The 210518-nt window shown below is 64.8% G+C and carries 200 protein-coding genes, 4 tRNA genes, 2 rRNA genes, 2 pseudogenes and 2 riboswitches (2 of these 210 running past the window's edge); of the genes and pseudogenes, 120 read left to right on the plus strand and 88 right to left on the minus strand.

The window, feature by feature from the left end; genetic code table 11:
• From ACVWYQ_RS25475 to phoB, 8 genes are all read left to right on the plus strand, one after another.
• A protein-coding gene (locus tag ACVWYQ_RS25475) for a lysylphosphatidylglycerol synthase domain-containing protein (protein WP_456726518.1) crosses the window boundary here: on the plus strand, positions 1 to 978 show its 3' portion. The gene continues 78 nt to the left of window position 1, outside the view; 978 of the gene's 1056 nt are visible here — the last part of the coding sequence; its start codon lies off the left edge, out of view; it ends in the stop codon at positions 976 to 978.
• Positions 979 to 1024: 46 nt separating this feature from the next.
• Positions 1025 to 2317 carry an ATP-binding protein gene (locus ACVWYQ_RS25480; RefSeq protein WP_036042748.1) on the plus strand — a complete coding sequence of 431 codons (1293 nt, stop codon included), beginning with the start codon at positions 1025 to 1027 and terminating at the stop codon, positions 2315 to 2317.
• A 149-nt stretch (positions 2318 to 2466) separates the two neighbouring features.
• A complete protein-coding gene (gene pstS, locus ACVWYQ_RS25485) occupies positions 2467 to 3480 on the plus strand; it encodes a phosphate ABC transporter substrate-binding protein PstS (protein WP_271546350.1) in 1014 nt (337 codons plus the stop codon).
• Positions 3481 to 3615: 135 nt separating this feature from the next.
• The gene (gene pstC, locus ACVWYQ_RS25490) at positions 3616 to 4605 is read left to right on the plus strand and encodes a phosphate ABC transporter permease subunit PstC (RefSeq protein ID WP_036001678.1); all 990 of its coding nucleotides are present in this window, start codon (positions 3616 to 3618) and stop codon (positions 4603 to 4605) included.
• Positions 4606 to 4609: 4 nt separating this feature from the next.
• Positions 4610 to 5455 (plus strand): phosphate ABC transporter permease PstA, encoded by an 846-nt coding sequence (pstA, locus tag ACVWYQ_RS25495; RefSeq protein ID WP_157285717.1) that lies wholly within the window; start codon positions 4610 to 4612, stop codon positions 5453 to 5455.
• On the plus strand, positions 5452 to 6273 hold the full coding sequence (gene pstB, locus ACVWYQ_RS25500) for a phosphate ABC transporter ATP-binding protein PstB (protein WP_271546347.1): 822 nt from the start codon (positions 5452 to 5454) through the stop codon (positions 6271 to 6273). Before pstA ends, pstB begins: the two co-directional genes overlap by 4 nt.
• An 11-nt stretch (positions 6274 to 6284) precedes the next feature.
• Positions 6285 to 7001 (plus strand): phosphate signaling complex protein PhoU, encoded by a 717-nt coding sequence (phoU, locus tag ACVWYQ_RS25505; protein ID WP_456726519.1) that lies wholly within the window; start codon positions 6285 to 6287, stop codon positions 6999 to 7001.
• A gap of 22 nt (positions 7002 to 7023) precedes the next feature.
• Positions 7024 to 7731: a phosphate regulon transcriptional regulator PhoB gene (phoB, locus tag ACVWYQ_RS25510; protein WP_008143479.1), complete on the plus strand. Its 708-nt coding sequence runs from the start codon at positions 7024 to 7026 to the stop codon at positions 7729 to 7731.
• Positions 7732 to 8022: 291 nt separating this feature from the next.
• Here phoB and ACVWYQ_RS25515 read toward each other — a convergent pair whose 3' ends face one another.
• Positions 8023 to 8535 carry a GcrA family cell cycle regulator gene (locus tag ACVWYQ_RS25515; RefSeq protein WP_036001664.1) on the minus strand — a complete coding sequence of 171 codons (513 nt, stop codon included), beginning with the start codon at positions 8533 to 8535 and terminating at the stop codon, positions 8023 to 8025.
• Positions 8536 to 8995: 460 nt separating this feature from the next.
• On the opposite strand from ACVWYQ_RS25515, the gene ACVWYQ_RS25520 reads away from it, so the two are divergent.
• From ACVWYQ_RS25520 to ACVWYQ_RS25530, 3 genes are all read left to right on the plus strand, one after another.
• Entirely contained in the window at positions 8996 to 10204 is a 1209-nt protein-coding gene (locus ACVWYQ_RS25520) for an acetylornithine transaminase (RefSeq protein WP_456726520.1), read from the plus strand.
• Positions 10204 to 11139: an ornithine carbamoyltransferase gene (argF, locus tag ACVWYQ_RS25525; protein ID WP_456726521.1), complete on the plus strand. Its 936-nt coding sequence runs from the start codon at positions 10204 to 10206 to the stop codon at positions 11137 to 11139. The genes ACVWYQ_RS25520 and argF overlap by 1 nt, the downstream gene beginning before the upstream one ends.
• A gap of 170 nt (positions 11140 to 11309) precedes the next feature.
• Positions 11310 to 12317: an Hsp33 family molecular chaperone gene (locus ACVWYQ_RS25530; RefSeq protein WP_404545405.1), complete on the plus strand. Its 1008-nt coding sequence runs from the start codon at positions 11310 to 11312 to the stop codon at positions 12315 to 12317.
• 186 nt (positions 12318 to 12503) lie between these two features.
• Here ACVWYQ_RS25530 and apaG read toward each other — a convergent pair whose 3' ends face one another.
• Positions 12504 to 12896, minus strand: a complete 393-nt coding sequence (gene apaG, locus ACVWYQ_RS25535) for a Co2+/Mg2+ efflux protein ApaG (protein ID WP_024337101.1) — start codon at positions 12894 to 12896, stop codon at positions 12504 to 12506.
• Positions 12897 to 13090: 194 nt separating this feature from the next.
• Between apaG and ACVWYQ_RS25540 the strand changes: the two genes are divergently transcribed.
• The 3 genes from ACVWYQ_RS25540 to ACVWYQ_RS25550 are packed head-to-tail and all read left to right on the plus strand — an operon-like array spanning position 13091 to position 16128.
• Positions 13091 to 14347 (plus strand): OpgC domain-containing protein, encoded by a 1257-nt coding sequence (locus ACVWYQ_RS25540; protein WP_404545407.1) that lies wholly within the window; start codon positions 13091 to 13093, stop codon positions 14345 to 14347.
• Positions 14347 to 15126, plus strand: a complete 780-nt coding sequence (locus tag ACVWYQ_RS25545; RefSeq protein ID WP_271546336.1) for an SGNH/GDSL hydrolase family protein — start codon at positions 14347 to 14349, stop codon at positions 15124 to 15126. Before ACVWYQ_RS25540 ends, ACVWYQ_RS25545 begins: the two co-directional genes overlap by 1 nt.
• Positions 15127 to 15138: 12 nt before the next feature.
• Complete coding sequence (locus ACVWYQ_RS25550) at positions 15139 to 16128, plus strand: SGNH/GDSL hydrolase family protein (RefSeq protein WP_271546334.1); 990 nt, start codon at positions 15139 to 15141, stop codon at positions 16126 to 16128.
• A gap of 70 nt (positions 16129 to 16198) precedes the next feature.
• Here the strand turns inward: ACVWYQ_RS25550 and ACVWYQ_RS25555 are convergent, their stop codons facing one another.
• Complete coding sequence (locus ACVWYQ_RS25555) at positions 16199 to 17386, minus strand: O-succinylhomoserine sulfhydrylase (RefSeq protein ID WP_225128479.1); 1188 nt, start codon at positions 17384 to 17386, stop codon at positions 16199 to 16201.
• A 75-nt stretch (positions 17387 to 17461) separates the two neighbouring features.
• Positions 17462 to 17541, minus strand: a riboswitch (SAM riboswitch).
• Between the two features lie 80 nt (positions 17542 to 17621).
• On the opposite strand from ACVWYQ_RS25555, the gene ACVWYQ_RS25560 reads away from it, so the two are divergent.
• The 3 genes from ACVWYQ_RS25560 to ACVWYQ_RS25570 all read left to right on the plus strand — a co-directional run bounded on the left by ACVWYQ_RS25560 (position 17622) and on the right by ACVWYQ_RS25570 (position 21633).
• Positions 17622 to 18758 (plus strand): 2'-deoxycytidine 5'-triphosphate deaminase, encoded by a 1137-nt coding sequence (locus ACVWYQ_RS25560; protein WP_404545410.1) that lies wholly within the window; start codon positions 17622 to 17624, stop codon positions 18756 to 18758.
• Positions 18759 to 18971: 213 nt separating this feature from the next.
• Positions 18972 to 20024, plus strand: coding sequence for a hypothetical protein (locus ACVWYQ_RS25565; RefSeq protein WP_404545412.1), 1053 nt, complete (start codon positions 18972 to 18974; stop codon positions 20022 to 20024).
• Positions 20025 to 20190: 166 nt separating this feature from the next.
• Complete coding sequence (locus tag ACVWYQ_RS25570) at positions 20191 to 21633, plus strand: MATE family efflux transporter (protein ID WP_404545414.1); 1443 nt, start codon at positions 20191 to 20193, stop codon at positions 21631 to 21633.
• On the opposite strand, the gene ACVWYQ_RS25575 is transcribed toward ACVWYQ_RS25570, so the two are convergent.
• From ACVWYQ_RS25575 to ACVWYQ_RS25595, 5 genes are all read right to left on the minus strand, one after another.
• The gene (locus tag ACVWYQ_RS25575) at positions 21630 to 22109 is read right to left on the minus strand and encodes a hypothetical protein (RefSeq protein ID WP_404545416.1); all 480 of its coding nucleotides are present in this window, start codon (positions 22107 to 22109) and stop codon (positions 21630 to 21632) included. The genes ACVWYQ_RS25570 and ACVWYQ_RS25575 overlap by 4 nt on opposite strands.
• A gap of 113 nt (positions 22110 to 22222) precedes the next feature.
• On the minus strand, positions 22223 to 22624 hold the full coding sequence (locus ACVWYQ_RS25580; protein ID WP_275501357.1) for an SRPBCC family protein: 402 nt from the start codon (positions 22622 to 22624) through the stop codon (positions 22223 to 22225).
• Between the two features lie 144 nt (positions 22625 to 22768).
• A complete protein-coding gene (locus ACVWYQ_RS25585) occupies positions 22769 to 23128 on the minus strand; it encodes a VOC family protein (RefSeq protein WP_198399887.1) in 360 nt (119 codons plus the stop codon).
• Positions 23129 to 23186: 58 nt separating this feature from the next.
• Positions 23187 to 24026 carry a helix-turn-helix domain-containing protein gene (locus ACVWYQ_RS25590; protein ID WP_404545418.1) on the minus strand — a complete coding sequence of 280 codons (840 nt, stop codon included), beginning with the start codon at positions 24024 to 24026 and terminating at the stop codon, positions 23187 to 23189.
• Positions 24027 to 24035: 9 nt separating this feature from the next.
• Positions 24036 to 24614, minus strand: a complete 579-nt coding sequence (locus ACVWYQ_RS25595; RefSeq protein WP_404654647.1) for a methylated-DNA--[protein]-cysteine S-methyltransferase — start codon at positions 24612 to 24614, stop codon at positions 24036 to 24038.
• A gap of 174 nt (positions 24615 to 24788) precedes the next feature.
• On the opposite strand from ACVWYQ_RS25595, the gene ACVWYQ_RS25600 reads away from it, so the two are divergent.
• The 3 genes from ACVWYQ_RS25600 (at position 24789) to ACVWYQ_RS25610 (ending at position 26133) form a co-directional block, all read left to right on the plus strand.
• Positions 24789 to 24862 (plus strand) — tRNA-Gly (locus tag ACVWYQ_RS25600).
• A 190-nt stretch (positions 24863 to 25052) separates the two neighbouring features.
• The gene (locus ACVWYQ_RS25605) at positions 25053 to 25634 is read left to right on the plus strand and encodes a helix-turn-helix domain-containing protein (RefSeq protein ID WP_456726522.1); all 582 of its coding nucleotides are present in this window, start codon (positions 25053 to 25055) and stop codon (positions 25632 to 25634) included.
• 25 nt (positions 25635 to 25659) lie between these two features.
• Positions 25660 to 26133, plus strand: a complete 474-nt coding sequence (locus ACVWYQ_RS25610; RefSeq protein WP_404654650.1) for a GNAT family N-acetyltransferase — start codon at positions 25660 to 25662, stop codon at positions 26131 to 26133.
• Positions 26134 to 26234: 101 nt separating this feature from the next.
• On the opposite strand, the gene ACVWYQ_RS25615 is transcribed toward ACVWYQ_RS25610, so the two are convergent.
• Positions 26235 to 26762 carry a DUF1003 domain-containing protein gene (locus tag ACVWYQ_RS25615; protein WP_109142190.1) on the minus strand — a complete coding sequence of 176 codons (528 nt, stop codon included), beginning with the start codon at positions 26760 to 26762 and terminating at the stop codon, positions 26235 to 26237.
• A gap of 111 nt (positions 26763 to 26873) precedes the next feature.
• Here ACVWYQ_RS25615 and ACVWYQ_RS25620 point away from each other — a divergent pair, with 111 nt between their 5' ends.
• From ACVWYQ_RS25620 to ACVWYQ_RS25655, 8 genes are all read left to right on the plus strand, one after another.
• Positions 26874 to 27947 carry a LacI family DNA-binding transcriptional regulator gene (locus tag ACVWYQ_RS25620; protein ID WP_271546311.1) on the plus strand — a complete coding sequence of 358 codons (1074 nt, stop codon included), beginning with the start codon at positions 26874 to 26876 and terminating at the stop codon, positions 27945 to 27947.
• Between the two features lie 83 nt (positions 27948 to 28030).
• Entirely contained in the window at positions 28031 to 29482 is a 1452-nt protein-coding gene (xylB, locus tag ACVWYQ_RS25625; protein WP_404545425.1) for a xylulokinase, read from the plus strand.
• Entirely contained in the window at positions 29483 to 30805 is a 1323-nt protein-coding gene (gene xylA, locus ACVWYQ_RS25630) for a xylose isomerase (RefSeq protein WP_271546307.1), read from the plus strand.
• Between the two features lie 13 nt (positions 30806 to 30818).
• Positions 30819 to 31577 carry an ATP-binding cassette domain-containing protein gene (locus ACVWYQ_RS25635; protein WP_109145592.1) on the plus strand — a complete coding sequence of 253 codons (759 nt, stop codon included), beginning with the start codon at positions 30819 to 30821 and terminating at the stop codon, positions 31575 to 31577.
• On the plus strand, positions 31577 to 32647 hold the full coding sequence (locus ACVWYQ_RS25640; protein ID WP_157285690.1) for an ABC transporter permease: 1071 nt from the start codon (positions 31577 to 31579) through the stop codon (positions 32645 to 32647). The genes ACVWYQ_RS25635 and ACVWYQ_RS25640 overlap by 1 nt, the downstream gene beginning before the upstream one ends.
• Positions 32648 to 32740: 93 nt before the next feature.
• Positions 32741 to 33673 (plus strand): sugar-binding protein, encoded by a 933-nt coding sequence (locus ACVWYQ_RS25645; RefSeq protein WP_057028437.1) that lies wholly within the window; start codon positions 32741 to 32743, stop codon positions 33671 to 33673.
• Between the two features lie 103 nt (positions 33674 to 33776).
• Positions 33777 to 34754 (plus strand): aldo/keto reductase, encoded by a 978-nt coding sequence (locus ACVWYQ_RS25650; protein WP_456726523.1) that lies wholly within the window; start codon positions 33777 to 33779, stop codon positions 34752 to 34754.
• Between the two features lie 3 nt (positions 34755 to 34757).
• Positions 34758 to 35609 carry an amidohydrolase family protein gene (locus ACVWYQ_RS25655; protein WP_456726524.1) on the plus strand — a complete coding sequence of 284 codons (852 nt, stop codon included), beginning with the start codon at positions 34758 to 34760 and terminating at the stop codon, positions 35607 to 35609.
• Positions 35610 to 35764: 155 nt separating this feature from the next.
• Here ACVWYQ_RS25655 and ACVWYQ_RS25660 read toward each other — a convergent pair whose 3' ends face one another.
• Together ACVWYQ_RS25660 and ACVWYQ_RS25665 are read right to left on the minus strand one after the other, a co-directional pair.
• Positions 35765 to 36994 (minus strand): ABC transporter substrate-binding protein, encoded by a 1230-nt coding sequence (locus ACVWYQ_RS25660; protein ID WP_275501343.1) that lies wholly within the window; start codon positions 36992 to 36994, stop codon positions 35765 to 35767.
• A gap of 115 nt (positions 36995 to 37109) precedes the next feature.
• Positions 37110 to 38036, minus strand: a complete 927-nt coding sequence (locus ACVWYQ_RS25665) for a methyltransferase domain-containing protein (protein WP_456726525.1) — start codon at positions 38034 to 38036, stop codon at positions 37110 to 37112.
• Positions 38037 to 38102: 66 nt separating this feature from the next.
• Here ACVWYQ_RS25665 and ACVWYQ_RS25670 point away from each other — a divergent pair, with 66 nt between their 5' ends.
• The 5 genes and pseudogenes from ACVWYQ_RS25670 (at position 38103) to ACVWYQ_RS25690 (ending at position 43570) form a co-directional block, all read left to right on the plus strand.
• Entirely contained in the window at positions 38103 to 39140 is a 1038-nt protein-coding gene (locus tag ACVWYQ_RS25670) for a ligase-associated DNA damage response exonuclease (protein ID WP_456726526.1), read from the plus strand.
• Positions 39137 to 40798 carry an ATP-dependent DNA ligase gene (locus tag ACVWYQ_RS25675; RefSeq protein ID WP_456726527.1) on the plus strand — a complete coding sequence of 554 codons (1662 nt, stop codon included), beginning with the start codon at positions 39137 to 39139 and terminating at the stop codon, positions 40796 to 40798. The genes ACVWYQ_RS25670 and ACVWYQ_RS25675 overlap by 4 nt, the downstream gene beginning before the upstream one ends.
• 322 nt (positions 40799 to 41120) lie before the next feature.
• Positions 41121 to 41426 carry a DUF6460 domain-containing protein gene (locus tag ACVWYQ_RS25680; RefSeq protein WP_271546290.1) on the plus strand — a complete coding sequence of 102 codons (306 nt, stop codon included), beginning with the start codon at positions 41121 to 41123 and terminating at the stop codon, positions 41424 to 41426.
• A gap of 27 nt (positions 41427 to 41453) precedes the next feature.
• The gene (locus ACVWYQ_RS25685; protein WP_404545441.1) at positions 41454 to 42188 is read left to right on the plus strand and encodes an MBL fold metallo-hydrolase; all 735 of its coding nucleotides are present in this window, start codon (positions 41454 to 41456) and stop codon (positions 42186 to 42188) included.
• 3 nt (positions 42189 to 42191) lie between these two features.
• A pseudogene (locus ACVWYQ_RS25690) lies at positions 42192 to 43570 on the plus strand (MATE family efflux transporter).
• Positions 43571 to 43656: 86 nt separating this feature from the next.
• Here the strand turns inward: ACVWYQ_RS25690 and ACVWYQ_RS25695 are convergent.
• Entirely contained in the window at positions 43657 to 44754 is a 1098-nt protein-coding gene (locus tag ACVWYQ_RS25695) for a quinone-dependent dihydroorotate dehydrogenase (RefSeq protein WP_035996478.1), read from the minus strand.
• On the minus strand, positions 44751 to 45095 hold the full coding sequence (locus ACVWYQ_RS25700) for a DUF952 domain-containing protein (protein ID WP_271546282.1): 345 nt from the start codon (positions 45093 to 45095) through the stop codon (positions 44751 to 44753). The genes ACVWYQ_RS25695 and ACVWYQ_RS25700 overlap by 4 nt, the downstream gene beginning before the upstream one ends.
• 292 nt (positions 45096 to 45387) lie before the next feature.
• Here ACVWYQ_RS25700 and ACVWYQ_RS25705 point away from each other — a divergent pair, with 292 nt between their 5' ends.
• Entirely contained in the window at positions 45388 to 46044 is a 657-nt protein-coding gene (locus ACVWYQ_RS25705) for a S24 family peptidase (protein WP_157285681.1), read from the plus strand.
• Between the two features lie 9 nt (positions 46045 to 46053).
• Here ACVWYQ_RS25705 and ACVWYQ_RS25710 read toward each other — a convergent pair whose 3' ends face one another.
• The 3 genes from ACVWYQ_RS25710 to ACVWYQ_RS25720 form a co-directional block, all read right to left on the minus strand.
• Positions 46054 to 47697, minus strand: a complete 1644-nt coding sequence (locus ACVWYQ_RS25710; protein ID WP_456726528.1) for a lysine--tRNA ligase — start codon at positions 47695 to 47697, stop codon at positions 46054 to 46056.
• A gap of 389 nt (positions 47698 to 48086) precedes the next feature.
• A complete protein-coding gene (locus ACVWYQ_RS25715; protein ID WP_456726529.1) occupies positions 48087 to 51509 on the minus strand; it encodes a hypothetical protein in 3423 nt (1140 codons plus the stop codon).
• 369 nt (positions 51510 to 51878) lie between these two features.
• On the minus strand, positions 51879 to 52466 hold the full coding sequence (locus ACVWYQ_RS25720; RefSeq protein WP_275501327.1) for a PadR family transcriptional regulator: 588 nt from the start codon (positions 52464 to 52466) through the stop codon (positions 51879 to 51881).
• A gap of 198 nt (positions 52467 to 52664) precedes the next feature.
• Here ACVWYQ_RS25720 and ACVWYQ_RS25725 point away from each other — a divergent pair, with 198 nt between their 5' ends.
• The 4 genes from ACVWYQ_RS25725 to ACVWYQ_RS25740 are packed head-to-tail and all read left to right on the plus strand — an operon-like array spanning position 52665 to position 58393.
• On the plus strand, positions 52665 to 53051 hold the full coding sequence (locus tag ACVWYQ_RS25725) for a nuclear transport factor 2 family protein (protein ID WP_025033468.1): 387 nt from the start codon (positions 52665 to 52667) through the stop codon (positions 53049 to 53051).
• 54 nt (positions 53052 to 53105) lie between these two features.
• Positions 53106 to 54896: an acyl-CoA dehydrogenase C-terminal domain-containing protein gene (locus tag ACVWYQ_RS25730; RefSeq protein WP_456726530.1), complete on the plus strand. Its 1791-nt coding sequence runs from the start codon at positions 53106 to 53108 to the stop codon at positions 54894 to 54896.
• Between the two features lie 55 nt (positions 54897 to 54951).
• Entirely contained in the window at positions 54952 to 56160 is a 1209-nt protein-coding gene (locus ACVWYQ_RS25735; RefSeq protein WP_157285676.1) for an acetyl-CoA C-acetyltransferase, read from the plus strand.
• A 19-nt stretch (positions 56161 to 56179) separates the two neighbouring features.
• Entirely contained in the window at positions 56180 to 58393 is a 2214-nt protein-coding gene (locus ACVWYQ_RS25740; RefSeq protein WP_225140707.1) for an FAD-dependent oxidoreductase, read from the plus strand.
• A 53-nt stretch (positions 58394 to 58446) separates the two neighbouring features.
• On the opposite strand, the gene ACVWYQ_RS25745 is transcribed toward ACVWYQ_RS25740, so the two are convergent.
• Both ACVWYQ_RS25745 and ACVWYQ_RS25750 read right to left on the minus strand, forming a co-directional pair.
• Entirely contained in the window at positions 58447 to 58791 is a 345-nt protein-coding gene (locus ACVWYQ_RS25745) for a hypothetical protein (RefSeq protein WP_404545450.1), read from the minus strand.
• A gap of 367 nt (positions 58792 to 59158) precedes the next feature.
• Entirely contained in the window at positions 59159 to 59467 is a 309-nt protein-coding gene (locus tag ACVWYQ_RS25750; RefSeq protein WP_404545452.1) for a hypothetical protein, read from the minus strand.
• 608 nt (positions 59468 to 60075) lie between these two features.
• Between ACVWYQ_RS25750 and ACVWYQ_RS25755 the strand changes: the two genes are divergently transcribed.
• The 3 genes from ACVWYQ_RS25755 to ACVWYQ_RS25765 all read left to right on the plus strand — a co-directional run bounded on the left by ACVWYQ_RS25755 (position 60076) and on the right by ACVWYQ_RS25765 (position 62721).
• Positions 60076 to 60570, plus strand: coding sequence for a MarR family winged helix-turn-helix transcriptional regulator (locus ACVWYQ_RS25755; RefSeq protein ID WP_035996519.1), 495 nt, complete (start codon positions 60076 to 60078; stop codon positions 60568 to 60570).
• 99 nt (positions 60571 to 60669) lie between these two features.
• The gene (locus ACVWYQ_RS25760) at positions 60670 to 62040 is read left to right on the plus strand and encodes a glutamate--cysteine ligase (protein ID WP_271546262.1); all 1371 of its coding nucleotides are present in this window, start codon (positions 60670 to 60672) and stop codon (positions 62038 to 62040) included.
• A 114-nt stretch (positions 62041 to 62154) separates the two neighbouring features.
• A complete protein-coding gene (locus ACVWYQ_RS25765) occupies positions 62155 to 62721 on the plus strand; it encodes a PAN domain-containing protein (RefSeq protein WP_404545454.1) in 567 nt (188 codons plus the stop codon).
• Positions 62722 to 62827: 106 nt separating this feature from the next.
• On the opposite strand, the gene ACVWYQ_RS25770 is transcribed toward ACVWYQ_RS25765, so the two are convergent.
• From ACVWYQ_RS25770 to ACVWYQ_RS25785, 4 genes are all read right to left on the minus strand, one after another.
• Entirely contained in the window at positions 62828 to 63394 is a 567-nt protein-coding gene (locus ACVWYQ_RS25770) for a nucleotidyltransferase family protein (protein ID WP_404545456.1), read from the minus strand.
• A 10-nt stretch (positions 63395 to 63404) separates the two neighbouring features.
• Positions 63405 to 64184, minus strand: coding sequence for a signal peptidase I (gene lepB / locus ACVWYQ_RS25775; RefSeq protein ID WP_036020560.1), 780 nt, complete (start codon positions 64182 to 64184; stop codon positions 63405 to 63407).
• Positions 64181 to 65608, minus strand: coding sequence for a metalloprotease TldD (gene tldD / locus ACVWYQ_RS25780; protein WP_404545458.1), 1428 nt, complete (start codon positions 65606 to 65608; stop codon positions 64181 to 64183). Before tldD ends, lepB begins: the two co-directional genes overlap by 4 nt.
• Positions 65609 to 65720: 112 nt before the next feature.
• The gene (locus tag ACVWYQ_RS25785) at positions 65721 to 66254 is read right to left on the minus strand and encodes an invasion associated locus B family protein (protein WP_198399886.1); all 534 of its coding nucleotides are present in this window, start codon (positions 66252 to 66254) and stop codon (positions 65721 to 65723) included.
• Between the two features lie 458 nt (positions 66255 to 66712).
• Between ACVWYQ_RS25785 and coxB the strand changes: the two genes are divergently transcribed.
• From coxB to ACVWYQ_RS25830, 9 genes are all read left to right on the plus strand, one after another.
• On the plus strand, positions 66713 to 67567 hold the full coding sequence (coxB, locus tag ACVWYQ_RS25790; RefSeq protein ID WP_271546252.1) for a cytochrome c oxidase subunit II: 855 nt from the start codon (positions 66713 to 66715) through the stop codon (positions 67565 to 67567).
• Positions 67568 to 67651: 84 nt separating this feature from the next.
• Positions 67652 to 69268 carry a cytochrome c oxidase subunit I gene (gene ctaD, locus ACVWYQ_RS25795; protein WP_035996582.1) on the plus strand — a complete coding sequence of 539 codons (1617 nt, stop codon included), beginning with the start codon at positions 67652 to 67654 and terminating at the stop codon, positions 69266 to 69268.
• A 62-nt stretch (positions 69269 to 69330) separates the two neighbouring features.
• Positions 69331 to 70275, plus strand: coding sequence for a heme o synthase (locus ACVWYQ_RS25800; protein WP_271546250.1), 945 nt, complete (start codon positions 69331 to 69333; stop codon positions 70273 to 70275).
• A complete protein-coding gene (locus tag ACVWYQ_RS25805) occupies positions 70272 to 70448 on the plus strand; it encodes a hypothetical protein (RefSeq protein ID WP_035996586.1) in 177 nt (58 codons plus the stop codon). The genes ACVWYQ_RS25800 and ACVWYQ_RS25805 overlap by 4 nt, the downstream gene beginning before the upstream one ends.
• A gap of 5 nt (positions 70449 to 70453) precedes the next feature.
• Positions 70454 to 71107: a cytochrome c oxidase assembly protein gene (locus ACVWYQ_RS25810; RefSeq protein WP_035996588.1), complete on the plus strand. Its 654-nt coding sequence runs from the start codon at positions 70454 to 70456 to the stop codon at positions 71105 to 71107.
• A 78-nt stretch (positions 71108 to 71185) separates the two neighbouring features.
• Positions 71186 to 72082 (plus strand): cytochrome c oxidase subunit 3, encoded by an 897-nt coding sequence (locus tag ACVWYQ_RS25815; protein WP_035996590.1) that lies wholly within the window; start codon positions 71186 to 71188, stop codon positions 72080 to 72082.
• Positions 72083 to 72179: 97 nt separating this feature from the next.
• Complete coding sequence (locus tag ACVWYQ_RS25820; RefSeq protein WP_035996593.1) at positions 72180 to 72581, plus strand: DUF983 domain-containing protein; 402 nt, start codon at positions 72180 to 72182, stop codon at positions 72579 to 72581.
• Positions 72578 to 73333, plus strand: a complete 756-nt coding sequence (locus ACVWYQ_RS25825) for an SURF1 family protein (protein WP_271546247.1) — start codon at positions 72578 to 72580, stop codon at positions 73331 to 73333. Before ACVWYQ_RS25820 ends, ACVWYQ_RS25825 begins: the two co-directional genes overlap by 4 nt.
• Before the next feature lie 170 nt (positions 73334 to 73503).
• The gene (locus ACVWYQ_RS25830; protein WP_404545462.1) at positions 73504 to 73869 is read left to right on the plus strand and encodes a nuclear transport factor 2 family protein; all 366 of its coding nucleotides are present in this window, start codon (positions 73504 to 73506) and stop codon (positions 73867 to 73869) included.
• A gap of 1 nt (position 73870) precedes the next feature.
• Here the strand turns inward: ACVWYQ_RS25830 and ACVWYQ_RS25835 are convergent, their stop codons facing one another.
• Positions 73871 to 75208 (minus strand): histidine kinase, encoded by a 1338-nt coding sequence (locus tag ACVWYQ_RS25835; RefSeq protein WP_404545463.1) that lies wholly within the window; start codon positions 75206 to 75208, stop codon positions 73871 to 73873.
• An 86-nt stretch (positions 75209 to 75294) separates the two neighbouring features.
• Between ACVWYQ_RS25835 and ACVWYQ_RS25840 the strand changes: the two genes are divergently transcribed.
• From ACVWYQ_RS25840 to ACVWYQ_RS25860, 5 genes are all read left to right on the plus strand, one after another.
• A complete protein-coding gene (locus ACVWYQ_RS25840; RefSeq protein WP_028178165.1) occupies positions 75295 to 75939 on the plus strand; it encodes a response regulator transcription factor in 645 nt (214 codons plus the stop codon).
• A 551-nt stretch (positions 75940 to 76490) separates the two neighbouring features.
• A complete protein-coding gene (thrC, locus tag ACVWYQ_RS25845) occupies positions 76491 to 77909 on the plus strand; it encodes a threonine synthase (protein WP_036040215.1) in 1419 nt (472 codons plus the stop codon).
• Positions 77906 to 79195, plus strand: coding sequence for a M16 family metallopeptidase (locus tag ACVWYQ_RS25850; protein WP_036040217.1), 1290 nt, complete (start codon positions 77906 to 77908; stop codon positions 79193 to 79195). The genes thrC and ACVWYQ_RS25850 overlap by 4 nt, the downstream gene beginning before the upstream one ends.
• A gap of 36 nt (positions 79196 to 79231) precedes the next feature.
• On the plus strand, positions 79232 to 79819 hold the full coding sequence (locus tag ACVWYQ_RS25855) for a GNAT family N-acetyltransferase (protein WP_157285664.1): 588 nt from the start codon (positions 79232 to 79234) through the stop codon (positions 79817 to 79819).
• A gap of 100 nt (positions 79820 to 79919) precedes the next feature.
• Positions 79920 to 80570 carry a hypothetical protein gene (locus tag ACVWYQ_RS25860; protein ID WP_260347528.1) on the plus strand — a complete coding sequence of 217 codons (651 nt, stop codon included), beginning with the start codon at positions 79920 to 79922 and terminating at the stop codon, positions 80568 to 80570.
• 229 nt (positions 80571 to 80799) lie between these two features.
• Here ACVWYQ_RS25860 and ACVWYQ_RS25865 read toward each other — a convergent pair whose 3' ends face one another.
• The 5 genes from ACVWYQ_RS25865 to ACVWYQ_RS25885 all read right to left on the minus strand — a co-directional run bounded on the left by ACVWYQ_RS25865 (position 80800) and on the right by ACVWYQ_RS25885 (position 83417).
• Positions 80800 to 81285 (minus strand): F0F1 ATP synthase subunit B family protein, encoded by a 486-nt coding sequence (locus ACVWYQ_RS25865; protein ID WP_035996616.1) that lies wholly within the window; start codon positions 81283 to 81285, stop codon positions 80800 to 80802.
• A 5-nt stretch (positions 81286 to 81290) separates the two neighbouring features.
• Positions 81291 to 81851 carry a F0F1 ATP synthase subunit B gene (locus tag ACVWYQ_RS25870; protein ID WP_036040220.1) on the minus strand — a complete coding sequence of 187 codons (561 nt, stop codon included), beginning with the start codon at positions 81849 to 81851 and terminating at the stop codon, positions 81291 to 81293.
• 60 nt (positions 81852 to 81911) lie between these two features.
• Positions 81912 to 82142, minus strand: a complete 231-nt coding sequence (locus ACVWYQ_RS25875) for a F0F1 ATP synthase subunit C (protein ID WP_008541273.1) — start codon at positions 82140 to 82142, stop codon at positions 81912 to 81914.
• Between the two features lie 52 nt (positions 82143 to 82194).
• A complete protein-coding gene (locus ACVWYQ_RS25880) occupies positions 82195 to 82944 on the minus strand; it encodes a F0F1 ATP synthase subunit A (protein ID WP_035996621.1) in 750 nt (249 codons plus the stop codon).
• 98 nt (positions 82945 to 83042) lie between these two features.
• Positions 83043 to 83417 (minus strand): AtpZ/AtpI family protein, encoded by a 375-nt coding sequence (locus tag ACVWYQ_RS25885; protein ID WP_128265945.1) that lies wholly within the window; start codon positions 83415 to 83417, stop codon positions 83043 to 83045.
• Positions 83418 to 83776: 359 nt separating this feature from the next.
• Here ACVWYQ_RS25885 and ACVWYQ_RS25890 point away from each other — a divergent pair, with 359 nt between their 5' ends.
• A complete protein-coding gene (locus ACVWYQ_RS25890) occupies positions 83777 to 84292 on the plus strand; it encodes a hypothetical protein (RefSeq protein ID WP_275501304.1) in 516 nt (171 codons plus the stop codon).
• 13 nt (positions 84293 to 84305) lie between these two features.
• Entirely contained in the window at positions 84306 to 84779 is a 474-nt protein-coding gene (locus ACVWYQ_RS25895; RefSeq protein ID WP_275510869.1) for a secondary thiamine-phosphate synthase enzyme YjbQ, read from the plus strand.
• A gap of 121 nt (positions 84780 to 84900) precedes the next feature.
• Here ACVWYQ_RS25895 and ACVWYQ_RS25900 read toward each other — a convergent pair whose 3' ends face one another.
• From ACVWYQ_RS25900 to ACVWYQ_RS25925, 6 genes are all read right to left on the minus strand, one after another.
• Positions 84901 to 86526 (minus strand): MFS transporter, encoded by a 1626-nt coding sequence (locus ACVWYQ_RS25900; protein ID WP_198399889.1) that lies wholly within the window; start codon positions 86524 to 86526, stop codon positions 84901 to 84903.
• A 548-nt stretch (positions 86527 to 87074) separates the two neighbouring features.
• A complete protein-coding gene (locus tag ACVWYQ_RS25905; protein ID WP_157285660.1) occupies positions 87075 to 87443 on the minus strand; it encodes a hypothetical protein in 369 nt (122 codons plus the stop codon).
• A gap of 102 nt (positions 87444 to 87545) precedes the next feature.
• Positions 87546 to 87869, minus strand: coding sequence for a hypothetical protein (locus ACVWYQ_RS25910; protein WP_404654672.1), 324 nt, complete (start codon positions 87867 to 87869; stop codon positions 87546 to 87548).
• Entirely contained in the window at positions 87866 to 88183 is a 318-nt protein-coding gene (locus ACVWYQ_RS25915; RefSeq protein WP_157285658.1) for a YggT family protein, read from the minus strand. The genes ACVWYQ_RS25910 and ACVWYQ_RS25915 overlap by 4 nt, the downstream gene beginning before the upstream one ends.
• 154 nt (positions 88184 to 88337) lie before the next feature.
• The gene (locus tag ACVWYQ_RS25920) at positions 88338 to 90317 is read right to left on the minus strand and encodes a sodium:solute symporter family protein (protein WP_157285657.1); all 1980 of its coding nucleotides are present in this window, start codon (positions 90315 to 90317) and stop codon (positions 88338 to 88340) included.
• Between the two features lie 16 nt (positions 90318 to 90333).
• On the minus strand, positions 90334 to 90612 hold the full coding sequence (locus ACVWYQ_RS25925) for a DUF4212 domain-containing protein (protein WP_404545470.1): 279 nt from the start codon (positions 90610 to 90612) through the stop codon (positions 90334 to 90336).
• A 279-nt stretch (positions 90613 to 90891) separates the two neighbouring features.
• Between ACVWYQ_RS25925 and ACVWYQ_RS25930 the strand changes: the two genes are divergently transcribed.
• From ACVWYQ_RS25930 to ACVWYQ_RS25950, 5 genes are all read left to right on the plus strand, one after another.
• Complete coding sequence (locus ACVWYQ_RS25930; protein WP_456726531.1) at positions 90892 to 91500, plus strand: hypothetical protein; 609 nt, start codon at positions 90892 to 90894, stop codon at positions 91498 to 91500.
• A 72-nt stretch (positions 91501 to 91572) separates the two neighbouring features.
• Positions 91573 to 93708 carry a DUF294 nucleotidyltransferase-like domain-containing protein gene (locus tag ACVWYQ_RS25935; RefSeq protein WP_456726532.1) on the plus strand — a complete coding sequence of 712 codons (2136 nt, stop codon included), beginning with the start codon at positions 91573 to 91575 and terminating at the stop codon, positions 93706 to 93708.
• A gap of 186 nt (positions 93709 to 93894) precedes the next feature.
• Positions 93895 to 94575, plus strand: a complete 681-nt coding sequence (locus tag ACVWYQ_RS25940; protein WP_456726533.1) for a response regulator transcription factor — start codon at positions 93895 to 93897, stop codon at positions 94573 to 94575.
• A 192-nt stretch (positions 94576 to 94767) separates the two neighbouring features.
• Positions 94768 to 94977 (plus strand): hypothetical protein, encoded by a 210-nt coding sequence (locus tag ACVWYQ_RS25945; RefSeq protein WP_157285652.1) that lies wholly within the window; start codon positions 94768 to 94770, stop codon positions 94975 to 94977.
• Positions 94978 to 94995: 18 nt separating this feature from the next.
• Positions 94996 to 95232 (plus strand): hypothetical protein, encoded by a 237-nt coding sequence (locus tag ACVWYQ_RS25950; RefSeq protein ID WP_271546222.1) that lies wholly within the window; start codon positions 94996 to 94998, stop codon positions 95230 to 95232.
• A gap of 33 nt (positions 95233 to 95265) precedes the next feature.
• On the opposite strand, the gene ACVWYQ_RS25955 is transcribed toward ACVWYQ_RS25950, so the two are convergent.
• Complete coding sequence (locus ACVWYQ_RS25955; protein ID WP_404545480.1) at positions 95266 to 95430, minus strand: hypothetical protein; 165 nt, start codon at positions 95428 to 95430, stop codon at positions 95266 to 95268.
• 339 nt (positions 95431 to 95769) lie between these two features.
• Between ACVWYQ_RS25955 and ACVWYQ_RS25960 the strand changes: the two genes are divergently transcribed.
• The 3 genes and pseudogenes from ACVWYQ_RS25960 to ACVWYQ_RS25970 form a co-directional block, all read left to right on the plus strand.
• Entirely contained in the window at positions 95770 to 96309 is a 540-nt protein-coding gene (locus ACVWYQ_RS25960; protein WP_157285650.1) for a TRAP transporter small permease subunit, read from the plus strand.
• Entirely contained in the window at positions 96306 to 97913 is a 1608-nt protein-coding gene (locus ACVWYQ_RS25965; protein ID WP_271546218.1) for a TRAP transporter large permease, read from the plus strand. The genes ACVWYQ_RS25960 and ACVWYQ_RS25965 overlap by 4 nt, the downstream gene beginning before the upstream one ends.
• 4 nt (positions 97914 to 97917) lie before the next feature.
• Positions 97918 to 98106, plus strand: a pseudogene (locus ACVWYQ_RS25970) (hypothetical protein); the annotation flags it as partial.
• Positions 98107 to 98110: 4 nt separating this feature from the next.
• Here the strand turns inward: ACVWYQ_RS25970 and ACVWYQ_RS25975 are convergent.
• Entirely contained in the window at positions 98111 to 100942 is a 2832-nt protein-coding gene (locus ACVWYQ_RS25975) for an ATP-binding protein (RefSeq protein WP_404545483.1), read from the minus strand.
• 195 nt (positions 100943 to 101137) lie between these two features.
• On the opposite strand from ACVWYQ_RS25975, the gene ACVWYQ_RS25980 reads away from it, so the two are divergent.
• The 4 genes from ACVWYQ_RS25980 (at position 101138) to ACVWYQ_RS25995 (ending at position 104100) form a co-directional block, all read left to right on the plus strand.
• A complete protein-coding gene (locus ACVWYQ_RS25980) occupies positions 101138 to 101557 on the plus strand; it encodes an organic hydroperoxide resistance protein (protein WP_275510866.1) in 420 nt (139 codons plus the stop codon).
• Positions 101558 to 101592: 35 nt separating this feature from the next.
• Positions 101593 to 102624, plus strand: coding sequence for an alpha/beta fold hydrolase (locus ACVWYQ_RS25985; protein WP_404545485.1), 1032 nt, complete (start codon positions 101593 to 101595; stop codon positions 102622 to 102624).
• Between the two features lie 72 nt (positions 102625 to 102696).
• Positions 102697 to 103260 carry a cytochrome P460 family protein gene (locus tag ACVWYQ_RS25990; RefSeq protein ID WP_404545487.1) on the plus strand — a complete coding sequence of 188 codons (564 nt, stop codon included), beginning with the start codon at positions 102697 to 102699 and terminating at the stop codon, positions 103258 to 103260.
• Positions 103261 to 103278: 18 nt separating this feature from the next.
• Positions 103279 to 104100, plus strand: a complete 822-nt coding sequence (locus ACVWYQ_RS25995; protein ID WP_404545489.1) for an SDR family NAD(P)-dependent oxidoreductase — start codon at positions 103279 to 103281, stop codon at positions 104098 to 104100.
• A 7-nt stretch (positions 104101 to 104107) separates the two neighbouring features.
• Here ACVWYQ_RS25995 and ACVWYQ_RS26000 read toward each other — a convergent pair whose 3' ends face one another.
• Positions 104108 to 107617, minus strand: a complete 3510-nt coding sequence (locus ACVWYQ_RS26000) for a PAS domain-containing hybrid sensor histidine kinase/response regulator (RefSeq protein ID WP_404545491.1) — start codon at positions 107615 to 107617, stop codon at positions 104108 to 104110.
• Between the two features lie 323 nt (positions 107618 to 107940).
• Positions 107941 to 109170 carry a 5-aminolevulinate synthase gene (hemA, locus tag ACVWYQ_RS26005; RefSeq protein ID WP_035996665.1) on the minus strand — a complete coding sequence of 410 codons (1230 nt, stop codon included), beginning with the start codon at positions 109168 to 109170 and terminating at the stop codon, positions 107941 to 107943.
• Between the two features lie 276 nt (positions 109171 to 109446).
• On the opposite strand from hemA, the gene aroQ reads away from it, so the two are divergent.
• Positions 109447 to 109878 (plus strand): type II 3-dehydroquinate dehydratase, encoded by a 432-nt coding sequence (gene aroQ, locus ACVWYQ_RS26010; protein WP_157285641.1) that lies wholly within the window; start codon positions 109447 to 109449, stop codon positions 109876 to 109878.
• A 151-nt stretch (positions 109879 to 110029) separates the two neighbouring features.
• On the opposite strand, the gene ACVWYQ_RS26015 is transcribed toward aroQ, so the two are convergent.
• The 4 genes from ACVWYQ_RS26015 to ACVWYQ_RS26030 form a co-directional block, all read right to left on the minus strand.
• Positions 110030 to 111091 (minus strand): MBL fold metallo-hydrolase, encoded by a 1062-nt coding sequence (locus ACVWYQ_RS26015; protein WP_035996672.1) that lies wholly within the window; start codon positions 111089 to 111091, stop codon positions 110030 to 110032.
• A gap of 138 nt (positions 111092 to 111229) precedes the next feature.
• Positions 111230 to 113374, minus strand: coding sequence for a methyl-accepting chemotaxis protein (locus tag ACVWYQ_RS26020; protein WP_456726534.1), 2145 nt, complete (start codon positions 113372 to 113374; stop codon positions 111230 to 111232).
• Between the two features lie 166 nt (positions 113375 to 113540).
• Positions 113541 to 114266: an outer membrane protein gene (locus ACVWYQ_RS26025; protein ID WP_157285638.1), complete on the minus strand. Its 726-nt coding sequence runs from the start codon at positions 114264 to 114266 to the stop codon at positions 113541 to 113543.
• Positions 114267 to 114490: 224 nt separating this feature from the next.
• Positions 114491 to 114811 carry a hypothetical protein gene (locus ACVWYQ_RS26030; protein ID WP_035996689.1) on the minus strand — a complete coding sequence of 107 codons (321 nt, stop codon included), beginning with the start codon at positions 114809 to 114811 and terminating at the stop codon, positions 114491 to 114493.
• Positions 114812 to 115001: 190 nt separating this feature from the next.
• On the opposite strand from ACVWYQ_RS26030, the gene ACVWYQ_RS26035 reads away from it, so the two are divergent.
• The gene (locus ACVWYQ_RS26035) at positions 115002 to 115286 is read left to right on the plus strand and encodes a hypothetical protein (RefSeq protein ID WP_035996692.1); all 285 of its coding nucleotides are present in this window, start codon (positions 115002 to 115004) and stop codon (positions 115284 to 115286) included.
• A 32-nt stretch (positions 115287 to 115318) separates the two neighbouring features.
• On the opposite strand, the gene ACVWYQ_RS26040 is transcribed toward ACVWYQ_RS26035, so the two are convergent.
• From ACVWYQ_RS26040 to ACVWYQ_RS26075, 8 genes are all read right to left on the minus strand, one after another.
• Positions 115319 to 116260 (minus strand): AEC family transporter, encoded by a 942-nt coding sequence (locus ACVWYQ_RS26040; RefSeq protein WP_271546200.1) that lies wholly within the window; start codon positions 116258 to 116260, stop codon positions 115319 to 115321.
• 105 nt (positions 116261 to 116365) lie between these two features.
• Entirely contained in the window at positions 116366 to 116575 is a 210-nt protein-coding gene (locus ACVWYQ_RS26045; RefSeq protein ID WP_035996696.1) for a hypothetical protein, read from the minus strand.
• The gene (locus ACVWYQ_RS26050; RefSeq protein ID WP_197424428.1) at positions 116572 to 116748 is read right to left on the minus strand and encodes a hypothetical protein; all 177 of its coding nucleotides are present in this window, start codon (positions 116746 to 116748) and stop codon (positions 116572 to 116574) included. The genes ACVWYQ_RS26045 and ACVWYQ_RS26050 overlap by 4 nt, the downstream gene beginning before the upstream one ends.
• Positions 116749 to 117116: 368 nt before the next feature.
• The gene (locus ACVWYQ_RS26055; RefSeq protein WP_271546197.1) at positions 117117 to 118736 is read right to left on the minus strand and encodes an ABC transporter ATP-binding protein; all 1620 of its coding nucleotides are present in this window, start codon (positions 118734 to 118736) and stop codon (positions 117117 to 117119) included.
• 2 nt (positions 118737 to 118738) lie between these two features.
• Positions 118739 to 119578, minus strand: a complete 840-nt coding sequence (locus ACVWYQ_RS26060; protein WP_035996700.1) for an ABC transporter permease — start codon at positions 119576 to 119578, stop codon at positions 118739 to 118741.
• On the minus strand, positions 119575 to 120546 hold the full coding sequence (locus ACVWYQ_RS26065) for an ABC transporter permease (RefSeq protein ID WP_225188520.1): 972 nt from the start codon (positions 120544 to 120546) through the stop codon (positions 119575 to 119577). Before ACVWYQ_RS26065 ends, ACVWYQ_RS26060 begins: the two co-directional genes overlap by 4 nt.
• A 210-nt stretch (positions 120547 to 120756) precedes the next feature.
• On the minus strand, positions 120757 to 122307 hold the full coding sequence (locus ACVWYQ_RS26070) for an ABC transporter substrate-binding protein (protein ID WP_271546192.1): 1551 nt from the start codon (positions 122305 to 122307) through the stop codon (positions 120757 to 120759).
• 301 nt (positions 122308 to 122608) lie between these two features.
• Positions 122609 to 122797: a hypothetical protein gene (locus tag ACVWYQ_RS26075; protein WP_404545497.1), complete on the minus strand. Its 189-nt coding sequence runs from the start codon at positions 122795 to 122797 to the stop codon at positions 122609 to 122611.
• Positions 122798 to 123017: 220 nt separating this feature from the next.
• Between ACVWYQ_RS26075 and irr the strand changes: the two genes are divergently transcribed.
• The gene (irr, locus tag ACVWYQ_RS26080; RefSeq protein WP_271546190.1) at positions 123018 to 123503 is read left to right on the plus strand and encodes a Fur family transcriptional regulator Irr; all 486 of its coding nucleotides are present in this window, start codon (positions 123018 to 123020) and stop codon (positions 123501 to 123503) included.
• A 213-nt stretch (positions 123504 to 123716) separates the two neighbouring features.
• On the opposite strand, the gene ACVWYQ_RS26085 is transcribed toward irr, so the two are convergent.
• Positions 123717 to 125264, minus strand: a complete 1548-nt coding sequence (locus tag ACVWYQ_RS26085) for a winged helix-turn-helix domain-containing tetratricopeptide repeat protein (protein ID WP_271546188.1) — start codon at positions 125262 to 125264, stop codon at positions 123717 to 123719.
• 133 nt (positions 125265 to 125397) lie between these two features.
• On the opposite strand from ACVWYQ_RS26085, the gene mddA reads away from it, so the two are divergent.
• Together mddA and ACVWYQ_RS26095 are read left to right on the plus strand one after the other, a co-directional pair.
• Complete coding sequence (gene mddA, locus ACVWYQ_RS26090; protein WP_271546186.1) at positions 125398 to 126186, plus strand: methanethiol S-methyltransferase; 789 nt, start codon at positions 125398 to 125400, stop codon at positions 126184 to 126186.
• A gap of 91 nt (positions 126187 to 126277) precedes the next feature.
• Complete coding sequence (locus ACVWYQ_RS26095; RefSeq protein WP_271546184.1) at positions 126278 to 126700, plus strand: GFA family protein; 423 nt, start codon at positions 126278 to 126280, stop codon at positions 126698 to 126700.
• A gap of 234 nt (positions 126701 to 126934) precedes the next feature.
• Here ACVWYQ_RS26095 and ACVWYQ_RS26100 read toward each other — a convergent pair whose 3' ends face one another.
• Entirely contained in the window at positions 126935 to 127159 is a 225-nt protein-coding gene (locus tag ACVWYQ_RS26100; protein ID WP_036020653.1) for a hypothetical protein, read from the minus strand.
• A gap of 234 nt (positions 127160 to 127393) precedes the next feature.
• Between ACVWYQ_RS26100 and ACVWYQ_RS26105 the strand changes: the two genes are divergently transcribed.
• Entirely contained in the window at positions 127394 to 127678 is a 285-nt protein-coding gene (locus tag ACVWYQ_RS26105) for a hypothetical protein (RefSeq protein ID WP_271546180.1), read from the plus strand.
• A gap of 138 nt (positions 127679 to 127816) precedes the next feature.
• On the opposite strand, the gene ACVWYQ_RS26110 is transcribed toward ACVWYQ_RS26105, so the two are convergent.
• The 4 genes from ACVWYQ_RS26110 to ACVWYQ_RS26125 form a co-directional block, all read right to left on the minus strand.
• A complete protein-coding gene (locus tag ACVWYQ_RS26110) occupies positions 127817 to 129751 on the minus strand; it encodes a sensor histidine kinase (protein WP_271546178.1) in 1935 nt (644 codons plus the stop codon).
• Positions 129748 to 130431 carry a response regulator gene (locus ACVWYQ_RS26115; RefSeq protein ID WP_271546176.1) on the minus strand — a complete coding sequence of 228 codons (684 nt, stop codon included), beginning with the start codon at positions 130429 to 130431 and terminating at the stop codon, positions 129748 to 129750. Before ACVWYQ_RS26115 ends, ACVWYQ_RS26110 begins: the two co-directional genes overlap by 4 nt.
• A gap of 155 nt (positions 130432 to 130586) precedes the next feature.
• Positions 130587 to 130814, minus strand: a complete 228-nt coding sequence (locus ACVWYQ_RS26120) for a hypothetical protein (RefSeq protein WP_036020661.1) — start codon at positions 130812 to 130814, stop codon at positions 130587 to 130589.
• Positions 130815 to 130950: 136 nt separating this feature from the next.
• Positions 130951 to 131817 (minus strand): alpha/beta fold hydrolase, encoded by an 867-nt coding sequence (locus tag ACVWYQ_RS26125; protein ID WP_271546174.1) that lies wholly within the window; start codon positions 131815 to 131817, stop codon positions 130951 to 130953.
• A 143-nt stretch (positions 131818 to 131960) separates the two neighbouring features.
• Between ACVWYQ_RS26125 and ACVWYQ_RS26130 the strand changes: the two genes are divergently transcribed.
• Together ACVWYQ_RS26130 and ACVWYQ_RS26135 are read left to right on the plus strand one after the other, a co-directional pair.
• A complete protein-coding gene (locus tag ACVWYQ_RS26130) occupies positions 131961 to 132338 on the plus strand; it encodes a VOC family protein (protein WP_271546172.1) in 378 nt (125 codons plus the stop codon).
• Between the two features lie 23 nt (positions 132339 to 132361).
• A complete protein-coding gene (locus tag ACVWYQ_RS26135) occupies positions 132362 to 133246 on the plus strand; it encodes an arginase family protein (RefSeq protein WP_456726535.1) in 885 nt (294 codons plus the stop codon).
• A 102-nt stretch (positions 133247 to 133348) separates the two neighbouring features.
• Here the strand turns inward: ACVWYQ_RS26135 and ACVWYQ_RS26140 are convergent.
• Positions 133349 to 133433, minus strand: a tRNA-Leu gene (locus ACVWYQ_RS26140).
• Between the two features lie 156 nt (positions 133434 to 133589).
• Between ACVWYQ_RS26140 and ACVWYQ_RS26145 the strand changes: the two genes are divergently transcribed.
• Complete coding sequence (locus ACVWYQ_RS26145) at positions 133590 to 134129, plus strand: disulfide bond formation protein B (protein ID WP_271546168.1); 540 nt, start codon at positions 133590 to 133592, stop codon at positions 134127 to 134129.
• 3 nt (positions 134130 to 134132) lie between these two features.
• On the opposite strand, the gene ACVWYQ_RS26150 is transcribed toward ACVWYQ_RS26145, so the two are convergent.
• Both ACVWYQ_RS26150 and ACVWYQ_RS26155 read right to left on the minus strand, forming a co-directional pair.
• Positions 134133 to 135218 (minus strand): AbrB family transcriptional regulator, encoded by a 1086-nt coding sequence (locus ACVWYQ_RS26150; protein WP_404545504.1) that lies wholly within the window; start codon positions 135216 to 135218, stop codon positions 134133 to 134135.
• Positions 135219 to 135318: 100 nt separating this feature from the next.
• On the minus strand, positions 135319 to 135618 hold the full coding sequence (locus tag ACVWYQ_RS26155) for a PsiF family protein (RefSeq protein ID WP_271546164.1): 300 nt from the start codon (positions 135616 to 135618) through the stop codon (positions 135319 to 135321).
• 200 nt (positions 135619 to 135818) lie between these two features.
• Between ACVWYQ_RS26155 and ACVWYQ_RS26160 the strand changes: the two genes are divergently transcribed.
• Positions 135819 to 136301: a hypothetical protein gene (locus ACVWYQ_RS26160; RefSeq protein WP_271546162.1), complete on the plus strand. Its 483-nt coding sequence runs from the start codon at positions 135819 to 135821 to the stop codon at positions 136299 to 136301.
• A gap of 124 nt (positions 136302 to 136425) precedes the next feature.
• On the opposite strand, the gene ACVWYQ_RS26165 is transcribed toward ACVWYQ_RS26160, so the two are convergent.
• Entirely contained in the window at positions 136426 to 136974 is a 549-nt protein-coding gene (locus tag ACVWYQ_RS26165) for a TetR/AcrR family transcriptional regulator (RefSeq protein WP_157286803.1), read from the minus strand.
• Positions 136975 to 137080: 106 nt separating this feature from the next.
• On the opposite strand from ACVWYQ_RS26165, the gene ACVWYQ_RS26170 reads away from it, so the two are divergent.
• From ACVWYQ_RS26170 to ACVWYQ_RS26180, 3 genes are all read left to right on the plus strand, one after another.
• Positions 137081 to 137509: an acyl-CoA thioesterase gene (locus ACVWYQ_RS26170; protein ID WP_271546160.1), complete on the plus strand. Its 429-nt coding sequence runs from the start codon at positions 137081 to 137083 to the stop codon at positions 137507 to 137509.
• A 3-nt stretch (positions 137510 to 137512) separates the two neighbouring features.
• The gene (locus ACVWYQ_RS26175; RefSeq protein ID WP_271546158.1) at positions 137513 to 137956 is read left to right on the plus strand and encodes a PaaI family thioesterase; all 444 of its coding nucleotides are present in this window, start codon (positions 137513 to 137515) and stop codon (positions 137954 to 137956) included.
• 111 nt (positions 137957 to 138067) lie between these two features.
• Entirely contained in the window at positions 138068 to 138721 is a 654-nt protein-coding gene (locus ACVWYQ_RS26180; RefSeq protein WP_271546156.1) for a DsbA family protein, read from the plus strand.
• Positions 138722 to 138800: 79 nt separating this feature from the next.
• Here the strand turns inward: ACVWYQ_RS26180 and ACVWYQ_RS26185 are convergent, their stop codons facing one another.
• The 4 genes from ACVWYQ_RS26185 to ACVWYQ_RS26200 form a co-directional block, all read right to left on the minus strand.
• A complete protein-coding gene (locus ACVWYQ_RS26185; RefSeq protein WP_128265907.1) occupies positions 138801 to 139007 on the minus strand; it encodes a hypothetical protein in 207 nt (68 codons plus the stop codon).
• Between the two features lie 81 nt (positions 139008 to 139088).
• Positions 139089 to 140159, minus strand: a complete 1071-nt coding sequence (locus tag ACVWYQ_RS26190; protein WP_271546154.1) for a carboxylesterase family protein — start codon at positions 140157 to 140159, stop codon at positions 139089 to 139091.
• Between the two features lie 46 nt (positions 140160 to 140205).
• Positions 140206 to 141636 carry a hypothetical protein gene (locus tag ACVWYQ_RS26195; protein ID WP_271546152.1) on the minus strand — a complete coding sequence of 477 codons (1431 nt, stop codon included), beginning with the start codon at positions 141634 to 141636 and terminating at the stop codon, positions 140206 to 140208.
• Positions 141637 to 141787: 151 nt separating this feature from the next.
• Positions 141788 to 142759 (minus strand): S1C family serine protease, encoded by a 972-nt coding sequence (locus ACVWYQ_RS26200; RefSeq protein ID WP_157286809.1) that lies wholly within the window; start codon positions 142757 to 142759, stop codon positions 141788 to 141790.
• 264 nt (positions 142760 to 143023) lie between these two features.
• Between ACVWYQ_RS26200 and ACVWYQ_RS26205 the strand changes: the two genes are divergently transcribed.
• The 6 genes from ACVWYQ_RS26205 (at position 143024) to ACVWYQ_RS26230 (ending at position 150320) form a co-directional block, all read left to right on the plus strand.
• Positions 143024 to 144442, plus strand: a complete 1419-nt coding sequence (locus ACVWYQ_RS26205) for a M20 family metallopeptidase (protein ID WP_271546150.1) — start codon at positions 143024 to 143026, stop codon at positions 144440 to 144442.
• A gap of 258 nt (positions 144443 to 144700) precedes the next feature.
• On the plus strand, positions 144701 to 146491 hold the full coding sequence (locus tag ACVWYQ_RS26210) for a peptide ABC transporter substrate-binding protein (RefSeq protein WP_271546149.1): 1791 nt from the start codon (positions 144701 to 144703) through the stop codon (positions 146489 to 146491).
• A gap of 26 nt (positions 146492 to 146517) precedes the next feature.
• The gene (locus ACVWYQ_RS26215) at positions 146518 to 147477 is read left to right on the plus strand and encodes an ABC transporter permease (RefSeq protein WP_025033623.1); all 960 of its coding nucleotides are present in this window, start codon (positions 146518 to 146520) and stop codon (positions 147475 to 147477) included.
• Positions 147443 to 148360 (plus strand): ABC transporter permease, encoded by a 918-nt coding sequence (locus ACVWYQ_RS26220; protein ID WP_035996800.1) that lies wholly within the window; start codon positions 147443 to 147445, stop codon positions 148358 to 148360. Before ACVWYQ_RS26215 ends, ACVWYQ_RS26220 begins: the two co-directional genes overlap by 35 nt.
• Complete coding sequence (locus ACVWYQ_RS26225; RefSeq protein WP_036040321.1) at positions 148360 to 149355, plus strand: ABC transporter ATP-binding protein; 996 nt, start codon at positions 148360 to 148362, stop codon at positions 149353 to 149355. Before ACVWYQ_RS26220 ends, ACVWYQ_RS26225 begins: the two co-directional genes overlap by 1 nt.
• Positions 149352 to 150320 (plus strand): ABC transporter ATP-binding protein, encoded by a 969-nt coding sequence (locus tag ACVWYQ_RS26230; RefSeq protein WP_035996776.1) that lies wholly within the window; start codon positions 149352 to 149354, stop codon positions 150318 to 150320. The genes ACVWYQ_RS26225 and ACVWYQ_RS26230 overlap by 4 nt, the downstream gene beginning before the upstream one ends.
• Positions 150321 to 150349: 29 nt before the next feature.
• On the opposite strand, the gene ACVWYQ_RS26235 is transcribed toward ACVWYQ_RS26230, so the two are convergent.
• Both ACVWYQ_RS26235 and ACVWYQ_RS26240 read right to left on the minus strand, forming a co-directional pair.
• Positions 150350 to 152254: a sensor domain-containing diguanylate cyclase gene (locus tag ACVWYQ_RS26235; protein WP_404545509.1), complete on the minus strand. Its 1905-nt coding sequence runs from the start codon at positions 152252 to 152254 to the stop codon at positions 150350 to 150352.
• Positions 152255 to 152406: 152 nt separating this feature from the next.
• Entirely contained in the window at positions 152407 to 152628 is a 222-nt protein-coding gene (locus ACVWYQ_RS26240; RefSeq protein WP_036020706.1) for a dodecin, read from the minus strand.
• A 178-nt stretch (positions 152629 to 152806) separates the two neighbouring features.
• Between ACVWYQ_RS26240 and ACVWYQ_RS26245 the strand changes: the two genes are divergently transcribed.
• A complete protein-coding gene (locus tag ACVWYQ_RS26245) occupies positions 152807 to 153688 on the plus strand; it encodes a DMT family transporter (RefSeq protein WP_404545511.1) in 882 nt (293 codons plus the stop codon).
• 20 nt (positions 153689 to 153708) lie between these two features.
• Here ACVWYQ_RS26245 and ACVWYQ_RS26250 read toward each other — a convergent pair whose 3' ends face one another.
• The 6 genes from ACVWYQ_RS26250 to ACVWYQ_RS26275 form a co-directional block, all read right to left on the minus strand.
• On the minus strand, positions 153709 to 154266 hold the full coding sequence (locus tag ACVWYQ_RS26250; RefSeq protein ID WP_057028390.1) for an HNH endonuclease: 558 nt from the start codon (positions 154264 to 154266) through the stop codon (positions 153709 to 153711).
• A 200-nt stretch (positions 154267 to 154466) separates the two neighbouring features.
• The gene (locus ACVWYQ_RS26255) at positions 154467 to 155444 is read right to left on the minus strand and encodes a peptidyl-alpha-hydroxyglycine alpha-amidating lyase family protein (protein ID WP_271546140.1); all 978 of its coding nucleotides are present in this window, start codon (positions 155442 to 155444) and stop codon (positions 154467 to 154469) included.
• 125 nt (positions 155445 to 155569) lie between these two features.
• On the minus strand, positions 155570 to 157330 hold the full coding sequence (locus ACVWYQ_RS26260) for an NAD(P)/FAD-dependent oxidoreductase (protein ID WP_456726536.1): 1761 nt from the start codon (positions 157328 to 157330) through the stop codon (positions 155570 to 155572).
• A gap of 163 nt (positions 157331 to 157493) precedes the next feature.
• Complete coding sequence (locus ACVWYQ_RS26265; protein WP_456727209.1) at positions 157494 to 159020, minus strand: acyl-CoA synthetase; 1527 nt, start codon at positions 159018 to 159020, stop codon at positions 157494 to 157496.
• 22 nt (positions 159021 to 159042) lie between these two features.
• Entirely contained in the window at positions 159043 to 160224 is a 1182-nt protein-coding gene (locus ACVWYQ_RS26270) for an ABC transporter substrate-binding protein (protein ID WP_157286816.1), read from the minus strand.
• Positions 160225 to 160258: 34 nt separating this feature from the next.
• Complete coding sequence (locus tag ACVWYQ_RS26275) at positions 160259 to 161233, minus strand: NAD(P)H-dependent flavin oxidoreductase (RefSeq protein ID WP_404655778.1); 975 nt, start codon at positions 161231 to 161233, stop codon at positions 160259 to 160261.
• Positions 161234 to 161412: 179 nt separating this feature from the next.
• Between ACVWYQ_RS26275 and ACVWYQ_RS26280 the strand changes: the two genes are divergently transcribed.
• The gene (locus tag ACVWYQ_RS26280; protein WP_035996816.1) at positions 161413 to 162300 is read left to right on the plus strand and encodes a LysR family transcriptional regulator; all 888 of its coding nucleotides are present in this window, start codon (positions 161413 to 161415) and stop codon (positions 162298 to 162300) included.
• On the opposite strand, the gene ACVWYQ_RS26285 is transcribed toward ACVWYQ_RS26280, so the two are convergent.
• Entirely contained in the window at positions 162297 to 162950 is a 654-nt protein-coding gene (locus ACVWYQ_RS26285) for a DNA-3-methyladenine glycosylase family protein (protein WP_157286851.1), read from the minus strand. The genes ACVWYQ_RS26280 and ACVWYQ_RS26285 overlap by 4 nt on opposite strands.
• Positions 162951 to 163135: 185 nt before the next feature.
• Here ACVWYQ_RS26285 and gluQRS point away from each other — a divergent pair, with 185 nt between their 5' ends.
• Complete coding sequence (gene gluQRS, locus ACVWYQ_RS26290; RefSeq protein WP_404545517.1) at positions 163136 to 164008, plus strand: tRNA glutamyl-Q(34) synthetase GluQRS; 873 nt, start codon at positions 163136 to 163138, stop codon at positions 164006 to 164008.
• A gap of 101 nt (positions 164009 to 164109) precedes the next feature.
• A complete protein-coding gene (locus ACVWYQ_RS26295) occupies positions 164110 to 165363 on the plus strand; it encodes an ATP-binding protein (protein ID WP_157286819.1) in 1254 nt (417 codons plus the stop codon).
• On the opposite strand, the gene ACVWYQ_RS26300 is transcribed toward ACVWYQ_RS26295, so the two are convergent.
• Entirely contained in the window at positions 165290 to 166183 is an 894-nt protein-coding gene (locus tag ACVWYQ_RS26300) for a YihY/virulence factor BrkB family protein (protein ID WP_271546128.1), read from the minus strand. The two genes, ACVWYQ_RS26295 and ACVWYQ_RS26300, sit on opposite strands and share 74 nt — an antisense overlap.
• 314 nt (positions 166184 to 166497) lie before the next feature.
• On the opposite strand from ACVWYQ_RS26300, the gene ACVWYQ_RS26305 reads away from it, so the two are divergent.
• From ACVWYQ_RS26305 to ACVWYQ_RS26330, 6 genes are all read left to right on the plus strand, one after another.
• On the plus strand, positions 166498 to 166692 hold the full coding sequence (locus ACVWYQ_RS26305; RefSeq protein WP_028178512.1) for a twin transmembrane helix small protein: 195 nt from the start codon (positions 166498 to 166500) through the stop codon (positions 166690 to 166692).
• A 2-nt stretch (positions 166693 to 166694) separates the two neighbouring features.
• Positions 166695 to 167267 carry a cob(I)yrinic acid a,c-diamide adenosyltransferase gene (locus ACVWYQ_RS26310; RefSeq protein ID WP_275501249.1) on the plus strand — a complete coding sequence of 191 codons (573 nt, stop codon included), beginning with the start codon at positions 166695 to 166697 and terminating at the stop codon, positions 167265 to 167267.
• A gap of 126 nt (positions 167268 to 167393) precedes the next feature.
• The gene (locus tag ACVWYQ_RS26315) at positions 167394 to 168143 is read left to right on the plus strand and encodes an electron transfer flavoprotein subunit beta/FixA family protein (protein ID WP_271546125.1); all 750 of its coding nucleotides are present in this window, start codon (positions 167394 to 167396) and stop codon (positions 168141 to 168143) included.
• A complete protein-coding gene (locus ACVWYQ_RS26320; RefSeq protein ID WP_036020748.1) occupies positions 168143 to 169087 on the plus strand; it encodes an electron transfer flavoprotein subunit alpha/FixB family protein in 945 nt (314 codons plus the stop codon). Before ACVWYQ_RS26315 ends, ACVWYQ_RS26320 begins: the two co-directional genes overlap by 1 nt.
• A gap of 196 nt (positions 169088 to 169283) precedes the next feature.
• Positions 169284 to 170165, plus strand: coding sequence for a 3-hydroxybutyryl-CoA dehydrogenase (locus ACVWYQ_RS26325; RefSeq protein WP_128265896.1), 882 nt, complete (start codon positions 169284 to 169286; stop codon positions 170163 to 170165).
• Positions 170166 to 170369: 204 nt separating this feature from the next.
• Entirely contained in the window at positions 170370 to 170564 is a 195-nt protein-coding gene (locus tag ACVWYQ_RS26330) for a hypothetical protein (protein ID WP_008543352.1), read from the plus strand.
• 59 nt (positions 170565 to 170623) lie between these two features.
• Here the strand turns inward: ACVWYQ_RS26330 and tlpA are convergent, their stop codons facing one another.
• Complete coding sequence (gene tlpA, locus ACVWYQ_RS26335) at positions 170624 to 171286, minus strand: thiol:disulfide interchange protein TlpA (RefSeq protein WP_271546117.1); 663 nt, start codon at positions 171284 to 171286, stop codon at positions 170624 to 170626.
• Between the two features lie 102 nt (positions 171287 to 171388).
• Here tlpA and argH point away from each other — a divergent pair, with 102 nt between their 5' ends.
• The 3 genes from argH to lysA all read left to right on the plus strand — a co-directional run bounded on the left by argH (position 171389) and on the right by lysA (position 174462).
• On the plus strand, positions 171389 to 172786 hold the full coding sequence (argH, locus tag ACVWYQ_RS26340; protein WP_404545522.1) for an argininosuccinate lyase: 1398 nt from the start codon (positions 171389 to 171391) through the stop codon (positions 172784 to 172786).
• A gap of 93 nt (positions 172787 to 172879) precedes the next feature.
• Positions 172880 to 173173, plus strand: coding sequence for an LPS translocon maturation chaperone LptM (gene lptM, locus ACVWYQ_RS26345; protein WP_404545524.1), 294 nt, complete (start codon positions 172880 to 172882; stop codon positions 173171 to 173173).
• 23 nt (positions 173174 to 173196) lie between these two features.
• Positions 173197 to 174462: a diaminopimelate decarboxylase gene (gene lysA / locus ACVWYQ_RS26350; RefSeq protein WP_456726537.1), complete on the plus strand. Its 1266-nt coding sequence runs from the start codon at positions 173197 to 173199 to the stop codon at positions 174460 to 174462.
• Positions 174463 to 174640: 178 nt separating this feature from the next.
• Here lysA and ACVWYQ_RS26355 read toward each other — a convergent pair whose 3' ends face one another.
• On the minus strand, positions 174641 to 175549 hold the full coding sequence (locus tag ACVWYQ_RS26355; protein WP_404545528.1) for an NAD(P)-dependent oxidoreductase: 909 nt from the start codon (positions 175547 to 175549) through the stop codon (positions 174641 to 174643).
• A 224-nt stretch (positions 175550 to 175773) separates the two neighbouring features.
• Entirely contained in the window at positions 175774 to 176157 is a 384-nt protein-coding gene (locus ACVWYQ_RS26360; RefSeq protein ID WP_028134137.1) for a carboxymuconolactone decarboxylase family protein, read from the minus strand.
• Positions 176158 to 176326: 169 nt separating this feature from the next.
• Between ACVWYQ_RS26360 and ACVWYQ_RS26365 the strand changes: the two genes are divergently transcribed.
• Positions 176327 to 178996: a TIGR02302 family protein gene (locus ACVWYQ_RS26365; RefSeq protein WP_404545530.1), complete on the plus strand. Its 2670-nt coding sequence runs from the start codon at positions 176327 to 176329 to the stop codon at positions 178994 to 178996.
• Between the two features lie 141 nt (positions 178997 to 179137).
• Here ACVWYQ_RS26365 and ACVWYQ_RS26370 read toward each other — a convergent pair whose 3' ends face one another.
• A complete protein-coding gene (locus ACVWYQ_RS26370) occupies positions 179138 to 179512 on the minus strand; it encodes a response regulator (RefSeq protein WP_018316255.1) in 375 nt (124 codons plus the stop codon).
• A gap of 35 nt (positions 179513 to 179547) precedes the next feature.
• Positions 179548 to 180426: an MJ0042-type zinc finger domain-containing protein gene (locus ACVWYQ_RS26375; RefSeq protein ID WP_456726538.1), complete on the minus strand. Its 879-nt coding sequence runs from the start codon at positions 180424 to 180426 to the stop codon at positions 179548 to 179550.
• A gap of 204 nt (positions 180427 to 180630) precedes the next feature.
• Between ACVWYQ_RS26375 and ftsE the strand changes: the two genes are divergently transcribed.
• The 4 genes from ftsE to ACVWYQ_RS26395 all read left to right on the plus strand — a co-directional run bounded on the left by ftsE (position 180631) and on the right by ACVWYQ_RS26395 (position 183810).
• Entirely contained in the window at positions 180631 to 181290 is a 660-nt protein-coding gene (ftsE, locus tag ACVWYQ_RS26380) for a cell division ATP-binding protein FtsE (protein WP_057028593.1), read from the plus strand.
• Positions 181283 to 182251 (plus strand): cell division protein FtsX, encoded by a 969-nt coding sequence (locus ACVWYQ_RS26385; RefSeq protein ID WP_128265888.1) that lies wholly within the window; start codon positions 181283 to 181285, stop codon positions 182249 to 182251. Before ftsE ends, ACVWYQ_RS26385 begins: the two co-directional genes overlap by 8 nt.
• Before the next feature lie 72 nt (positions 182252 to 182323).
• Entirely contained in the window at positions 182324 to 183028 is a 705-nt protein-coding gene (locus ACVWYQ_RS26390; protein WP_275510829.1) for a YdcF family protein, read from the plus strand.
• A gap of 11 nt (positions 183029 to 183039) precedes the next feature.
• Positions 183040 to 183810, plus strand: coding sequence for a lysophospholipid acyltransferase family protein (locus ACVWYQ_RS26395; protein WP_456726539.1), 771 nt, complete (start codon positions 183040 to 183042; stop codon positions 183808 to 183810).
• A 97-nt stretch (positions 183811 to 183907) separates the two neighbouring features.
• Here the strand turns inward: ACVWYQ_RS26395 and ACVWYQ_RS26400 are convergent, their stop codons facing one another.
• Positions 183908 to 184519, minus strand: a complete 612-nt coding sequence (locus ACVWYQ_RS26400) for a gamma-glutamylcyclotransferase (protein ID WP_456726540.1) — start codon at positions 184517 to 184519, stop codon at positions 183908 to 183910.
• Between the two features lie 110 nt (positions 184520 to 184629).
• Here ACVWYQ_RS26400 and ACVWYQ_RS26405 point away from each other — a divergent pair, with 110 nt between their 5' ends.
• The gene (locus ACVWYQ_RS26405) at positions 184630 to 185814 is read left to right on the plus strand and encodes a DUF2125 domain-containing protein (protein ID WP_456726541.1); all 1185 of its coding nucleotides are present in this window, start codon (positions 184630 to 184632) and stop codon (positions 185812 to 185814) included.
• A gap of 116 nt (positions 185815 to 185930) precedes the next feature.
• Here the strand turns inward: ACVWYQ_RS26405 and ACVWYQ_RS26410 are convergent, their stop codons facing one another.
• Genes ACVWYQ_RS26410 through ACVWYQ_RS26420 form a run of 3 tightly spaced genes read right to left on the minus strand, consistent with a single transcriptional unit; the run spans position 185931 to position 188842 of the window.
• The gene (locus ACVWYQ_RS26410) at positions 185931 to 186866 is read right to left on the minus strand and encodes a prephenate/arogenate dehydrogenase family protein (protein WP_456726542.1); all 936 of its coding nucleotides are present in this window, start codon (positions 186864 to 186866) and stop codon (positions 185931 to 185933) included.
• On the minus strand, positions 186863 to 187960 hold the full coding sequence (gene hisC, locus ACVWYQ_RS26415) for a histidinol-phosphate transaminase (RefSeq protein WP_157286834.1): 1098 nt from the start codon (positions 187958 to 187960) through the stop codon (positions 186863 to 186865). The genes ACVWYQ_RS26410 and hisC overlap by 4 nt, the downstream gene beginning before the upstream one ends.
• A gap of 33 nt (positions 187961 to 187993) precedes the next feature.
• Positions 187994 to 188842: a chorismate mutase gene (locus ACVWYQ_RS26420; RefSeq protein ID WP_456726543.1), complete on the minus strand. Its 849-nt coding sequence runs from the start codon at positions 188840 to 188842 to the stop codon at positions 187994 to 187996.
• A 156-nt stretch (positions 188843 to 188998) separates the two neighbouring features.
• A riboswitch (SAM riboswitch) is annotated at positions 188999 to 189078 on the plus strand.
• Between the two features lie 94 nt (positions 189079 to 189172).
• Here ACVWYQ_RS26420 and metX point away from each other — a divergent pair.
• Both metX and metW read left to right on the plus strand, forming a co-directional pair.
• On the plus strand, positions 189173 to 190375 hold the full coding sequence (gene metX, locus ACVWYQ_RS26425) for a homoserine O-acetyltransferase MetX (protein WP_456727210.1): 1203 nt from the start codon (positions 189173 to 189175) through the stop codon (positions 190373 to 190375).
• Positions 190376 to 190377: 2 nt separating this feature from the next.
• Positions 190378 to 191040, plus strand: a complete 663-nt coding sequence (gene metW / locus ACVWYQ_RS26430; RefSeq protein ID WP_157286836.1) for a methionine biosynthesis protein MetW — start codon at positions 190378 to 190380, stop codon at positions 191038 to 191040.
• Positions 191041 to 191156: 116 nt separating this feature from the next.
• On the opposite strand, the gene ACVWYQ_RS26435 is transcribed toward metW, so the two are convergent.
• Complete coding sequence (locus ACVWYQ_RS26435) at positions 191157 to 192020, minus strand: alpha/beta fold hydrolase (RefSeq protein WP_271546089.1); 864 nt, start codon at positions 192018 to 192020, stop codon at positions 191157 to 191159.
• Between the two features lie 213 nt (positions 192021 to 192233).
• On the opposite strand from ACVWYQ_RS26435, the gene ACVWYQ_RS26440 reads away from it, so the two are divergent.
• Positions 192234 to 192887, plus strand: coding sequence for a TIGR02594 family protein (locus tag ACVWYQ_RS26440; protein ID WP_271546087.1), 654 nt, complete (start codon positions 192234 to 192236; stop codon positions 192885 to 192887).
• 118 nt (positions 192888 to 193005) lie between these two features.
• Here the strand turns inward: ACVWYQ_RS26440 and ACVWYQ_RS26445 are convergent, their stop codons facing one another.
• Positions 193006 to 193794 (minus strand): MOSC domain-containing protein, encoded by a 789-nt coding sequence (locus ACVWYQ_RS26445; protein WP_456726544.1) that lies wholly within the window; start codon positions 193792 to 193794, stop codon positions 193006 to 193008.
• Positions 193795 to 194033: 239 nt separating this feature from the next.
• On the opposite strand from ACVWYQ_RS26445, the gene clpB reads away from it, so the two are divergent.
• Positions 194034 to 196673 (plus strand): ATP-dependent chaperone ClpB, encoded by a 2640-nt coding sequence (gene clpB / locus ACVWYQ_RS26450; RefSeq protein WP_271546083.1) that lies wholly within the window; start codon positions 194034 to 194036, stop codon positions 196671 to 196673.
• 41 nt (positions 196674 to 196714) lie between these two features.
• Here the strand turns inward: clpB and ACVWYQ_RS26455 are convergent, their stop codons facing one another.
• Positions 196715 to 197134, minus strand: coding sequence for a nuclear transport factor 2 family protein (locus ACVWYQ_RS26455; protein ID WP_271546081.1), 420 nt, complete (start codon positions 197132 to 197134; stop codon positions 196715 to 196717).
• A gap of 54 nt (positions 197135 to 197188) precedes the next feature.
• Between ACVWYQ_RS26455 and ACVWYQ_RS26460 the strand changes: the two genes are divergently transcribed.
• The 5 genes from ACVWYQ_RS26460 to ACVWYQ_RS26480 all read left to right on the plus strand — a co-directional run bounded on the left by ACVWYQ_RS26460 (position 197189) and on the right by ACVWYQ_RS26480 (position 203454).
• Positions 197189 to 198001 carry a helix-turn-helix domain-containing protein gene (locus tag ACVWYQ_RS26460; protein ID WP_456726545.1) on the plus strand — a complete coding sequence of 271 codons (813 nt, stop codon included), beginning with the start codon at positions 197189 to 197191 and terminating at the stop codon, positions 197999 to 198001.
• A gap of 462 nt (positions 198002 to 198463) precedes the next feature.
• A complete protein-coding gene (locus ACVWYQ_RS26465; RefSeq protein ID WP_456726546.1) occupies positions 198464 to 199288 on the plus strand; it encodes an AfsR/SARP family transcriptional regulator in 825 nt (274 codons plus the stop codon).
• Between the two features lie 421 nt (positions 199289 to 199709).
• Positions 199710 to 199952: a hypothetical protein gene (locus ACVWYQ_RS26470; RefSeq protein ID WP_404545557.1), complete on the plus strand. Its 243-nt coding sequence runs from the start codon at positions 199710 to 199712 to the stop codon at positions 199950 to 199952.
• An 89-nt stretch (positions 199953 to 200041) separates the two neighbouring features.
• Positions 200042 to 201400, plus strand: coding sequence for a hypothetical protein (locus tag ACVWYQ_RS26475; RefSeq protein WP_271546073.1), 1359 nt, complete (start codon positions 200042 to 200044; stop codon positions 201398 to 201400).
• Positions 201401 to 201420: 20 nt separating this feature from the next.
• On the plus strand, positions 201421 to 203454 hold the full coding sequence (locus ACVWYQ_RS26480; RefSeq protein ID WP_404545559.1) for a DUF2272 domain-containing protein: 2034 nt from the start codon (positions 201421 to 201423) through the stop codon (positions 203452 to 203454).
• A gap of 227 nt (positions 203455 to 203681) precedes the next feature.
• On the opposite strand, the gene ACVWYQ_RS26485 is transcribed toward ACVWYQ_RS26480, so the two are convergent.
• Together ACVWYQ_RS26485 and ACVWYQ_RS26490 are read right to left on the minus strand one after the other, a co-directional pair.
• Positions 203682 to 203939: a hypothetical protein gene (locus ACVWYQ_RS26485; protein ID WP_271546069.1), complete on the minus strand. Its 258-nt coding sequence runs from the start codon at positions 203937 to 203939 to the stop codon at positions 203682 to 203684.
• 102 nt (positions 203940 to 204041) lie between these two features.
• A complete protein-coding gene (locus ACVWYQ_RS26490; protein WP_271546067.1) occupies positions 204042 to 206105 on the minus strand; it encodes a M23 family metallopeptidase in 2064 nt (687 codons plus the stop codon).
• Positions 206106 to 207230: 1125 nt separating this feature from the next.
• On the opposite strand from ACVWYQ_RS26490, the gene ACVWYQ_RS26495 reads away from it, so the two are divergent.
• The 4 genes from ACVWYQ_RS26495 to ACVWYQ_RS26510 form a co-directional block, all read left to right on the plus strand.
• Positions 207231 to 208719 (plus strand): 16S ribosomal RNA (locus ACVWYQ_RS26495).
• A 192-nt stretch (positions 208720 to 208911) separates the two neighbouring features.
• Positions 208912 to 208988, plus strand: a tRNA-Ile gene (locus tag ACVWYQ_RS26500).
• A gap of 109 nt (positions 208989 to 209097) precedes the next feature.
• Positions 209098 to 209173: transfer RNA gene (locus ACVWYQ_RS26505), tRNA-Ala, on the plus strand.
• A 464-nt stretch (positions 209174 to 209637) separates the two neighbouring features.
• Positions 209638 to 210518, plus strand: a 23S ribosomal RNA gene (locus ACVWYQ_RS26510) (it continues 1966 nt past the right edge of the window).
• Together the 16S and 23S rRNA genes with 2 tRNA genes alongside form the textbook arrangement of a ribosomal RNA operon.

Genomic DNA, 210518 nt, shown 5'->3' on the forward strand with positions numbered 1-210518 from the left:
ATCGCGGTCATCGGCATCGCTTGCTACGTGCTCTACCACATGCTGCGCGGCATCGATTTCAACGAGGTCCTCGAAGCGATCAAGAGCACCGAGCCGAGCCAGATTGCGATGGCGGCGCTATTCGTCACTGCGGGCTATTTCACGCTGACCTTCTACGACCTCTTCGCCACGCGCGCGATCGGCCATGCCCATGTGCCCTATCGCATCAACGCGCTCGCGGCCTTCACCAGCTATTCGATCGGCCACAATGTCGGCGCCTCCGTCTTCACCGGCGGGGCGGTGCGCTACCGCATCTATTCGGCCTATGGGCTCAACGCGATCGACGTCGCAAAAATCTGCTTTCTCGCCGGCCTGACCTTCTGGCTGGGCAATGCCGCCGTGCTCGGCCTCGGCATCGCCTACCATCCGGAGGCGGCAGCCTCGATCGACCAGCTGCCGGTCTGGCTGAACCGGACACTGGCGCTGACGATCATCGTGGCGCTGATCGGTTACGTGATCTGGGTCTGGAGCCAGCCGCGGGTGGTCGGCCGCGGCCCCTGGACCGTGGTGCTGCCGGGCGGCCCGCTGACGCTGCTCCAGATCGCGATCGGCATCGTCGATCTCGGTTTCTGCGCGCTGGCGATGTATGTGCTGGTCCCCGACGAGCCCAATCTCGGCTTCGTGATGGTCGCGGTGATCTTCGTCTCGGCGACCCTGCTCGGCTTCGCCAGCCATTCACCCGGAGGCTTGGGGGTGTTCGATGCCGCCATGCTGGTCGGCCTCTGGCAGATGGACCGCGAGGAGCTGCTGGGCGGCATGCTCCTGTTCCGCGTCCTCTATTATCTGTCTCCGTTCGTCTTATCTGTAATCTTGCTGACGTTTCGAGAGGTTATAATCGGCGCCCGATCGAAGCGCTTGCAACAGGCGGCGCTCAAGCTGGACCCCGGCCCGGCGCCTGAAGCCGCCTATGTGAGAGAGCGCAGCGACAGCGGCGCCTGACCGGTGTCAGGTCCTTAAGGACAGTCCCCAGGAGAAGTCCGCCCCGATGGCGATCGACGCCCCCTCTTCTCCCTCCGCCCAGCCCTGGTCCGATCGGCTGCGGCACTCGACCATCATCCTGATCGCCGCGGCGCTGGCGCTGTCCGTCGTGGTCTCGCTCGGCGAATTGTCGGCGCTGCACGCTGCAATCGTGTTCCTCTGCATCGCGGCGGCTGCCTTGATCCCGTGGCGGCTGCACGATCCCGCCACCTCCCGCGACGACGTCAGACGCATCAACCCGGTCGAGAGCGCGGCGGTGGCCGCGGTGGTCGCCGGCATGCCGGATCCGGCGGTGCTGCTCGACCGGGCCGGCCGCGTCATCCACCTCAACGCCGCCGCCGCCCAGCTCGCGCCGGCGCTGCGCAAGAACGAGCTCGCCCAGTTCGCGCTGCGCTCGCCGGAGATCATCACCGCGCTGCGCGAGGCCATCGCGACCACCGAGCCGCGGCGCGCGACCTATCTCGATCATGTTCCGGTTGATCGCTGGATGGAGCTGATCATCACGCCGGTACCGGTGCCGACCAGCTTCGGCGGCGCCGACAAATGCATGCTAATGACCTTCCACGACCAGACGCCGCTGCGCCGGGTCGAGGAGATGCGCGCCGACTTCGTCGCCAATGCCAGCCACGAGCTGCGCACGCCGCTGGCGGCGCTGTCGGGCTTCATCGATACGCTCCAGGGCCAGGCCAAGGACGATCCCAAGGCGCGCGAGCGCTTCCTCGGCATCATGCACAACCAGGCCACGCGCATGGCGCGCCTGATCGACGATCTCTTGTCGCTGTCGCGGGTCGAGCTGTCGGCCCATGTCCGGCCCGACACCCTGGTCGATCTCGTCCCGATCATCCGTCAGGTCGCCGACGGGCTCGAGCCGCTGGCGCGCGAGCGTCAGGTCGAGGTGGACATCCACCTGCCGGAGCCACCGGTGATGATCGCGGGGGACCGCGAGGAGCTGCTCCGCCTGTTCGAGAACCTGATCGAGAACGCGCTCAAATACGGCGCCTCCGGCGGGCGCGTCATCGTGTCGCTGACCTCGAGCGCCGCCGCTGACGGAACTCAGGAAATTCGGGTCATGGTCCGCGATTTCGGCCCGGGCATCGCGCCGGAGCACCTGCCGCGGCTGACCGAGCGCTTCTACCGGGTCGATGTCGGCGACAGCCGCTCGCAAGGCGGCACCGGGCTCGGGTTATCGCTGGTGAAACATATTCTTAACCGTCATCGCGGCCGCCTTTTGATCGAAAGCGTGCCCAGGCAGGGCGCCACCTTCACCGCCTGTTTTCCCCAAACCAAGACTCCGGCTTGATCGGAAACGCAAGCAATTTCAACTGCTTGGTGTCGTCATCCAACTGTCACGAAACCTTCGTAAAAGCACAGCCGACCGCCCCTAAAGCGGCGGCGCGGGGAGCGCGATCGGGCGCGGATGGCGCTTCGCTCCCCTGTATGGAGACCAGCATGAATTTCCTCAAAACCATGGTCGCTGCCGGCTTGGTCGCCGCATCGACGACGGTAGCCTTTGCAGCCGACATCACCGGTGCCGGCGCGACGTTCCCGTTCCCGATCTATTCGAAGTGGGCCGACGCCTACAAAAAGGAGACCGGCAACGGTCTGAACTATCAGTCCATCGGCTCCGGCGGCGGCATCAAGCAGATCCAGGCCAAGACCGTGACCTTCGGCGCCACCGACGCGCCGCTCAAGGCCGAGCAGCTCGAGAAGGATGGCCTCGTCCAGTGGCCGATGGTGATGGGTGCCATCGTCCCCGTCGTCAACCTCGAGGGCGTGAAGCCGGGCGAGCTGGTGTTCGACGGCGAGACCTTGGCCAACATCTATCTCGGCAAGATCACCAAGTGGGACGATGCCGCGATCAAGAAGCTCAATCCCAACGCGAAGCTGCCGTCAGAAGCCATCACCGTGGTCCGTCGTTCGGACGGCTCGGGCACCACCTTCAACTTCACCAACTATCTCTCCAAGGCCAGCGCGGACTGGAAGAGCAAGGTCGGCGAGGGCACCGCGGTCGAGTGGCCGGTCGGCGTCGGCGCCAAGGGCAACGAGGGTGTGTCAGGCAACATCAGCCAGACCAAGAACTCGATCGGCTATGTCGAATACGCCTATGCCAAGCAGAACAAGCTCACCCACACCGGTCTCGTCAACAAGGCCGGCAAGCCGGTGCAGCCGACCGTCGAGGCCTTCCAGGCGGCCGCCTCCAACGCCGATTGGTCCAAGGCTCCCGGCTATTACGTCATCCTGACCGAGCAGCCCGGCGAGAAGTCCTGGCCGATCACGGCGGCGACCTTCATCCTGATGCACAAGTCCGCCACCGACAAGGCGGCCGCGCAGGAAGCGATCAAGTTCTTCCGCTGGGCCTTCAAGAACGGCGGCAAGATGGCCGAGGAGCTCGACTACATTCCGATGCCGGAAAGCGTCGTCCAGCAGATCGAGAAGACCTGGGCTGCCGAGATCAAGAGCTAAGGCGCCATATGTGTCCCGGACACGGTTCCGGGACGCTGCAAGATCTCCGCTCCGGATCGGCCTCCTGCCGCATCCGGAGCGCGCCACCAACAACAAGCGTACATAAAACGGGTATAGGGGATCGGCGTGGCTGAGATGGCTGTTGAGAGCAATGTGATTGATGCTGCCGGTCCATATGATCGCGCCAAGGCCTTGAGCGCGTTCAAGCTCGGCGACGTCACCTTCTACTGGATCACGCGGTTGTCCGCGATCTCGGTGCTGCTGATCCTCGGCGGCATCATCATCTCGCTGATCGTCGGCGCCTTCCCGGCGATCCAGGAGTTCGGCATCTCCTTCCTGTGGACGCAGCGCTGGGCGCCCTCGGCCGATCCGCCGGTGCTCGGCGCGCTCGGGCCAATCTACGGCACGCTCGTCACCTCCTTCATCGCGATGCTGATCGCCATTCCCGTCGGTCTCGGCATTGCGATCTTCCTCACCGAGCTCTGCCCGCAATGGCTGCGCCGCCCGATCGGCATGGCGGTCGAGCTGCTCGCCGGCATTCCCTCGATCATCTACGGCATGTGGGGCTTCTTCGTGCTCGGCCCCTTCCTGGCCAACACCTTCCAGCCCTTCATGATCAGGGTGTTCGACGGCGTCCCCGTGCTGGGCGCGATCTTCGCAGGGCCCCCGTCCTATCTCAGCCTGTTCAACGCCGCGCTGATCCTCGCCATCATGGTGCTGCCCTTCATCACCTCGATTTCGGTCGACGTGTTCAAGACGGTGCCGCCGGTGCTGAAGGAAGCCGCCTACGGCGTCGGCTGCACCACCTGGGAGGTCGTCCGCAGCGTGGTGATCCCCTACACCCGCGTCGGCATCATCGGCGGCGTCATGCTGGCGCTGGGCCGGGCGCTCGGCGAGACCATGGCGGTGACCTTCATCATCGGCAACTCGTTCCGGATCTCCTCGTCGATCTTCGCGCCGGGCACGACCATCTCGGCGGCGATCGCATCCGAGTTCGCCGAGAGCGACGGCCTGCACCAGTCCGGCCTGATCCTGCTCGGCCTCCTGCTGTTCGTGCTGACGTTCTTCGTGCTCGCGGCCGCCCGTTTGATGCTGCTGCGCCTCGAAACCAAGGCCGGGAAGTGAAGCCATGAACCCGATCTATTCACGCCGCCGCCGCTGGGACATCGTCATCCGCGGCCTCTGCATCGCCGCCGCCGCCTTCGGCGTCACCTGGCTCGCGCTGATCCTGGTCACGCTGCTCTACAACGGCCTGGCCGGGCTCAACCTCCAGGTCTTCACAGCTGACACGCCGCCGCCCGGATCGAACGAGGGCGGCCTGCGCAACGCCATCGTCGGCTCGCTGATCATGACCGTGATCGGCGTCGGCATCGGCGCGCCGCTCGGCCTGTTCGCCGGCACCTATCTCGCCGAGTACGGCCGCAACGACAAGCTGACCTCGGTGATCCGCTTCATCAACGACATTCTCTTGTCGGCACCCTCGATCATCATCGGCCTCTTCATCTATGGCGCGGTGGTGGTGCCGATGCGCGGCTTCTCGGCGATTGCGGGCGCGCTGGCGCTTGCCGTCATCGTGATCCCGGTCGTCGTGCGCACCACGGAGGACATGCTGCTGCTGGTGCCGAATCCGTTGCGCGAAGCTGCCAGCGCGCTCGGCCTGCCGCGCTCGCTGGTGATCAGGCGAATCGCGTACCGTGCGGCGCGCGCCGGCCTCATCACCGGCGTGCTGCTCGCCACCGCCCGGGTCGCCGGCGAGACCGCGCCGCTGTTGTTCACGGCGCTGTCGAACCAGTTCTTCAGCCTCGGCCTGGACAAGACGATGGCGAACCTGCCTGTCACCATCAACAACTTCGTGCAGAGCCCCTACGAATATTGGAAGCAACTCGCCTGGAGCGGCGCGCTGCTGATCACCCTGACCGTGCTTGCCCTTAACATTGGCGCGCGCATCCTTGGCGCCGAGAGGACTGCAAAATGAGTGAAATGTCTGTTTCCGTCAGCGCACCGACCGTTCATCCCGGTTCGCAGCCGTTGCCCGAGGCGCCCGCCAAGGTCACCGCGCGCAACCTCAACTTCTACTACGGTGATCACCACGCGCTGAAGAACATCAACCTGGCGCTCGGCACCAACCGCGTCACGGCGTTCATCGGCCCGTCCGGCTGCGGCAAGTCCACCCTGCTGCGCATCTTCAACCGGATGTACGACCTCTATCCGGGCCAGCGCGCAGACGGTCAGCTGTTGCTCGACCATACCAACATCCTCGACCCCAAGCTCGACCTCAACCTGCTCCGTGCCCGGGTCGGCATGGTGTTCCAGAAGCCGACGCCGTTCCCGATGACGATCTACGAGAACATCGCCTTCGGCATTCGTCTCTACGAGAAGATCTCCAAGTCCGAGATGGACGGCCGCGTCGAGAAGGCGCTGCGCGGCGGCGCGCTGTGGAACGAGGTCAAGGACAAGCTCAATGCCTCCGGCCTGTCGCTCTCCGGCGGCCAGCAGCAGCGCCTCTGCATCGCCCGCACCGTCGCGGTGCGGCCCGAGGTGATCTTGTTCGACGAGCCTTGCTCGGCGCTCGACCCGATCTCGACCGCCAAGGTCGAAGAGCTGATCCAGGAATTGTCCGAGAACTACACGATCGCGATCGTGACCCACAACATGCAGCAGGCGGCGCGCGTCTCCGACAAGACCGCCTTCATGTATCTCGGCGAGTTGATCGAGTTCGATGACACCAGCAAGATCTTCACGTCGCCGAGCGATCGGCGCACGCAGGATTACATCACCGGCCGGTTCGGCTGAGGAGACGGAACATGGGTTCTGAACATACCGTAAAGGCCTTCGACAGCGATCTTCAGGAGCTCACCCGCCTGGTCGCCGAGATGGGCGGCATCGCCGAACGCATGATCGTCGATTCCGTCGACGCGCTGATCCGCCGCGACGTCGCGCTCGGCCAGCGCGTCGTCACGACCGACGCCGAGCTCGACGCGCTGCAGAAGCGCATCGAGGAGCGCGCCGTTCTCACCATCGCCCGCCGCCAGCCGATGGCCGTCGACCTGCGCGAGATCGTCGGCGCCATGCGCGTTGCGACCGATCTCGAGCGCATCGGCGATCTCGCCAAGAACATGGGCAAGCGCGTCGCGGCGCTGGAGACGGATTTCCATCCGCTCAAGCTGTTCCGCGGCCTGGAGCACATGACCGACCTCGTGCAGCAGCAGGTCAAGTCGGTGCTGGACGCCTATGCCGCGCACGACCTGCCGGCGGCGATGGCAGTGTGGAAGGGCGACGAGGAAGTCGACGCCATCTGCACCTCGCTGTTCCGCGAGCTCCTCACCTACATGATGGAGGATCCGCGCAACATCTCGTTCTGCATCCACCTGATGTTCTGTGCCAAGAACATCGAGCGGATCGGCGATCACGCCACCAACATCGCCGAGACCGTGTTCTACATGATCGAGGGCCAGGCGATCACCGACAAGCGGCCGAAGGGCGACATGACGACCTTCGCCACGACGGTGCCGAACACCTGACGACTTAAGGAGCGACGACAACATGGGCGCACGCATTATGGTGGTTGAGGACGAGGAAGCTCTCACCGAGCTTCTTCGCTACAACCTCGAAGGCGACGGCTATGACGTCGAGACGGTGATGCGCGGCGATGACGCCGACACCCGCCTCAAGGAGCACATTCCCGATCTGATCGTGCTCGACTGGATGCTGCCGGGCCTGTCGGGCATCGAGCTGTGCCGGCGGCTTCGGACCCGCCCCGAGACCAAGCAGCTGCCGATCATCATGCTCACCGCGCGCGGCGAGGAGAGCGAGCGGGTGCGCGGGCTTGCGACCGGCGCGGATGATTACATCGTCAAGCCGTTCTCGGTGCCGGAGCTGCTTGCGCGCGTGAAGGGTCTGCTCAGGCGTGCGAGTCCCGAGCGCCTCGCCACCGTGCTCGCCTATGGCGATATCGAGCTCGACCGCGACAAGCGCCGCGTGGCGCGCTCAGGCCGGCCGATCGATCTCGGCCCGACCGAATATCGCCTGCTGGAGTTCTTCCTGGAGCATCCCGGCCGCGTGTTCTCGCGCGAGCAGCTGCTCGACAGCGTCTGGGGCCGCGACATTTACATCGACGAGCGCACCGTCGACGTCCATATCGGCCGCCTGCGCAAGCTGCTCAATCTCGGCCGCGAGCAGGACCCGATCCGCACCGTCCGCGGCGCCGGCTACGCGCTGGACGATCGCTTTGCGAAGGCTGAGCAGACATAAAGCGCCAGCGACAGCTGGTTTGGCGAACTGCGGCGCCGATCTCGACCGTCATCCCGGGGCGCGCGCAGCGCGAGCCCGGGATCTCAGCGCGAGCGCTCGCGCTCGCCGCGATCAACGATAGTACGTGGTCTGGCGAAGACTCGCAGTAACCATCTCGCGCAATCACCGCGCCCTGTGGTTATGGATCCCCGCTCCCCGTGCGCAATCGCGCACTAGGCGGGGATGACACCGAATAATTGGAGCCGTCATCGTGTGACGGCTGCTGTCCTGGCAATCAATGAAATCGCGAGCTCACCGCGTGCCCGGCTTCGGTGCTGCGCGACGGCGGTCCGCTGCGGGCTGATAGGCCACGCGCGAATGCTGGGCGCAGTAGGGCAGGCCTGAGAGCGCCTTGCCGCCGCAGAAGAAGAAATCCGGGCTCGATGGATCGCCGACCGGCCAGTGGCAGGTCGCCTCGTTCAATTCCAGCAGCGACAGCCGCTGGCTCATCGGCACCACGTTGTCGTAGGTAACCGGCTCGGCTTCCAACTCGACCTCGAAGGCCTGCGCCAGCGCGGTGTTGCCGCGCGCGACGGGGCGGGTCACCCGCATCATGTGCTGCGCGGGCCGTGCCTTGCGCGGCCGCGGCGCTGCCGATGAAGGGCTCTTGGCGCGGCCGGACAGGCCGAGCCGGTGCACCTTGCCGATCACGGCATTGCGGGTCACATTGCCGAGCTCCGCCGCGATCTGGCTGGCCGAAAGTCCGGCCTCCCAGAGCTTCTTCAGCTGCTCGACGCGATCATCGGACCAGGTCAAAACCGTCATTGCACCCTTTCCCTCGCTGCGCGCCTGCCATCCTGGGGCCTTCGCAGCGAATGCTTTAGCCTTGAAAAACCCGTGCCGTCAGAATCCCTTAAGGCTCGCCGGGCGCGCTCAAGACGCCCGAACGTTTACGCCGGTACATGAGGACTTCTGGGATCAGAACTGCTGCACGAGATGTCGTATCTGACAGTCCAAACGCTACAATATGGCGTGACTCCCGCGCAAGAGTCCGCCGACTCGCTTCCACATGTTCCGTGGTGAAAAACCCGCAAAATCGGCACCGCAAGACTACGGAATCAGCGTTTCGCGAGGCTTTCCGGGCGGCATTGACACCCGTCTTGCCAGGCATAAGATAGTGCCACGTGCCGCCCTTAAAAGGCGGCACGTTTCGTTTTCCGGGGCCGGTCGATGGTGCGTCGCGCAATGCATGCCCTCACACCGTCCGCAACATTCAAGTGACGTCATGACTAACAGCGCAGCGCCGCATTTGCTCCCCGTTTTCGCCAGGGCCGACCTCGGTTTCGAGCGCGGCGAAGGCTGCTGGCTGATCGCGACCAACGGCGATCGCTATCTCGATTTCACCTCGGGCGTCGCGGTGAATGCGCTCGGCCATGTCCATCCCGCGCTGGTCAAGGCGTTGCAGGAGCAGGCGACCAAGCTCTGGCACATGTCGAACCTGTTCCAGAGCCCTGACGGCGAGAAGCTCGCAAGCCGCCTCTGCAATGAGAGCTTTGCGGACTTCGTGTTCTTCTGCAATTCCGGCGCCGAGGCGCTGGAAGGCGTGATCAAGCTGGTGCGTCACCATCACTTCTCCAAGGGGCATCCGGAGCGTTACCGCATGATCACCTTCGAGGGTGCCTTCCATGGCCGCACGCTGGCGACGCTCGCCGCCACCGGCTCTGCGAAATATCTCGAGGGCTTCGGCCCGCCGATGGATGGCTTCGACCAGGTGCCGCATGGTGATCTGGAGGCTGTGAAGAAAGCGATCGGTCCGCACACCGCCGGCATTCTCATCGAGCCGATCCAGGGCGAGGGTGGCGTTCGTTCTGCACCTCACGCCTTCCTGAGGGCGCTGCGCGAGCTCTGCAACGAGCGCGGCCTGTTGCTCGCCTTCGACGAGGTGCAGACCGGCATGGGCCGCACGGGCGAGCTCTTTGCCTACAAGCGCACCGGCGTCACACCGGACGTGATGTCGCTCGCCAAGGCGCTCGGCGGCGGCTTTCCGATCGGCGCGGTGCTGGCGACCGCGGATGCGGCCGCCGGCATGGGGCCCGGCTCGCACGGCTCGACCTTCGGCGGCAATCCGATCGCGATCTCGGCTGCCAACGCCGTGCTCGACGTCATGCTCAAGCCCGGCTTCTTCGACCACGTGCAGAAGATGTCGCTGCTGCTCAAGCAGAAGCTCGCCTCCGTGATCGATCGTCACCCTGATGTCGTCAGCGAGGTTCGCGGCGAGGGCCTGCTGATCGGCATCAAGGCCGTGGTGCCTTCGGGCGATCTCGTCGCGGCGCTGCGCGCCGAAAAGCTGCTCACCGTCGGGGCCGGCGACAATGTCGTGCGCTTCCTGCCGCCCCTGATCGTCACCGAAGCGGAGATCGAGGACAGCGTCGGGCGGTTAGAGCGGGCCTGCGCTGCGATCTCCTCCAGCCAGACCAAGCGGGCGGCAAGCTGATGAGCACGACGCCCAACAAAGCTCCCAAGCACTTCCTGGACATCAACGAGCTGCCGCTGTCGGAGCTCAAGAGCATGCTCGCCGCCTCTTCCGCCATGAAGGCGAAGCAGAAGGCGCAACAGCCGGTCAGGCCGCTCGAGGGCAAGACGCTGGCGATGATCTTCGAGCGTCCCTCGACCCGCACCCGCGTCTCGTTCGACGTCGGCATGCGCCAGCTCGGCGGCGAGGCGATCATGCTCACCGGCGCCGAGATGCAGCTCGGCCGCGGCGAGACCATCGCCGACACCGCGCGGGTGCTGTCGCGCTATGTCGACGCCATCATGATCCGCATCCTCAACCACGATGCGCTGCTGGAGCTCGCGGCCAACGCCACCGTGCCCGTCATCAACGGCCTGACGCGGCGTTCGCATCCCTGCCAGGTGATGGCCGACCTCATGACCTATGAGGAACATCGCGGCCCGATCGAGGGCAAGACGGTGGCCTGGACCGGCGACGACAACAACGTGCTGGCGTCCTGGGCCCATGCCGCCGAGCGCTTCAAATTCCAGCTCAATGTCGCAACGCCGCCGGAGCTCGCACCGAAAAAGGCCATGCGCGACTGGATCAAGGCGACGAGCGCGCCGATCGTGCTCGGCACCGATCCCGAGGCCGCCGTGCGCGGCGCCGATTGCGTCGTCACCGACACCTGGGTGTCGATGGGCGACAAGGAGGGCGAGCACCGCCACAACGTCCTCAAGCCCTACCAGGTCAATGCCAAGCTGATGTCGCTGGCAAAGGCGGACGCATTGTTCATGCATTGCCTCCCGGCCCATCGCGGCGAGGAGGTCACCGATGAGGTGATCGACGGGCCGCAATCGGTCGTGTTCGACGAGGCCGAAAACCGCCTGCACGCGCAGAAGGGCATCTTGGCCTGGTGCTTCGACGCGGTGAAGTAACCTTCTTGTAGCCCGGATGAAGCGCAGCGAAATCCGGGGTTCTCAACGCGTGGAAAGACCCCCCGGATTGCGCTGCGCTCCATCCGGGCTACGCAGCTCGTCGTTCCGCGGACGACGGAATGCGGGCGTGCCTCTTTCAATTTGCATCGAACGACCCCAGATAAAGCGCCATGGTTTCCCAATCTCCTGACATGAAAACCGGGCCTGAAGGCCCGGTTCGCGCGCCATCATCGGTTCCGATCGATGACGCCGTGCTGCCTTACGAGGTCGACGCGCTCGACGTGCGCGGGCGCCTGGTGCGGCTTGGTCCTGCGCTCGACGACATCCTCACCAAGCACGACTATCCCGCAGCCGTGGGCAAGCTGCTCGGCGAGGCCATCGTGCTGACGACGCTGCTTGGATCGGCGCTGAAATTCGAGGGCCGCTTCATTCTTCAGGCCCAGACCGACGGTCCGGTGTCGTTCCTGGTCGTCGACTACAAGGCCCCGGACCGCCTGCGCGCCTATGCGCGCTTCGACGCCTCGCGCCTGGGCACGACCAAGGATTCCGGCACGCTGCTCGGCCGCGGCCATCTCGCCATGACCATCGACCAGGGCCCCGACATGAGCCGTTACCAGGGCCTGGTTGCGCTCGACGGCGGCAGCCTGGAAGACGCCGCCCACGAATATTTCATGCGCTCCGAGCAGATCCCGACGCGCGTGCGCCTCGCGGTCGGCGAGGAGTGGCGCTCGAGCGACGGCGGCAAGCATCGCTGGCGCGCCGGCGGCATGCTGATGCAATTTCTGCCCAAGGCGCCGGAGCGCGCGCGGCAGGCGGACTTGCATCCCGGCGATGCGCCCGACGGCACCGAGGTGCACAGCGTCACTGAGGACGATGCCTGGGTCGAGGCCCGCTCGCTGATCGAGACCGTCGAGGACGTCGAGCTGATCGATCCCGAACTCTCCGGCGAGCGGCTGCTCTACCGCCTCTTCCACGAGCGCGGCGTGCGCGTGTTCAATCCGCAGGTGCTCGAGGCGCGGTGCTCCTGCTCGCGCGATGCGGTCGCCGCGATGCTCAAGAGCTTCTCGCACGACGATCGCGCCGCCATGGTCAAGGACGACAAGGTCGTGGTCACCTGCGAGTTCTGCTCGTCGGTGTACCAGTTCACGCCGCACGAAGCGGGCGTCGAGGACGCGTAAGCCTACCCGCGTCGCTGCACTCAATGACGAGTGGAGCAGTGCCACACGCGCGGTGTCATCGCCCGACTTGATCGGGCGATCCAGTACTCCGAGACGATGCTGATCGAAACGAGAGGCCGTGGCGTACTGGATGCCCCGGTCAAGCCGGGGCATGACAGTTGTGAGTGTTACGGCGAACTCGCCTCCCTAATTCAACACCCGCTTGTTGTCGGGGCTGTCCAGCGAAAATGTCGGCACGTCGATCTCGAAACGCTCGCCGGTTTCGCTGACCATCTGGTAGCGGCCGGTCATGAAGCCCGAGGCGGTCGAGAGCGGCACGCCGGAGGTGTATTCGAAGCGCTCGCCGGGGGCCAGGATCGGCTGTTCGCCGACCACGCCTTCGCCCTTCACCTCCTGCTGGCGGCCGGAGGCATCGGTGATGATCCAGTGCCGCGTCTTGAGCTGCACGGTCTCCTCGCCCGAATTGGTGATGACGATGGTGTAGGACCAGAAGTAGCGCGAGCGGTCGGCCGACGATTGCTCCGGAACAAAGTTCGGCTCGACGGTCACTTCGATCTGGCGGGTCACGGCGCGGTACATGGCTGTCATCATACCGAAATCCGCCCCGGGAACCAAACCCCCGCGGCGCCTTGGCGACATCGTCCCGCCAGAATTGGCGGGAAAGCACACCACCGAGGGAGACACCCTGATGTGATCCGGACGCTTTGCGAGACGACAGCCGGACCATTACACTGCTTCAATGTCGCGATTTGCGGAAGGGTTTCCAGGCCCCGATGACCATTGCCGACCAAGTGACGGGATCGACCATCGCAGGAACCGCGGGCGCCAAGCCCGCAGGGACCAAGGCGCGCGCCGCAGCGCCGGCCATCACGCTGCCCGCCATCGGCGAGCGCGAGCTCCGACTCGATCTGTTCCGCGGGCTCGCGCTATGGCTGATCTTCATCGACCATCTGCCGCCCAGTCTGCTGACCTGGTTCACGATCCGCAATTACGGCCTCAGCGACGCCACCGAAATTTTCATCTTCATCTCCGGCTACACCGCCGCCTTCGTCTATGGCCGGGCCATGCTGGAGAGCGGCGTTCTCATCGCCACCGCGCGCATCCTGCGCCGGGTCTGGCAGATCTACGTCGCCCACGTCTTCCTGTTCACGATCTTCCTCGCCGAGATCTCCTATGTCGCGACCAGGTTCGAGAACCCGCTCTACACCGAAGAGATGGGCATCATGGACTTCCTCAAGCAGCCCGACGTCGTCATCGTGCAGGCGCTGCTGCTGCGCTTCCGTCCCGTCAACATGGACGTGCTGCCGCTCTACATCGTGCTGATGCTGGCGCTGCCTCTGATCCTGTGGTCGATGAAATGGCGGCCGGACGTCACGCTCGGGCTGTCGGTCCTGCTCTACGCGGTGACCTGGGAGTACGACCTTTACCTGTCGGCCTATCCGAACGGCTTCTGGGCCTTCAATCCTTTCGCCTGGCAATTGTTGTTCGTGTTCGGTGCCTGGTGCGCGCTCGGAGGTGCGCGTCGCATGTCGGGCATCCTGGCCTCGCCCGTGACGATGTGGATCTCGATCGCCTATCTCATCGCGGCGTTCTACGTGACCTTGACCTGGTACGTGCCCCAGCTCTCCCAGTTCATGCCGAAGCAGATCGAACAATGGATGTATCCGATCGACAAGACCGACCTCGACGTGCTGCGCTTCGCGCACTTCCTGGCGCTGGCGGCGCTGACCGTACGCTTCCTGCCCCGCGATTGGCCGGGCTTGAAATCGCGCTGGCTACGACCATTGATTCTATGTGGTCAGCATTCGCTCGAGATCTTCTGCCTCGGCGTCTTCCTGGCCTTTGCCGGCCATTTCGTCCTCGCCGAAATCTCCGGCGGGCCGGTGATGCATGCGTTGATTAGCCTCTCCGGAATCCTGATCATGTGGGGAGTTGCGTGGATCATTTCGTGGTACAAGCGTGTGGCTGACAAGAGCGGTGCGAAAACCAAGAACGCCGTCGGCAACGCCGATCTGGCGGGAGGGGGCTGATGAAGGCGAAGGTTCTCCTGAGCCTGGTCCTGCTGTGCGGTAACCTCGCCGCGCCCACGGCGCGCGCGGGCGATGCCGCGTCTGCCGCATCCCCTGTGCCTGCGGCCTGCGAATTGCCGTCCTATCTGCTGACCAGTGAAAGCCAGCTGCCCAAGGTCGCCGAGGCGATCAAGGCCGGCAAACCGCTCGACATCCTGGTGATCGGCAGCCGCTCGACCACGATTCCGTCGTCGGAGAGCAGCTCCTATCCGGCGCGCATGGAGGCGATCCTCAAGGAGAAGCTGCCGCCCTCCGAGCCGGTGCACGTCTCCGTAGAAATACAGAGCAAGAAAACGGCAGAGGAGACCGCGTCCACCTTCGTTAAGCTGATGGAAGCAAAAACGCCTACTTTGGTCATCTGGCAGACCGGGACCGTGGATGCTATCCGATCCATCGATCCCGACGAATTTCGTAGCGCGGTGACCGACGGGGTTGTTGCGCTGCAAAAGGCAGGGGCGGACGTCGTCTTGATGAATTTGCAATATAGCCCGCGCACCGAGACCATGATCTCGGCGCAGCCTTTTCTCGATAATATGCGCGTCGTGGCACAGGAGCACGACATCCCGCTGTTCGATCGTTTCGCGATCATGCGGCAGTGGAATGAACAGGGCCAGTTCGACCTGTTCAACCCGTCCCGCGGGCCTGAGCTGGCGAAACAGGTCCATGATTGCCTCGGCCGGGCGTTGGCACAGTTCGTGATTGACGCTGCTCATCTGGAGCCGGCCCAGCAGCAAAATTGAGGTCTAGCGTTAATGAGTTCTCTCCGCCCTTTTTGCCTGACGTCATGGTTGGCCGTGCCTGCAACAGCAGTGCTGTTGTTGCTGACGCCCGCCTCGCATGCGCAGACGCCGGCTGCACAGCCGGCGACCCCCGCACCCGCCCAGTCGCCTGATCCCGCGCCCGCAGCGCCGTCCCAGACCACCGTCGCCGCGAGGTCGCCCGAGCAGCGCGGCGTCACCTCGCGCGCCATCGACAAGGTGAAGGAGGTCGCGAAGTCCGCCGCCGACATCTTCAGCCGGGTGCCCTGCCTGCCGCCGAAGGGCGGCTCCAAGGCGATGGGCTCGCTGCCGCATGTCGCGAGCAAGCTGGCCGCCGGCCAGCCCGTCGTCATCGTCGCGTTCGGCTCGTCGTCGACTCAAGGGTTCGGCGCGAGCTCGCCGGAGTTCAATTACCCCAATCGTCTCGCCGCGCAGCTGCGCCGGCACTATCCGACCGCCGACATCAGCGTCATCAATGCGGGCGTCGGCGGCGAGGACGCCCCCGAGATGATGAAGCGTCTGCAGACGCAGGTGATCGACAGGCATCCGGATCTCGTGATCTGGCAGGTCGGCACCAACGCCGTGCTGCGCAATCTCGATCCCGGCGAGACCGTCAAGCTGGTGGAGGACGGCATCAACCGCATTCAGGCCGCCGGCGGCACCGACATCGTGCTGGTCGATCCGCAATATTCGCCGGCCGTCAACCAGCGCAAGGAGAGCGCCGGCAAGATGATCAAGCTGCTCGGCAACGTCGCCGAGCTCCGCAAGGTCGGTATCTTCCCCCGCTTCGAGGTGATGCGCGACTGGCACGAGAACCAGTCGATCCCGGTCGAGAGCTTCGTCATCGCCGACGGCCTGCACATGAACGATTGGGGCTATGCCTGCTTCGCCCAGCTGCTCGGGGACGACATCATCCGCTCCGTCGGCCAGATCAAGCTCGGTGTGAGCGTGCCCGCCGATGTGAGAACGTACCGGCCGATGTAGAGGCGAGTAGGGAATGGCGAGTAGCGAATAGGGCTGGGTCCATTTGCCACTCACTATTCGCCATTCGCCCTCACGCCTTCTCCAGCGCCGCGGTGAGATCCTCGATCAGGTCATCCGCGTGCTCCAGCCCCGCCGAGAAGCGGATGAAGCCCTCGCTGATGCCGAGCGCGGCGCGGTCTTCCGGCTTGAGGCGCTGATGCGTCGTGGTCGCCGGATGCGTGACGAGGCTCTTGGCGTCGCCGAGATTGTTGGAGATCTTGGCGAGCTTCAATTCGTTGAGCACACGGAACGCCGCCGCCTTGCCGCCCTTCACCTCGAAGCCGACCAGCGTCGAGCCGCCGCGCATCTGCTTCTTCACCAGCGCCGCCTGCGGATGATCGGCGCGGCCGGGATAGACCAGTCGCGAGATCTTGGGATGGCTCGCCAGCACCTCGGCGACGCGCGCGGCCGTGTCGGTCTGCGCGCGCACGCGCACGCCCAGCGTCTCCAGTCCCTTGAGCAGGACCCAGGCATTGAACGGCGAGATCGACGGGCCGGTCTGGCGCATGAAATTGTGGATGTGCTCGGCGATGAAGGCTTCGGAGGACAGGATGATGCCGCCGAGACAGCGGCCCTGGCCGTCGATGTGCTTGGTTGCGGAGTAGACGACGACGTCGGCGCCGAGCGCGAGCGGGCTCTGCCAGATCGGGGTTGCAAACACGTTGTCGACGACGAGCCGCGCGCCGCCCTTGTGCGCGATCTCGGCAATCGAGGGAATGTCGAGCACGTCCAGCGTCGGGTTGGTGGGGCTCTCCAGGAAGAACGTCTTGGTGTTGGGCCTCAGCGCCCGTTGCCACTGGTCGAGATCGAGCCCGTCGACCAGCGTGGCCTCAATGCCGTAGCGCGGCAACAGGTCCTGGATGACGTAGAGGCAGGAGCCGAACAGCGCACGGGAGGCGACCACGTGATCGCCGGCCTTGAGCGGCGCCAGGATCGCGGTCGTCACCGCCGCCATGCCGGTTGCCGCCGAGCGCGCGGCCTCGGCGCCCTCGAGCTCGATCATGCGGCGCTCGAACATTGCAATCGTCGGGTTGGAATAGCGCGAATAGATGAAGCCGGGATCCTCGCCCTTGAAGCGCGCCTCGCACTCCTCCGCGCTGGCGTAGACATAGCCTTGCGTCAGGAACAGCGCCTCCGAGGTCTCCCCATATTGCGAGCGCAGGGTGCCGGAATGGACCAGGCGGGTTTCGGGGCGGTAGGCAGCAGACGACTTCGACATAGGACCCTCTCCGACATGACCGTCGAGGCAAAACGGTCACAAAAAAACCGGCCTGGATATCTCCACGGGCCGGGATCACAGAGGTCCCCGGCCTGTTTAGCGACTTATTTAACGTGGCTGCAAGCCGGCCGGCTCAAATCACCACGGGATAAGTGATGCTCATATTCCGCAATGCCCTTTCCGTCAAGGCGTCCATCGGATAGCCGTAAAAGACTTGTATTTCCGGCATGGCCGGATGCATTCGACCCCTGATGAGGACCCCCGGTTGACGTTCACGGTCGCCGCCGACGCCAATGGTATCCTGCCCGACCGCACGATCGCGGCGATGGCGGAAGAAGGTCTCATCCTGCCCGCCTACGACTTCGTCGAGAGCCAGATCCAGCCGGCGAGCCTCGATCTGCGCCTTGGCGACATCGCCTATCGGGTCCGCGCCAGCTTCCTCCCCGGGCCCGGTGCCACCGTGGCCGAGCGCATCGACGAGCTGAAGCTGCACGAGTTTAGCCTCGCCGACGGCGCGGTGCTCGAGACCAACTGCGTCTACATCGTGCCGCTGCTCGAGAGCCTCGCGCTGCCGCCCGAGATCGTCGCTGCCGCCAATCCGAAGAGCTCGACCGGCCGGCTCGACGTCTTCACCCGCGTGATCGCCGACGGCACCCGTCGCTTCGACATGATCGGCGCCGGCTATCACGGCCCGCTCTATGCCGAGATCAGCCCGAAGACGTTTCCGGTGCTGGTGCGCGAGGGCTCGCGTCTCAGCCAGGTGCGCTTCCGCACCGGCGATGCCATCCTCAATGCCGACGAGCTCGATGCGCTGCACGCCAGCGAACGTCTCGTCGACATCGACGATGCGGATCTTTCCGGCGGCGTTGCCGTCTCGGTCGATCTCTCCGGCGAGAAGGCGAGCGGCTTCGTCGGCTATCGCGCCAAGCGCCACACCGGCGTCGTCGATGTCGACCGCCGCGCGGGCTACGCGGTGGAGGATTTCTGGGAGCCGATTTCGGCGCGCCCCGATGGCAGCCTGATCCTCGACCCCGGCGAGTTCTACATCCTCGCCTCCAAGGAAGCGGTGCAGGTGCCGCCCGACTACGCCGCGGAAATGGTGCCGTTCGACCCCCTGGTCGGCGAGTTCCGCGTGCACTATGCCGGCTTCTTCGATCCCGGCTTCGGCTATGCCGGCGCAGGCGGGCTGGGATCGCGCGCCGTGCTGGAGGTACGCTCGCGCGAGGTGCCGTTCATCCTCGAGCACGGCCAGATCGTCGGCCGCCTCGTCTACGAAAAGATGCTGGCCCGCCCCGACGCCATGTACGGCCAGCGCATCGGTTCCAACTACCAGGCGCAAGGCCTGAAGCTCAGCAAGCATTTCAGGGTGTAGTGCTAACCTCACCCACCGCTGTCATTCCCCGCGGAGGCGGGGAATCCAGTACGCCGCGGCCTCTCGATTCAAGCATGACCATCTCGGAGTACTCGATCGCCCGTCCCAGTGCGCAATGGCGCACAAGGCGGGCGATGACACCGAGATCGCGTCTGGTTGCGTCACCCGATCCGCGATGACACACTCCCGCAAAACAACAAGCCGGGAGCGAACATGACCACCGCACCAGACCTCGCGCAGGAAGCGCAATGGAAGCGCTGGCGTGCGATCGCCGATCTCTATCACGCCTGTTTCACCGGGCTGATCCTCACAATCGTCACGCGCCGCGGCACGGCGGATGCGGCAGAATTCGTCTTCCGCGTGTTCCGTCGCCAGCAGCAGGAACGCTTCCTGCCGGGGCTCAAAAAGCTCGGGATCGACCATCTGCCGCCGGCGGTCGCGGCTGCGCAATACCACTATCTCTCCAACTGGATCGGCGGCGTGCACGTCGAATACATGTATGAGAGCGACACCAAAGCCTGGATCCGCTATCCGCCGCCGCGCTGGATCTGGAAGGGCACCGCGATCTGCGGCATCCCCGGCGAGGTCTCCCGCGCCATGCTGCGCGGCTGGCACGCCAACAATGGCGCGGCTCTCGGCGATCTCAGGCTCGGCTTCGTCTGCACCAAGCAGAGCGTCGACGGTCAGGACGGGCTCGAAGGCTATTATCATCTCTACGACCATCCGCTCGAGCTTGACCAGCGCCTCGTGTTCGCGCGCCACCTCGAAGCACCTTTGTTCGATGCGAAGACGGCGCCCGCATTGCCGGTCGCGAGCTGGCCAAAACCGCGGCTGGAAAAGGCCTATCGCAATTACGCGATGGAATATGTCCGCACCGCCGCGCCCGTGATGGTGCAGCTGTTCGGCCCGGAGGATGCCGGCTATCTGCTGCACCTCACCGGCAAGCTGATCGGCATGCAATATTTCGACGAGGTCGCCGCGGCGCTGGCGACGACCCGCGGCGGCGCGCGAGAATTCGCATTGTTCCTGAACGCGATGCTCGCTGCGCAGGATGATGCGGCCGAGATGACGCAATCGGAAGGCACGTTCGAGATCCGGCAGCAGAGCTGGAAGCTGATGGACGACATCGCCGACTACCACCGCGCCTGCGCGAAGGTGCTGGAGGGATTGTTCGAGGGTCTCGCCGCAGGCTGCGGCCGGCATATCGGCGTGCAGATGCGCACCGCGGTAGGCGGCCGTCCGCCGCTGGTGTGGACGATCGAGTAATTCCACCGCTTGAAATGCGCTGCCGCAGGGCACGCCTGCATCAGGCGCAGGCGGAAGCACCGCGCGCCGTGCTAACACGCTTCAGCTGCGCCATTCGCGCGAACGAATCCATTGGCACACCAAGTGATTGCTGCGCTGCAAATGGCGCTTGCGCCCGGGAGAGGACATGTCCGACATCGCCGAAATCCCGGTCGATGAGCAAGAGCGCCCGCTGCCGCCGCCTCCGCCGCCGATCAGAAGCGCGCTGACCGACGGGCCGATCCTGCGCACGCTGCTCTCGCTCGCTTGGCCGAACGTGATCGGCCTGTCGGCCGGCATCTGCGTCGTCATCGCCGAGACCTCCTATGTCGGCCGGCTCGGCGTCGAGGCGCTGGCGGCGATGGCGCTGGTGTTTCCGACGATCATTCTGACGATGACGATGTCCGGCGGCGCCATGGGCGGCGCGGTGGCCTCGGCCATCGCGCGTGCGCTCGGCGCCGGGGACCGCGAGCGCGCCGGCATCCTGGCCGTGCACGCGATGCTGATCGGCATCAGCTTCGGCCTCGTCTTCATGCTGGGCATGCTGATCTTCGGGCCGAGGCTGCTCGAAATGCTCGGTGGCCGCGGCGATGTGCTTGCGCATGCGATCGCCTACACGCAGGTGTTCTTCGGCGGCGCCGTGCTGCCCTGGCTGCTTAACACCATGGCGGGCATCTTGCGCGGCACCGGCAACATGAAGCTGCCGTCGTTCCTGATCCTCAACTCCGCGGCCTGGCAGATCGTGCTCGGCGGCACGCTCGGCCTCGGGCTCGCGCCAGTGCCGCAGTTCGGCATGCGCGGCGTCGCCGCCGGCGCGCTGATCGCCTACACCATGAACATCGGCATCATGAGCTGGTACCTGTTCTCCGGCCGCGCGCGGATCACACTGAAGCTGCGCGGCCTGCGCATCCAATGGGCGATGTTCTTCGACATCCTCAAGGTCGGCGCCATCGCCTGCTTCTCGCCGCTGCAATCGGTGCTGACGATCTCGATCTTCACCCACATGCTGGCGCAGTTCGGCACTGCGATCCTCGCCGGCTACGGCGTCGGCGCGCGGCTCGAATTCCTGCTGACCTCGATCGCATTCTCGTTCGGCATCGCCTGCGTGCCGATGGTCGGCATGGCGATCGGCGCCGGCCGCATCGCGCGGGCCCGGCGCATCGCCTGGACCGCCAGCGTTGCCGCTTTCGTGGCGGTCGGTGCGCCGGCGTGCCTCGTTGCGATCTTCCCCGATCTCTGGGTCAACATGTTCACCGACAGCGTGGCGGTGCGCGCGGCGAGCCATCAATATCTCTCGACGGTCGGGCCGTTCTACGCCTTCTTCGGTCTTGCGACGACGATGTATTTTTCCTCGCAAGGCGCGGCCAAGGTGATCGGCCCGGTGCTGGCGCAGACCGCGCGGCTGATCTACATCGCCGGAATCGGCTGGTGGCTGTCGAGGCACGGCGCCAGCGCGAAGAGCTTCTTCTGGCTCGCCGCGAGCTCGATGGTCGTGCTCGGCCTCTTGTCGTGCTCCAGCGTCGTGCTGACACGCTGGGGACCGCGCGAGACGAAGCCTGCGATCAAGCCGGCGCTTTCGGCTGCCGACTAGCGACGCTTGTGTCGGCGATGGCCGCCGCCGGTATTGGCGAGCCGCATCAATTGCGGGATCATCGCCATCATGTCGCTGCCGCCGCTGCCGCCGAGCATGCCCATGATGTCGCCGCCGCCCATGCTGCCGATCCCGACCGGCATGATGCCGCCGCCCATCGGCGCGTAGCCGCCGTAGATCGGTGCACTGAATCCGCCGCCGAAATTGCCGCCGCCGCCCATCAAGCCGCCGAGCCCGCCGCCGCCGTTCTCCATCATGCGGCTCATCATCGGGCCCATGGTCCGCATCAGCATGGCGAAGCGGCGCTTGCCCATCTTCGCCTTCATCATCTCCAGCATCGGCGCCATCTGGGTCATCATGTCCTCGCCGCCGGCACCGCCGCCGCCGAGGAATTGCGCTTTTGCCGGCACGCTCGAGATTGAAAACAGCAGCAGCATTGCAGCTGCCTGGCAGATCACCTTGTCCGCACCTCTCATGGCATGCTCCTCGCGTGCGTGGCGCCGCCGGGAGAGCAGAGCCAACCGGACGCACGCGGGCATGGTTAGGGCCGGCGAGGACGGAGCTCTGTGAGAAAACTCACAGTGAACGATCAGGCTGCCGCGGGCGGAAACGCCTTGTGCATGGCGGCCACCGCCTCCTTGGTTTGCCCCTGGACGTAAGGCGCGAGCTCGTTCGGCAGCATGTCGATGATCCAGACGAGGCGGCAGCTCGTCTCGCCCTCGACAATGACCTGCACCGAGGCGCTGTAATGCCTCAGCCGCTCGTTGCTGATGGCATAGACGAGGCGCCGCCGCGCATCGTCGCAGTCGACCAGCACTTCGCGCGCGACCGAGCCGTTGGCGAAGGTGACAATGCGCGCATCGCCATCGAGCGTGCACGCCGTGACGAAGCCCGGCACCAGCCGCTGATGTAGCGCGCCGAAATCACGCACTGCGCCCCAGACGTCGCGCGCGGGGGCGGGGAGGGAGATGTCGTTGTGGATGGAGGCCATGAAGGTATCCTTGATTGCGATAAGTGGTGCCACAGATGCCGTCATTGCGAGCGCAGCGAAGCAATCCAGAACTGTATCCGCGGAAGCAGTCTGGATTGCTTCGTCGCAAGAGCTCCTCGCAATGACGGAGCGAGTGGCTAGCGCTCACACACAAACCGCCTCGACATTGTTGCCATCAGGGTCGATCAGGAACGCCGCGTAATAGGTCGGGCTGTAATCCTTCCGCGGGCCGGCGCCGCCATTGTCGCGACCGCCGCACTTGAGGCCTTCGCTGTGAAACGCCTTGACCGCGTCATGATCCCCGGCGCGGAAGGCGATGTGGACGCCGTCGGCCTTGCGGCCCTTGTTCAGGTGCAGCCACAGCGCCGGCTCGCCCTTCGGCCCGAAGCCGGCATAGCCGTCGCCGCTCGAGCACAGGACAAAGCCGAGCGGCGCCAGCACCGCGCTGTAGAAGCGCGTGGCGGCGTCGAGGTCGGCAACGCGCAATCCGATGTGGTCGTACATGTTCGTCTCCATTGCGAAGAAGCGTGCCGCGAAGGACACGCGCCGGAGACGACCCTAGTCAGTTGAGGGCAAGCTGCTCTTGGAGAATCTTGCGCTCCCCCTTCGACGCCTGCCGGAACTTGGTCGGCGACACGCCGGCGGCGCGATGGAAGGTGCGGACGAAATTGGAGAGATCGCCGAAGCCGACGTCATAGGCGATGTCGGTGACGGGGATGTCGTCGTCAGCGAGCAGCCGTGCCGCGTGGCGCAGCCGCGAGCGCACGAGATATTGATGCGGGGTGACGCCGAGCACGGCCGAGAACAGCCGCAGGAAATGAAACGGGCTCAATCCCGCCTGCTTGGCAGCCTGCTCGAGGTCGAGCTCGGCATGCGAATTGTCGTCGATCCACAGCGCCGCCTCCACCGCGCGGCGGCGGTCGCGTGCGGTGGGGGTGGCCGGCTTGCGCGCTTTGCCCGAGACGGCGTCGACAAAACGGCCGGCCAGGATTTGGCCGATCTCGTCGAGACCGAGATCGCTGTTGCCATCTGCTGCCGTCTGGGCCAGCTCGCCCAGCACCATCAGCTCGGGCAGCGGCGGCGTCGCGCCGATCTGCCAGACCTCGCGCCGCCCGCCGAGGGCGTCGACCAAATCCTCGCTGAAGAAGAAGCCGAGGCAGACGTCGCCGGACACGTGCTCATGCGTGCAGGTGTATTCCTCGCCGGGGGCGCCGATCAGCATCGAGCCCGCCACCAGCTCGAAGAAGCCGGCGCGGCAATGGCAGCCGAAGCTGCCGGAGCGGACATAGGCGATGGAATGGCCGGTGCGGCATTCCGCAAACGGCGTGTCGTCCGGGCCCGCATCGCAGCGAAACTCGGATGCCGTGATCGAGGGCGTCGTCAGCAACGTGGTGGCGTGCATCCCGCGTATTTAGGTAGGCGCCCGCGGCGGAGCAACCGGCAGCAGCACCTCGAACAGCGTCTTGCTGGCGATGGGGTGGGCGCCTTCGAGCGCCAGCAGCCGCCGCTTGGAGATCACGCCGCCATAGGGCGAGAGCCGGTCGGTGTAATTGCCAGCCTCCAGCACCCGGTGGCAGGGCACGATCAGCATGAAGGGATTTTTCGCAATCGCCTGCGCCACGGAATAGGACGCGCCGGAGGCGCCCAGCGCCCGGGCGACCTCGTGATAGGTGCGTGTCTCCCCGCGCGGAATGCTGCAGGCGTACTCGTAGACGCGCCGGTCGAAGCCGGGCACCCCGCCGGCGTCCAGGCTGACCTCGGAAAAATCAGGATCGTGACCTTGCAGCAGGCCCGTGATGCCCTCGATCGCCAGCTCGGCGTTCTCGGACGGGCGCTGCTCCCGCGCCTCGGGATGGACCTGGAAAATCCGGCGGCGGGTGTCGATCTCCCGCGCCTCCGGCAATTGCACGGCGACCACGCCGGTGCCGCTCCAGATGATGCCGCAACGGCCGATGGCCGTATCGAATATCGCGTAAGCCCGCCCCACCATGCACACGCCCCACTCAGTGCACGTTTCTCCCCGGAGAAGCGATCATAACACCGCCACAATCCGGCGCACCTGGAATCTTATCAGGACGTTAACAACTGCCCCGCCAGTCGCGCCAAACCGCTTGGCGGCAGGCGCCGTCTCGGCTAATCAGGAGGGGCGCGGGCTTGCGCATCCGCGGGCGTAGTTCAATGGTAGAACGGCAGCTTCCCAAGCTGCATACGAGGGTTCGATTCCCTTCGCCCGCTCCAAGTTGTCCCCGATCGACGTTTCATTGGTGCCGGCGTGACAAACTCGCTCTCGCGAGCGGCGCAAAGATTCCAATATATTAGCTCTTCGCTCTCGGCATGCACCGCTTCCCCGGCTTAAGCTCCAGGGCGTCCGGCGGGTGAGGTCCTCGTGCCGGGCAATGTTGGGATGAAGGCCAGGACCTGCAAAGAGATGGACCAGCAAAAACTCGATCGCGCCATTGGCCGGCGCCTGAAGACGCTGCGGACGCAGGCCGGGATAACGTTGAACGAACTCGCGGCGCGCTCCGGCGTCAGCCGGGCCATGATCGGGCGGGTGGAGCGGGCGCAGAGCAGTGCGACGGCGGCGCTGCTGAACAAGCTCTGCGCGGCGCTCGACGTCACGCTCAGCGATGTCGTCGCGCTCGCCGAGAAGCCGCCGGAGCGCCTGGTGCGGCTGGCGGACCAGCCGCTTTGGCGCGACCCCGACAGCGGCTATCGCCGGCGGCACGCCTCGCCGCCGGATGCGGCCAGCGGCATCGAGATCATCGTGGTCGACCTTCCCGCCGGCGCGCGCGTCTCCTACAGCCCCTGGGGCCGCAACGCCTTCACCCAGCAGCTCCTGATGCTGGAGGGCGCCATCGCCGTGCATATCGACGCCAAGGCGGTGCGGCTGCGCGAGGGCGATTGTCTGGATTTCGACGTGATGCGTGCCGTGATCTTCGAGAACGAAACCAGGCAGGACGCGCGCTACGTCATCATCGTCAGGCGCGGCGCGTCCTACGGCAAGATGTGAAGGCCAGAGCGTGGAGATGAACACGATGCAGATCCGTACCGGCGACACCTATGATCCGCGCGTCGTCGCGCTGCTCGATCATCACGTTGCGGCCGCACGGGCGCAGACGGCGCCGGGCAGCGACCATGCGCTCGATCTCGCGGGCCTGCGTGCACCTGACGTCGCGTTCTGGACTGGCTGGGACGGCGAGACGCTGGTCGCCACCGGCGCGTTGAAGACGCTTTCGACTGGCCACGGCGAGGTCAAGTCGATGCACACGCTGCAGACCGCGCGGCGGCGCGGCTATGGCGGCCAGATGCTGCGTCACATCATCACGGAGGCCCGTGGGCGCGGCATGACGCGGCTCAGCCTCGAGACCGGCTCGTGGGACTATTTCAAGCCGGCGCACGCACTCTATCTGGCGCACGGCTTCGTCGCCTGCCGCCCGTTCGAGGGTTATGTCGAGGATCCCAACAGCCTGTTCCTGACGCTGGAGCTGTCGGCGCCAGGCCGCCGATAGCTACAGCATGATTCGGAAAAGTGTGAAGCGGTTTTCCGAAAAGATCATGCTCAAACAACAACCTAAAGCGCGATGACGCTTCACCCTGATCGCATCGCGCTCTAGGAGCGCGTCTCCTCGATCTTGTCGAGCACGCGCTCGGGGGCGATGTCCCGGGCCGCTTCCTGCAGGTCGCGCTCCGCGTCCGGCTTGACGTCGAGCCGCTCGGCGACCTGAGTGAGCAGGCGGGCCACCTTGGTCAGCTCGTGCTCGGCGAGCAGGCTGATCTGGAGATCGAGATCGGCGCGCTTGTCGGCCGCCGCGGTCATGCGGTTCTGCGAGATCAGCACGAAGGTGGAGAGGAAGATCGCCTCCACCGAGGCGATCATCGCCAGCATGACGAAGCTCTCGTCCCAGGCCGGAATTCCCGGAATCCAATGCAGGTTGGCGATGATCCAGAACCCGAACAAGGCGAGGTGCAGGTAGACGAAGATCATGCTGCCGGTGAAGGCCGTGATCGCGTCCGCGACCTTGTCCTGGCCGCGTGCCGCCTGCTGCTCGCGGCGCCGCCGCGCCACCAGTGCCTGGATGTTGCGCTCGAGCGTCGGGCTCAGCCCCTCGCCGGAATCATGTGTGATGTCGTTATGCACGCCCCGGCAACGGTCCGCTCGCGGAGCCGTTCCTGGAAGAGGAAGCAAAAAGACGCTTCCCCTCACCAAAATGAGTTGCGTACCTCAAAACACCTCTGCTAGCCTTCAGCCATGGCCGAGACCCTCGCCCCGACTGTGCTGACGCTGAAGGACATCGCCCGCGAGGCGGGTGTCAGCCTCGCCACGGTCGATCGCGTGCTGCACAACCGGCCGGGGGTCCGCCCGGATACGGTCCGGCGCGTCAAGGACGCCATCGCGCGCAATTCGTTCCAGCCGCATGTGGCGGCCGCCGAGCTCGCGCGCGGCCGGGCCCGCCGCTTCGCCTTCGTGATGCCGTCGGGGCCGAACCCGTTCATGCAGCAGATCGAGGCCTATCTTGGCGAGATGGCGGCTTGGCTGTCGGCCCGCCGCCTCAATGTTGAGATGATCGCAACCGACGTGTTCGAGCCCGCCGCGCTCGCGGCCTCGCTCGAGGCGCTGTCCGGCGACTATGACGGCGTCGCCGTGGTGGCGCTGGACCATCCGAGCGTCCGCGCCGCCATCAATGACCTCGTCGATGCCGGCGCCAAGGTCGTGACGCTGGTCTCGGATGTGCCGTCGTCGCGCCGCCACCATTATGTCGGCATCGACAACATCGCCGCGGGCCGCACCGCCGGCGCGCTGGTCGGACGCCTGGTCGGCCAGAGGTCCGGCAAGGTCGCGATCATCGCGGGCTCGCAGGGCCTGCGCGACCATGCCGAGCGCATCTTCGGCTTCAACCAGGTGATGGCGAGCGAATTCCCCGATCTCAGCGTGCTGCCGGTGCTGGAAGGGCGCGACGAGGACGATCGTTCGGAGCAGCTGCTGGCGCGGCTGCTCGGCAAGCATCCCGACATCGTCGGTCTCTACAACGTCGGCGCCGGCACGCAGGGCGTCGCCAAAGCGCTGAACGGCAAGGCGTTGAACGACAAGGCCTCGGGCGCGGCCGGGCGTGACAAGCAGGTGGTGTTCGTCGGGCACGACGTTACCGCGTTGACGCGCCGCTTGCTACTGCAGGGCGTGATGGATGCCGCGATCTCGCAGAACCCCGGACATGAAGCGCGCGCGGCCGTCCGCGTGCTGCTCGCGCTCGCCCGGGGCGAACCGATCTTGAGCGAACAGGAGAAGATCCGGATCGACATCGTGATGCGGGACAATCTGCCCTAGCGGCAGGTGGATTTGGCAACAGAAGGCCAACGGGGAAAAGCGACGCAAGATCGCTCTCCGTCTCAGGCGAAAGGGAGGACGAATTGTATCTCGGGATCGACATCGGCACGTCCGGTGTGAAAGCGGTGCTCGTGAGCGAAGCCGGCGCGGTGACCGCGACGGCAGCGCGCGAGCTTGCGCTGTCGCATCCGGCGCCGCTGTGGTCCGAGCAGGATCCCGACGCCTGGGTCGATGCGGCCGTCGGCGCCGTCGACGATCTCGCCGCGCGCCATCCGCGCGAGGTCGCGCAGGTGCGCGGCATCGGCCTGTCGGGGCAGATGCATGGCGCGACGCTGCTTGGCGAGGACGGCCGGCCGCTGCGTCCGGCCATCCTCTGGAACGACGGCCGCTCGCAGGCCGAATGCGCCGCGCTGGAGCGGCGCTGTCCCTCGCTGCACGCGATCGCCGGCAATCTCGCTATGCCGGGCTTCACCGCGCCGAAGCTGCTCTGGGTGGCACGGCACGAGCCGAAGATCTTCGACCGCGTGGCGAAGGTGCTGCTGCCGAAGGCCTATGTCCGCTATCGCCTGACCGGCGAGATGGTCGAGGACATGTCGGATGCAGCAGGCACGCTGTGGCTCGACGTCGGCCTGCGGCGCTGGTCCGCACTGCTGCTGCATGCCACCGGGCTCGATCTGCACCACATGCCGCGCCTCGTCGAGGGCAGCGCGGCGAGCGCGGTGCTCGCGCCTGAATACGCGCAGCGCTGGGGCATGGCGAAAAATGTCGTGGTCGCGGGCGGCGCCGGCGACAATGCGGCCAGCGCGATCGGGCTCGGCGCCATCGCGCCCGGCGATGCCTTCCTGTCGCTGGGAACGTCGGGCGTCCTGTTCCGCGTCACTGATCGCTTCGCCCCCGCCCCGGCCTCGGCGGTGCATGCCTTCTGCCACGCGCTGCCCGGCCTCTGGCACCAGATGGGCGTGATGCTGTCGGCCGCAGCCTCGCTCGCCTGGCTTGCCGGCGTGATGGAGACGCCGGCCGCGGCGCTCCTGGCACCGCTCGGCGAGCGCGTCGATGCACCAAGCCCGGTCCAGTTCCTGCCTTATCTCGACGGCGAGCGCACCCCGCACAACGATGCCGCCGCCAGCGGCGCCTTGGTCGGTCTGCGCGGCGCGACCGGGCGTTCAGAGATCGTGCAGGCGGTGCTCGAAGGCGTCGCCTTTGCCGCGCGCGACAATCTGGCGGCGCTGAGCACAGCCAGCGGGCCAATCGGCGAGGTCGATCTCGTCGGCGGCGGCTCGCGCTCGCCGCTATGGGCGCAGATCTGCGCCGACGTGCTCGGCATGCCCGTCCACCGCGTCGAGGAAGGCGAGGTCGGCGCCGCGCTCGGCGCTGCGCGGCTCGGCCGGCTCGCCGCGACCGGCGAGAACCCCGCGAACGTCTGCACGCGCCCGCGGCGGCTCGCAAGCTTCACACCCCGCCCGTCCGTCGCCGCGGCATATGACGAGGCCTATCGGCGATGGCGCGCGCTTTATCCCGCATTGAAGGAGTCTTAAGTGAACGCGCCAGCCAAATTCTTCGATGCAAGTGCACCCGTCGCCTTCGGCGGCAAGGATGCCGAAGGCGCGCCCGCCTTCCGCTGGTACGACAAGGACCGCCTGGTGCATGGCCGCCGGCTCGAGGATCACTTGCGCTTTGCGGTCTGCTATTGGCATTCGTTCTGCTGGCCGGGCGGCGATCCCTTCGGTGGCGAGACCTTCCTGCGGCCTTGGCACCACGGCACCGACGCGATGGCGATGGCCCGCGCCAAGGCCGATGCCGCCTTCGAGCTGTTCCGCCTGCTGGACGTCCCCTTCTTCACCTTCCACGACGTCGATGCGGCGCCGGAGGGCGCTTCGCTCGCCGAGTCCGTCGCCAACCTCAACGCCATCGCCGATCTGTTCGAGCAGAAGATGGCATCGAGCAAGGTTCGCCTGCTCTGGGGCACTGCGAACCTGTTCACGCACCGCCGCTACATGGCGGGCGCCGCGACCAATCCGGATCCCGACATCTTCACCTATGCCGCCGGCCAGGTTCGTGCTGCACTGGAGGTGACGCACCGGCTCGGTGGGCAGAACTACGTGCTGTGGGGCGGACGCGAGGGCTACGAGACGCTGCTCAACACCGATCTCAAGCGCGAGCTCGACCAGCTCGGCCGCTTCGTCTCGCTCGTCGTCGAGCACAAGCACAAAATAGGCTTCAAGGGCCCGCTGCTAATCGAGCCGAAGCCGAAGGAGCCGACCAAGCATCAATATGATTTCGACGTCGCCACCTGCTACGGTTTCCTCGAACGCTACGACCTGCTCAAGGACGTCAAGCTCAACATCGAGCAGAACCACGCCATTCTCGCCGGCCATTCCTTCCATCACGAGGTCGCGCTGGCCGAGGCGCTCGGCGTGTTCGGCTCGCTCGACATCAACCGCGGCGACGATCTGCTCGGCTGGGATACCGACCAGTTCGCGATGAACGTGCCGGAGCTGGCGCTGGTGTTCCACGAGATCCTGAACCGCGGCGGCTTCACCACCGGCGGGCTGAATTTCGATGCCAAGATCCGCCGCCAGTCGATCGACCCCGATGATCTCATCCATGCCCATGTCGGCTCGATGGATGCCTGTGCGCGGGCCTTCCTCGCCGCCGCCGACATGCTCGACGCCGGCACGCTGAGTGCGCCGCTCGCAAAACGCTACGAGGGATGGGCGAGCCCGGAGGGCCGCGCCATTCTCGGCGGCCAGCGTTCGCTTGCCGATCTCGCCGACCGCGCGATGTCTCCCGGCTTCGATCCGCAGCCGCGCTCGGGCCGGCAGGAATATCTGGAATCCCTGGTCAACCGCTATGTCTGAGGAAACGCCGCTGATGACGAAGACTGACGCGACACCGGTGCTCGAGCTCACCGGCATCGGCAAGGAGTTCGGCGCGATCCGCGCGCTGCACGACGTCGACATGCAGGTCTGGCCCGGGGAGGTGGTCGGCCTGATGGGCGACAACGGCGCCGGCAAGTCGACGCTGGTGAAGATCATCGCCGGCAATTTCCGCCCCACGCATGGCGAGATGCGCTTTGCCGGCAGCGCGGTGCATTTCAACCGGCCGGTCGATGCCCGCGCCGTCGGCATCGAGGTCGTCTACCAGGACCTCGCGCTCGCCGACAATCTGACGGCGGCCGCCAACGTCTTTCTCGGCCGCGAGTTGAAGCGCAGGTTCGGACCGATTGCCTTGCTCGACCACAAGGCGATGGCATCGCGCGCGCTGGAGCTATTCGGCGAGCTGCGTTCGGAGACGCGACCCGACGATCTCGTCAGGCAGATGTCGGGCGGCCAGCGCCAGGCGGTCGCCATCGCGCGCACCCGGCTCTCCAATGCGCGGCTGGTGATGATGGACGAGCCGACCGCCGCGATCTCGGTGCGCCAGGTCGAGCAGGTGCTCGGCCTGATCCACCGGCTGAAGGAGCAGGGCGTCGCCGTGATGCTGATCTCGCACCGCATGCCCGACGTGTTCGCCGTATGCGACCGCGTCGTTGTCATGCGGCGCGGCGAGAAGCGCGCCGACAAGTCGATTCACCAGACCTCCCCCGAGGAGGTCACCGCCCTCATCACCGGTGCGAAGGAGGCGGCGTGATGGCCATGCCCTTGGAATCCCCGATCAGCTTCACCAATGTCGGCAAGATCAGGTGGTGGCAGCGCGGCATCTTCGCCTCGCAGACCGGCTACGTTCTGCTCGCGCTGGCGGTGCTGCTGGTGATCATGCATTTCGCCAGCCCCTACTTCTTTACCCAGGGCAACATGCAGAACGTGGCGAAGAACTTTTCCTTCATCGCCATCGCGACGCTCGGCGTCACCTTCGTGATCATCACCGGCGGCATCGACCTGTCGGTGGGATCGATGATGTGCTTTTCCGCCATGATCACATCGATGGTGATGACAGAGCTGTCGGCGCCCGGATCGCCGCTGGTGCACATGGCGGCCGACGGCAAGACCGTGCTCGCCAATGTTCCGGGGCTGATCCTGCTCATCTCGATCCTCGCCGGCCTCGGCGCCGCGCTGATTGCGGGCCTCGTCAACGGCTTCTGCATTGCCGTGCTCGGCCTGTCGCCCTTCGTCACCACGCTCGGCATGCTCTCGATCGTGCGCGGGCTCGGCTATGTCGTCTCCAACGGACGCGGCAGCTTCCCGGGCGGGCCGGACGCCGATTATTTCTACGCGCTCACGTCCGGTGACGTGCTCGGCGTGCCGGCGCCGTTCATCTATCTCGTGATCCTGGCGCTGACCATGGCCGTGGTGCTGCACCACACCTCGTTCGGCCGCCACGTCTTCGCGCTCGGCGGCAACGAGAAGGCGGCCGAGCTCACCGGCATTCCGGTGGTGCGGGTGAAGATCGAGGTCTACGTGATCTGCGCGCTCGCCGCGGGCCTGCAGGGCATCATCATCTCCGGCTGGCTCGGATCGGCGCCGGCCAACATGGCGATGTCCTACGAGCTCAACGTGATCGCGGCGGCCGTGATCGGCGGTGCCAATCTCGCCGGCGGCATCGGCGGCCCGCTCGGGGCCATCGTCGGCTGCGTGCTGCTGGAGGTGATCCGCAACGGCCTCGTGCTGGCCCAGGTCAGCTCGTACTGGCAGCAGACGTTGGTCGGCGTGATCATCATTCTGGCTGTGCTGGTCGACCGCGTCCGCTCGCGGATGACCTGACATGACGACATCTCGGGAAGGCAAGGAAAACGCCGCCTATCCGCTTCCCGGGGGCTTTCGAGGGGATAGGCACCAACAAGAGTGGAGGAGACAATGAGGAAACTGCTTCTTGCCGGCATCGCGGTTGCGATGATGGCCACGCCAGCATTTGCTGCGAACTACCGCTTCGTCATCGTGCCGAAGGCGATGAACAATCCGTTCTTCGATTTTTCGCGCGACGGCTGTCTGAAGCGCGCCAAGGAGCTCGGCAACATCGAGTGCATCTACAAGGGACCGGTCGAGCATGAGCCGGCGAACCAGGCCCAGATCATCCAGGACTTCATCACGCAGAAGGTCGACGGTCTCGCCATCTCGGTCGCGGACGTCGCGGCCATGACCAAGTCGATCGAGGCGGCGACCGCCGCCGGCATTCCCGTCATCACCTTCGATGCGGACGCGCCGGGCTCCAAGCGCATCGCCTATATCGGCACCAACAACAAGGAGTTCGGCCTGGCCCTCGGCAAGGAATTGCTGAAATTGCGGCCTGACGGCGGCAAATACGCCATGGTCTCCGGCGGTCCCGGCGCCAAGAACCTGGCCGAGCGTGTCGACGGCGTGCGCGAGGCGCTGAAGGGCTCGAAATGGACCGAGGTCGCGGGTTCGCCGAGCTTCTGCAACGACGATCCCGCGCTCGCGGTCCAGCAGATGACGGACATGCGCACCGCAACGCCGGATCTCGCCGCCATCGTTCCGATCGGCGGCTGGCCGATGTTCGCGCCCGAAGGCTTCAAGGCCTTCGCCAGCAGGAACAAGAAGGACATCGATTCCGGCAAGTTCACGCTGGTCGTCGCCGATACGCTGAAGATGCAGCTCGAGCTGCTGCGTGACGGCTATGCCAATGCGCTGGTCGGCCAGCGTCCGTTCGAGATGGGCGAGAAGGCGATGGACACGCTGCTCGCCATCAAGAAGGGCGAGAAGGTGCCGGAGATCGTCTACACCGGCCTCGATCTCGTCACCAAGGACAACGTCGCGAAGATGTTGAAGTAGGAGCGCTGCCCAGCCCCGCGCTTCTGCATGCCTCTCCCGCTTGCGGTTTCCGCAAGCGGGAGAGATGATTTGGAATGGACGACGATCGCTGGAAGGCATGGGAATGAAAAGATCGCGGCTCGGCGCGCTCGATGTCACCTCGATCGGCCTCGGTTCAGCCCCGCTCGGCGGATTGTTCTCGCCCGTCAGCGATGCCGATGCGCACGGGACGATCGAACGGGCCTGGTCGCTCGGTGTCCGATTCTTCGACACCGCCCCGCTCTACGGCTTCGGCCTCGCGGAGCGGCGGCTAGGCGCCTTCCTGCGGCAACAGAGGCGCGACTCCTACGCTATCTCGACCAAGGTCGGCCGCCTGCTGCGCGCACCTGATGGCGCTGCCCCGGAGGACGAGCACTACAAGGGCACGCCGCGCGAACGGCCGGTGTTCGATTTCAGCTATGACGGCGTGATGCTGTCGGTGGAGGAGAGCCTGCAGCGCCTCGGCCTCGACCGCGTTGACGTCCTTCTCGTGCATGATCCGGACGATCATTATGACGATGCCGTCAGCGGCGCCTTCCGCGCGCTCCAGCGCCTGCGCGAGGACGGCACGGTCAAGGCGATCGGCGCCGGCATGAACCAGTCCGAGATGCTGGTTCGCTTTGCCGAGGCCGTGCCGGTCGACTGCTTCCTGCTCGCCGGCCGCTACACGCTGCTCGACCAGGGCGCACTGGATGCGCTGTTTCCGCTGTGCCAGGCCAGCAATATCGGCATCCTGCTCGGCGGCATCTACAACAGCGGCATCCTTGCCAATCCGCGGGCGAGCGCGAAATTCAACTATCAGGATGCTGATGCTGCGCTCGTGGCACGCGCGCTGGAGCTCGACGAACTCTGCCGCAGGCACGGCACCGAGCTGAAAGCCGCCGCGCTGCAATTCTGCATGGCCCATCCGGCGGTGACGGTCGCCGTGATGGGCGCGCGCAATGCCGCCGAAGTCGCCGACAACGTCGCGATGTCCGAGAAGGCGGTGCCGCCGGCATTTTGGCAGGAGCTGCGGGCACGAAAGCTGGTCGATGCGCGCTCGCCGCTTCCCGGCGGAGGTTGAGGCATGATCGTCGATGCCCACCAGCATTTCTGGGATCCGGCGCGCGCCGATCATCCCTGGATGGAAGCGGACGAGCTGGCGCCGATCCGCCGTGCCTTCGGCCCGGCCGATCTCGCGCCGCTGCTACAGGCGAACGGCATCGACGCCAGCATCCTGGTGCAATGCCGCTCAGCGCTGGAGGAGACCGAGGAGTTTCTGCGTATCGCGGATGCGACGCCCTCGGTGATCGGCGTGGTCGGCTGGGCCGATCTCACCGATGCGGCGCTCGGCGAGACGCTCGACCGGCTGCGCGCTCTGCCTGGTGGCGACAAGCTGGTCGGCATCCGCCACCAGGTCCACGACGAGCTCGATGCGGATTGGCTGCTGCGCGAGGACGTTCAGCGCGGACTCACGGCCGTGTTCGCCCACGATCTCGCTTACGATTTCCTTGTCCGCAGCCGCGAGCTGCCCGCGGCGGTCGCAACCGCGCAGGCCTTTCCGCACGCGCGTTTCGTGCTTGATCACGCCGCCAAGCCGCCGATTGCCGCCGGCGGCAGCGCCGAATGGTCCGAGCGCATCGCGGCGCTGGCTGCCTGCGGCAATGTCTGGTGCAAGATCTCGGGATTGGCGACCGAGGCGGTCTGGAACGATTGGAATGCGGAACGGCTGTTTCCGTTCGTGGAGCACGCCGCGAAATGTTTCGGCGAGGACCGGCTGATCTTCGGATCGGATTGGCCCGTATGCCTGCTCGCGGGAAGCTACGGCGAGATCACGACCGCGCTGGAGGCCTGCCTGGCGCGGCTCGGCCCGCGTGTGCGCGACAAGGCTTTCGGTGTGAATGCAGCGCAGGCGTATCGGCTGGTGATGGCCAGCTAGCTGCGCTTCCGCTCTGCTGGCAGAGCAAAGTCCAATCGCATTTGAAAATCAGTGGAGGCCGTCATGCCCGGGCTTGTCCCGGGCATCCACGTTCTTTGTGCCGTGTGGAAGGGCGTGGATGGCCGGGACAAGCCCGGCCATGACGATGTGAGTGCCTACTCCGACATCGGCTTGTCGGAGATGTCCCAGTCTTTCCCGGTGAAGGTGGAGATGAACAGCGTCTTCATCGGCGTGTAGTCCTCGGGCGTGTAGCTGTAGGTGACGCCGTCGAGGAAATAGGGCGAGTGGAAACCTTGGAGGTTCGATGCCTGCTTCAGCACGTTGGCGCGGGTCAGCTCATTGCCGCAGCGGCGCAGGATCTCGGCCATGGTGGCGGCCTGCCCGTAGCCGGCGAAAGCGATGGTGTTGTCGGGGTCGATCGCCGGCGTGTACTTCTTGCGCAGCTCCTCGAACGCCATCACGTCCGGGTCCTTCTCCCATTTCGGCAGGCCGACCTCCTTGTTGTAGCGGATCGCGACGATGCCGGTAGCGTTATCGAGGCCCGCGGCATTGAGGATCGAACGACCGGTGGAGCCGGCGGACAGGAGGTGCAGAGGCTTCCAGCCGAGTTCGGCCACTTTCCGGATCGACTGCGACGAGGCCTTGCCGGTCGAGATGTTGTAGAAGACGTCGGCTCCGGACTTGGAGAGATTGATGAGCTGAGAATCGACGGTCGGCTCGGTGAGATCATAGGTCTGCTCCATGATCACTTGCGCGGTGCCGCCGGCGTCAGTCAGCACTTTCTTGAAGGGGCCGAGGAAGTCGCGGCCGAAGTCGTCGTTCTGGTAGAGGATGCCGATCTTCGCGTTCGGCTTCACGCTGACGACGTGGCGCGCGAGGATGCGCGCCTCGGTCGGATAGAGCGGCAGGCCCGCCATCGTCCACTTGAACTCTTTCGGATTATTCCACTTCGACGCGCCGGTGTTGAGCAGGAGCTGCGGCACGCCCTTGGAGTTCAGGTATTTGTGCACGGCGGTCTGCGGCGCGGTGCCGAGCGAGCCGTACAATGCGAGCACTTCTTCCTGCTCGACCAGGCGGCGCGTGGCCTCGACGCATTTCGGCGCGCTGTAGGCGTCGTCCATGGTGAGGAACTTGACCTTGCGCCCGTTGATGCCGCCCTTCTCGTTCAGCATCTGGAAATAGGCTTCGCCGACGCGGCCGAGCACGCCGTAGAGCGAGCCGGGGCCGGAATGCGGCACGGTCTGACCGATCTTGATCTCGGTGTCGCTGGCGCCCGCATCGTATTTCTTCTCCGCGGCCCAGACGTAGGGCGCGGGCAATGTCGATGCGGCGATGGTGGCGAGTGTGCCGGCGCTGAAATCGCGCCGCGATGGATTCTTGGTCATTGTTGTTTTCTCCCTGATGCGCGCATTGTGCTGACATCGCAGCTCGGCTCGCAAGTGGGAAGTCGCAGCTTTGCGACGCAATGACGCTCAAATCGGCAGGCGTTAGCGCCTAGACTCAAGTTTTCTCGGCAACGACGACGAGGCCACGCACCGGCTCATTGTTTTCGTTGCGCGGCGAGGCCGGGTCCAGCGTCAGCAGCTTCAACCCCGCCTTCGCGATGGCGCCGCGCACATATTCCGCGGAATGGGCATAACGCAGGCCGTCGCCGAGCACGATGCCGTCGCCCGCATGCGTCTCCAGCGTGAAGGCGAGCACGCCGCCTGAGACGAGCACGCGCCTTACTTCGCTCAGCACCGGTGCGAGATCGGAGAGATAGACGAACGCATCCGCGGCCACGACGAGGTTCGCGCTGGCATCTGGCTTGCCGCGCAGGCCCTCGATCATGTCGGCGACTTCGAGCTCGGCATAGAGGTTCGTCGCCCGCGCCTCCTTGATCATGCCGGGCGACAGATCGATGCCGATGAAATGATCGACCTGCTTGGCGAAAGCTGCGGCCGCCAGCCCGGTGCCGCAACCGAGGTCGATGGCGCGCTTGAAGTAGGCGGGCTTCTTGGCGGAGACGCGCGCCGCCAGCACCGCCTTGAAGATCAGCGTCGGGGCGCGATAGCCGAGATCGTTGATCAGGGCGTGCTCGAAGCGCGGCGCGTATTGATCGAACAGCGCCTGCACGTAGGCCTTGGGCATCTCCGTCATTTCGGTATCGCCGAGCCGCATCAGGTGCAGGCCGGCGCCGTGCTGATCCCCGGGGTCGCATCGCCGCGCTTCACGAAAGGCCGCGATGGCCTTGTCGCGCTCGCCGAGCTGCTGACGGATCTCGCCGAGCGTGAACCAGGCCGAGGTGAAGTCGGGCGCGAGCTCGATCGCCTGCTCCAGGAGGTCCGCAGCCGCCGGCAGGTCGCCCTTGAGCTGGAGATCGCGCGCGAACTCGAAACGGCGGTCGGCCATGAGATCGCCGGAGGTCAGGAACAGGCGGAGCGGCATTGAGGAACCAGGAAACGAAATGGGTAAGTGACTCGAAGATGTAATGGTTCGACTTATATAACAGGCATGCGTCCGCAAGACATCCTGCTGCCAAATGCTGCCGGCCTGTGCTGCAAGCCCGGCGGCTTCCATATCGACCCCGTCCGCCCCGTGGAGCGGGCCGTGATCACCCACGGCCATTCCGACCATGCCCGTGCGGGCCATGGCGCGGTGCTGGCGACGCAGGAAACGCTGGACATGATGCGCCTGCGTTACGGCGAGAACTTCGCCGGCTCGACCCAGGCGATCCGCTATGGCGAGGAAATCCGGCTCGGCGACGTCAAGGTCAAGTTTCACCCGGCCGGCCACGTGCTGGGATCGGCGCAGGTCGCCGTCTCGTGCAAGGACACCTGCATCGTCGCCTCCGGCGACTACAAGGACGCGCCGGACCCGACCTGCACGCCGTTCGAGCTGGTGCCATGCGATGTCTTCATCACCGAGGCGACGTTCGGCCTGCCGGTCTTCAGGCATGGCGATGCGAGCGACGAGGTCAAGAAACTGCTCGCTTCCGTCGCGCTGTTTCCGGAGCGCGCGCATCTCGTCGGCGCCTATTCGCTCGGCAAGGCGCAGCGCGTGATCAAGCTGCTGCGTCAGGCCGGCTATGATGCGCCGATCTACCTGCATGGCGCGATGGAGACGATCACGCATTATTATCAGAGCCGCGGGATCGACCTCGGCGAGCTCAAACCAGTGAAGGGCATGAAGAAGGCGGCGCTCGCCGGCACCATCACGCTGGCGCCGCCCTCGGCCACCTCCGATCTCTGGACGCGGCGCTTTCCCGATCCCGTCACCGCCTTCGCCTCGGGCTGGATGCGCGTGCGCGCCCGGGCGCGGCAGCGCGGCGTCGAGCTGCCGCTGGTGATCTCCGACCACGCCGATTGGGACGGCCTCACCGCGACTATCGCGGCGACCGGCGCCGGCGAGATCTGGGTCACCCACGGCCAGGAAGATGCGCTGGTGCATTGGTGCCGGAGCAAAGGCCTGAAGGCGCGGCCGCTCGATCTCGTCGGCTATGGCGACGAGGAGGAGAGCGAGACGCCGATTCAAGGCGAGGCCGAAGCATGAACCGCTTCGCCGAACTGCTCGACCGCATCGCCTATGAGCCCGGCCGCAACAACAAGCTGCGGCTGATCACCGGCTATTTTCGCGAGGTCGGCGACCCCGACCGCGGCTTTGCGCTCGCGGCGCTGACCGGCGCACTCAGCTTCAAGCACGCCAAGCCCGCGCTGATCCGCGATCTCATCGCGGCACGCACGGATGAGGTGCTGTTCGGGCTGAGCTACGATTATGTCGGCGATCTCTCCGAGACGGTGGCGCTGATGTGGCCGAAGGCCCCGCTCGCCGGCCACAACAACCCGCCGCCGCCGAGTCTCACCGAGGTCGTCACCACGCTGCGCACGCTCGGCAAGACCGAGTTGCCCAAGCAGCTCGAGCGCTGGCTCGACGAGCTCGACGAGACCGGCCGCTGGGCGCTGCTGAAGCTCGTCACCGGGAGCTTGCGCATCGGCATCTCCGCGCGCCTTGCCAAGACTGCGGCCGCCGCGCTCGGCGACAAGGACCCGCACGAGATCGAGCTGATCTGGCCGGGGCTCGTCCCGCCCTATCTCGACCTGTTCGCCTGGCTGGAGGGCCGCGGCGACAAGCCCGTCAACCGCGATCCCGCGCCGTTCCGCCCGGTGATGCTGGCGCATGCGATCGAGGGAAACGATTTCGCCGCGCTCGATGCAGCCGATTACATCGCCGAATGGAAATGGGACGGCATCCGGGTGCAGGCGGTGGCCGGGCGCGACGAGCGCGGCCATATCACCGCGCGGCTCTATTCGCGCACGGGCGAGGACATCACCGGAAGCTTTCCGGATCTCGTGCCGTCGCTGCGCCTGCCGGGCGCGATCGACGGCGAGCTCTTGATCCTGCGCGAGGGCCGGGTGCAGAGCTTCAACGTGTTGCAGCAGCGCCTCAACCGCAAGGTCGTCTCGCCGAAGCTGATCAAGGAGTTTCCGATTCACCTGCGCGCCTACGATCTGCTCGGCGACGACGAGAACGATCTGCGCGAGCTGCCTTTTGCCGAGCGGCGCGAGCGGCTGGAGCGATTCATCGCAAAGCTCGACGATCCCCGCATCGATCTCTCGCCCACCGTGCCCTTCGATAGCTGGGAAGCACTCACCGCCGCACGCGCGGATCCCGCGAGCGCCGGTGCCGGCGAGGACGCGGACGCCGTCGAAGGCGTCATGCTGAAGCGGCGCGATGCGCCTTATTTGCCGGGGCGGCCGAAGGGGCAATGGTGGAAGTGGAAGCGCGACCCGCACATCATCGACGCCGTGCTGATGTATGCGCAGCGCGGCCACGGCAAGCGTTCGTCCTACTACTCCGACTACACCTTCGGCGTCTGGACCGAGACCGAGAACGGCGAGGAGCTGGTGCCGGTCGGAAAAGCCTATTTCGGCTTCACCGACGAGGAGCTCTTGCAGATCGACCGCTTCGTCCGCCGCAACACCACGGAAAAATTCGGCCCCGTGCGTCATGTCGTGCATGAAGCGGACAAGGGGCTGGTGCTGGAGGTCGCCTTCGAGGGATTGCAGCGCTCGCCCCGGCACAAATCCGGCGTGGCCATGCGTTTCCCCCGCATCAGCCGCCTGCGCTGGGACAAGCCGCCGCGCGAGGCCGACCGGCTGGGGACGCTGGAGAAGATGCTGAAGGAAGAGGCGGCGGAGATCGAGGTGTGAGGCGCGCGCTGAGCCGAATTTTGGCGGCGCCTGAGCGCGCGCCTCGTCCTTCGAGACGACCGCTTCGCGGTCTCCTCAGGATGAGGCTAATCGGCGTCGGTGCACGTTATAGCTGCTGCCGCGCACTCCGTCCTCATCCTGAGGAGCCCGCGAAGCGGGCGTCTCGAAGGATGGCCGCAGGCAAACACTCTCAATAGCGTCGCGGGAGAGGTGACCGACCGTCCGAATTAAACTCCCGTAATCCGATTGACGGCCCCTTGCGGGTTCCCCATGTCCCCCGCCGTGCCCTATAATGGGTTCGAATCCGCTTCAGGAGTTTGCGATGGTCCAAGACGTCAGAGATTTGCCGGCCGGCCGCAGCGACGGCCTGCACCGCTTTCTCGGCGGCTCGCCGCTGGCGGTCGCGTTCCGCCTGGCGCTGCTCTCGATCCTGGTCGGCGTCGTGCTGGCGACGATCGGCTTCGACCCCTGGAACATCATCCACAGCATCCGCCTCCTGTTCCAGCGGCTGTGGGACCTCGGCTTCGACGCGGTGAACTGGCTGTGGCGCTACTTCCTGCTCGGTGCGGTTATCGTGATTCCGATCTGGCTGCTGTCGCGCGTGTTCGGCGCGCCACGCGGCAGGTAAGGATCGGATTGAGGGAGTGCGCAGCCGATGCAATTGCGGTTCGTCGGCTGCGGTGATGCCTTCGGTTCCGGCGGCAGGCTCAACACCTGCTTCCACGTCTCGGGGCGCAAAGCGAACTTCCTGATCGATTGCGGTGCGTCGGCTTTGCCGGCGCTGAAGCGGCTCGAGATCGATCGGGGCGACATCGAGCTGATCCTGATCACGCATTTCCATGGCGACCATTTTGCCGGCCTGCCGTTCTTTCTGCTCGACGCGCAATTCTCGCGGCGAATGCGGCCGCTGACGATCGCGGGCCCGCAAGGCATCGAGAGGCGGCTGCGCGAGGTGATGGAGGCGCTGTTCGAGCATTCCTCGAACACCAAGCCGCACTTCGAGCTGAACGTGGTCGAGCTCGCGCCCGGACAAAGCCGAGACTTCGCCGCGGTGAATGTGACGCCCTATCCGGTCGTGCACGGCGAATCGGGCGGACCGTTCCTAGCCTATCGCGTCGCGGCCGAGGGCCGCACGCTCGCCTACACCGCCGATACCGAATGGACGGAGACGCTCATTCCGCTGGCGCATGGCGCGGACCTTTTCATCGCCGAAGCCTATATGTACGAGAAGGTGGTCAAGAATCACCTCAGCCTGAAGACCTTGGAACAGCATCTGCCCGACATCGGCGCCAAGCGGCTCGTCCTCACCCATATGAGCGACGACATGCTCTCGCGCCTGGGCGAGGTCGAGCACCTCGCCGCCGAAGACGGCATGGTGCTCGTGTTCTGAAACATGCACGCGCCCGTCCATCACCGCGTCGGTAGCCGGCAGGTCTTCGCCATCGCAGGTCCTGCGATGATCGCGAACCTCACGACGCCGCTGATCGGCGTGGTCTCGACCACCGCGATCGGACGGCTCGACGATGCCGCGCTGCTCGGCGGCGTCGCGATGGCCTCCGTCATCTTCGACTGCCTGTTCTGGCTGTTCGGCTTCCTGCGCATGAGCACCCTCGCCTTCACCGCGCAGGCGCTCGGCGCGGGCGAGACGCGGGAGCAGACCGTGATCCTGGTGCGCGGCTTCATCGTCGCCGGCCTGATCGGCGCGGCGCTGATCGTGCTGCAGCTGCCGCTGGCAGGCGCACTGTTTGACCTGATGGGCGGCAGCGAGGGCGTGACGCAGGCCGCAAAGACCTATTTCATGATCCGGATCTGGTCCTCGCCTTTCGCCTTCGCCAATTACGTCATCCTCGGCTGGCTGGTGGGGCAGGCCCGCGCCAATCCGGCCCTTGTGCTTCAGGTTGTCATCAACCTCGTCAACATGGTCGCGACGATCCTGCTGGTGCTGGTCTACGACACCGGCATTGCCGGCGCGGCGATCGCCGCGCTTCTGTCCGAGACGATCGGCTTCATGCTCGGCGTGATCGTGTGCAGGCGCCATGCGGTCGGCGGTTTTGCCGTGCCTCGCGCGATGCTGTTCGATCGCGACAAGCTGATGCGGCTCTTGGCTGTCAACACCGACATCCTGATCCGCACTGCGGCGCTGATCGCCGTGTTCCTGTTCTTCACCGCCAAGGGCGCGCGGGCCGGCGACGTCACGCTGGCGGCGAACTCCGTGCTCAACAATTTCCTCCTGGTCAGCGCCTTCTTCCTCGACGGCCTTGCCAACGCGGCCCAGCAGCTCTGCGGCCGCGCCTTTGGCGGACGCGAGCCAAGGGATTTGCGGATTCGACCAGGCTGGTGCTGCTCTGGGGGCTCGGCTTCGCAATCGTCGTCGCCGTGCTGTTCGCAGCGTTCGGCCCTGACATCATCAACGTCATGACGGCGAGCGAGGACGTCCGCCGCGCCGCGCGCGAGTTCCTGCCCTTCATCGTGCTGGCGCCGGTCCCCGGCGTGTTCGCCTTCGGTTTCGACGGCATCTATGTCGGGGCGACCTGGGCGCGGGAGATGCGCAATCTGATGCTGCTCTCGCTCGCGATCTTCTTCGCCGCCTGGCTGGCGCTGCAATCGTTCGGCAATGCCGGCCTGTGGAGTGCGCTGATCGCGTTCTACGTCGCGCGCGGCGGCTTACAGGGCGCGAGGTATCCGGCGCTGTACCGGGCGACGTTTTCTTCTCCTTCTCCCCGCTTGCGGGGAGAAGGTTGGGATGAGGGGGAGTCTCCTCAAGGACGGTGAGAGCTGGATTCGCGGAGAGTCCCCCTCACCCGGAATTTGCTTTCGCAAATTCCGGCCTCTCCCCGCAGGCGGGGAGAGGCGAAGAGCTACATCCCCGGCCAGTCTTCCGCCGTCAGCGTCGCCGCGTCGGCGCCGACGATCTCCGACAGCGAATCCCGCCCCGTCCGCAGCAATGTCGACGTCAGGTCGCGCTTGATCTCGTCGACAAGGCCGAGGCCCTTGTAGACCAGCGACGAATAGAGCTGGATCAAACTGGCGCCGGCGCGGATCTTGGTCAGCGCGGCGCCGCCCGAATCCACGCCGCCGACGCCGATCAGCGGGAATGCGCCCTCGACGCGCACATAGGTTTCCGCGACCATGCGCGTCGACAGACGGAACAGCGGCCGGCCGGACAGGCCGCCTTGCTCCTTCGCCCGCGTCTCTTCACGCAACGTGCTCGGCCGCGCGACCGTGGTGTTCGACACGATCATGCCGTCGACCCGGCGCGAGCGCGCGACCTGCACGACGTCGTCGAGCTGGGCGAGGCTCAAATCCGGCGCGATCTTGAGCAGCACCGGCGTGTCGCCGGCCTTCTGCCTGACACGCTCGCGGGCCTCGATCACGCGCGCGAGCAGATCGTCGAGCAGCGCGCCTTCCTGAAGGTTGCGCAGGCCCGGCGTGTTCGGCGAGGAGACGTTGACGGTGAAATAGCTCGCCACCGGCGCGAAGGTCTCGATCAGCTTGACGTAGTCGCCGACGCGGTCCGGCGAATCCTTGTTGGCGCCGACATTGACGCCGACGATGCCGCCGTGCTGCGCCCGCGCGGCAAGCCGGCGCAGAGCCGCCTCCGCGCCGTCGTTGTTGAAGCCCATGCGGTTGATGATCGCCTCGTCGCGCTCGAGACGGAAGAGCCGCGGCCGCGGATTGCCGGCTTGCGGCTTCGGCGTCACGGAGCCGATCTCGACGAAACCGAAGCCGAGCCGCAGCAGCGCGTCCGGCACCTCGGCGCTCTTGTCGAAGCCCGCGGCCATGCCGATCGGATTGGGAAAGTTCAGCCCGAAGGCGCGCACCGCGAGCTTGGGATCATCGGCACGCGGCTTGACCGGCGGCAGGAAGCGCAGGCCCTGGATCGCGAGGCGATGCGCGTCCTCGGGATCGAGCCAGCGCAGCACCGGCAGCGAAAAGGCGTCGAACGCGCGGATCACGGCAACAGCTCCGGAACATCGTGACCGCCGTCGGAGCGCGTGTTGAGGTTTATCACCGCGATCACCGCGCCGAGATCGAGCTCGCCATAGAGATGCGGGAAGAGCTCGTCATTGCGCGAGCGTTCCCAGCGCAGCTCGCTGCCGAGCGCGTCGCCGTCGACCTCGACCAGGAACAGCGCGCGCTGCCCGAAATAGTGCTTGCGCAGGGTCTCGGGAACCTGGGCCGCGGTCGAGAAATGGATGAACCCGTCGCGCGCGTCATCTGCGCTGCCCCGGTAGACACCCTGCCGTTCCGCCTCGCGCCAGGCCGAGGCCGGACAGATTTTGTAGATCTTGACCACCGCTACCGCAGCCTTGTTTGTTCTTTGAGTCTCTTGGGTTTTTTCGCTTTTCGCGGGTCCTCGAAACTCGGGCGCGACCGTAAAGGCCGCCCCTTCCGAACTCAAGGCTTAGTGCCTTTTCCGCGCCGATGAAATCGGCACGGGGCTCCAGATTCCCGTTTTGCGCGCTTTCCTGACGCGAACGGCTACCCGTTTCGTTTGCGAACGCCGCCTCGGTCGCCTCTTGCGCGAAAAACGGAAAACCGGTTGATTTGAGGACAGTTTTCCTGAGTTGCGACGGGCTGGACCTTCCATGGTCAGACAGGCCAAAGCGCAGAGGATGCTGACTCACGACCAGATCTGGGCCGCGCTGGACCGGCTGGCGGCGCGCGCCGGATTGTCGCCGTCCGGCCTTGCCAAGCGTGCCGGGCTCGACCCCACGACGTTCAACAGGTCCAAGCGGGTCACCGCGGACGGCCGCGAGCGCTGGCCCTCGACCGAATCGATCGCAAAAGCGCTGGCGGCGGCCGACGCCTCGATCGACAGCTTTGCGAAGCTGATTGATGACGACGGTGGAAGCGGCCGCGGCTCGGTGCCGCTGCTCGGCTTTGCACAGGCCGGAATGAGCGGCGCCTTTGATGAGGCGGGTCTTCCAACCGGCAGGGGCTGGACCGAGATCGCGCTTCCGATCGGAGAGGACGGTCAAGTCTTTGCGCTGGAGATTTCCGGCGCTGCGCTACTGCCTGCCTATCGCGACGGTGACATCATCCTGGTCTCGCCTGCGGCGCCGATCCGCAAGGGTGATCGCGTGGTGGTCAAGATCAAGACGGACGAGATCACGATTGCGACCCTGAAGCGCCGCACGGCAAAGACCCTGGACTTGGCGCCCCTCGATGCGTCACAGGCGGCGCGAACGGTGGCGGCGAGCGATGTCGCCTGGGTTGCGCGGATCCTCTGGGCGAGCCAGTGATGGCGCCGCTCACGCACTCCTTGCCAGTGCGCCGTCGATCATGTTGACCGCGTTCTGCACGCCGTAGACCGCGACGAAGGAGCCGAAGCGCGGGCCCTTCTCCTGGCCGAGCAGCACCTGGTAGAGCATGTTGAACCAGTCCAGCGTCACGCCGGGGCGGCCGTCCTTGCCCTTCTTGACCTGATCGAGGAACGGCTCGCGGCGGCCGATCTCGTAGACGACGTTCTGGATGTCCTCGGCCGAGGCATCCTGCGCCAGCTGCGACAGCGCATCGCGCAAATCCTGCAGCGCGGCGCGCTCGCTGTCCGTGGGTACGCGGAACTGCTTCGTCGGCGCGACGAAGTCGCGATAATAGTTGATGGCGTAACCGACCATCGCATCCAGCTTCGGATGCGTCTGCGGGCTCACGCCAGGGCGGTAGCGGCCGATGAAGCCCCAGAGCGTCTCGGCGTTCTCCGCGTTCGACGACGACACCAGCGTCAGGAGCAGCTGGAAGGCGACGGGCATGTCGCCCGTCGGCGGCTTGCCGTTGTGGATGTGCCAGACCGGATTGCCGAGCTGCTGCTTGCCGTCCTGCTTCGGAAAGCCGTCGAGGAATTGCTGGTAGTCGTCGACGTTACGCGGGATGACGTCGAAATACAGCCGCTTGGCCGCCTTCGGCTCGCGATACATGAACAGCGACAGCGATTCCGGCGAGGCGTAGCGCAGCCATTCGTCGATGGTCAGGCCGTTGCCCTTTGACTTCGAGATCTTCTGGCCCTTCTCGTCGAGGAAGAGCTCGTAGTTGAAACCTTCGGGCGGCGTGCTGCCGAGCGCTCTGGCGATCGCGCCGGACAGCTTCACGGAATCGATCAGGTCCTTGCCGGCCATCTCGTAGTCGACGCCGAGCGCGACCCAGCGCATCGCCCAGTCGGCCTTCCACTGGCACTTGACGTTGCCGCCGGTGACGGGCGTTTCAACTTCCTGGTTGGTGTCGGGATCGACATAGGTCACCGTGCCGGCCGCGACGTCGCGGCGGATCATCGGCACCTGCAGCACGACGCCCGTGGTCTTGCTAATGGGCAGGAACGGCGAATAGGTCGCGCGGCGATCCGGGCCCAGCGTCGGCAGGATGATCGCCATGATCTCATCGTAGGCGGCGAGCATCTTCAGCAGCGTCGCATCGAACCGGCCCGACGTGTAATAGTCGGTCGAGCTCGCGAACTCGTAGTCGAAGCCGAAATGATCCAGAAACGCGCGCAAGCGCGCGTTATTGTGCGCGCCGAACGACGGATATTCGTTCGAAAACGGATCCGGCACCCGCGTCAGCGGCTTGCCGATATGAGCGGCCAGCATCTCCTTGTTCGGAACGTTGTCGGGCACCTTCCGGAAGCCGTCCATGTCGTCGGAGAATGCCAACAGGCGCGTCTTGACCTTGTCCTCGGTGAGCACGCGGAAGGCGTGGCGCACCATCGAGGTGCGCGCCACCTCGCCGAACGTGCCGATATGCGGCAGGCCGGACGGACCATAGCCGGTCTCGAAAAGCACCTCGTCCTTCGGGCTTTTTTTCAGCCGCGCGACAATGGCCTTCGCCTGCTCGAACGGCCAGGCGTTGGATTGTTCGGCGAGCGCACGCAACTCGCTCGGGTTTGCGGCTAGATCAATAACGGACATCAGGGGCCTCCGGGCCGCGGAAAATAGCGATTTCCCGGCAGAATGCAAAAGCTGCGAGCTAATACCCCCAGCCGTCTCCCGGTTGCGGTTGAGGGCTATCGGATAGCGTGCGCAGAATGCAGCGGCATCGGCAGTGGGCTCCCTCCCCCGCTTGCGGGGGAGGGTTGGGGAGAGGGTGTCTCCGCGCTGGGACTATTGGGATCAACTGAAGATGTCCCTGCGTGGCGAGAGCCCTCACCCGCCGCGCTCTGCGAGCGCGTCGGCCTCTCCCGCAAGCGGGAGAGGCGAAGCAAGCCCGCAGACAGTCCTCGTGGAATCCATATGCGAGAGCCCAGCCGCGCGGGACGATGCATCGCATCGGCCGGCAGGTGGATTGAATGCGATGCGGCTCAATGCGCTGCTGAGGCCGAGCGCTTGGTCGCCACTTGCTTCGGGGCCGGCTTCGCGCTGGCCTGCGGTGCGCTGTCCCAGCCGCCGTTCGGGGCCGCCACGTTGACGGCATCGTCGGGCTGCGGCTCGGCGTTGAAGGTCTGGATCGCAAGCTTGGCGGCCGCGAGCGATTGCGGGTCGAGGCGCTTGGCGACGTCGTCGCGCTTGCCGGCGGCATCCGCATCGCCCTGGGCAGCTGCCAGGTTGAACCATTTGTAGGATTCGGCGAGGTTCTGCTCGACGCCGATGCCGCGGGCATAGAGGATGCCGAGGTTGAACTGGCTGTCGGCGACGCCGCGATCGGCCGCTTTCCGGAACCACTGCGCCGCGCTCTTGTAATTGGCGCCGCGACCGCCGCCGTCGGCATCGAGCACGGCGAGATTGTGCATCGCCTTGGCGTTGCCGCGCTCGGCGGCCTGGGTGTAGTAGCGGCGCGCGATGTCGGCGTCCTTCTTCACCCCTAGGCCCTTTTCGTAGAGCGTGCCGAGGCGGAAGATTGCGGGGACGACCCCGGCCTGCGCGGCGCGGTCGTACCACTTCGCCGCTTCGTCGTAATTCGTGGCGACGCCCTTGCCTTCGGCAAAGCGCACGCCGATCTCGTAGGCCGCCGTCGCATCGCCCTTCATCGCGGCGCTGCGCAAGACCGGGCCGCCGATGCCGTCAGGCAGCTTCTCGCTCGGCGGCACCTGTACGACGCCGAGCCTGGCGCGGCTGGTGCCCGACAGCGCGCCGGTGACGTCGCTGGAGGCCGGCGGCACCGCCGCGGCAGGCGCTTGCGGGATTTCGACCGAAGCCGAGCCGCCGGACCCGGGAATGGGCGCCGGTGCGGCATTGTTCTGCGACTGTCGTCCGATCGGTGTCGGCGACGTCATCGACGGGGTGATCTGCTCGGGCGCGGCTGGCTTGGTCTCGACCGGCGGCGGCGCCGGCTGCGGTGCCGGCTCGCTCGGGATGTTTTGCATCGCCTGCGGCGTCGGTGACGTGCTGCCGCCTTCGAGCAGGTTCATCGCCATCTTGAAGGTGCCAAGCACGATCACGACCACGCTCGCGCCCACCAGCAGCGAGCGGATCTTGGAGGTGATGGTCGAGCCGCCTTCCTGGCCCTTCTCCTTGGCGCGGGCGATCGCGCCCTTGGCGCCGCGGGCCGGCTTCTCGGGCGGCTGTGCGGCGGCAGCTTGCGCCGCGCGGCGCGCGGCCGCGATGAAGCTCGACGACGACACCGACTCCTTCGGCGCGGCGGCAATTCCGCTGATCGCGCTTTCGGAGGCGGCGATGCGTTCCGACGGCGTGGCGACGCGCCCGCCCGGCCGTGTGCCCGGCTCGAGCGGGTGATCCGGCGGCAGTTCCGGCGCGAGTGCAGCGCGCGCCGTGTGCGGCTCCAGGATCTCACTGATCGCGCGCGGCGGAACCGGCGGAGCCGCCGGCACGGGCGGCGGCGCGGTGGGGGTGGCGGCGTGGAACTCGCGCGGTGCGGCGACGAAGGCAGCCGGGGGCGCCTGCGCGGCAGCTGGATTGGGCAGCTCGGGCTTCGGATCGTATTTCGGCGGCTGTGCTGGCGGTTGCGGCCGCGGCTCGCGTGCCATCGGCGCCGGCTCCATCGCCGCCGCCATCGGCATCGACATCGGCTGTGGGGCGGGGGAAGGCGGCGCGGTGCGCACCGCGCGCAGATCGCCCTCGATCATCGAGAGGCGATCGACGACGTGACCGAGCGCGCTGTGGACGGCCTCGAGCGAGTCCTGGGTGTGCCGGTTGGTCTCGGCCTGACTGAAGCGGATGTCGGAGAGCTCGCGCTTGACGAGATCGACCATGCCGGAATCGGGCGGCGGCGCGGCGTTGCGGCTCTCGGCGAGGGCCGCATAGGTCGCCTGCTGCCGTTCCAGGTGCCTGAGGATGTCGTGCAGCCCGTCCTCGACGCGGCTCAAATTGCCGTTACGCGGATCGGCGGCGGCCTCGATCCGCTCCAGGAGATAGGAAACACGCTGCTCGAGATGGGCGAAGGTCGAGGCGGAATCGTTGCCGACCTGCATGCGATCGAAACGGTCCGACAGCGCGCGGATCGCAGCTTCGAGATGCTCGGTGCTCTCGGACGGCTGCGGCCGCTCGCGCGTTTCCAGCGCCGCCGTGAGCGCCGCGATGCGCTGCTCCAGCACGGCAAAGCTGTCGCTGGGACCGGAGGCGCGGGTGATCTGGTCGACCTTGGACGACAGCAGCTGCACGTCTTCGGATAGCCGTGCCAGCGCCTCGTTGGATGCGACGTTGGAGACGATGGCGCGCAGCGCCGAGATCGCGCCTTCGAGCTGCTGCACGGTCGAGGGATCGTCATTGGCGCGCAGGATCAGGTCGAGCTTGGCGCCGAGATTGCGGATCGCCTCGTCGTAGCCGGTGAGCTGCTCGGCCGGCGTCAGCGTGCGCAACACCTGCTTGATGTCGGACAGTGCGCGCTCGATGCCGGCAAGAACCTGCCCGTCAGTGCCGTTGGAGCGGGTCTCGTCGATCCGGCGGTGCAGCGAGCGGATCTCGTTCTCGATCGATTCGATCGCGCGCCGCGGCATCGCCTCGGTGATGGCGGCGCGGATTTCGGCCAGCTCGCTGCGGAAGGCGTTGATGGCCTGCTCGGTATTGTCAGGCCGCTGCAGCGATTCGATCTGGCTCGTGATCTTGAGCAGATGGCGCTCGAGCGAGGAAAAATCCCGCCCCGGCTGCGGTGGCGGCGGCGCCATCGGCGGCGCGTATGGAGCCGTTGGCGCAAGCGGCGGCGCGGCACGCGGCGGCATCTGCCGCGGCGCAAAGCCGTCGAGCTCGCTCTGGCGCGCGGTGATCTCGGCGACCGCGACGTCGAACGAAGCCGGGCTCAGGGGTGGTGAGCCGCGATAGACTTGCGCGGCGGCGCGCTCGACGGCGTCGGCCTGGCGCTGGCGCGTCTCGGCCGGGGTGAGGCGAGGGGCCTGCGGTTGCGGCGCTTGCCGCTGTGGACGGGAAATCTGCGACAGGCGCGCGTCGAGCCGCGAGATCGCATCATTGAGCTGGCGCGCGACGCCCTGCTCACGCGAGACGTCTGGTCGTGAGGAGTCTTGTCTTGAGGCGTCTTGTCTTGAGGAGTCTTGGCGCGGCGCGGGTTTTGAGATCCGCTCGATCTGCTGGGTGATCGCGTCGAGCCGCCGGTGGATGTCGGCGACTTCGCGGCTCTCCTGACTCGGTCTTTGGCTCGGCACGTGCTGCGGACGCTGATCGTAGGATCCGCGGAAGTTGGGCGGGGCAGTTTCGCCGAGCGTGGAGTTCAGCCAGTCGTTGAGCGACATGCCGGCACGGCGCGCAGCAGCCTCGGCCCGCTCCCGGACGGATGGATCGATGCCGTCGACACTCCACGATACGCGCGAATTCATGACTCTGTCCGGTTCCGACTTCGGCACCCCACCCCGGCGCCTCCAGCTTCCCCACGCGTGCCGGTTGCAAAGACAATCGAATTTGGCGCGGGTCGTCTGCCTCGAAAACCGACTTTTTCCTGTTACGGTAAATAACGAGTTAAGGAATGCGGAGCCGCTTTCTTAAAGTTGGGCGGCGGGAACTGAGGGGCGGTGCTGTGTCGCTCATCCGGTCCCGAAACAAACCGGTGTCATGCCCCGCGAAGGCGGGGCATCCAGTACGCCGCGGCTCCTCGGCTCTAGCCGCGCCGTCTCTGGAATACTGGATCGCCCGCCTTCGCGGGCGATGACAGCGAGGAGGCGGAAAGGGCTCGCGTAACGTCGGCGCCCTCAGCCCTTCTCGCGCTTGCCATCCTCCAGCGGCACCACTGTCGCCTTGCCGCTCATCGCCGATAGCGCCTCCAGCGCCTCCTCGCAGAAATCGGCCACCATCTGCTCGTGGCGGGCGCCGAGCTGGAGCAGGAGCAGATTGCCGAGATCAAGCCGTCCCTCCGCCGTGCCCTCCGGAAAGCGCTTCTTCAGGATGCGCTCGTAATTAGCGTGGCGGTCGCGGTGGTGCTCCAGGCGGGCCATCAGGTCGGTGCGCATGGGCTCGATGTCGATGCTGTCGAGCGCGTGCAGCCGCACCAGGAGGTCGTCCTTGATCGAGGGCGGCGTGCTTGGCCGCGCGGCCCAGTGCCGCAGTGCTGTTCGGCCCTCGGGAGTCAGCGTATAGATCAGCTTATTGGGCTTGCCCGACTGCACGACCTCGCGGCCCTGGATGTAGCCGCGGTCCCGCAGCTTGGAGAGCTCGCGGTAGATCTGCTGATGGTCGGCTTTCCAGAAGAAGCCGATCGAGGAATCGAACGTCTTGGCGAGCTCGTAGCCCGTCATCGGGCGTTCCGTCAGGCATGCGAGGATTGCGTCGCCCAGTGCCATGACTGGCCCCCTTCTTTAGGTTTGACCAAATTGCTTGACTTTATGCGCATCGGCGCATATGCGTCAATGTGCATATGAGGCAGCGTGCAGGCGGGCCACAGGCCCGACTGGAATAATCAAGTGAAATCAATCTCCTCGCTACTGTGCATGGGGTTGTTTTCGCAACTTTTGCCCTAGCCTTGAGGGAGGCATCCGAGAATGACCGGCCTCGATTCCTGGTACGCCTACATGAAGTCCCACGACCGCGCCGCGCTCTGGGACCTCCTGCATCCCGACGCCGTGTTCGAAAGCCCGGTCGTGCACACGCCGCAAGCCGGCCGCGACATCACCTTCAAATACCTCTCCAGCGCCGAGAAGGTGCTCGGCGGCCCCGGCTTCACCTATGTCGGCGAGTGGCGCAGCGATAAAGGCGCGGTGCTCGAATTCAAGAATGTCATCGACGGCATCGAGATCAACGGCGTCGACATCATCAGCTTCGATAGCGAAGGACGCATCACCCACTTCAAGGTGATGGTGCGTCCGCTCAAGGCGATCAACATGCTGCACCGCCTCATGGCGGAGCAGCTTGCCGCCGCCCAATCATAAGCCCAACATCCCCTTCAAGCCCCAATACTTCAAGGACACGCCGGGAGACCCCCAATGCCGATCTATAAAGCCCCCGTCGAAGACGTGAACTTCCTGCTCAACGACGTCTTCCAGATCGATCGCTACGACAATCTCGCCGGCTTCTCCGATGCGTCGAGCGACGTGCGCGAGGCCATCCTCGGCGAAGCCGCCAAGCTCGCCGAAGAGGTGCTGCATCCGCTCAACCGCGTCGGCGATCTCGAAGGCTGCAAGCGCGCGGACGACGGCAGCGTCACCACGCCGAAGGGCTTCAAGGAGGCCTTCAAGCAGGTCGCCGAGGGCGGCTGGCTCGGCCTGTCGGCGCCGACTGAATATGGCGGGCAGGGCCTGCCGGTGACGCTCTCGCAAGCCGTCAACGAATTCCAGATCTCCGCCAACATGGCGTTCTCGATGTATGGCGGCCTCACCATGGGCGCGACCGCGGCGCTCTTGGTGCACGGCTCGCCGGAGCAGAAGAAGACCTACGTGCCGAAGATGGTGGCCGGCGAATGGACCGGCACCATGAACCTCACCGAGCCGCATTGCGGCACCGATCTCGGCATGCTCCGCACCAAGGCAGTGCGGCAGGCGGACGGCAGCTTCAAGATCACGGGCACCAAGATCTTCATCTCGGCCGGTGAGCACGATCTCGCCGACAACATCATCCATCTCGTGCTCGCCCGCATCGAGGGCGCGCCGGCCGGCATCAAGGGCGTGTCGCTGTTCGTGGTGCCGAAGTTCCTCGTCAACGCCGACGGTTCGGTGGGCGCGCGCAACGGCGTCGTCTGCGGCTCGATCGAGCACAAGATGGGCATCCACGGCAATTCGACCTGCGTGATGAACTACGACAACGCCACCGGCTGGCTGATCGGCGAAGAGAACAAGGGCATGCAAGGCATGTTCGTGATGATGAACGAGGCCCGGCTCGGCGTCGCCGTGCAGGGCCTCGCGCAGTCGGAAGTGGCCTATCAGAATGCGGTCGCCTATGCCCGCGAGCGCATCCAGGGCCGCGCGCTCACCGGCGCCAAGGCACCGGACAAGCAGGCCGATCCGATCATCGTGCATCCCGACGTGCGCCGCACGCTGCTCTCGATCCGCGCGTTCAACGAGGCCGCGCGCGCCTTCGTGATGTGGACCGCGCTGAAGAGCGACGTCGCCCATCGCTCCGAAGACCCCAAGGACCGCCAGGCCGCCGACGACCACATGGGCTTGATGACCCCGGTGCTGAAGGGCTTCCTCACTGACTATGGCTTCGCCAACGCGGTGCAGGCGCAGCAGATGTATGGCGGCCACGGCTACATCGCCGAGCAGGGCATGGAGCAGTTCGTGCGCGATGCGCGCATCGCCATGATCTATGAAGGCGCCAACGGCATCCAGGCGCTCGACCTCGTCGGCCGCAAGCTGCCGCGCGACGGCGGCCGCGCCATTATGGCCTTCTTCGGCGAGGTCATGGCGTTCGCCAAGGAGAACGGCGGCGACGAGGCGCTGAAGCCCTTCATCACGCCGCTCTCGACCTCGCTCGGCCATCTGCAGCAGGCGACGACCTGGCTGATGCAGAACGCGATGGCGAAGCCTGACAATGCGGGGGCCGCCGCAACCGATTACCTGCATCTCTTCGGCTTCGTCGCGCTCGGCTACATGTGGGCGCGGATGGCCAAGGTGACGCTAGCCAAGATTGCCGAGAGCGGGCAGACGCCCTATCTCTCCACAAAACTCGTCACCGGCCGCTTCTTCATGGAGCGGATGCTGCCGGAGACCGCCGCCAATCTCGCGCGCATCCAGGCCGGTTGCGCCACCATCATGGAACTGCCGGCGGAAGCGTTCTGAGCCTGCTTCCGCTGCCTGCTCCCAATCGTAACGAACATCACATCAGGAGGGCGTCATGCCTGAGGCATTCATCTACGACCACGTTCGCACCCCGCGCGGCCGCGGCAAGCCGGACGGCGCGCTGCACGAAGTCACCGCCCTCGCGCTCGCGACCGTGCCGCTGAAGGCGCTGAAGGACCGCAACAATTTGCCTGAGGATTCGGTCGATGACGTCGTGCTCGGCGTGGTCGACCCAGTCGGCGAAGCCGGCTCCGACATCGCGCGCTTCGCGGCGCTGAAGGCCGGTCTCGGCGAAGCCGTGCCCGGTGTGCAGATCAGCCGCTTCTGCGCCTCCGGCCTCGATGCCGTGAACTTCGCCGCGGCGCAGATCATGAGTGGCCAGCATGAGCTCGTGATCGGCGGCGGCGCCGAGTCGATGAGCCGCGTCGGCATCGGCGCCTCCGGCGGCGCCTGGCCGATGGATCCTTCGATGGCGGTGCCGGCCTACTTCATGCCGCAGGGCGTGTCGGCCGACCTGATCGCCACCAAGTACGGCTTCTCGCGCGACGACGTCGACGCCTACGCCGTGCAGAGCCAGCAGCGCGCCGGCAAGGCCTGGGACGAAGGCCGCTTCAACAAATCCGTGGTGCCGGTGAAGGACATCAACGGCCTCACCATCCTCGCCAAGGACGAGCACATGCGCCCCTCGACCACGATGCAGTCGCTGGCGCAGCTGCAGCCGTCGTTCACGATGATGGCGCAGATGGGCGGTTTTGACGGCGTCGCGATCCAGTCGCACCCGGAGATCGAGCGCGTCAACTACGTGCACCATGCCGGCAATTCCTCGGGCATCGTCGATGGCGCCGGCGCCGTGCTGCTCGGCAGCAAGGAGGCGGGCAGCAAGTACGGCCTGAAGCCGCGTGCCAAGATCCGCGCATTCGCCAACATCGGCTCGGAGCCCGCGATGATGCTGACCGGTCCGGTCGACGTCACCGAGAAGCTGTTTGCGCGCTCGGGCATGAAGAAGTCGGACATCGACCTGTTCGAGCTCAACGAGGCTTTCGCCTCGGTCGTGCTGCGCTACATCCAGGCCTTCGACATCGACAATGCCAAGATCAACGTCAATGGCGGCGCGATCGCGCTCGGCCACCCGCTCGGGGCGACCGGCGCGATGATCCTCGGCACCGTGCTCGACGAGCTCGAGCGCACCAACAAGTCGACCGCCCTCGTCACGCTGTGCATCGGCGGCGGCATGGGCACCGCGACCATCATCGAGCGCGTCTAAGGGTTGAGGAGCAACCAACATGTCGTACAAGAACTTCAAGGTTGAGACCGATTCCGACGGCATCGCGCTCGTCACCTGGGACATCCCGGGCCGTTCCATGAACGTGCTCGACGAGACCTCGACCAACGAACTCGAGGCGATCGTCAAGGCGACCACGGCCGACGCCGCGGTGAAGGGCGTCGTCATCACCTCGGCCAAGGAAGCGTTCTGCGCCGGCGCGGACCTGTCCATGCTCGAAGGCATGAACCAGGCCTATGCGAAGGTTTTCAAGGAGCAGGGCGAGACCGCGGCGAACCAGATGCTGTTCGATCAGAGCCGCCGCTTCTCGCAGGTGCTGCGCGGAATCGAAACCTCTGGCAAGCCGTGGGCGGCGGCGATCAACGGGCTCGCGCTCGGCGGCGGCTTCGAGATCACGCTGTGCTGCCATTATCGCGTCGCGGCGGAGAACCCCAAGACGCGCCTCGGCCTGCCCGAGGTCAAGGTCGGCCTGTTCCCCGGCGCCGGCGGCACGCAGCGCGTGCCGCGCCTGGTGCCGCCGCAGGACGCCATGACCATTCTGCTCAAGGGCGATCCTGTCACGGTCGACAAGGCCAAGGCACTGAACCTCATTCACGCCATTGTTCCCGCCGCCGACCTCATCAAGGCGGCGAAGGACTGGATCAAGGGCGGCGGCAAGGCCGTCGCGCCGTGGGACGAGAAGGGCTTCAAGCTGCCCGGCGGTCCGGTGTTCTCCAAGGCCGGCATGATGATGTTCCCGGCCGGCAACGCGATCTATCGCCGCGAGACCTACGACAATTATCCGGCCGCGCGCGCGATCATGAGCTGCGTCTATGAGGGCCTGCAGCTGCCGATCGACGCGGCGCTGCGGGTGGAGTCGCGCTACTTCACCTCGGTGCTGCGCTCGAAGGAAGCGGCCGCGATGATCCGCAGCCTGTTCCTGTCGATGCAGGAGCTCAACAAGGGCGCGCGCCGTCCGAAGGACGTGCCCGCAACCAAGGTGAAGAAGATCGCCGTGATCGGCGCCGGCTTCATGGGCGCCAGCGTCGGCTATGTCTCGGCCCGCGCCGGCCTCGACGTCGTCCTGATCGATCGCGACCAGGAGAGCGCGGACAAGGGCAAGGCGCATGCCCAGAAGGTGATCGAGGAGCAGATCAAGAAGGGCCGCGCCAAGCCTGCGGACGCCGAAGCGCTGCTCGCGCGCATCACGCCGACCGCAGACTACGCCGCGCTGAAGGACGTCGACCTCGTCATCGAGGCCGTGTTCGAGGACCGCAAGGTCAAGGCGGAGACCTTTGCCAAGGCGCAGCAATATCTGAAGCCGGATGTGATCTTCGCCTCCAACACGTCGACGCTGCCGATCACCTCGCTGGCCGAGAGTTTTAAGGATCAGGGCAAGTTCATCGGCATTCACTTCTTCTCGCCGGTCGAGAAGATGATGCTGGTCGAGATCATCCTCGGCAAGAACACCGGCGACGTCGCGCTCGCGACCGCGCTCGACTACGTCCGCCAGATCGGCAAGACGCCGATCGTGGTCAACGACTCCAGAGGCTTCTTCGCCAATCGCTGCGTCGGCCGCTACGTCGCCGAAGGCAACGAGATGTTCCTGGAGGGTGTGCCGCCCGCGATGATCGAGAACTGCGCCAAGATGGCCGGCATGCCGGTCGGCCCGCTCTCGCTCTCGGACGAGGTCGCGCTCGATCTCGGTCTGAAGATCATGAAGGCGACCGAAGCCGATCTCGGCCCCAACGCGATCAATCCCGAGCAGAAGAAGCTGATGGTGGAGATGGTCGAGAAGCAGGGCCGTCTCGGCCGCAAGAACAGCAAGGGCTTCTACGACTATCCCGAGAAGGGCAAGGGTCAGAAGAGCCTGTGGCCGGGTCTCTCCGCGCTGCAGCCGAAGCAGCTCGACCCCGACACGCTCGATATCGAGGAGCTGAAGCAGCGCTTCCTGGTGGTGCAGGCGGTGGAAGCTGCGCGCACCGTTGAGGACCACGTCATCACCGATCCGCGCGAGGCCGATGTCGGCTCGATACTCGGCTTCGGCTTCGCGCCGTTCACCGGCGGCACGCTGTCCTATATCGACTTCATGGGCACGAAGAAGTTCGTCGAACTCTGCCACAAGCTGGAGGCGAAATACGGCTCGCGCTTCACCCCGCCGAAGCTCTTGGAAGAGATGGCCGCGAAGGGCGAGACCTTCTACGGCCGTTTCGCGCCGAAGAAGGCGGCGGCCTGACGGAAGCGTCGGTCTACGCAGAAACAAAAGGCCGGATCATCGATCCGGCCTTTTCATTTCCCGTCGCCGAACGGCGAGAAGGCGCGCCCTCCGACTACATCGTCGTCGAGACGGGCCTTCCAGCTGCCTTCGTCGCCGCGGCCGATGCGCACCTTGAAGCGCCAACCATTCTGGTTGGTGAAAGCGATCTCCGTGCCGCCCTTCGTCCTGGCGTAGTGACAGGGATATTCGGTCGGCCGGTCCGGAAAGACGATCTTGCCTTCCTTGCTCTCGAACACGGCCGAGGTGATCTGCGGATGGATCATGAAGATGCAATTGCGTTCCGGCGCGACCGGCGTCGAGAGCCCGAGCATCGCGAGCGGCGCGCCCGCGGCGGTCATGAGGACGATCATGTTCATGGAGGCAATTGTCTCCTGGAGATGCTCCTTCGACGTCGCCGCTGATCAGATGGTTCACAAATGGAAGGGCTGGATCATCGACTTGGCCGATCTGCGTCGCGTCTTGCCATATCGGTTGATGTGCTTTCGTCTCACACGGGCACCCATCCCCGGCCACGCTCGCTCCACCCTGGCACCGCTCTTGCTGATGATCCACCGGATGGCCCATCGACATTGAAGGTGTCCCGCAATGATCCCCACGGTGTCTCAAGACCGCGCAGCCGGCGTTGCGGTACGATACGTCCCGTTGTTGCTGCTGGGGCGGCCGTGGCCGCGCCGCAGGCTCCTGCGGCGGCGCAGAAAAATTCCTTCATGGGTCGGTCTGGTCCTACTCGTCCTCGTCTTTGATGTTGCGCTGGCCGTGCTTGCCTGGTTCGCCGTCGATCTCGTCCTGCACTGAAAGCTCACCTCTGTGCACGTAGAACGTCGCGGCCAAATAGGCCACCTGGCCGGCAAACAGGCAGACGACGACGATTGGAACGCCCGTCCAGAATCCAAAGCCTGAAGTCTGAAGCACCGTCGCGGCAAGGATCGCAGTCGCCGGCGAGACCAGCAATAGAGTCCAGACTCGGAAGAATAGCCCCGTCGCCAAGCCGGTTATTGCACTCGCGAGCAGGAGGAGGAGTACGGTCGTCACGATAGTTCTTCCGGTCCGACGGCTAGCGTCCTGTCCTCGCGCTGAAGCTGAGCCAAGAGCATTGCTCTCACAAGGATGGTGACGTCCCCGGAGCGCACAACACGGAGTTATTGTTAACCCGGACAATGCTCGTAAAATGGGTGTCAGCGCATCGCAAATCTTCGGACTAGCGAATGTGGCAAGGAAAGAGCCGAATCATCGGTCCGGCTCTTCGCCGTCCTTCCGGTCGTGCTTCGCGAACGGTGGACCAGGCCTGATCGGCGATCATCTGGACAATCACTTGGCCTTCCGTCACGATCTCATTTGCTGTCGAGGCCCAGCGCAGGGACCTGGCCCCAAGGGGGGGTCAGCTTCAGATAATCCTCACTATTTCGGGCTTCTTGGCGCCGCTACCGACCTCGACCGGGCCATAGAGCGGGCTGGCCTCCAGGAGCACGATGTGGGGACGGCGGGCACACACCGGGCAAACCGTCCGGTTTCGAGGAATTTCCTTCCCCTGACGCTTGGTTCGGCCGAAAGAACGACTACATGCACCTGCTTGAAATAGTCAAGATTGATGCAGGTGCATCGAATGGAGTAAGAGACGGACGACGAGCTTGAGCGGGACCATGAAACGCAAACCATCGACCGAGGCAACCGCGGCCTGGATCCGCCTGATGCGGGTGCAGAGCCGCGTGCTCGATTGCGTCGAGCAGGACTTGAAGAAGGCCGGCTTCCCACCGCTGGCCTGGTATGACGCGCTGCTCGAACTGTCGCGGGCGCCCTCGGGCGAGCTGCGGCCGGTCGAGCTCGAGCGGCAGATGCTGATCCCGCAATATTCGACCTCGCGCCTGATCGACCGCCTGGTCGACGAGGGCCTCGCCTCGCGGCGCGAATGCAAGATCGACAAGCGTGGCCAGTTCGTCGAGATCACCGAAGCCGGCCGCGAGCTGCAGAAGCGGATGTGGGGCGCCTATTCGGCCGCGATCGAGAAATATGTCGGTTCGAAACTGTCGGACGCCGACGCCGTCAAGCTCAGCAATCTGCTCGATCGCCTGGGCTGCTCGTGCGGCGAGATGAAACTGCCGCCCGCGGCCGCCAACGAAACCATGCCGTCGCGATGATCGCGCGGCAAATCCGCTCGCCCGTGCAACCGGTGGGTTCGCGGGCCATCCCTGTCACCCGCGCGCGTTCGGTCGAAGCGCTTTTGATTAGAGTTTGATATGGCGCGAGACCAGATCGACATGACGCCGCTGCAATCACGCGACGAGCTCGTCGCGTGGTTCGAGGCCGGCTGCAAGGACCCGTCCGAGTTCCGCATGGGCACCGAGCACGAGAAAACGCCGTTCACGCTCGACGGCCATCGTCCGGTGCCTTACGAGGGCGCGCGCGGCATCGGCGCGCTGCTCGAAGGCATGAAGCTCCTGCTCGGCTGGGAGCCGATCATGGAGCAGGGCAACATCATCGGCCTCTACGACGTCACCGGCGGCGGCGCGATCTCGCTCGAGCCCGGCGGACAGTTCGAGCTGTCCGGCGCGCCGGTCGAGAACGTGCACCAGACCCAGAGCGAGCTGATGGCGCACTTGGCGCAGGTGCGCGAGATCGCAACCCCGCTCGGCATCGGCTTCCTCGGCCTCGGCATGACGCCGTCCTGGTCGCGCGCCGATATCCCGGTGATGCCCAAGGGCCGCTACAAGATCATGACCAATTACATGCCGAAGGTCGGTCAATACGGCCTCGACATGATGTACCGGACCTGCACGGTGCAGACCAATCTCGACTTCTCCTCCGAAGCCGACATGGTCAAGAAGCTGCGCGTCTCGCTCGCGCTTCAACCGGTCGCGACCGCGCTGTTCGCCAATTCACCGTTTACCGAGGGCAGGCCGAACGGCTTCCTGTCGTTCCGGTCCGAAATCTGGCGCGACACCGACAATGCCCGTTCGGGCATGATGCCGTGGGCGTTCGAGGACGGCATGGGGTTCGAGCGCTATGTCGATTATGCGCTGGACGTGCCCATGTATTTCGTCAAGCGCGGCGAGGAGTACATCGACGTCTCGGGCTCCTCGTTCCGCGCCTTCTTCGACGGCCGCAACAACAACCTTCCCGGCGAGCGTCCGACCTTGTCGGACTGGGCCAACCACCTCTCGACGATCTTCCCGGAAGTGCGGCTCAAGCGCTATCTCGAGATGCGCGGCTCCGACGGCGGCCCGTGGGGCCGCTTGCCGGCGCTGCCGGCGTTCTGGGTCGGGCTGCTCTACGACGATGCCTCGCTCGATGCCGCCTGGGAGATCGTCAAGCACTGGAGCGCGCATGAACGTCAGGCCCTGCGCGACGACGTGCCGCGCATGGGCTTCAAGGCGCGGATCAAGGACCGCTATCTGTTCGAGATCGCCAAGGAATGCCTCGTTCTGGCCCATGCCGGCCTTCGCCGGCGCGGCCGGATCGACCAGCTCGGCCGTGACGAAACCCGGCATCTCGAGCCGCTCGATCGCATCATCGATTCCGGCCGGACGCCGGCCGAGGAGATGCTGGATAAATTCAACGGTCCCTGGCAGGGTTCGGTGGAACCGGCCTACGCGGAATACGCGTTCTAGACCTCTGAAACCGGGCACCCGGGATTCAGCCGTTCATCGCCCATACAGGTTTGCGGCGATCAAATGACCGGCTGAAAAAACCTGAGCGTCGTCAATAACTCGAAAGCTGTTCCGATGGGGAATTGCCGCCTGTCCGGGGCCATCATGGCCAGCGCCGCGGCATGTGTCGTGCTGCTTTCGCTTGCGTTTGCAAGCGCGCCGGCGCTTGCCCAGACGGCGTTCGACCGGCCCGGCGGCGACTATTTCAGTACGCCCGTCACCTCCGGCGATCCCGAGGATTGCGCGCTGCTATGCGAGCGCGATCGCCGTTGCCGCTCCTGGAGCTTCAACTATCCCGATGTCGAAGGCGGCTCGGCCGTGTGCTGGCTGAAGAACACCGTGCCGGCGCGCGTGCCGGGTAGTTGCTGTATCTCGGGCGTGCGCGGCGCCGGCGTGATCGAGCCGCGCGTGGAAGGCGTCGAGACGTCGATCGACCGGCCCGGCGGCGACTTGCGCAATTTCGAGCTCAAGGACGGCGAAAGCGTCGAGGCCTGCAAGGCCGCCTGCATCGCCGACAACAAATGCCGCGCCTTCACCTATGCCCGCCCCGGCTACACCGGGCGCGAGGCGCGCTGCTTCCTGAAGAAGGAAATCAAGCCGCCGCGAAGGAAGGCGGGGTTCACGTCGGGCGTCGTGCGGTAGGCAAGGTGCCGTAGAGTGGGCAAAGGCGCCTTTGCGCCGTGCCCACGATCTTCCGATACGGCCGCAGGCGCGTGGGCACGCTTCGCTTTGCCCACCCTACGGCACCTCACTCCGCCGCGATCACCGTGATCTCCGGCCACAGCGCCTTCCAGCGCTTAGCCTTCGCTTCGTAGTTCGCCGCGGAAAAATTCGGTCCTGGATTTGGCCGCGCGATCACTGCTGCAATGTCGTCAAACCCGCGCGGTGCATAGACCTCGTGGCCATCGCTTGCGCGCCTGACGCCGACCTGCGTGTTCTGCGTGAGGAAGCGGTCGATGCCTTCCCTCGAGCTTCTCAGCGGCGGATAGGGCAGGCCGTGCTTGGCCGGGTACCACATGTGCACGCGGGCCTGGTTGCGGACCTCGATCTTGGCGCCGAGATGCGCGAGGCGCGTATGGAGGGTGCGGATCACCGCGTCCTCGGCCTCCCACGATGTGTCGGCGTCGAAATAGAACACGTCGTAATCGGCGATGCCGTGGTCGATCGGGCGCCCCGTGAGCACGTTCCATACCGTCTGCACCAGGCATCCCGACACCAGCCACGCATCCGGCAGCGCGAGCCGGTGCAGTTCGTCGAGGATCGCGGCGTTGACCGGATTGCGTAAGGCGAGCGCGAGGAATTCGTCCTTGCTCACCTGCGACCGGTCAGTGCACGGCGGTGAAGAACCGCGACAGCCTGAATCCGGACAGCCAGGTCCACACCGGCTGGCTCCGCATGCCGAGGTCCCAGGAGCCGACCACGGCGTCCGCACGGCCGATTAGATTATCGATCGGCAACAGGCCGACGCCGCCGGAGCGCAGCGGCACGCGGCTGTCGGCGGAATTGTCGCGGTTGTCGCCGAGCACGAACAGATGTCCCGCCGGCACCGTCACCTCGGGCGTGTTGTCGAGCGGACCGCTGTCGCGCATCTTGAAGATCAGATGCGAGACGCCGTTCGGCAACGTCTCGACATAGCGATAGGCGGGCTCGCTGCCGCCACGGTCGTTCTCGGCCGCACCGACGCCGTCCGGCTTCAGCTCGGCCGGACGGTCGTTGATGAAGAGCTGGCCCTGCCGCATCTGGATGCGGTCGCCGGGCAGGCCCACGACGCGCTTGACCCAGGCCTGCGAACGATCGCCGGGCCAGCGGAACACGACGACGTCGCCGAGCTTCGGCGTCTCCGCGAACACGCGGCCGCTTTCCGGCAGGCTGATCTGGATCGGCAGCGACGAGGTGCCGTAGCCATAGGGGAATTTCGAGGCGAGCAGCGCATCACCGATCAGGAGCGTCGGCTCCATCGAGCCCGACGGCACGTAGAACGGCTCGGCGAGCGCGCCCTTGGCGATGAAGACCGCGGCGACGATGCCGGCGAGCTGAGCGATCTGTCCGCCCCAGCCGCTGCTTTTGCGCTTGGGGCTGACCGTGACCTTGTCTTCAACGCTCATGCGCCGGTTCCACCCACGGTGATGCGTTCCATCAGCAGCGACGGCTGGCCGACGCCGACGGGCACGCCCTGGCCGTTCTTGCCGCAGGTGCCGATGCCGGTGTCGAGCGCAAGGTCGTTGCCGATCATGCGGATGCGATGCAGGTCGGTCGGTCCGTTGCCGATCAGCATGGCGCCCTTGAGCGGCGCTCCGATCTTGCCGTTCTCGATCTTGTAGGCCTCGGTGCACTGGAACACGTACTTGCCCGAGGTGATGTCGACCTGTCCGCCGCCGAAATTCGCGGCGAACACGCCGTTCTTCACCGAGGCGATGATCTCGGCCGGATCGCGGTCGCCCGCGAGCATGTAGGTGTTGGTCATGCGCGGCATCGGCACATGGGCATAACCTTGCCGACGGCCGTTGCCGGTCGGCTTCATGTTCATCAGCCGTGCGTTCTGGCGGTCCTGCATGTAGCCGACCAGGATGCCGTCCTCGATCAGCACGGTGCGATTGGTCGGCATGCCCTCGTCGTCGATCGAGAGCGAGCCGCGGCGCGAGGCGATGGTGCCGTCGTCGACCACGGTGACGCCCTTGGCCGCGACCTGCTGGCCCATCAGGCCGGCGAACGCGGACGTCTTCTTGCGGTTGAAGTCGCCCTCGAGGCCGTGGCCGACCGCTTCATGCAGCATTACGCCGGGCCAGCCGGCCCCGAGCACGACGTCCATCTCGCCGGCGGGCGCCGGAATCGATTCCAGATTGACCAGCGCCTCGCGCAGCGCGCCGTCGGCAGCGTCGCGCCAGTTCTTGCTCTCGATGAACTCGGCATAGCCGGCGCGGCCGCCATAGCCCTTGCTGCCGCTCTCCTGCCGGTCGCCCTGGCCGGCGACCACGGAAATGTTGACGCGCACCAGCGGGCGGATGTCGCGATAGCTCTCGCCGTCGGGCCGCAGGATCTCGACGACCTGCCAGGTCGCACCGAGACTGACGCTGACCTGCCGCACCCGCGGGTCCTTGTCGCGCAGGTAAGCGTCGATCTCGGCGAGCAGTTTTACTTTTGTCTCGAAGCCTGGGGCATCCAGCGGATTGTCGTCGCCATAAAGGCGGACATTGGTATGCGGGGGCGGCGCCGAGAAGCTGCCGGAGTAGCCGCCGCGCACGGCGGCAACCGCGTCCGCCGCGCGAATCAGCGCCGGCAGCGACACGTCGGAGGAATGCGCATAGCCGACCGCATCGTCCTTGACGGCGCGCAGGCCAAAACCTTGCGAGGTGTCGTAGGTCGCCTGCTTCAGCCGCCCATTGTCGAACATCAGCGCTTCGGTCTGGCTGTATTCCAGGAACAGCTCGCCGTCGTCAGCGCCGGAAAGCCCGCGCGCGACCTCGTGGCGAACCTGGTCGCGGTCGAGATTGGCACGGTCGAGCAGGGAGGTCGTGGCAGGATTGGTCATGCGTCCGTCCATTAGCCGGGGATGTGGGGCAAGATAATGGTTTCGGACCAGTTCCGCGAGAGCGCGAAGCCTCACATTACGGAAACAAAAGGATTGCCAAGGTTAGCCGCTGCTACGGCAGCTTGTCATAGCCCTCACCCAGTCCGTTCAGGCTGAGCGGGAAGCCGATGCCTTCTTCCGGGGTCTCGAAGATGATGAAGGTCGCGGTCTTGGCGCTGCGGAGCTGACCGAGCAGCTTGTCCTCCAGGACGACCTCGGCGACGCAGCCGTTGGGCAGGCAGCGGACGAAGCCGGCGCGGCCGACGTCCTGGTTGTCGAGCTTGAGCCCGAGGCCGGAGGGCAAGAGGACCCCGAGCGGAGCGACCACGCGCATCAGCCGGCTCTTCTGGTCGGCGGTCTTGAGCACGATCACGGTCAGGCCGGCATTGGAGCGGTCTTCCGCCACCACGCTCTGGATCAGGGCGCATTGCTCGGTCTGGGCGCCGGGCGGGGTGTCGCAGCGGATCTGCCAGTCGCCATGGACGGAGCGCACCGCGCCCTGCGCATGGGCAAGCCCCGGCAGCGCCAGCAGGACCATCGCAGCCACGAGGGCGGCGAGCGCCGGGAGGCCGTTCGCCGGCTTTGCCATCGATCTCGAAAGCCCCATCGGGTCGGTCCCTCTGCTCGCCTGGGTTGCTCGCGCTTGGCGGACTGATCTGGCGGACTGATACGGAATGACGGCGTCTTGAAGGCGATTCCCAAGCAAATTCCGCGCCGCGCACACCGCCATTGCCCGCACGAATCAGGCTGCCGCGTGGCAGTCTTCCAGTGCCTACCGCGGGCAATTCCGCTGTCAAGCCGCAGCGTCCCGGGAAACGGTATTTTTGTCTGATCTTGCTGGGAAATATCTTGCCGGTGATGGCTGGCAGGCGGGGCTCAAGACTGCATTGCGATAGATCAAGAATTATGGTTTGAGAGGCTTGATTTCGCGTTCTAGCGATCTGGCCCCAATTCCTCTTAGAGGTATTCTTGCGTGGCGGTTTGTCGGACTGGCGGAGCGAATAAGCGTTTCCCGCAAGCAGGGAAATGCACGTGGGGTGATTTCGGAAGGGGAGCGCGAACGACATGAGGATGTCGATGGGTCGGGTGGGCCGGCAACTGCTGGGATTGGCCACCATCGCCTTGGTGGCGGCTGGAGTCACGCTGGCGACGGGTGGTGCGGCATTGGCCGAACTCGGGCAGCCGGCGCCGTGGGAGTGGACGCTCCAGCAGTCCGGTTCCCCGGTGATGGACAACATCGTCTGGTTCCATAACTTCCTCTTCGTGCTGATCACCCTGATCACGCTGTTCGTCCTGGCGCTGCTCGTGATCGTGGTCGTCAAGTTCAACGCGAAGGCCAATCCGGTGCCGTCGCGGACGACCCACAACACGCTGATCGAGGTGGCTTGGACGCTCGTCCCGGTGCTGATCCTGGTCGGCATTTCGGTGCCGTCGTTCCGGCTGCTGTTCCTGCAGCTCGACATTCCGAAGGCGGACCTGACCGTCAAGGCGACCGGCAAGCAGTGGTATTGGTCCTATGCCTATCCCGACAACGGCAAGTTCGAGTTCGACTCGCTGATGGCCCAGGACAAGCAGCCCCGCCTGCTTGCCGTCGACAACGAGATGGTGGTGCCGGTCAACAAGGTGGTTCGGGTCCAGACCACGGGTGCGGACGTCATCCACGCCTTTGCGCTGCCGGCTTTCGGTGTCAAGATCGACGCCATTCCCGGCCGCCTGAACGAGACCTGGTTCAAGGCCACCAAGACCGGCATGTATTACGGCCAGTGCTCGGAACTGTGCGGCAAGGATCACGCCTTCATGCCGATTGCGATCCGCGTGGTGAGCGACCAGGAGTTCGCCTCCTGGGTCGAGACGGCGAAGAAGAAGTTTGCGAGCGGCGGCACCAGCACCTACGCCTCCGCGGCCGGCCCGACGCAGTAAGCGCCGGGGGGCGGCCTGAGGGACTGAAAGCGATAAGGGTGGGACCTCCAAAGGTCCGAATGGGACGCAAGGCAGGATTTGAAAATGGCAACGAGCGCAGCGGCACACGGCGATCACGCGCATCATGACGAGCATGCCCATCCGACCGGATGGCGGCGCTACGTCTATTCGACCAATCACAAGGACATCGGCACGATGTACCTGATCTTCGCGGTCGTCGCCGGCATCATCGGTGCGGCGATGTCGATCGCGATCCGGGCCGAGCTGATGTATCCGGGCGTGCAGGTCTTCCACGAGGCCCACACCTACAACGTGTTCGTGACCTCGCACGGCCTGATCATGATCTTCTTCATGGTCATGCCCGCGATGATCGGCGGCTTCGGCAACTGGTTCGTGCCGCTGATGATCGGCGCGCCCGACATGGCGTTCCCGCGCATGAACAACATCTCGTTCTGGCTGCTGCCGGCATCGTTCGCGCTGCTCTTGATGTCGACCTTCGTCGAGGGCGAGCCGGGCTCCAACGGCGTCGGGGCGGGTTGGACCATCTACGCGCCGCTGTCGACCTCGGGCCATCCCGGCCCGGCGGTCGACTTCGCGATCCTGTCGCTGCACCTCGCCGGTGCCTCCTCGATCCTGGGCGCGATCAACTTCATCACCACCATCTTCAACATGCGCGCGCCGGGCATGACCCTGCACAAGATGCCGCTGTTCGTGTGGTCGATCCTGGTGACGGTGTTCCTGCTGCTGTTGTCGCTGCCGGTGCTCGCCGGTGCGATCACCATGCTGCTCACCGACCGCAATTTCGGCACGACGTTCTTCGCCCCCGACGGCGGCGGCGACCCCGTGCTGTTCCAGCATCTGTTCTGGTTCTTCGGTCACCCCGAGGTCTACATCCTGATCCTGCCCGGCTTCGGCATGATCAGCCAGATCGTCTCGACCTTCTCGCGCAAGCCCGTGTTCGGCTATCTCGGCATGGCCTACGCCATGGTCGCGATCGGCGGCATCGGCTTCGTGGTGTGGGCGCACCACATGTACACGGTCGGCATGTCCTCGGCGACGCAGGCCTATTTCGTCGCCGCCACGATGGTCATCGCCGTTCCGACCGGCGTGAAGATCTTCTCCTGGATCGCCACGATGTGGGGCGGCTCGATCGAATTCCGCGCGCCGATGATCTGGGCGGTGGGCTTCATCTTCCTGTTCACGGTCGGCGGCGTGACCGGCGTCGTGCTGGCGAACGCGGGTGTCGATCGCGTGCTCCAGGAGACCTACTACGTCGTTGCCCACTTCCACTACGTGCTGTCACTCGGCGCGGTATTCGCGATCTTCGCCGGCTGGTACTACTGGTTCCCGAAGATGTCGGGCTACATGTACAATGAGGGCCTTGCCAAGCTGCACTTCTGGGTCACCTTCGTCGGCGTCAACCTGGTGTTCTTCCCGCAGCACTTCCTCGGCCTGTCCGGCATGCCGCGCCGCTACATCGACTATCCCGATGCGTTCGCGGGCTGGAATCTGGTCTCGTCGGTCGGCTCATACATCTCCGGCTTCGGCGTGCTGATCTTCCTCTATTGCGTGCTGGACGCCTTCATGAAGAGGGTGCCGGCAGGCGACAATCCCTGGGGTGCTGGCGCGACCACGCTGGAGTGGACGCTGTCCTCGCCGCCGCCCTTCCATCAGTTCGAAGTGCTGCCCCGCGTGCAGTAAGCAATCCCCCCGCGGCGCCCGTGACGGGCGCCGCGGCGCTGTAACGAAGCGAGTCAATCTAAGTGTCCGTCCTCGACCACAACGCCATCGACATCAATCCCCACATCTCCGAAGCGGAGGTTGGCGATTATCTCGCGCTGCTCAAGCCGCGGGTGATGTCGCTGGTGATCTTCACTGCGCTGGTCGGGATGGCGATGGCGCCGGGGCATTTCCACCCGGTGCTGGCGATCACCTCGCTGCTCTGCATCGCGGTCGGTGCAGGCGCCTCCGGGGCGCTCAACATGGCGCTCGAGGGCGACATCGATTCCAAGATGTCGCGCACGGCGAACCGGCCGATCCCGCGCGGCCGCATCACCCGTCCTGAAGCGATGGCGTTCGGCACGACGCTCGCCTTCTTCTCGGTGATGACGCTCGGCATCCTCGTCAACTGGGTCGCGGGCGCGCTGCTCGCCTTCACCATCTTCTTCTACGTCGTGATCTACACGATGTGGCTGAAGCGCTGGACCGCGCAGAACATCGTGATCGGCGGTGCCGCCGGTGCGCTGCCGCCGGTGGTGGCCTGGGCCTCGGTGACGGGCACGGTCGATGTCGAGCCGCTGCTGCTGTTCGCCATCATCTTCTTCTGGACCCCGCCGCATTTCTGGGCGCTGGCTCTGTTCCGCTCCGACGACTACGCGCGCGCCGGCATTCCGATGCTGCCGAACGTCGCCGGTCCCGACGCCACGCGTCTGCAGATCCTGCTCTACACCATCGTGCTGATCGCGGTCGCCGCCGCGCCCTGGGCGCTCGGCTATTTCGATGCCGTCTACGGCGTGGTCTCGCTGCTCCTCGGTGCCGGCATGCTGGTGCTCGCCATCAACGTCTATCTGCGCCGCGAGCGCAGCCAGTCGCTGCGCGCGACCCGCAAGCTGTTTGCGTTCTCGATCCTGTACCTGTTCGCGCTGTTTGCGACCCTGCTGGCCGAGGTCGTGTACCGGGCGCTTGCTCCGATGGTTGGGGGCGCATGATCACCGCGATGGCCGACAAACCCGAGCCGGAAGGAATCGTCCTCACCGAGGCGCAGCGGAAGAGCCGTCGTCAGCGCTCCATCGCGATCGCTTTGGCGCTCGGCGTGCTCGTGGTGCTGTTCTTCGCCGTCACCATGGTCAAGGGGCCGGCCGTGCTCGTGCGGCCGATGTAGGAAACATGGATCACGAGCCCACCATATCGCAGGACGTCAGCGCCAAGCCTGGCCATCGCAACCCGGGCAAGGGCCGCGGGCTGGGGCGCGATGTGGTGGTCGCGTCCATCTGCGGCGGCGTGGTCGCGCTGATGGTCGGCGCCTCCTACGCGGCGGTGCCGTTCTACAATTGGTTCTGCCGCGCCACCGGCTTCAACGGCACGACGCAAGTGGCGACCTCTGCGCCGGCCACGGGCCCGATCGCGCGGAAGATCTCGGTGCGCTTCGATTCCAACGTCGCGCCCGGCCTGCCCTGGAAGTTCGAGCCGGAGCAGAGCGAGATCGAGGTCAATATCGGCCAGGTCGTGACGGTCTTCTACACCGTGACCAACCAGGCGGCGCGCGCCACTGCGGGCCAGGCCGCCTATAACGTCGCACCCCTGACGGTCGGCGCCTATTTCCAGAAGATCAACTGCTTCTGCTTCACCGAGCAGACCATGGCGCCCGGCGAGAAGCGCGAGATGCCGGTCGTATTCTACGTCGATCCGTCGATCGCCGCCGACCATGAGAACGACGGGCTGAGCACGATCACGCTGTCCTACACGTTCTATCCGGTGCGCGATCCCGTAGTGAAACCGCTGGCATCGGGCGAGGCCGACAAGCGCAAGGGAAATCTTTGACCGCAGGGCTCACGCGCGGGCGGTTGGACACAAGGGGATAGGTGCCGGACAGGCACGGGATTGAGGAGAGAGACGGAAATGGCCACGGCGCACACCAAGCATCACGACTATCACCTGGTCGATCCCTCTCCCTGGCCGGCCGTCGGCTCGCTCTCGGCCTTCATCATGGCGGTCGGCGCGGTCGCCTGGATGCACCACATGTTCTCGGCGGCGCCGATCGTGTTCGGCGTCGGCACCGTGGGCGTGCTCTACACCATGGCGAGCTGGTGGGCCGACGTGATCAAGGAAGCCCAGTACAAGGGCGACCACACCCGTGTCGTGCAGCTGCATCACCGCTACGGCATGATCCTGTTCATCGCCTCCGAGGTGATGTTCTTCGTCGCCTGGTTCTGGGCCTATTTCAACGCGGCGCTGTTTCCGGCCGATGCCGTCCACGCCACCCGCGATGCGGTGTTCGGTTGCGGCCTCGGCACGCAGCCCGGCGCCTGCGCGGTCCCGGGCACCTGGCCGCCGAAGGGCATCGAGACCTTCGATCCCTGGCATCTGCCGCTGCTGAACACGCTGATCCTGCTCACGTCAGGCACCACCGTGACCTGGGCGCACCACGCGCTGCTCGAGAACGACCGCCAGGGCCTGAAGTATGGCCTGATCCTCACCGTCGTGCTCGGCGCGCTCTTCACCTGCGTGCAGGCCTATGAGTATGCCCACGCGGCGTTCTCCTTCGGCGGCAACGTCTACGGCGCGACGTTCTTCATGGCGACCGGATTCCACGGCTTCCATGTGCTGGTCGGCACCATCTTCCTGCTGGTGTGCCTGTTCCGCGCCTATGCCGGCCACTTCACGCCGAAGCAGCATCTCGGCTTCGAGTTCGCGGCCTGGTACTGGCACTTCGTCGACGTGGTCTGGCTGTTCCTGTTCCTCTGCATCTACGTCTGGGGACGCGGCGCCGAGACCATGGCCAGCGCCGCGCACTGAGCCCGATCGAACAAGATCAGAAAGGGCGGCCGCAGGGCCGCCCTTTCGCTTTCCGGCTGCCCGAAGTTTCGTCGGAAACTGTGATAGAGTCGCCATCATGAACGACAGTGCCGGCACACCCCCGTCCGAAACCACCGTCCTGCAAAGCGCGCTGCGTGGGCTTGCCTGCAAATGCCCGCGCTGCGGCCAGGGCAAGCTTTATGCGGGCTTTCTGACGCTCGCGCCCGCATGCGACCGTTGCGGGCTCGACTATGCCTTCATCGATACCGGCGACGGCCCGGCGATCTTCATCATCATGCTGGCCGGCGGCATCGTCGTCGCGTGCGCCCTCATCGTCGAAGTCAAATACCAGCCGCCATATTGGCTGCATGCGGTGCTCTGGCTGCCGCTCATCCTCGCCACCACGCTGTTGCCGCTGCGCTCGATGAAGTCGTTGCTGATCGCGCTGCAATTCCACCACAAGGCGGCGCCGGGCCGGTTGGTCGATCGCGCGAAATGAACGAGCCTGCGTCGCGCAAGGCCCCCGTGGCCGGCTTCGCGCTGTTCACGCTGTTCCTCACGGCTGTGTTCGTGGCGCTCGGTGTCTGGCAGCTGCAGCGCCGCACCGCCAAGCACGAGTTGATTGCGGCGCTCACCGAGCGGCTTGCGGCCGCGCCGGTTGCGCTGCCGCCGCCCGCGCAATGGGCCGCGCTCAATCCCGCCCGCGACGAATTCCGCCGCGTCAGCTTCACCGCAACCTACGCAGCCCTCCCCGATGCAATGGTCTATTCCTCCGGCTCGGCGGTGCGCAAGGACGCCTCCGGCCCCGGCACCTGGGCGTTCCTGCCGGCGCGGCTTCCCGGCGGCGAGATGGTCGTGATCGACGCGGGTTTCGTCGAGAACACGATGCAGGACCGCGGCGTCGAGGATCGCGCGGTGAACAAGCTCGTCACGGGCCAACCGGTTGAGCTCACCGGCTATCTGCGCTTTCCCGAGGCGCCAAGCTGGCTGACTCCGGCGGAGAATCGCGGCAAGCGGCTCTGGTTCGTGCGCGATCATCTGGCAATCGCAAGCGTGCTGGGCTGGGGCACGGTTGCGCCGTTCTATATCGATCTCGAACGGCCCGCGCCGGCGAACGGCATCCCGCGTCCGGGACCGCTCCAGGTGAATCTCAAGGACGACCATCTGCAATATGCAATCACCTGGTTCACGCTTGCAGGCGCCGTGCTCATCGCCTTCGGCGTGTGGGCAAGAGGCCGGCGGCAGAGCTGAGCTCATTGGGGCATGATCCGGAAAGTGTGTAGCGGTTTTCCGAAAAGATCATGCTCAAACAATAAGGTCCATCAAGGGAACCCGGTATCGCCCGGGGTTTATTATTCAGCGCATATTCACGAGGGTAGTTCTAAGCCCGCCGGTATTGTCCGCGGCAGATTGGGTGCGGCGTGAGTGATTTCGACCAGATGGGAATTATCGTCGACTGGGTGGATGCCTGCCGTAAGGGCGACCTCACAGCCCTGCTCGACCTCTATGCCGACGACGCGCAGCTCGAATGCACGTGCGACGGCGCGCGGCGCTATCGTGGCCGGAGCGAGATCGAGGCCTATTGGCAACCGCGGCTCAGCGCCTTCTCCTTGGCGGGGTTCGGGCTGGAAGAGATCAATCCCGCGCCCCACGGCATCCACCTCGAATATTCCGTCGCCGGCGCGCTGCGCATTCAGGCCTCGTTCCGCTTCAGCCCGGATGGCAAGATCCACAGCACGCTGTGCGAACCGGCGCGACAGAATGCGCATGATGGTTGCGCCTGCTGAACTAGCCTGGTGACGGAACGTCCCGCATCGTCTCCGCCGGAAGGCGGCAGCGCACGTAGGTTCGGTCATCCACGCGCAACAGCGATAGCGATCCGCTGAGCGCGCGCACGCGCTCATGCATGCCGGTCAGGCCCCGGCCGAAGACGTTGTCCGCAGGGAAGCCGCCGCCATCGTCGGAGATCTCGACGACGAGCGTCTTGTCGGCAACCGTCGCCTGCACATGTGCGTTGCCCGCGTTGGCATGTCGCAGCACGTTGGTCAGTGCCTCCTGGATCACGCGATAGACGGTCTGCGCCAGCGGTCCGCCGATTGCGCTGAGATCGCGATCGATCGCGTCCGTCAGCACGATATGAGGTGCCTGCTTGCGAAAATTCCGGAGCAGCGTTTGCACGCTGCTCGAAAGGCCGAGCTCTTCGATATAGAGCGGCCGCAGCCGGTCGAGGATGCGGCGGTTGGTCTGCTGCAGGGCCTCGACCGATTGCAGCAGGTCCTGTGCCGAATTGCCGAGATGTCCCGTTGGCTCGGAGGCATCGGTCAGCGCGATCGTGCCGGCGCGGATGCTGAAGAGGAGGGGCCCGAGCTCGTCGTGCAGTTCGCGGGCGAGATCGCGCCGCTCGTCATCTTGCAGCGACACCAGGCGGTGCATCAGATCGCGATTGTCCTGGCTGAGTTGCGCCAGCGTTGCAGCCAGCGCGTTCGCCTCCTCGCAGCCTTGCCGGATTTCCGCTGGGCCTCGGACCGGAATTGGGCTCGTGTAGTCGCCCCGCCGTATTCGCGTGAGACCTTCGCCGAGATGTTGCAGGGGGCGCAGGGCCGAACCGGCGAAGACATAGGCAACGGTGCCGGTGAGCACCATCAGGACAGCGACCAGGCTGGTCAGCGCAAGGAAGCCGATCCACTTCTCGAACAAGTCGGCCGATATGTCCGGGAAGAACACGATATCGCCGACATGTCTGCCGTCTATGACGATCGGAAACGCCGCTTCCATCTCTGGTATGGTGATGAGGTTGACGAACCATTGCGGAACCTTCTTCAGGTTGCGCAAGTCTTTCGGAGAAGGCGGGGGACCTCCGTCCATGCGGCGGAATTGAATATCCGTGGAGGCGTCCAAGGACCGAACAAATGCATCGAGGGTCTTTTGCGGATTGTCCGATGCGCGCAGGGTGCTGTTGAGCGCGGCGGCGATGGTCTGGATCGAGCGTCGAGCCGGCTCGTGTTCATCAGCTACCTGACCTGGTGCAAATATCTGCAGTAATATGCCGCCCAGGATCAGGGCTGCGAGAAGGCTCGCGCCGAGCGGGAGAAACAATTGCGTTCGGAACGAAAGTCGTCGCCACATTAGGTCAATTCTAGCGCGTATCGGCCGGATTTGCTCTTTCCATTTATTCCCGGCGGGCTATGACTCGAAAAACAAGAGAGTGCGCGATGCAAGATACCGCCAAGCTGGCGACGAGGGTCCTGATCGTCGACGACCATCCCGTGGTGCTGTCGGGCTGCCGCACCCTGTTCGCATCCGACCATTCAATCCGCATTGACGAGGCGAGCGATGCCAAATCCGGGCATCGCGCCTATGTCAGCAAGCGGCCCGACGTCACCGTGATCGACATCAGCCTGCCCGACGTCTCCGGGTTCGAGCTGATGCGGCGTATCCGCAAGGACGACCCCGACGCCAAGATCATCATGTTCAGCATGAACGACGATCCGGCGTTCGTCGTGCGGGCCGTCGAGCTCGGGGCGCAGGGCTATGTCTCCAAAGGCGACGACCCCAGGATCCTGCTCAAAGCGGTGCGCAAGGTGGTCGCGGGTGACAACTTCATCTCGCCGCAGCTTGCGGAAGCCGTGACGTTTTCCGGCGCGGCGATCAAGGCCAACCCCGCGTCACAGATGACGCCGCGGGAGCTCGAAATTCTTCGCTTGCTCGGACGCGGCGACAAGATCGTCGAGGTCGCCGAGGCGCTCGGCATCTCCTACAAGACCGTCGCCAACACCACGTCCCTGCTCAAGCAGAAGCTTGGCGCCAAGAACCATTCCGACCTGATCCGGATCGCAGTGGAAATCGGGATGAACTGACTTTCGCCAGCGACCGAACCGGCTGCTCCGGGATGCAGCGGTTCGGCCGACGGATCGACGCCGCCGTTGGCCGGGCAATGCGTTGGACAACGGGCTGACACCCATCCGCCGACACAATGGGCCGAGGCTGTATTCGTTCCCGCGGCTGATTCGGGAAAAAGCGGAGTTCAGGGGCAAGGATCACTGACAGGACTTGGCTGCAACTGCCAAAACGAACCAGAGCCCGGATCGGGAAAAATAGGAACATTCGACGCGCGCGGGGTTTGGACTTGACGATTTCGTGACAGGCGACGAAAGCTTGCCGGAACAGTTTTGAGGGGTCGGCGACCCCGATGAGGCAACCGGTCTGCACACAACGACAGACCTTCCAAGAGAAGGGCTGCGGCAATGCCGCAGCCCTTTTTCATTGGGCGAGGGGTAGGTCGGAAGCGGTTTCCCGATGCCGCAAAACACTCTATGGTGGTTCAAAGCCACCGGCTGTTGACAAGTAATTACGTAAAATCAAAGGCTTAAGGGTCGAGCTTAGGGCCCGGCCGCCTTTGGAGGGCAGTTTGACTCGCTATATCTCGACCCGGGGCGAAGCCCCCGAACTCGGCTTTTGTGACGTGATGCTGACCGGGCTTGCCCGCGACGGCGGCCTGTATGTGCCTGCGGTGTGGCCGCAGCTTCCGAGCGAGACGATCGCCGGCTTCTTCGGCCGCCCCTATTGGGAGGTCGCGGTCGACGTGATTCGTCCCTTCGCCGGCGGTGAGATTTCCGACGCCGAGCTCGGGCGCATGGCGAACGAGGCCTATGCCACCTTCCGCCATCCTGCGGTGGTGCCGCTGCGCCAGATGTCCCCGCACCAGTTCGTGCTGGAGCTGTTCCACGGTCCGACGCTCGCCTTCAAGGACGTGGCGATGCAGCTGATCTCGCGGCTGATGGACCATGTGCTCGAAAAGCGCGGCCAGCGCACCACCATCGTGGTCGCGACGTCAGGCGATACCGGCGGCGCCGCGGTCGAAGCCTTTGCGGGCCTCGAGAACGTCGATCTCATCGTGCTGTTTCCGCACGGCCGCATCTCCGAGGTGCAGCGGCGGATGATGACCACGACGGGCGCGGCCAACGTCCATGCGCTCGCCATCGAAGGCACCTTCGACGACTGCCAGGCTCTCGTTAAGGGGATGTTCAACAACCATCGCTTCCGCGATGCGACCTCGCTCTCCGGCGTCAATTCCATCAACTGGGCGCGCATCGTCGCACAGGTGGTCTACTATTTCACTTCCGCCGTCGCGGTCGGTGCTCCGGCGCGCGCGGTCGATTTCGTCGTTCCGACGGGCAATTTCGGCGACATCTTCGCCGGCTACGTCGCCAAGCGCATGGGGCTGCCGGTGCGCACCCTGCGCATCGCCGCCAACGTCAACGACATCCTGGCGCGCACGCTGAAGACCGGCATCTACGAGGTGCGTGAGGTGCACGCGACGGCATCGCCGTCGATGGACATCCAGATCTCCTCGAACTTCGAACGGCTGCTGTTCGAGGCCGGCCGGCGCGATGGCGCCGGCGTGCGTCGCCTGATGGAACAGCTGAAGCAGTCCGGCCGCTTCGTGCTACCCGATGCGACACTCGCCGCGATCCGCGAGGAGTTCGATGCCGGGCGCGCCGACGAGACCGAGACTGCGGCTGCGATCCGCGCCGCCTGGCGCGAAGCAGGCGAGCTGGTCGATCCTCATACCGCCGTGGCGCTCGCCGTCGCGGACCGCGACACCACCGATACGAAGGTGCCGAGCATCGTGCTCTCCACCGCCCATCCGGCCAAGTTCCCCGACGCCGTCGAGGCGGCTTGCGGCCAGCGGCCGCAATTGCCGGCCTGGCTCGACGGGCTGATGACCAAATCCGAACACATGAGGGTGATGAAGAACGATCAGGTCGAGCTCGAGCGGTTCGTGCTGTCCGCCAGCCGCGCCGCAAAGCAGGGAGTTGCCGGATGAGCGTCGAGATGTCCAAGCTTGCCTCCGGCCTCACCGTCGTCACCGACGAGATGCCCCACCTTGAGACGGCGGCGCTCGGCGTCTGGGCCGGCGTCGGCGGACGCGACGAGAAGCCGAACGAGCACGGCATCTCGCATCTGTTGGAACACATGGCGTTCAAGGGCACGACCAGGCGCTCCTCGCGCGAGATCGTCGAGGAGATCGAGGCGGTCGGCGGCGACCTCAATGCCGGCACCTCGACCGAGACCACGTCCTATTACGCGCGGGTGCTGAAGGCCGACGTGCCGCTCGCGCTCGACGTGCTCGCCGACATCCTTGCCAACCCCGCCTTCGAGCCCGACGAGCTGGAGCGCGAGAAGAACGTCATCGTGCAGGAGATCGGTGCCGCGCAGGACACGCCCGATGACGTCGTGTTCGAGCATCTGAACGAACTCTGCTATCCCGACCAGCCGATGGGCCGTTCGCTGCTTGGTACCGCCAAGACGCTGCGCGCCTTCAACCGCGACATGCTGCGCGGCTATCTGTCGACGCATTATCGCGGGCCCGACATGGTGGTGGCCGCGGCCGGGGCGGTCGATCACGGCCAAGTCGTCGCGGAGGTCGAAAAGCGTTTTGCGAGCTTCGAGGGGACGCCCGGGCCGAAGCCGCAGGCCGCTCGGTTCGGCCAGGGCGGCGCCAAGGTGGTGCATCGCGAGCTCGAGCAGGCGCATCTGACGCTGGCGCTCGAAGGGGTGCCGCAGACCGATCCTTCGCTGTTCTCGCTGCAGGTCTTCACCAATGTCCTCGGCGGCGGAATGTCGTCGCGCCTGTTCCAGGAGGTGCGCGAGAAGCGCGGCCTCTGCTACTCCATCTATACCTTCCACGCGCCCTACACCGATACCGGCTTCTTCGGCCTCTATACCGGCACCGATCCCGCCGATGCGCCGGAGATGATGGAGGTCGTGGTCGACATCATGAACGAATCGGTGGAGACGCTGACCGACGCCGAGATCGCCCGGGCCAAGGCACAGATGAAGGCGGGTCTGCTGATGGCGCTGGAGAGCTGCTCCTCCCGCGCCGAGCAGCTCGCCCGGCATGTGCTGGCCTACGGGCGCCCGCAGACAGTGCAGGAACTGGTCGCCCGGATCGACGCCGTCAGCATCGAATCGACCCGGGACGCGGCCCGTGCGCTGCTGTCGCGCAGCCGGCCTGCGGTCGTCGCATTGGGCAGCGGCAGGGGTCTGGACACGGCGGTGTCTTTTGCGGAAGGATTGACACGGGCGCGCGCCAAGGCGCGGCTGCATTAGGAGCCGCGCGCGGGCCTCGCCCCGGGAAGCATCACCATGGCCCTCTTTCGCCTGCCATCCAGTGGACCCGCCGCCCTGGCGCCGCGCGGCAACGGGCTGCTCCTGCGCGCGCCGCAAATGTCCGACTTCCTGCAATGGGCTCATTTGCGCGAGACCAGCCGCGACTATCTGACGCCTTGGGAGCCGATCTGGCCGTCCGACGATCTCACCCGCTCCGGCTTCCGCCGCCGCCTGCGCCGCTATGCCGAAGATATCGCCGCGGACCGCTCCTATCCCTTTCTGATCTTCCGTGAGCTCGACAGCGCCCTGGTCGGCGGCATCACGCTCGCCAATGTCCGGCGTGGCATCGTGCAGGCCGGGACCATCGGCTATTGGGTCGGCCAGCCCTATGCCCACCGCGGCTACATGACGGCCGCACTGCGGGTGCTGCTGCCGACGCTGTTCGGCGAGCTCAATCTGCACCGGGTCGAGGCCGCCTGCATCCCGACCAATGCGCCGTCGATCCGGGTGCTGGAGAAGTGCGGCTTCTCGCGCGAGGGCCTGGCGCGCCGCTATCTCTGCATCAACGGGGTCTGGCAGGATCACCTGCTGTTCGGCCTGCTGCACGAGGACTTCCGCGGCTGAGCAGCCTGATGGATGCGGCCTAATCCCTTTTTGCCGCCTTGGGTTCGCCGATATTGGCGATATAACCCGGCCGGAACATTGTCATGGAGTACGGGTGTTGATGGTGCAGGAGCTTCGGTCATCGCGGACGAGGTTGCGGCGGGGCGCAGCGGTCGTGCTGGCATTATCGGTCGGGCTCGCCTCCGTCTCGCCGGTGGCGGCGCAGTCGTTGACCGACCGCTTCAAGAGCCTGTTCGGCGGCAAGTCCGACGAGCCGGCGGAGCCGAAGCCGGCGCCTGCGCCCGGGCAGCCGGCGGAAGACGACCTCGATTGCCCGCAGGTCACGGTGCGCGCGGGCGCCTCGACCTACGCGGTCGGCGCCAGCGGCAAGCCGGCGGTCGGCAATGACATCCGCTTCCAGGCCTCGATCACCAAGATGGCGCGCGAATGCTTGCGCAGCAGTGCCGGCATCACGGCCCGGATCGGCATCCAGGGCCGTGTCATCGCCGGCCCCGCCGGGGCGCCTGCCTCCGTCGAGGTGCCGCTGCGCATCGCCGTCGTGCAGGGCGGCGTCGGCGAGAAGGTGATCGCCTCGAAGGCCTACCGGACCACGGTGGCGATGTCGGAAGGCGGCAGCGTGCCCTTCACCTTCGTCGCCGAGGATCTGGCCTATCCGGTGCCGGCGCCCGCGGTTGCCGATACCTACATCTTCTATGTCGGCTTCGACCCGCAGGCGCTCTCGCCGGAGAAGGCTAAGCCGAGGAAGAAGTAGCTTCAGTTCAAGGTCTCGTGCCCCGGACGCGGCTCAGCGCTCCCGGGGATGTGAAGCGTATCGTCCGGTGCGGTGCGACGCAGAGCCGGGGCCCACGCCGCGGCATGCTGGGTCCCGGCTCTGCGGAGCAGCGTTGCACGCTGCACCGCGTCCGGGACACGAGAGACCAGCACAAACAAAAAAGCCGGCGCTCGTCGCGCCGGCTTTTTGATTGGGTAAGGCAAATCCCTCAGTTCAGCTTCTGCCTGACTTCGTTGATGCCCTTGGCGAGCAGGTCGTCGGCGATCTGGCCCTTGACTGACTGCGACAGGATCGTGGAGGCAGCCTGCACGGCGGCTTCCGCGGCGGCTGCCCGGACGTCCGCTAGAGCCTGAGCCTCGGCGAGTGCGATCTTGCCCTCGGCGGTCTTGGTGCGGCGGGTGACGAAATCTTCCAATTTCGCCTTGGCCTCTGCTGCGATGCGCTCCGCTTCGGCGTTCGCGTTGGCGATGATGTCGGCGGCCTCGCGCTCGGCACCGGCAGTGCGCGCCTTGTAGTCGGCGAGCACCTTGGTGGCCTCCTGCTTGAGGCGCGCCGCCTCGTCCAGCTCGGCCTTGATACGAGCGGCGCGATGATCGAGCGCCGACATCGCCGTCTTGAACACCCCCACATAGGCGAAGATCACCATCAGGATCACGAAGGCGACGGCGACCCAAAACTCAGGTGTGAAGAACATCGAGACTAACCCTTCAAGGTCGCGTCAACGGCGGCATTGACCGACGCTGCATCCGGAACGACGCCTGTGAGCTGTTGAACGATGGTGCCGGCTGCATCGGCCGCGATGCCGCGGACGTTGCTCATGGCGGTCGCGCGGGTCGAGGCAATGGTCTTCTCCGCCTCGGCGAGCTTGGCGGACAGTTGCTCTTCCAGCGCCTTGCGTTCGGCTTCCGCCTGCGCATTCGCCTTCTCGCGGGATTCGTTGCCGATCGCCTGTGCACGTGCGCGCGCCGACGCGAGCTCGCCTTCATAGGCCTTGAGCGCCGCCTCGGACTGGTCCTTCAGCTTCTGCGCTTCGGCGAGATCGCCCTCGATCTTGTTCTGACGCGCCTCGATCGCACCCCCGACACGCGGCAGCGCGAACCGGGAGACGATCAGATACAGCGCGACGAAGGCGATCGCGAGCGACACCAGTTGCGAAGCAAAGGTGCTGCTCTCGAAAGGCGGAAAGCCACCGCCGTGGTGACCGCCATCGGCCTCCGTGTGAGCGCCGGTACCTTTGGCGCCGCCATGACTTTCAGCCATGGAGTTCTCCTGTTGCTGTCAGACGCGCCGCCTCCCACCAGGAAGCGGCGCGAAACGCGTTCAGAGCGGGACGAACAGCAGCAGCAGAGCGATCAGCAGCGAGAAGATGCCGAGCGCTTCGGTCACGGCGAAGCCGAAGATCAGGTTGCCGAACTGGCCCTGAGCAGCTGCCGGGTTGCGCATGGCTGCGGACAGATAGTTGCCGAAGATGAAGGCCACGCCGATGCCGGCGCCGCCCATGCCGATGCACGCGATGCCCGCGCCGAGAAACTTAGCTGCTTGCGGATCCATTTTTGACTCCTTGGAAGAAAGACAGGTGTGGGTGGAAAAGCACCCGGATCACTCAGTGTCCAGGGTGAATGGCGTCGTTGAGGTAGATACAGGTCAAGATCGCAAACACATAGGCTTGCAGGAACGCGACCAGCAGTTCGAGCGCGGTGAGCGCGACGGCGAGCGCCAGCGGCATGACCCCGCCGATCCAGCCGACCACGCCAAGAGACGCGCCGAGCATGGCAACGAAGCCGGCGAACACCTTCAGCGCGATGTGGCCGGCGAGCATGTTCGCGAACAGTCGAACGCTGTGCGAGACCGGCCGCAGGAAGAACGACAGCACCTCAATCGCCATGACCAGCGGCAGGATGTAGCCCGGAACGCCCGAGGGGACGAACACTTTCAGGAACTTCAGGCCGTTCTTGTAGAGGCCGTAGATCAGGACCGTGAAGAACACCAGCAGCGCCAGCGCCGCAGTGACGATGAGATGGCTCGTCACGGTGAACGTGTACGGAACGATGCCTACGAGGTTCGAGACGCAGATGAACATGAACAGCGAGAAGATCAGCGGGAAGAACCGCATGCCATCCGCTCCGGCAGTGCTGCGGATCATGCTGGCCACGAACTCATAGGAGAGCTCGGCCACCGACTGCAGACGCCCCGGAACCAGCTGCTTGCCGCTGGTGAGCAGAAGCAGCGCAATGATCCCCACCGCGACGAACATGTAGAGAGAGGCATTGGTGAAGGCGATCGTGTGATCGCCGATACGGCCGATCGTGAAGAGCGGTTCGACGTTGAACTGATGGATCGGGTCGATTTTCATCCGCGCGGCATCTCTCGTCTGCTGGACAAGCCGACCAGTGAAGATTGGTCGGCCGGCTGTGCCGGCGAGCGGCACGACAGTTAACCCGGCTAGGCCAATTACGAACCACCGCGCCTGTTCGGACCCGCGCCTGCCGTTCTCACCACATTCACCACGCCGGCGATGAAGCCCAGCAGCAGGAACGCGATGAATCCGAAAGGCGACGTCGACAGCAAGTGGTCGAACCCCCAGCCAATCCCCGCTCCGACAGCGACGCCGGCGATCAACTCCGAGGATAGTCGGAAACCAAGCGCCATCGCCGAGGCTCTGGCCGCTTTGTCTCCATCGTCACCTGCGGGTTGCTCGGTCTTGGCCCGGCGGTCGCGAAATTCGGACAACCGCTGATCAAGATTTCCGAGCCGATCGGAAAGCGCGGCTTCCTCGGGCGATCTATCGCGATCTCCATCATCGCCGTGTCCCGTGCCCTGTGTCATGCAACGAAGACCCGAAACGCTGCGGCTGAATGGAAATTGCGCCCGTCACCCTCAAAAGCCGCGCGGACCATACTGATGGCCTATAATCAAGTCAAGCCAAGTCACGATTGCGTCGCTTCCGATTATGTATTTGATTTACTTGATGATATTGACGCGCACGGCAGCGCTGCACACAGCGTGACGCCGCACCGCAGCAGGTCTGCTTGCGAACGGCGGACGCAGCCGTGCTTTCGCCGCGCTCGCGGGATCAAAGAAGCCGCCGCGTTCGTTGATTTCGGGGCGGCTTTTTGGCGGCGGATTGCCGGCTGGGGGTGTAGAATTGCAGCCGCAGCCGCAGCAGTGCCGGGGCGGAGACAATGATGAGACCTGCGACGTCATCCACGACATCATGGCTCGCGGCGGCGGCCGCGGTGATGGTGGTCAGCGGCGGCCTCGTGGCCGCGCAATCTGCGCCCGACGGCGAAAATGGCCGCTACAGCATGACGCCCATCCCCGAGGGCGTGCTGCGGCTCGACACGCGCACCGGCACGGTGTCGACCTGCACCAGGAACGGCGCCGGTTGGGCCTGCTACGCGGTGCCCGACGAGCGGACTGCGCTCGACACCGAGATCGGCAGGCTCCAGGCCGAGGTCGAGCGGCTGAAGGCACAGCTCGCGGCGGGGCCGACGGTATCGGGCAAGATCGACGAGGCGCTGCCGAAATCCGATCCACTCAGGAAACCCGAGCCCAAGGTCGCCGAGGGCGAGCGTAAGATCGAGATCCCGCTGCCGAGCGAGCAGGACGTCGACCGCATGATGACGTTCCTGGAAAAGGCCTGGCGGCGGCTGATCGACATGGCCAACCGCGTGCAGAAAGACGTGTCGGGGAAGATCTGATGCGGGCCCCTCCATGACATCAGCCAGATCCGTCACCCGCTCCGCACCATCGTCCGTGCAGGCAACCACCGTCACATCGACACTGCTCACCGTGCAGACGCCTGGCCGCGGCTTCACTGATCTGACCAGCGAGGTTGCGAGATTCATCGCCGAGGCGCACGCGGGTGAGGGCGCGTTGACGCTGTTCATCCGCCACACCTCGGCCTCGCTGACGATCCAGGAGAACGCCGATCCCTCCGTGCTGGTCGATCTCACCACGGCACTGTCGCGGCTCGCGCCGGAGAACGCCGGGTGGAGCCATGATACCGAGGGACCCGACGACATGCCGGCCCACATCAAGACCATGCTGACGCAGACTTCGCTCCAGGTCCCGGTCCTGAACGGCAGGCTCGCGCTCGGCACCTGGCAGGCGATCTATCTGATCGAGCATCGCAGCCGCCCGCACCGCCGTGAGATCGTGCTGCAATTCATCGGCAGCAACCGGTAGAGCGTTTTCGAGCGAAGTGGGTACCGGTTCGCGTGAAGAAAACGCGTCCAAGCAAGAACCACACAAAGCAAAACCGGCCGCGGAGACCGCGGCCGGTTGGTGTCGTCGATTGCTGCTGCGATCAGGTCGCCTTGATGTCGACGTCCTTGGTTTCCGGCAGGAACAGGAAGCCGATCACCACGGTAATCGAGGCGAAGATGATCGGGTACCACAGACCTGCATAGATGTCGCCGGTCGAGGCCACGATGGCGAAGGCGGTGGCGGGCAGGAGGCCGCCGAACCAGCCGTTGCCGATGTGGTATGGCAGCGACATCGAGGTGTAGCGGATGCGGGTCGGGAACAATTCGACCAGCATCGCCGCGATCGGGCCGTACACCATGGTCACGAACAGGACCAGGACGAACAGCAGACCGATGATCGCCGCCGGCTGCGGACGGAAGACGTCGAACGGATGCGACATCTTCACGATGCCGGTGTCACCCGCCTTGGGATAGCCAGCCGCCTGCACCGCGGCGAGAACCGCCGGGTTGCTGTCCTTGGCGTTGGCGTAGGGCACGTCCTTGCCGTTGACCACGACCTTCACGCCCGAGCCGGCCGGACCCGAACTCGTCGTGTACCTGACCGACGATTGCGACAGGTAGGCGCGTGCGGTGTCGCAAGGCGCGGTGAACACGCGGGTGCCGACCGGGTTGAACAGATCGCCGCAGCCGGCGGGATCGGCCACCACCTCGACCTTGACCGACTCGATGGCCTTTTCCAGCGCCGGGTTGGCGTTGGACGTGATCATCTTGAAGATCGGGAAGAATGTGAGGGCCGCGATCAGACAGCCGCCGAGGATGATCGGCTTGCGGCCGATCTTGTCGGAGAGCGCACCGAACACGATGAAGAAGCCGGTGCCGAGCAGCAGCGACCACGCAATCAGGAGGTTGGCGGTGTAGCCGTCGACCTTCAGGATCGATTGCAGGAAGAACAGCGCGTAGAACTGGCCGGTGTACCAGACCACGCCCTGGCCCATGACGCCGCCGAGCAGGGCGAGCAGCACGAGCTTGCCGTTCTGCCAATTGCCGAAGGCTTCCGTCAGCGGCGCCTTCGAACTCTTCCCCTCTTCCTTCATCTTCTGGAAGATCGGCGATTCGTTGAGGCGGAGCCGGATCCAGACCGAGATGCCGAGCAGCAGCACGGAGACGAGGAACGGAATGCGCCAGCCCCACGCCGCGAAATCGGCCTCACCGAGCGCGGTGCGGGTGAACAGGATCACCAGCAGCGACAGGAATAGGCCGAGGGTCGCCGTGGTTTGGATGAAGGAGGTGTAGAAGCCGCGCTTGCCGTTCGGCGCGTGCTCCGCGACGTAGGTCGCCGCACCGCCATATTCGCCGCCGAGCGCCAGGCCCTGGGCCAGACGCAGGATGATCAGGATGATCGGGGCCGCGATGCCGATGGTGGCTGCGTTGGGCAACAGGCCGACGATGAAGGTCGACAGGCCCATGATGAGGATGGTGACGAGGAAGGTGTACTTGCGGCCGACGATGTCGCCGACACGGCCGAACACGATCGCGCCGAACGGGCGTACCAGGAAGCCGGCGGCAAACGCCAGCAGCGCGAAGATGTCGCGGGTTGCCGGCGGATAGGCCGAGAAGAACTGCGCACCGATGATGCCGGCCAGCGAGCCGTAGAGATAGAAGTCGTACCACTCGAAGACGGTACCGAGCGAGGAGGCGAGAATGACGAACCGTTCGTCCTTCGTCATCCCCTGCGCGCTCGATTGAGACACAGCCATTGTCGTCATTCCGATTCGCTCCCGCTTGCTTTTTTGGATTCAAAACTGATCCGCGCCATAAAGGCGCGCAATTAATCAAGGTGAGCACTTACATGCTTGCCGCGTCCGGCCCAATAGTACTTTCGGCTCGAACCGACTTTTGGATGAGACGCAAGGAGCGAGTGCGCCTAAAAAATTGTCAGGGATCGGAAGGATCGCGAAGCTATCCTGGCAAAGAGCGACAGGGTGCAGGAGCGAAATACCGTCGCCGATCTGCAGAAAAACTGGGAAGCCGGTGCGACGGTCCACATCACCACGGACACCAGCGTGGTCGGCGCGCAAATGCCAGGATAGATCTCTCGCATCAGTGTCGAGATTGTTTCTTGCGGATGCGACTGGAGCCGGCGTTCTTCCTTTGGAAGACACAGCCGCATCTCGGCTTCGGTGATGGTCTTCTGGTCCGCGCCTCCCGCTTTCAGGATAGGCACCAATGCCAATCTTTGGCGCAAATGGTTGCCTCGCGCCTTCCGAAGTCTAGACTAAAGTCCAATGAAGGATAAGGCCAACGCGATCGTCCACATCACGATGGAAATGATCGCGGTCCAGCACGCGAACAGAAGATAGGTTTCCCGCATGACTGCTGAGATCGTTTGCTGCGCATGAGCTTGAGGCGGACGGCGCTCCTTGGGAAGATAAAGCCACATCTCGGTCCGGCGGTGATCCTTGGTTCGGGCTTCGCGGGCCTTGAACGCGAGCACAAGCGTCATTGTCATGCTGAGAAAACCTCCCGCCTGAAACGCGGCGCGCGGGAGGAAGGACAGGCCGATCATGACGCAGAAGATGGCTAACGAGGCGAACCCGCAAGCGCGCAGCACAATCGCATAGGCGATACGGCGCACCTCTTCCATGAGCCGCTACTCCGTCGATCGAAATTGATCAGCCACATCGATTGAGGGAACTGAGCCCAGCCTAGCGCCGGCAGAAGCGGTGCTCAACCATGCGATGAACGGCTACAGTCCGATATGGAGAAAGTTCCCGACGGCCGGAAGCGCGAGGATCGCGGTGCCGGCAAGCCACAGCCACAGCGAGACATTGTTCGACTCGGCGGTGCCGGTGATCCGCTCATAGATCGCCGCCGGGATTCCGCCAAGAATGACTGTGGCGGTCGAGACCATCAGCGAGGCGAACATCAGCGTCAGGGACAGATTTCCAAACAGCAGCGGACCGGCGAGCATCTGCACGTAAAGGAGTGTGAAGATCAGCGCCAGCTGGTTGAATATGCCGTTGATCATTCCGAAAAACGCAATTGCTACGAAATAGTAGTTGCGGCTCATCCGGCCGCTCCGCCGAGCCGAGGGGCGAGATTGAACAACAGCAATGTGTAGTGAAACGCGACGCGCAGCCAGAACAGCCAGACGAAGCCGAACAGCCACAGTACGACCGGAGGAGTTACCCTCGGTGTCACGACCGCGACGGCCGCTACGACGGGATCGGTGATTCGGCAAAAGAATCGCCAGATGTAGTTCGGCGAGTCCGCATCGACCATCAGACCCAGCAGGACGCGGCCAAGCAAGGTGTACATCAATGCCGCCAGCAGGAAATTGGGCAAGTGGAAGTACCAGTATGCGGCTAGTGACGTTGTGTCCAAGGACGCTTCTCCTCGCGACCGGCAGCTCAATCCTCAACCGGCATCTTGTGCGACAATGGCAAGGGCATTGTGTCCCGACAAGACTGGCATTTCAGACAAGACAAAGACGGGGCCCAAGGGGGGCCCCGTCTGGCGACTTTGGCGCTGCGATGCCTCAGGTAGTCTTTTCCTCGAGCACCGTCCTGCCTCGCGGCCTCCTGATGTCATCGACATAGGCCTGCATTTCCCTCGACGGCTCCCTGCCGAGCAGGCTGACGACATAGATGACGAGGAAGCCGAGCGGGGCTCCGAGCAGTCCGCAGGCGATGTTGGTAAGGTTGAACCAGCCGACCTTGTTGGCCAGCGGGTGCGCGAGCGTCGGGAAGCTCTCCATGGCGTTGGGCAGCGCCATCGCCTTGGCGATATCGACCAGCGGCGCACCGGTGGCCGGATTGAGCAGCGACGTCATGCCGAAGTACTTCACGCCCGCACCCGGGAAGTAGCGCGTGGTCACGAGGTAGAACAAGCAGAGCCCGAAGCCGGCGATGATGCCGCAGACCGCACCGGCCGCCGTCGTGCGTTTCCACCAGACACCCATCACGAGGGCCGGGAAGTTGCCCGCCATTGCAAGCGAGAATGCCCAGCCGACCATGGCCAGGATGTCCGCCGGCTTGGTAGCTGCCGTCGCAGCCGCGACCACGGCGACGCCCACGAGAAGAACACGCGCCACCGTGAGGCGGCGGATGGTCGGCGCGTTCGGGTCGATCATCTTGTAGTAGATGTCGTGCGACAACGCGTTCGCGATGGCGAGCAGCAGCCCGTCAGCGGTGGACAAGGCGGCGGCGAGACCGCCGGCCGCCACGAGACCCGAAATCACATACGGAAGGCCCGCGATTTCCGGCGTCGATAGCACGATCACGTCCGTGTTGATGACGAAGTCCTGCAGCCGCACCACGCCGGGATGTCCGGCAATCGCCTTGCAGGCCGCAACGACAGCATCAATGCTGGCCGCGTTCTTGCCGCAGATCTGGATCAGCCCAAGCTCGCCCCAGGTGAATAACCATGGGCGGATTGCCGTCAGGTCCCTGCCGATGATGTTGGTATAGACCTCCAGCTTGGAGAAAGCCGCGTAAGCCGGCGCCGAGAAGTACAGCAGGAAGATGAACAGCAGCGACCATGCCACGGACTGGCGCGCCTCACGCACTGACGGCGTGGTGAAATAGCGCATCAGGATATGCGGCAGCGAAGCCGTGCCGACCATCATGCACATGATGATCGCGAAAAAGTTGAGCGGGCTATAGTTGATGAACGGCTGGATATGCGGCTTGAGCGCCGCGGCTGTCGCCAGACCCGACGCCAGCATCCCCTGCTCTCGCGCGGTGATGTCGGCGATCGCCTGTCCGTAGGTGAGCTGCGGAAGCGGAATTCCATACTTCATGGTGGACAGGATCACGATCGGCGTCAGATAGGCGATAATGAGCACGATGTACTGCGCGATCTGCGTCCACGTCACCGCGCGCATGCCGCCGAGCATGGCGCAAAGCAGGATGCCGACCAGGCCCGCGAACACCGCAAGCTCGAACTGCATGCCGAGGAATCGCGATGCGATAAGGCCGGTGCCGTAGATCTGCGCCGTCACATAGGTGAAGGAGCAGGCAACCAGCACGATCACACCGAGAATTCGGGCAAAGTTGCCGCCGTAACGGAACGACAGGAAGTCGGGCACCGTATAGGCACCGAACTTGCGCAGATACGGTCCGATCAGGATCGACACCAGCACAAATCCGCCAGTCCATCCAAGCACCCAGGCGAGGCCGTCATAGCCAAGCAGGAACAGGGTGCCGGCCATGCCGACGAAGGATGCCGCCGACATCCAGTCGGCGCCCGTTGCCATGCCGTTGTAGAAAGCGGGGACGCGCCGGCCGGCGACGTAGTATTCCGAGACCTGCGCGGTTCGCGTCATGACGCCAATGATGGCGTAGACCGCAAGCGTGAAGAACACGAACAGGTAGCCCAGGATCTTGTTGGGAACGCCGGCCTGCTCGAGAAATGCAAGCAACAGGATGAATGCGAGGAACCCACCCGTGTAGGTGCCGTACATCTTGCCCAGATTCTTGATGAAGTCCGAAGTGCTTGTCGTGGCTTCCGTGGCCATGGTCCGTCTCCTCCCCTCAATCGTCCTCAGCAAAATCAAATTCGCGATCGATCCTGTCCTGCTGTTTCGCAAACACGAACAGCATCACCACGAACACGATAAGCGACCCCTGCGCCGCCATATAGAAGCCGAGCGGAAAACCGAGGATCGGGATGACGATCTTGTTGAGGGGATCCACGAACATATGGATGATGAAGCCGAAGAAGAACCAGATGCCGAGATGCGTGAACATCAGGCGCGAGGTCTTCGCCCAGTGCGCTACTTCTCTCTCTTTCAGATTTGTTGAGTCGATCATGGGTTGCAATCCTCCCTCAAGAGCCGGTTCGCCAATGCGCCGGAATTGAACGGTCGAGGGATTGCAATCCCACAACTGCGGCGTCCCCCGCGCCGCTGCTTCCGTCGATCTTTTGCCGATTGGAAGCGAGCTGAGGCTAACACTGCAGGTTACCAAGGCTTATTATACTTTCGGCGGGAAAATTTGTTGCAGCTGCTAATAGCGATGCTGCATTGAAACATGGAGTTTCCAGATGCTGGCCCTTGCCGAACGCACCGGACGATCTGGCAGGTTAGGCAAATGAAGCTATTCGAAGGGTTCTTTCGTCCCCGGCCGCCGATTGGCGATCGCAAGGCGCTTGCCGACTTCATCGACGCGCAGTCGGCATTCATCGTGCAAAAGGGCATTTACGAGTATTCGCGTGCCCGCGCTGGCCATTACGCCAAGGTGCTGTTTGCCGAGGAAGCCTTTGCACAAGCCGTCGAACGGTCGCGCTGGCAGGCTTATCCGCTCGGGCTTGCGATGGTCGGCGAGATGGTCGAGGGGGTATTGCGCCCACATGCCGGCATGCAGCGCCGGGCGGTTCTCGACCAGATGATCCTCGTCGTCCTCTCGGTTTTCGACCGTTACCCCGTGCCGCCGTCGCTCGGCGAGGACGCCTGGCTTGAGGCCCGGCGCGAGCTGGAGCAGAGGCTCGACCTCGTTGGCGGGCATGCGCCCAAGCGCGTGATGGACATTCCCGAGCCGCTGGCGGAAACCTATTTTGCGATGATGCCGATCCACGAAAAACTGCGCGGACGGGATTTCGAGACGATCCGCAATTACCTGCGTGTCAGCCTGTGCAACATCCATGACGAATTGGTCGATCGCATCGATGCAGCTGCCGTGACCAACAGGCTGCTGGCGTAGGATCGCCCGGCCTCTGCCAATGCCCGGCTTGCCGGCCGGCATCGCACGGTCCGGGCCTTCCGAGGGAGGACGATGGATACGACGAGTGGTGCTGCCCCGCTTTTGTCGCTCGACGCCGTTGTCATCGATGCCGAAACGACCGGGCTCGATCCGCGCAAGGCGCGGGTGATCGAGCTTGCCGGCGTGCGTCTGTCGGCCGGAAAGCTGGTCGATGGCGGTTCATTCGTTCAATTGCTGCGTCCGGCCGACCAACCGATCCCCGCCGAAACGACGCGCATTCACGGCATCGATGATGCCATGGTCGCTGAATCGCCGCTATTCGTGGATGTGTGGCCGCGTTTCGAGGCATTCCTCGGCCGGGCGCTCGTCATCGGGCACATGATCGGTTTCGATCTGGCCGTCCTGAAGCGCGAATGCGATCTGGCGGGATTGCCATGGTCCCGGCCTCGAACGCTCGATACCAGACTGCTTGCGGAGATCGTTGCGCCGGACCTCGGCGGATACCAGCTGGAGAATCTTGCGGCCTGGCTTGGCATTGACGTGGCCGGCCGGCACTCCGCTCTCGGCGATGCGATCACGACGGCACGGATCTTCCTGGCGCTGCTGCCGAGGCTGCGCGAGCACGGCATCCGGACCGTTGCGGAGGCCGAGCGGGTCTGTCGCGCGCTCACCACGGTGCTCGACGATCAGGTGCGGATGGGTTGGGTCGAGCCGTTCGAAGCGACGGCCCGTATCGATGGAGAGCAAACGCTGAAGCGGTTCGACGCCTACGCCTATCGCCACCGCAACCGCGACATCATGCGGTATCCCGTCATTTTCGTCGGTCCGGACGTTTCGGTGAGCGACGCCCTGGCGCGAATGACCAGCGAGAGAATATCGGCTGTGTACGTCGGTGCGGCGGATGCGGCGGCCGACGATATCAAGGCCGTCGAGGCCGGGATCGTTACCGAGCGTGACGTGCTGCGGGCGATCGCCCGGCTCGGTGCCCCCGCGCTGGAGCTGCCGGTGCACCGCATCATGAGCAGGCCGCTGGCGGCGATTCCCGAGGACGCGCTCGTCTATCGCGCGATTGGCCGGATGAATCGCCTCAAGACCCGCCATCTCGGCGTCGTCGATGAGGCCGGCCGGGTGGTCGGTGCGTTGTCCGCGCGGGACCTGCTGCGTCTGCGGGCAGGGGAGGCCATATCGCTCGGCGACGAGATCGAGGATGCCGCGGATACGCAGGCATTGGCGCTGGCCTGGGCGAAGCTGCCGCGGGTTGCGGAGGTGCTCCTGGCGGAAGGATTGACCGGGCGTCAGATTGCGGAGGTGATCTCCAGCGAGCTCTGCGCCCTCACCCGTCAGGCCGCTGTGATCGCCGAGCGGATCATGCGGGATCGCGGTCGGGGCGCGGCCCCAACGCCATACACGCTGATCGTGCTCGGGTCTGCCGGGCGCGGCGAAAGCCTGCTGGCGATGGATCAGGACAATGCCGTGATCTTCGCGCAAGGCGAGCCGGGAGGCGACGAGGATCGCTGGTTTGAGACGTTCGCAGTGCACGTTGCAGATATTCTGCACGAGGCCGGTGTGCCCTATTGCAAGGGGGGCGTCATGGCGAAAAACCCACCCTGGCGCGGCTCGGTTGCAACGTGGCGGGACCGCATCGAGCACTGGGTCTGCCGCTCCAGTCCAAAGGATCTGCTGTCGGTCGATATCTTCTTCGATCTCCGGGCCGTTCATGGCGACGGCAGCCTTGCCGTCGCGGTCAGGCAGGCGGCTTTCGCGGCAGCCGAGGGGCAGGTCGCGTTCGCCAAGCTTCTGGTCGAAGGGATCAGCGTCCCTGCGAGCCTGAAATTCTTCGGCGGCATTCGCACTGACGGCGGTCGCATCGACCTCAAGGCGGCAGGGCTGTTCGGCCTGGTCGCTGCGGCGCGTGCGATGGCGATCCTTTACCATGTGATGGGCCGATCGACATCGCAACGCCTCGCGGGCGTGAAGGCCCTGGTTGGCCGTGGCGAGACTGATCTCGATGCGCTCGACGAGGCCCATGGTATCTTTCTGGAGCTGATCGTGTCGCAACAGATTGCGGATGCGGCGCAGGGGACGCCGCCCTCCAATGCGGTGTTGGTCAAGCCATTGTCGACCCGTGATCGCGAGCGATTGAGGGCAGCGCTTCAAGCGGTCGCTGTGATCGAGAAGTTGACCCGGGACCTGCTGTTCAGGGACTGATGAGACCCGTCAGTGGCTTTTTTGCGCTGCAACATCAATTGGTTCGCCCCTGTGATTAACTGCCTTGCGACTACGGGCGGAAGGTTGCCTTGCAAGACGGCTCCAGTCAGTAAACAATCGCCAATTGCTGCTTGATCAGCAACGAGTTGAACTTCTTTCCCGATCTTTCGTCGGCCTGCGGAACAGATGACTGCAACAGCCAATGCAAACACCCATCTCGTCATCGCCGATGATCATCCCCTGTTCCGCGATGCGCTGCGGCAGGCGGTGGGGGGCGTTCTCCCGTCGGCCCGGATCGACGAGGCCGGAACCTTCGAGGATCTGACCAAGCTTCTGGAGCAGACCTCCGAGGTCGATCTGGTCCTGCTCGACCTCTCCATGCCCGGGATCTCCGGCTTCTCAGGCCTGATCTATCTGCGCGCGCAATATCCGGCGATTCCGGTCGTGATCGTCTCGGCCTCCGACGACAGCGCCACGATCCGCCGTTCGCTCGATTTCGGCGCGTCCGGCTTCATCCCGAAGCGATTCGGGGTCGAGACCTTGCGCGACGCCATCCTCAAGGTGATGGAAGGCGACGTCTGGGTTCCCGCCGATACCGACCTGTCCGCCGCCGCCGATCCCGACATGACCCGCCTGCGCGACCGCCTGGTGACGCTGACGCCTCAGCAGGTTCGCGTCCTGATGATGCTGTCGGAGGGCCTTCTCAACAAGCAGATCGCCTACGAGCTCGGCGTCTCCGAAGCCACGATCAAGGCCCACGTTTCGGCGATCCTGCAGAAGCTCGGCGTCGAGAGCCGGACGCAAGCGGTGATTGCCGCGGCGAAGATCGCCGGCAGCCAGTGGAAGCAGGGCACGCCGACGGGGTAGCGTTTGCGCGTTAACTGGTGGATGTCCGGGCTCGCGGCAGAGCGCAATCATTCAGTGCGATGAGAGCTTCGGCGGTTTTGACCCGTTGTGGGCATTTCGATCGATGGATTAGCTGGACCAATAAGCCGTCGTTTGGAATAGACCGCCAGTGGTAGATGTGGCTAAGTTGGGGGCAAACTCCGAAGGATGAAGATGCCGTACTTCGCAGCCAACCAGACCCAATCCGATCGCACGTCTAAGGTGCTTGCAGATGTCTTCTGTGCGCTTTTACTAGGGACCTTTTCCATCGTCTTTTTCGGTCTGGTTGGCGGCCTTGTTGCTTTCGTTCTGCTGGAAGCTTGCTTGCTCGCCCTCGATTGGGTGATGCCGAGCGACGATGATGCCGCTGGGGTTGTTCGTTAGGAGATCAAGGGCCAACGAATGAGCAAGCCCGTAAAATCTGAAAGCGAACTGATCGCCATGGCGAGAGCCGAGTTGAAGGTCCACGCCGACTGTCCCGATGGAATCACGATTTCCGTCCTCCGCGACGGGAAATCCTGGGAGTTTCGGGCCAGCGCTGATCAGGCGACCTCTGATCGGCCGGGCTATCCTGAATGCGTTGCCATGCTTGTCCAGATTGGGGATCACCTCTGCAAGCAGTACGATGTCGAGGGCTAGTCGCGCCTCTACGACCCACACAAGATCAAAAGGTCAGCAGATGCGGTCGATCACCATCGTCAGACCAGACATGACGATCGCCTTAGGAATTCCTGTGTCAAAGAACGGCAACGCCATCCATTGATGTGACTGTCCGTTGCGAGGCAGGAAGAACCAGAGAAGGACTACTGAAAAAACGACCAGGAATGCGCCGACCACGAAATTTGCCCTCGCTGTAGCTCGTTGGAGGCGGTCCTCCGACGATCGAGTTGTTCGCAGCCCTGCAGGTCAACCGAATTAAGCACTGCGACGCCATTTTAGATGCCGGCGCGGTAAACTGTCCATTTTGCTGTTGACCCGGAACAGGCTGGCGGTAAAGGTGCCTTGCTTCACGCGGCGGGCGAGACCTAACCATGGCTCGTCAAAAACCGACAATAAGAACGGGCGGAAGCGTCGGGAGGGTGACCTAACTTCCGCATGGGCATGGACGACAGCTATTGCGTCGGCATGATCCTGCCTGCTTGGAGGTAGCACTCAGCGAGCGGGGAAAAGTCTGCAATGCGCCCATTGTTGGCGATAAGTACGGCGATCGACTGGCTGAACGAAAAGGTCGGCAGCGTCTGCAACATTCTGGTGCTCGCGGCCTGTCTGGTCAGCGCTGTGAATGCGATGATCCGCTACGCCTTCAGCTACAGCTCGAACAGCTGGCTCGAAACGCAGTGGTACATGTTCGCCGTCGTCGTGATGTTCGGCGCGTCCTACACCTTCAAGCGCAACGAGCACGTCCGCGTCGAGATCCTTTATCTCATGCTCTCCGAACGCGGCCAGCTGTGGCTGGACCTGATCGGGACATTGGTCTTCCTCGTCCCGGCCTGCCTGCTCCTCAGCTACCTGTCTTGGGCGATGTTCTACAACTCGTTCGTCATCGGCGAAATGTCCAACAATGCCGGCGGCCTCATGCGCTGGCCGATCAAATTTGTGCTGCCGGCCGGATTCTTCATGCTGGCTTTGCAAGGTATCTCGGAGGTCATCAAGCGCGCCGCCGCCTTGCGCGGTGAAGTCACCATCGATGCGAAATACGAGCGGCCGACCCAATGATCACGATCGAGATGATGCCGCCGCTGATGTTCGGCGGACTTGTTCTGGCGATGCTCATCGGCTTTCCGGTCGCCTTCACGCTGGCCGCCCTCGGGCTCTCGTTCGGATTTCTCGCGATCCATTTGGGATTTTTCGAGTTCAGCTTCCTCCAGGCGATCCCGGAGCGCATCTACGGCAGCGTTCTGGCCAACGAGCTGCTGCTGGCCATCCCATTCTTCACGTTCATGGGCGCGATCCTCGAACGATGCGGCCTCGCAGAGGACATGCTGGATTCGATGGGGCAGCTGTTTGGCCCCGTTCGCGGCGGTCTCGGCTATTCCGTGATCATCGTCGGCTTCATCCTCGGTGCCATCACAGGCACCGTGGCCGCGCAGGTGATCGCGATGGCGCTGATCTCGATGCCGGTCATGATCCGCTACGGCTATAACGTGCGCTACATCACCGGCGTGCTCGCAGCCTCCGGCACCATAACGCAGCTGGTGCCTCCTTCGCTGGTTCTGATCGTGCTCGCGGACCAGCTCGGCAAGTCAGTGGGCGACATGTATCTGGGCGCCTGGGGGCCATCGATCCTCCAGATTGCGCTGTTCGCGGGCTACACCTTCGTTCTGAGCATCGTCAAGCCGGGCCATGTCCCGGCGGTGCCCAAGGAAGCGAGGACGCTCAAGGGCTGGGCGCTCTGGCGCAAATGCCTTCTAGGCATCATTCCATCCGCCGTTCTGATCTTCGTGGTGCTCGGCACGATGATGCTGGGCCTCGCCACGCCGACCGAAGCGGGCGCGATGGGCGCCGTCGGCGCGATCGTCCTCGCCGTCATCCATCACAAGGATTTCAGCTCGGCCGGTCACAAGGTCTTGCTCGTCGGCGTCGCCGCTGCCGGAATCGGCACCATCATCGGCATCTACTTCACGCCGAATCTGCCGTTCAAGATTGCGTTCGCGACTGCCTATCTGGCAGTGGCCTGGCTGTGTCTCGAGGTAATCAGGATTCCCGACCTGCGCTTGCTGGTAAAGCAGGGTTATGAGACCACCATGCGCATCACTTGCATGGTGACTTTTATCCTCATTGGATCGACCTGTTTCTCGATTGTCTTTCTCGGCTGCAACGGGGGCGTCTGGCTCGAACATATGCTGACATCGTTGCCGGGCGGTGTGTGGGGCTTCTTAATCTTCATCAATCTGTTCATCTTCTTTGTCGCCTTCTTCCTCGACTTCTTCGAGATTGCCTTCATTATTGTCCCCATGGTCGCGCCGACCGCCCTCAAGCTCCTCACCCCTGTCGTCGGCGCGGATGCTGCCTTGATCTGGTTTGGGATCATGCTGTGCGTGAACATGCAGACTTCCTTCCTGCATCCCCCCTTTGGCTTCGCGCTGTTCTATTTGCGCGGCGTGGCGCCGAAGGAAGTCAAGAGTTCAGACATCTATTGGGGCGCGGTGCCGTGGATCGGTCTGCAGGCGATCATGGTTGCGGTCGTGATCGCATTCCCGATCACTGTCACCGGGTTGCTGGACGCCCCGATCAAGGTGGATCTGGAGAAGATCAAGATCGAGATTCCGGACGTCGAGCTGCCGCCACCATTGATCGATTTCGGGCAGCCCAAGAACTGAGGGACGTCAACCGAGGCATTTCGGCGCGTCCGGCTTCATTCCGAAGCGGTTCGGGGTCGAGACCTTGCGTGACGCCAAGGCCCCTGTCACGGCGATCCTGCAGAAGCTCGGCGTCGAGAGCCGGACGCAGGCGGTAATCGCGGCGGCGAAGATCACCGGCGGCCAGTGGAAGCAGGGCACGCCGACGGGGTGATCCGCTACAGCGTGGTCAGAAGCACGCTGGCCGCTCTGATATCCGCCGTTTCGGAGCCCTCGGCAAAGCCTTCGAGCGCCGATTGGAGCCATCGCTTCGCCTCGTCGCGCTGCCCGCGTCCGGCAAACAGCCCGGCGAGATCGATCGCGGCGCGCAGCTCCCAGGCCGTGGCGCCTTGTTGGCGACTGAGATCCAGGGATTGCATGAAGTGGGCTTGTGCCTGCTCGGCGTCGGGCTCGGGCAGCGACAACAGAACTCTGCCTTTCATCCGCAGCAATTCGGGCATGTAGAGATGATCGCCGCCCTGATCGACGAGGCGGATCGCATCCTCGATCAGGCGCGCACTCTGCTCGATCTGTCCAAGCGCCAACAAGCCTTGAACCAGCGCGATGTTGAAGGTCGTGGTGAGCAGTTCGTAGCCGGCCTCGTGGAGCTCGCGTAGGCAAGCGAAGATCGTATCGACGCCTTGCGCGGCGTCTCCCCGCCGGATCGCCAGTTCGCCTTTCACGCCGCGGCCCACCACGAGATAGGGACCCATCGAGCGAGATTCGGCATGCGCGATGAATTGGTCGATGCTCTGCTCGGCGCCGTCGAGATCGCCGTCCCAGAGCGAGATCGAGACCGCCCAGATCAACGCGATGCAGAGCGTGATCGGATGCTCCATTTGCGCGGCTTCAGTCACCGTCTGTTGCGCCAGCTGCCGCGCGTCCGCGGGACGGCCCTGCAACCAGAGTTCGCGCGCCAGCGTGATGCCGGCCCGGTTGCGATGATCGAAGCCATGAATGGTGCTGGTTCGTTCCGCGCCCGGCCCTTGCCATGCGACCTCCAGCATCTTCAGCGCGTCGCGGTGCTCGCCGGCCAGATGCAGCGAAACCCCGAGCAGCGAATGGGCGAGGACGATCGAGCCGGGATCGCCGAGCGGCTGCGCGACCGCAAGGCTCTGCTGCGCATAACCAAGCGCTGCGTCGAACTGCCCCATCCGTTCGTGAAAGATATGCATGCGGCCGAGCAGCTGCAGCTGGTTCGGCGCGTCGCCGCGCGCCTCCGCGATCGCAAGGCTCCTGCTCAAGGCCACGCGCGCCGCCTCGCTGCCGCCGCGCGTGAACATCAGGGTCAGCCCGAGGGCGGCCTGGATGTGCATTTCATCGGCGCTGCCGCGCGCGGACGGGGTCATGGCAAGCAGTGCCCGTTCCGACCAGCGCCGGCATTCGATCAGAAGAGACATCGCGAGGAAGATCGGCGCTGCCGCGGCGGCGAGCGTGATGCCGGCGCTGGCGTCGCCGCCCGCGCCAAAGCACCAGTCCAGCGCGGCACGCACGTTGTGGAGCGCGGAGAAGTGGATCGCCCGTTCGTCGGCATTCGGCGTTGCCGCCCAAGTGCTGCCGGCCTGCTCCAGCCATCGCCGGTAGTAGGCCGCGTGGCGGGCGGCGAGCGCGGCGTCGTTCGGCTCGATCTCGAGCAGATAGGCGCGCGTGGTATCGAGCAGACGGTAGCGCATCATGGCGCCGACCGGCCGCGGCGCGACCATCGATTTGGCGACGAGACTGTCGATGGCATCGAACAAATGGGAGCGGTCGGCACGTTCATCCGGGACGACCTCGAGGGCGGCGTCGATGGTGAAGTGACCTGCGAAGACCGCCAGCCTGCGGAGGACGAGGCGCTCGATGTCGGACAGCAGCCCGTAGCTCCAGTCCAGCGTCGCCCGCAACGTCTTCTGCCGCGGCGGCGCGGTGCGCTGGCCCTGCCAGAGCAGATTGAGACGCTCGTCGAGCAGCGCGGCCGTCTGCTCCAGGCCGTAAGCTTCGACCCGGCCTGCGGCGAGCTCGATCGCCAGGGCCATGCCGTCAAGGTTGCGGCAGATCCTCGCGATAGTCGCGGCGTTGGTATCGTCGAGTGCGATCTGCGCGCCGCCAGCGGTCGCCCGTTCGATGAAGAGCTGAAGCGCGGGATAGGTCTGCGCAGCCGCCGCACTCAGCCCGGCACTATCAGGCGGTACGGCGAGCGGTGCCAATCGATAGACCTGCTCGCCCTCGACGCGCAGGGCTTCGCGGCTGGTGGCGAGGATGTGCACATCAGGCGCAGCGTGGAAGATCGCCGAAGCCAGCGGTGCCGCCGCGGCGATGACATGCTCGCAATTGTCGAGGATGAGCAGCATCCGCTTGTCCCTGACATGCGCGAGCAGCGCGGGCAGGGGATCGTCGGTCTCGGCCGGCAAGCCGAGCATCAACAGGATCGAGGTGATCACGAGATCGGGATCGCTGAGCGCGGCAAGGTCGACGAAATGTGCGGCGTCGGAGAACGTCGCGAGCAGGTCGTGGGCGATCGCCACCGCGACGGCAGTCTTGCCAACGCCGCCCGGACCGACGATCGTGACGAAGCGCGAGGTGAGAAGCTTGTCGGAGATGGTGGCGACCGCCTGGTCGCGCCCGATCATCCGTTGCAGCCGATTCGGCAGCTTGACCGGCGGCAGTTCCATCGGCGGGGACGAGCGCCGCGCCGCCTGAAGCTGCGTGTGCGAGATCGGTGCCACGAAGCAATAGCCGCGCCCGGAGAGCGTCGTGATGTATCGCGCCCCGTCTTTGCCGTCGCCGAGCGCCTTGCGGAGGGCGGCGATGTGAAAGCGCAGATTGGCCTCTTCGACGGTGATGCCGGGCCACACCAGCGCCATCAGATCCCATTTGCTGACGACCTCGTTCGGCCGCGACATCAGTGCGATCAGCGCGTCGAACGCCTTCGCACCCAGCGGCACTGTGACGCCGTCGCGCGTCACGAGCCTTTCATGTGGCGCCACGGTGAATGGTCCGAACGAGAGTCTTGGCCCGGTCGGCGTGGTCATCGCGAAATCTTGCTCATTTGCGAACCGGATAGCCAGAGGGCAGCCATCCCGCAAGGCCTGCATTGCATCGGCCTCAGACCTTGTTTGCAGGCCTCGTAACAGCTTCTGCGCCGGCCTCACAACTTCTCACAAGTCCAAACGGGTCTCCGGAGCGCGTCGCTGCTAGTCAGTTTGCGCGACGGCAAGGAGCTCTTCATGACGCACACGGCAAAACTGCTCTACACGGCCCGGACCCACACCAGCGGCGGCCGGCAAGACGGCATATCGCGCAGTTCCGACGGTCGCCTCGACGTCAAGCTGTCGCCGCCGGGCGGGGCCGGCATCGGCACAAATCCCGAGCAATTGTTTGCGGCCGGCTGGTCGGCCTGCTTCGAAGGCGCCATGGAACTCGCCGCGCGCAAGCAGAAGGTGACCCTTCCCAGGAAAAGCGCGATCGATACGGAGATCGATCTCGTGCTCGACGAGGGCGCCTACGCGCTGAGGGCGCGCCTCAATGTCAGCCTGCCGGGTCTCGACCCCGAGATCGCACGCGGCATCATCGATGAAGCGCATCAAACCTGCCCCTACTCCAAGGCCGTCCGCGGCAACATCGACGTCACGGTCGCGCTGATCTGACGCACCATCATCAACCACGACAAGGTAACACCATCATGAAACGGATCATTGATCAGCACCGCCGCCAGTTTCTCGGCATCGCCACCGGAGCTGCCGCCGCCGGTATCGGCATGATCGCGTTCGCTCGTGCCGAGACCGAACCGCAGCGATCTCAAGGGTCGAATGCGTCCTTCGGCGCGATCAAGCAGATCGAAGCCGGCGTCCTCAATGTCGGCTATGCCGAGGCGGGTCCCTCGAACGGTCCGGTGGCGATCCTGCTGCACGGCTGGCCCTACGACATTCACGCCTTCATCGAGGTCGCACCGATCCTGGCGCAGGCCGGCTATCGCATCATCATCCCTCATCTGCGCGGTTACGGCTCGACGCACTTCCTCTCCAGCGAGACGCCGCGCAATGGCGAGCCTGCCGCGATGGCGTCCGACATCATCGCGCTGATGGACAAGCTCGAGATCAAGAAGGCCGTCGTCGCCGGCTTCGACTGGGGTGCACGCACCGCCGACATCATCGCCGCGCTGTGGCCGGAGCGGTGCCGCGCGCTGGTGTCGGTCAGCGGATATCTGATCTCCAGCCAGGCTGCGGGCAATACGCCGCTGCCGCCGTCGGCCGAGCTGCAATGGTGGTACCAGTTCTACTTCGCGACCGAGCGCGGCCGGGCCGGCTACGAGAAGTACACGCATGATTTCGCCAAGCTGATCTGGAAGCTGGCCTCGCCGCAGTGGAAGTTCGACGACGCCACCTTCAACAGAAGCGCAGCGTCGCTCGACAACAAGGATCATGTCGCGATCACGATCCACAATTACCGCTGGCGGCTCGGGCTCGCCCAGGGCGAGGCAAAATACGAGCATCTCGAAAAGAAGCTGGCCGCAGCTCCGCAGATCGAGGTGCCGACGATCACGATGGAGGGCGATGCCAACGGCGCGCCCCATCCCGATCCCAGCGCCTATGCCAAGAAGTTCTCAGGCCGATACGAGTTTCGCCTGATCACCGGCGGCGTCGGCCACAATCTGCCGCAGGAAGCGCCGCAAGCCTTCGCCAAGGCCATCATCGACGCCGACGGCGGCGCCTGAGGATATTGTCCGCCTCCGGTTCAGCCCGGCTGGACCGGAGGATATCCGTCGCTCCGAGCCTGTTGAGAGATCATGACCGCGCCCGAACCCGAAAAGAAAACCTTCGCATTCTCCACGGTGATCGTTCTTGCCGTGGTTCTCGTCGTCATTCTGCTGACCTGCGTGCCGTATCTCGCCACGATCGTCTCGGCGCAGACGCCGGCTGAAAGCACGGCCGCCAACGCCTCGCCGATCTTCGGCGTCACGATCCCCGCCGGCTACAAGCAGTGGGAGCTGATCGCGCCGGCCGAGGAGGCTGCGCCGCTCGACGAACTGCGCGCTGTCGTCGGCAACCAGGCTGCCATCGATGCCTACCAGGCCGGCAAGCTTCCGTTCCCGGACGGGACCGTGTTGGTCAAGCGCGCTTGGAAGCGGAAGCAATCACCTGAATTTGCATCCGCGACGATCCCCGGTGCTGCTACGACGGTCCAGGTGATGGTCAAGGATTCCAAGAAATATGCCTCCACTGGAGGCTGGGGCTTTGGCCGCTTCATCAACGGCAAGCCGGTTGACGAGGCCCAGCACCGCACCTGCTGGGGCTGTCACGAAGCCCGTGCCAAGAACCACGATTACGTGTTCACGCGGCTCGCGCCTTAAGTCCTTGCGGAGACTGGAATGAAGACCTGGTTCATGAGCGGCAGTTCGCGCGGGTTGGGGCGCGCCATCACGGAAGCCGCACTCGTTGCGGGCGACCGGGTGGTGGCCACGGCTCGCAAGCTCGACCCGCTCGAACCGCTGCGCGAACGTTTCGGGGAAGGACTGCGGCTGGCAACGCTTGATGTGACCGACGAAGCGGCAGCGCAAGCGGCGATCGACCTCGCGGTGGAAGCCTTCGGCGGTCTCGACGTCGTCGTGAACAATGCCGGCTATGGCGATCTCGGCTCGGTCGAGGACACCAGCCTCGCCTCGTTCCGGCAGCAGATCGAGGCCAATCTGATCGGCACCATCATCGTCACCAAGGCGGCGATCCCGGTGCTGCGCAAGCAGCGCCGCGGGCACATCATGCAGGTCTCGTCGGTCGGCGGCCGCATCGGCGCGCCGGCCCGCGCGCCCTATTCGGCGGCGAAATGGGGTATCGAAGGCTTTTCGGAATCGCTGGCGCGCGAGATGGCGCTGATCGGCGTGCATGTGACCATCGTTGAGCCCGGCGGCTTCCGGACCGGCTTTGCCCAGACCTCGCATGAGACCGACGAAGGACGTCCGGAGTACGACGCGGTGGTCGGTGCCGCCGTCAGGATGCAGCGCGACTACGATGGCCGTCAGCCCGGTGATCCCGCCAAGGCGGCCGACGTGGTATTGCAGCTCGCGAACATGGATCACCCGCCTCTGCGCATCGCGCTCGGCAGCGATGCCGTCAACGCCATCGCGGCGACGGACCGGCAGCGTCTCGACGAGCTGGAGAAATGGCGCGCGCTTAGCGTATCGACCGACTACTGACGGCGTCCTATTCCGCTGCCACCATCTGCTGCGTGCGCCACTGCCCGAGCAGAGCACGCAGCGAAGCCGGCTTCACCGGCTTGTTGAGCACCGCGATCTTCTCGTCGCGCGCGGCGACCTGCACGGCGGGGCTGCGATCGGCCGTGATCAGGATCGCAGGGATGGTATCGCCGAAACGGCGGCGGATCTCGCGGATGGCGGCGATGCCGTTGCCGCGATCGAGGTGATAATCGACCAGAAGGCCGGTGACGCGGCGGCCGGCGGTTTCGATCGCGGCGATCGCGCCTTCGGGATCGGCGACCGCGATCACCTCGGCGTCCCAGGCCTTGAGCAGCGTGCGCATGCCGTCGAGGATCGCCGCATCGTTCTCGATGCAGACGATCAGCGCGCCCGAGATCGGTGTGCGCGCCAGCGGCGTCGCGCTGGTCACGGCCGCGGTGTGGGTGACCGCCTTCGCCGTCGGCACGGTCACCGAGAACACCGAGCCGCCGCTTCGATTGCCGTCGATGGCGATGCCGTGCTTGAGCACGCGGGCCAGGCGTTCCACGATCGAGAGGCCGAGGCCCAGACCGCGCGCGATCCGCGCGCCCTGCTCCAGGCGATGGAACTCCTTGAAGATCTCGCCGCGCTTAACCGCGGGGATACCGACGCCGGTGTCGTAGACGCAGATTTTGAGCGAGGCGCCGCGGCGGCGGCAGCCGACCAGCACGCGGCCGCGGGGGGTATACTTGATCGCGTTCGAGATCAGGTTCTGGAGCAGGCGCCGCAGCAGGAGCCGGTCCGACTCGACCGGCAGCGAGCAGGGCACGAAGGCGAGCTCCAGTCCCTTGGCGCGCGCGATCGGCGCGAACTCGATTTCCAGCGAGCGCATCAGATCGGCCATCTTGAAGCTCGAGATCGAGGTCGCCATCGCGCCGGCGTCGAGTCTGGAGATGTCCAGCAGCGCGCCGAGGATTTCCTCGATCGCCTGCAGCGATTCGTCGATGTTCTCGACCAGCCGCGTCTCCTCGCCATTGTGCTGGCGCTCGACGAGGCTCGTGACGTAGAGCCGCGCCGCATTCAGCGGCTGCAGGATGTCGTGGCTGGCGGCGGCGAGGAAACGCGTCTTGGAGATGCTGGCATCCTCCGCCGCGCTCTTGGCGATGGCCAGCTCGGAGTTCAGCCGCGTCAGCTCCTCGGTGCGGTCGCGCACGCGCTTTTCCAGCGTCGCATTGGCGCGCTCCAGCGCTTCGGCGGCTTCGAAGGTCGGCGTGACGTCGGTGAAGGTGATGACGAAGCCACCGCCGGGCATGCGGTTGGTGAGCACTTCGATCACCATGTGGCGTTCCGGCAGGCGCTCGAGATAAGGCTCACTGTCGGTGGTGTAGGCCGCAAGGCGCCGTTCCAGCAGGGCCTCGCGCTCGAGCGGATCGTTCGGATCGCCGAGGCCGATGAATTCCAGGATCTCGCGCAAGGGCGTGCCGAACTGGATCAGATGCAGTGGCACATTGAGGAGGTCGCCGAACTGCCGATTGGAGCAGATCAGTTGCAGATCGGCGTCGAACACGGCGATGCCCTGGCGCACATGGTTGAGCGCGGTCTGCAGGATCTCGCGGTTGAAATGCAGCGCGGCGTGCGAATCGTCGAGCAGCTTCAGCGCGGCCTTGGCGGAGACCGTCCGCTTGCGCAGCAGCAGCGACATCACGAGGCGGGAGGAGGCCGCGCCGATCGAGGAGGCAATCAGATGCTCGGCGTGTTGCAGCAGCTCGAAATCGGCGGGCGCACCGGGCTCCAGCCGCACGTTGCGCCGCGCCGAGAAGGCCTCGAAGGAGTGCCGTGCGCGGTCGGGCCCGAGATACTGCGCCACCGTGGTCTGGATGTCCTGCACGGTGACGGTGCTGCGCCAGCGGCGGAAGCTCGGGGAGATCGGTGCGAGCGTATTGGGCACGAACAGATCGGCCTGCAGCAGTTCGATGGAAGACGGCCGGCGCGCCAGCGACAGCAGCACATAGGTCAGGATGTTGAGGGACAGCGACCAGATCACGCCGTGCATCAGGGGCGGCAGGTCGGCGCCGAACAGTGCCTGCGGCCGCAGCGCCTCGATGCCGAACGGGCCGTGCTGCAGCAGCAGGATGCCTGACGTCGAGGAATCCATGAAGCTCGGCATGAACAGCGTGTAGAGCCACACCGCAAACCCGACCAGCATGCCGCCGATCGCCCCGCGCGCGGTCGCGCGCCGCCAGAGCAGGCCGCCGAAGAAGCTCGGGGCGAGCTGGGCGATGGCGGCAAAGGAGAGCAGGCCGATCGCCGCGAGCTGGGTGCTGCCGAGCGCGCGATAGTAGAAATAGGCCATCACCATGATGGCGAAGATCGCGAGTCGGCGCGAGCGCAGCAGGAAGTTGCTGAAATCGGCCCCGCCGGCGCGCCCCTCCGGCCGACGTTTCAGCACCAGCGGCACCACGAGGTCATTCGAGACCATGATGGAGAGCGCGACGCATTCGACGATCACCATGGCGGTCGCCGCCGACAGCCCGCCGACGAAAACGACGACGCTGAGCAGGTTCGCGCCGTTCTCGATCGGCAGGGCCAGCACATACATATCAGGGTCGGCCGTGCCGAACGGGAAGGTCACGAGGCCGGCGAGCGCGATCGGGATCACGAACAGGTTGATGGCGACGAGGTAGAGCGGAAACAGCCAGCGCGCGCGGCCGACCTCGGCATCCGAGGAATTCTCCACCACGCTGACGTGAAACTGGCGCGGCAGCAGCATGATCGCGCACAGCGACAGCAACGTCATGGTCAGGAAGTTGCCGATCGACGGCGAATAATTGATGGCGCGCACCGCTTCCGGCGTCCTCATCGCGCGCTCGATCAATTCATGCGGCGAGAACATCCAGAAGGTGACGAAGATGCCGGCGGCGAGGAAGGCGACCAGCTTGATGATGGATTCGGTCGCGATCGCCAGCATCAGGCCGTGCTGGTGCTCGGTCGCGTCGGTCTGTCGCGTGCCGAACAGCACAGCGAAGGCCGCCATCGTCAGCGTCACCATCAGCGCCATGTCGCCGAGGATCGGGATGTGCGAGAAGGCCTGGTCTTCGCTCAGGATTGTGCCCAGCGAGGAAGCCACCGCCTTGAGCTGGAGCGCGATATAGGGCACCGAGCCGATGATCGCGATTGCGGCGACGGTCGCCGCCACCGCCTGGCTCTTGCCGTAGCGGGCCCCGATGAAGTCGGCGATCGAGGTGATGTTGTGGGCTTTCGCCAGCTGGATCACGCGTCGGAGCACCCCGGCCCCTAACCCGATCATCAGGATCGGGCCGACATAGATCGCGAGGAAATCGGTCGAGGTGCGGGTGGCGAAGCCGACCGACCCGAAGAAGGTCCAGGACGTGCAGTAGATCGCCAGCGACAGCGGATAGATCAGCCCGGAGGCGCGGCCGCGCCCGGCCGGCGAGCGGCGGTCGCCATGGCTCGCCACCAGGAACAGGAAGCCGATATAGCCGAAGGCGGCGGCGATCACGCCCCAATCGTGCAGCATGGGTCGGGGGCTCTCTCCCTGGGCGCCGGCGGCGCCCGAGCTCATTTTCCCTGCAAACCTAGCGCGTTGAGCGGACGCAAGCGACAGCGAAATGCCGTGCGGCGGTAGGAACAGGGGTTGTCGTTAAGGTGCGAGCGTGCACCCACGGGCGCCTACCCTCCTCTGGAGGGTAGGGTCGATCGCGCGCAGCGCGAGCGGGGTAGGGTGATCTCTCCCCACGGGCACTGTTCGCTGCGGGAAGACCGTCACCCCACCCCGTCTCCCATATCGCTGCGCTCTATGTGAGCCGACCCTCCCCCTTCAGGGGAGGGTAAGAGAGGACCCTATTCCGCCGCGAGCGACTTGGCGCGCAGCGGCAGGCCGAGGCGGTCCCACACTTGCAGCAACGCTTCGGCGAGCTGATCGATCAGGCCGTCGTCGTGATAGGGCGAGGGCGTGATGCGCAGGCGCTCGGTGCCCTTGGCGACGGTCGGATAGTTGATCGGCTGGATGTAGATCCCGTGCTGTTCGAGCAGCAGGTCGGAGGCCTGCTTGCACTTCTCGGGATCGCCGACGAACAGCGGTACGATGTGGGTGTCGCTCGACATCACCGGCAGGCCGGCGGCATTGAGGATCGCCTTGACGCGGGCGGCACGGTCCTGGTGGCGTTCGCGCTCCCAGCTCGACGTCTTCAGGTGCCTGATCGCGGCGGTCGCGGCCGAGCAGACCGCCGGCGGCAGCGCCGTGGTGAAGATGAAGCCCGGCGCATAGGAGCGCACGGCGTCGATGATCTGGCCGTTGGCGGCGATGTAGCCGCCGAGACAGCCGAACGCCTTGGCCAGCGTGCCCTCGAGAATGTCGATGCGATGCATCACGCCGTCGCGCTCGGCGATGCCGCCGCCGCGCGGGCCGTACATGCCGACGGCGTGGACTTCGTCGACATAGGTCATCGCGCCATATTTCTCGGCGAGATCGCAGATCCTGGCGAGCGGCGCGACATCGCCGTCCATGGAATAGAGACTTTCGCAGACGATCAGCTTCGGCCGATCGGGACCGGCCGCCTTCAACAGCTCTTCGAGATGCGCAACGTCGTTGTGGCGGAACACGATCCGCTCGCAGCCGGACTGGCGGATGCCCTCGATCATCGAATTGTGGTTGAGCTCGTCCGATAGGATCAGGCAGTTCGGAATGAGCTTTGCGATGGTCGGGATGCCAGTCTGGTTCGAGACATAGCCCGAGGTGAACAGCAGCGCGGCTTCCTTGCCGTGGAGATCGGCGAGCTCGGCTTCGAGCTGCACCAGCGGATGGTGCGTGCCGGCGATGTTGCGGGTGCCGCCGGCGCCGGTGCCGACGCGGGTGGCGGTCTCGACCATGGCGCCGACCACCTTCGGATGCTGGCCCATGCCGAGATAGTCGTTGGAGCACCAGATCACGACGTCGCGCTTGCCCTTGGGCGAGTGCCAGACCGCATGCGGGAACCGGCCGGCCGTGCGTTCGAGGTCGGCGAACACGCGATAACGCCGCTCGGTGTGGAGACGATCGAGGGCGGAATCGAAGAATTGGGCGTAATCCATCGGCAAACCTGCAACGGAACCTGACCAAGGGGACGCGTCTACTTAGAGCTTTTCCAGCTCCAATGTCTATGCGCTATCCCACATTTGGATCTGTGGGGCATTTGGGCAAAATGCCCTATCCGGCGCGTCTCAGTTTGATCCCGATCAATCCTGCGCGACATGTAATGCTGCTCTGCACCATCTGCCGGGGCGAGGGTTCAACCCCAACCTATGGTCTTCCGTCGCGGCCCGGCGCGCGCTTTCCTTGCTCAACCAGGCTCTCGAAAGGATCCTTCCATGAAGCGCGTGATGATCCTCAACGGTCCCAACCTCAACATGCTCGGCATCCGCGAGCCGCACATCTACGGCACGACGACGCTCGCGGAGGTCAACGCGAGCTGCGAGGAGGCAGCCGCCAGGCTCGGCCTCAAGCTCGCCTTCCACCAGTCCAATCACGAGGGCGTGCTGGTCGATCTGATCCAGTCGGCGCGGCAGGACGCCGACGCCATCGTCATCAATCCGGCCGGCCTCTCCTTCACCTCGGTCTCGATCATGGACGCGATCAAGACGTTCGAGGGCCCGGTGCTGGAGGTGCACATCTCCAACATCCACGCCCGTGACGAATATCACCGGCACTCCAAGATCTCGTTCGTGGCGACCGGCGTGATCTGCGGGCTCGGGCCGTTCGGCTACATCGCGGCGCTGCACGCGATCGCGAACATGAAGTGAGGTCTTCTCCCTCTCCCCGCTTGCGGGGAGAGGGTCGGGGGTGAGGGGGACTCTCCGCGGGGACGGTGAGAGTTGGACTCGCGGAGATTCCCCCTCACCCGCCACGCTTCGCGTGTCGGCCTCTCCCCGCAGGCGGGGAGAGGCGAAGAGCTCACGTCGTCCGAAACTGCAGCACGCCGTCCTGCATCTCGGGCGTGAGGCGGCCCTCGACGATCATGTAGTTGACGTGGGCGACGAGCTCGCCGGCGGCAAAGCCCATCTGGTGCTCGTCCAGCACGTGCTTGTTGAACACCACGGGCACCAGGGCGCGCGAGGTTTGCGGCACCTCACGGCAGGCTTCCGCGATCAATCGGCAGCGCTCTTCGTGGTGGTCGGCGAGCTGCTTGATGCGGGTCTTCAATCCGTAGAACGGCACGCCATGGCCGGGCAGCACCAGCACGTCATAGGGCAGCGTCGTGGTCAGGCTGGCGAGCGAGGCCAGATATTCGCCGAGCGAATTCTGGTCGGGCTCGACCGCCCAGACGCTGACATTCGGCGAGATCTTGCTCAGCACCTGGTCGGCGGAGAGGAACAGCTTGTCGTCGGCACAATACAGCATCACCTGGTCGAGGGCGTGGCCGCCGCCGGTGATGACCTTGAAGCGGCGCGTGCCGATCACGACGTCGTCGCCATGCGAGATGCGGCGGTAGGACGGCGGCAGCACCGAGACGCGCTTCAGATAGTCCTGGCCGCGGCCGAGCAGCTTTTCGGTGAGCGACTCGTCCATGCCATGGCGGCGGAAGAACAGCCGCTGCGCCTCGCGCCGCTCCTCGGTGCCGCGGTTCTGGTGATAGACCGATTGCAGATATTCGACCTGCGACATCACCAGCGGGCAGCCGAACCGCTCGACGATCCAACCGGCGAGACCGACATGATCCGGGTGGGAGTGGGTGACGATCAGGCGCGTGATGTTGACGCCTTTCAGCGGTCCGTCGAACAGCTTCGTCCAGGCCTCGATCGTCTCCTCGTTGCCGAAGCCGGCATCGATCATCGCATAGCCGTCGCCATCGGCGAGCAGGTAGATGTTCACGTGGTTGAGGCGGAACGGCAGCTTCAGCCGCGCCCACAACACGCCGGGCCGCACCTCGACCACCTGTTCGGGGCCGGGATGCTGTTCCCAGGGGTAGCGCAGGGCCTCGGCCGAGGACTGCGGGGTGTCGGTTTTCGAGCTCATGCTATCGGCTTAAACCCAGTGCGCGCAGGGCGCCAGCCGAAAAAGGATGCTGGGCGGCGACAGCATGGCGGTCATACCGAGGCAGTTTTCCGTAACCCGGATTGCGCTACGCTCCATCCAGGCTACAGGATAGGGCTCTTACGCCGCCCGCATGTCGTTGAGGAAGGCGTCGATCTCCCCGCGCAGCATATCGGCCTCGCGCCGCAGCGCGTCCGAGGCGCTCAGCACCTCGGTGGCCGCAGCGCCGGCTTCGGCGGACGCGGTGGAGACGCCGACGATGTTGCTGGAGACCTCGCTGGTGCCGCCGGCGGCATGCTGGATGTTGCGGGCGATTTCGCGCGTCGCGGCGCCCTGCTCTTCGACCGCGGCAGCGATCGTGGTGGTGACGTCGTTGATCTCGCCGATGATCCGACCGATGCCCTGGATTGCGCCGACCGCGGAGGTCGTGACTGACTGCATGCTGGCGATCTGGGTGCGGATCTCGTCGGTCGCCTTGGCGGTCTGGCTGGCCAGGCTCTTCACCTCGGAGGCAACCACCGCGAAGCCGCGGCCGGCCTCGCCGGCGCGCGCCGCCTCGATGGTGGCGTTGAGCGCGAGCAGATTGGTCTGCGAGGCGATGGTCTGGATCAGGTCGACGACGACGCTGATGCGGCTCGCGCTGTCGGCAAGGCTCTGCACCGTGGCGTCGGTCGCTCCCGCTTCGTCGACCGCCTTTTTGGCGATCTCGGCGGAGGTCACGACCTGGCGGCTGATCTCCTGGATCGAGGAGGACAGCTGCTCGGTGCCGGCCGAGACGGTCTGCACGTTGACCGACGTCTCCTCCGCGGCGGAGGCGACCGCGTTGACCAGCGCGTTGGACTGGTCGGCGGTGTTCGACATGCTCTGCGCGGTCGATTGCATCGAATTGGCCGATTGGGCCAGATTATCGAGTGCGGAGCGCACCGTGCTTTCGAACTGGGCGATCTTCGCCTCCATGCGCGCGGCCCGCTCGGCCTTGGCGATACGGTCCTTGTCCTGCTCGCTGGTCAGCGCGCGGGTCTCGATCATGCTCTCCCGGAACACCTGCAGCGTGTTCGCCATGACGGAGATTTCGTCGTTGTGGTTCTTCGAGCGGTAGATCTCGGTTTCGAGATCCCCGTTCGCGAGCAGCTGCATCGACTGCTGCAAGGCGCCGATCCGGCGCAGGATGTTGCGGCCGACATAGAGCCATACGAACAGCGCCGAGCCGACCAGCATCAGCGCGCCCAAGCCCAGCGTGACCGACGTCGCGAGCGAAATCTCCTGCCGCGCCTGGAGGGTCGAGGCGTTGGTCTCTTTCTGCACGCCGTCGACGAGCTGCTGCACGCTGATGCCGAGGCCGACATTGAGCTTGCGCGTCTCGTCCAGGATGGTCTGACCATAGTCGATGGAGTCGAGCTCCTTTTCGCGCAAATTGAACACGCCGGTCTTGCCGGTGCCGAGCGCGAGCAGCTTTTCCGCGGTGTCGCGCAGCATCTTGTTGCCTTGGTTGTCCGGCAACAGATCGAGGTTCGACCGCAGGCGCCCCTGCGCCGTCTTGAATTCCTTCTGGATGTCGTCGAGCTTGTCGCTGGTGTTCGCCGACAGCGCCGCGCTCATGTTGGCGGCGGCGAGATTGCCGCTGGCGACGACGTTGCCGAGCTGACCGACGGTCTGCGCGGCGTCGGTCGCGTCTGCGGCTGACAGGTCGGCTGACCCGAGAATGGCATTGACGCGGGTCTGCGCGTCCAGCATCGCCGGGCTCGCTGCGCCGACGAACGCGCCCTGCGCGGTGCGAAGCGCGTCATATTGCTTCTCGTGCAGCGCCGCGAGGTCGAGCCGTTCGCGGGCGGCTTTCGTCAGGCTCTGAGCCGCCTCGTTGATGCTCTTTATCGTATCGCTGAGCCCCGAGACGACGCTCTTGTCGCCGCCGAGCTCGATGATCTCGTTGAGCTTCTGCTGCGTCTGCTCCTGCAATTCCCTGAGCTTCTTGGTACGTTCGTTCAGGGCGTCGTCGCTCTGCGCCGCAAGCAGGGCCGGTCCCTGCGCCGCGAGGCTCGCACTCAGCGCCGACAATTGCAGGCTGGCGGAAAGGCGCGGAATGTCCCGTCCGCTCAGTTCAGTCATGCGTCCGCCGAGATTCTGCAGCGCAAGGCCGGCGCCGGCCGCGATCACGAGGCCCATGCCCGCGATCAAGATGAAGGCTGCGAACAGGCTGCCGCGCACGCCCCATCTCGGCATTTTGAAACGCGGCTTGAAACGGCCGAGACTGAAACGGATCGCCATCGAAATTCCCCCACGCCCTTGCTTTATATTTTGTGGCGGGGAGTATCGGCCAGGGCGGTTAAAAAATCGCAATTGCTGCAATCGGTTGCGTGCGTTCCGCAGAGCGAAAAAAGAAGGGGCCGGCAGTGTCGCCGGCCCCTCATCACGATAATGTCTTGCTAACCGATCAGTAGCGCGCCATGGCCGGGCTTGCCCAGTTGAAGCGGTAGTTGACGCCCGCCTTGAAGGTATGGTCGTCGGTGGTGAAGGCGCCGGTGCCGGCGAGCGGACCGGCGGTGAAGCTCGCGTCGCCGAAATTGTAATACTGGTACTCGGCCTTGGCCGACCAATTCGGGGCGAACATGTATTCGAGGCCGGCGCCGACGGTGTAGCCGTTGCGATGATCGCCGGTGATGACGAAGGCGGTCGGCACGCCGCCGACGGTGACCTTCTCGTTGTTGTCCGAATAGGCGTAGCCGCCCTTCACATAGACCAGGCCGGGACCCCAGGTGTAGCCGACGCGGCCGGTGATCGAGCCGAGGCCGCGCTGGTCGTTGGTGTAGGCGATGCCGCCAGGGAACACCGCGCCGACGCTGCCGGAGAGCCAGGAATACTGGCCCTCGACGCCGACCACGAAGTTCGGGTGGAACTGCCAGTCCCCGCCGACCTGCACGCCGCCGAGGAAGCGGCCGTTGCCGTTGTTGCCGGTGGAGAGGCCATTGAAATTGTTGTCGCTGGAGAACGCGCCGCCGACATGGGCGCCGAGATAGAAGCCTGTCCAATTGTAGATCGGCGCGGCGTAGGCCGGCGCGGGCGTCTTGTAATAATTGCGGTTGCCGAGATCGGCGCCGACGGCCGGCGCAGCCGCGCCCACCACGAGCAGCGCCACGGTCGCAAACAGAATCTTCTTCATCGTCTTGAACTCCAACACGTAGATGTCCCGGCAGGCGCGTTTTCTGCGCCGCGTTGGTTTTGCAGATAGCTCGCTTTTGACGAAAATGCTGTCACATCCGTGGCACAGCGACGGCCAACGTAACTTGTTGGGCCGTAAATGATTTTCGTGCTTAATGGCAACTTAAGAAGTGGTGAAGGAAGGCTTAACGGCGCACTCTGTCGGTAACTTGCGCGCGCCTTGCGTTAACCAAGACGCCGCCGTGCCTCGTCGCGCATCTGCGCGCGAAAGGCGGCGCGCTTTGCCGGCCTGTCTTCCTCACGCACGTCGTGTCGATCGAAGATGTCGAATTTCTCCAGGATCGGATAGCGCTCGCTCGCCATCGCGAGCACGCGCAGTATCCTGGTCCCCTCCGGCGTCGGGCCGCTGACCTCCCAGCGCCGGATGGTGTCGGCGCCGCCTCTCTCCGGCAATCCGCAAAGCTTGGCCATGTCGGCCGCGCTGAGCTTGCGCTCGAGGGCATCGGAGAGGTCGTTGCGAAGCTGCTTCAGTTCGGCGCCGGTCATGCTTTGCGTCCAGGGAAGTCACTGAAAGCAATGCACTAGCGCTGATTCGGGTCCATCCGAAGACGATGTGAGTCCGCCGCGCTCCGGCACCTTCGTCCGCACACGGAGTTATGAAGGGAGAACCCATGGAAATTTGCCGATGCATGAACACTTGGCACATCGGGGCGCGCAACGGGTGAAGGGATCAGCCATGAAAACCATCAGACTCGCCATTTCCGCGCTGATCACGACGGGACTGCTTGCCGCACCATTCGCAGCTGAGGCGAAAAAGGTCCGGTCAAGCCGGCAATACAGCACTGGTGTGGTGGCGCCGACCTATGGCGGAGCCGGAGCGCCGGCCGCGCAACCGAGGGCGGCCTACGGATCGTCGGGACAGACGGTCGGCACTGTCACCGCGCCGTCGATCGGATCATACAATTGGCCCTCGGTCGGCGTGACCAACTCGGCTCCCACCTGGAGCAACACCACGAGATAGAGGGCTCCGGCAAAGTGGAGGCGACTGGCGGATCAACGCATACCGCTCGCCGATCCCGAGAGCAGATAAAGCGCGATGAGCAATGTCGCGACCGACAGCATCGTGGTGATCGAGACCGTGGCCGCAACCAGCTTCTCCTCGACCTTGTGTTCATGTGCGAGGACGTAGACGGTTTTCGCCGTCGGCACGGCCGCGCAGATGACCGCCGCAACCGTGTAGAGAGGGGTGAGGCCGATCACGACGCAAAGCCCGTAGACGATGAGCGGCATGACCACCAGTTTCACCGCCGCGAGCGCAAACGACGCTTTCAGGTTGGACCGCAAGCCCTCGATGGACAGGCCGAGCCCGATGGCGAACAGCGCGCACGGCGTGAGCGCGGCCGCGATCATGTTGAGATAGGCCGCGACCGGTGCCGGAATCGGCAGTCCCGTCACCGCCCAGGTGAGGCCGATGAACGTCGACAGCACCATGGGATTGAGCAGGATCTGCTTTGCCAATCCCATAGAGCGCACGGAGGCCCCGCGTGCATCGCGCTTTTCCAGCAGGATCACCGTGATCGGAAACATCACCGCGGCCACGAACACCGTCGCGACGGCCGCGGGCAGGACGGCGGGTTGGCCGTAGATCGCATGCAGGATCGGCAGCGCGACGAACCCGGTGTTGGTCATCGCCGCCGCCATCCCCTGAATGGTGCTGCTGGCGAGGTCGTGTTTGCCGCCTGCGCGGACCGGCACGAACACGAGCGCGAAGCAGATCAGCGAGCCGCCGCCGAAGGCGAGCAGAAAGCGCCATTCCAGGAGATTGCGCGCCGGCTCCTGGGCGATCGTGACAATCAACAGCGCCGGCATCGCCACGTTGTAGGCGAAATGCACCAGGGCATCGGCCAGCGCGCGCGAGAGATAGCCGAGCTCGCCGGCGAGCCAGCCGGTGACGATGATCGCGAATACGGGAAGAACGAGGCTGGCGACCTCCATCCGGCTTCCCCCTCATTTTCGAACAGGGAGGGTAGACCGGCAATGGACTGGCGTCACTCCGTGATTTGTGGGCCGCCTTGATTCGTCGGAGGAGAATCCGCCTCGCTAGATTCCCCGGCGCCCCTGGTCTCCGATCACGCAGCGCCAGGCCGCCAGACGCTCGGCCGGATGCTGGTTCATCCATTCGGCAAGCTGCGGCGCGCCCATCAGGCAGGCCTGCACCGAGATTTGCGCAAAGTCCGACGTGGTGACGATCTGCTCGTGACAATTGGAGGGAGAGGCGAGGCTGCAAAGCACGGCGATGATCTTGATCACGATACGTTACCTCCGTCGCGGCCGATGAACGGGCGACCGATCGCCGGCTTTCCCTGGCCCTCGTCCGTCGGATCGACCGGCGGGAAGATGCTATCGTAGATCGCCCGCGCTTCCTGGATGAGGCGCGTTCGCTCGCGCTCGGACTTCGAGACAAATCGAATAACTTCGCCCATGTTGGCTCCGAATATCAGTGTGAGTCCGTCATGAGATGACGTCGATCATTCAAACGTCATCTATGGTCATGCCCTTAAGCTTTGAAGCGGCCGGTCCGGTCACGACCGGATAAAAAGCGCGTGACCGCGCCGCGCAGTTCCCAGCATCCCGGTGCGTCTTGCTTGCTGGGTTGTTGAGCTGCCCATCACATCACGTTCGTTGTACGGCGCCAGCCGCGACGAGCGACTATGGCGTCAAATCACCCCTTGCCGACATGAGCAAGGATGGTCTCACGAAAGCAAATGCCGCTGAATCGAATATGTTTCGCCTCGCTCGGCGTGCAAGTTTTGGAACCATCACGGAGATCAATGAACGAGGACGAACCGTCTCAGGCCGCCGGCGCGTGCTCCTTCCGTCCAGGCACGGCTGCGAGCAATTCGCGCGTATAGGCGTGCTCGGGCGCGGCGAAGAGTTGCGCAGTCGGCTTCAGCTCGACGATAGCGCCGCGCTGCATCACCGCGATGCGGTCGCAGATCTGGGCAGCGACGCGCAGATCGTGGGTGATGAACAGCATCGACAAGCCAAGGCGCGCCTTGAGATCTTCCAGCAACTTCAACACCTGCGCCTGCACCGAGACATCGAGCGCGGAGACGGCCTCGTCCGCGACGATGATCTCCGGCTCGAGCGCGAGCGCGCGGGCAATGCCGATACGCTGGCGCTGACCGCCGGAGAATTCGTGCGGATAGCGTTCGAGCGCGCCCGCGTCCAGGCCCACCATCTTGAGGAGATCGCGCGCGCGGTCGAACGCCACCTTCGGATCGGTCCCGGCTGCGATCGGCCCGTCGGCGATGATGTGGCCGATCTTGCGGCGCGGATTGAGCGAGGCGAACGGATCCTGGAAGATCATCTGGATGCGATGGCGCTCGCCGCGCAGCGCCTTGCCGGAAAGCGAGGTCAGGTCGGTCTCGCCGATCCGCACCGTGCCGCGGTCGGCTTCGATCAGCCGCATCACCAGGCGCGCTACCGACGACTTGCCCGAGCCGGATTCACCGACGAGGCCGAGCGTCTCGCCCTTGAGGATGTTGAAGTTGACCGCGCGCGCCGCATCGACGCGGCGGGCCTGGCGGAACCAGCCGCCCGACGTGACGTAGGTCTTGTCCAGCCCGATCACCTCGACGGCCTTGGCCCGATCGTCCAATGGCTCTCGCGACGGCGGATCCATCGAGGGCACGGCGGCAAGCAATGCCTTGGTGTAGTCGTGCTGCGGCTCGTTGAAGATGGCCGTGGCGGGACCTTCCTCGACGACCTTGCCGTGGCGGAGCACCACGACCTGGTCGGCGATGTCGGCGACCACGCCGAAATCATGCGTGATGAACATCACCGCCATGTTGCGGCTCTGCTGGAGGTTGCGAATCAGCTTCAGGATCTGGGCCTGCGTGGTGACGTCGAGCGCGGTGGTCGGCTCGTCCGCGACCAGCACCGCGGGCTCGAGCGCGAGCGCCATCGCGATCATGGCGCGCTGGCGTTGGCCGCCGGAGAGCTGGTGCGGATAGGCGCGCACGATACGCTCAGGGTCGGGCAGGCCGACTTCGCTTGCCAGCGCCAGCGCCTTGGCCCGCCGCTCCTTCGGCGTGAGCAGGCCGTGCGCCTCGAACATCTCCGCCATCTGGTCGCCGATCCGCATCAACGGATTGAGCGCGGTCATCGGCTCCTGGAAGATCATCGCCAGCCGACGACCGCGCAGATCGCGCCAGCCGTCGTCAGCGAGCTTGAGCAGGTCCCGGCCCTCGAACTGGATCTCACCGGAGGTGACCGAGACCGTATCCGGCAAAAGGCCCATCAGCGCATGCGCGCACATCGACTTGCCGGAGCCGGACTCGCCGACGACGCAGACGATCTTGCCGGGCTGCAGATCGAGCGAGACGCCGTCGACCGCGAAGGGGCGCTCGGCGCCCTTGGGCAGCGCGATCCGCAAGTTCCTGATGGAGACGGCGGGCGGGGCGGTCATCGTCAGCGGCCCTCCCGCGACAGGCGCGGATTGAGCGCATCGTTGAGGCCTTCGCCGATCAGGTTCAGCCCGAGCACCGAGATCAGGATCGCGATGCCGGGAAACACGGTGATCCACCAGGCCTGCCGGATCACGGTGCGGCCGGCGCCGACCATGTAGCCCCAGGAGATCAGATTGGGATCGCCGAGGCCGAGGAAGGACAGCGAGGATTCAAGCAGGATCGCGGTCGCCACCATCAACGAGGCCAGCACGATCACGGGCGACAACGCGTTGGGCAGGATCTCGCGCAGGATGATCCAGCTGTTGCTTTGGCCGGTGACCACGGCGGCCTGGACATATTCGCGGGTACGCAGCGAGAGCACCTCGCCGCGCACGAGGCGAGCGACCGGCGGCCAGCTCACCACCGCGATCGAGGCGACGATCGAATAGATCGAGGGCTGCAGGATGGCGACCAGCACGATCGCGAGCGCGAAGCTCGGAATGGTCTGGAAGAACTCGGTGAAGCGCATCAGGGCGTCGTCGACCTTGCCGCCGAAATAGCCGGCCATGGCACCGATCGGCACGCCCACGATCAGCGCCGCCAGCGTGGAGACGAGACCGACCAGAAGCGAGACGCGGGCGCCGAAGATCATGCCGGCGAAGATGTCGCGGCCGAGCGCGTCGGTGCCGAGCGGCACGGCCCCGAGCGTGAACGGCGGCAGGAACGGCCGCTGCACCATGCGCCAGGGCGAGTTCGGGAACAGCATCGGTCCGAACACCGCGACAGAGATTGCAACCAGGAGGATGACGAGCCCGATGACGCCGCTCGGGCTCTTCAACATCGATTTCCAGAACTGTTTCATGCGGCGTATTCGATCCGCGGATCGACCAGGCGATAGACGAGGTCGGTGATGAGGTTGAAGGTGAGGACCATGGCGGAGCAGATCACGAACACGCCGAGCAGCAGATTGTAGTCCCGCTGCAGCAGCGCGTCGTACATCAGCCGCCCGATGCCGGGCCAGGCGAACACGGTCTCGGTGATGACGGCGCCGCCGATCAGCGTGCCGGAATGCACGCCGGCGAGCGTCACCACCGGCAGCAGCGCGTTGCGCAGCACGTGGCGGCGCTGGATCACGGCGTCGGAGAGCCCCTTGGCGCGCGCCGTCTTGACGAAGTCGAGGCGTTTCACCTCCAGCATCGAGGCGCGCGTCATGCGGGTGTAGGTCGCCATGAAGAACAGGCCGAGCGTCATCGCCGGCATGATCAGGTGCTTTGCGACGTCGACCGCATGGGCAAGGCCGGTGAGGTTGGCCCCGACCGTCTCGTAACCGAAGCTCGGCAGCCAATCCATCGTGACCGAGAACAGGAGGATGCCCATCAGCGCCACCCAGAAGATCGGCATGGCATAGAAGATCAGCGCGAACACGGTGATGGCGGTGTCGAAAAACGTTCCGGCAAAGCGCGCGGCGAAGGTGCCGAACAGGATGCCGAGCGTGAGCGAGATCGCGAAGGCGGTCAGCGTCAACAACAGCGTCGCCGGCAGCCGCTCGCCGATTAGTTTTGCGACCGGAGCCTGCTGCCGGAAGGAAAAGCCGAGGTCGAGGCTGACGACGCCCTTGACGTAGATGAAGAGCTGCTCGGGCAGCGGCTTGTCGAGCCCGAACTTCTCCCGGAGCTGCTTGACGAAGACCTGATCGCTGGCCCCGGCCTCGCCCGCCATCACGATCGCGGGATCGCCGGGCGCCAGGCGGATCAGGAAGAAGTTGAGGACCACGATCGCGAGCAAGACGATCACGCCCTTCAGGACACGCTGAGCAACGAAGGAGAGCATCTTACTGGAGGTTCATAGAGGGTGACGTAGGCTTTAGCCACTGGGGCGGTACGCTCCCTCGCCCCGCTCTTGCAGGGAGAGGGTTGGGGTGAGGGGCCTCTCTCGGAGTGTGAGAAACGCCGACGGACCTGTACCCCCTCACCCGAATATGCGCTTCGCGCACATTCGACCTCTCCCCGCGAGCGGGGAGAGGTGAAGAAAGGCATGCGCTCACTTGTCGAGCCATGCGTCCTTGAAGCCGTCATTGACCCCGATCCCCGTGGTGATCAGGTTCTTGACCTTGCAGCGCATGATGGTCGGAAATTGCAGCTCGAGCATCCAGGCCACCGGCACGTCCTCGACCAGGATCTTCTGCGCCTTCTCGTAGATCTCCTTGCGCTTGGAATCCGGCGTTGCAACCGCGCCCTCGGCGAACAGCTTGTCGATCTCCGGGTTGGAATAGCCCTCGACGTTGTTGAACACCTGGCCCTTGGCGATGTTGCTGGAGACGTAGTTGCGCCCCACTCCGAGCGCGGGGTCGCCGTACTGGTAGAGATAGGTGAAGGCGATATCGTAATCCCACTCGGCGATCTTCTGGTTGCCGCCGGCGACGTCGGTGGCGATCGTCTCGATGGTCATGCCGACATCCTGGAGGTTCTGCTTGACGGCTTCGCCCCAGCGCTGCCAGGTCTCGCCATAGGCCAGCGGCAGCAGGCGGATCTTCTCGCCCTTGTAGCCGGCTTCCTTCAGCAGTGCCTTGGCCTTGGCCGGATCGTAGGGGTATTTCTTCACGTCATCGGTATAGAACTTGATGGTCGAGGCCGACGGGCCGGTGGCGACCTTGCCGAGCCCGTTCCAGATCACGTCCTTGGCGAAGTCGCGGTCGACCGCATACATGATCGCCTGCCGCACCCGCTTGTCGGCGAGCGGACCCTGGCGGTTGTTCAGCCACAGCCAGGCCAGCGGCGAGAAGAATTCCCAGCCCGCGCCGGTGACGCAGGTGTCCTTCAGCTTGGACAGCCGCGGCACGTCGAAATTCTCGACCGAGCCGCCGGGCAGCACGTCGACCTTGCCGGTCTCGTAAGCCACCGAGCGCGCGGCGGCGTCCGGGATGATCTGCCAGTAGATCTCGTCGAGATAGGGCTTGCCCTTCTCGTGGTAGTTCGGATTCTTGACCAGGCGGATGAACGAGCCCTTCTGCCATTCCTTGAACATGAATGGGCCGGTGCCGATGGGTGCGTTGTTGTAGGGGTTGGTCTTCCAGTCGGTGCCTGCATAGAGATGCTTCGGCACCATCGGCATCGAGCCGACCTCGAAGATGCCGAGGAACGGGCCGAACGGCTGCTTCAGCGTGAAGACCACCGTATGATCGTCCGGCGTCTCGATCTTGTCGACCTGCGCCAAATTGGTGCGGGCGCGCGCATGGGTCTGCTTCAGCATCTCGATCGAGAACAGCACGTCGGCGGCGGTGAAGGGCTTGCCGTCGTGCCAGGTCACGCCCTTCTTCAGCTTGAAGGTGTAGGTCTTGGCGTCCTCGCTGACGCTCCAGCTCTCGGCGAGCTCCGGCAGGGGATCGAGCTTGGGGCTGTAGCGCAAGAGGCCTTCGAAGATGTTGCCCGAGACCATCTGGGTCGGGCCGTTCTGGACCTGCGCAAGCATCAGGCCGGGCGGCTCAGGCTGGATCACGGCATTGATCACACCCCCCGTCTTCGGCTCTTGCGCCAGCGCAGGGGCCACAAGGCCGCAAGCCAGGAGGAGACCAAGCAACACTCGTTTTGGCATGTCGTAATCTTTCTCAAGCGAGACCAGCCGGAAACGCTTCGCACGCGCCCTCGCGCGCAAAGCGACGGTCGGTCCATCCCAGTCCCCATCCGCCATCGAGGCTCACACAGTCCCGTTCGGCGCGGCAAGATGAAAGTCGCGACAGTGCTCGCACAAAAAATGTACAGCTCGTCCTGTTTCTCCGCCTGTGCGACGGCACGGCAGATCGGCCAGCTCCGAGGGATCAGGCGGCCTTCAGAAGTGATGAGAGCATGCCGGGGCAGTGCACAAGTCCGCGCCTGCGACCAAAAGCATCAGCCCGTCATTTTGCGCCGAGCGCCCGCCGCAATTCGTCGAGCGCCTCTGCAAGCTGCTCGCGGTGCGCGATGTCGTCCTTGGGCAGCGCGGCGACGCTGCGGGCGAGCTCCCGCAGGATTCCGGCCAGCAGGCCGAAGTTGATGTGCAGATGCACCGATTTGCGTTCGTCGGGCGCGCCAGGATGTTGCAGCACCAGCCAATGCCGCTGCCGTCGAGCTTCGCCTCGAAGCGGGACGAACCTCATCGATGCCCGCGCATTCTGGCCGAGAACGAGCCGGACCGCCTTGCGCCAGGTCAGAGGCGGTCGGTGCCAAATTTGATCCGGATCAAAGCCGGTCCAGCGCTTCTGCGATCGAATGGCAAGTAGCGGGATGCGGCTGCGCGTCCTGTTCCCTTGAGCCGTGAGACGATCGATGGACATTCAGGCTACGACTATCCCTGCGGATGACGACAGCGGGCTTGATGTCGCCGGTCTCGAGCCGGCGCCGGACGTGGGCGCGCAGCACTGCCTGCTTTTGCTCGGCAATGCTGGCCTGCGCCCGACACGCCAGCGCCTGGCGCTCGGCCGATTGCTGTTCCTGGGCGGCCATCGTCACGTCACCGCAGAAAGTCTCTATGAAGAAGCAATGGCCGCGAACGCATACCTGTCGCTCGCCACCGTCTACAACACGCTGAACCAGTTCACCGAAGCGGGCCTCTTGCGCCGGATCGCGGCCGACGGCATCAAGTCGTTCTTCGACACCGACACGTCCGTGCATCCGCACTTCTATCTCGAAGGCGAGGACGTGTTGGTCGACGTTGCCGATGGCCTCGCCTTCACCAAGATACCCGAGGCCCTTCCCGGCCACGAGATCGCGCGTCTCGACGTCGTCGTCCGTTTACGCCGGAAGCGAACTTAGCGCAGCCGTGGCTCTTACCCTCCCCTGGAGGGCGAGGGTCGGCTCACATTGAGCGCAGCGAAAATGTGAGACGGGGTGGGGTGACGGTGTCTCCACATCCGACACTGCACGAGTGGAGAGATCACCCCACCCGCTCGCGCTGCGCGCGATCGACCACGGGCGAGCTTCGCTCGGCCCGGCCCCTCCAGGGAAGGGTAAGAGCAGCGTTGCGCCTTACCGCAACCCGGCGCGGCGGAATCCCTCCAGATAGTGTTCGCGATCTCGCTCATTCGCCCACGGCAGCTGCGTCGCGATCCAGTGCAGCGAGATGCCCGGCTGGGTGCGGCGGAGCTCTCCAAGTGCCATTTCCGCAAGCGCGCCATCGCCGGTCATGCCGGCGGAGACGGCGAGCACGCGGTAGGCCCCGGTAAGATCGCCGCGGTGGCGGATCGCCTCGCGCGCCAGCGCGATGGCCTCGCCATAGTGCCGTTCGGTGAAGCGCGCATAGGCGGCGATACCGTGATAGATCGCCAATGACGGATCGCGCGGCGACAGCCGGATCGCCTTTTGCGCAGCCTCGAACGAGTCCTTCGACCGTCCGGCATAGGACAGTGCCAGCGCGTAATAGCCCTGCGCCAGGGAGAAGTTCGGATTGAGCGCGAGCGCCTGCTCGAACTCGGACAGTGCGTCGGTGAGCCTGCGGGTCGAGAAGCAGACGCTGCCGAGCGCGGCATGTGCCCAGGCATCCTCATGGTCGCAGCGCACCGCTTTGAGCGCGGCGGCTTCCGCGGACGGCGCAACCGCGGCCAGCTCGGTCCAGCCGAGATGCACGCCGAACATGTCGTTCACGGCCAGCACCGACAACGCCTGGCCGTAATCCGGGTCGATCGCGATCGCGCGCGCGAGCAGCGCCTTCGCGGCCGCGTGGTCCTGCCGGGTCACGCGCCAATAATGCGACAGCGCGCGCATCAACAGGTCCCAGGCGTCGAGGCTCGCCGGCGGCTTGCGACGGCTGCGGAAATTCTCGGCGGCGTGGATCTGCGGCTCGATCGCGGCGGCGATCGCATTGGTGATCTCGTCCTGCACGGCGAAGACGTCGACGAGCTCGCGGTCATAGCGCTCGGCCCAGAGATGACCGCCCGACACGGCGTCGTTGAGCTGCGCGGTGATGCGCACCCTTTTGTCCGCCTTGCGCACGCTGCCTTCGACGATGTAGCGGACGCCGAGTTCCTCGGCGATCTGCCTGATGTGGACCGCGCGTCCCTTGTAGGTGAAAGAGGAGTTGCGGGCGATCACCATGAACCAGCGCTGCTTCGATAGCGCGGTGAGGATGTCCTCGCTGATCCCGTCGCCGAAATAGTCCTGCTCGGGATCCCCGCTCTTGTTCTCGAAGGCGAGCACCGCGATCGCCGGGCGGTCCGCAACGCGCGGGGGAGCGGGCCTGGCTTCCGTCCGCGCGAGCGATACTGCCACCTCTTCCCGGACCTCGCCGATGAAGCGAAACCCCTTGCGCGGAATGGTCTTGATCAGGCGCTGGGTCGCGCCATCGTCGCCGAGCGCCTTGCGCGCGGCGTTGATCCGGCTGTTCAGGGCGGAATCCGAAACGATGCGGTCGTTCCAGATCTGGCTGATCAGGTCATCCTTACTGACCACACGCGCCCGTTGCGTGACCAGATAAAGCAGCAGATCGAACACTTGCGGCTGCAACGGAACGGTTTCCCCGTCGCAAGTGAGCTCCCGAAGGTCACCGTCCAGCACGTTGTTTTCAAAGCGAAATCGCACGTTCTCGTCGTCTCAAGCAAAAATCAAAGTCGTCTCAGGCGAAAATCAATCGTCCGCGAAAGCCGCGGGACGTCCGATCCGGCATGGTGCGAAGACCAAACCGTATCGATGCCTCGGCACAACGGAGTGTTTTATGACCCAAATTGATCACCAGGTTCATTCTCTCGGCCCGGAGGCTACGGGCTCTCGTATTTTCAGGTTCATCGCCTTTCTGTACGGAATTGCGGCGTATCTCGTGTTTTTCGTCACCATTCTCTATGCGATCGGCTTCGTCATGGGGGTGATGGTGCCCAAGACCATCGATACCGGTGCCGAAGCGCCCGTCGTTCGCGCGGTCGTCATCAATCTGCTGCTGATGTCGCTGTTCGCGGTTCAACACAGCGTGATGGCACGCCAACAATTCAAGGCATGGTGGACGCAGTTCGTCCCCAAGCCGGTCGAGCGAAGCACGTATGTGCTGTTCGCGAGCCTGTCATTGCTCCTCCTGTTCTGGCAGTGGCGTCCGCTACCCGCGGTCGTATGGGAGGTCGAGAACCCCGATCTTGCCGTCACACTGGTCACGTTGTCCTTCGCTGGCTGGATGCTGGTGTTCACCTCGACCTTCATCATCAACCATTTCGAACTGTTCGGCCTGCATCAGGTGACGAATCATCTCGTCGGCAAGGAGATGGAGCCGCCGCGCTTCAAGACGCCGCTGCTCTACAAGTTCGTCCGCCATCCGATCTATCTCGGTTTCATCATCGCGTTCTGGGCGGCGCCGGTCATGACCGCGGGTCATCTGCTGTTCGCGGCCGTGACCACGCTCTACATCTTTGTCGGCATCGCGCTTGAGGAGAGCGATCTCGTCGATCTCTTCGGCGACGAGTACCGGCAGTACAAGCAACGCGTCTCCATGCTTATTCCCTGGCGCCGGTCGGTATAGTCTAGGCCAAGCCCCGCGCATCCAATCGAAACAAGGGCGCGCGGGGCGCCGACGCGCGATAGCGATCCATCGGAAAAAGGGAGACGTCCAAATGAAACATGTCGGAAACTGCTTCTGTGGCGCGGTCACGATCGAGGTCACGGGTGCACCGGAGGCGATGGGCTATTGCCATTGCCGCTCCTGCCGCTCCTGGTCGGGCGGTCCGGTCAACGCCTTCAGCCTGTGGAAGCCGGAAGCCGTGCGCATCACCGAAGGCGCTCAGAATGTCGAGACCTTCGTCAAGACGCCGCTCAGCCAGCGCAAATATTGCAAGAAGTGCGGTGGCCATCTCATGACCAACCATCCGCCGCTCGGTCTGGTCGACGTCTTCGCCGCCACCATCCCCACCCTCGCGTTTACGCCCGGCGTCCACGTCAACTATGCCGAGACCGTGCTGCCGATGCGCGATGGCCTGCCCAAGCTGAAGGATTTTCCCGCCGAGTTCGGCGGAAGCGGCGAAATGATGCAGGAATAGCGGCGCGTCTTCAGTTGAAGGCTGTTCCCTGCTGCCATCCTTGGTCGATTCGACTACCCCGGTCCGTTCACCTCTCCCGCTTGCGGGAGAGGTCGCGCCGAAGGCGCGGGTGGGGGCTTTCTCCTCTTGGGGATTGTCCCATTGCGGAAGCACCCTCTCCCCAACCCTCTCCCGCAAGCGGGAGAGGGAGGGCACCTCCGTCGTTGCAGCGATCAAGCGTCATTTCATCGCACTTTAGCCTCCGCGCGATTCGACCACCTTGCGGCAGGAATCGGACAGCTTCGACTTGTTCTCGCGCAGGCAGGCGTTCATTTGCGGCGGCTTGCCGATATGCTCGGCGCAGAATTTGCTGGCGTCGCCGCGGCAGGCCATTTGCTCCTGGACGGATGGACCGGACTGCGCGGCAGCAGGCAGGGCGGCAGCTGCGAGCAGCAGCGCGGCAAGAACCGAAATCTTCATAGAGCACCTCTTTGGAATTCTCGTTGGTCCCGACCGGGATCAATCGGGCCGGACCATTCCGCAAAGGCCGGGCGCCGGTCCATGCCATGTTCATGGCAGCGGCCAGTCCTCCCGCCCGCGGTACCCCCATCTTCATGGCATGTATCCGCGGGCCGACTTTTGTCATTCAGGCTGCACCTCGGCTGCGAGACCCGGTGATTGCGTCGGGACGCCGAACGGAACCAGGAGAGCAAGATGTCGAAGAGAGCTGGAGCGCTGGGCGCAGGGCTGACGGTCATGGCGCTGGCGGGTGCGGCGATGGTGTCGCTGGGCACGAGCCCGGCGCAGGCCGTGGTCTATTGCAAGACCGTCGGCGTGCCGAAGGGCTGCGTGGTGCGGCCGGCTGGCGCCGTGGTGGTGGGAGCGCCGGTCGCGCGGGCTGCCGTCGCGACCCCCGGTGTCGGCGCACCCGGTGTCGGTGTGCGTGCCGGCACGCCGATGAATCGGGGCGGCCCGGTCAATCGCGTCGGCGTGCGCTGATATTTCCGCTCCATTGAACTGATGCATCGCTTCGGGCCAAGGGGCCCGCGGACGAAGACCCCCCGTCCTCCGCGGGCAATTTCAACCCGGCCCGTCCCCTCTCTCCGTGCGCCCCACACGTTCGGGGAGGGGGCCCTTTCAACCCGCGGCCATGTCGCTGTCGGGAAAACGTTGCGGCAATTTCAGCCGCAAGCGCGTGCCGGAGGAATCAGACGTCAGGTCGAGCACCGCGCCGCAGCGCGCGGCGCGGCTTTTCATATTGCGCAGGCCGCGCGCGGTCTGGCCGGCCCCCGCGGCCTCGCCATTGCCGGCCAGCGCAAAACCGTTTCCGTCGTCCGTCACGGTTATCACGCCGTAGGGTCCCTGGCCTGCGTCGAACGTGTCGATGGTCACCGCGATGCGGCGGGCCTGCGCGTGCTTGACCGCATTGGTCACGGCCTCGTCGAGGATGCGCACGATCTGGACGACGTGCCATGGCCTGAGCTCGGGATGCAGCGGCAGGCCCTGCGGCGTCGCCACGCGCCAGTCGAGCGTGATGTCGTGCGGCCGCAATTGGGCCGTGGCGCGCTCGCGCCAGGAGCCGAGCGCCAGCATCAGGTCGCCGCCGATGTCGTCCATGGAATCGATGACGAGACGGAGATCCTTCAGCGCCGCGCGTGCGGCGTCCGTGATGCTCGCGCCCGCGCTGCCGCGTTCGGACAGCGCGACGATGCTCACGAGCTGGCCGCCGAGTCCGTCGTGCAGGTCTCGCATCAGGCGCGTGCGCTCGTTGGCGAGCGCCGCCGCGCGGGCGCGCTCCTCCTCGCGGGCAAAGCTCGCCTTCAGCCGCTCCTCGGCCTCCCGCACCCGCGTCACCAACTGGCCGGCAAAGCTGTCGACCTGGTTCAAGGCGCGGGCGAAGCGCCAGGTCAGCCCGGCGCCGATCGCGACCAGCATCGCCGAATAGGACAGGCGCGAGACGAAGATGCGATCGTTGCTCACGATATCGAGCACCGTGAGCATGTCCTGAACCCAGCAGACCAGCACGATGGTCACCGCGCAGCCGATCGTGAAGCTCGCCGCGTCCTGCCGTCGCACCACCGCGGTTGCGGTGACGCAGGCCATCAGGAACAGGCAGAGCCCGACGGTGGGAATGCCGAGCACCAGGAACAGGATGCGCGGCAGCGGCGGGCCCCCGATCAGCCCGACCACGAATATGAGGACGCCTGGCACGAACAGCAACGTGCCGTAGCGCGGCCAGCGCCAGCCGAAGAACAGCACGCCGAACACGACGATCAGCGCGCTCTCGATCGGTGCGGAGGCCAGCAGCACCGCGGCCAGGTGCGATACCGTGGCCGGCGGCACCGGCGGCGGCGCGAATGCCTGCACCACGCCGAGCACCATCGCCGTCGCCAGTACGCCATAGACCGGCTCGTGACGCCGCATCAGCCACATGATCGCGAGGATGACGGCCAGGATCGCCTGCCAGGCGGAAAACACCACCGGCAGGGTGACGAACAGCAGCGTGCGTGTCTCATAGGCCGGGCGCAAGGCGGCATCCGGCCCGACATAGACGGTGTCGAGGAAGCCCTTGAGCGGGCCCCATACGAACAGCCGCACCGTGATCTCGTTTCCGCCCTCGCGCAGCAGCGACGCGGGGATGGCTGCGATCTGCGGCGTGTTGCGGTCGGGCCGGTTGGCGTTGGTGTCGCGTCGGGAGTCGAGCACGACGACGCCGTTGACGGCGACCTCCACCGCGTTGCTGAAGCGCGGCAGGTACACCGACCAGCCCGCGGCCGCATCGCCGCCCCGGAATGTGAAGGTGCCGGCGTAGATCGGCGGGTCGGCCAGCGAATAGCGTGACGAGGTGAAATGCGGCAGCGTCACCGGGCGCGTCAGACCGTCCTCCCGCGCCGAGAAATCGTCCACCGCGTAGTCGTCGGGATCGTTCGGCTGCAGCAGCCGAATCCCCAGGATCGTAACGATCACGATCAGGGCCTGGAGCAGCAGATAGGGCACCAGGCGCGAGGCGATCAGCCTGCGCCGCGGGCGTGTTGGTGCCCTCGCAGGTGCTTTGGCCGCGATCTCACTCACAGCTTGATCAGGCCCTGCTGCACCGCCTCGAACACCGCCTCGCTGCGCGTGTGCACCTCGAGCTTGCGATAGATGTTCTTGATATGGCCGGGCACGGTCTGCTTGGAGAGGCCGAGATGGCTTGCGATCTCGGCATAGCTGAAGCCTTTGGCGATGCCCCACAGGATGTCGATCTCGCGCGGGGTGAGCCTTGCCGTGTTGAGCGCGGGGCCGGGCGGCGGCTCCGCCGAATTCTGCGCGGCACCTTGCGTCCTGCGCACGATGAAGCGGGCGATCGAGGCCGAGATCGGTGAATGTCCCGCGACCAGATCGCGCACCGTGGTGGCGATGTCGGTGGGGAAGGCGTCCTTGAGCAGGTAGCCGGTGGCGCCGACCGTGATCGCGGAGATCACGCTCTCCTCGTCGCCGAGCGCGGAAATCACCATGATTTCGGTGTCGGGGAAGCGCTGCCGCATCTCGCGGATCAGCTCGACGCCGTGGCCGTCGGGCAGCCGCAGATCGGTCAGCAGCACGCGCGGCGCGCCGGCGGCGAGGGCCTGCCGCGCCTCTGCGAGCGTACCGGCGCTGCGCACCTCGTAACTGGCCTTGACCAGCGCATCCTGGAGGCGCCAGCAGGTCGGCGCATCGTCCTCGACGAGGAGGATGGTGATGGCTTCACCCGTCTCGCCTTGTTCGGTCATGATCAATGGTCCCGCGACCCGCGTGTCCCCCGCGGCGCAAGGCAAGTTTAGCCGCAGCGCGCACGCCGTGACACCCATAATCATGGGGGCAGTCACGGGACTGCCATGTGCCGACCCAACGTTGCCGCGCGACGGAGTGCCGCCGCCAATCCAGCTTACGAAAGATCAACCCGCGGCGGCGGATATCGCCGCGCCAGGACCGATAGCGACAGCGGCCGTTCGTCTTCCGGCAGCTCCAGATAGGCCAGCACGAGCGGCCGCTTCCAATCGCCGACGCCGAAATCCATCGCCGTCCATTTCTGCGGCTCGGGCCCTTCGAGCCCCCGGACCCAGACGAAATAGCGGGGAAGGTCGTCCGTGTCCGTCGTGCGTCTCCTGGCCATCGAAGCGGTCCGCTGCGTCAAGATCGTTGCCGCACGATATAGGGAATATCTGGGGGAAGTCGAACGCCCGAGGCGATCGGGGAAGCTTGCCGCCCGCGCCGGTGCCGGTTGGCGACAAAAGCGCTGTCGTTGCCCGTTAAGGTTCGATCCGTTCGAGAAATGATCGCGTAAGCGAAACAACCTCATCGAGGTTGGTTTCGAGCAGCCAATGGCCGCCATCCAGGAGATGCAGTTCGGCATCCGGCAGGTCGCGGAGATAGGCCCGCCCTGACTCCTCAGGCATGTAATGGTCCTGCGGCCCCCACAGGATCAATGTTGGCGGCTTGTGCTCCTGAAGATATCGGCGGTGCTCGGGAAACCATTGGCGGTTCGCCTTGAGGCCAAACAGAACGTCTGCGGCGGCGTCTTTCCGCCGCTCGGTCATCAGCGACCAGTGCAATCGCCAAAGGTCCGGTGCGATCAGTCCAACCATATCCGCACGCAAATCATTCAGGAACTCGTCGCGGAAATTCTCTTCAGTGACAGCTTCCCGCATCGCCGCACGCATCTCCTGATCGGGCAGTGACCAGGACTTCTCGATGTCGGCGTATGCCGGGCCAAGCGCATCTTCGTAAGGTATGTCGCCGTTTTGAATGATCTGGGCCACCACCCTCTCAGGCCGCATGATCGCCAGCCTGGCCCCGATCGGTGAGCCGAAATCATGAAGGTAGATCACGAAGCGTTCGATCTTCAGCTGCTTCACGAACTGGTCGAGCCACGCGGCATAGCCGCCGAAGCTGTAATCGAAGTCATCAGGTGTCCCGCTATAGCCGAACCCGGGATAATCGGGAGCAATCAGCCGCCATTTATCGGCCAGTCGCGGCATCAGATTGCGGAATTCGTAGGATGAGCAGGGATAGCCGTGCGGCAGCAGAACGACGGGCGCGCGTTCAGGACCGGCTTCTCGGTAGAAGGTATCCACGGATCCGATCCGGACCCTGCAATGTCTGACGCGTGTGTCCATGTCTTGCTTCCTTTGTAGATAAAGCAACTTCCGGGGCGGGGTTCCCGGCATCTGCGTCGTGGTGGGTAGAACCGAAGGCGGCTCTGACGGAACAACCACCGGAAGCTTACCGTTACGAAGCAACATCGGAGCGGGAGGTCGTTGTGATCCACCATGTCTCGGTAGGAACGAATGATGTTCAGCGTGCGAAGCGCTTCTACGATGCGGTCTTGCCGGTCGTCGGGATCACGCCGATGGCCGAGGACGAGGGTGGATTGGGCTACGGAAGCGGGACGTTTCACTTCAGCGTTCAAGTTCCGATCGACGGAAAGCCCGCGACCGTGGGTAACGGCAGCCACATCGCCTTTGCCGTCGAGAACCGCGCGATGGTCGATCGCTTCTACGCTGCCGCATTGAAGCATGGTGGCAGCGACGCTGGCGCTCCCGGGCTGCGGCCGAGTTACGACCTCAACTATTATGGGGCGTTTGTCCGCGATCCAGACGGTCACAAGATCGAGGCCGTGACCTACTCGGCACAATAGTCGCGAGCGAGCGGGAAGGCGCCATGCCGACCATGCCCTATGCAATTATCGAAGCTCCTTCGACGCTCGGCCTTGCGACTGACGGCGTGGAGCGCTTGCCCGAACAGCTGCTGAAGCTTGGTCTTGCGGAGCGCATCGGCGCGCGCCGCGCCGGGCGGCTGATGGTGCCTTCGAAAGATCCGACGCCGGATCCCGAGACCGGCGTCTTGAATGCCGGCGCAATTGCGGCGTGGTCGCCCAAACTCGCCGACGCGGTGGAAGCGGTGCTCGTCGCGGGCGAGTTTCCGCTGGTGCTGGGCGGCGATTGCACGATCTTACTGGGCTCGATGCTCGCGTTTCGACGGCGCGGCCGCTACGGCCTGTTGTTCATCGACGGCAACGCCGATTTCTTCCAGCCCGAGGCGGAGCCCAAGGGTGAGGGCGCCTCGATGGACCTTGCCTTCGTTTCCGGCCACGGCCCGTCCCTCCTGGCCGACATCGAAGGTCGCGGTTCTCTGGTCCGCCCTGAAGACATTGTGGCGTTTGGATATCGCGATCACCAGGATCAGGCGGAATATGGAAGCCAGCCGCTTCCCGAAGAGCTCAAGGTGCTTGATCTTCCTGCTGTGCGGGCGCGAGGCATCGAGGCCGCTGCACGCGAAGCCGTCGATCACTTGACGCGAGCCGAGCTGGACGGCTTCTTCATCCATCTCGACGCCGATTGTCTCGACGATGCCATCATGCCGGCTGTCGATTTTCGCGTGCCGGGTGGGTTGTCGTGGGACGAGCTATCGACCGTGCTCCGGGTTGGCTTGGCGAGTGGCAAGGCGGTCGGCCTGGAGATCACCATCTACAATCCGGGCCTGGATGAAGACGGCAGCGCCGGGCGTGGCCTGGCCGATGTGCTCGCAGCAACGCTCGGGTCGTAGTTCGAGTTTGCTGAACCAGTCGGTCTTCGCCAAGAGAAGAGGCTTCGCCGGACACGCTTCGCCCTTTGGGCCGCCTGGCCGCGCCACGCGAAGCCCGAAGCGTGGTGCCCCTGGCCGGAATCGAACCAGCACTCCTTGCGGAACTCGATTTTGAGTCGAGCGCGTCTACCAGTTCCGCCACAGGGGCCCTCGGTCGGCCTCATAGGCGGCGTCGCGAAGCCGGCGGACTATAGCCATGGACGGGACGGGGTCAACCCGCGCCAAAGTGATCCCCGCCGTTCTCGACAGCCGCATGGGCTGGGGCTAGAGGCTTGGGAGCGCGAGAGATGCGAAAGAGGCTGCGGTGACCACCCAGAGTGCCGCCATACCTGCGTTCAAGCCGGGCGCCACGAGCCCCGCGCTGACCGCCGCGGCCTTGGTCACGCTGATCGGCTCAGCCACGATTGCGGGCGCCTGGTTCTTCCAGCTCGTCCTGGAGATCCTGCCCTGCCCATTGTGCCTGGAGCAGCGCTACGCCTATTACCTTGCGATACCTCTCGGTGTGCTGACGGCGCTGGCGGCGCGAAGCGGCGCGCCGCGGCCGCTGCTGCTGGCGGGGCTGGCGATCCTCACCCTGGCGACGCTCGCCAATGCCGGCCTCGGCGCCTACCATTCCGGGGTCGAATGGGGGTTCTGGAAGGGGCCGACCGATTGCTCCGGTCCGGTCGTCAACCTCGGCAGCGCCGCCGATCTCTTGTCGAAGCTCGACACCGTGAAGGTGGTGCGCTGCGACGAGGTGCAATGGCGCTTCCTCGGCCTCTCGCTCGCCGGCTACAACGTGCTGATCTCGCTCGTGATGGCCGCGATCGCTGCGTGGGGCTTCGTGCGGACGGCGAAGCGCTAAAGCTCAATCATCCACGTCGTCCTGCGTGCGCCCGAACAGGTGCACGATGCCCGGCGTTGCGATCGTCACGAAGACGAAACGCGACAGGTGGTGGGCGCCGACGAAGATCGGGTCGATGTGCAGCGTCAAAGCCAGCGCCAGCATCGCGTCCATCGCGCCCGGCGCGAAGGCGACGACGACGTCGGAGAATTTCACCGGGGTGGTCAGCGCCACGATGCCGACGAAGATGGCGGAGACGGCGATGGCCACGGCAAACGAGCCCAGCGCAGCGCTGAGGTGGCCGGCGAGCGTCTTGATTCGCATCCGGGCGAAACGGCTGCCGATCAGTGCGCCGATCCCGATCAGCGCAACGCCACGCACCCAGTCCGGCAGGCCGCCCTCGACCCATCCGGCACCATGCAGCACGCTGGAGGCGATCATCGCGCCGAACATCCAGCTCGCGGGAAACCTGATCAGCCGCAGCACGAGCGCCGCGGCCAGCGACGCGGCGGCCAGCTCGAGCAGGTCGAGCGGCGAGGCGATGGTCGTTGTCAGCGACTGTGCAGCCGAGGGCGTGACGCCTGCAATCGCCAGCACCATCGGCAGCGCGGCGGTCAGGATCATGACGCGCATGGTCTGCACCACCGCAATGCCCGGCAGGTCGGCGCCGCGCTCGACCGCCAGGATCGTGATCTGCGACAGCGCACCGGGACTGCCGGCCAGGAAAGCGGAGGTGCGGTCCCAGCCATGGATGCGCTGGAGGTAATAGCTCGACCCGAACGTGGAGCAGAACGTGGCGAGCGCAAGCAGGCCGATGGTGACCGGGTAGGCGCTGACCTGCTGAAGCAAATGGCGCGAGACGACCGAGCCCAGCGAGATGCCGAGCAGCACCAGCACGGTCTGGGTCAAAATCGGCGGCAAGGTCAGCTGACGGCCGGCGATCGCGGCGATCCCGACCGCGATCATCGAGCCGGAGATCAGCCCGCCGGGAAGGCCGGCGAGCAGAAACACAAGGCCGCCGGCGGTGCCGATGACGAGCGTCTCCACCGTGCTCAGGATCGTGGCACGGCTCGGCCATTCGAACGACAGGGAGGCGGTGATGTGCTTCACGCCACCTTATCGCAAATCAGCGCGAGGCGCACAATTGCAGGCTCGTCATGCCGCAATGCGCGAGGCCTTCCGCGGAGGCTCGGACGGAATCGTGACGGGCTTATTTCTTGTCGGCTGCGGGAGCGGCGGGAGCTGCTGGAGCGGCGACTGCGCTGCCGGCCCTCGCCTCCTTTTTGCATTCGCGACGGAATTTCTTGCGCTCCTTCCCCTTCAATCCCTTGGCGTCCGCCTGCCTGGAGCATTCCAGCGATTCCGCCGATCGCTCCTTCGTTGCCTTCTTTTCGTCGACGGTGGCGGCAGTGTCGGTCTTGGCGGCCGGCGCGGCGGTCTGTGCGAAAGCGGTGCCGGTGACGAGCAGGGAGGCGAGAGCAACGGCGGCGAGGCGGGACGTGAAGGTCATGTGGTGCACTCTGCTTGCGAGAATTGCGAAGGGCTGGAACGTTGGCTCGCGTTGCTGAACGCGACATGAATGAGTTGAGCGGCAGGATCACTATATTTTGCCGGCGCAACTCATCGCATCCTTGTCGCAAGCGGCCGGCACGCTAGGATAGCAATCCTCAATTCACTTCCGTCGGGGAAGATCAAGCAGGAGACCCAGGGATGACCATTCAGACGAAATTGTTGTATGCGATCGCAGCGTCTGGTGTCGCGGCATTGCTGACGAGCGCGCCGGCACAGGCACTGACCGCGCAGGAGTGCAGCGCGAAGTACCAGGCCGCCAAGAAGGACGGCTCGCTCGGCACCATGAAGTGGAATGACTTCCGCAAGGCCCAATGCGGTGCCGATGCGACGCCCGCCGCTGCGCCGACAGCGGCAGCGCCCACAGCTCCCGCGGAGCCGAAGCAGGCGAAGAAGGAGGAGGCACCAGCCGCGGCGCCAGCCCTGCCGGCCGGACCCGCAGTCTACCCGAACGCGATCGATCCGAAATATGCCAAGGAGACTCCCGGCAAGGCGCGGTTGCACACCTGCGTCGACCAGTACAATGCCAACAAGTCCACCAACGGCAACGGCGGCTTGAAATGGATTCAGAAAGGCGGCGGCTATTACAGCGAATGCACCAAGAAGCTGAAGGGCGCCGCCTGAGCTTCGCATTGCTGCGAAGGCCGGAGCGACGCTCCGGCCGATTCGCCTGAAGTGTCGCGCATGATCTTTTCGGAAAGCCGCTGCACACCTTGCGCTTACGCGGCCCTTGGGGGTCGGATCATGCTCAGTCGAGCAGCTTCTCGGCAGATTTCGCCACGAGTTGCGACCGCTTGCGCGGACCGCTCTCGACGAACAACAGGCTCTGGCCGAAGATGAAGCAGTAGAACAGGAAGGCCTGCGCGTCGGCCTCTTCGGTCGCAAGGCCGGTCGCCCGGTAGAGGTCGCCGACGTGCCTGAGCCGCGCCGCGTCGACACTTGCCACTGCGGCCGCGGCGTTCTCATCCGAGCGGGCCCATTGCCGGATCGCGAGCTCGATCGCCATCCCTTCCGGATTGAGCCGCTCGGAATAGAGCTGGATCACTGCCCTCAGCCGCTCGCGGGGCGTTTGCCCGTCGAGGCTTGTCTGCTGCGCGATCGCGGCGATGCGGCCCTTGCGCCAGGCTTCGAGCATGGCCTCGAGCAGCGCGGCGCGGTCGGCGAAGCGCCGGTAGAAGCCGCCCTTGGTGACGCCGAGATTCTTGGCGAGCACCTCGACCCGCACGCCCTCCACCCCCGCGCGGGCGAGCTCGGCAAATCCAGCCTCGACCCAGACGTCGCCCTTGCCGTCGCTCATGGAGGAAGCCTCACCCGATCTTGATACGGTGCCGTATTGTTAATGCGCAACGGGTTTGATACGCTACCGTATCAACGACCAAGAATGAAAGCGCGGAGGAAATGCTATGGAGCAGGAGGCGACCTATCGCGGCACGGTCTATCCGTGGCAATGCGACCATGTCGGGCACATGAACATCATGTGGTATGTCGGCAAGTTCGACGAGGCCAATTGGAATCTGTTCGCTCGCCTCGGCCTGACGCCGAGTTACTTGCGGTCCTCCGGCCGCGGCATGGCCGCGGTGCAGCAAAACATCGCCTACAAGCGCGAGCTGCTCGCCGGCGACATCGTCGAGATCCGCAGCCATCTGCTTGAGATCAGGGACAAGTCGATCCGCTTCCGGCACGACATGACGAATGCCGAGACCGGCGAGCTCGCCGCGACGTGCGAGATCACCGGCGTGCACATGGACCGCCAGCTCCGCAAGTCCGCCCCGTTCGCCGATTGCATTCGCGAAGCTGCCATGAAGCATCTTGCCGAACCAGCCGAGGTGTGAGCCATGACCGCATTCGAGCCGAAAAACCCGGGCTATCGCGCGGCGGCCATCGCCATGTTCGATGCCCAACCGGCCATGCGCACGCTCGGCATCGTGATCGTTCGCCTCGCGCCGGGCGAGGTCGAGCTCGCGATGCTGCATGCGCCGGCCTTCACGCAGCAGAACGGTTTCATCCATGCCGGCATCATCACCGCCGGGCTCGACAACGCCTGCGGCGTTGCGGCCTTCAGCTTGATGCCGCCGGAGGCCGGTATCCTCACCGTCGAATTCAAGACCACGCTGCTCGCGCCCGCCCGCGGCGAGCGTTTCGTCTTCAAGGCCGAAGTGGTCAAGCCCGGCCGCACGCTGACCTTCTGCGAGGCAAAGGCCTACGCCGAGCATGACGGCAAGACCACGCTGATCGCTACGATGACCGGGACATTGATGGCGATGCTGCCGGCGGCTTAGTTGAGCCGGGCGCGATTCGCGTGGCAATCGCTCCCGCAGCATTCTATATGAGTCGTAACAATGGCCGGTCCGCGGGCGTATATCCGCAAGATGGGACCGGAACGGGACGATATGACTGGATTTGGGAACAATGCGCCGAGCCGGCGCGCAGCCTTGACGCTGATCGGAGCGGGTGTGCTCGCGGCTGGCGGGATCGTTTCGGCGCGCGCCGCCACCGGCGATGACGAAGTGCTGACCGAAGCCAAGGTGCTGCGCGATCCCGACACGCCGGTCGCAGGCAATCCCGACGGCAACATCACCATCGTCGAATGGTCCGACTACAATTGTCCCTATTGCCGCAAGCTCGAGCCCGAGCTGCGCCAGGTGGTCCAGGACGACGGCAAGGTGCGGCTGGTCATGAAGGACTGGCCGATCCTCGGGCCGGTTTCAGTCACCGCGGCGCGGAGCGCGCTGGGGGCCAAGTTCCAGGGCAAGTATCACCAGGCCCATGACGCCCTGATCGGCGTCAGCTCGCGCCTGACCGAGCCGCGCATCAACGAGCTGCTCGCGGCTGCCGGGGTCGACATGGACCACTTGAAGCGCGATCTCACCGGCCACGCCAAGGACATCGACGCCATCCTCAAGCGCAACAACGAGCAGGCTGAAGCTTTCGGCTTCCAGGGCACCCCGTCCTTCATCGTCGGCAAGTATCGCGTGCCCGGCGCGCTCAGCATGACCGAGTTCGAGCAGGTCATCGCCGACGCCCGCAAGGCCAAGATGAACTGAGCCGGCGATATTCAGGACGCAATACAAAGGCGCCGTCGCGGGTCTGCGACGGCGCCTCGTTCATGTCGATCGGACGAAATTACTTCGACGAGATCCGGACCCAGTCCTTGTGCGCGCGATCGCGCAGCGCATCCCAATCGGCCTTGGCGACGTCCCAGTTCACGATGGTGCGGTTGGTGGTCGCGACCTCGCCCTTGGCGACTGACGACGTCTGCATGGAATCATAGACGTAGACGCCGCCCGCAAGCAGCAACGCGCCCAGGATCATTCCGAAAAAAGTCTGCATGGCGAACCTCCGGTGACGGGCGATAACGTCGGCCCGGAGTGATGGTTCCGCGACCATGCGGCGCATTCAAGGAGAGGTTGTTCATTTTCCATTCAGCCACTCCATCAGCTCCGCATTGATCTCGCGCGGATAGGTGTGGCTGAGGTCGTCGATCTCGCGATAGGTGATTTGGGCACCGGCGGCGGACAGCGCCGCCTGCGTCTGCCGTGCGGTCTGCACCGGAAACATCCAGTCGAGCTTGCCGTGAGTGATGAAGATAGGCAGGCCTTGCAGGCGCATCGCGTCGGCCATTTCCGCCATCAGCGGATGGAAGGTCGCTGCAACAGGGGCGAGATGCGTGAAGGGCGAGGCGCTGTCGAGGCCGGTGACGTAGCAGAAGGTGCCGCCGTCGCTCATGCCTGTCAGCAGCATGCGCGCGGGGTCGATGCGCCAGCGGCCGCGCACAGTATCGATGATGCGCATGAGGTTCGGTGTGTCGGTGTCGTCGCCCATCAGCGCCCAGGTCGGGCCGGTCGCGGTCGGCGCCACCAGGATCGCCCCAAGAGTGCGGGCGTCGCGGAGCCAGCTCCACAGAAAGCCGCGTCCGTTGCCGCTGCCGCCATGCAGCGCCATCACCAGCGGCATGGCACGCTCGGGCGCGTAATATTCGGGGACGTAGACCGAGAAGCCGCCGCGGCTGCCGGGCTCGTTGTGGTCGTGGAAGATGCCGGTATCTTCGCTCGCGCTGGCTTGGAGCCGCGATAACAAATCCGCATTGTCGCGATTGGCGGCGTTGAGGAAGAAGCCGCTCACCGGCGGAAATTGCGCTGCCAGCGGATAGAGCGCCTCCTGCGCGCGCGGGACATGGCGCAAGGCGCGGAATACCGCGACGAGATCGCCATGGCCACGCTCGACCTCACGAATGCCCGCAAAGGCAGCGAGCGTCTCGCCGCAGGCGCGATCGAGCCGGTCGCGCAGCCCGGCGAACCGCTCCGGCCAATCCCCGATTGCTGCGTGCGCCGTCTGCAGCGCCTCGTCCGGCGTGCCGATCGCATCCATCACCGAGGCGAAGGCCGGTGGATGCAGATGTCGCTGGAAGAAGCCGAGTGCTTCCAGCGCGTTGAGCAGAGGTGGCAGCACGGCCACGACGTCGTCGATCACGGCCTCGCTCATTATAGCCTCTCCACGGCTTGCGCCGCGGCGACCGCAGCGCGGTGCGCTATTTCTTCGCGGCCTTCTCCTGCGTCTTAAATCCCAGGTATGTCGAATTGACAATGCCCATCAGGAGCAGCAGATTCGTATCGAATTCCACGAAGATGAAGTTGGCGACGACGTTCCAGATAAAGATCACGGCGAGGATAGCGGTCCAGCCAATCATCTGAATCCTGTGCAATTTGGGTCCGTCTTCATCCGATAGCAGGTCGCTCCAGAATCTTTTCGATTTCACCCTTATCGGATTCTTGAGGTCGTCCCTATCCAGGATGACGGCAGCGATGCCAGTCACGCTGTTGATGCCGAGAAGCACGAGAATTGCTTCGGTGATGACGTTCCGGTAGATTCCCAGCGTGAGCCAGAGGAAGATGAAGCCCGCAGTCGAGAGCCACAGCCACAACGCCATCTGAGTGCGGCCGAGGCTGAACGTGCCTGCGGGGTCGTCCCTCGTTGGACTGGCCATGCATTCCTTTAGCTCGTCTTCAGCTTTCGTCTTGGCTTTCTGCAGATCAGCGTTCGTGGGGTCCGCGGCGGCCGCATCGCGTGCGGTCCTGGCATTTTGCTCCGCCAAATCGATATTTGTAAGCGAGTGATCGCGCAGGACGCTCGACTTGGCTGCAAAGATGGCGAAACCGGTCAACAGCAAGGCCATTGATAGCGCGCCCAGACCAACAATGTACGGCCAATACACCCGGAGTTCGATCGAGGATCTGGCTTCCGCCTCTGGCGTGCTGCTTTGCGATCTCGATACTCCGATCTTGAGCGGCATCGAACCCGAATTAGTCTTGTTCGCCAGCAAGCCGCGCCAGAATTTGGCGTCGTCCGACGCTGCATCAGGGGTCTGCCCGAACTCGAAAACGAGTGTTTGCGGTGCAGGTATAGCCGGCACCTTGAGCGACATCGGCGTGCGGCGTCCGTTCAGAAACAGCGTCACATCGACGACAGGAGGTGGCTGGTTCTGAGCGGCTTTGGCAACAGACAGGGCGACGTTGGCGACATCGAGCTTCTTCTCGGTTTCGGTCTTCGTCTTGGCATCGAGGGGGGTGTCAAGTTGTGTTTGTAGGTCCTTTACTTTCGTCTCGTTGTCTTCGACATCCTTCTTCAGCTTCTTTTCGCCAGCCTCGGACGCGACGCCGGCAACGACGACACAAAGGCGACCACCGAGCCTGATGGTACGGGGCAAGACGTCTACAATACGGAATTTCCCATTCGCGTCGTCAGCGGCGGATTTTGCGTTCGCAATAGAGCCAGGGTCGAGAGCGGCCTTCAATCCATCTCCGCAACCGGCATCGGCGACATTATTCGGCGCCTTTTGATTCGCTGGAGCGCCCGTGAGGAAAGGCCACTCGAACGCCGTACCAAGCATGCACATCACCAGCGCAACAATTCCCGCTAGCGTCAAAACGGCAGCGAGCGTCCTCGGAGGCACGCGGGGCATGGCAATTACCTTGAACAAAAAATGAGAGTAAAAATCACCAAGTTGTAGCTTGCAATGAGACACCCCAAAATTGCAAGCGATTATTCGCCGCAGCCTCCGGCGGAATATCCGGAGCTTGGTGTTGCGCTTGAGGGGTCTTGGCGACTCCCGCTCAGTGCAGCTTCGGCGCCTTCAGGAGCTTGAAGCGATCGGTCGACGTCACGGTGACGTCGAAGGTGACGCCTTCATGATGAACGGTGAGCGGCACGTCGACGCCGGCGGCGCCGAGCGCCCACATTTTCTTGTAGAAGGCGGTCTGGCTCGTCACCCTGTCACCGTTCACGGCGAGAATGACGTCGCCGGTCTTGAGCTCGGCGCGGGCGGCCGGGCCATTGGCGGAGATCCCGATCACCACCACGCGGTTGTCGATCTCGGTCGAGTAGAGTCCGAGCCAGGGTCGTGCCGGCTTGTTGACACGGCCGAACTTGCGCAAGTCCTCCAGGACCGGCTTCAAGAGGTCGATCGGCACGATCATGTTGACGTGCTCGGCCTCGCCGTCACGTTCGCGATCGAGTTGGAGCGAGCCGATGCCGATCAGCTCGCCGCGTTCGTTGAGCAGCGCCGTACCGCCCCAGTTCGGATGTGCGGGAGCGGTGAAGATGGCCTCGTCCAGCAGATATTCCCAGTAACCGGCGAATTCCTGCTTGGCCACGACCTGGCTCGCGACCGAGCGCGTGCGTCCGCCGGCGCCGCCGACCACGACGCGGTCGCCGATCCGTGTCGCCGCCGACGAGCCGAGCGGCAGCGGCGCAATGTCGAGCTGGCCGAGCGCCTGCACCAGCCCGAACCCGGTCTCGGAATCGAAGCCGAGCGCATGGCCCTCCACCACGCGTCCGTCGGCGCGGTGCAGCCAGACCGACTCTGCCTCGGTGATGAGATAACCTATCGTGAGCACCAGGCCGTCATCGATCACGACGCCGTTGCCGGCGCGTTCGGTGCCCAGTGTCTCGGCACTGAAGGCGTCCGGAGGGATGATGGCGTGCAGGCCGACGACGGAGCCGAGTGCGCGGTCGAGATCGAAACCATAGTCGCTCGCCCGCGGCTGGTTCGCCGGCGGCACTCTCCATTCGGTCACAGTGCTCATGGAGTTCTCCTGGCTGAGAGCATCGCTCCGGCAAGACTGGCGGAACAACGCGCGAAGCACGCCTAATTTAGGCCGGAGCAGGCCGTCTTGAAAGCCTCGTTCCCAACTATTCGGGAGAACGCCGCGTGAAATCTTGGAAAGGCCTGGAAACGCATCGTCATCTGATCCGGCGCATGGCTGCTGTCCGGCGCGGTGCTAGGCGCCGTGCAGTGAAGCTGCTAACCATTGCCGCCTCGTTTGACCAAGGGATCACGGACGACAAGCATGGACAACCGCAGCGACATTTGGCGTGGCATCGACACGATCAAGGCACGCTTCATCGACCTCAGCGACAGGGTCTGGGGCATGCCTGAGGTCTGCTACACCGAGGCGCGGTCCGCCGCCGAGCATCTCGCCGAGCTGCGTCATCAGGGATTCCGCATCACCGAGAGCGTCGCCGGCATCCCGACTGCGCTGATCGGCGAGTGGGGCGAGGGCGGTCCGGTCATTGCCTTCATGGGCGAGTACGATGCGCTGCCGGGCCTCAGCCAGGAGGCGGGTGTCGCCGAGCATCGCCCGATCGAAAACGGCGGCCATGGCCATGGCTGCGGTCACAACCTGCTCGGTTCCGCAGCGCTGCTCGCCGCGACCGCGGTGAAGGACTGGCTGGCCGAGAGCAAGGTGCCCGGCCGGGTGCGCTATTACGGCTGTCCGGCGGAGGAAGGCGGCGCGGCCAAGGCCTTCATGGTGCGCTCCGGCGCGTTCGAGGACGCCGACATCGCCATCACCTGGCACCCGCACAGCTTCTGGGAAGTGGCGGTGACGCCCTCGCTTGCGAATACGCGCGCGGATTTCATCTTCACCGGCCGCACTTCGCATGCGGCGGCCTCGCCGCATCTCGGCCGTTCGGCGCTCGATGCGGTGGAATTGATGAATGTCGGCGTGAACTACATGCGCGAGCACATGCCGAGCGACGCGCGCGTGCACTATGCCCTGCTCGACACCGGCGGCATCGCGCCGAACGTAGTGCAAGCCCATGCCCGCGTGCGCTATTCGATCCGCGCGCGCGATCTTCCCGGCATGAACGAGTTGGTCGAGCGTGTGTCCAAGATCGCGCAAGGCGCGGCGTTGATGACCGAGACCAAGGTCGAGATGAAGATCATCTCCGCGGTCTCCAACATCCTGCCGAACACGCCGCTGGAGCAGGCGCTGCATCAGGTCATGGAAGAGCTCGGACCGCCGCATTTCGACGATGCGGACAAGAGCTTTGCCAGCCAGATCCGTGCGACCTTGAGCGATAAGGATATCGCCTCGGTCTATTACGCGATCGGCATGGAGCCGACCGATCGGCCGCTGGCCGACTTCCTGGTGCCGCTCGATGCCAAGCGCAATCCGCTGGTCGGCTCGACCGATGTCGGCGACGTGAGCTGGGTGGTGCCGACCGTGCAGGTGCATGCACCGACGGTTGCAATCGGCACGCCCTTCCACACTTGGCAGGTGGTGGCGCAGGGCAAGAGCCCGCACGCGCACAAGGCCATGGTGCAAGCAGCCAAGGCGATGGCAGGTCTCGGCATCAAGGCGTTGACGGAACCGGAGCTGATCAAGGTTGCCAAGGCGGATCTCCAGAAGCGGACGGCCCGGACTCCTTACGTCTGTCCGTTGCCGGATCACGTCGCGCCGCCGCTCGACATGTCCGTGGCGTAGGAATTCGCCTCGATACTTCGTCTGATCCAGCGAACAAATTTTCCGCAGTGCAGCGCGCAATCCAGCAGATTTTGATGCTGGATTGCCGAACGGATGGGCTGCGGAGCGCAATTTTGCCCAACGGACAGCCAATAGACCGTTTGCATACACACGGTCCCAGTTGACGTGCACCCCATTCGGTGTGCCATCTACCGCCAGCCAAACCGGCGGTCGCGAGCGGCCGCCTGCATCCATGTCGGAACCAGACGGGGGACAACCATGCTGGACAAAGAGCTGCGTTCGATGATCGGTCAGGTGAAGGACGGGCGGATGGACCGCCGCGCCTTCGTCAAGCGCCTCGCCGCGGTCGGTCTCACCGCTCCCCTCGCCAACCAGCTCCTCGCGCTCGGCGGCGTTGCCATGGCGCAGAGCCCCGCGGTCTACAAGCCGACCAAGCGCGGGGGCGGCGGCCCTCTCAAGGTGCTGTGGTGGCAGGGGCCGACGCTTCTCAATCCGCATTTCGCCACCGGCACCAAGGACCAGGACGGATCGCGGCTTTTCTACGAACCGCTCGCCAGCTGGGACGCCGACGGCAATCTCAACCCCATCCTCGCTGCAGAGATTCCTTCGCTTGCAAACGGCGGTCTCGCGGCCGATGCCAAATCAGTGGTCTGGAAAATCAAGCCGGGAGTCAAATGGCACGATGGCAAGCCGCTGACTGCCGACGACTTCGTGTTCACCTGGCAGTACGCCAGCGATCCCGCCACGGCTGCCGTCAGCATCAGCACCTATGGTGAAATCACGGTCGAGAAGGTCAGCGATCTTTCGATTCGCATCCTGTTCAAGACCCCGACGCCGTTCTGGGCCAACGCGTTCGTCGGCGCTTATGGATGCGTTCTCCCCAAGCATCTGTTTGCCGACTACAAAGGCTCGAAGTCCCGCGAGGCGCCGAACAATCTGGCCCCGGTGGGCACCGGTCCCTACAAGTTCGTCGAGTTCAAGCCGGGCGATGTGGTCCGCGGCGAGCTCAATCCAGACTATCACATGCCCAACCGTCCGCATTTCGACACGATCGAGATGAAGGGCGGCGGCGATGCCGTCTCGGCGGCGCGCGCGGTGATCCAGACCGGCGAATTCGATTTCGCCTGGAACATGCAGGTCGAAGACGACGTGCTGCTGCGTCTGGAGAAGGGCGGCAAGGGCAAGACCGTCTATGCCACCGGCGGCGACATCGAGTTCATCGCGATCAATTTCACCGATCCGAATGTCGAGATCGACGGCGAACGCTCCTCGATGAAGACCAAGCACCCGATCTTCTCCGATCCGAACGTGCGCAAGGCGCTCGCCCTACTCGTCGACCGCGACTCCGTCAAGAAGGCGATCTATGGTCGGGCCGGCCGCACCACGGCCAACTACCTCAACGGCCCCGAGAAGTTCGTCTCCAAGAACACCTCGTGGGAGTTCAACATCGAGAAGGCGTCGAAGATGCTCGATGACGCCGGCTGGAAGGTCGGCGCCGACGGCATCCGCGAGAAGGACGGCAAGAAATTCAAGCTTCTGTATCAGACCTCGACCAACGGTCCGCGCCAGAAGACCCAGGCCATCGTCAAGCAGGCCTGCCAGAAGGCCGGCATCGACGTGGAGCTGAAATCGGTCGTCGCCTCGGTCTTCTTCTCGTCTGACGTCGCCAACCCGGACACCTATCCGAAGTTCTATGCCGACATCGAGGAGTTCCAGATCCCGATGACGCAGCCCGATCCGGCCCTGCACATGCGGCGCTACATCTCCGCCAATGTGGCCACCAAGGAGAACAAATGGCAGGGGCAGAACTTCCCGCGCTACGTCAACAAGGAGTATGATGACGCCATTGCTGCGGCTGAGACCGAGACCGATCCAGTCAAGCGCGCCGCGCTCTACATCAAGTGCAACGACCTGTTGTGGCAGGACACCGTGTTCATTCCGGTGATGCATCGCCTGCTGGTGGATGCCTGCTCCAACACGTTGCGGCCGGCGCTCTCGGGCTGGGCCAATCGGACCGATAACCTCCAGGACTGGTACCGGGAGGCATGAGCGCAGGCTAGACGGGATTCTTCCCTATGAGTCAGTATGTCCTGCGTCGCCTCCTGATTGCCGTTCCGAGCCTGCTGGCGATTTCGCTGGTGCTGTTCGTCGTGCTTGCACTCGCGCCCGGCGATCCGTTCTCCGAACTGGCCACCAATCCGAACGTGCCGCCCGAAGTTCAGGCGGCACTCCGGGCCAAGTTCGGTCTCGACGATCCGATCTACCTCCGCTACCTGCACTGGCTCAACGCCATGCTGCACGGCGACTGGGGCTTCTCCTTCGTCAGCCGGATGAACGTCGACACGCTGATCCTCCAGCGCCTGCCCGCCACGCTCTACGTGATCGGCTCGGCGCAGATCCTGGCGCTGCTGATCGCGATCCCGGTCGGCGTCTATGCCGCGACCAGGCCGTATTCGCTGTTCGACCAGATCGCGAATACGCTCGCCTTCGTCGGCTTCTCGCTGCCGACCTTCTTCACCGGCATCCTGTTCATTCTGATCTTCTCGGTCACGCTGGACTGGCTGCCTTTCGTCTACACCACCGACATCAAGGCCACCGGCATCCGCTGGGTGCTGGAGATGATCCGTCAGGCGATCATGCCGGTGGCGGTGCTCGGCCTGTTCCAGGCGGCATCGATGACGCGCTTCGTGCGCTCGGCGATGCTCGACGTCATCCGGCTCGATTACGTCACCACGGCGCGGGCCAAGGGCCTCGGCCAGACCACGGTGATCATCAAGCACGTGATGCGCAACGCCATGATCCCCGTGGTCACGCTGATCGCGTTGCAGATGCCCGCGGTGTTCGGCGGCGCCATCGTCACCGAGCAGATCTTCCGCATTCCCGGCATCGGCTCGCTGCTGATCTCCTCCATCCTTTCCAACGACACGCCGGTGGTGATGGCCGTCACCTTCGTCTTCGCGTGCCTCGTGGTGCTGTTCAATCTCATCGCGGACGTGCTTTATGGCTGGCTTGACCCTCGCATCTCCCTCCGCTGAGCGGCGCGCCTATTCGCCCTGGCGCGAAGCATGGCGGCGTTACAGCCGCCACCGGCTCGCGGTGGTCAGCGCTGTCCTGCTCCTCATCCTGGTGCTCGCCGTCGTGCTTGGGCCGTTCGTGTGGCGTGTGAAGATCAACGAGATCGACATCGTCGCGGGCCTGCAGGGTCCGTCGCTCGCCCATCCCTTCGGCACCGACGATCTCGGCCAGGACATTCTGGCGCGCATGATCTATGGCGGCCGCATCTCGCTCGCGGTCGGGCTCGCCGCGATGCTGGTCGCTGTCATCATCGGCACAGTGATCGGCGCGCTCGCCGGTATGTCGCGCGGCGCGCTCGGACACGGATTGATGTGGCTCACCGACCTGTTCCTGTCACTGCCGCAGCTGCCGCTGCTGCTGCTGCTGATCTATCTGTTCCGCGACGGGCTGAAGCAGGTGTTCGGGCCCGAAGGCGGCATCTTCATCTTGATCGTGCTCGTGATCGGAGGTCTGCGCTGGATGCCGGTGGCGCGGCTGGTGCGTGCCCAGTTCTTGTCGCTCCGCGAAAAGGAGTTCGTCGAAGCCGCCCGTGCGCTCGGTGCCAGTCCGGTGCGGCAGGTGGTGCGGCACATCCTGCCCAATGCGGTCGGCCCGGTGATCATCGCCGGCACCATCGACGTCGCCGCCGCGATCATCGCGGAATCGACGCTGTCCTTCCTCGGCCTCGGCTTCCCGCCGGATACCCCGACCTGGGGCCGGCTGCTGTTTGACGCCAAGGATTTTCTCGACATCGGCCCGCACTGGGCGTTGTTTCCGGGCGGCGCGATCTTCGTTGCGGTGGTGGCCATCAACTTCATCGGCGACGGTCTGCGCGACGCGCTCGATGCGCGACGGGTGATCTGATGGCGCCGCTGCTCGAGATCAAGGGCCTGAAAACCCACTTCTCCACGGACGACGGCATCCTCCAGGCCGTCGACGGTGTCGACATCTCCATCAACAAGGGCGAGACGCTCTGCGTCGTCGGCGAATCCGGCTGCGGCAAGACCGTGACCGCGATGTCGATCCTGAAGCTGATCGCGATGCCGCCGGGCCGGATCGCGGCGGGCCAGATCATCTTCGAGGGGCGCGATCTGGTGCCGCTGACCAGCAACCAGCTCGACGAGATCAGGGCGAAGGAGATCGGCTTCATCTTCCAGGAGCCGATGACCTCGCTCAATCCGGTGCTCACCATCGGCGAGCAGATCGCAGAGAGCCTGCGGCGGCACGAAGCGGTGACCAGGAAGCAGGCGCTCGAGCGCACCATCGAGATGCTGAAACTGGTGCAGATCCCGAACGCCGAAGGCCGCGTGCACAATTATCCGCATCAGTTTTCCGGCGGCATGCGCCAGCGCGTGATGATCGCGATGGCGCTCGCCTGCAAGCCGAAGCTGATCATCGCCGACGAGCCCACCACCGCGCTCGACGTCACCATCCAGGCGCAGATCCTCGACCTATTGCAGGACATGAAGGACCGCTTCGGCATGGCGGTGATGCTGATCACCCATGCCATGGGCGTCGTCGCCGAGACAGCGCAGCGCGTCGTCGTGATGTATGCCGGCAAGGTGGTGGAGGAGGCGCCCGTCGACGATCTCTTCGGCGATCCCCGTCATCCCTATACGCAAGGCCTGATCCGCTCGATCCCGCGCATCGATCTCGACAGCGAGCACAAGACGCGGCTCGAGGCGATCGGCGGCTCTGTGCCGATCCTGATCAACCCGCCGGTCGGCTGCCGCTTCGCGCCGCGCTGCAAGTTCGCCATGAATGTCTGCACCGAGAAGGAGCCGCTGCTGCGCGAGATCGCGCCCGGTCACCGCATGGCCTGTCATCTCGGAGATACCAGCGTGGGAGCCGCGTCATGAGCGAGCCCTTGCTCCGCGTCAGCGGCTTGAAGAAACATTTCCCGGTGCTCGGCGGCCTCTTGTCGCGCCAGGTCGGCACGGTCTACGCGGTCGACGGCGTGTCGTTCTCGGTCAACCGCGGCGAGACGCTCGGCCTGGTCGGCGAATCCGGTTGCGGCAAGTCGACGACCGGGCGCTGCGTGCTGCGCCTGATCGAGCCGACTGACGGCGAGGTCACCTTCGACGGCCAGGACGTGCGCAAGCTCGGCGGCAACGATCTGCGCGCGATGCGGCGGAACATGCAGCTGGTGTTCCAGGATCCGTTCGCCTCGCTCAATCCGCGCATGACGGTCGGGGCCATTCTCGGCGAAGCCTTTACCATCCACAATCTCGCCTCCTCCTCGAAAGAGCGCGAGGAGCGCGTTGCGGGGCTTCTGGTCAAGGTCGGGCTCAAGGCCGAGCACATGCGACGCTATCCGCATGAATTCTCCGGCGGCCAGCGCCAGCGCATCGTGATCGCGCGCGCGCTCGCGGTCGAGCCGAAGCTGATCGTCTGCGACGAGCCGGTCTCCGCGCTCGACGTGTCGATCCAGGCCCAGGTCATCAACCTGCTGGAGGACCTTCAGGCCGAGCTGAACCTGACCTATCTGTTCGTCGCGCACGACCTCTCGGTGGTCGAACACATCTCCGACCGCGTCGCGGTGATGTATCTCGGCCGCATCGTCGAGCTCGCGAAAGCCAGCGACCTCTACCGCAACCCGCAGCATCCCTACACCAGGGCGCTGCTGTCGGCGGTGCCGGTGCCAGATCCAAAACTCAAGCGCGAGCGCATCCGCCTCAAGGGCGACGTGCCGAGCCCGATGAAGCCGCCCTCCGGCTGTCACTTCCACACCCGCTGCCCGATCGCCCAGCCACGCTGCGCGGAAAGCGCGCCGCCGCTGAAGGAGGGCGCGGGCGGCCATTTCGTGGCGTGCCATCTGGCGTAGTGCTATGAATCCGTAGACGGCCGATCAGCTCACGCGCTTTTCGCGGGCCATGCTATCACCTGGCCCGACATCACCAGCCGGTCTCGGCCGCTCTCCTTGGCGACGTAGAGCGCCCGGTCGGCGGCGGCAACCAGCGTGCTAGACTCCATCGCGGTCTGGGACGGAAGAGCCGCGGCGCCGCCGATGCTCGCAGTCACCAGCCGCGAAGGCGGATTTTGCGCGTGCAGCATGGCGAGATCGAGCAGCGCCTGGCGAATCGCTTCGCCGACCTCGGCGCAGCCTTCAGGACCGGTGTTCGGCAGCAGCACGGCGAATTCCTCGCCGCCATAGCGCGCCGCGAGGTCGGCCGGACGCCTGGCCTGGGCGGATAAAATCCGGGCCAGCGCGCGCAGGCAGGCGTCGCCCGCCAGATGCCCATAGAGGTCGTTGAATTTCTTGAAATGATCGACATCGATCAGTAGTAGCGAGAGCTGAGTTCCGTCGCGCCGAGCCCGCGCCCATTCGTCGGCAAGGTGGTCGTCGAAGGCGCGACGGTTGGCGAGGCCGGTGAGACCGTCAGTGGTTGCCAGCGAGGCGAGCCTGTCCTGAAGATCCTTCTGCTCGGTCATGTCGCGCACGACCGCGACGACGCCGTCGATCACGCCGCTGTCGGACGCCACGGTCACGTGCAGCGCGGCCTCGGCCCAGATCTCGCCTTTGTCGCGATGACGCTGCCGATAGACGAACCGCGCTTCCTCCGCCTCGCCATTCTTCAGCGCGGCGATGGCCTGCTCAACTCGTTCCATGTCGTCGGCGTGAATGCCGGCCAGGGCCGAGGTGCCCATCAGTTCTTCGGCCGACCAGCCGGTGATGCGCGCGCAGGAGGGAGAGACGTAGAGCAACCGGTTATCCAGCCCGATGCGGGTCACCATGTCGCTGGATTGCTCGGCCAGCAGGCGGAAATTGGCTTCCTTGGCGACCAGGGCCTGTGCCGTGCGCTGCCGCTGCATCAGCTGACGGACGAGATAGTAGCCGATCACCGCGATCAAGAGGACGAGTCCGAGGACGAAGCTCATGCGTGCTGCCGCCGCGCGCCGCCAGGGGGCGAGCACGTCATCCTGCGACTTGCTCGCCAGCACCATCAGCGGATAGCGGCTGCTGCGCTGGTAATAGCTCAGCCGCTCCACGCCATCGAGCGGCGATTTGAAATAATAGACCGCCGCGGCGGGGCGGCTCTTCCAACTCCTGAACAAGGGCGCATCGGACAGGTCGCGTCCGACGAAGGCACCGGTCTCGTCGCCGCTGCGCGCCAGCATGATGCCGTTGTCGTTTAGCAGAGATGCCGAACCGTTCGGTCCGATATCGAACCGCTCGTAGAACTTGACGAAATAGCTGACGTCGATCGTGAGCAGGGCAACGCCGGCGAAGCCGCCGTCGGAATCGTTGATCCGGCGGGAAGCCGTGATGATCCACTGGCCGCCGGAGCGGCTCTTGACGGGCCGCCCGATCAGCGTGCCCCTCTCCGGAGAATCGCGATGGCGTTGGAAATATTCGCGGTCGCTGTTGTTGAGCTTGGAGAAGTCGAGCCGCTCCGTCGTGGCCAGCCAGCGGCCGGTCGCATCATAGATGAAGATGCCGCGGATGCGCTCCGATGATTTGCGGGTCGGCAGATAGGCCTGGAGTTTCGTAATCGTGTCCGCACCCGTCCCGTCGATTTCGAGCCGGTGGACCAGCCCGACAAGTATCGTATCGGCAAGCTCGAACGTGTCGTCCGCATGCTGAATCAGCGAATGAGCAACGTTGGCGACGTCGATCTCGGCGTTCCTCAGATCGGCGTTGCGCGCCTCCCATTCGCGCCAGGCGCTCAGGCCAAGGATGGCAACGCAAATCAGCACGACGAATCCGGCCGCCCAGAGCGGAAGACGCGTCTTGCCGAGTTCGCGGCTCGTGACCATCAGGCGTGCTCCAAATCGGAGCAAACCTCTCACTTTCGCCTTAACGGCCTGTTGCAATATCCGCGATGATTGTGCGGGGTCCGTACTCGACCGGGGAACCGTCGATATCTTGGTTCATTCGCGTCAGCGGACGTTAACCACGCTCCAGGGCCTCATCCTTCCAACGTGAAGCCGACGCGCAGCGTCACCTGAAAATGACGCACGGCGCCGTTCTCGACATGGCCGCGCGTTTGCACGACCTCGAACCATCTTATTTCGCGAACGGTCTTGGAGGCGCGGCTGATAGCGTTCTTGATCGCATCCTCGATCGAGGTCTCGGATGATCCGACGAGGTCCAGGATCTTGTAGACGTGATCGTGCTCGGCTGTGGGCATGGCCTTCCCTCATTTGGTATATTGCCATCCGAAACATGCGTATGGCGGAACGTGCGCAGGCGAGCGTGCCTGGCCCACGGTCTGAACGGTCGTGGAAGCTTCGGGTTCCGTGCTCCGCGATGGCCCGCATGCACCAGGCGAGGTGGAGCGGCCGGCGCCGGCCTGCTAAGCGCTGGGTATGGACACGGCGCGACGCGACAGGACGATCGGCTCTCTCTGCCTGTGCGTAACGGCGTTCGGCTGGGCGTTGAACTGGCCGCTGATGAAGCTGCTGCTGCAGCAATGGCCGCCTTTGTTCGCGCGCGGCCTTGCGGGTGTTTGGGCCTCGCTCATTCTCGGCACCCTGGTGCTGATCCGGAAGGAATCCTTCGCCGTCCCGCGCGAGGCGGTGCCGCGCCTCTTGTTTGCGACCTTCACCAACGTCTTGGCCTGGATGGGTCTCGGCACGGTCGCGATGAAATATGTGAGCGTGAGCGAGGGCGCGCTGCTCGCCTACACAATGCCGATCTGGGCGATGCTGTTCGCCTGGCCGGTGCTGCACACGCGGCCGGCGCGACGGGATGTTCTCGGGCTTGTCCTCGGCATCGCCGGCGTCACGCTGCTCCTGAGCGGCAACGGTCTTGCGTTCAGCACCGACAAGCTGGTCGGCATTGCGCTCGCACTGCTCTGCGCCATCCTGTTCGCGCTCGGTAACGTGCTGAACCGCAAGCCGCTTCCGATGCCGCCGCTGGTCGTCGTCGCCTGGCAGGTCGGGCTCGGCTGCGCCACGATGCTGGTCCTCGGCGTGCTGTTCGAGCGCCCCGACGTCACCGCCATCACTCCGCTGGGGCTCGGCTGCTTCGTCTACATGACGCTGGTGCCGATGGGCCTCTGCTACGTCACCTGGTTCGAGACGCTGCGCCGTCTGCCGCCGACCACGGCTTCGACCGGCATGCTGATCGTGCCCGTGATCGGCGTCGTCTCCGCGGCGATCATTCTCGGCGAGCCGCTCGGCTATCGCGAATGGACGGCGATGGCGCTCACGCTCGGCGGCGTGACGCTGGCGTTGCAGCGGGGGTAGCAGAGCGCGCTGGTTCGCCCCTACGGATCCAGCTCCGTATCCCAGTACAGATAGTCCAGCCAGCTGTCGTGCAGATAGTTCGGCGGAAACAGCCGGCCGTTGCGGTGGAGTTGGTGCACGGTCGGTGCGAACGCCGTCTGGCGCGGAAACATTTTGGACTGCGCCGGGGTGAGGTTGCCCTTCCGCAAATTACACGGCGAGCACGCCGCGACCACGTTCTCCCAGGTGGTCTGGCCGCCTTTGCTGCGCGGGATGATGTGATCGAAGGTGAGGTCTTCGGGCGAGCCGCAATATTGGCAGGCGAAACGATCGCGCAGGAAGACGTTGAAGCGGGTGAATGCTGGGTGGGTGGTCGGCTTGACGAAGGATTTGAGTGAAACGACGCTGGGCAGCTGCATTTCCAGCGTGGGACTTCGAACCGCCTGATCGTAATGTGCGACGATGTTGACGCGGTCGAGGAACACCGCCTTGATCGCGTCTTGCCACGACCACAACGACAGTGGGTAGTAACTCAGCGGCCGGAAGTCCGCATTCAGCACCAACACCGGCCAACTGCCTTGCGAGACATGTGCGTTCAAGTAACGCTCCCGGCCTCCAATATACGCTGCGAAGCAGCATGTAGTGACATACTACATGCAGCGTGACGGGATTGTGAAGCCCGTTGAGCGACTTATTCAAGCGCAAGCAATGCGGCGGCGGGGTGGCAAACGTGCTCAAAAAGCCGCGATCCAGGGGGCGCGCGGAACCGCCCCAGCATGAGCTGCCGTTGCCATGGCAGCTACTCCCGTACCCGCTCCAGCTTCTGCAGGCAGCGCGTCGCGCGCACCGCGGCCGGCATCTCCTCGTCCGGAAAGCTGGTCGTCCAATTGGTGACGCCGACCTCGCCGACATAGATGTCACCCCTCGAGTCCAGTGCGAGCCCATGCGGCGCGAGGAATTTGCCGCTGGCAACGCCCGGGCCCTCCTCGCCGCCAAGCCGTGCGATGCGTTTGCCTTGTGCATCGACGATCGACAGCCGCGGGCCGAGATTGGGCACATTGCGGTTGATGGCAAGGCCGGGGCCGAGCTCGCCGATGACGAAGGTCGGGCTCTTGGCCCCGCCGCAGCAGCACAGCGCGCAGGGCCGGTGCAGATTGTTCCACTGCGTCTCGTATTTGCCCTCGCCGTCGAACACCTGGACGCGGTGGTTCTCGCGATCGGCGACATAGACCCAGCCGTCGGCATCGGTGGCGATATTGTGCACGATATTGAACTGGCCGGGATCGGTGCCCGGCTCGCCCCAGCTCTTGATCAGCTTGCCGTCGGGCGTGAATTTGTGCACGCGCGCATTGCCATAGCCGTCGGAGACGTAGATCTCGCCCTTCGGCGACAGCGCGGTATGGGTGCAGCGGTGGAACGGCTCGCCGCTCATGAACGGCGCCGGCTTTGCGGGAATGCCGATCGTCAGCAGCACCTTGCCGTCGGTGGTGCATTTGCGCACGGTATGGTCGCCGTCGTCGGTGCAATAGAGATTGTCGTCGGCGTCGATATGCAGGCCGTGCGCGCGCGAGAATAGGCCCTCGCCAAAACTGCGCAGGAAATTGCCCTCGCGGTCCAGCACCACCATCGGGTGGGCGCCGCGGTTGAAGACGTAGACGCGGTCCTTGCTGTCGACCGCGACCGAGGCGACGTCGGTGAGTTGCCAGCCGTCCGGCAATCTCGCGAAGTTGTCGACGACGCGGTAGCGGTGCTCGCCGGTGCCGAGAATGGCTGGCATTGATATCTCCTCTTGTCATTCCGGGGCACGGGGAGCGTGAGCCCGGAATCCATCGGGCCGCGGGTTCCGGAGTTTCCATGGATTCCGGGTTCGCGCTGACGCGCGCCCCGGAATGACGGCTGTAGCTATATTCGTGCCAAAATCCCTTCCTCGATCGCCTTGATCTGCAGCGCCAGATATTTCGAGTTGATCCGGCATTGCGCCAGGCTCCCCGCAATGAACCAGAGGCCGGGCTGCTTGGTGCGCGCATACATGTTGCGCAGCTCGAAGCCGTCGCCAAAACCCCAGATCGGGCCGACGCGGTCGGCGATGCCGTCGCCGAACAGCTTGCGCACCAGATACTCCTGCGGCTTGTAGCCGGTCGAGAGCACGATCAGGTCGGCGGCGATGATTGAGCCGTCCTTCATCCGCGCGCCCTCGGCGTTGAAGCTTTCGATGTCGGAAATCTGCCTGAGCTTGATCTTGCCCTCGACGATCAGGTTGGAGCAGCCGACGTTGAAATAATAGCCGCCGCCACGGGTGAGGTATTTGAACTGCCAGCCGGTGCCGGCCTCGCCGAAATCGAGCCTGAAGCCGACGCGCGAGAGGCCGTCGAGCAGCTCCTTGTCGAGCTCCTTGGATTGCTCGGTCAGCATCGCATGCGTCTTCTTCGCGAGCGGCGTCGGCATCGAGGCCGCAATCAGGTCGTTGTCCTCGAGCGTGCCCTCGTTGTAGGTCGCATAGGCCAGCTGCGCCGACGGCTCGATATTGGTGACCAGCGTCGGCGAACGCTGCACCAGCGTCACCTCGGCGCCGCTGGAATGAAGATCCTGCGCGATGTCGTGACCGCTGTTGCCGGTGCCGATGACGATCGCGCGCTTGCCGGTCCAGTTCTCCCCGTCCTCGTAACGGCTGGAATGCACCAGCGTGCCCTTGAAATTGTCGAGGGTCGGAATGTCGGGAATGTTGGCGATGCCGCTGACGCCGGTCGCTATGATCACATGGCGCGGATGCATGGTGCGCTTGCTGCCGTCGGCGCGCCGCAGCGTGACGGTCCAGTGGCCTTTAGCCTCGTCATAGGCGCCGCCCTCGAAGTCGGTGCCGGTCCAGAAGTTCAGCTCCATCGCATCGACATAGGCCTCGAACCAGTTGGCGAGCTTGTCCTTGGGGATATAGACCGGCCAGTTCGGCGGAAACGGCATATAGGGCAGGTGATTCACCTGCACCTGGTTGTGCAGGGTCAGCGCGTGATAACGCTTGCGCCAATTGTCGCCGATCCGCATCTCGCGATCGACGATCAGGGTGTCGACCTTCAGCTGCTTTAGCCGCGCAGCAATGGCGAGCCCGGCCTGGCCGCCGCCGACCACCAGCACGGCCGGGTCACGATCGACATAGTCGCGCGAGGCGTTGCGCTGGTCGAGCCAGTTCGGCCCGCAGAAGTCGCGCGAATAGGCCTGGCCGCGCGGCCGCCAGGTGCCGAGTTGTTCCTCGAAGCCTTTCAATTCGTCGAGCGCGGTGAGCAGCGTCCAGGCTTTCAGGCTGTCGTCAGGGCCGTCGGGAATGAGCCGGACGATGCCGCTGCCGCGGCCGAGCGCGGTCTCAAAATTGAAGATCGCTTCGATGTTGTTGGTGCCGGCCCGCGTCACCCAGCGCGGCGGCGCCCGGTTCGGTGCGATCTTGAAATTGGTCGGCGTTGCCTTGGGCGCCAGCGCGGCCAGCGCTTGCGCAATCGTCTCGCGCCCGGCGATTGTCTGCAGGTTCCAGCTCAGCGCCAGCACGTCGCGCCAGAAGCCGTCGGCGAGGAAGAGCGGGCCCAGCGTCGCGGGATCAGGTCTGCTTAAGGTGCGCTCGAAGTCGTCGAGCCAGGCCTGTGCGGCAATGGAAATATCCTGCGTCCGGTCCAGCATGCGCGACCTCATGGCCGTCTTCGCGGCGTTTCCTCAGAGATCGAACGCTATACGGTTTCGCCGCCCGCCAAAAGCCGCGGACCCGAGCGAGGCCGGCATGCGGCCCTGCCCGGACGGAATATGGCCCGGAATTCCACGCGTGCGGACGCCGCCGGAGAACGGCTTAAGCGCCGCCCGGCCCCCGGTCTGCCCAATAGGGATCGCGCAGCTTGCGCTTGAAGATCTTTCCGGTTGCCTCGCGGGGCAGCGCATCCAGGAACTTGACCTCCTTCGGCACCTTGAAGTTGGCCAGGCGTTCGCGCAGATAAGCCTGCACCGCGGCGGCCGAGAGTTGCTCGGCCCTGTCGGGCTCGATGCAGGCGCACAGCCGCTCGCCATATTCCGCGTCCGGGATGCCGAACACGGCGCAATCGCGCACGCCGGGCATCGCGATCAACACGTTCTCGATCTCGGCGGGATAGATGTTGACGCCGCCCGAGATCACCATGTCGCGCTTGCGGTCGCACAGGAACAGATAGCCGTCCTCATCGAGATAGCCGACGTCGCCGACGCTGACGAGACCGTCGCGCCCGGCCTCGGCGCGCGCCTGCGCCTTGCCGTGATAGTCGAAATCGGGCACCGCGGTCTGGCGCATGTAGATCTCGCCGACCTCACCAGCATCGCAGAGGCTGCCGTCGTCGCGAAAGATCTTGACGATGCCGCCTTCGATGGCGCGGCCGACCGTGCCGGGCTTCTTCAGCGCCTCTTCGGCCGAGTGCCAGACCGGGATGCCGGTCTCGGTCGAGCCGAAATATTCGTTGATGACCGGTCCCCACCACTCGATCATGGCCCGCTTCACCTCGGGCGGGCAGGGCGCCGCGCCGTGCACGACGAAGCGCAGCGACGACAGGTCGTAACGCTGCCTGACCGCTTCGGGCAGGCGCAGCAGACGGACGAACATAGTCGGCACCATGTGGATATGCGTCACACGGTGGCGCTCGATCAGCGCCAGCAGCTCCTCGGCGTCGAAGCGCGGCTGAAGCACGATGGTGCAGCCGTTGCGGAACGCCATCATGCCGTAGGAATGCGGCGCCGAGTGGTACATGGGACCGTTGATCAGCACGACCTGGTCCTCGCGCGGTTTGATGCCGTAGGCGATCGCGCCGACCCGCTCGGAGGCGGCGGCCTGTTCCGGCTGCATCGGCATACGCCGCACGCCCTTCGGCATGCCTGTCGTGCCAGAGGTGTAGATCATCGCCGCGGCCCGGCGCGGCGGCTCCTGCATTTCGGTGTGGCCGTCGCGCCAGCGGTCCCAGTCGGTGAGGCCAGCCGGGATCTCGGTCAGCTCCTGGGGAATGGCGAAGGTCGCCGCCAGCTCGGGCGGCGTCGCGACCACGAGCAGGCGGACATCCTCCGGAGTGCCGCCGCGGATTTGCGGCAGCAGGTCGGCGTGGCAGATCAGGATCTTCGCGCCGCTGTCGGTCAGGATGTAGCGGACCTCCTCGGCCTTCAGGTGCCAGTTGATCGGCACCACGGGGCTGCCCAGTGCGGCCGAGGCCGCGACCACCTCGAACAAGGCGAAGTCGTTGCGCAGCATCATGGCGACCGGTGCGCCTTCGGCAAGGCCGAGGGCGCGCAGCCCGCTCGCCGCGCGCCTGATGCGCGCCTGGATCTCGTCATGGCCGATCCGGCGTTCGCCGCTGATGATCATGGTCATTCCCATTCCGTTGGAGTCAGCGATCGTCCAGCACGTCGCCGAAGCCGACCCAGCTCTTGCCGTTGAAGCGCCGCAGCTGCAGCTGCTGGAACGGCAGATAGTCGTCGGCTGCGGTGCTGACGGATATGCCGGGCAGCAGCAGCGGCAGCTTCACCTCTTTCAGCGAGGCGGACTGGCGCATGATGTTGTCGCGGCTGAAATCGTCCTTGCATGCCTTCAGCACCGTCATCAGCAGCGTCGCGTAATGGTAGCCGGCCGCATAGTTGGAGTTGGAGAGGTCCGCATTCGGCATGTACTGCTTCATGAAGGCGAAATACTCCTTCACGCCGGGATCGCTGGCCCATTGCGGGTCCATCGTGTCCTTCTGGTTGCTCGACGAGATCAGGCCGACGGCGTTCTCGAGCCCGGCAGGCTCCAGGAACGAGATCGACGAGGCCGAGGTCGGCACGAAGAACAGCTCGGGCTTCCAGCCGAGCTCGGCGACGCCCTTGATCATCTGCGAGGTGAACTTGCCGAGCACGACGCCGAACAGCACGTCGGCGCCAGATGCCTTCAGGGTCGAGAGCTGCGAGCTGATCGTCGGCGCGCTGGTCTCGTAGGTCGCCTCCGCAACGATCATGCCGGCGGCCTTGTCCCCGAGCGCGCGCTTGAAGCCGGCGACATAGTCGCGGCCGAAATCGTCGTTCTGGGACAGGATGGCGATCTTGGCGCCCGGCTTGGTGCGCAGCACGTGCTTGGCATAGACCACGCCTTCGGATTCATAGGCGGCCATGCCGGGCATGGTCCATGGATATTTCTGCGGATCGGCCCATTTGGTCGCGCCGGAAAGCACGAACAGCTGCGGCACCTTCTTGCCGTTGAGGTAGCGATGCACGGCGCTATTGGTGGCGGTGCCGAGCGAGCCGAACAGCATCAGCACTTCGTCCTGCTCCACCAGCTTGCGGGTCTGCTCAACCGTCTTCGGCGGCGAGTAGGCATCGTCCAGCGTGATGAACTTGACCTTGCGGCCGTTGATGCCGCCTTCGGCATTGATCTTCTCGAAGAACGCCTCCTGCGTCCGGCCGATCGCACCGAAGCCGGAGGCCGGGCCGCTATAGGGCAGGGTCTGTCCGATCCGTATCTCCGTGCCTTCGGCGTGAGCGCTGTCCGTGGCGAGTGCCAGCAGGGACAGACCGATCAGTGCGGCTGCCAGCTTCATGATATCCTCCCGTTTGTCTTGTCAGTTGGAGACGTCAGGCGCAGACGCGCATTAGGAAATCCTGCCTCGCCTGATCGAATTCACGCTTCATGCGGTCGACGAGCTCCGCAACGGGCGGGGCATCAGTAATCTGGCCGATGCCCTGGCCCGATCCCCAGATGTCGCGCCACGCCTTGGACTTCATGTTGCCGCCGGAGCCGAAATTCATCTTCGATTTGTCGGCGGCGGGGAGGTTGTCCGGGTCGAGGCCGGCGGCAGCGATCGACGGCCCCAGGTAATTCCCGTGCACGCCGGTGAACAGGTTGGTGTAGACGATGTCGTGCGCGGCGTGCTGCGTCAGCGCAGATTTATAGGCCTCATCGGCGTTGGCTTCCTGCGTCGCGATGAAGCGCGTGCCCATATAGGCGAGGTCGGCGCCCAGCGTCAGCGCCGAGGCGATGCCATAGCCGTCGCTGATCGCGCCCGACAGCAGGACGGCGCCGTCAAACCATTGCTTGACCTCGCGCACCAGCGCAAAGGGCGACAGCGTGCCGGCGTGCCCGCCCGCACCGGCGCAGACCAGGATCAGGCCGTCGACGCCCTGCTCGGCGGCCTTGCGCGCGTGCTTGACGTTGATGACGTCGTGGAACACCAGCCCGCCATAGGAATGCGCGGCCTCGACGATCTCCGCCGGCGGCCGCAGCGAGGTGATGATGATCGGCGCCTTGTGCTTGACGCAGGTCTCCATGTCCTTCATCAGCCGGTCGTTCGAGGCATGGCAGATCTGGTTGACGGCGTAGGGCGCGACCTTCTTGCCGGGATTGCGCGATTTGTACTCGCCGAGCTCGTCCTCGATCCGGCTCAGCCATTCGCCGAGCTTCTCGACCGGGCGGGCATTGAGCGCGGGAAAGGAGCCGACGACGCCCGCCTTGCACTGAGCGATCACCAGTTCCGGGCCGGAGACGATGAACAGCGGCGAGCCGACCACGGGCAGCTCGAGCGAATCCTTCAAGAGATTGGGTAGTGCCATCATGTCCTCCCGAAACGCAGCCCCGCCCGCGGGCGGATGACGAGGCGTTTCCGTATTGATTGTCGCGCGGGCGGATGGGCCGCCCGGGCCGCGGATTTGATCCCATTATAAGGTTGGACGACGCGGCCCGGCCGTTCAATAATGAACGGACGATCATTCAGGTATGAACAGGGCTGCCGATGGATTGGGACCTTTGCAAGACCTTCGTCGCGGTCGCCGATACCGGCAGCTTCACCGCCGCTGCCCGCCGCCTGCACACCAGCCATCCCACTGTCAGCCGCAAGATCGCGGCGCTGGAAGCCCAGCTCGGCACCAGATTGGTGGCGCGCGCCGCCGACGGCCTGGCGCTGACCGCGGATGGACGGACCTTGCGCGAGCACGCCGAGGCCATGGCGGCCGCAGCGCTGCGGGCCGAGACCGCAGTGGCGGCGGGTGGACACAAGGCGCGCGGCATCGTCAAGCTGTCGATCGGCGCGACGCTGGCCTCGCACTGGCTGATGCCGCGCTTGCCAGCCTTCCTGCGCGCGCACGATCATATCCAGCTCGAGATCATCACCCATCCCTTTCCGGCGAGCGTGCGCCGGCGTGAGGCGGACGTGGTGCTGCGGCCCTTCGATACCGGGGAGGAGAACCTGGTCGGCCGCAAGATCGGCCGTCTCGGCACCGGCTTCTATGCCTCGCGCGATTATGCCGCCGGGCGGTCCTTGCCGGAACGGCGCGGCGATTGGAAGGAGCACAGCGTCATCGGCTTCGCCGACCAGACGTCCAATGCGCAGCTTGCGCGCTGGAGCGACGTCGTCACGCGGCAGGCAAGGGTGGCGATGCGCTGCTCGTCCCAGGGGGACATGCTGGCGGCGGTCCGCGCCGGCATCGGAATCTCCGCGCTGTCGTGCTTCGTCGCCGAAGCCTACTCCGATCTCGTGCGCGTCGCTCCGCAGAAGCTCGCCAGCGTGGCGGATCTCTGGCTGCTGGCCCACCCCGACCTCGTCGAGCTGCCGGCGGTGCGCGCCGTGATCGAATTCGTCGCCGAATGCGCCCGGACCGACCGCGCGCGGCTACGGGGTTAGCCCGCTCCCGCGAGCACGCCCTCGCGCTTCTTCACCGCGCGGTAATAGCTCCACCACAGATGCGCCGCCGCACCGCGCAGCGGACGCCAGGGCTCGGCGATCGGCGCCATCTGCTTCTCCGTCGGCCGCGCCTTGAGGCCGAGGCCGATACGGATGCCTTCCTGCACGGCGAGGTCGCCGGCCGGCCAGGCATCGCCGTGGCCGAGGCAGAACAACAGGTAGAGGTCGGCCGTCCAGGGGCCGATGCCGGGCAGCGCGATCAGGGTGTGATGCGCGGCGTCGGCATCCTCCTCGGCGAGCACGTCGAGATTCAGCCGCTGCGCGGCGATCTCGCGGGCGAGATGCTTGAGCGTCTTGATCTTGGCGGCGGAGAGGCCGAGCCGCCCCAGCCGGTCGGCGCGGGCGCGGCGCACGGCGTCATGGTCGAGCGGATCGAATGCGGCCGACAGCCGTCCCCAGATCGCCGCGGCGCTCGCGGTGGAGAGCTGCTGTCCGCAAACGATGTGCGCGAGCCCCGTAAACCCGGGCTCGCGCCGCCGCAACGCCGGCATGCCCGCGATCTCGAGCACGGGCTTGAGCCGCGGATCGCGCTTGATCAGCGCGTGGACGGCCTCTTCGAGATCGGACTGGGTTTCGAGGTGGATGGTCATGGCGGGCGGGTTCTCTCCAGCGTCATGGCCGGGCTTGTCCCGGCCATCCACGTCTTTCTCACCGCGAGGCACTGTGTAGCATGAGCGGTGGTCGTGGTGTTTGTTCGTGACGTTGACACCATCGGTCTGTGGTACCGAAGAACGTGGATGGCCGGGACAAGCCCGGCCATGACGAGATTCATGTGATGGCACCACCCGTTTTCCGATTCGCCCCGAGCCCGAACGGCTTCCTGCATCTCGGCCACGCCTATTCCGCGCTGCTCAACTTCGATCGCGCGCGGGAGACCGGCGGCCGATTGCTGCTGCGAATCGAGGACATCGACGCGACGCGGTGCCGGCCGGAGTTCGAGACGGCGATCTACGAGGATCTCGCCTGGCTCGGGATTGCCTGGGAGACGCCGGTTCGGCGTCAATCCGAACATCTCGCCGATTATCGCGCTGCGCTGGAAAAGCTCTCTGTGCTCGGTCTTGTCTATCCCGCCTTCGAAAGCCGCGCCGAGATCGCAAGGCTGGTGGCGGCGCGCGAGGCCGCTGGCCCGTGGCCGCGCGATCCCGACGGCGCGCCGCTTTATCCGGGCGAGGCCAAATCACTTTCGGCTGACAAGCGCGCGCAGCTGATCGCCTCGGGCGTGCCCTATGCGCTGCGGCTCGACATGGCGGCCGCCTGCCGCCGCGTCGCCGGCCTGAGCTGGAACGAGCTCGGCGAGGGGCCGGATGGCGAACGCGGCGTCGTCCCGACGCGACCGGAGGCCTGGGGCGATGTCATCCTGGCCCGCAAGGAAACGCCGACCAGCTACCATCTCTCGGTGGTCGTCGACGACGCGCTCCAGGGCGCCAGCGAGATCGTGCGGGGGCAGGACCTGTTTCACGCCACCGCGGTGCACCGCCTGCTCCAGGTCCTGCTCGGCCTGCCCGAGCCGGCCTATCGCCATCACCGGTTGATTCGCGATGAGGCGGGTCGGAAGCTGTCGAAATCGGGCCGCTCGACCGGTCTGCGCGAATTGCGCGCGGCCGGCCTCACGCCTGCCGCGATCCGCGGGCTGGTGGGATTAGGTTAAGTTTCTCTGGGGGTTAGCGAAACGTCGCCGTGACTCCGGGCGTTCCTCCGTGCCATGCTTGGCCAGCGCGGGGTTCGAAGAGGGTACTTCGAAGGGGATTCATGGCGGCGAAGACGCGTCCAGTGCGCACCACCCGGACGTCCAGGCGGCGGCCGCTTCGGAAGCGGCCCAGGGCGGCAGGCCAGCTGCGCAAGCGCAGCACCAAGGCGGTTGCGCCTGATGTCGTCCAGGCGGCGCTGGCCGCGTTTGCCCATGAGGTCCGCACCCCCCTGACCGGCATTCTCGCGATCAGCGACCTGCTCGCGACCTCCGATCTCGGCGAGCGGGAGCGGCGCTGGGCCGACACTATCAAGGCCGGCGCCGAGCATCTGGCGAGCCTCGCCACGCTGTTCGTGGATGCTGCCAGAACGGGAAAGGGCGGCAGCACGCCGCGGCAGGACCTGTTCGATCTCAAGGCGCTCGCCCGTACCGCCGGCGATTCCCTGGCCGGCCGTGCCGCGGCCAAAGGTCTCCAGGCCAAGGTCGAGATCGCCGACAAGATCCCAGGGCTCGTGGTCGGTGATTCCGTCCGCCTGCGCGCCGCGCTCGAGAACCTGATCGACAACGCCGTGAAATTCACCGACCAGGGCGGTGTGGCCCTCGCGGTCGAGCCGTGGCGTCCGGCCAAAGGTAAAGCAAAGGGCAGGGTCGGCGTCGCTTTCGCCGTGTCCGACAGCGGCATCGGCCTGACCATGACCGAGATCAAGCGGCTATTCCGCCCGTTCACCCAGGCCAATGTCACCATTGCCGCACGCTTCGGCGGCGCCGGCTTGGGGCTCTCCTCGGTCAAGCAATTGGCGCGGGCGATGGGCGGCGATATCACCGTCGCTCCGCGCCGCGGTGGCGGCGCCACCTTCACATTGACGGTGTCGCTGGACGCGGCGGGACCGGGCAAGGTCCGCAAGGCGAAGGACGGCAGCGAGCCCGAGGCGGTGGCTGCGCTCCGCGTGCTCAGTGTCGAGGACAACCCGTTCGGCCGCGTCGTGCTCAACACCATCCTGACCGAGCTCGGCCATCATGCCGAATTCATCGGGCGCGGCGAGGACGCCGTGAACCGGCTGGAGCAGGGCGCATTCGACGCGGTGCTGATGGACATGGTGCTGCCGGGCATTGACGGCATCGAGGCCATCAGGCGGATTCGCATGCTGCCAACGCCGCTGGCTCGGATCCCGATCATCGGCGTGTCCGGCCGCGGCGAGGACGAGGCCGCCTCGCGCGAAGCCGGGGCCGACGCCTTCCTGGTTAAGCCTGTGTCTCCGAGGGCTTTAGCGACTGCGCTGCTTGAAGCGACACGCCGTGAGGAAGCCTCGACTTGATGATCGCGGCGTTCAGCTCGCCGCCGTAAACGAAGATCGCGGCGATGAAGTACAGAAACACCAGCGCGATGATCACCGAGGCGAGCCCCGCATACATGGTCACGTAGTTGTTGGCAAAGCGGGCCAGGTATTGGCCGAACACGATGCTGGAGATCAGTGACGCCACGATGGTGAAGACGATGCCGGGCAGTATCTGCAGGAAGCTGCGCCGTCCCGCCGGCAGCCAGGCGTGCAGGATGAGCAGTGCGATCACCAGCGCGCCGATGGAGATGCCGTAGCGCACCCAGGTGAGGATGCTCTCGTTCGATTCGACGAACAGGGGAATGTGGCGCCGCGCGGCCTCGATGATGAGCGGGCCGAGCACGATCAGGAACGCCATGGCGAGCGCCGTGAAGGCCGCAATGATCGTATAGGCGATTGATTCCAGCCGGAGCCAGTACCAGCTTCGCATCTCCACCACCGCATAGGCGCGGTTGAGCGCGACCCTGAGCGCCTCGACGCCGTTCGAGGCGAAATAGACCGACAGCGCCGCGCCGATGGTCAGAAGCCCGGTACGGGTGGTGGTCAGCACGTCATGCACCTCGCCCGAGATCGAATCGGCGACTTGCTTGGGCCAGACCTGGAGCATCAGGCTGGCCGCCTGGTCGGCGAGTTCCTTGGAGCCGAAGAAGCCGGCGAGCGCGGTCAGCACGATCAGGAATGGGAACAGCGCCATCAGCGTCGACAGCGCGATGTGGCTTGCGATCGCCCAGCCGTCATCGGCGAGGAACGTGTAGAACGCGTCCTCAGCGACGCAGTAGATGTAGCGGATGGCTTTCACTTGGCACCTACGCCGCTGCCCTCTCCCTCTGCACGTAGGGAGAGGCCAGGAGAACAAGCAATGGGCGCAAATCGAAAAATCATCGCGCTACCATCTGATATTCTTGGCCCAAAAGCCAGTTCGCGAAGCGCCCCGCCGTCATTCCGGGGGCGCGCCAAGCGCGAGCCCGGAATCCATCTAGCCGCGGCGCAAGTGGCCCGATGGATTCCGAGCCCGATGTGCCGGGCCTCGCTGCGCTCGGTCCCGCCGCATCGCCCTGGAATGACGAGCTGGGGAGATGGCGGACCGGCACACACGGTGTTATCTACCTTCAAATGGCATCTCTCCTGAGTACTTTCATCCTGCCGGCCGCAGCCGGCGCCGTGGCGCTGGTGCTGCTGCTCGGGCTCATCAACATGATGCGCGGCGGCTCGCCCAACACCTCGCAGAAGCTGATGCGCTGGCGCGTGCTGCTTCAGTTCGTGGCGATCATCATCGCGATGCTCGCGGTCTGGGCGATGGGACGCTGATCATGGTGGTGCTGAACCGCATCTACACGAAGACCGGTGACGATGGCACGACGGCGCTCGGAACCGGAGAGCGACGTCCGAAATACGATCTGCGCATCGAGGCCTATGGCACCGTCGACGAGACCAACGCGGCGATCGGCGTGGTCAGGCTCTACACCGCCGAGATGCACGAGCTCGACGCGATGCTCGGCCGCATCCAGAACGATCTGTTCGATCTTGGTGCCGATCTCGCGGTGCCGGAGCGGGAAGGCAAGGCCGAGCGGCTGCGGGTGGTGGCGAGCCAGGTCGAACGGCTCGAGCGCGACATCGACATGCTCAACGACAAGCTCGCGCCGCTGACCTCCTTCGTGCTTCCCGGCGGCACGCCCGCCGCGGCCCATCTGCATGTGGCGCGCACGATATGCCGCAGGGCGGAACGCGTGATCGTGGAACTGGCGGCCCAGCCAGGCGAGCCGGTCAGCGCGGCTGGCATCCAATATATGAATCGCCTGTCCGACTTTCTCTTCGTGGCCAGCCGGGTCGTGAACGGCAATGGCGCGGGCGACGTGCTCTGGGTTCCCGGCCAGAACCGCTGACCCATCGCGCTCCCGCATTTCAGAGGGCCAAAATTAGACCCGTTCGCGCGTTGACCGGGGCAGATCAGGCCTTTAGGTTCCGCGCCAGTTGATAACCCCCCTCCCAAATTGAGTGAAAGAGGATCGATGAAGGTCTTAGTGCCGGTAAAGCGGGTGGTCGATTACAACGTCAAGGTCCGCGTCAAGGGCGATGGATCGGGCGTTGAACTCGCCAACGTCAAGATGTCCATGAACCCCTTCGACGAAATCGCTGTCGAGGAAGCGCTGCGCCTGAAGGAAGCCGGCAAGGCCACCGAGGTCGTGGTGGTCTCGATTGGACCTGCGCAGGCGTCCGAGACGATCCGTACCGGTCTTGCCATGGGCGCCGATCGCGGCATCCTGGTCAAGGCGGAGGGCACGGTCGAGCCGCTGGCTGTCGCCAAGATCCTGAAGAAGGTTGCGGAAGAAGAGCAGCCCGGCCTGATCATTCTCGGCAAGCAGGCGATCGACGACGACTCCAACCAGACCGGCCAGATGCTGGCCGCGCTGCTCGGCTGGTCGCAGGCAACCTTTGCCTCCAAGCTCGAGGTCGAAGGCTCGGACTTCAAGGTCACCCGCGAAGTCGATGGCGGCCTGCAGACCGTGAAGCTGAAGGGGCCGGCGATCGTCACCACCGATCTCCGCCTCAACGAGCCGCGCTACGCCTCGCTGCCCAACATCATGAAGGCGAAGAAGAAGCCGATCGCGGAGAAGACCGTCGCCGATACCGGCGTCGACATCGCCGCGCGCCTCGAGGTTCTAAAGACGGCTGAGCCCGCGGGCCGCAAGGCCGGCGTCAAGGTCAAGGACGTCGCCGAGCTGGTGTCCAAACTCAAGAACGAAGCCGGGGTGCTCTGATGACGACGCTTCTGATTGCCGAACACGACAATGCCTCGCTCAAGGACGCCACCAACAAGGCCCTGACCGCGGCAGCCGCGCTCGGCGCGGATGTCGAAGTGCTGGTTGCCGGCCAGAACGCCAAGGCCGCGGCGGATGCCGCCGCCAAGCTCGCTGGCGTGAAGAAGGTGCTGCTCGCCGATGGCGACCTCTACGCGCACGATCTCGCCGAGCCGCTGGCTGCGCTGGTGGTGTCGCTGGCGTCCGGCTATGACGCCATCGTCGCGCCGGCGACCTCGCGCTTCAAGAACGTGATGCCCCGCATCGCCGCTCTGCTCGACGTCATGCAGGTCTCGGAGATCACCAAGGTGGTCGCGCCCGATACCTATGAGCGCCCGATCTACGCCGGCAACGCCATCCAGACGGTGAAGTCGAAGGACGCCAAGAAGGTCATCACGGTCCGCACCTCCACCTTCGCCGCAGCAGGCGAGGGCGGCAGCGCCCCGGTCGAGACCGTGGCGGCGGCGGCCGATCCGGGCCTGTCGACTTTCGTCGGTGAGGAAGTCGCCAAGAGCGATCGCCCCGAGCTGACCTCGGCCAAGATCATTGTCTCCGGTGGCCGCGCCATGCAGAGCCGCGAGAACTTCGCCAAGTACATCGAGCCGCTCGCGGACAAGCTTGGGGCCGGTGTCGGTGCCTCGCGCGCCGCGGTCGATGCTGGCTATGCGCCGAACGACTGGCAGGTCGGCCAGACCGGCAAGGTCGTGGCGCCCGAGCTCTATGTCGCGGTCGGCATTTCCGGCGCGATCCAGCATCTGGCCGGCATGAAGGACTCCAAGGTGATCGTCGCGATCAACAAGGACGAGGACGCGCCGATCTTCCAGGTCGCCGACTACGGCCTGGTCGCCGATCTCTACCAGGCGGTTCCTGAGCTGACCGCCGAACTCGGCAAGCTCGGCAAGTAAAAGGCATCGAAAACACCGGCCGGAGGTATAAACTCCGGCCGGTGTTGCGTTTCTGAGGCGTTTTCTTTGGCGTGGGGCGCGCCTTGGAGGCGATCCAATCTAGGTTTCGAGCCAAGGTTCTGATTAAATCGGACCTCCCGGCTCGAGGGGAAAAGGCAGGGCGCGCCCCCCGCGCGCCGTTCCGGTGGATGACAATATGGCGGCAGTGATCAAGAAGGTCGGCGTGATCGGCGCGGGTCAGATGGGCAATGGCATCGCGCATGTCGCGGCGCTCGCTGGCTTCGACGTGGTGCTCAACGACGTTTCAGCCGACCGCCTCAAGTCGGGCATGGCCACCATTAACGGCAATCTGGCGCGTCAGGTCTCCAAGAAGGCCGTCACCGAGGACGACAGGGCCAAGGCGATTGCGCGTATCAAGCTAGCCGAGAAGCTGGACGATCTCGCCGATTGCGACCTCGTCATCGAGACCGCGGTCGAGAAGGAAGAGGTCAAGCGCAAGATCTTCCACGAGCTCTGCGCCGTGTTGAAGCCGGAGGCGATCGTCGCCTCCGATACGTCCTCGATCTCGATCACGCGCCTCGCCGCCGCCACCGACCGCCCGGAGCGCTTCATCGGCATTCACTTCATGAATCCGGTGCCGTTGATGGAACTGGTCGAACTGATCCGCGGCATCGCCACCGACGACGCCACCTTCGAGACCGCCAAGGAATTCGTCGGCAGGCTCGGCAAGCAAGTCGCGGTCTCCGAGGATTTCCCGGCCTTCATCGTCAACCGCATCCTACTGCCGATGATCAACGAGGCGATCTACACGCTGTATGAAGGCGTCGGCAACGTCGAGGCGATCGACGCGGCGATGAAACTGGGCGCCCACCATCCCATGGGTCCGCTCGAGCTCGCCGATTTCATCGGTCTCGACACCTGCCTCTCCATCATGCAGGTGCTGCACGAGGGGCTGGCCGACTCCAAGTACCGCCCGTGCCCGCTGCTGGTGAAATACGTCGAGGCCGGCTGGCTCGGCCGCAAGACCCAGCGCGGCTTCTACGATTACCGCGGCGCCAAGCCGGTGCCGACGCGGTAAGGTGGTCTCGTGCCTCGGGCGCAGCGCGGAGCGCTGCAGAGCCGGGGCCCAGGAGCCGCGCGCTGAATGCTGGGTCCCGGCTCTGCGGTGCGTCACTTGCGTGCCGGCCCTTGTCCGGGACACGATTGCCCGTACTGCTCCATCACAGTTCATGTCGGGTTAACCTCTCGCGCCTAGGTTACGGCCGGTACGAGGGTTCGCGTAATGGACATGATGGCAATGGTCAGCACCATGCTGGCCGCACAGCAAGGCGCGCTGCAGTCGAATATTGCGGCGACGCTGACCAAGCAGAACGCGGATATGGAGAAATCCACCGTCCTGACGCTGCTCGGCGCCGGCCAGCCCTCGCTCGCCAATGTCGGCCCTGGCGTCGGCGGCAATCTCAACGTCACGGCCTAGCGCATGATCCGGAAGAGTGGGAACCGATTTTCCGATCGGATCATGCGTAAAATGACTATCTAAAGCGACGCGACGGCCTTCCCTGTTGCCGCCCGGATCAGCTTGAGTGCGTCCTCGCTCGCCCATTCCGCCGGCCCGGCGATCGTCGCGATCTCGCAGCCCTGCGGGTCCACCAGCACCGAGGTGGGCATGCCCAGCGCCCGTCCCACGGCTTTAAGATCCTGAAAAACCTTGGCTTTGTGGTCGCTGAAATAGCCGAGCCTGACAAGGTTGGCGTCTTTCAGGAAGGTTTTCGGCTTCTCCAGGTCGCGGGTGTCGATGTTGATCGCCACCACCTCGAAATTCGGGCCCGACAGCTTGCCCTGGAGCTCGTCCAGCGCCGGCATCTCCTTTCGACAGGGCACGCACCAGGTCGCCCAGAGGTTCACCAGCAGGGTCTTGCCGCGGAAGTCGGACAGCTTCTTCGGCTTGCCCTCGGAATCCTCGAAGGCGAGGTCGGGCAATCTCAAGGGGGTGCTTGCCATGGTCAGCGCCGCCACTTCGCCATGGGCGAGCGGGGCAATCTTCTGCGCCGTCGCGACCGCCGCCTTGCAGGTCGGATCGCCAGATGGCGCCCGGCTCAGGCCCAGCCCGTACAGCGCGGCGAAGCCGGCCAGCCCGCCAATCGCCACGGTGGCGATGACGAGGGGGATGCGGCGCGTGGAGGGCTTCGGTTCGAGCATATCGTTTGTCATCCGGTCGCAGATATGGCTATCAGGGGCCTCTTAATACGGCTGGCCGCGGCCAGCAAACGTTCGGCAAATCAGGCGTGAGCACAGGGGATCATGAGCAACAAGATGTGGGGCGGCCGGTTCTCGGAACGCCCCGACGAGATCATGGAAGAGATCAACGTCTCCATCGACGTCGATCGTCACCTCTTCGCCCAGGACATTGCCGCGTCCAAGGCCCACGCCGCGATGTTGGCCAATCAGGGCATCATCACGGCTTCTGATGCGAAAAATATCGGCAAGGGTCTAGACACAATCCTGTCAGAGATCGGCAAGGGCGGCTTCGAATTCAAGCGCGCGCTCGAGGACATCCATATGAATGTCGAGAGCCGCCTGTCGGAGCTGATCGGCCCGGCCGCCGGCAGGCTGCACACCGCGCGTTCGCGCAACGACCAGGTCGCCACCGACTTCCGTCTATTCGTCCGCGACGTCATCGACGAGACCGATGCCGCGCTCGCCGCGTTCCAGCAGGCCCTGGTGGACCGCGCGCTGGAGCACGCCGCAACCGTGATGCCCGGCTTCACGCATCTGCAAACGGCGCAGCCCGTCACGTTCGGCCATCACCTGCTGGCCTATGTCGAGATGGCGGCGCGCGACCGCGGCCGCTTCCAGGACGCCCGCAAGCGGCTGAACGAATCGCCGCTGGGCGCGGCCGCGCTCGCCGGCACCTCGTTCCCGATCGACCGCCATGCCACCGCGAAGGCGCTCGGCTTCGACCGCCCGATGGCGAACTCGCTCGACGCCGTCTCCGACCGCGACTTCGTACTGGAGACGCTGTCGGCCGCCTCGATCTGCGCCGTGCACATGTCGCGCTTTGCCGAGGAGATCGTGATCTGGACCTCGCCGCTGGTCGGCATGATCCGGCTCAGCGACAAGTTCACCACGGGATCCTCGATCATGCCGCAGAAGCGCAACCCGGATGCCGCCGAGCTGGTGCGCGCCAAGACCGGCCGCGTCATCGGCGCGCTCAACGGGCTCCTGATCGTCATGAAGGGCCTGCCGCTCGCCTATCAAAAGGACATGCAAGAGGACAAGCAGGGCGCCATGGAGGGTTTTGCCGCGCTGTCGCTGGCAATCCGCGCCATGACCGGCATGGTCCGTGATCTCGTTCCGGACGAAGCCAAGATGAAGGCGGCCGCGGGCGAGGGTTACGCCACGGCGACCGACCTCGCCGACTGGCTGGTGCGGACGCTGAAGATGCCGTTCCGCGAGGCGCACCACGTCACGGGCCGCATCGTCGCCAAGGCCGCCGAGGGGGGCGTCGCGCTGCACGAGCTGCCGCTGAAGGAAATGCAGGCGATCGAGCCCAAAATTACCAAGGACGTGCTCGGCGTGCTCTCGGTCGAATCATCGGTGAAGAGCCGCACTAGCTTTGGCGGCACCGCGCCGAAGAATGTGACGTCCCAGGCCAAGGCCTGGGCGAAGCGGCTGGAAAAAGAGCGAAAATTGGGCTGAGGGCAAAATTTCGCTTATGTTTCATGGTCATCCGGCCCTCGCCAGAACGCGCCAATCTCTGTATGGTGCACCGCGCGTAGTGGGGATTTCGTCGTGACGTCAAAGTTTCGCCCGGCCGGCTCGGGGTGGGCCATCATTGTCTTGAGCCTGACGGCGCTCGCGCTTGCCGGTTGCGGCCGCAAGGGCCCGCTGGATCTGCCGCCGACCGCCTCCAACACGTCCGCGGCCACCGGCGCTGCACCCGTCGAGCCCGAGACCGCGGCCCAGAAGGCGCCGAGCCTGTTCGAACCCACGGCCAGCGCGGATGCCGCGCCCGCGGCGGCCAAGGGCCGAAAGAAATCGTTTATTCTCGACCCGCTCCTGGACGAACCTCCCGGCAAGAAATAAGCCGGGACAACCGAGCCTGCGCCATGAACCATTTCGACTATCGCAACGGCGTGCTGCACGCCGAGGCGGTGAACCTGTCCGAGCTGGCTGCCACCGTCGGCACGCCGTTCTACTGCTATTCGACCGCAACGCTGGAGCGGCACTACCGCGTCTTCACCGAGGCCTTTGCCGGCGAGAAGGTGCTGGTCTGCTACGCCATGAAGGCGAACTCCAACCAGTCGGTGCTGCGGACGCTGGCCAAGCTCGGCGCCGGCGCCGACGTGGTCTCAGGCGGCGAGCTGAAGCGCGCTTTGGCCGCCGGCATTCCCGCCAGCAAGATCGTCTTTTCCGGCGTCGGCAAGACCGAGGCAGAGCTGCGCGCGGCGCTCGCCGCCGACATCCTCTGCCTCAACGTCGAATCCGAGCCGGAGCTCGAGCTGCTGTCGCGACTCGCGACCGAGATGGGCAAGACCGCGCGCATCTCGCTCCGCGTCAATCCCGACGTCGATGCCGGCACGCACGCAAAGATCTCCACCGGCAAGTCCGAGAACAAGTTCGGCATCCCGATCGTGCATGCCCGCGAGGTCTATGCGCGCGCGGCGAAGCTGCCCGGAATCAAGGTGACCGGCACTGACGTGCATATCGGCAGCCAGATCACCGACCTGTCCGGCATGGAGACCGCGTTCCGCATCCTCTCCGAATTCGTGCAGGAGCTGCGCGCCGACGGCCACGACATCAGCCACGTCGATTTCGGCGGCGGTCTCGGCATTCCCTATTACATGGATCGCGAGGCACCGCCGGCGCCCGCGGCCTATGCCGCCATGGTCAAGCGCGTCAGCCACAATCTCGGCTGCACGCTGATGTTCGAGCCGGGCCGCATGATCGTCGGCAATGCCGGCATTCTCGTCGCCAAGGTGATCTATGTGAAGCACGGCGACGGCAAGAATTTCGTCATCATCGATGCCGCCATGAACGACCTGATCCGCCCGACGCTGTACGAGGCGCATCACGACATCCTGGCGGTGAAGCAGCCGGCCAAGGGCGCCGCCACCATCAAGGCCGATGTCGTTGGCCCGGTCTGCGAGACCGGCGATTATCTCGCCCTCGACCGCACGCTGCCGACGCCCGCGCCCGGCGATCTCCTCGCCATCATGACCGCGGGCGCCTATGGCGCCGTGCAGGCCGGCACCTACAACACCCGGCCGCTGGTGCCCGAGGTGCTGGTGAAGGGCGACCAGTACGCCGTGGTGCGCCCGCGCGTGGAGGTGGAGCAGCTCATTGCGATGGACACGCCGGCGCCGTGGCTGTGAGTTGACGACATCGGCTCAACAGCCGCGGTGTCGTCCCCGCGTAGGCGGGGACCCATACTCCCAGGCAGTCATTGTGACGCCAAGCTAGTGACTCCGAGTCTTCGCCACACGTTGTCCTGTGGTTATGGGTCCCGGGCTCGCGCTTCGCGCGCCCGGGACGACGAGCGGAGCGCTGGCGCTACTTCCCCGTCACCCCGCCCTTCGCTCCGCCCACCACGACACCCGCCTTCCTCTCGATCGGCTTGATCGCCGCGGTGAAATCGGACTCGGCGCCTTCGGCGCTGATCACCGTTTCCCACAACCGTCCGACCGCGTCGGCGACCTCCATCGACAGGCCGAGCTGCTTCATCTCCTCAAGCGCCAGCCGGACGTCCTTCACCATCAATCCCGTGGCGAAGCCGAAATCGAACGTGCGCGGCAGCACCGCGCGCGGAAACTTGTCGCGGCTCGCCGTGTTCATGCCGGAGCCGGCATTGATGACGTCGATCATCACGGCGGGATCGAGCCCGGCCTTGACGCCCATCACCACGGCTTCCGACGTCGCCACGATCGCGGTGGCCGACAGGAAATTGTTGGCGAGCTTCATGGTCTGCGCCGCACCGGGCTTCTCGCCGATGAAGAACACCTTTCCGATCACCTCCAGCGCGGGCCTGAGCAGCTCGAACTCGGCTTTCGGGCCTGACACCATCACGGCAAGCGTGCCCTTCTCGGCGCCGCCGACGCCGCCGGAGACGGGACAGTCGATCTGCACGATGCCGCGCTGAGCGAGCAGCCGGTGAATTTTCGCGGCCATTGCCGAGCCGACGGTTGAGAGATCGACGAAACGTTTGGCGCGCTTGCCCTCGATCACGCCGTTCGCGCCGGTGGCAACGTCCAGCGAAGCTTGCAGCGAGGGCAGGCTCGCCATCACGGTCTCGACCTGGTCAGCGACGTCTTTCGGCGACGACGCGGCAGTGGCACCGCGCGCGACCAGCTTGCCCGTGACCTCCTTGCGCGTGTCGAATACGACGAGCCTGTGCCCCGCCTCGATCAGCCGCCGCGCCATCGGGAAACCCATGTTTCCGAGCCCGATGAATCCGATGTCCATGGTTTTTCCTTTGTTTCTTGTTGTGCGTGAGAGCGGAGTCACATTCTCCGCTCGTCGTCCCGGGGCATCGCGAAGCGATGAGCCCGGGACCCATAACCCCCGGGAGAAGTTGTTCGCGCCAGAACGGTAATTCAGAGTTCCCATAACCACATCGTCCTGTGGCTATGGGTCCCGGGCTCGCGCTTCGCGCGCCCCGGGACGACGGCGGAGATTGGTGCCGCTCCTCACGCCTTCCCGTCGATCTCTGCGAACACCTCGCGCGCGATGCGGAAGCTGTCGACCGCGGCGGGCATGCCGCCATAGATCGCGACCTGCATCAGGATCTCGCGGATCTCCTCCCGGGTGACGCCATTGGTCAGCGCGCCCTTCAGATGCGCGCGAAACTCGTGCTGACGGTTGAGGATCGCGATCATGGCGATGTTGAGCATGCTGCGGGTCTTGCGCGGCAGCTCCTCGCGGCCCCACACCGTGCCCCAGCAATATTCGTTGAGCATCTCCTGGAACGGGCGGTTGAAATCGTCGACGTTCTTCAGGGCGTTGTTGACATAGGCCTCGCCCAGCACCGCTTTGCGGACTTCCAGGCCCTTGTCGTGCATCTTCTTGTCCATGGCGTTTCCTTCGTTTCCCTCGAGATTGGCGCGCGGAAATTACGGGGTTGCACCCGGCCAGTCACGTCCTCGTGTTATGCGGGAAAAGGAGGCGCTCCCGTACGGGAACGGATGCCTCAGTGCTGCCGTTGTGATAGGCTCTGCTCTACCGGGCAACCTGGAGAGTTGATTGAACGGCATCACCCCCGAGCCGTCAGACCCGATCCGCAACGGCGATGCGCTGTCGCGGCTGAAGCTGGCGCAGGCCCTTGATTGGGCGACTTATGCCATCGCGTGGGAGCGTGCCTGGCCCAATGCGGCGCGCCTTCTGACCGTCGTCGGCCTGTTCCTGGTGGTGTCCTGGGCTGGCCTTTGGCTGGCGCTGCCGTTCACGGCCAGGGCCGTCGGCCTCGCCCTCTTCGCCGTGATCGCGGCGGCCGCCCTGTTCCCGCTGATTCGCTTCCGCTGGCCGAGCCGCGAGGAAGCGCTCGCCCGGCTCGACCGTGGCTCCGGCATCCGGCACCGCCCGGCCACGACGCTCACGGACACGCTGACCTCACAGGACCCAGTCGCGCAGGCGCTGTGGCAGGCGCAGCGCGAGCGGACGCTCGCCTCCATCAAGCGCATCCGCGCCGGTGTGCCGCAGCCCCGGCTCGCGCTTCACGACCCCTGGGCGCTGCGTGCCCTCGTGATGGTGATGCTGGTTGCGACCTTCTTTGCCGCGGGTGACGAGCGTGCGATGCGCCTTGGCGCCGCCTTCGACTGGAACGGGGTGCTGGCGCCGGCCAATGTTCGCGTCGATGCTTGGGTCACGCCGCCGCTCTACACGGGCAGGCCGCCGGTGATCCTGTCGGCCGCCAACAAGGAAGCGGCGGCGCTGCCCGCCAGCGGCCCGCTCGCCGTTCCCGCCGGCTCGACCCTGATCGTGCGCTCCTCCGGCGGCAACCTGGATGTCGCCGTCTCCGGCGGCCTCAAGGAGGTCGCTCCGGCTGAAGCCAGTCCCAAGGGGACCAACGAAAAGCATTTCGCGATTTCCGGTGACGGCACCGCGCATGTCCGGGCGCCTTCCGGCCAGCCACAATGGGCCTTCGCCGCCACGCCGGATCGTCCGCCGACGATCGCGCTCGCCAAGGATCCGGAGCGCCAGGCGCGCGGCGCGCTCCAGCTCTCCTACAAGATCGAGGACGATTACGGCGTCACCGGCGCCGAGGCGAAATTCGCCCCGCGGCCGACCGACGCAAAATATGGTGCCAAGGATGGCCTCAAGGATGGTCCGAAGGCCGCCGCCGGCGATGGCGACAGCAGGACGGCGCCGCGGCCGCTGTTCCAGCCGCCGAAATTCCCGCTCGCGCTGCCGAATGCGCGCACCCGCAACGGCGTCGGGCAATCCGTGAAGGATCTCAGCGAGGATCCCTATGCCGGCGCCGAGGTCACGCTGACGCTCACGGCCAAGGACGAGGCCGGCAACGAGGCCGCCAGCGAGCCGTTCAACATGCGCCTGCCCGAGCGGCTCTTCACCAAGCCGCTGGCCCGTGCATTGATCGAGCAGCGCCGCATCCTCGCGCTTGACGCCAACAAGAATTCGGACGTCTATGCCGCGCTCGATGGGCTGATGATCGCGCCCGAGATGTTCACGCCGGAGCCGGGACAATATCTCGGCCTGCACAGCGTGGCCCGGCAGCTCGAAGCGGCGCGCACCGACGATGCCCTGCGCGAGGTCGTGGCGAGCCTGTGGGCGCTTGCGGTGACGATCGAGGACGGCAAGATCTCCGACGTCGAGAAGGCGTTGCGCGCGGCCCAGGAAGCGCTGAAGCAGGCGCTGGAGCGCGGCGCGAGCGACGAAGAGATCAAGAAGCTCACGCAGGATCTGCGTCAGGCGCTGAACGATTTCATGCGCCAGCTCGCCGAGCAGTTCCGCAACAACAATGACCCGCAGCAGCTGGCGCGGCCGCTCGATCCGAACACCAAGGTCCTGCGTCAGCAGGATCTGCAGAACATGATCGACCGGATGGAGCGCCTGTCGCGCTCCGGCGACAAGGATGCGGCCAAGCAGTTGCTCGACCAGCTCCAGCAGATGCTGGAAGGCCTGCAGATGGCGCAGCCGGGGCAGTCCGGCGAGAGCGACATGGAGCAGGCGCTCAATGAGCTCGGCGACATGATCCGCAAGCAGCAGCAATTGCGCGACAAGACGTTCAAGCAGGGCCAGGATTCCCGGCGCGATCGCTCGCGCGGCAAGCAGCAGCAGGGCGATCAGTCCATGTCGGAGCTGCAGCAGGATCAGCAGGGATTGCGCGACCGCCTGAAGAAGCTGCAGGACGAGCTTGCCAAGCGCGGCCTCACCCAGAAGGGGCAGAAGGGTCAGCAGGGCCAGCAGGCACAGAAGGGCCAGAAGGGTCAGCAAGGCGAGCAGGGCCAGCCCGGCCAGAACGGCGATCAGGACGGCGACCAGGGCGATGACGGCAGTCTGGACGCAGCCGACGGTGCCATGGGCGATGCCGGATCAAAGCTCGGCGAGGGCAATGCCGACGGCGCCGTGGACTCGCAGGGCAAGGCACTCGACGCCATGCGCAAGGGTGCGCAGAAGATGGCCGAGGCGATGCAGCAGGGCGATGGCGACGGCCAGGGCGACGGCCCCGGCCAGCGTGCCGGCCGGCAGCAGAGCGGCGGCAACCAGACCGATCCGCTCGGCCGTCCGCTTCATGGGCGCGAATATGGCGACGATTATACGGTCAAGATCCCCGGCGAGATCGACACGCAGCGTGTCCGCCGCATTCTCGAAGAGCTCCGCCGCCGTCTCGGCGATCCTTCGCGGCCGCAGATCGAGCTCGATTATCTCGAGCGGCTGCTGAAGGAGTTTTAGCGGCACACTCGGTGTCATCGCCCGGCTTGGCCGGGCGATCCAGTACTCCGAGCCAGTTGTGATTCAATCGAGAAGCCGCGGCGTCCTGGATGCCCCGATCAAACCGGGGCATGACAGCGGAATGTGGGGCAGTCGCCGACGCTAGGTCTTCTTCGCCGCCAGCGCATCGGCGACCGCCGTGCGGATATCCGCGACCGAGAACGGCTTGGTCACGACGTCATGCACCAGCGCGTTCAGGTTCGAGGCGCGCTCGCGCTGGTCGGCAAAGCCGGTCATCAGCAAGATCGTCAGGTCGGGGAAATCGCGCGCGGCGGAGAGCGCCAGGGCGATGCCGTCCATCACCGGCATCTGGATGTCGGTGAGCAACAGATCGAAGGCGCCATCCTCGCGGGTCAGGATCTCCAGCGCTTCGGCGCCGTCTTGGGCGGTGACGGTCTCGTGGCCGTCCATGGCGATGGCGCGCGCCACCAGCGTGCGCATCGAATCCTCGTCGTCGGCGATCAAGATCTTCGGCATGAGACGAACCTTGGTATCAACCTCCCTGGGGGCGATTATACGCTGCCGCCGGCAATGTCGCGCCGGTTGAAGAAACGAACGTCGATGTTGCGGCCCTCCGGCGGCGGCGAGGCCAGGCGCGAGCGGAAGAAGGCGCGCTCACCGGGCCGCAGCACGGTCTGCTCCAGCACCGCATTCCAGGCATAGATCTCCGCGCCCTGGGCGTCGCGCACGGCAAAACGCAGTCGCGGAATGTCGAGCGCCTTCTTACCCTCGCCGACGATGACGCCCTCGATCACCAACACCTGCTTACCGTCCACAGTCTCGCTGGAGAGCTTGACGTCCTTGAAGGCGAGACCCCGCAAGTTCACCTCGAGTCCAACCATCTTGTAGAACGCTGCCGTCTGCGGCAGCAGCCGCACCACGTCGCCGCGCCAGAGCACCAGTGCCAGCACCAGCGCGCCCATCGCGGCGCAGGCGGTGGGCAGGCCAAGATAGGGTTTGCGCGGAGCTGTGGTGGCGACCGGGCGGCTCACCCGCGCGCCGCGGCGAGGGAATAGGCTGCGGAACCAGGACTGGTGCTGCGCGCCGACGGCCTCCTCTTCGGCCTGCCGGGCCGCTGCCGACCATTCGTCCTCGGTCTCGCGGGCCTGCTCGTCCGGCCAGTCACTGGCGATCGATGGGCTATCGACCACGGGCGCATCAGCGGCGCCGTCGTCCTTGGCATAGGAGTTCCATTGTTCGGCGAGGTCGGACTGGTCGTCGGCTCGGCTGGCCGCCGCCATGGCCGGAACGGACGCCTCCTCGATGGCATCCTCGGCGTGGGCGATCCAGGTCTCCTTGCAGCGGGAGCAGCGGACCGCCCGCCCGTTCGCCCCAAGGCTCGCGAGCTTGATGGCGTAGGATGTCATACAATGGGGGCAGACGATATGCATGGACGAGCCTTGATGCATGAACGAAGGTCTTGAACGGAGGTCTTGGACGGGTCTTGACGATGCCACGGTCGCGGAGACCGGGCGCCCCTTATGCTACTGGGCGACCGTTAACGAACCGGAAACCATAACGGCGGCAAAACCCGTTGATCGCGTATGGCGGAGCGCCGCAATGCGGCCCGCGCCCCCTCTCGAACGGAGCTGAGCTTGGTTCGGTTCGAAAATGTCGGATTGCGTTACGGTCTGGGGCCGGAGATTTTGCGCGACCTCACCTTCCAGATTCCCGCGCATTCCTTCCAGTTTCTCACCGGGCCGTCAGGTGCCGGCAAGACGTCCCTGCTGCGCCTGTTGTTCCTGTCGCATCGACCGACGCGGGGCCTCGTTAACCTGTTCGGCCACGACATCTCGCAACTCGGCAAGGACGAGATAGCAGACCTGCGCAAGCGCATCGGCATCGTGCTCCAGGATTTCCGCCTGCTCGATCACATGACGACCTATGAGAACGTCGCGCTGCCGTTCCGCGTTATGGGCCGCAGCGAATCGAGCTACCGCAAGGAGGTGATCGACCTGCTGCGTTGGGTCGGCCTCGGCGACCGCATGGACGCGCTGCCGCCGATCCTGTCGGGCGGCGAGAAGCAGCGCGCCGCGATCGCGCGCGCCGTGATCTCGCGGCCGCAGCTGCTGCTCGCGGACGAGCCGACCGGCAGCGTCGATCCGACGCTCGGCCGCCGCCTGCTGCGACTCTTCATCGAGCTCAACAAATCAGGCACCGCCGTCATCATCGCCACCCACGACATCGGGCTGATGGACCAGTACGAAGCACGGCGGCTGGTGCTGCACCAGGGACGGCTGCACGTCTATGAGTAGGCTGGACGAGCGCGGCGTGCTGGTCGACCTCGGGCAGGAGCGTCCGCAGCTTCCGGCCAAGGCGCGCAACATGTCGCCGATCGTGCCGCGCGCCTCGATCCACGGCAGAGCGCTCCTTGCGGTGGTCGCCATCATGACCTTCCTCGCCTCGATGGCCACGGGCACGGTGCTGCTGGTGAGTGCCTCTGCGGCCGAATGGCAGTCGGACGTCGCGAGCGAAATCACCATCCAGGTTCGCCCGCAGGCCGGCCGCGATCTCGAGCGCGACACCGCAGCCGTGGCGGAAGCGATGCGCACGCAAGCCGGCATCGTCGAGGTCAAGCCGTTCACCAGGGACGAGAGCGGCAAGCTGCTCGAGCCCTGGCTCGGCACCGGCCTGTCGATGGACGATCTGCCGGTGCCGCGCATGATCATCGCGCGCGTGCAGCCGGGCACGCCGCTCGATCTCGGCGCCTTGCGCGCGCGCGTGGCGCAGGTCGCCCCTAGCGCCAGCGTCGACGATCACCGCGCCTGGATCGAGCGCATGCGCCTGATGACGAACGCCACCGTGCTGGCCGGCCTCGGCATCCTCGCGCTCGTCATCGTCGCAACCATCATCTCGGTGTCGTTCGCGACGCGCGGCGCAATGGCGGCGAACCGTCCGATCGTCGAAGTCCTGCATTTCGTCGGCGCCGGCGACCGCTACATCGCCAATCACTTCCTGCGTCATTTCCTCAGGCTGGGCCTGGAGGGCGGCGTGATCGGCGGCGGCGCCGCCATGCTGATGTTCGGCTTCTCCGAGTCCATCGCAGGCTGGTTTTCCGGGACTCCCGTCGGCGACCAGTTCGCCGCGCTGCTCGGCACCTTCTCGCTGCGCCCCTCCGGCTACATCGTGCTCGCGGTTCAGGCCGTCCTGATCGGCGCCATTACCGCAGTCGCCTCGCGCCAAACGCTGTTCGCGACGCTGAACGACGTCGACTAGGGTTGAGAAACCGGACTCCACTTCGCCTCAAAACATCCTAAAATCGCTCAGGGAAGGGATCACCGACATCGCATGAGCTCGCCGACCGACGATCGATCGCCGAAACTGCCTCGCGGCTGGCTGCGCGCGGCAATCGTGTCGACGATCGCGCTCGCCTTCGTCGGCGCGGCAACGGGCTTCATTGCGTTCCTGGCGCAATTGCGCGGGGCTGAGAAGGTACCCGATCGCAAGGCGGACGGCATCGTGGTGCTGACCGGCGGCTCCTCGCGGGTATCGGACGCGATGGAGCTGCTGGCTGCCGGCTACGGCAGGCGGCTCCTGATTTCCGGCGTGCATCCGACCTCGACGGCGAACGACATCTCCCGCACCTTGCCGGAGAATCAGTCCTTCATGACCTGCTGCGTCGACCTCGACCGCACCGCGCTCACGACCCGCGGCAACGCAGCGGAGGCGCGGCGCTGGGCCGAGGGACGCCGATTTACGTCTCTGATCGTGGTCACCTCGAACTATCACATGCCGCGCGCGCTGGTGGAATTCTCGCATGCGATGCCGCGGACGACGCTGATCCCGTTCGCGGTGGTCGGCGAAAAATGGCGCGAGGAGCCGTGGTGGATCTCGGGCTCGACGCTGCGGCTGCTCCTGTCCGAATACGTCAAGTACGTTGCGGCCGAGCTCAGGGTGCGACTGGAGGATTTCGGGATTGACCTTTGGCCCGAGATGTCGGAGCAGCCTGCAGGTCAGCAACCGAAGCGGCCCGCCACCGCGCAGGCCAATTGATCGGACCATCGATGTTCCTGATTTTCCTGCGATCGCTCGTGTTCAACGTGCTGTTCTACGCCGTGCTGGTCTGTCTGGCGATCGTTGCGCTGCCGACCTTTGCATTGCCGCCGCGCGCCATGCTGACGGTGGCGCAATGGTGGGCCAAGGCCACGCTGGTCCTGATGCGCGTGGTCTGCAACATCAAGGTGGAATTCCGCGGGGTGGAGAAGATCCCGACAGGACCGCTGCTGATCGTGGCCAAGCATCAGTCGTTCTGGGAGACCTTCGTGCTGCCGGGCTTCTTCAACCGGCCAATCTTCATCCTCAAGCGCCAGCTGATGCAGATCCCGGTGTTCGGCCAGTTCCTGGTCAAGACCGGGATGATCGCGATCGACCGCAATGCCGGCGTGAAGGCGCTGCTCGACATGACGCGGCGCGCGCGCGAGGCGGTGCGCAGTGGAAAGCAACTCGTGATCTTTCCAGAAGGCACGCGCCGCGCGCCCGGCGCGCCGCCCAACTACAAGACCGGCTTCGCGCAGATCTATTCCTCCTGCGGCGTGCTGTGCCTGCCGGTGGCGCTCAATTCCGGCCTGTTCTGGCCGCGCCGCACCTTCATGCGCTATCCGGGCACGCTGGTGGTGGAGTTTCTCGAACCGCTGCCACCGGGACTGCCGAAGGACGAATTTCTCGCGCGCGTGCAAACGGCGATCGAGGACGCGACCGCCCGCCTCGTCGAAGCGGGGCGAAAAGAGCAGGAGCAGTTGATCGGCTCGGCGCCGAGCTACGCGCCGACCGGCTAAAGCGCGATGAGATTGGGATGAATCATCATCGCGCTTTGGGTTGTTGTTTACGCATGATCTTTCCGGAAAACCGCTTCGCACTTTTCCGGATCATGTTTTAGCGGCTTTCCCGATCCTGGTCCCGAGCCGCCGCGTGCAGCGAATGCGCATCACCATGCAGCATCAATGCAAGCTGATGCAGCTGCGTGTCGCGAAAGCCTTCGGCCTCGATCGCCTTCACCGTCGCGGTGACGTAGTCGCGGTTGGCGCCGGACTGGCCGTGGCCCTGGACGACATGGCGGTGCTGCTCGGCGAGCGAGAGGCGGCCGGCATATTGCACATGGCCGCGGTCGACGACGTAGGCGAGCGCGGCGACGCGCTGGCGCGCGTCGTTCTCCAGCCACACCGAGCGCATCACCTCGCGATAGACCGAGGTGACCTGCTCGCGTGCGCGCAAATATGCGACCACTTCGGCACGGTTCTTCTCGGCGACCCGGAAGGCGATGCCGCGGCAGGCGCCGCCGCGGTCGAGTCCGAGCACCAGGCCCGGCTTCTCCGGCGTGCCGCGATGCACGAAGGAATAGACGCAGAGCGCGCGGTGCTCGCCGACCAGCCGCGCCGGGACGCGCTCCTCGAAGTCGAAGCCCGGCCGCCACATCAGCGAGCCGTAGCCGAACACCCAGAGGTCGTCCTTGGCTGTGGTGACGGAGGGGAGGGTGATTTCGGACATTTCGGGGACGGCTACCAGAACCCTGCGCCCAAGCGAAGCGATTTCTGCGCCTTTCGTCGCAGGCCCGCCCCGCTTACATTTGCCTGAATCTGGCGTCAAAGGGTCGCCGCATGTCCAATATGACCGTTGCCACTGGCCGCCGCTCCCGCTGGGGCCTTTTCATCGCCCCCGTTCTCGTCCTGGTCCTCGCCGTCGGCTGGACCTGCTTCTGGTTCTATGCGGCTTGGCAGGCCGAAATCGTCGCCGACGCCTGGCGGGCGCAGGAGGCCAAGGCCGGCCGCATCTATGATTGTGCCAAGCGCTCGATCGCCGGCTTCCCGTTCCGCTTCGAGGTCCAGTGCTCAGGCGCCAGCGTCGCCTTGGTCTCGCAGAACGCGAGCAAGACGCCGTTCACGGCCAAGCTCGACAACATCCTGGTCGTGGCCCAGGTCTACGACCCCAAGCGCATCATCGCCGAATTCGCAGCGCCCGCCACGCTGATCGACGGCATTACGCAAAACACCTTCACCGTGAATTGGAGCAAGGGCCGCGCCAGTGTGGCGGGTCTGCCGGCGGTGCCGGACCGCGCTTCGATCGTATTCGACGATCCCACCCTCAACCGTCTCGACGGCAGCGTGCAGGTGCCGCTGGCGCGTGCCAAGCAGATCGAACTGCACGGGCGCCTTGCCGACGGATCATCGCCGGATCGTCCCGTGATCGAGACCGTGCTGCATGTCGCGCAGGGCAGCATTCAGGGCGTGCATCCGCTGCTTGCCGAGCCGTTCGAGGCGGACACCCGCGCCAAGATCACCGGCCTCTCCGACCTCACGCCCAAACCGTGGCCGCAGCGCTTCCGCGAGATCCAGGCCGCCGGCGGTCACATCGAGATCGTGCAGTCGCGCATTCAGCAGGGCGAGATGATCGCGGTCGCGGCCGGCACGCTCGGCCTGTCGCCCAACGGCCGGCTCGACGGCGAATTGCAGATGACGGTGACCGGCCTCGAGCGCGTGATCCCGGCGCTCGGCATCGAGAAGATGCTGGAGGAGGGCGTGCCGCAGGCAACGCTCGATCGCCTCGCGCCCGGCGTGAAGTCGCAGGACCTCAACAATCTGTTCGGCGCGCTAGACCGCGCCGTGCCGGGCCTCGGCAAGGTCATCAAGCAGAACGCCAATGCGGGCGTTGCCGCCGGCATCAATTCGATCGGTACCGAGAGCACGCTGGAAGGCAAGAAAGCGCGGAGCTTCCCGCTGAAATTCGCCGACGGCGCGGTGCTGCTCGGCCCGGTCAAGGTCGGCCAGATCCCGCCGCTGTATTGACGGCTCTGTCGTCATTCCGGGGCGATGCGAGCATCGAACCCGGAATCCATTTCACCGCTTGTGCTGTGGCCTGATGGATTCCGGGCTCGCCCTTCGGGCGCCCCGGAATGACAGGCTCACGGCTTCTTCAGCGCCGCATGCGGCCGGCCGAAATCGGGCGCGGCGGAATCCTGGCCGATCTCGACGATGCCGCGGCGGATGGCGCGGGTGCGGGTGAAGTGGTCGAACAGTGCCTCCCCGTCGCCGCGGCGGATCGCGCGGGTGAGTTTTGCCAGATCCTCGGTGAAGGTGCCGAGCATCTCCAGCACGGCCTCCTTGTTGGCGAGGAAGACGTCACGCCACATCGTCGGATCGGACGCCGCGATGCGGGTGAAATCGCGAAAACCGCCGGCGGAGAATTTGATCACCTCGGATTCCGTCACCTGCGCCAATTCGTCGGCGGTGCCGACGATGGTGTAGGCGATCAGATGCGGCAGGTGGCTGGTGATGGCGAGCACGAGGTCGTGATGATCCGGCGTCATCACCTCGACCTTGGCGCCCATCGCCGCCCAGAACGCGCGCAGGTGCTCGGTGGCCGCTACGTCGGTGCCATCAGGCGGGGTCAGGATGCACCAGCGGTTGATGAAGAGCTCGGCAAAGCCGGAATCCGGGCCGGAATGCTCGGTGCCCGCCACCGGATGCGCCGGCACGAAATGAATGCCGCTCGGCAGATGCGGCGCCATGTCCCTGACCACCGCGCCCTTGACCGAGCCGACGTCGGAGACGATCGCACCCGACTTGAGATGCGGCGCGATCTCCTGCGCCACGGGTCCGCAGGCGCCGACGGGAATGCAGAGGATGACGAGATCGGCGTCCTTCACCGCCTCCGCATTGGTCGTCACCACTTGATCGACGATGCCGAGCTCGGCGACACGCGCGCGTGTCTTCTCCGAGCGTGCGGTGGTTACGATTTCACCGACCAGCCCCTGGAGCTTCGCAGCGCGGGCAATCGAGCCGCCGATCAGGCCGAAGCCGATCAGCGCGACGCGCTGGAAGTGCGCCTGCGCGCTCATTTGCCCGCCATGAAGTCGCGCAAGCCCTCGACCACGAGGCGGTTGGCCTCCTCGGTGCCGATGGTCATGCGCAGCGCATGCGGCAGGCCGTAATTCTTCAAGCCGCGCAGCACGAGCCCCCGCTTGGTCAGGAAGGCGTCGGCGTCATCGGCGGTCCTGCCCTTGTCGGTCGGGAAATGGATCAGCACGAAATTGGCGACGCTCGGCGTCACCTTCAGCCCGAGCTTGCCGATCTCCTCGGTGAGCCAGTTGCGCCAGGTCTCGGTGAACTGCTTCGACATCGCCTGATGCGCGGTATCCTCGATCGCGGCGACCGCGGCATACATCGCCGGCGTCGACACGTTGAAGGGACCGCGGATGCGGTTGACCGCGTCGATGACGTGCTCGGGCCCGAACATCCAGCCGATGCGCAGCGCGGCAAGACCGTGGATCTTGGAGAAAGTGTGCGTCACCACCGTGTTCTCGGTGGTGGCGACGAGCTCGATCCCCATCTCATAGTCGTTGCGCGAGACGTAATCGCAATAGGCGGCGTCCAGCACCAGCAGCACGTGCGAGGGCAGGCCGGCGCGCAGCCGCTTGACCTCGTCGAACGGCAGATAGGTGCCGGTCGGGTTGTTGGGGTTGGCGAGCCAGACCAGCTTCGTCTTCGGCGTCACCGCCTTCAGGATGGCGTCGACGTCAGCAGTGAGGTTGGTCTCCTGGGCGATGACGTTCCTGGCGCCGACCGCCATCGTCGCGATCGGGTAGACCAGGAAGCCGTGCGTGGTGGAGATCGCCTCGTCGCCCTGGCTGAGATAGGTGTGCGCGAGCAGGTTGAGGATCTCGTCCGAGCCGGCGCCGCAGATGATGCGGTTGGGATCGAGCCCGAACGAGCGGCCGATCGCCTCGCGCAGCACGCGCGAGGTGCCTTCCGGATAGTCCTCCAGATGATCCGCCACGCGCTTGAAGGCCTCGATCGCCTTGGGCGAGGGCCCGAACGGCGTCTCGTTGGCGGAGAGCTTGAACACCTTGCGGCCCGGCTCCGGCACCGGGCTCTTGCCGGGCGTGTAGGGCGCAATATCGAGAATGCCGGGATTCGGCACGGGGCGGGACATCTTGGACTCCGGATAGGCTGGGCTGCTCGCGATTTACGATTTCGGCCCGGTCGGGGGCACCGTATAGCGCGTTGCGTGGCTGCCGACGAGGGCCACAGAGCGCACCGAGGCCCCCGCCTCGATCAGGGCAGCCCTGATCTTGTCGATGCTGGTCGCGCCGGTGACTGAGACCAGGAGCGCCGCGCCGTCGAAGGCGGTATCGGGCACCGCCACGATCTCGGCGAGCGGCGACAGCGCGCGGGCGACTTCGGCGTTCCATCCCGAGACGCGGACGCTGAAGGTCTCGACCTCCGTCACCAGGGCGCTGTCGGCGACGCGCGAGATCGCAAACACCGGCAGCGCGGCAGGATGGTCGGCGCGCTCGATGAAGGGCATTCGCGCGATGATCTTCGGCGCGCCGTCCGCCTCCAGCTCCAGCCACCACGGCGTGCGGCTCGAGGTGGCCGAGACCATTGCCAGATCACCCTTGGATTTCGCCACCGCCTCGACCGCGGCCTGCGCGCTGAAATGCGCGACGTAAGGCACGGTGAAGCCGAAATTGAAGCGCACGGAATCGCGCATCGCCGCCTCGCTGGCCGAGATGTCGGCATGCACCGAGAACGGCGCCTGTACGTAAGTGAAGGTCGAGATGATGACGCGCCAGATGCTCTCGACGGTGTCGAGCGGCAGGATGCCGCGATGACGCTGCACGAGTTCGCGCATCATGGAAGCCTCGCGCGCAGGCCGGAACGCCGAGCCGACCTCCTGGGTCTGCTTCACCTGGATCAGGCGGTCGATGATCTCGCCGCGCTGCATGAGGAGGCGATGCATGCCCTCGTCGATCGCGTCGATCTCCTTGCGCAGTTCCTGCAACGATGGTGGCGCGGGCGGACGTTGGGACATGTCTGGTCGTCGATCGTTCCGATGGGGGATGTCCTGATTAGGCAGTCGGGACGGCGAAAGCAAAGAGAAATGACGTGCTTTGCGGGCGATGCGGCGGAGGCGAATTGGGCCGATCCGGGCCGCGACTTGACGAAAACCGACCAAGACGGTAGCTTTTGCCCGTTCCGTGGTCATTTGAGCCGGCCGGCTTGCAGCCACGTTAAAAAACTCGCTAAACAGGCCGGGGACGCTTCCGATCCCGGCCGAACCTTTCGTTCAGGCCGGGTTTTTCATGGCCTGATGTCAGCGGCGCGGTCGAGCAGCCAGTCGCAAACGAGGTCGATGTCCGAGATGGGTAGCGTCAAGTCGATACCGAGTCCTGCGATCAGCGCCGATGAGCGATCGCACGAGGTGGATCATCCAAGCTCGCTGGTTGCGCATTTCGGCACTGAGCAGCCGCTGCGGCTCGATTGCGGCGTCGATCTCTCCCCGTTCCAGATCGCCTACCAGACCTATGGCGAGCTCAACGCCGATCGCTCCAACGCCGTGCTGATCTGTCATGCGCTGACCGGCGACCAGCATGTCGCCAACGTCCATCCGGTCACCGGCAAGCCCGGCTGGTGGGAGACGCTGGTCGGCCCCGGCCGCCCCATCGATCCCAAGCACTACTTCATCATCTGCTCCAACGTGATCGGCGGCTGCATGGGTTCGACCGGGCCGGCGTCGATCAATCCCGCCACCGGCAAGGTCTGGGGCCTCGACTTCCCCGTCATCACCATTCCGGACATGGTGCGCGCGCAGGCGATGCTGATCGACCGGCTCGGCATCGACTCGCTGTTTGCCGTCGTCGGCGGCTCGATGGGCGGCATGCAGGTGCTGCAATGGACCGCGGCCTATCCGCAGCGCGTGTACTCCGCGCTGGCGATTGCCTGCGCGACGCGGCACTCGGCGCAGAACATCGCCTTCCACGAGCTCGGCCGACAAGCCGTGATGGCCGACCCCGACTGGCACGGTGGCGGCTATGCCGATCGCGGCATCCATCCGCATCGCGGGCTCGCGGTGGCGCGGATGGCGGCGCACATCACCTATCTCTCGGATGCGGCGCTGCACCGCAAATTCGGCCGGCGCATGCAGGACCGCGAGCTGCCGACCTTCTCGTTCGACGCCGATTTCCAGGTCGAAAGCTACCTGCGTTACCAGGGCTCGTCCTTTGTCGAGCGCTTCGACGCCAATTCCTATCTGTATCTGACGCGCGCGATGGACTATTTCGACATCGCCGCCGATCACGGCGGCGTGCTGGCCAAGGCCTTCGCCGACATCAAAACCCGCTTCTGCGTGGTCTCCTTCACCAGCGACTGGCTGTTTCCGACCTCGGAATCGCGCGCACTGGTGCACGCGCTGAATGCCTCGAGCGCCCGGGTGTCGTTTGCCGAGATCGAGACCGATCGCGGCCACGACGCATTCCTGCTCGACGTGCCCGAATTCTTCGACATCTCCCGGGCCTTCCTGCAATCGGCAGGCAAGGCCCGCGGGCTCAACCTCGAGGACCGATAGCGATGTCCGTGCAGGAAGTGTTGCCGCTCGACGGCGTTGCGGCCAGGCCGTCCGGTGATTATCGCGCCGATCATCTGCTGGTCGCCGAGATGGTCAAGCCGGGCTCGAAGGTGCTCGACGTCGGCTGCGGCGACGGCGATCTGCTGCAGCTGCTGGAGACCCGCGGCATCGACGGCCGCGGCATCGAATTGTCGCGCGAGGGCGTCAACCGCTGCGTCGCCAAGGGGCTTGCGGTGGTGCAGGGGGATGCCGACACCGATCTCGTCAACTATCCCGACGATGCCTTCGACTACGTGATCCTGTCGCAGACGCTGCAAGCGACGCGGCAGCCGAAGGTCGTGCTGGAGAACCTGCTGCGCATCGGCCGCCGCGCCATCGTCTCGTTCCCGAATTTCGGGTTCTGGAAGATGCGGCTCCAGCTCCTGATCGGCGGCCACATGCCGCGCACGGAGAATCTGCCGGCAACCTGGTACGACACCGCCAACATCCATTTCTGCACCATCAAGGATTTCGTGCAGCTCTGCGACGAGATCAACGTCAAGATGGAGCGCTCGGTCGCGCTCGATCTCTACGGCCGCCCGGTGCCGCTGAACCTGCCCTGGTGGGTGTGGAACATGTTCGGCGAGCAGGCGGTGTTCTTGCTCAGCCGCGGCGGGGGGAAATAGCCCTCTCTCCGTCATTCCGGGGCGATGCGAAGCATCGAGCCCGGAATCCATCGTCCAACAGCGCCTGCAGCCGATGGATTCCGGGCCTGCGCCTTCGGCGCATCGCGGAATGACAGCTAGTGGGGAGCCAGCGACCGCGGGTCCCGCACCGGCCAACGTCCTGCTTCCACCAGCGTCACGAACCGCTCGACATTCTCATTGAACAGCGCGGGCTCCTCCAGGTTCAGCACGTGGCCGGACTTCGGAAACATCGCGAGCCCCGCCGCGGGCAGGTGCTTCTTCAGGAACAGGCTGGCGCCCACGCACGGCTCGTCCTCGTCGCCGCAGATGATCAGCGCGGGTGTTGCCACGCCTCTGATCGCGTCCGTCATCGTGTAGATCGAGGGACGGCCGCCCTGGAATCCGCGCATGGTGCGCGCCGATCCCTTGGCATCGTGCCGCGCCAGTGCGGCGTAGAAATCGGCATGCCCGCGTGGATCCTTCACCAGGAACGGAATCCGGCTCGGCGCCTCGCGCGTGACTTTTGCGACCTCGGCGGAGCCCAGCGTCTCGAACTGCTCGGCATTGGCGCGGCACTGCGTGCGCCAGGCCTCCAGGTTCTCGAGCTCCGAGCCGGAGCCGACGCCGGCGAGCGTCATCGACAGTGCGCGCTGCGGCGCGTTCAACCCGATCTGCAACGAGGAATAGGCGCCCATCGAAAGACCGACGAGATGCGCGCGCTCGATGCCGAGATGATCGAGCACGGAAAGCGCATCGGTGTAGAAGTGCGTGTAGGTGTAGACCTCGCCGTCAGGCACGTCCGATGGCGTGTAGCCGCGCGCCGAATATGTGATGCAACGATGGCCGCGCGAGAAGTAGCGCATCTGCGGCTCCCAATTGGTGTAGTCGGCCGCGAATTCGTGCAGAAAAATTATCGGCGTTCCCTGGCCCGCCTCCTCGAAATAGATGCGGATGCCGTCCCTGGTCGTGGCGTGGGGCATTAACCGTTTCCCTCTGTTTCAAGCCGTGTTCGAGGATCGCAGTTAATTCTGTTGTCGGCAATGCGGCAGCAGCGCCGAGCACGAACACAAAATCATTGCAGCCATTCGCGGGCGTTGCGTCTTTTTCTCGCCACATCGGGCGGCTTAACGGCCAAACGGATGTCGGCCATTGCACGGGCAGGCGGGAAGTGGGGGTGTCAAGAAGGATGAAGAATGTTCGAGTTGTTTGCGTCTCGCCTGTCGCGTTGTGTTGTCGCGCTGGCGCTGTTCTTCGCGGCGTTCGCCGTGTTCGTTTCTCCGGCCTCGGCACGGCCGTATCATCGTCATAGCGCAGAGCGGCACGGTTACGTGCATCACGCCAGACATCATCACCACCGTCACTATGGCCATCATGCCCGCAGTTCGCGCTTCGAGCGCAGCGCGGCGCAATTGCAGGCAAGCGGCTTCGCCGACACCCAGGCGAGCTATGATCCGAATGCCAATGCCAGCGGTGCCGGCATGAACGGAGGCTTCAGCGGAGGATCGGGTCTCGTCTCCGAGGCGCGCCGCTATATCGGCGGCAATCCGACCGGGCGCGGCCGCCTATGGTGCGCGCGGTTCATGAACATGGTGCTGGAGCATACCGGCCATCGAGGCACCGGCTCCGACATGGCGAGCTCGTTCGCGCGCTACGGCACGCGTGTGTCCGGTCCGCAGGTCGGTGCCATCGCCGTGATGTCGCGCGGCCGCCGCGGCGGTCATGTCGGCATCATCACCGGCATCGACGCGCAGGGTAATCCGATCATGATCTCCGGCAACAACGGCAACCGCGTCCGCGAAGCCCCGGTCTCGCGCGGCAAGATCTATGCGTATGTGATGCCGAACTGACGGTGAGCTGTAGCGACGATCTCGTAGGGTGGGCAAAGCGAAGCGTGCCCACCACTTCCCTTCGCCCGGCGAGATGGTGGGCACGGCGCAAGAGCGCCTTTGCCCACCCTACGGCAGCTTAGATGAGCTTCGGCTCTTCCACCGCCACCACATCGCCGACGCCGACGTCACCGTCGGCGATCACCTCGGCATAGATGCCGCAGTCCATATGGCCGAGACGGCGCGAGAGCGTGGGCGGAATTTCGAGATCGCGCTTGGCGGTCTCGGGGTCGACATTGGTGGCCGGGCAACGGACGATGCGCTTGATCACCTTCAGCCGGGCCTGTCCGATCGCGAGCGTCTGGCCGACGAGGTCGAGCTCCGACCAGGCCGGCCAGCCTTTCACGTAGAGATTGGCGCGGAAGCGCATCGGGTGCACGGCGACGCCGCCGAGCATGGTCTCGATGGCGCGGACGCTGTCGAGATTGATGATGGAGACGACCTTGCGGGCGACGTCGGAGAAGCTGTGGTCGCGGCCGGAGAGAATTTTGGGCGGGCCCTTCAACTCGGGCTGAAAGTTCTCCATGAAATAGGCCTCGATGGCGGCGCGCCCGGCGACGGTCTCGAGATCGCCGCTGGCGACGATCTGGCCGTTCTTGCGGATGGTCAGCACGTTGGTTTCGTCGTCGAACCGGCTGTCGAGCTCGGCCAGCCGCTCATTGCGCGCCAGCATCAGAAACTGGATTTTCGGCTTCCATTCGGGCGCCTCGGGGTTGAACCCGCTCGGGCCGTTCTCGATGGCGTAGCGGCGGTCGGCCGGCAGGGTCTGACCGACCCGCAAAGGAACGTGCGAGAGGCGTTCCGGCGTCAGGCCCTTGATGGGATAGCGGTAGAGGCCGGTGATCTCGGCGGTATGGTTGGCTGTCATGCCGCTACTTAAGGGATTCGGCCTGCCAGCGCCAAGCCCGCTCCCGCGCGCACGAAATCGTGAAGTTGCCTCTTTCGGATCCGCAGCCTGCTTCCCACATCTGGCCCAGGCCGGCGGCAACGCCGGCAAAAGACGACCGTTACCGGTTGAGAAACGTCAATGCGGTAATTGGAAACCCAATGAAGATGCCGTTTGGGGTGCCTTAGAGGGCCCCGAGGGCAGGCCGAGGGACAGAAAAGATGAATATCGAGAAGTATACCGAACGCTCCAGGGGCTTCATCCAGTCCGCGCAGTCGCTCGCGATGCGCGAGGGGCACCAGCAGTTCTCAACCCTGCATGTGCTGAAGGTCCTCTTGGACGACAATGAAGGGCTCGCCGCCGGTCTGATCGACCGCGCTGGCGGCAATTCCCGTGCAATCCTGAAGGCGACCGAGGACGCCCTCAACAAGGTGCCGAAGGTCTCCGGCGGCGGTGCCGGGCAGATCTATCTCGCGCCCGAGCTGGCCCGCACTTTCGATGCGGCCGAAAAGGCCGGCGAGAAGGCCGGCGACAGCTTCGTCACCGTCGAGCGGCTGCTGCTCGGCCTGACGCTGGAGAAGACCAGCGAGGCCGGCACCATCCTCAATAAGGGCGGCGTCACGCCGCAAAACCTCAACGCCGCGATCGAGGCGCTGCGCAAGGGTCGCACGGCCGACTCTGCGACCGCCGAGAACGCTTATGACGCGCTGAAGAAATATGCCCGCGACCTGACCCAGGCCGCGCGCGACGGCAAGCTAGACCCGGTCATCGGCCGCGACGAGGAGATCCGCCGTACGATTCAAGTGCTCTCGCGCAGGACCAAGAACAATCCCGTCCTGATCGGCGAGCCCGGGGTCGGCAAGACCGCCATCGCCGAAGGCCTCGCGCTGCGCATCGTCAACGGCGACGTGCCGGAGAGCCTGAAGGACAAGAAGCTGCTGTCGCTCGACTTGGGCGCACTGATCGCCGGCGCAAAATACCGCGGCGAGTTCGAGGAGCGGCTGAAGGCCGTGCTGCAGGAAGTGACCGGCAGCGAGGGCACCTTCATCCTGTTCATCGACGAGATGCACACGCTGATCGGCGCCGGCAAGGGCGATGGCGCGATGGACGCCTCCAACCTGCTCAAGCCGGCGCTCGCGCGCGGCGAGCTGCACTGCATCGGCGCGACCACGCTTGACGAGTACCAGAAGCACGTCGAGAAGGACGCCGCGCTGGCCCGGCGGTTCCAGCCGATCTTCGTCAGCGAGCCCTCGGTCGAGGACACCATCTCGATCCTGCGCGGGCTGAAGGACAAGTATGAGCAGCATCACGGCGTGCGGATCACCGATTCCGCGCTTGTTGCGGCGACGACGCTGTCCAACCGCTACATCACCGACCGCTTCCTGCCTGACAAGGCGATCGACCTCATGGACGAGGCCGCGGCGCGGCTGAAGATGCAGGTCGATTCCAAGCCGGAAGAGCTGGATTCGCTCGACCGCGAGATCATCCGCCTCAAGATCGAGCAGGAGGCGCTGAAGAAGGAGAGCGATCCCGGCTCCAAGTCCCGGCTCCAGACCCTGGAGAAGGACCTCGCCGAGCTCGAGGAGAAGTCGGCGGCGCTGACGGCGCGCTGGAGCGCGGAGAAGAACAAGCTCTCCGACGCCCAGAAGCTGAAGGCCGAGCTCGACGGCTTGCGTGTCGAGCTCGCCAACGCGCAGCGGCGCGGCGAATTCCAGAAGGCCGGCGAGCTGGCCTATGGGCGGATCCCGCAGCTCGAGAAGCAGCTTGCCGAGATCGAAGCCAAGGAGAATGCCGGCGAGATGATGGAGGAGGCTGTTACCGCCAACCACATCGCGCAGGTGGTCTCGCGCTGGACCGGCGTGCCCGTCGACAAGATGCTGGAAGGCGAGAAGGAGAAGCTCCTGAAGATGGAGGAGCAGCTCGGCAAGCGCGTCGTCGGCCAGGCCGAAGCCGTGCGTGCTGTCGCGACCGCCGTGCGCCGCTCGCGCGCGGGCCTGCAGGACCCGAACCGCCCCACCGGCTCGTTCATGTTCTTAGGGCCGACCGGCGTCGGCAAGACCGAGCTGACCAAGGCTCTCGCGGAGTACCTGTTCAACGACGAGACCGCGATGGTCCGCCTCGACATGTCCGAATACATGGAGAAGCACTCGGTCTCGCGGCTGATCGGCGCGCCTCCCGGCTATGTCGGCTATGACGAGGGCGGCGCGCTCACCGAAGCGGTGCGGCGCCGGCCCTATCAGGTCGTGCTGTTCGACGAGATCGAGAAGGCGCATCCTGACGTCTTCAACGTGCTGTTGCAGGTGCTCGACGACGGCCGCCTGACCGACGGCCAGGGCCGCACCGTCGACTTCCGCAACACGCTGATCATCATGACCTCGAACCTCGGTTCGGAATATCTGGTGAACCAGCCGGAGGGCGAGGACACCGCGGCAGTGCGTGAGCAGGTGATGGGAATGGTGCGGGCGCACTTCCGGCCCGAATTCCTCAACCGCGTCGACGAGATCATCCTGTTCCACCGGCTGCAGCGCAGCGAGATGGGCCGCATCGTCGAGATCCAGTTCGCACGCCTGCAGAAGCTCCTGACCGATCGCAAGATCGTGCTGAGCCTCGATGCCGCCGGCCGCGACTGGCTCGCCGCCAAGGGCTGGGATCCCGCCTACGGCGCAAGGCCTTTGAAGCGGGTGATCCAGCGCTACCTCCAGGATCCGCTCGCCGAGATGATCCTGGCCGGCGATGTCAGGGACGGCGACAATGTCGCGATCTCGTCCGAAGGCAATGTGCTGACCTTCAACGGCAAGGCGCCGCAGACCGCGGAGATCACCCAGTTCGAGGCACCGGTGCCTAAACGGAAGCTGAACTGATGAAATACACGCCCTCCGCGCCAAACTCGCGGAGGGCGTTTTCAATCCGCTAAGAACGCGTCCACCACTGCCTGATCGCGGTCGTAGACCCAGCATTCGCTCAGCAGGCCTTCACGCACGGCATAGACCAGCAATCGTTCCAATTCAGCCGTGCGACCGTCCCGGCTGAATGATTCCCGTGCGAGAATGGCGCCGCGCCGCGGCCCGGCCATCACGTCATCGATGCCGAGAAGTTTTCGGTTGGAGCGGCGTGCGACCTCGGCCAGAGTGGCAAGCGCGGCCGCCTTGCCGTGGTGAGTGCCGGCGAGCGGGTTATGGCCTGCATAGTGCAGCATGAATTCATCGTGGTAGCAGGCGGCGATGGCGGCGCGGTCACCGGCCTGCCAGGCGGTCGCGTAGCGCGTGACGGCGGCGCGGATTGCGGCGATTTGTGCAGCGTCATCTACCAGAACTCTGTCCATCGATATGATCTCCCGGGTCATCGGCAGCGCTGTGCCGGTGCGCTATGATGAGCCATGACCTCGCCTCCCGGCTTTCAGGAACTGGCTATCAGCACGCCGCCCAGCGACGGACCGAAGAGGGCGCGGATGCTCGATTGGGACGCGCGGGTGCTCTATCTCGGTCCAGCCTTCGGGCTGACGCCCCACCGCAATGCCACCGGCGTGCTGGCCGTCGCGCTCGACGGGGCGATAGGCGTAGCTAACGATCCGAGGGCGCGCTCACCGTCTTATCGCCAGACCCGCAGCGTGCTGATCATGCCCAACAGTCTGCACCATCTCCGCATCGATGCCGGACGGACGGCCTTTCTGATTGTCGATCCCCTCGGGCGCGATATCGAGGCGCTTCGCTCACGAATGAAGGAGGTGGGATCGAACGCCGCGTTCGACCTGATCGACGAGAGGTCGGTCGTCGCGCTGTTCTGCGACATCGCGGAGCGACGCCTCGCATCAGAGCACGCGCAGCGAGCAGCCCGCGATATGCTTGGGATTGGATCAAATCCGCAGCCGGATGCAAGAATTGCCGCCGCCATCAAGCGGATGCGCGAGGAGCCCGGCGGTTCGCACACGCTTGCTGAACTTAGCCGCAAGGCCGGGCTTTCGTCCTCGCGCTTCCTGCATCTGTTCAAGGACGTCACGGGTGTGCCGCTCCGCCGCTACCGGATCTGGTCCCGGATCGGCGCTGCCGCACGGGCGGTCGCACAAGGCCAATCGCTGACCGAGGCCGCGCATGACGCGGGCTTTTCCAGCTCCGCGCATTTCAGCACGGCCTTCCGCGACATGTTCGGTATGATGCCGTCGGAATTGTTCGCACGGGTGCGCGCGGATTAATGTCTGCAACGTGCTGTTTGCAGGTGCTCGACGACGGCTGCTGCCGATGGCCAGGGCCGCACCGTCGATTTCAGCAACACGCTGATCATGAATCTCGGTTCGGAGCGTCTGGTGAACCAGCCGGAGGGTGAGGGGCGTCGGCTGCGCATCAAAGCCCTCCCAGCTGGCGCGGATAGGGCTTTCGCTTTTGCAGGGGAGGCCGGGTATCGGCGTAGTGTTGTGTCGTTGAAAAGCCACACGCACTGCGGTTGTCCGCTCTGGGTGTAAATTGATGTTGAACAACCACAGGCTCTGTTGCCATAATTGCATCTCGGTCGGCGGCATTTCCCCCGCGGCCGCGAGCTCGGGGATTTGATGCGAGTCTTTGAGCAACCGACAATTTTAGACTGAGCTCGCAATTTCGAGCTGCGATGACTGAACGCCACAGGCAATTTTTGTTGTGTTTTGCGTGGAGGGGCGGCGGTGTTGACCGTTAGTTTGCTGGGGGCGAGCCGGGTTGCGCGCGGTAACGAGCAGGTTTGGTCGGATCTCGGTCCAGCCGGACGGAGATTGGCCGGTTTCCTTTTCACCTTTCCGGACCGCCCGCATCGTCGCGAGCGACTTATCGACCTGTTTTGGCCGGAGCTCGATACGGACAGGGGACGCCGAGCCGTGAACTCTGCGATCTGGCGCTTGCGAAAGCTGCTCGCGTCAGCTCCGGAGTACAGAGAGGGCTATAGCCTCAGGACCATCGGCTCGGAGACTATTCTCGAGAGGGCGTCTTGGCTGGACGTCGACACCTGGGCCCTGCTTGAAGCGGCACAGGCCGCTCCCACCGGTGTTGAGGCGCACGTGGATCCTTCCACGATGAAGGAGGTTCTCGCCGTCCTGTACCGCTACGAGGGGCCATTCCTGGATGGCGAAGAGGCCGACTGGATATTGGAGGAGCGCGAGCGACTGCATTCCCTTTTTGTGCGGTCGGCAATGACCATCGTTCGTCGCCTTGGGCTTTGTGGCCACTATCATGATGCGATCCTGCTCGCCCGTCACGCGCTGCGCTTCGATCCCTATCGCGAGGAACTGGTTCGTCATCTCCTGACTTTGCTTGCACTCGATGAGAGACGTATCGACGCCATCAGGTACTACGATCATTGGATCGCCATGATCCAGCAGGAGCTGGGAATTTCTCCGCTTCCAGCGACGCGTGCAATCATTGACGAGATCAGGAATCTGCACAACGCCGATGACGCTCAGCATTTACGCATGCAGCTGATGAGCCGCGACGAGAGGCGGCGGGCAGTAAACTAGAGCATGATCCGGAAAAGTGTGAGCAGTTTTCCGAAAAGATCATGCTCAAACAACAACCTAAAGCGCGATGACGATTCATCCTAATCGCATCGCGCTTTAGAGCGTTTTCGAGCGAAGTGGATACTGGTTCGCGCCAAGAAAACGCGTGAAACAAGAATCGAGAGCCCCGGTCCGATTCAATCGGAACGGGAAAAGCTCCAGGCGCCGCAGTCCCCGAATCCGACTGATATCGCAAGCTTGATCAGGGCTTGGCTTGGCCATGGCCGGGCAGGGCTTTGCCTCGCCCGGTCGCATCGTGATTCTACCGTGATCGCGGCGCGATCGCTGCGGAATTCTCGCCGCAAGCCACTGTGACCAGACGGCGACCATCCCGGAACCATCGCGCAATTCTCCCGAGTTCACACCATGCGACGCTCGGCCCATGAGCTCACAACAGCCGCTCTCGGATCAGGTTTTCATTCTGCGCTTCTGGCGGGAAACCGCCGGTGGCAGCGGCGAAGGCGGTTGGAGGGTTCTCGTCCGCAACATCAATACGCGGCGGCGCGATGTGGTCGACGACGTGCAACGCGCTTTCGCAATCGTCACCGCCAATCTGAACGTGGCGGCGGAAGCACATGAAGAGCAGGCGACTTCGACCGTTGAGCCGCCAACGCCCGAACAGTGAGAGACAAGCCGTGCGCAAGATCGATCACGCAACGAGCCGCCAGCAACCATCCAAGCGATGCTTCGATGGTTGCGGGCGTGTGAATCGTCTTGAGCAATTTGATCGAGGCTCGCCACGAGTTTCATTTATTTTGCGAGATTGCGTCGATGCGTAGCGTTTGGGGAATCGTTGCGTTCGCGTGTCTGGGGCTGCTGCTGAGCGGCTGCGATACGACCGAGACGCGGTACTTCCGATACGGGATCGGCACGGAGCTTTACTCCGAAGACATCGTTGCAACGACACATTATCAGGACATCTATCTGACGGAGCTTTGCCGGCAGACCTTGTCGCTCACTTCGACCAGAGAGGGACAATGCGTAAACGTGCAACTGAGTCCCAACGACTGGAACCTGCTCGTGCAGGCAGGACTCAACGATGTCGACCGGCGGTGCGACTCTTATCTCGCCTGGCTTGACGATAGGCGTCGAACCAACACCGCGGTGCTGAAAGAGCTCGGTGATCTCACCGTCGCGAGCCAGGCCATCATGCGCGTGTCTGGCGTGAGCGCTAACCCGATCACGCTCGCAGGCCTTGCCTTCGGGCTCGCCGCCGACACCTTCATCAACGTCAATTCACGCTTGCTGCTCGAAGTCGACAAGACGACCGTGCAGACGTTGGTGTTGAGGCGACGAAGCGAGTACAGGGTCGAGCTCCAGTCGGTCAGGATCGAGAACAGGCCCGCGGCCATTCATGCGATGCGCTCGTATTTGAATATCTGCACGCCGTTCACGATCGAGACGGACATCAACGCGACGATCATGGTATTTCAGCAGGCCGGTGCCGGCGCGCTCGGCGTCAAGCCTCCCTTGGTAGGTGTTCCGGCGCAGCGCGCGGATCGTCCCATCTTCGTGACGCCCGGGCCGAAGAAGCCGACGCCTACGGTGCTCTCCGATATCGAGAAAACTATGGGTATGGATCAAGCGAGGAACATCCAGCGCGTTCTCTGCGTCGATGATACCGGCGATTTTGGTCCCGAAGGCTCTCCGACGCGACGGGCTCTGATCGATTTCATGGGGGCGTCAGGCCTGCAGAGCAGGAAACCCGGCGTAATCGAGAATGGAGATCAATTGGCGACCCTGACAAAGGCCGTAAAAGACGTCCAGTCGTGCAGGGTTGAGGCGCTGGCAAATTCATTCGAAACCGGCATCGTTAGCCGATTTGGCGAAGACAGCGTTCGTGCGCGCATCAAGCGGGCGATTGAAAGCGTAAACAAGCGCGTCACCGAAAAAATTGCGCTGCCACCAGAGCTGGGTACCACTTCGAGCAATGTCGCGGTGGGGGAAACCATTCGTTCGTCGATAACTGCGCTTCGGAAAGCCTATTCCGCACTTGGATTGCCGATTGCGGCCGGAAGCGCAATTGACCAGCAGCTGTGGCAACAGATCACGAAAGACGGCCTGGTCCAGTAACCGAGCGTGGGGACGTTTCCATGGCTAATGAATTTGCTGACCTCAAAGACGAATATTCACGTTTGTTTCAGTCGATGGTGGTGAAAGAGGTTCAAGGCGTCGACACGGCCGTTGCAAGGGTTCTGGGCAATCGGGCCGACTATGAAAAGGTGACGGCGCAAACCGGCGTGCCATGGCCGATCGTCGGGATCATCCATAGCCTGGAAGCCGATTGCAAAATGAATCGCCATTTGCACAACGGCAATCCCTTGAGCGGGCGCACGACTGACGTACCGGCTGGCCGTCCCCCGACAGGATCGCCTCCCTTCACGTGGATCGACAGTGCCGTGGATGCACTGACGATGCCGAGGCACAACCTCGACGCGGTGAAGGACTGGCCGATCGAGCGGATTGCGTTCGAGTTGGAAAAGTACAATGGGTTTGGGTATCGAACGCAGAATACCGGCATCAATTCGCCGTATCTGTGGTCGTTCACAAATCACTATACCAAGGGCAAGTTCATCGCCGATCACGTTTTCGATCCCAACAAGAAGAGCAGCCAGGTAGGCGCAATGGCGCTGCTGAAAAGGCTCCTCGACGGAGGCGCCAGCATCGCTGGGGGCGCCGGTCCAAGCGTTGTCGTCGGGGGCGTGTCATCGACTGTCATGGCGCAGACAAAACCACTGGAAACCGGCCTGTTCCTCGCTTCCGGGCCGTTTGAGTTGCGGCCCACAGCCACGGCCGCTCCTGCCGACGATCCCGACATCGTCGAGGAGGATCTGCCCTGCCTCAAGATCAGTGAAGTTGGGGTGATGTGGGAGATTGAGGTTCAATCCGAGCCGAAACGCCGTGGCTTTGCCCGTGGCGGCATATTCAAGCCTATGATTCCCGAACCGGAGGTCGACATCGACGGCTTTGCTCAGATGTGCCTGAACGCTGCGCGATTCAGCGGAACCAGCGCGCACCATCTGGTGGCTTTTGCGGATACCGAGACCGGCATCAAGAATGTTGCTGCGGTCCAGGGCGACGAAGTTGGTCCTTTCCTCATCAAGGCAGCTGACTGGAATGAACTGATTGCGGATGGGACGACGGGAATGAATGCTAGAAGCCGTTTCAAACCGCTGGCCCAGCCCTTTATCGCAGCAAAGGCGACCGTGGCCGACACCAAGGTTCTGCAGCCGTCGTTGCCCGACAGGCTTCCGACGTCGGCGGAACTCTATCTTGCGCAGCTGGTTGGTGCGGCCCACGCAGTCAGGATACTGGCAAATCCTGACGCCTCATTCCAGACTGCCGTGTCCGAAGAGGTCGGAGCAACGGAGCTTGCGATTCTGAGCGCTATTCGGCCTTGGCTCTTCGGCGCTCCGCTCGACGTAAAATCGGCGCTGATAAAAATCGCTCGCAGGATGGATTTTGGCTACGAGCGCGCGGACAAGCTCTTCCTGCGTGTCGAGCCCGACTTCGATGCGGGCGCTCAGCCGGGGTTCGCCGGCAAGCTCTGTGAGATGGCCGCCAGTGAGTGGGACTTTTTCGGCAATAACACGTTCGATCTTGCCGGTGCGACCATCAAGGCGGGCCACAGGGAAGCGGAGCCAGGTTTTTTTGAACGCATTGGAACATACTGGCGCGTCGTAGGCGACCTCAGCTCCGACGGGCGGACCAACAAACCGTGGTCCGCGGCCTTCATCTCATTTCTCGTGAAGGGTGCTGGTGCAGCGAACAAGTTCCGCGGATCCTCCCAGCATTCTGTCTACATCAGCCAGGGTATTCGTGATTTCGACGGCCGCGCCGAGGCGGCCTATTGGTGTCAGCGCCTCAACGCTCACAAGCCGGTCGCAGGCGATATCATCTGCTGGGCACGAGAAGATGGCGTTGACTATGACCATCAAAAAGGCGGCGACTATGATGGCCATTGCGATATTGTGGTCGAAGTCCGGGATAACGAATTTGACGTGATCGGTGGCAACGTCGGCAACTCCGTCACGAAGCGGACGTTCGCCCTCGAAAATGGCTTCGTCAAGGGTGGCCGGTTTCAGGAAGCGCTTCTGTTCGCGATCATGGAGAATCGCCTGCCTTAGAGGCGGAGAAATTTCATAGTCTCGAACGGGTACAGGGAGCGACGCCTGACAACGCTGATTGCAATGGCGCCACACTATTCGCTGGGAGAACGTCGAAGGCGTTGGCATATACGCCAAGGATCGCAGGGGTCTGTAGTAGGCCGTCGCGTAGTGTGTAGCAGTCGGGCGTCGACTTACTGCGTCGTATCCCTCGTCCTCTCCGGGGGAGTTGTTTTGGGTCCAGCCTGCTAACTGACTGCGGATGCGGCGCCAGGATCGGCCGGGTCCTCCTCCTCCTCCAGCTCCGACAAAATATCCACCAGCTCGCGCACCCGGCCCTGCGCCAGCGGGCGCAGGTCGTTGATCATCGGCTCGTCGTTGGCGAGCCAGGCCTGGGCCTCAGCAAGCTCCTCAGCGGTCGCGCCGGTTCCGATGATCTGGGCAATGGTGACGTCGTCGGCGCGGTCCACGGCTTTGACGACATCGTCGCGTGAGAGGCGCGTCATGGGCGATCCTCCTGCTGGCTTCCGTCCGCGTCTAACTGGGGAACCGGCGCGCCGGTTCCCCCGGCAAGGCGCGTACGCAACTCTTCTCGGCGCCTTGCCGGCTTAGCGGTTGGTGACCTGCAGCGGCCCGCCGGTGGCGTCCGACATGCGGGCGATGGCGCCGCCGCGGCCGCTCATCATGCCGTCGAGCCGGTCGCGCTCCTTCTCGAAGCTTGCCAGCATCGGGCCCTCCAGCGAACGGCCGCGCGGCAGCTTCACGCGCATCGGATCGACGAAGCGGCCGTTGACCAGGATCTCGTAATGGACGTGCGGGCCGGTCGACAGGCCGGAGGAGCCGACGAAGCCGATCACCTGGCCCTGCCGCACCTTCTTGCCGGGCTCCATGCCCTTGGCGAAGGCCGACATGTGGCCGTAGGCAGTCTCGTAGCCGTTGGCGTGCTTGATGCGGATGTACTTGCCGTAACCGCCCTCGGGGCCGGCCTTCTCGATCATGCCGTTGCCGGAGGCGAAGATCGGCGTGCCGTAGGAGGTGGACCAGTCGACGCCGGTATGCATCTTCACGTAGCCGAGGATCGGGTGGCGGCGGCCGCCGAAGCCGGAGCGCATGATGGCGTTATTGACGGGCTTTCTGACCAGGAACTTCTTCGCGCTCTTGCCGGTCTCGTCGTAATAGTCGACGAGGCCGTCGTCGGGGCTCTGGTAGCGGTAGTATTTCTTGGTCTCGCCGCCGACGGTGAGCGAGGCGAACAGCACCTCGTTCTTTTCGCTCGACGTCACGCCCTCGTCCTCGCCGGCGTAAAACACGTCGAAGGAATCTCCGGGCTGCACCTTGCGCTGGAAATCGACGTCGTAGGAGTAGATCTTGATCATGTCCTCGATGACGGGCATCGGGACCTTGTTGCGCATCGCGGTCTCGTAGATGCTCTGGTAGAGCCGCACTCCGGAGCCGTCATCGTCATCCTCGTCGTCGCTGCTGGCGTTGGCCGCAGTATCGGCGACGGTGTTCATGCTGGAGACGTCGACGGCGACGTATTTGCCGAGATCGGACAGCGCCGCGATCGCTTCCACCATCGTGTCGTTTGCAACCACGACGCGATAGGGCTGCAAGCGGGCGCCGGGGCTTGCCGGCGCCATCAGGATGCGGAGCTTCTCGCCTTCCTTCAGGCCGCCGTCGCGGCCGCGCGGTCCGAGCGTCGCGGTGATCGCCTTGATCTCGTCGGCATTGGCGCCGAGATCGCGCAGCACGCCGGCGACGCTGTCGCCCTTCTTGACCATGTGGACGCGTTCGCCGTTGGGATTGCCGCCGGTGATCTGCTCCTTGGTCTTGGGCAGCAACGTGACATTTTCCGGCACCACGCGCGTCTCGAAGCCGGCATAGGGGTCGGACGGCGAGGCCTCGGCGGCGTAAGCGGTTCTGATGTCGGAAGGACCGGTCGCGCCGGAGATGTCGGCAGCCGTGTTGGCGAGCGAGGCGTAGCGCACCCCGCCATTGCCGCGCCAATTGGCGGCATCGCGCACCCGCATCAGGATGTCGTCGAGTGCCACCACCGCGGAAATCTTGGCCTTCGGCAGCACCGGCGACAGGTCCTTGGTGACGAAGGACACTTCCGCGTCGGGCTCGACGGCTTCGGGATTGTTGGGATCGTCGGACGCCGTCTTCGGGTCGGAGCCGACATCGGTCAGCAGGCGCTGGGCGTTGAACGGCGGGATCTTTGCCGACAGATCGCTCGTCGTCATCGACAGATTGCCGGCGATCCGCACGAACGGACGCACCCGCATCACGTCACGGTTGCCGACGCGGGCAACCGTCGAGACGCGCATCACGTTGCGCGAAGCGGTGGATTCGCTCGGCGGCGGCAGGCGATCGCTCTTGTGCAGCGTGGCGGCACGATCGGCGGCGCCGAATGCGCCGCGCAGCGCGCCTTCGACCCGCTCCGGCACCTTGGCGAAGGTCATCTCGCCGTCGAGCGAAGCGAAAACGGCGCCGCCGATCAGGGCTGCGCCGCAGAGTCCGGTCAAAATTGTCCCGCTGAACCATTGCACCGAGACGCGGCGGCGGTCGATCACCGCGGCTTCAGAACCATCGACGGACAGCGGCGGCTCGTGGCCGAGATCGATGATCCCGGTCTCACGCCCGTAAGTGCCGCGTGACGTCCTGTGGTTCAACCCAAGTCCCCCAACTCAACGACCCAAGATGCCCGGTTTCGAACCTGTCCCAGGCTGCCCTCTTGAACGGGGATCGCCGGAGCAGGCAAGCCGCACAACTGTCCGCGCCCAGAAAGCCCCTTGATGGGGCCGGCCGAAATTACGAACAGCTGGACGGGTAAAGCTCTCTCGATGTCTTTCGAATGCCGAAGGAAGGTCGCGTCATCTGCAACATCGCCTTCCTCTGACCCCATGAAAATCGCCGGCAGCCCCCACAGGCGTCCCCGCGATTCAAGCTTGTCTCTTATCAGAACGCCGCGGGATTGTGGCTCAAGTACGGCGCCAAATATGGAAAAAGTTTCCTAAATGCCGGGCCGTAAAGGCCCCCGTCAGATCACGGGCTGAGCTCGGGCGGGGTGGGGGGCAGGGCCGCCTATAGCGGGGGAGGCGGGCGTCTGGCCGGGGGGCCGTCAGCCCTTGGGACGACACGCCCCCGGGGTGGCGGGGGTGCGGAGGAGGGGCCCCGGGGGAGGCCGCCAGGGAGGGCTCCAAGGCGCTCTCCGGAGCCCGCCGGCGGGCAAACTTTTTTTCAGATTTTTTGCCGGGCGGGCTCGTCCGGCGCGACCGACAGCCTTCTAACCGCCTGGAATCGTGTATGTTTTGTCGACCTTCCACTGTGCGACGATTTGTTGACGATTGGCGTTGACAGGCCGGAAGGTGGGGCCTATAACCCCAACCACTGAGCGCGGCGCCGCCGGGTCACTGACCAAGGCGAGCGAACGCGCCACTGATGCTCCTCACCTTGTTGAGTGACACAACAGCCGACACCAGTCGGTTGGAGTTCATCCATCGTCGGTAAGGGTGTCGGAACCCTTCCTCTCAGGAAGGTTGAGGCCTCCACGGTCTCGGGCTGTTTGACAAGTGAAGATGAAGAAAGAGAAACGTGGACGGCGGAGTCCTTGCGGGTCTCGCTTCCGAGAAGCTTCGGCTTTTCTGATCGAGACCGGACGAAAGACTTCGGCGGTACACGTTTTAAAGGAAACACCATCGTTGCCAGCGATGTGAATCGCGGGCAGCACATCGACTTCGGTCGATAATGGTGGGACCTCGTCAAACGTTGTGATCAGCCGGTTCAAAGTTCAAGTCCAACTTGAGAGTTTGATCCTGGCTCAGAGCGAACGCTGGCGGCAGGCTTAACACATGCAAGTCGAGCGGGCGTAGCAATACGTCAGCGGCAGACGGGTGAGTAACGCGTGGGAACGTACCTTTTGGTTCGGAACAACACAGGGAAACTTGTGCTAATACCGGATAAGCCCTTACGGGGAAAGATTTATCGCCGAAAGATCGGCCCGCGTCTGATTAGCTAGTTGGTGAGGTAATGGCTCACCAAGGCGACGATCAGTAGCTGGTCTGAGAGGATGATCAGCCACATTGGGACTGAGACACGGCCCAAACTCCTACGGGAGGCAGCAGTGGGGAATATTGGACAATGGGGGCAACCCTGATCCAGCCATGCCGCGTGAGTGATGAAGGCCCTAGGGTTGTAAAGCTCTTTTGTGCGGGAAGATAATGACGGTACCGCAAGAATAAGCCCCGGCTAACTTCGTGCCAGCAGCCGCGGTAATACGAAGGGGGCTAGCGTTGCTCGGAATCACTGGGCGTAAAGGGTGCGTAGGCGGGTCTTTAAGTCAGGGGTGAAATCCTGGAGCTCAACTCCAGAACTGCCTTTGATACTGAAGATCTTGAGTCCGGGAGAGGTGAGTGGAACTGCGAGTGTAGAGGTGAAATTCGTAGATATTCGCAAGAACACCAGTGGCGAAGGCGGCTCACTGGCCCGGTACTGACGCTGAGGCACGAAAGCGTGGGGAGCAAACAGGATTAGATACCCTGGTAGTCCACGCCGTAAACGATGAATGCCAGCCGTTAGTGGGTTTACTCACTAGTGGCGCAGCTAACGCTTTAAGCATTCCGCCTGGGGAGTACGGTCGCAAGATTAAAACTCAAAGGAATTGACGGGGGCCCGCACAAGCGGTGGAGCATGTGGTTTAATTCGACGCAACGCGCAGAACCTTACCAGCCCTTGACATGTCCAGGACCGGTCGCAGAGATGTGACCCTCTCTTCGGAGCCTGGAGCACAGGTGCTGCATGGCTGTCGTCAGCTCGTGTCGTGAGATGTTGGGTTAAGTCCCGCAACGAGCGCAACCCCCGTCCTTAGTTGCTACCATTTAGTTGAGCACTCTAAGGAGACTGCCGGTGATAAGCCGCGAGGAAGGTGGGGATGACGTCAAGTCCTCATGGCCCTTACGGGCTGGGCTACACACGTGCTACAATGGCGGTGACAATGGGATGCTAAGGGGCGACCCTTCGCAAATCTCAAAAAGCCGTCTCAGTTCGGATTGGGCTCTGCAACTCGAGCCCATGAAGTTGGAATCGCTAGTAATCGTGGATCAGCACGCCACGGTGAATACGTTCCCGGGCCTTGTACACACCGCCCGTCACACCATGGGAGTTGGTTTTACCTGAAGACGGTGCGCTAACCCGCAAGGGAGGCAGCCGGCCACGGTAGGGTCAGCGACTGGGGTGAAGTCGTAACAAGGTAGCCGTAGGGGAACCTGCGGCTGGATCACCTCCTTTCTAAGGATGATCCTTCAGCGAGCTCACGCTCACTATCGGATCGTTTTAGAAACATCAGTGGCCAACAGATCGCCAGATCGTTGAGCTGCATTGGCGGGATTTCGCCGTCTTCGTTTCTCTTTCTTCGCGGACGAACACGCGCTGGGCCTGCATCAAGCAGGATCCCACGGTCCCTGACGGGATATGCGTTAGGGGCTTGTAGCTCAGTTGGTTAGAGCGCGCGCTTGATAAGCGTGAGGTCGGAAGTTCAAGTCTTCCCAGGCCCACCAGCCTTCGCGCTTCGCTGCTTCGGCTAGGCAAGCCTTTCGAAACGAAGGCTGCCGCGCCGTAGCCTTGGCGAAGGCGGGCTAATCAAACGAGCATTCGTCTTCTGGTTACGGGGCCATAGCTCAGCTGGGAGAGCGCGTGCTTTGCAAGCATGAGGTCGTCGGTTCGATCCCGTCTGGCTCCACCAGCCTTCGCAGGCTACGCCTGCTTCGGCTAGGCGAGCCAGTCGGTAGCGAAGGCTGCCGCGCCATAGCCGAAAGGCGAAGGCGGGCTACTTCTGATCCCGTAACCATCATCGTCCGCGAAACATCACTTCGCATCCTGCTAGTCTGGATAGACAGCAAGATGCGTGTTTTCTGACATCGTAAAGAGGAGATCGATCCGAGTTGGGTCGTGCAGCAGATTGTTGCGCGAATCCTCCATTATCTCCGGATCATTTTTGGCGCTCGCTTTCAGCCGTGAGGTTGAATGCGAGTTGTAAAATGATCCTTTTAGCGAAGCTTGACCGCCTCGCTATCGGAACGATCTTACGAAGCAAGCTGGTCTTTCTAGTCAATGTCCGGCTGCAGATAGCGTTCATCGAGGGCGCGCGCCGCAAGGTAATTCTGCAGACAACATTCTGCCGAGTGTGTGGACATTGATAATGAGAGCAATCAAGTGCCTTAAGGGTGTTCGGTGGATGCCTTGGCGCTGAGAGGCGATGAAGGACGTGCTACGCTGCGATAAGCCGTGGGGAGCTGCGAAGAAGCTTTGATCCGCGGATTTCCGAATGGGGAAACCCACCTTCGATAGCCGGAACTCCAAGACCTTGTGTCTTGGTGTTCGACCAGAAATGATCGGGACCATGACCCTAGAGGTTTTGGATTTCCGGTTATCAAGAGAAGGTATGAGACTTCTGAATACATAGGAGGTTTCAAGCAAACCCAGGGAACTGAAACATCTAAGTACCTGGAGGAAAGGACATCAACAGAGACTCCGTTAGTAGTGGCGAGCGAACGCGGACCAGGCCAGTGATACATCAAAGACAATCGGAACCAGTCAGGAAAGCTGGGCCTCAGAGGGTGATAGCCCCGTACGAGTAATGCGATGATGTATCCACGAGTAAGGCGGGACACGTGCAATCCTGTCTGAACACGGGGGGACCACCCTCCAAGCCTAAGTACTCCTCAGCGACCGATAGCGAACCAGTACCGTGAGGGAAAGGTGAAAAGCACCCCGACGAGGGGAGTGAAATAGACCTGAAACCGGACACCTACAAACAGATGGAGCTCAAGATTCGTTCTGGGTGACATCGTACCTTTTGTATTATGGGCCAGCGACTTAATTTAACGAGCAAGCTTAAGCCGATAGGCGAAGGCGTAGCGAAAGCGAGTCTGAATAGGGCGCCAAGTTCGTTGTATTAGACCCGAAACCTAGTGATCTAGCCATGAGCAGGTTGAAGGTGAGGTAACACTCACTGGAGGACCGAACGGGTGCCTGTTGAAAAAGGCTCCGATGACTTGTGGTTAGGGGTGAAAGGCCAATCAAACTGG

Source organism: Bradyrhizobium sp. USDA 3397 (assembly GCF_054060965.1).

Coding starts and splice junctions, on each gene's coding strand:
- ACVWYQ_RS26440 (WP_271546087.1), top strand. CDS start 192,234: ATGTTCGAGTTGTTTGCGTCTCGCCTGTCGCGTTGTGTTGTCGCGCTG.
- ACVWYQ_RS26065 (WP_225188520.1), bottom strand. CDS start 120,546: ATGCTCTCCTTCGTTGCTCAGCGTGTCCTGAAGGGCGTGATCGTCTTG.
- ACVWYQ_RS25870 (WP_036040220.1), bottom strand. CDS start 81,851: ATGGCTGAAAGTCATGGCGGCGCCAAAGGTACCGGCGCTCACACGGAG.
- ACVWYQ_RS26295 (WP_157286819.1), top strand. CDS start 164,110: ATGGCGGCGAAGACGCGTCCAGTGCGCACCACCCGGACGTCCAGGCGG.
- tldD (WP_404545458.1), bottom strand. CDS start 65,608: ATGACCAATCCTGCCACGACCTCCCTGCTCGACCGTGCCAATCTCGAC.
- ACVWYQ_RS26245 (WP_404545511.1), top strand. CDS start 152,807: ATGGACACGGCGCGACGCGACAGGACGATCGGCTCTCTCTGCCTGTGC.
- ACVWYQ_RS26325 (WP_128265896.1), top strand. CDS start 169,284: ATGGCGGCAGTGATCAAGAAGGTCGGCGTGATCGGCGCGGGTCAGATG.
- ACVWYQ_RS25865 (WP_035996616.1), bottom strand. CDS start 81,285: ATGTTCTTCACACCTGAGTTTTGGGTCGCCGTCGCCTTCGTGATCCTG.
- hemA (WP_035996665.1), bottom strand. CDS start 109,170: ATGGATTACGCCCAATTCTTCGATTCCGCCCTCGATCGTCTCCACACC.
- ACVWYQ_RS26025 (WP_157285638.1), bottom strand. CDS start 114,266: ATGAAGAAGATTCTGTTTGCGACCGTGGCGCTGCTCGTGGTGGGCGCG.
- ACVWYQ_RS26000 (WP_404545491.1), bottom strand. CDS start 107,617: ATGCTGCACGATTGGGGCGTGATCGCCGCCGCCTTCGGCTATATCGGC.
- ACVWYQ_RS25640 (WP_157285690.1), top strand. CDS start 31,577: ATGGCCATGCCCTTGGAATCCCCGATCAGCTTCACCAATGTCGGCAAG.
- ACVWYQ_RS25860 (WP_260347528.1), top strand. CDS start 79,920: ATGGTGCAGGAGCTTCGGTCATCGCGGACGAGGTTGCGGCGGGGCGCA.
- pstA (WP_157285717.1), top strand. CDS start 4,610: ATGAACCCGATCTATTCACGCCGCCGCCGCTGGGACATCGTCATCCGC.
- ACVWYQ_RS25805 (WP_035996586.1), top strand. CDS start 70,272: ATGATCACCGCGATGGCCGACAAACCCGAGCCGGAAGGAATCGTCCTC.
- ACVWYQ_RS25685 (WP_404545441.1), top strand. CDS start 41,454: ATGCAATTGCGGTTCGTCGGCTGCGGTGATGCCTTCGGTTCCGGCGGC.
- ACVWYQ_RS26315 (WP_271546125.1), top strand. CDS start 167,394: ATGAAGGTCTTAGTGCCGGTAAAGCGGGTGGTCGATTACAACGTCAAG.
- ACVWYQ_RS25705 (WP_157285681.1), top strand. CDS start 45,388: ATGGTCAGACAGGCCAAAGCGCAGAGGATGCTGACTCACGACCAGATC.
- lysA (WP_456726537.1), top strand. CDS start 173,197: ATGAACCATTTCGACTATCGCAACGGCGTGCTGCACGCCGAGGCGGTG.
- ACVWYQ_RS26240 (WP_036020706.1), bottom strand. CDS start 152,628: ATGCCCACAGCCGAGCACGATCACGTCTACAAGATCCTGGACCTCGTC.
- ACVWYQ_RS26060 (WP_035996700.1), bottom strand. CDS start 119,578: ATGAAACAGTTCTGGAAATCGATGTTGAAGAGCCCGAGCGGCGTCATC.
- ACVWYQ_RS25720 (WP_275501327.1), bottom strand. CDS start 52,466: ATGGCACTGGGCGACGCAATCCTCGCATGCCTGACGGAACGCCCGATG.
- pstS (WP_271546350.1), top strand. CDS start 2,467: ATGAATTTCCTCAAAACCATGGTCGCTGCCGGCTTGGTCGCCGCATCG.
- pstC (WP_036001678.1), top strand. CDS start 3,616: ATGGCTGTTGAGAGCAATGTGATTGATGCTGCCGGTCCATATGATCGC.
- ACVWYQ_RS26260 (WP_456726536.1), bottom strand. CDS start 157,330: ATGCTGGACCGGACGCAGGATATTTCCATTGCCGCACAGGCCTGGCTC.
- ACVWYQ_RS25545 (WP_271546336.1), top strand. CDS start 14,347: ATGAAGGCGAAGGTTCTCCTGAGCCTGGTCCTGCTGTGCGGTAACCTC.
- ACVWYQ_RS25530 (WP_404545405.1), top strand. CDS start 11,310: ATGGTTTCCCAATCTCCTGACATGAAAACCGGGCCTGAAGGCCCGGTT.
- ACVWYQ_RS25995 (WP_404545489.1), top strand. CDS start 103,279: ATGAAGACCTGGTTCATGAGCGGCAGTTCGCGCGGGTTGGGGCGCGCC.
- metX (WP_456727210.1), top strand. CDS start 189,173: ATGGGTAGCGTCAAGTCGATACCGAGTCCTGCGATCAGCGCCGATGAG.
- ACVWYQ_RS26310 (WP_275501249.1), top strand. CDS start 166,695: ATGGTGGTGCTGAACCGCATCTACACGAAGACCGGTGACGATGGCACG.
- ACVWYQ_RS25740 (WP_225140707.1), top strand. CDS start 56,180: ATGTCGTACAAGAACTTCAAGGTTGAGACCGATTCCGACGGCATCGCG.
- ACVWYQ_RS26215 (WP_025033623.1), top strand. CDS start 146,518: ATGAGTCAGTATGTCCTGCGTCGCCTCCTGATTGCCGTTCCGAGCCTG.
- ACVWYQ_RS25540 (WP_404545407.1), top strand. CDS start 13,091: ATGACCATTGCCGACCAAGTGACGGGATCGACCATCGCAGGAACCGCG.
- argF (WP_456726521.1), top strand. CDS start 10,204: ATGAGCACGACGCCCAACAAAGCTCCCAAGCACTTCCTGGACATCAAC.
- ACVWYQ_RS25710 (WP_456726528.1), bottom strand. CDS start 47,697: ATGTCCGTTATTGATCTAGCCGCAAACCCGAGCGAGTTGCGTGCGCTC.
- ACVWYQ_RS26390 (WP_275510829.1), top strand. CDS start 182,324: ATGAGCTCGCCGACCGACGATCGATCGCCGAAACTGCCTCGCGGCTGG.
- ACVWYQ_RS26175 (WP_271546158.1), top strand. CDS start 137,513: ATGACCGCATTCGAGCCGAAAAACCCGGGCTATCGCGCGGCGGCCATC.
- ACVWYQ_RS25570 (WP_404545414.1), top strand. CDS start 20,191: ATGTCCGACATCGCCGAAATCCCGGTCGATGAGCAAGAGCGCCCGCTG.
- ACVWYQ_RS25605 (WP_456726522.1), top strand. CDS start 25,053: ATGGACCAGCAAAAACTCGATCGCGCCATTGGCCGGCGCCTGAAGACG.
- ACVWYQ_RS26180 (WP_271546156.1), top strand. CDS start 138,068: ATGACTGGATTTGGGAACAATGCGCCGAGCCGGCGCGCAGCCTTGACG.
- apaG (WP_024337101.1), bottom strand. CDS start 12,896: ATGTACCGCGCCGTGACCCGCCAGATCGAAGTGACCGTCGAGCCGAAC.
- ACVWYQ_RS26275 (WP_404655778.1), bottom strand. CDS start 161,233: ATGGCACTACCCAATCTCTTGAAGGATTCGCTCGAGCTGCCCGTGGTC.
- phoB (WP_008143479.1), top strand. CDS start 7,024: ATGGGCGCACGCATTATGGTGGTTGAGGACGAGGAAGCTCTCACCGAG.
- ACVWYQ_RS25635 (WP_109145592.1), top strand. CDS start 30,819: ATGACGAAGACTGACGCGACACCGGTGCTCGAGCTCACCGGCATCGGC.
- ACVWYQ_RS26235 (WP_404545509.1), bottom strand. CDS start 152,254: ATGGTCACGAGCCGCGAACTCGGCAAGACGCGTCTTCCGCTCTGGGCG.
- ACVWYQ_RS25680 (WP_271546290.1), top strand. CDS start 41,121: ATGGTCCAAGACGTCAGAGATTTGCCGGCCGGCCGCAGCGACGGCCTG.
- clpB (WP_271546083.1), top strand. CDS start 194,034: ATGAATATCGAGAAGTATACCGAACGCTCCAGGGGCTTCATCCAGTCC.
- ACVWYQ_RS25590 (WP_404545418.1), bottom strand. CDS start 24,026: ATGCACGCCACCACGTTGCTGACGACGCCCTCGATCACGGCATCCGAG.
- ACVWYQ_RS26055 (WP_271546197.1), bottom strand. CDS start 118,736: ATGACCGCCCCGCCCGCCGTCTCCATCAGGAACTTGCGGATCGCGCTG.
- ACVWYQ_RS26050 (WP_197424428.1), bottom strand. CDS start 116,748: ATGGGCGAAGTTATTCGATTTGTCTCGAAGTCCGAGCGCGAGCGAACG.
- ACVWYQ_RS25825 (WP_271546247.1), top strand. CDS start 72,578: ATGAACGAGCCTGCGTCGCGCAAGGCCCCCGTGGCCGGCTTCGCGCTG.
- ACVWYQ_RS25650 (WP_456726523.1), top strand. CDS start 33,777: ATGAAAAGATCGCGGCTCGGCGCGCTCGATGTCACCTCGATCGGCCTC.
- aroQ (WP_157285641.1), top strand. CDS start 109,447: ATGAAGCGCGTGATGATCCTCAACGGTCCCAACCTCAACATGCTCGGC.
- ACVWYQ_RS25855 (WP_157285664.1), top strand. CDS start 79,232: ATGGCCCTCTTTCGCCTGCCATCCAGTGGACCCGCCGCCCTGGCGCCG.
- ctaD (WP_035996582.1), top strand. CDS start 67,652: ATGGCAACGAGCGCAGCGGCACACGGCGATCACGCGCATCATGACGAG.
- ACVWYQ_RS26455 (WP_271546081.1), bottom strand. CDS start 197,134: ATGGACAGAGTTCTGGTAGATGACGCTGCACAAATCGCCGCAATCCGC.
- ACVWYQ_RS25835 (WP_404545463.1), bottom strand. CDS start 75,208: ATGTGGCGACGACTTTCGTTCCGAACGCAATTGTTTCTCCCGCTCGGC.
- ACVWYQ_RS26220 (WP_035996800.1), top strand. CDS start 147,443: ATGGCTGGCTTGACCCTCGCATCTCCCTCCGCTGAGCGGCGCGCCTAT.
- ACVWYQ_RS25565 (WP_404545412.1), top strand. CDS start 18,972: ATGACCACCGCACCAGACCTCGCGCAGGAAGCGCAATGGAAGCGCTGG.
- hisC (WP_157286834.1), bottom strand. CDS start 187,960: ATGTCCCGCCCCGTGCCGAATCCCGGCATTCTCGATATTGCGCCCTAC.
- ACVWYQ_RS26360 (WP_028134137.1), bottom strand. CDS start 176,157: ATGGACAAGAAGATGCACGACAAGGGCCTGGAAGTCCGCAAAGCGGTG.
- ACVWYQ_RS25735 (WP_157285676.1), top strand. CDS start 54,952: ATGCCTGAGGCATTCATCTACGACCACGTTCGCACCCCGCGCGGCCGC.
- ACVWYQ_RS26200 (WP_157286809.1), bottom strand. CDS start 142,759: ATGAGCACTGTGACCGAATGGAGAGTGCCGCCGGCGAACCAGCCGCGG.
- ACVWYQ_RS25665 (WP_456726525.1), bottom strand. CDS start 38,036: ATGCCGCTCCGCCTGTTCCTGACCTCCGGCGATCTCATGGCCGACCGC.
- ACVWYQ_RS25515 (WP_036001664.1), bottom strand. CDS start 8,535: ATGACGGTTTTGACCTGGTCCGATGATCGCGTCGAGCAGCTGAAGAAG.
- ACVWYQ_RS26405 (WP_456726541.1), top strand. CDS start 184,630: ATGTCCAATATGACCGTTGCCACTGGCCGCCGCTCCCGCTGGGGCCTT.
- ACVWYQ_RS26020 (WP_456726534.1), bottom strand. CDS start 113,374: ATGGCGATCCGTTTCAGTCTCGGCCGTTTCAAGCCGCGTTTCAAAATG.
- ACVWYQ_RS26115 (WP_271546176.1), bottom strand. CDS start 130,431: ATGACCGAACAAGGCGAGACGGGTGAAGCCATCACCATCCTCCTCGTC.
- ACVWYQ_RS25785 (WP_198399886.1), bottom strand. CDS start 66,254: ATGGGGCTTTCGAGATCGATGGCAAAGCCGGCGAACGGCCTCCCGGCG.
- ACVWYQ_RS26040 (WP_271546200.1), bottom strand. CDS start 116,260: ATGGAGGTCGCCAGCCTCGTTCTTCCCGTATTCGCGATCATCGTCACC.
- ACVWYQ_RS26375 (WP_456726538.1), bottom strand. CDS start 180,426: ATGCATATCGTCTGCCCCCATTGTATGACATCCTACGCCATCAAGCTC.
- ACVWYQ_RS25900 (WP_198399889.1), bottom strand. CDS start 86,526: ATGACGAAGGACGAACGGTTCGTCATTCTCGCCTCCTCGCTCGGTACC.
- ACVWYQ_RS26170 (WP_271546160.1), top strand. CDS start 137,081: ATGGAGCAGGAGGCGACCTATCGCGGCACGGTCTATCCGTGGCAATGC.
- ACVWYQ_RS26410 (WP_456726542.1), bottom strand. CDS start 186,866: ATGAGCGCGCAGGCGCACTTCCAGCGCGTCGCGCTGATCGGCTTCGGC.
- mddA (WP_271546186.1), top strand. CDS start 125,398: ATGACCCAAATTGATCACCAGGTTCATTCTCTCGGCCCGGAGGCTACG.
- ACVWYQ_RS26385 (WP_128265888.1), top strand. CDS start 181,283: ATGAGTAGGCTGGACGAGCGCGGCGTGCTGGTCGACCTCGGGCAGGAG.
- ACVWYQ_RS25560 (WP_404545410.1), top strand. CDS start 17,622: ATGCATTCGACCCCTGATGAGGACCCCCGGTTGACGTTCACGGTCGCC.
- ACVWYQ_RS26155 (WP_271546164.1), bottom strand. CDS start 135,618: ATGACCTTCACGTCCCGCCTCGCCGCCGTTGCTCTCGCCTCCCTGCTC.
- ACVWYQ_RS25930 (WP_456726531.1), top strand. CDS start 90,892: ATGAAGCTATTCGAAGGGTTCTTTCGTCCCCGGCCGCCGATTGGCGAT.
- ACVWYQ_RS25945 (WP_157285652.1), top strand. CDS start 94,768: ATGCCGTACTTCGCAGCCAACCAGACCCAATCCGATCGCACGTCTAAG.
- ACVWYQ_RS25980 (WP_275510866.1), top strand. CDS start 101,138: ATGACGCACACGGCAAAACTGCTCTACACGGCCCGGACCCACACCAGC.
- lepB (WP_036020560.1), bottom strand. CDS start 64,184: ATGAGCGTTGAAGACAAGGTCACGGTCAGCCCCAAGCGCAAAAGCAGC.
- ACVWYQ_RS25965 (WP_271546218.1), top strand. CDS start 96,306: ATGATCACGATCGAGATGATGCCGCCGCTGATGTTCGGCGGACTTGTT.
- ACVWYQ_RS25755 (WP_035996519.1), top strand. CDS start 60,076: ATGAAACGCAAACCATCGACCGAGGCAACCGCGGCCTGGATCCGCCTG.
- ACVWYQ_RS26445 (WP_456726544.1), bottom strand. CDS start 193,794: ATGACAGCCAACCATACCGCCGAGATCACCGGCCTCTACCGCTATCCC.
- ACVWYQ_RS25950 (WP_271546222.1), top strand. CDS start 94,996: ATGAGCAAGCCCGTAAAATCTGAAAGCGAACTGATCGCCATGGCGAGA.
- ACVWYQ_RS25935 (WP_456726532.1), top strand. CDS start 91,573: ATGGATACGACGAGTGGTGCTGCCCCGCTTTTGTCGCTCGACGCCGTT.
- ACVWYQ_RS25890 (WP_275501304.1), top strand. CDS start 83,777: ATGAGACCTGCGACGTCATCCACGACATCATGGCTCGCGGCGGCGGCC.
- ACVWYQ_RS25810 (WP_035996588.1), top strand. CDS start 70,454: ATGGATCACGAGCCCACCATATCGCAGGACGTCAGCGCCAAGCCTGGC.
- ACVWYQ_RS26105 (WP_271546180.1), top strand. CDS start 127,394: ATGTCGAAGAGAGCTGGAGCGCTGGGCGCAGGGCTGACGGTCATGGCG.
- ACVWYQ_RS25975 (WP_404545483.1), bottom strand. CDS start 100,942: ATGACCACGCCGACCGGGCCAAGACTCTCGTTCGGACCATTCACCGTG.
- ACVWYQ_RS25675 (WP_456726527.1), top strand. CDS start 39,137: ATGAACCGCTTCGCCGAACTGCTCGACCGCATCGCCTATGAGCCCGGC.
- ACVWYQ_RS25725 (WP_025033468.1), top strand. CDS start 52,665: ATGACCGGCCTCGATTCCTGGTACGCCTACATGAAGTCCCACGACCGC.
- ACVWYQ_RS26030 (WP_035996689.1), bottom strand. CDS start 114,811: ATGACCGGCGCCGAACTGAAGCAGCTTCGCAACGACCTCTCCGATGCC.
- phoU (WP_456726519.1), top strand. CDS start 6,285: ATGGGTTCTGAACATACCGTAAAGGCCTTCGACAGCGATCTTCAGGAG.
- irr (WP_271546190.1), top strand. CDS start 123,018: ATGGACATTCAGGCTACGACTATCCCTGCGGATGACGACAGCGGGCTT.
- ACVWYQ_RS26195 (WP_271546152.1), bottom strand. CDS start 141,636: ATGCCCCGCGTGCCTCCGAGGACGCTCGCTGCCGTTTTGACGCTAGCG.
- ACVWYQ_RS26285 (WP_157286851.1), bottom strand. CDS start 162,950: ATGACCATCCACCTCGAAACCCAGTCCGATCTCGAAGAGGCCGTCCAC.
- ACVWYQ_RS26460 (WP_456726545.1), top strand. CDS start 197,189: ATGACCTCGCCTCCCGGCTTTCAGGAACTGGCTATCAGCACGCCGCCC.
- ACVWYQ_RS25910 (WP_404654672.1), bottom strand. CDS start 87,869: ATGAGCCGCAACTACTATTTCGTAGCAATTGCGTTTTTCGGAATGATC.
- ACVWYQ_RS25550 (WP_271546334.1), top strand. CDS start 15,139: ATGAGTTCTCTCCGCCCTTTTTGCCTGACGTCATGGTTGGCCGTGCCT.
- ACVWYQ_RS26355 (WP_404545528.1), bottom strand. CDS start 175,549: ATGGACATCGGATTCATCGGGCTCGGAAACATGGGTTTCCCGATGGCG.
- ACVWYQ_RS26265 (WP_456727209.1), bottom strand. CDS start 159,020: ATGATCATCAGCGGCGAACGCCGGATCGGCCATGACGAGATCCAGGCG.
- ACVWYQ_RS26125 (WP_271546174.1), bottom strand. CDS start 131,817: ATGGACACACGCGTCAGACATTGCAGGGTCCGGATCGGATCCGTGGAT.
- ACVWYQ_RS26225 (WP_036040321.1), top strand. CDS start 148,360: ATGGCGCCGCTGCTCGAGATCAAGGGCCTGAAAACCCACTTCTCCACG.
- ACVWYQ_RS25655 (WP_456726524.1), top strand. CDS start 34,758: ATGATCGTCGATGCCCACCAGCATTTCTGGGATCCGGCGCGCGCCGAT.
- ACVWYQ_RS25985 (WP_404545485.1), top strand. CDS start 101,593: ATGAAACGGATCATTGATCAGCACCGCCGCCAGTTTCTCGGCATCGCC.
- ACVWYQ_RS25765 (WP_404545454.1), top strand. CDS start 62,155: ATGGGGAATTGCCGCCTGTCCGGGGCCATCATGGCCAGCGCCGCGGCA.
- ACVWYQ_RS26420 (WP_456726543.1), bottom strand. CDS start 188,842: ATGTCCCAACGTCCGCCCGCGCCACCATCGTTGCAGGAACTGCGCAAG.
- ACVWYQ_RS25730 (WP_456726530.1), top strand. CDS start 53,106: ATGCCGATCTATAAAGCCCCCGTCGAAGACGTGAACTTCCTGCTCAAC.
- ACVWYQ_RS25885 (WP_128265945.1), bottom strand. CDS start 83,417: ATGACACAGGGCACGGGACACGGCGATGATGGAGATCGCGATAGATCG.
- ACVWYQ_RS25875 (WP_008541273.1), bottom strand. CDS start 82,142: ATGGATCCGCAAGCAGCTAAGTTTCTCGGCGCGGGCATCGCGTGCATC.
- ACVWYQ_RS25645 (WP_057028437.1), top strand. CDS start 32,741: ATGAGGAAACTGCTTCTTGCCGGCATCGCGGTTGCGATGATGGCCACG.
- ACVWYQ_RS26035 (WP_035996692.1), top strand. CDS start 115,002: ATGAAAACCATCAGACTCGCCATTTCCGCGCTGATCACGACGGGACTG.
- ACVWYQ_RS26015 (WP_035996672.1), bottom strand. CDS start 111,091: ATGAGCTCGAAAACCGACACCCCGCAGTCCTCGGCCGAGGCCCTGCGC.
- ACVWYQ_RS25595 (WP_404654647.1), bottom strand. CDS start 24,614: ATGGTGGGGCGGGCTTACGCGATATTCGATACGGCCATCGGCCGTTGC.
- ACVWYQ_RS26185 (WP_128265907.1), bottom strand. CDS start 139,007: ATGCAGACTTTTTTCGGAATGATCCTGGGCGCGTTGCTGCTTGCGGGC.
- ACVWYQ_RS25555 (WP_225128479.1), bottom strand. CDS start 17,386: ATGTCGAAGTCGTCTGCTGCCTACCGCCCCGAAACCCGCCTGGTCCAT.
- ACVWYQ_RS26160 (WP_271546162.1), top strand. CDS start 135,819: ATGACCATTCAGACGAAATTGTTGTATGCGATCGCAGCGTCTGGTGTC.
- ACVWYQ_RS25520 (WP_456726520.1), top strand. CDS start 8,996: ATGACTAACAGCGCAGCGCCGCATTTGCTCCCCGTTTTCGCCAGGGCC.
- ACVWYQ_RS25760 (WP_271546262.1), top strand. CDS start 60,670: ATGGCGCGAGACCAGATCGACATGACGCCGCTGCAATCACGCGACGAG.
- gluQRS (WP_404545517.1), top strand. CDS start 163,136: ATGGCACCACCCGTTTTCCGATTCGCCCCGAGCCCGAACGGCTTCCTG.
- ACVWYQ_RS26400 (WP_456726540.1), bottom strand. CDS start 184,519: ATGTCCGAAATCACCCTCCCCTCCGTCACCACAGCCAAGGACGACCTC.
- ACVWYQ_RS25920 (WP_157285657.1), bottom strand. CDS start 90,317: ATGGCCACGGAAGCCACGACAAGCACTTCGGACTTCATCAAGAATCTG.
- ACVWYQ_RS25585 (WP_198399887.1), bottom strand. CDS start 23,128: ATGTACGACCACATCGGATTGCGCGTTGCCGACCTCGACGCCGCCACG.
- ACVWYQ_RS25820 (WP_035996593.1), top strand. CDS start 72,180: ATGAACGACAGTGCCGGCACACCCCCGTCCGAAACCACCGTCCTGCAA.
- ACVWYQ_RS25715 (WP_456726529.1), bottom strand. CDS start 51,509: ATGAATTCGCGCGTATCGTGGAGTGTCGACGGCATCGATCCATCCGTC.
- ACVWYQ_RS25815 (WP_035996590.1), top strand. CDS start 71,186: ATGGCCACGGCGCACACCAAGCATCACGACTATCACCTGGTCGATCCC.
- ACVWYQ_RS26270 (WP_157286816.1), bottom strand. CDS start 160,224: ATGAAGCTGGCAGCCGCACTGATCGGTCTGTCCCTGCTGGCACTCGCC.
- ACVWYQ_RS26330 (WP_008543352.1), top strand. CDS start 170,370: ATGGACATGATGGCAATGGTCAGCACCATGCTGGCCGCACAGCAAGGC.
- ACVWYQ_RS25850 (WP_036040217.1), top strand. CDS start 77,906: ATGAGCGTCGAGATGTCCAAGCTTGCCTCCGGCCTCACCGTCGTCACC.
- ACVWYQ_RS26070 (WP_271546192.1), bottom strand. CDS start 122,307: ATGCCAAAACGAGTGTTGCTTGGTCTCCTCCTGGCTTGCGGCCTTGTG.
- ACVWYQ_RS25880 (WP_035996621.1), bottom strand. CDS start 82,944: ATGAAAATCGACCCGATCCATCAGTTCAACGTCGAACCGCTCTTCACG.
- coxB (WP_271546252.1), top strand. CDS start 66,713: ATGAGGATGTCGATGGGTCGGGTGGGCCGGCAACTGCTGGGATTGGCC.
- ACVWYQ_RS26190 (WP_271546154.1), bottom strand. CDS start 140,159: ATGAGCGAGGCCGTGATCGACGACGTCGTGGCCGTGCTGCCACCTCTG.
- ACVWYQ_RS25660 (WP_275501343.1), bottom strand. CDS start 36,994: ATGACCAAGAATCCATCGCGGCGCGATTTCAGCGCCGGCACACTCGCC.
- metW (WP_157286836.1), top strand. CDS start 190,378: ATGTCCGTGCAGGAAGTGTTGCCGCTCGACGGCGTTGCGGCCAGGCCG.
- ACVWYQ_RS26120 (WP_036020661.1), bottom strand. CDS start 130,814: ATGGCCAGGAGACGCACGACGGACACGGACGACCTTCCCCGCTATTTC.
- ACVWYQ_RS26320 (WP_036020748.1), top strand. CDS start 168,143: ATGACGACGCTTCTGATTGCCGAACACGACAATGCCTCGCTCAAGGAC.
- ACVWYQ_RS25960 (WP_157285650.1), top strand. CDS start 95,770: ATGCGCCCATTGTTGGCGATAAGTACGGCGATCGACTGGCTGAACGAA.
- ACVWYQ_RS25990 (WP_404545487.1), top strand. CDS start 102,697: ATGACCGCGCCCGAACCCGAAAAGAAAACCTTCGCATTCTCCACGGTG.
- ACVWYQ_RS26100 (WP_036020653.1), bottom strand. CDS start 127,159: ATGAAGATTTCGGTTCTTGCCGCGCTGCTGCTCGCAGCTGCCGCCCTG.
- ACVWYQ_RS26470 (WP_404545557.1), top strand. CDS start 199,710: ATGAGCTCACAACAGCCGCTCTCGGATCAGGTTTTCATTCTGCGCTTC.
- ACVWYQ_RS25670 (WP_456726526.1), top strand. CDS start 38,103: ATGCGTCCGCAAGACATCCTGCTGCCAAATGCTGCCGGCCTGTGCTGC.
- ACVWYQ_RS26480 (WP_404545559.1), top strand. CDS start 201,421: ATGGCTAATGAATTTGCTGACCTCAAAGACGAATATTCACGTTTGTTT.
- ACVWYQ_RS25580 (WP_275501357.1), bottom strand. CDS start 22,624: ATGGCCTCCATCCACAACGACATCTCCCTCCCCGCCCCCGCGCGCGAC.
- ACVWYQ_RS26230 (WP_035996776.1), top strand. CDS start 149,352: ATGAGCGAGCCCTTGCTCCGCGTCAGCGGCTTGAAGAAACATTTCCCG.
- ACVWYQ_RS26210 (WP_271546149.1), top strand. CDS start 144,701: ATGCTGGACAAAGAGCTGCGTTCGATGATCGGTCAGGTGAAGGACGGG.
- ACVWYQ_RS26255 (WP_271546140.1), bottom strand. CDS start 155,444: ATGCCAGCCATTCTCGGCACCGGCGAGCACCGCTACCGCGTCGTCGAC.
- argH (WP_404545522.1), top strand. CDS start 171,389: ATGAGCAACAAGATGTGGGGCGGCCGGTTCTCGGAACGCCCCGACGAG.
- ACVWYQ_RS25940 (WP_456726533.1), top strand. CDS start 93,895: ATGACTGCAACAGCCAATGCAAACACCCATCTCGTCATCGCCGATGAT.
- ACVWYQ_RS25575 (WP_404545416.1), bottom strand. CDS start 22,109: ATGAGAGGTGCGGACAAGGTGATCTGCCAGGCAGCTGCAATGCTGCTG.
- tlpA (WP_271546117.1), bottom strand. CDS start 171,286: ATGCTCGAACCGAAGCCCTCCACGCGCCGCATCCCCCTCGTCATCGCC.
- ACVWYQ_RS25620 (WP_271546311.1), top strand. CDS start 26,874: ATGGCCGAGACCCTCGCCCCGACTGTGCTGACGCTGAAGGACATCGCC.
- ACVWYQ_RS26395 (WP_456726539.1), top strand. CDS start 183,040: ATGTTCCTGATTTTCCTGCGATCGCTCGTGTTCAACGTGCTGTTCTAC.
- ACVWYQ_RS26280 (WP_035996816.1), top strand. CDS start 161,413: ATGGATTGGGACCTTTGCAAGACCTTCGTCGCGGTCGCCGATACCGGC.
- pstB (WP_271546347.1), top strand. CDS start 5,452: ATGAGTGAAATGTCTGTTTCCGTCAGCGCACCGACCGTTCATCCCGGT.
- ACVWYQ_RS25480 (WP_036042748.1), top strand. CDS start 1,025: ATGGCGATCGACGCCCCCTCTTCTCCCTCCGCCCAGCCCTGGTCCGAT.
- ACVWYQ_RS26135 (WP_456726535.1), top strand. CDS start 132,362: ATGCCGACCATGCCCTATGCAATTATCGAAGCTCCTTCGACGCTCGGC.
- ACVWYQ_RS26095 (WP_271546184.1), top strand. CDS start 126,278: ATGAAACATGTCGGAAACTGCTTCTGTGGCGCGGTCACGATCGAGGTC.
- ACVWYQ_RS26370 (WP_018316255.1), bottom strand. CDS start 179,512: ATGCCGAAGATCTTGATCGCCGACGACGAGGATTCGATGCGCACGCTG.
- ACVWYQ_RS26305 (WP_028178512.1), top strand. CDS start 166,498: ATGGCATCTCTCCTGAGTACTTTCATCCTGCCGGCCGCAGCCGGCGCC.
- ACVWYQ_RS26205 (WP_271546150.1), top strand. CDS start 143,024: ATGGACAACCGCAGCGACATTTGGCGTGGCATCGACACGATCAAGGCA.
- ACVWYQ_RS26435 (WP_271546089.1), bottom strand. CDS start 192,020: ATGCCCCACGCCACGACCAGGGACGGCATCCGCATCTATTTCGAGGAG.
- ACVWYQ_RS26165 (WP_157286803.1), bottom strand. CDS start 136,974: ATGAGCGACGGCAAGGGCGACGTCTGGGTCGAGGCTGGATTTGCCGAG.
- ACVWYQ_RS25610 (WP_404654650.1), top strand. CDS start 25,660: ATGCAGATCCGTACCGGCGACACCTATGATCCGCGCGTCGTCGCGCTG.
- ACVWYQ_RS25745 (WP_404545450.1), bottom strand. CDS start 58,791: ATGAACATGATCGTCCTCATGACCGCCGCGGGCGCGCCGCTCGCGATG.
- ACVWYQ_RS25840 (WP_028178165.1), top strand. CDS start 75,295: ATGCAAGATACCGCCAAGCTGGCGACGAGGGTCCTGATCGTCGACGAC.
- ACVWYQ_RS25925 (WP_404545470.1), bottom strand. CDS start 90,612: ATGATCGACTCAACAAATCTGAAAGAGAGAGAAGTAGCGCACTGGGCG.
- ACVWYQ_RS25905 (WP_157285660.1), bottom strand. CDS start 87,443: ATGGAAGAGGTGCGCCGTATCGCCTATGCGATTGTGCTGCGCGCTTGC.
- ACVWYQ_RS26485 (WP_271546069.1), bottom strand. CDS start 203,939: ATGACGCGCCTCTCACGCGACGATGTCGTCAAAGCCGTGGACCGCGCC.
- ACVWYQ_RS25895 (WP_275510869.1), top strand. CDS start 84,306: ATGACATCAGCCAGATCCGTCACCCGCTCCGCACCATCGTCCGTGCAG.